The organism is Streptomyces sp. A 4/2, assembly GCF_940670765.1.
Classification (GTDB): Bacteria; Actinomycetota; Actinomycetes; order Streptomycetales; family Streptomycetaceae; genus Streptomyces.
Genome location: NZ_CALNVW010000010.1, coordinates 1 through 228,555 on the forward strand (window position 1 = coordinate 1; position 228,555 = coordinate 228,555).

Annotated in this window: 207 protein-coding genes, 4 tRNA genes, 1 rRNA gene, 4 pseudogenes and 1 CRISPR repeat array (1 of these 217 only partly in view); of the genes and pseudogenes, 140 read left to right on the plus strand and 76 right to left on the minus strand. The window is 69.5% G+C overall.

Annotation, left to right across the window (positions count from 1 at the left end; genetic code table 11):
- Positions 1-74: 74 nt before the first annotated feature.
- From rrf to NBY69_RS06615, 9 genes are all read left to right on the plus strand, one after another.
- Positions 75-191, plus strand: a 5S ribosomal RNA gene (gene rrf, locus NBY69_RS06575).
- A 68-nt stretch (positions 192-259) separates the two neighbouring features.
- Positions 260-904 carry an HAD family phosphatase gene (locus tag NBY69_RS06580; protein ID WP_250298875.1) on the plus strand — a complete coding sequence of 215 codons (645 nt, stop codon included), beginning with the start codon at positions 260-262 and terminating at the stop codon, positions 902-904.
- A gap of 41 nt (positions 905-945) precedes the next feature.
- Positions 946-2,187, plus strand: a complete 1,242-nt coding sequence (locus NBY69_RS06585) for an MFS transporter (protein WP_250298876.1) — start codon at positions 946-948, stop codon at positions 2,185-2,187.
- Positions 2,138-3,313, plus strand: coding sequence for an acetoin utilization protein AcuC (locus NBY69_RS06590; protein WP_250298877.1), 1,176 nt, complete (start codon positions 2,138-2,140; stop codon positions 3,311-3,313). Before NBY69_RS06585 ends, NBY69_RS06590 begins: the two co-directional genes overlap by 50 nt.
- Before the next feature lie 100 nt (positions 3,314-3,413).
- Entirely contained in the window at positions 3,414-4,229 is an 816-nt protein-coding gene (locus NBY69_RS06595) for a phosphatase (RefSeq protein ID WP_250298878.1), read from the plus strand.
- Positions 4,230-4,358: 129 nt separating this feature from the next.
- A complete protein-coding gene (locus NBY69_RS06600) occupies positions 4,359-4,568 on the plus strand; it encodes a helix-turn-helix domain-containing protein (RefSeq protein WP_250298879.1) in 210 nt (69 codons plus the stop codon).
- Between the two features lie 133 nt (positions 4,569-4,701).
- Positions 4,702-4,800, plus strand: a complete 99-nt coding sequence (locus tag NBY69_RS06605) for a 30S ribosomal protein bS22 (protein WP_003948845.1) — start codon at positions 4,702-4,704, stop codon at positions 4,798-4,800.
- 198 nt (positions 4,801-4,998) lie between these two features.
- A complete protein-coding gene (locus tag NBY69_RS06610; RefSeq protein WP_250298883.1) occupies positions 4,999-6,045 on the plus strand; it encodes an NAD-dependent epimerase/dehydratase family protein in 1,047 nt (348 codons plus the stop codon).
- Position 6,046: 1 nt separating this feature from the next.
- Positions 6,047-7,078, plus strand: a complete 1,032-nt coding sequence (locus NBY69_RS06615) for a lysophospholipid acyltransferase family protein (RefSeq protein ID WP_250298885.1) — start codon at positions 6,047-6,049, stop codon at positions 7,076-7,078.
- Between the two features lie 159 nt (positions 7,079-7,237).
- On the opposite strand, the gene NBY69_RS06620 is transcribed toward NBY69_RS06615, so the two are convergent.
- The 3 genes from NBY69_RS06620 to NBY69_RS06630 form a co-directional block, all read right to left on the minus strand.
- Positions 7,238-8,434, minus strand: coding sequence for a DUF5667 domain-containing protein (locus NBY69_RS06620; protein WP_250298887.1), 1,197 nt, complete (start codon positions 8,432-8,434; stop codon positions 7,238-7,240).
- Positions 8,435-8,660: 226 nt separating this feature from the next.
- Positions 8,661-9,434: an ECF subfamily RNA polymerase sigma factor, BldN family gene (locus NBY69_RS06625; protein ID WP_250298889.1), complete on the minus strand. Its 774-nt coding sequence runs from the start codon at positions 9,432-9,434 to the stop codon at positions 8,661-8,663.
- 374 nt (positions 9,435-9,808) lie between these two features.
- Entirely contained in the window at positions 9,809-10,750 is a 942-nt protein-coding gene (locus NBY69_RS06630; protein WP_250298891.1) for an HAD family phosphatase, read from the minus strand.
- A 192-nt stretch (positions 10,751-10,942) separates the two neighbouring features.
- Here NBY69_RS06630 and NBY69_RS06635 point away from each other — a divergent pair, with 192 nt between their 5' ends.
- The 7 genes from NBY69_RS06635 to NBY69_RS06665 all read left to right on the plus strand — a co-directional run bounded on the left by NBY69_RS06635 (position 10,943) and on the right by NBY69_RS06665 (position 18,317).
- Positions 10,943-11,224 (plus strand): glutaredoxin family protein, encoded by a 282-nt coding sequence (locus NBY69_RS06635; RefSeq protein ID WP_250298892.1) that lies wholly within the window; start codon positions 10,943-10,945, stop codon positions 11,222-11,224.
- Positions 11,225-11,558: 334 nt separating this feature from the next.
- Positions 11,559-12,338, plus strand: a complete 780-nt coding sequence (locus NBY69_RS06640) for a redox-sensing transcriptional repressor Rex (RefSeq protein ID WP_250298894.1) — start codon at positions 11,559-11,561, stop codon at positions 12,336-12,338.
- Complete coding sequence (locus tag NBY69_RS06645; protein ID WP_250298895.1) at positions 12,335-13,858, plus strand: glutamyl-tRNA reductase; 1,524 nt, start codon at positions 12,335-12,337, stop codon at positions 13,856-13,858. The genes NBY69_RS06640 and NBY69_RS06645 overlap by 4 nt, the downstream gene beginning before the upstream one ends.
- Complete coding sequence (gene hemC / locus NBY69_RS06650) at positions 13,855-14,811, plus strand: hydroxymethylbilane synthase (protein WP_250298902.1); 957 nt, start codon at positions 13,855-13,857, stop codon at positions 14,809-14,811. The genes NBY69_RS06645 and hemC overlap by 4 nt, the downstream gene beginning before the upstream one ends.
- Positions 14,808-16,466 carry a bifunctional uroporphyrinogen-III C-methyltransferase/uroporphyrinogen-III synthase gene (locus NBY69_RS06655; RefSeq protein ID WP_250298905.1) on the plus strand — a complete coding sequence of 553 codons (1,659 nt, stop codon included), beginning with the start codon at positions 14,808-14,810 and terminating at the stop codon, positions 16,464-16,466. The genes hemC and NBY69_RS06655 overlap by 4 nt, the downstream gene beginning before the upstream one ends.
- An 89-nt stretch (positions 16,467-16,555) precedes the next feature.
- Positions 16,556-17,545, plus strand: coding sequence for a porphobilinogen synthase (hemB, locus tag NBY69_RS06660; protein WP_250298907.1), 990 nt, complete (start codon positions 16,556-16,558; stop codon positions 17,543-17,545).
- Between the two features lie 316 nt (positions 17,546-17,861).
- Positions 17,862-18,317, plus strand: coding sequence for a calmodulin-binding protein (locus tag NBY69_RS06665; protein ID WP_250298909.1), 456 nt, complete (start codon positions 17,862-17,864; stop codon positions 18,315-18,317).
- 145 nt (positions 18,318-18,462) lie between these two features.
- Here NBY69_RS06665 and NBY69_RS06670 read toward each other — a convergent pair whose 3' ends face one another.
- Together NBY69_RS06670 and NBY69_RS06675 are read right to left on the minus strand one after the other, a co-directional pair.
- Positions 18,463-20,457, minus strand: a complete 1,995-nt coding sequence (locus NBY69_RS06670; protein WP_250298910.1) for an Ig-like domain repeat protein — start codon at positions 20,455-20,457, stop codon at positions 18,463-18,465.
- 354 nt (positions 20,458-20,811) lie between these two features.
- On the minus strand, positions 20,812-21,345 hold the full coding sequence (locus NBY69_RS06675; RefSeq protein ID WP_250298912.1) for a carboxymuconolactone decarboxylase family protein: 534 nt from the start codon (positions 21,343-21,345) through the stop codon (positions 20,812-20,814).
- 90 nt (positions 21,346-21,435) lie between these two features.
- Here NBY69_RS06675 and NBY69_RS06680 point away from each other — a divergent pair, with 90 nt between their 5' ends.
- Positions 21,436-21,942, plus strand: a complete 507-nt coding sequence (locus NBY69_RS06680; protein WP_250298914.1) for a MarR family winged helix-turn-helix transcriptional regulator — start codon at positions 21,436-21,438, stop codon at positions 21,940-21,942.
- A gap of 178 nt (positions 21,943-22,120) precedes the next feature.
- On the opposite strand, the gene NBY69_RS06685 is transcribed toward NBY69_RS06680, so the two are convergent.
- The 5 genes from NBY69_RS06685 to NBY69_RS37310 form a co-directional block, all read right to left on the minus strand.
- Entirely contained in the window at positions 22,121-22,957 is an 837-nt protein-coding gene (locus NBY69_RS06685; RefSeq protein WP_250298915.1) for a hypothetical protein, read from the minus strand.
- Between the two features lie 116 nt (positions 22,958-23,073).
- Positions 23,074-23,850, minus strand: coding sequence for a DUF4253 domain-containing protein (locus tag NBY69_RS06690; protein WP_250298917.1), 777 nt, complete (start codon positions 23,848-23,850; stop codon positions 23,074-23,076).
- Positions 23,851-23,967: 117 nt separating this feature from the next.
- Positions 23,968-24,714 carry a DUF4232 domain-containing protein gene (locus NBY69_RS06695; RefSeq protein ID WP_250298919.1) on the minus strand — a complete coding sequence of 249 codons (747 nt, stop codon included), beginning with the start codon at positions 24,712-24,714 and terminating at the stop codon, positions 23,968-23,970.
- A gap of 63 nt (positions 24,715-24,777) precedes the next feature.
- Positions 24,778-25,326, minus strand: coding sequence for a DUF4232 domain-containing protein (locus NBY69_RS06700; protein WP_250298920.1), 549 nt, complete (start codon positions 25,324-25,326; stop codon positions 24,778-24,780).
- 153 nt (positions 25,327-25,479) lie between these two features.
- Positions 25,480-25,611: a hypothetical protein gene (locus tag NBY69_RS37310; protein WP_266641494.1), complete on the minus strand. Its 132-nt coding sequence runs from the start codon at positions 25,609-25,611 to the stop codon at positions 25,480-25,482.
- 162 nt (positions 25,612-25,773) lie between these two features.
- Between NBY69_RS37310 and NBY69_RS06705 the strand changes: the two genes are divergently transcribed.
- Positions 25,774-27,231: a helix-turn-helix transcriptional regulator gene (locus tag NBY69_RS06705; RefSeq protein WP_250298922.1), complete on the plus strand. Its 1,458-nt coding sequence runs from the start codon at positions 25,774-25,776 to the stop codon at positions 27,229-27,231.
- 100 nt (positions 27,232-27,331) lie between these two features.
- Here the strand turns inward: NBY69_RS06705 and argS are convergent, their stop codons facing one another.
- On the minus strand, positions 27,332-29,110 hold the full coding sequence (gene argS, locus NBY69_RS06710; protein ID WP_250298924.1) for an arginine--tRNA ligase: 1,779 nt from the start codon (positions 29,108-29,110) through the stop codon (positions 27,332-27,334).
- A 144-nt stretch (positions 29,111-29,254) separates the two neighbouring features.
- Between argS and lysS the strand changes: the two genes are divergently transcribed.
- The gene (lysS, locus tag NBY69_RS06715; protein WP_250298926.1) at positions 29,255-31,054 is read left to right on the plus strand and encodes a lysine--tRNA ligase; all 1,800 of its coding nucleotides are present in this window, start codon (positions 29,255-29,257) and stop codon (positions 31,052-31,054) included.
- A gap of 112 nt (positions 31,055-31,166) precedes the next feature.
- Here lysS and NBY69_RS06720 read toward each other — a convergent pair whose 3' ends face one another.
- The 3 genes from NBY69_RS06720 to NBY69_RS06730 form a co-directional block, all read right to left on the minus strand.
- The gene (locus NBY69_RS06720; protein WP_250298927.1) at positions 31,167-32,675 is read right to left on the minus strand and encodes a DUF2637 domain-containing protein; all 1,509 of its coding nucleotides are present in this window, start codon (positions 32,673-32,675) and stop codon (positions 31,167-31,169) included.
- Positions 32,676-32,870: 195 nt separating this feature from the next.
- Positions 32,871-33,584, minus strand: coding sequence for a DUF3558 domain-containing protein (locus NBY69_RS06725; protein WP_250298928.1), 714 nt, complete (start codon positions 33,582-33,584; stop codon positions 32,871-32,873).
- Positions 33,585-33,659: 75 nt separating this feature from the next.
- On the minus strand, positions 33,660-34,406 hold the full coding sequence (locus NBY69_RS06730; RefSeq protein ID WP_250298931.1) for a DUF3558 domain-containing protein: 747 nt from the start codon (positions 34,404-34,406) through the stop codon (positions 33,660-33,662).
- A 170-nt stretch (positions 34,407-34,576) separates the two neighbouring features.
- Here NBY69_RS06730 and NBY69_RS06735 point away from each other — a divergent pair, with 170 nt between their 5' ends.
- Positions 34,577-35,770 carry an RtcB family protein gene (locus tag NBY69_RS06735; RefSeq protein ID WP_250298932.1) on the plus strand — a complete coding sequence of 398 codons (1,194 nt, stop codon included), beginning with the start codon at positions 34,577-34,579 and terminating at the stop codon, positions 35,768-35,770.
- A gap of 40 nt (positions 35,771-35,810) precedes the next feature.
- On the opposite strand, the gene NBY69_RS06740 is transcribed toward NBY69_RS06735, so the two are convergent.
- The 4 genes from NBY69_RS06740 to NBY69_RS06760 form a co-directional block, all read right to left on the minus strand.
- Positions 35,811-36,584, minus strand: coding sequence for an SDR family NAD(P)-dependent oxidoreductase (locus NBY69_RS06740; RefSeq protein ID WP_250298939.1), 774 nt, complete (start codon positions 36,582-36,584; stop codon positions 35,811-35,813).
- A gap of 110 nt (positions 36,585-36,694) precedes the next feature.
- Positions 36,695-37,030: a YnfA family protein gene (locus tag NBY69_RS06745; RefSeq protein WP_250298941.1), complete on the minus strand. Its 336-nt coding sequence runs from the start codon at positions 37,028-37,030 to the stop codon at positions 36,695-36,697.
- Positions 37,031-37,192: 162 nt separating this feature from the next.
- Complete coding sequence (locus tag NBY69_RS06755) at positions 37,193-37,939, minus strand: Mut7-C ubiquitin/RNAse domain-containing protein (protein ID WP_250298942.1); 747 nt, start codon at positions 37,937-37,939, stop codon at positions 37,193-37,195.
- Between the two features lie 263 nt (positions 37,940-38,202).
- On the minus strand, positions 38,203-38,943 hold the full coding sequence (locus NBY69_RS06760; protein ID WP_250298944.1) for a metallophosphoesterase: 741 nt from the start codon (positions 38,941-38,943) through the stop codon (positions 38,203-38,205).
- A gap of 185 nt (positions 38,944-39,128) precedes the next feature.
- On the opposite strand from NBY69_RS06760, the gene NBY69_RS06765 reads away from it, so the two are divergent.
- Complete coding sequence (locus NBY69_RS06765) at positions 39,129-39,386, plus strand: hypothetical protein (protein WP_250298945.1); 258 nt, start codon at positions 39,129-39,131, stop codon at positions 39,384-39,386.
- A 147-nt stretch (positions 39,387-39,533) separates the two neighbouring features.
- Here NBY69_RS06765 and NBY69_RS06770 read toward each other — a convergent pair whose 3' ends face one another.
- Together NBY69_RS06770 and NBY69_RS37600 are read right to left on the minus strand one after the other, a co-directional pair.
- The gene (locus tag NBY69_RS06770) at positions 39,534-39,971 is read right to left on the minus strand and encodes a hypothetical protein (protein ID WP_284347879.1); all 438 of its coding nucleotides are present in this window, start codon (positions 39,969-39,971) and stop codon (positions 39,534-39,536) included.
- Between the two features lie 17 nt (positions 39,972-39,988).
- A pseudogene (locus tag NBY69_RS37600) lies at positions 39,989-40,177 on the minus strand (transcriptional regulator); the annotation flags it as partial.
- A 310-nt stretch (positions 40,178-40,487) separates the two neighbouring features.
- Between NBY69_RS37600 and NBY69_RS06780 the strand changes: the two are divergent.
- Both NBY69_RS06780 and NBY69_RS06785 read left to right on the plus strand, forming a co-directional pair.
- Positions 40,488-41,105 carry a hypothetical protein gene (locus NBY69_RS06780; protein WP_250298954.1) on the plus strand — a complete coding sequence of 206 codons (618 nt, stop codon included), beginning with the start codon at positions 40,488-40,490 and terminating at the stop codon, positions 41,103-41,105.
- An 88-nt stretch (positions 41,106-41,193) separates the two neighbouring features.
- On the plus strand, positions 41,194-41,577 hold the full coding sequence (locus NBY69_RS06785; RefSeq protein ID WP_250298955.1) for a hypothetical protein: 384 nt from the start codon (positions 41,194-41,196) through the stop codon (positions 41,575-41,577).
- A gap of 262 nt (positions 41,578-41,839) precedes the next feature.
- Here NBY69_RS06785 and NBY69_RS06790 read toward each other — a convergent pair whose 3' ends face one another.
- Positions 41,840-42,109, minus strand: coding sequence for a hypothetical protein (locus NBY69_RS06790; RefSeq protein WP_250298957.1), 270 nt, complete (start codon positions 42,107-42,109; stop codon positions 41,840-41,842).
- A gap of 729 nt (positions 42,110-42,838) precedes the next feature.
- On the opposite strand from NBY69_RS06790, the gene casA reads away from it, so the two are divergent.
- From casA to cas2e, 7 genes are read left to right on the plus strand one after another with little or no spacing between them, the layout of a single operon-like run.
- On the plus strand, positions 42,839-47,494 hold the full coding sequence (casA, locus tag NBY69_RS06795) for a type I-E CRISPR-associated protein Cse1/CasA (RefSeq protein WP_284347880.1): 4,656 nt from the start codon (positions 42,839-42,841) through the stop codon (positions 47,492-47,494).
- Positions 47,491-48,231 (plus strand): type I-E CRISPR-associated protein Cse2/CasB, encoded by a 741-nt coding sequence (gene casB, locus NBY69_RS06800; protein WP_250298962.1) that lies wholly within the window; start codon positions 47,491-47,493, stop codon positions 48,229-48,231. Before casA ends, casB begins: the two co-directional genes overlap by 4 nt.
- Complete coding sequence (gene cas7e / locus NBY69_RS06805) at positions 48,228-49,451, plus strand: type I-E CRISPR-associated protein Cas7/Cse4/CasC (protein WP_250298966.1); 1,224 nt, start codon at positions 48,228-48,230, stop codon at positions 49,449-49,451. Before casB ends, cas7e begins: the two co-directional genes overlap by 4 nt.
- Positions 49,448-50,176: a type I-E CRISPR-associated protein Cas5/CasD gene (cas5e, locus tag NBY69_RS06810; RefSeq protein ID WP_250298969.1), complete on the plus strand. Its 729-nt coding sequence runs from the start codon at positions 49,448-49,450 to the stop codon at positions 50,174-50,176. The genes cas7e and cas5e overlap by 4 nt, the downstream gene beginning before the upstream one ends.
- Positions 50,177-50,178: 2 nt before the next feature.
- Entirely contained in the window at positions 50,179-50,883 is a 705-nt protein-coding gene (gene cas6e / locus NBY69_RS06815; protein WP_250298974.1) for a type I-E CRISPR-associated protein Cas6/Cse3/CasE, read from the plus strand.
- 3 nt (positions 50,884-50,886) lie between these two features.
- On the plus strand, positions 50,887-51,897 hold the full coding sequence (cas1e, locus tag NBY69_RS06820; protein ID WP_250298979.1) for a type I-E CRISPR-associated endonuclease Cas1e: 1,011 nt from the start codon (positions 50,887-50,889) through the stop codon (positions 51,895-51,897).
- Positions 51,894-52,247: a type I-E CRISPR-associated endoribonuclease Cas2e gene (gene cas2e, locus NBY69_RS06825; protein WP_250298983.1), complete on the plus strand. Its 354-nt coding sequence runs from the start codon at positions 51,894-51,896 to the stop codon at positions 52,245-52,247. Before cas1e ends, cas2e begins: the two co-directional genes overlap by 4 nt.
- 447 nt (positions 52,248-52,694) lie before the next feature.
- Positions 52,695-54,125: direct repeats of the CRISPR family, unit length 29 nt; unit sequence CCGCTCCCCGCGCCTACGGGGATGAGCCC.
- A 130-nt stretch (positions 54,126-54,255) separates the two neighbouring features.
- Here the strand turns inward: cas2e and NBY69_RS06830 are convergent.
- Positions 54,256-54,825, minus strand: coding sequence for a hypothetical protein (locus NBY69_RS06830; protein WP_250298985.1), 570 nt, complete (start codon positions 54,823-54,825; stop codon positions 54,256-54,258).
- A 116-nt stretch (positions 54,826-54,941) separates the two neighbouring features.
- On the opposite strand from NBY69_RS06830, the gene hemL reads away from it, so the two are divergent.
- The 8 genes from hemL to NBY69_RS06870 all read left to right on the plus strand — a co-directional run bounded on the left by hemL (position 54,942) and on the right by NBY69_RS06870 (position 63,222).
- Positions 54,942-56,264: a glutamate-1-semialdehyde 2,1-aminomutase gene (gene hemL, locus NBY69_RS06835; protein ID WP_250298986.1), complete on the plus strand. Its 1,323-nt coding sequence runs from the start codon at positions 54,942-54,944 to the stop codon at positions 56,262-56,264.
- Complete coding sequence (locus tag NBY69_RS06840; RefSeq protein ID WP_250298988.1) at positions 56,261-56,998, plus strand: histidine phosphatase family protein; 738 nt, start codon at positions 56,261-56,263, stop codon at positions 56,996-56,998. The genes hemL and NBY69_RS06840 overlap by 4 nt, the downstream gene beginning before the upstream one ends.
- 105 nt (positions 56,999-57,103) lie before the next feature.
- Positions 57,104-58,360: a hypothetical protein gene (locus NBY69_RS06845; RefSeq protein WP_250298989.1), complete on the plus strand. Its 1,257-nt coding sequence runs from the start codon at positions 57,104-57,106 to the stop codon at positions 58,358-58,360.
- A 67-nt stretch (positions 58,361-58,427) separates the two neighbouring features.
- Positions 58,428-59,048, plus strand: coding sequence for a TlpA disulfide reductase family protein (locus NBY69_RS06850; protein ID WP_250298991.1), 621 nt, complete (start codon positions 58,428-58,430; stop codon positions 59,046-59,048).
- Between the two features lie 4 nt (positions 59,049-59,052).
- Positions 59,053-59,826 carry a cytochrome c biogenesis CcdA family protein gene (locus NBY69_RS06855; protein WP_374211221.1) on the plus strand — a complete coding sequence of 258 codons (774 nt, stop codon included), beginning with the start codon at positions 59,053-59,055 and terminating at the stop codon, positions 59,824-59,826.
- A gap of 5 nt (positions 59,827-59,831) precedes the next feature.
- Positions 59,832-61,538, plus strand: a complete 1,707-nt coding sequence (locus tag NBY69_RS06860) for a cytochrome c biogenesis protein ResB (protein WP_250298992.1) — start codon at positions 59,832-59,834, stop codon at positions 61,536-61,538.
- A complete protein-coding gene (gene ccsB / locus NBY69_RS06865; RefSeq protein WP_250298995.1) occupies positions 61,535-62,611 on the plus strand; it encodes a c-type cytochrome biogenesis protein CcsB in 1,077 nt (358 codons plus the stop codon). The genes NBY69_RS06860 and ccsB overlap by 4 nt, the downstream gene beginning before the upstream one ends.
- 104 nt (positions 62,612-62,715) lie before the next feature.
- Entirely contained in the window at positions 62,716-63,222 is a 507-nt protein-coding gene (locus tag NBY69_RS06870) for an SRPBCC domain-containing protein (protein ID WP_250298998.1), read from the plus strand.
- On the opposite strand, the gene NBY69_RS06875 is transcribed toward NBY69_RS06870, so the two are convergent.
- The 4 genes and pseudogenes from NBY69_RS06875 to NBY69_RS06890 form a co-directional block, all read right to left on the minus strand.
- Positions 63,195-64,760 (minus strand): hypothetical protein, encoded by a 1,566-nt coding sequence (locus tag NBY69_RS06875; RefSeq protein WP_250299000.1) that lies wholly within the window; start codon positions 64,758-64,760, stop codon positions 63,195-63,197. The genes NBY69_RS06870 and NBY69_RS06875 overlap by 28 nt on opposite strands.
- Positions 64,757-66,850, minus strand: a complete 2,094-nt coding sequence (locus NBY69_RS06880) for a hypothetical protein (protein ID WP_250299001.1) — start codon at positions 66,848-66,850, stop codon at positions 64,757-64,759. Before NBY69_RS06880 ends, NBY69_RS06875 begins: the two co-directional genes overlap by 4 nt.
- Positions 66,851-67,100: 250 nt before the next feature.
- Positions 67,101-67,547: pseudogene (locus tag NBY69_RS06885) on the minus strand (nucleoside deaminase); the annotation flags it as partial.
- Positions 67,548-67,635: 88 nt separating this feature from the next.
- Positions 67,636-68,025 (minus strand): PLD nuclease N-terminal domain-containing protein, encoded by a 390-nt coding sequence (locus NBY69_RS06890; RefSeq protein WP_250299003.1) that lies wholly within the window; start codon positions 68,023-68,025, stop codon positions 67,636-67,638.
- 143 nt (positions 68,026-68,168) lie between these two features.
- Between NBY69_RS06890 and NBY69_RS06895 the strand changes: the two genes are divergently transcribed.
- Both NBY69_RS06895 and mqnP read left to right on the plus strand, forming a co-directional pair.
- Positions 68,169-69,629 (plus strand): menaquinone biosynthesis decarboxylase, encoded by a 1,461-nt coding sequence (locus tag NBY69_RS06895; protein ID WP_250299005.1) that lies wholly within the window; start codon positions 68,169-68,171, stop codon positions 69,627-69,629.
- Positions 69,626-70,549 (plus strand): menaquinone biosynthesis prenyltransferase MqnP, encoded by a 924-nt coding sequence (mqnP, locus tag NBY69_RS06900; RefSeq protein WP_266641477.1) that lies wholly within the window; start codon positions 69,626-69,628, stop codon positions 70,547-70,549. Before NBY69_RS06895 ends, mqnP begins: the two co-directional genes overlap by 4 nt.
- 149 nt (positions 70,550-70,698) lie before the next feature.
- Here mqnP and NBY69_RS06905 read toward each other — a convergent pair whose 3' ends face one another.
- Positions 70,699-71,316, minus strand: coding sequence for a rhomboid family intramembrane serine protease (locus NBY69_RS06905; RefSeq protein WP_250299007.1), 618 nt, complete (start codon positions 71,314-71,316; stop codon positions 70,699-70,701).
- 165 nt (positions 71,317-71,481) lie between these two features.
- Between NBY69_RS06905 and NBY69_RS06910 the strand changes: the two genes are divergently transcribed.
- The 7 genes from NBY69_RS06910 to NBY69_RS06940 all read left to right on the plus strand — a co-directional run bounded on the left by NBY69_RS06910 (position 71,482) and on the right by NBY69_RS06940 (position 77,784).
- Positions 71,482-72,195 (plus strand): UbiX family flavin prenyltransferase, encoded by a 714-nt coding sequence (locus NBY69_RS06910; protein ID WP_250299557.1) that lies wholly within the window; start codon positions 71,482-71,484, stop codon positions 72,193-72,195.
- 107 nt (positions 72,196-72,302) lie between these two features.
- Positions 72,303-72,758 carry an Lrp/AsnC family transcriptional regulator gene (locus NBY69_RS06915; protein WP_250299558.1) on the plus strand — a complete coding sequence of 152 codons (456 nt, stop codon included), beginning with the start codon at positions 72,303-72,305 and terminating at the stop codon, positions 72,756-72,758.
- Positions 72,759-72,873: 115 nt separating this feature from the next.
- On the plus strand, positions 72,874-74,052 hold the full coding sequence (gene mqnE / locus NBY69_RS06920; RefSeq protein WP_374211222.1) for an aminofutalosine synthase MqnE: 1,179 nt from the start codon (positions 72,874-72,876) through the stop codon (positions 74,050-74,052).
- Between the two features lie 105 nt (positions 74,053-74,157).
- Positions 74,158-74,682 carry a GNAT family N-acetyltransferase gene (locus NBY69_RS06925; RefSeq protein WP_250299011.1) on the plus strand — a complete coding sequence of 175 codons (525 nt, stop codon included), beginning with the start codon at positions 74,158-74,160 and terminating at the stop codon, positions 74,680-74,682.
- Positions 74,683-74,894: 212 nt separating this feature from the next.
- Positions 74,895-75,149 carry a DUF4229 domain-containing protein gene (locus NBY69_RS06930; RefSeq protein ID WP_250299559.1) on the plus strand — a complete coding sequence of 85 codons (255 nt, stop codon included), beginning with the start codon at positions 74,895-74,897 and terminating at the stop codon, positions 75,147-75,149.
- Positions 75,150-75,687: 538 nt separating this feature from the next.
- Positions 75,688-77,028, plus strand: coding sequence for a dicarboxylate/amino acid:cation symporter (locus NBY69_RS06935; protein WP_250299012.1), 1,341 nt, complete (start codon positions 75,688-75,690; stop codon positions 77,026-77,028).
- A 132-nt stretch (positions 77,029-77,160) separates the two neighbouring features.
- Complete coding sequence (locus tag NBY69_RS06940) at positions 77,161-77,784, plus strand: TetR/AcrR family transcriptional regulator (protein WP_250299560.1); 624 nt, start codon at positions 77,161-77,163, stop codon at positions 77,782-77,784.
- Here NBY69_RS06940 and NBY69_RS06945 read toward each other — a convergent pair.
- Positions 77,744-78,712, minus strand: a complete 969-nt coding sequence (locus tag NBY69_RS06945) for a MaoC/PaaZ C-terminal domain-containing protein (protein ID WP_250299014.1) — start codon at positions 78,710-78,712, stop codon at positions 77,744-77,746. The two genes, NBY69_RS06940 and NBY69_RS06945, sit on opposite strands and share 41 nt — an antisense overlap.
- Before the next feature lie 237 nt (positions 78,713-78,949).
- Here NBY69_RS06945 and NBY69_RS06950 point away from each other — a divergent pair, with 237 nt between their 5' ends.
- The 3 genes from NBY69_RS06950 to NBY69_RS06960 are packed head-to-tail and all read left to right on the plus strand — an operon-like array spanning position 78,950 to position 81,560.
- Positions 78,950-79,288, plus strand: a complete 339-nt coding sequence (locus NBY69_RS06950) for a hypothetical protein (RefSeq protein WP_250299016.1) — start codon at positions 78,950-78,952, stop codon at positions 79,286-79,288.
- Between the two features lie 59 nt (positions 79,289-79,347).
- The gene (locus NBY69_RS06955; RefSeq protein WP_250299018.1) at positions 79,348-80,805 is read left to right on the plus strand and encodes a C2 family cysteine protease; all 1,458 of its coding nucleotides are present in this window, start codon (positions 79,348-79,350) and stop codon (positions 80,803-80,805) included.
- Complete coding sequence (locus tag NBY69_RS06960; RefSeq protein WP_250299022.1) at positions 80,802-81,560, plus strand: hypothetical protein; 759 nt, start codon at positions 80,802-80,804, stop codon at positions 81,558-81,560. The genes NBY69_RS06955 and NBY69_RS06960 overlap by 4 nt, the downstream gene beginning before the upstream one ends.
- Before the next feature lie 88 nt (positions 81,561-81,648).
- Here the strand turns inward: NBY69_RS06960 and NBY69_RS06965 are convergent, their stop codons facing one another.
- Positions 81,649-83,019: a 3-oxoacyl-ACP reductase gene (locus NBY69_RS06965; RefSeq protein ID WP_250299024.1), complete on the minus strand. Its 1,371-nt coding sequence runs from the start codon at positions 83,017-83,019 to the stop codon at positions 81,649-81,651.
- Positions 83,020-83,090: 71 nt separating this feature from the next.
- Here NBY69_RS06965 and NBY69_RS06970 point away from each other — a divergent pair, with 71 nt between their 5' ends.
- Both NBY69_RS06970 and NBY69_RS06975 read left to right on the plus strand, forming a co-directional pair.
- Positions 83,091-84,491: an acetyl-CoA C-acyltransferase gene (locus NBY69_RS06970; RefSeq protein ID WP_250299026.1), complete on the plus strand. Its 1,401-nt coding sequence runs from the start codon at positions 83,091-83,093 to the stop codon at positions 84,489-84,491.
- 130 nt (positions 84,492-84,621) lie between these two features.
- Complete coding sequence (locus NBY69_RS06975; protein WP_250299028.1) at positions 84,622-86,523, plus strand: long-chain fatty acid--CoA ligase; 1,902 nt, start codon at positions 84,622-84,624, stop codon at positions 86,521-86,523.
- A gap of 276 nt (positions 86,524-86,799) precedes the next feature.
- Here NBY69_RS06975 and NBY69_RS06980 read toward each other — a convergent pair whose 3' ends face one another.
- Positions 86,800-87,003 carry a cold-shock protein gene (locus tag NBY69_RS06980; RefSeq protein WP_015610594.1) on the minus strand — a complete coding sequence of 68 codons (204 nt, stop codon included), beginning with the start codon at positions 87,001-87,003 and terminating at the stop codon, positions 86,800-86,802.
- Between the two features lie 365 nt (positions 87,004-87,368).
- On the opposite strand from NBY69_RS06980, the gene NBY69_RS06985 reads away from it, so the two are divergent.
- The 4 genes from NBY69_RS06985 to NBY69_RS07000 all read left to right on the plus strand — a co-directional run bounded on the left by NBY69_RS06985 (position 87,369) and on the right by NBY69_RS07000 (position 95,819).
- The gene (locus NBY69_RS06985; protein ID WP_250299561.1) at positions 87,369-88,181 is read left to right on the plus strand and encodes a menaquinone biosynthetic enzyme MqnA/MqnD family protein; all 813 of its coding nucleotides are present in this window, start codon (positions 87,369-87,371) and stop codon (positions 88,179-88,181) included.
- Positions 88,182-88,267: 86 nt separating this feature from the next.
- Positions 88,268-88,843 (plus strand): hypothetical protein, encoded by a 576-nt coding sequence (locus NBY69_RS06990; RefSeq protein ID WP_250299588.1) that lies wholly within the window; start codon positions 88,268-88,270, stop codon positions 88,841-88,843.
- Positions 88,844-88,980: 137 nt separating this feature from the next.
- Positions 88,981-91,212: a protein kinase domain-containing protein gene (locus tag NBY69_RS06995; RefSeq protein ID WP_250299030.1), complete on the plus strand. Its 2,232-nt coding sequence runs from the start codon at positions 88,981-88,983 to the stop codon at positions 91,210-91,212.
- Between the two features lie 179 nt (positions 91,213-91,391).
- A complete protein-coding gene (locus NBY69_RS07000; protein ID WP_250299035.1) occupies positions 91,392-95,819 on the plus strand; it encodes an FtsK/SpoIIIE domain-containing protein in 4,428 nt (1,475 codons plus the stop codon).
- Between the two features lie 79 nt (positions 95,820-95,898).
- Here NBY69_RS07000 and NBY69_RS07005 read toward each other — a convergent pair whose 3' ends face one another.
- A complete protein-coding gene (locus tag NBY69_RS07005; RefSeq protein ID WP_250299037.1) occupies positions 95,899-96,171 on the minus strand; it encodes a WXG100 family type VII secretion target in 273 nt (90 codons plus the stop codon).
- A 1,087-nt stretch (positions 96,172-97,258) separates the two neighbouring features.
- On the opposite strand from NBY69_RS07005, the gene NBY69_RS07010 reads away from it, so the two are divergent.
- The 5 genes and pseudogenes from NBY69_RS07010 to NBY69_RS07030 all read left to right on the plus strand — a co-directional run.
- On the plus strand, positions 97,259-99,271 hold the full coding sequence (locus NBY69_RS07010; protein WP_250299039.1) for a hypothetical protein: 2,013 nt from the start codon (positions 97,259-97,261) through the stop codon (positions 99,269-99,271).
- A gap of 31 nt (positions 99,272-99,302) precedes the next feature.
- A complete protein-coding gene (locus NBY69_RS07015) occupies positions 99,303-100,394 on the plus strand; it encodes a hypothetical protein (protein ID WP_250299040.1) in 1,092 nt (363 codons plus the stop codon).
- A gap of 49 nt (positions 100,395-100,443) precedes the next feature.
- The gene (locus tag NBY69_RS07020) at positions 100,444-100,728 is read left to right on the plus strand and encodes a hypothetical protein (protein ID WP_250299041.1); all 285 of its coding nucleotides are present in this window, start codon (positions 100,444-100,446) and stop codon (positions 100,726-100,728) included.
- A 516-nt stretch (positions 100,729-101,244) separates the two neighbouring features.
- Positions 101,245-101,688, plus strand: coding sequence for a cupin domain-containing protein (locus NBY69_RS07025; RefSeq protein ID WP_250299042.1), 444 nt, complete (start codon positions 101,245-101,247; stop codon positions 101,686-101,688).
- 164 nt (positions 101,689-101,852) lie between these two features.
- A pseudogene (locus tag NBY69_RS07030) lies at positions 101,853-102,655 on the plus strand (MOSC domain-containing protein); the annotation flags it as partial.
- 353 nt (positions 102,656-103,008) lie between these two features.
- On the opposite strand, the gene NBY69_RS07035 reads toward NBY69_RS07030, so the two are convergent.
- From NBY69_RS07035 to NBY69_RS07050, 4 genes are all read right to left on the minus strand, one after another.
- The gene (locus tag NBY69_RS07035; RefSeq protein WP_250299044.1) at positions 103,009-103,362 is read right to left on the minus strand and encodes a hypothetical protein; all 354 of its coding nucleotides are present in this window, start codon (positions 103,360-103,362) and stop codon (positions 103,009-103,011) included.
- Positions 103,363-103,724: 362 nt separating this feature from the next.
- Positions 103,725-104,300 carry a hypothetical protein gene (locus tag NBY69_RS07040; protein ID WP_250299045.1) on the minus strand — a complete coding sequence of 192 codons (576 nt, stop codon included), beginning with the start codon at positions 104,298-104,300 and terminating at the stop codon, positions 103,725-103,727.
- Between the two features lie 137 nt (positions 104,301-104,437).
- Complete coding sequence (locus NBY69_RS07045; protein ID WP_250299046.1) at positions 104,438-105,457, minus strand: hypothetical protein; 1,020 nt, start codon at positions 105,455-105,457, stop codon at positions 104,438-104,440.
- Positions 105,458-105,489: 32 nt separating this feature from the next.
- Positions 105,490-106,146: a hypothetical protein gene (locus NBY69_RS07050; RefSeq protein ID WP_250299047.1), complete on the minus strand. Its 657-nt coding sequence runs from the start codon at positions 106,144-106,146 to the stop codon at positions 105,490-105,492.
- 643 nt (positions 106,147-106,789) lie between these two features.
- Here NBY69_RS07050 and NBY69_RS07055 point away from each other — a divergent pair.
- The 10 genes from NBY69_RS07055 to NBY69_RS07100 all read left to right on the plus strand — a co-directional run bounded on the left by NBY69_RS07055 (position 106,790) and on the right by NBY69_RS07100 (position 114,341).
- A complete protein-coding gene (locus tag NBY69_RS07055; protein WP_250299048.1) occupies positions 106,790-107,524 on the plus strand; it encodes a hypothetical protein in 735 nt (244 codons plus the stop codon).
- Positions 107,525-107,574: 50 nt separating this feature from the next.
- The gene (locus NBY69_RS07060) at positions 107,575-108,402 is read left to right on the plus strand and encodes a hypothetical protein (RefSeq protein ID WP_250299049.1); all 828 of its coding nucleotides are present in this window, start codon (positions 107,575-107,577) and stop codon (positions 108,400-108,402) included.
- Complete coding sequence (locus NBY69_RS07065; RefSeq protein ID WP_250299050.1) at positions 108,399-109,709, plus strand: CpaF family protein; 1,311 nt, start codon at positions 108,399-108,401, stop codon at positions 109,707-109,709. The genes NBY69_RS07060 and NBY69_RS07065 overlap by 4 nt, the downstream gene beginning before the upstream one ends.
- Before the next feature lie 10 nt (positions 109,710-109,719).
- The gene (locus NBY69_RS07070; RefSeq protein ID WP_250299052.1) at positions 109,720-110,733 is read left to right on the plus strand and encodes a type II secretion system F family protein; all 1,014 of its coding nucleotides are present in this window, start codon (positions 109,720-109,722) and stop codon (positions 110,731-110,733) included.
- Positions 110,730-111,662, plus strand: coding sequence for a type II secretion system F family protein (locus NBY69_RS07075; RefSeq protein ID WP_374211223.1), 933 nt, complete (start codon positions 110,730-110,732; stop codon positions 111,660-111,662). The genes NBY69_RS07070 and NBY69_RS07075 overlap by 4 nt, the downstream gene beginning before the upstream one ends.
- 35 nt (positions 111,663-111,697) lie before the next feature.
- On the plus strand, positions 111,698-111,943 hold the full coding sequence (locus tag NBY69_RS07080) for a hypothetical protein (protein ID WP_250299054.1): 246 nt from the start codon (positions 111,698-111,700) through the stop codon (positions 111,941-111,943).
- A 125-nt stretch (positions 111,944-112,068) separates the two neighbouring features.
- Positions 112,069-112,440, plus strand: coding sequence for a TadE family protein (locus NBY69_RS07085; RefSeq protein WP_374211236.1), 372 nt, complete (start codon positions 112,069-112,071; stop codon positions 112,438-112,440).
- Between the two features lie 146 nt (positions 112,441-112,586).
- The gene (locus tag NBY69_RS07090; protein ID WP_250299057.1) at positions 112,587-113,051 is read left to right on the plus strand and encodes a TadE/TadG family type IV pilus assembly protein; all 465 of its coding nucleotides are present in this window, start codon (positions 112,587-112,589) and stop codon (positions 113,049-113,051) included.
- The gene (locus NBY69_RS07095) at positions 113,048-113,560 is read left to right on the plus strand and encodes a pilus assembly protein TadG-related protein (protein ID WP_250299059.1); all 513 of its coding nucleotides are present in this window, start codon (positions 113,048-113,050) and stop codon (positions 113,558-113,560) included. The genes NBY69_RS07090 and NBY69_RS07095 overlap by 4 nt, the downstream gene beginning before the upstream one ends.
- A 67-nt stretch (positions 113,561-113,627) precedes the next feature.
- Complete coding sequence (locus NBY69_RS07100) at positions 113,628-114,341, plus strand: hypothetical protein (RefSeq protein WP_250299061.1); 714 nt, start codon at positions 113,628-113,630, stop codon at positions 114,339-114,341.
- Positions 114,342-114,344: 3 nt separating this feature from the next.
- On the opposite strand, the pseudogene NBY69_RS07105 reads toward NBY69_RS07100, so the two are convergent.
- Together NBY69_RS07105 and NBY69_RS07110 are read right to left on the minus strand one after the other, a co-directional pair.
- A pseudogene (locus NBY69_RS07105) lies at positions 114,345-114,749 on the minus strand (transposase family protein); the annotation flags it as partial.
- A gap of 164 nt (positions 114,750-114,913) precedes the next feature.
- A complete protein-coding gene (locus NBY69_RS07110) occupies positions 114,914-115,231 on the minus strand; it encodes a helix-turn-helix transcriptional regulator (protein WP_250299063.1) in 318 nt (105 codons plus the stop codon).
- A 129-nt stretch (positions 115,232-115,360) separates the two neighbouring features.
- Here NBY69_RS07110 and NBY69_RS07115 point away from each other — a divergent pair, with 129 nt between their 5' ends.
- Together NBY69_RS07115 and NBY69_RS07120 are read left to right on the plus strand one after the other, a co-directional pair.
- Entirely contained in the window at positions 115,361-116,530 is a 1,170-nt protein-coding gene (locus NBY69_RS07115; RefSeq protein ID WP_250299065.1) for an MFS transporter, read from the plus strand.
- Positions 116,531-116,789: 259 nt separating this feature from the next.
- Positions 116,790-117,704 carry a hypothetical protein gene (locus NBY69_RS07120; RefSeq protein WP_250299067.1) on the plus strand — a complete coding sequence of 305 codons (915 nt, stop codon included), beginning with the start codon at positions 116,790-116,792 and terminating at the stop codon, positions 117,702-117,704.
- Positions 117,705-117,790: 86 nt separating this feature from the next.
- Here NBY69_RS07120 and NBY69_RS07125 read toward each other — a convergent pair whose 3' ends face one another.
- From NBY69_RS07125 to NBY69_RS07135, 3 genes are all read right to left on the minus strand, one after another.
- Positions 117,791-118,663: a DMT family transporter gene (locus NBY69_RS07125; protein ID WP_250299068.1), complete on the minus strand. Its 873-nt coding sequence runs from the start codon at positions 118,661-118,663 to the stop codon at positions 117,791-117,793.
- A gap of 117 nt (positions 118,664-118,780) precedes the next feature.
- Positions 118,781-119,836: a hypothetical protein gene (locus NBY69_RS07130; RefSeq protein ID WP_374211224.1), complete on the minus strand. Its 1,056-nt coding sequence runs from the start codon at positions 119,834-119,836 to the stop codon at positions 118,781-118,783.
- Positions 119,833-120,486, minus strand: a complete 654-nt coding sequence (locus tag NBY69_RS07135) for a hypothetical protein (RefSeq protein ID WP_250299071.1) — start codon at positions 120,484-120,486, stop codon at positions 119,833-119,835. Before NBY69_RS07135 ends, NBY69_RS07130 begins: the two co-directional genes overlap by 4 nt.
- A 422-nt stretch (positions 120,487-120,908) precedes the next feature.
- On the opposite strand from NBY69_RS07135, the gene NBY69_RS07140 reads away from it, so the two are divergent.
- From NBY69_RS07140 to NBY69_RS07150, 3 genes are all read left to right on the plus strand, one after another.
- The gene (locus tag NBY69_RS07140) at positions 120,909-123,833 is read left to right on the plus strand and encodes a BTAD domain-containing putative transcriptional regulator (RefSeq protein ID WP_250299072.1); all 2,925 of its coding nucleotides are present in this window, start codon (positions 120,909-120,911) and stop codon (positions 123,831-123,833) included.
- 276 nt (positions 123,834-124,109) lie between these two features.
- Complete coding sequence (mqnC, locus tag NBY69_RS07145) at positions 124,110-125,324, plus strand: cyclic dehypoxanthinyl futalosine synthase (RefSeq protein WP_250299078.1); 1,215 nt, start codon at positions 124,110-124,112, stop codon at positions 125,322-125,324.
- A 14-nt stretch (positions 125,325-125,338) separates the two neighbouring features.
- Positions 125,339-126,019, plus strand: a complete 681-nt coding sequence (locus NBY69_RS07150; RefSeq protein ID WP_250299080.1) for an imidazolonepropionase-like domain-containing protein — start codon at positions 125,339-125,341, stop codon at positions 126,017-126,019.
- 66 nt (positions 126,020-126,085) lie between these two features.
- Here the strand turns inward: NBY69_RS07150 and NBY69_RS07155 are convergent, their stop codons facing one another.
- Complete coding sequence (locus tag NBY69_RS07155; protein WP_250299082.1) at positions 126,086-126,796, minus strand: DUF3152 domain-containing protein; 711 nt, start codon at positions 126,794-126,796, stop codon at positions 126,086-126,088.
- A gap of 136 nt (positions 126,797-126,932) precedes the next feature.
- Between NBY69_RS07155 and NBY69_RS07160 the strand changes: the two genes are divergently transcribed.
- Positions 126,933-127,628, plus strand: coding sequence for a demethylmenaquinone methyltransferase (locus tag NBY69_RS07160; RefSeq protein WP_250299083.1), 696 nt, complete (start codon positions 126,933-126,935; stop codon positions 127,626-127,628).
- 76 nt (positions 127,629-127,704) lie between these two features.
- Here the strand turns inward: NBY69_RS07160 and NBY69_RS07165 are convergent, their stop codons facing one another.
- A complete protein-coding gene (locus tag NBY69_RS07165) occupies positions 127,705-128,214 on the minus strand; it encodes a GNAT family N-acetyltransferase (RefSeq protein WP_250299084.1) in 510 nt (169 codons plus the stop codon).
- 100 nt (positions 128,215-128,314) lie between these two features.
- On the opposite strand from NBY69_RS07165, the gene NBY69_RS07170 reads away from it, so the two are divergent.
- Both NBY69_RS07170 and NBY69_RS07175 read left to right on the plus strand, forming a co-directional pair.
- Positions 128,315-129,598 (plus strand): geranylgeranyl reductase family protein, encoded by a 1,284-nt coding sequence (locus NBY69_RS07170; RefSeq protein ID WP_250299085.1) that lies wholly within the window; start codon positions 128,315-128,317, stop codon positions 129,596-129,598.
- A 97-nt stretch (positions 129,599-129,695) separates the two neighbouring features.
- A complete protein-coding gene (locus NBY69_RS07175; RefSeq protein WP_250299087.1) occupies positions 129,696-130,193 on the plus strand; it encodes an N-acetyltransferase in 498 nt (165 codons plus the stop codon).
- A gap of 13 nt (positions 130,194-130,206) precedes the next feature.
- Here the strand turns inward: NBY69_RS07175 and NBY69_RS07180 are convergent, their stop codons facing one another.
- Positions 130,207-131,472 carry an MFS transporter gene (locus tag NBY69_RS07180; RefSeq protein ID WP_250299089.1) on the minus strand — a complete coding sequence of 422 codons (1,266 nt, stop codon included), beginning with the start codon at positions 131,470-131,472 and terminating at the stop codon, positions 130,207-130,209.
- A gap of 267 nt (positions 131,473-131,739) precedes the next feature.
- Here NBY69_RS07180 and NBY69_RS07185 point away from each other — a divergent pair, with 267 nt between their 5' ends.
- From NBY69_RS07185 to NBY69_RS07195, 3 genes are all read left to right on the plus strand, one after another.
- Positions 131,740-132,633 carry an aminoglycoside phosphotransferase family protein gene (locus NBY69_RS07185; protein WP_250299092.1) on the plus strand — a complete coding sequence of 298 codons (894 nt, stop codon included), beginning with the start codon at positions 131,740-131,742 and terminating at the stop codon, positions 132,631-132,633.
- Positions 132,634-132,860: 227 nt separating this feature from the next.
- Positions 132,861-133,790 carry a LysR family transcriptional regulator gene (locus NBY69_RS07190; protein WP_250299093.1) on the plus strand — a complete coding sequence of 310 codons (930 nt, stop codon included), beginning with the start codon at positions 132,861-132,863 and terminating at the stop codon, positions 133,788-133,790.
- Positions 133,791-134,232: 442 nt separating this feature from the next.
- The gene (locus NBY69_RS07195) at positions 134,233-134,613 is read left to right on the plus strand and encodes a hypothetical protein (RefSeq protein ID WP_250299095.1); all 381 of its coding nucleotides are present in this window, start codon (positions 134,233-134,235) and stop codon (positions 134,611-134,613) included.
- Between the two features lie 63 nt (positions 134,614-134,676).
- On the opposite strand, the gene NBY69_RS07200 is transcribed toward NBY69_RS07195, so the two are convergent.
- The 5 genes from NBY69_RS07200 to NBY69_RS07220 all read right to left on the minus strand — a co-directional run bounded on the left by NBY69_RS07200 (position 134,677) and on the right by NBY69_RS07220 (position 138,053).
- Positions 134,677-134,877, minus strand: coding sequence for a DUF397 domain-containing protein (locus tag NBY69_RS07200; RefSeq protein ID WP_250299096.1), 201 nt, complete (start codon positions 134,875-134,877; stop codon positions 134,677-134,679).
- 77 nt (positions 134,878-134,954) lie between these two features.
- On the minus strand, positions 134,955-136,124 hold the full coding sequence (tgmC, locus tag NBY69_RS07205) for an ATP-grasp peptide maturase system methyltransferase (protein WP_250299098.1): 1,170 nt from the start codon (positions 136,122-136,124) through the stop codon (positions 134,955-134,957).
- Positions 136,125-136,242: 118 nt separating this feature from the next.
- The gene (locus NBY69_RS07210) at positions 136,243-136,638 is read right to left on the minus strand and encodes a hypothetical protein (protein WP_250299100.1); all 396 of its coding nucleotides are present in this window, start codon (positions 136,636-136,638) and stop codon (positions 136,243-136,245) included.
- Positions 136,639-136,935: 297 nt separating this feature from the next.
- On the minus strand, positions 136,936-137,133 hold the full coding sequence (locus NBY69_RS07215; RefSeq protein WP_250299102.1) for a DUF397 domain-containing protein: 198 nt from the start codon (positions 137,131-137,133) through the stop codon (positions 136,936-136,938).
- Between the two features lie 11 nt (positions 137,134-137,144).
- Positions 137,145-138,053, minus strand: a complete 909-nt coding sequence (locus tag NBY69_RS07220) for a helix-turn-helix transcriptional regulator (RefSeq protein ID WP_308409474.1) — start codon at positions 138,051-138,053, stop codon at positions 137,145-137,147.
- A gap of 201 nt (positions 138,054-138,254) precedes the next feature.
- Between NBY69_RS07220 and NBY69_RS07225 the strand changes: the two genes are divergently transcribed.
- On the plus strand, positions 138,255-138,695 hold the full coding sequence (locus tag NBY69_RS07225; RefSeq protein ID WP_284347884.1) for an ATP-binding protein: 441 nt from the start codon (positions 138,255-138,257) through the stop codon (positions 138,693-138,695).
- A gap of 124 nt (positions 138,696-138,819) precedes the next feature.
- Positions 138,820-139,758, plus strand: coding sequence for a MerR family transcriptional regulator (locus NBY69_RS07230; protein WP_250299106.1), 939 nt, complete (start codon positions 138,820-138,822; stop codon positions 139,756-139,758).
- Between the two features lie 101 nt (positions 139,759-139,859).
- Here NBY69_RS07230 and NBY69_RS07235 read toward each other — a convergent pair whose 3' ends face one another.
- A complete protein-coding gene (locus tag NBY69_RS07235) occupies positions 139,860-140,483 on the minus strand; it encodes an RraA family protein (RefSeq protein ID WP_250299108.1) in 624 nt (207 codons plus the stop codon).
- Positions 140,484-140,620: 137 nt separating this feature from the next.
- Positions 140,621-141,067, minus strand: a complete 447-nt coding sequence (locus NBY69_RS07240) for a MarR family winged helix-turn-helix transcriptional regulator (protein WP_250299112.1) — start codon at positions 141,065-141,067, stop codon at positions 140,621-140,623.
- Between the two features lie 155 nt (positions 141,068-141,222).
- Between NBY69_RS07240 and NBY69_RS07245 the strand changes: the two genes are divergently transcribed.
- Entirely contained in the window at positions 141,223-142,149 is a 927-nt protein-coding gene (locus NBY69_RS07245) for a zinc-binding dehydrogenase (protein ID WP_250299114.1), read from the plus strand.
- Between the two features lie 223 nt (positions 142,150-142,372).
- Here NBY69_RS07245 and NBY69_RS07250 read toward each other — a convergent pair whose 3' ends face one another.
- Positions 142,373-143,215 carry a C40 family peptidase gene (locus tag NBY69_RS07250; RefSeq protein ID WP_250299116.1) on the minus strand — a complete coding sequence of 281 codons (843 nt, stop codon included), beginning with the start codon at positions 143,213-143,215 and terminating at the stop codon, positions 142,373-142,375.
- A 741-nt stretch (positions 143,216-143,956) separates the two neighbouring features.
- Between NBY69_RS07250 and NBY69_RS07255 the strand changes: the two genes are divergently transcribed.
- From NBY69_RS07255 to recQ, 15 genes are all read left to right on the plus strand, one after another.
- The gene (locus tag NBY69_RS07255) at positions 143,957-144,316 is read left to right on the plus strand and encodes an NADH-quinone oxidoreductase subunit A (RefSeq protein ID WP_250299117.1); all 360 of its coding nucleotides are present in this window, start codon (positions 143,957-143,959) and stop codon (positions 144,314-144,316) included.
- A gap of 17 nt (positions 144,317-144,333) precedes the next feature.
- Positions 144,334-144,888 carry an NADH-quinone oxidoreductase subunit B family protein gene (locus NBY69_RS07260; RefSeq protein WP_250299119.1) on the plus strand — a complete coding sequence of 185 codons (555 nt, stop codon included), beginning with the start codon at positions 144,334-144,336 and terminating at the stop codon, positions 144,886-144,888.
- Entirely contained in the window at positions 144,885-145,598 is a 714-nt protein-coding gene (locus NBY69_RS07265; protein WP_250299120.1) for an NADH-quinone oxidoreductase subunit C, read from the plus strand. Before NBY69_RS07260 ends, NBY69_RS07265 begins: the two co-directional genes overlap by 4 nt.
- Positions 145,598-146,935 (plus strand): NADH-quinone oxidoreductase subunit D, encoded by a 1,338-nt coding sequence (locus tag NBY69_RS07270; protein WP_250299122.1) that lies wholly within the window; start codon positions 145,598-145,600, stop codon positions 146,933-146,935. Before NBY69_RS07265 ends, NBY69_RS07270 begins: the two co-directional genes overlap by 1 nt.
- Before the next feature lie 44 nt (positions 146,936-146,979).
- Positions 146,980-147,753 (plus strand): NADH-quinone oxidoreductase subunit NuoE, encoded by a 774-nt coding sequence (gene nuoE, locus NBY69_RS07275; RefSeq protein ID WP_250299124.1) that lies wholly within the window; start codon positions 146,980-146,982, stop codon positions 147,751-147,753.
- Positions 147,753-149,138 (plus strand): NADH-quinone oxidoreductase subunit NuoF, encoded by a 1,386-nt coding sequence (nuoF, locus tag NBY69_RS07280; protein ID WP_250299126.1) that lies wholly within the window; start codon positions 147,753-147,755, stop codon positions 149,136-149,138. Before nuoE ends, nuoF begins: the two co-directional genes overlap by 1 nt.
- Positions 149,135-151,699 (plus strand): NADH-quinone oxidoreductase subunit G, encoded by a 2,565-nt coding sequence (locus NBY69_RS07285; RefSeq protein WP_250299129.1) that lies wholly within the window; start codon positions 149,135-149,137, stop codon positions 151,697-151,699. The genes nuoF and NBY69_RS07285 overlap by 4 nt, the downstream gene beginning before the upstream one ends.
- Positions 151,700-151,734: 35 nt before the next feature.
- Positions 151,735-153,066: an NADH-quinone oxidoreductase subunit NuoH gene (gene nuoH, locus NBY69_RS07290; protein ID WP_250299564.1), complete on the plus strand. Its 1,332-nt coding sequence runs from the start codon at positions 151,735-151,737 to the stop codon at positions 153,064-153,066.
- Positions 153,059-153,691, plus strand: coding sequence for an NADH-quinone oxidoreductase subunit NuoI (gene nuoI / locus NBY69_RS07295; RefSeq protein WP_250299131.1), 633 nt, complete (start codon positions 153,059-153,061; stop codon positions 153,689-153,691). Before nuoH ends, nuoI begins: the two co-directional genes overlap by 8 nt.
- Positions 153,688-154,530 carry an NADH-quinone oxidoreductase subunit J gene (locus NBY69_RS07300; RefSeq protein WP_250299133.1) on the plus strand — a complete coding sequence of 281 codons (843 nt, stop codon included), beginning with the start codon at positions 153,688-153,690 and terminating at the stop codon, positions 154,528-154,530. The genes nuoI and NBY69_RS07300 overlap by 4 nt, the downstream gene beginning before the upstream one ends.
- Positions 154,527-154,826 carry an NADH-quinone oxidoreductase subunit NuoK gene (nuoK, locus tag NBY69_RS07305; RefSeq protein WP_250299134.1) on the plus strand — a complete coding sequence of 100 codons (300 nt, stop codon included), beginning with the start codon at positions 154,527-154,529 and terminating at the stop codon, positions 154,824-154,826. Before NBY69_RS07300 ends, nuoK (NBY69_RS07305) begins: the two co-directional genes overlap by 4 nt.
- 14 nt (positions 154,827-154,840) lie before the next feature.
- Positions 154,841-156,736 (plus strand): NADH-quinone oxidoreductase subunit L, encoded by a 1,896-nt coding sequence (gene nuoL, locus NBY69_RS07310; RefSeq protein ID WP_250299137.1) that lies wholly within the window; start codon positions 154,841-154,843, stop codon positions 156,734-156,736.
- Between the two features lie 5 nt (positions 156,737-156,741).
- The gene (locus NBY69_RS07315) at positions 156,742-158,322 is read left to right on the plus strand and encodes an NADH-quinone oxidoreductase subunit M (RefSeq protein ID WP_250299139.1); all 1,581 of its coding nucleotides are present in this window, start codon (positions 156,742-156,744) and stop codon (positions 158,320-158,322) included.
- Positions 158,319-159,971, plus strand: coding sequence for an NADH-quinone oxidoreductase subunit NuoN (gene nuoN / locus NBY69_RS07320; RefSeq protein ID WP_250299140.1), 1,653 nt, complete (start codon positions 158,319-158,321; stop codon positions 159,969-159,971). The genes NBY69_RS07315 and nuoN overlap by 4 nt, the downstream gene beginning before the upstream one ends.
- 298 nt (positions 159,972-160,269) lie before the next feature.
- Complete coding sequence (gene recQ / locus NBY69_RS07325) at positions 160,270-162,258, plus strand: DNA helicase RecQ (protein WP_250299143.1); 1,989 nt, start codon at positions 160,270-160,272, stop codon at positions 162,256-162,258.
- A 168-nt stretch (positions 162,259-162,426) separates the two neighbouring features.
- On the opposite strand, the gene NBY69_RS07330 is transcribed toward recQ, so the two are convergent.
- Both NBY69_RS07330 and fahA read right to left on the minus strand, forming a co-directional pair.
- Positions 162,427-163,068 (minus strand): GPP34 family phosphoprotein, encoded by a 642-nt coding sequence (locus NBY69_RS07330; RefSeq protein WP_250299145.1) that lies wholly within the window; start codon positions 163,066-163,068, stop codon positions 162,427-162,429.
- Positions 163,065-164,291, minus strand: a complete 1,227-nt coding sequence (fahA, locus tag NBY69_RS07335; RefSeq protein ID WP_250299148.1) for a fumarylacetoacetase — start codon at positions 164,289-164,291, stop codon at positions 163,065-163,067. The genes NBY69_RS07330 and fahA overlap by 4 nt, the downstream gene beginning before the upstream one ends.
- 216 nt (positions 164,292-164,507) lie before the next feature.
- Between fahA and NBY69_RS07340 the strand changes: the two genes are divergently transcribed.
- The gene (locus NBY69_RS07340; RefSeq protein WP_250299151.1) at positions 164,508-164,948 is read left to right on the plus strand and encodes a GNAT family N-acetyltransferase; all 441 of its coding nucleotides are present in this window, start codon (positions 164,508-164,510) and stop codon (positions 164,946-164,948) included.
- A 108-nt stretch (positions 164,949-165,056) separates the two neighbouring features.
- Here the strand turns inward: NBY69_RS07340 and NBY69_RS07345 are convergent, their stop codons facing one another.
- Both NBY69_RS07345 and NBY69_RS07350 read right to left on the minus strand, forming a co-directional pair.
- Entirely contained in the window at positions 165,057-167,051 is a 1,995-nt protein-coding gene (locus tag NBY69_RS07345) for a CocE/NonD family hydrolase (RefSeq protein WP_250299158.1), read from the minus strand.
- A 12-nt stretch (positions 167,052-167,063) separates the two neighbouring features.
- Positions 167,064-168,578 (minus strand): peptide MFS transporter, encoded by a 1,515-nt coding sequence (locus tag NBY69_RS07350; protein ID WP_250299160.1) that lies wholly within the window; start codon positions 168,576-168,578, stop codon positions 167,064-167,066.
- Positions 168,579-168,755: 177 nt separating this feature from the next.
- On the opposite strand from NBY69_RS07350, the gene NBY69_RS07355 reads away from it, so the two are divergent.
- From NBY69_RS07355 to NBY69_RS07375, 5 genes are all read left to right on the plus strand, one after another.
- Positions 168,756-169,766 carry a polyprenyl synthetase family protein gene (locus tag NBY69_RS07355; protein WP_250299162.1) on the plus strand — a complete coding sequence of 337 codons (1,011 nt, stop codon included), beginning with the start codon at positions 168,756-168,758 and terminating at the stop codon, positions 169,764-169,766.
- A 264-nt stretch (positions 169,767-170,030) separates the two neighbouring features.
- Positions 170,031-171,299: a DUF2092 domain-containing protein gene (locus NBY69_RS07360; protein ID WP_250299163.1), complete on the plus strand. Its 1,269-nt coding sequence runs from the start codon at positions 170,031-170,033 to the stop codon at positions 171,297-171,299.
- Between the two features lie 226 nt (positions 171,300-171,525).
- Positions 171,526-172,491, plus strand: a complete 966-nt coding sequence (locus NBY69_RS07365; RefSeq protein ID WP_250299165.1) for an ABC transporter ATP-binding protein — start codon at positions 171,526-171,528, stop codon at positions 172,489-172,491.
- A complete protein-coding gene (locus NBY69_RS07370) occupies positions 172,478-173,470 on the plus strand; it encodes an ABC transporter permease (RefSeq protein WP_250299168.1) in 993 nt (330 codons plus the stop codon). The genes NBY69_RS07365 and NBY69_RS07370 overlap by 14 nt, the downstream gene beginning before the upstream one ends.
- 223 nt (positions 173,471-173,693) lie before the next feature.
- Positions 173,694-174,275, plus strand: coding sequence for a TetR/AcrR family transcriptional regulator (locus NBY69_RS07375; protein WP_250299169.1), 582 nt, complete (start codon positions 173,694-173,696; stop codon positions 174,273-174,275).
- Positions 174,276-174,293: 18 nt separating this feature from the next.
- Here NBY69_RS07375 and rarD read toward each other — a convergent pair whose 3' ends face one another.
- Together rarD and NBY69_RS07385 are read right to left on the minus strand one after the other, a co-directional pair.
- On the minus strand, positions 174,294-175,313 hold the full coding sequence (gene rarD, locus NBY69_RS07380) for an EamA family transporter RarD (RefSeq protein ID WP_250299173.1): 1,020 nt from the start codon (positions 175,311-175,313) through the stop codon (positions 174,294-174,296).
- A gap of 191 nt (positions 175,314-175,504) precedes the next feature.
- Entirely contained in the window at positions 175,505-176,359 is an 855-nt protein-coding gene (locus NBY69_RS07385; RefSeq protein ID WP_250299174.1) for an SDR family oxidoreductase, read from the minus strand.
- Between the two features lie 120 nt (positions 176,360-176,479).
- Between NBY69_RS07385 and NBY69_RS07390 the strand changes: the two genes are divergently transcribed.
- Entirely contained in the window at positions 176,480-176,854 is a 375-nt protein-coding gene (locus NBY69_RS07390) for a helix-turn-helix domain-containing protein (RefSeq protein WP_250299176.1), read from the plus strand.
- 132 nt (positions 176,855-176,986) lie between these two features.
- On the opposite strand, the gene NBY69_RS07395 is transcribed toward NBY69_RS07390, so the two are convergent.
- The 5 genes from NBY69_RS07395 to NBY69_RS07415 form a co-directional block, all read right to left on the minus strand.
- A complete protein-coding gene (locus tag NBY69_RS07395) occupies positions 176,987-178,084 on the minus strand; it encodes a 2-oxoacid:ferredoxin oxidoreductase subunit beta (protein ID WP_250299177.1) in 1,098 nt (365 codons plus the stop codon).
- A complete protein-coding gene (locus tag NBY69_RS07400; RefSeq protein WP_250299179.1) occupies positions 178,077-180,032 on the minus strand; it encodes a 2-oxoacid:acceptor oxidoreductase subunit alpha in 1,956 nt (651 codons plus the stop codon). The genes NBY69_RS07395 and NBY69_RS07400 overlap by 8 nt, the downstream gene beginning before the upstream one ends.
- Before the next feature lie 286 nt (positions 180,033-180,318).
- Complete coding sequence (locus tag NBY69_RS07405; protein ID WP_250299181.1) at positions 180,319-180,978, minus strand: response regulator transcription factor; 660 nt, start codon at positions 180,976-180,978, stop codon at positions 180,319-180,321.
- Positions 180,979-181,292: 314 nt separating this feature from the next.
- Positions 181,293-182,627 (minus strand): sensor histidine kinase, encoded by a 1,335-nt coding sequence (locus NBY69_RS07410; RefSeq protein WP_250299183.1) that lies wholly within the window; start codon positions 182,625-182,627, stop codon positions 181,293-181,295.
- A gap of 188 nt (positions 182,628-182,815) precedes the next feature.
- Complete coding sequence (locus tag NBY69_RS07415; protein ID WP_250299184.1) at positions 182,816-183,982, minus strand: sensor histidine kinase; 1,167 nt, start codon at positions 183,980-183,982, stop codon at positions 182,816-182,818.
- Between the two features lie 201 nt (positions 183,983-184,183).
- Here NBY69_RS07415 and NBY69_RS07420 point away from each other — a divergent pair, with 201 nt between their 5' ends.
- The 14 genes from NBY69_RS07420 (at position 184,184) to NBY69_RS07485 (ending at position 196,636) form a co-directional block, all read left to right on the plus strand.
- Entirely contained in the window at positions 184,184-184,606 is a 423-nt protein-coding gene (locus tag NBY69_RS07420) for an NADH-quinone oxidoreductase subunit A (protein WP_250299185.1), read from the plus strand.
- Positions 184,597-185,223: an NADH-quinone oxidoreductase subunit B gene (locus tag NBY69_RS07425; RefSeq protein WP_250299186.1), complete on the plus strand. Its 627-nt coding sequence runs from the start codon at positions 184,597-184,599 to the stop codon at positions 185,221-185,223. The genes NBY69_RS07420 and NBY69_RS07425 overlap by 10 nt, the downstream gene beginning before the upstream one ends.
- Positions 185,220-186,458, plus strand: a complete 1,239-nt coding sequence (locus NBY69_RS07430) for an NADH-quinone oxidoreductase subunit C (RefSeq protein ID WP_250299187.1) — start codon at positions 185,220-185,222, stop codon at positions 186,456-186,458. Before NBY69_RS07425 ends, NBY69_RS07430 begins: the two co-directional genes overlap by 4 nt.
- Positions 186,455-187,423, plus strand: coding sequence for a complex I subunit 1 family protein (locus tag NBY69_RS07435; protein WP_250299188.1), 969 nt, complete (start codon positions 186,455-186,457; stop codon positions 187,421-187,423). The genes NBY69_RS07430 and NBY69_RS07435 overlap by 4 nt, the downstream gene beginning before the upstream one ends.
- A gap of 80 nt (positions 187,424-187,503) precedes the next feature.
- On the plus strand, positions 187,504-188,124 hold the full coding sequence (locus tag NBY69_RS07440; RefSeq protein ID WP_250299565.1) for a 4Fe-4S binding protein: 621 nt from the start codon (positions 187,504-187,506) through the stop codon (positions 188,122-188,124).
- On the plus strand, positions 188,121-188,735 hold the full coding sequence (locus tag NBY69_RS07445; protein WP_250299189.1) for an NADH-quinone oxidoreductase subunit J: 615 nt from the start codon (positions 188,121-188,123) through the stop codon (positions 188,733-188,735). Before NBY69_RS07440 ends, NBY69_RS07445 begins: the two co-directional genes overlap by 4 nt.
- Positions 188,735-189,163, plus strand: a complete 429-nt coding sequence (nuoK, locus tag NBY69_RS07450) for an NADH-quinone oxidoreductase subunit NuoK (RefSeq protein WP_250299191.1) — start codon at positions 188,735-188,737, stop codon at positions 189,161-189,163. The genes NBY69_RS07445 and nuoK (NBY69_RS07450) overlap by 1 nt, the downstream gene beginning before the upstream one ends.
- Positions 189,160-191,160, plus strand: coding sequence for an NADH-quinone oxidoreductase subunit L (locus NBY69_RS07455; protein ID WP_250299193.1), 2,001 nt, complete (start codon positions 189,160-189,162; stop codon positions 191,158-191,160). The genes nuoK (NBY69_RS07450) and NBY69_RS07455 overlap by 4 nt, the downstream gene beginning before the upstream one ends.
- Before the next feature lie 27 nt (positions 191,161-191,187).
- Positions 191,188-192,756: a NuoM family protein gene (locus NBY69_RS07460; protein WP_250299566.1), complete on the plus strand. Its 1,569-nt coding sequence runs from the start codon at positions 191,188-191,190 to the stop codon at positions 192,754-192,756.
- Positions 192,753-194,288: an NADH-quinone oxidoreductase subunit N gene (locus NBY69_RS07465; RefSeq protein WP_250299195.1), complete on the plus strand. Its 1,536-nt coding sequence runs from the start codon at positions 192,753-192,755 to the stop codon at positions 194,286-194,288. The genes NBY69_RS07460 and NBY69_RS07465 overlap by 4 nt, the downstream gene beginning before the upstream one ends.
- Positions 194,289-194,356: 68 nt before the next feature.
- Positions 194,357-194,815, plus strand: a complete 459-nt coding sequence (locus NBY69_RS07470; protein WP_250299197.1) for an MscL family protein — start codon at positions 194,357-194,359, stop codon at positions 194,813-194,815.
- Positions 194,816-194,964: 149 nt separating this feature from the next.
- Positions 194,965-195,828, plus strand: a complete 864-nt coding sequence (gene htpX / locus NBY69_RS07475) for a zinc metalloprotease HtpX (protein WP_250299199.1) — start codon at positions 194,965-194,967, stop codon at positions 195,826-195,828.
- Positions 195,825-196,217 (plus strand): YccF domain-containing protein, encoded by a 393-nt coding sequence (locus NBY69_RS07480; RefSeq protein ID WP_250299200.1) that lies wholly within the window; start codon positions 195,825-195,827, stop codon positions 196,215-196,217. Before htpX ends, NBY69_RS07480 begins: the two co-directional genes overlap by 4 nt.
- 146 nt (positions 196,218-196,363) lie before the next feature.
- Positions 196,364-196,636, plus strand: a complete 273-nt coding sequence (locus NBY69_RS07485) for a GlsB/YeaQ/YmgE family stress response membrane protein (protein ID WP_250299202.1) — start codon at positions 196,364-196,366, stop codon at positions 196,634-196,636.
- Positions 196,637-196,727: 91 nt separating this feature from the next.
- On the opposite strand, the gene NBY69_RS07490 is transcribed toward NBY69_RS07485, so the two are convergent.
- A complete protein-coding gene (locus NBY69_RS07490; RefSeq protein ID WP_250299203.1) occupies positions 196,728-197,267 on the minus strand; it encodes a methylated-DNA--[protein]-cysteine S-methyltransferase in 540 nt (179 codons plus the stop codon).
- A gap of 163 nt (positions 197,268-197,430) precedes the next feature.
- On the minus strand, positions 197,431-197,919 hold the full coding sequence (locus NBY69_RS07495; protein WP_250299204.1) for a YajQ family cyclic di-GMP-binding protein: 489 nt from the start codon (positions 197,917-197,919) through the stop codon (positions 197,431-197,433).
- A gap of 191 nt (positions 197,920-198,110) precedes the next feature.
- On the opposite strand from NBY69_RS07495, the gene NBY69_RS07500 reads away from it, so the two are divergent.
- A tRNA-Tyr gene (locus NBY69_RS07500) sits at positions 198,111-198,192 on the plus strand.
- A 90-nt stretch (positions 198,193-198,282) separates the two neighbouring features.
- Here NBY69_RS07500 and NBY69_RS07505 read toward each other — a convergent pair.
- The 5 genes from NBY69_RS07505 to NBY69_RS07525 all read right to left on the minus strand — a co-directional run bounded on the left by NBY69_RS07505 (position 198,283) and on the right by NBY69_RS07525 (position 202,986).
- Positions 198,283-199,578, minus strand: a complete 1,296-nt coding sequence (locus NBY69_RS07505; protein WP_250299205.1) for an MFS transporter — start codon at positions 199,576-199,578, stop codon at positions 198,283-198,285.
- Entirely contained in the window at positions 199,575-200,219 is a 645-nt protein-coding gene (locus NBY69_RS07510; protein ID WP_250299206.1) for a helix-turn-helix domain-containing protein, read from the minus strand. Before NBY69_RS07510 ends, NBY69_RS07505 begins: the two co-directional genes overlap by 4 nt.
- A gap of 144 nt (positions 200,220-200,363) precedes the next feature.
- The gene (locus NBY69_RS07515; RefSeq protein WP_250299207.1) at positions 200,364-200,897 is read right to left on the minus strand and encodes a GyrI-like domain-containing protein; all 534 of its coding nucleotides are present in this window, start codon (positions 200,895-200,897) and stop codon (positions 200,364-200,366) included.
- Positions 200,897-201,553, minus strand: coding sequence for an SDR family oxidoreductase (locus tag NBY69_RS07520; protein WP_250299209.1), 657 nt, complete (start codon positions 201,551-201,553; stop codon positions 200,897-200,899). The genes NBY69_RS07515 and NBY69_RS07520 overlap by 1 nt, the downstream gene beginning before the upstream one ends.
- Positions 201,554-201,663: 110 nt before the next feature.
- Positions 201,664-202,986, minus strand: a complete 1,323-nt coding sequence (locus NBY69_RS07525) for an amidohydrolase family protein (RefSeq protein ID WP_250299211.1) — start codon at positions 202,984-202,986, stop codon at positions 201,664-201,666.
- A gap of 223 nt (positions 202,987-203,209) precedes the next feature.
- Here NBY69_RS07525 and NBY69_RS07530 point away from each other — a divergent pair.
- The 8 genes from NBY69_RS07530 to NBY69_RS07565 all read left to right on the plus strand — a co-directional run bounded on the left by NBY69_RS07530 (position 203,210) and on the right by NBY69_RS07565 (position 208,123).
- A tRNA-Thr gene (locus NBY69_RS07530) sits at positions 203,210-203,282 on the plus strand.
- A 44-nt stretch (positions 203,283-203,326) separates the two neighbouring features.
- Positions 203,327-203,399: transfer RNA gene (locus NBY69_RS07535), tRNA-Met, on the plus strand.
- Positions 203,400-203,484: 85 nt separating this feature from the next.
- The gene (gene rpmG / locus NBY69_RS07540; RefSeq protein WP_006604855.1) at positions 203,485-203,649 is read left to right on the plus strand and encodes a 50S ribosomal protein L33; all 165 of its coding nucleotides are present in this window, start codon (positions 203,485-203,487) and stop codon (positions 203,647-203,649) included.
- Positions 203,650-203,793: 144 nt separating this feature from the next.
- Entirely contained in the window at positions 203,794-204,246 is a 453-nt protein-coding gene (locus NBY69_RS07545; protein ID WP_250299212.1) for a MaoC family dehydratase N-terminal domain-containing protein, read from the plus strand.
- A 2-nt stretch (positions 204,247-204,248) separates the two neighbouring features.
- Positions 204,249-204,686 (plus strand): MaoC family dehydratase, encoded by a 438-nt coding sequence (locus NBY69_RS07550; RefSeq protein WP_250299213.1) that lies wholly within the window; start codon positions 204,249-204,251, stop codon positions 204,684-204,686.
- Positions 204,687-204,844: 158 nt separating this feature from the next.
- Entirely contained in the window at positions 204,845-205,402 is a 558-nt protein-coding gene (locus tag NBY69_RS07555; RefSeq protein ID WP_250299215.1) for a TetR/AcrR family transcriptional regulator, read from the plus strand.
- A 152-nt stretch (positions 205,403-205,554) separates the two neighbouring features.
- The gene (locus NBY69_RS07560; RefSeq protein WP_250299217.1) at positions 205,555-206,988 is read left to right on the plus strand and encodes an MFS transporter; all 1,434 of its coding nucleotides are present in this window, start codon (positions 205,555-205,557) and stop codon (positions 206,986-206,988) included.
- Between the two features lie 79 nt (positions 206,989-207,067).
- Positions 207,068-208,123 carry a UDP-N-acetylmuramate dehydrogenase gene (locus NBY69_RS07565; RefSeq protein ID WP_250299220.1) on the plus strand — a complete coding sequence of 352 codons (1,056 nt, stop codon included), beginning with the start codon at positions 207,068-207,070 and terminating at the stop codon, positions 208,121-208,123.
- 52 nt (positions 208,124-208,175) lie between these two features.
- Here the strand turns inward: NBY69_RS07565 and NBY69_RS07570 are convergent, their stop codons facing one another.
- The 3 genes from NBY69_RS07570 to NBY69_RS07580 all read right to left on the minus strand — a co-directional run bounded on the left by NBY69_RS07570 (position 208,176) and on the right by NBY69_RS07580 (position 211,251).
- Positions 208,176-208,808, minus strand: coding sequence for an NAD(P)-dependent oxidoreductase (locus NBY69_RS07570; protein WP_250299221.1), 633 nt, complete (start codon positions 208,806-208,808; stop codon positions 208,176-208,178).
- Between the two features lie 70 nt (positions 208,809-208,878).
- Positions 208,879-209,901 carry an adenosine deaminase gene (locus NBY69_RS07575; protein WP_250299222.1) on the minus strand — a complete coding sequence of 341 codons (1,023 nt, stop codon included), beginning with the start codon at positions 209,899-209,901 and terminating at the stop codon, positions 208,879-208,881.
- Positions 209,902-210,024: 123 nt separating this feature from the next.
- Positions 210,025-211,251, minus strand: a complete 1,227-nt coding sequence (locus NBY69_RS07580) for a pyridoxal phosphate-dependent aminotransferase (RefSeq protein WP_250299223.1) — start codon at positions 211,249-211,251, stop codon at positions 210,025-210,027.
- 248 nt (positions 211,252-211,499) lie between these two features.
- Here NBY69_RS07580 and NBY69_RS07585 point away from each other — a divergent pair.
- The 10 genes from NBY69_RS07585 (at position 211,500) to NBY69_RS07630 (ending at position 224,770) form a co-directional block, all read left to right on the plus strand.
- Positions 211,500-211,572: transfer RNA gene (locus NBY69_RS07585), tRNA-Trp, on the plus strand.
- Positions 211,573-211,680: 108 nt separating this feature from the next.
- Positions 211,681-211,968, plus strand: a complete 288-nt coding sequence (gene secE / locus NBY69_RS07590) for a preprotein translocase subunit SecE (RefSeq protein ID WP_250299224.1) — start codon at positions 211,681-211,683, stop codon at positions 211,966-211,968.
- A 74-nt stretch (positions 211,969-212,042) separates the two neighbouring features.
- Positions 212,043-212,903 (plus strand): transcription termination/antitermination protein NusG, encoded by an 861-nt coding sequence (gene nusG / locus NBY69_RS07595; protein WP_250299228.1) that lies wholly within the window; start codon positions 212,043-212,045, stop codon positions 212,901-212,903.
- A 178-nt stretch (positions 212,904-213,081) separates the two neighbouring features.
- Positions 213,082-213,516 carry a 50S ribosomal protein L11 gene (gene rplK / locus NBY69_RS07600; RefSeq protein WP_250299233.1) on the plus strand — a complete coding sequence of 145 codons (435 nt, stop codon included), beginning with the start codon at positions 213,082-213,084 and terminating at the stop codon, positions 213,514-213,516.
- 78 nt (positions 213,517-213,594) lie between these two features.
- Complete coding sequence (rplA, locus tag NBY69_RS07605) at positions 213,595-214,317, plus strand: 50S ribosomal protein L1 (RefSeq protein ID WP_250299235.1); 723 nt, start codon at positions 213,595-213,597, stop codon at positions 214,315-214,317.
- A 165-nt stretch (positions 214,318-214,482) separates the two neighbouring features.
- Positions 214,483-215,409 carry a hypothetical protein gene (locus NBY69_RS07610; RefSeq protein WP_250299237.1) on the plus strand — a complete coding sequence of 309 codons (927 nt, stop codon included), beginning with the start codon at positions 214,483-214,485 and terminating at the stop codon, positions 215,407-215,409.
- Between the two features lie 268 nt (positions 215,410-215,677).
- On the plus strand, positions 215,678-216,238 hold the full coding sequence (gene rplJ, locus NBY69_RS07615) for a 50S ribosomal protein L10 (protein ID WP_250299239.1): 561 nt from the start codon (positions 215,678-215,680) through the stop codon (positions 216,236-216,238).
- Positions 216,239-216,322: 84 nt separating this feature from the next.
- Positions 216,323-216,706, plus strand: a complete 384-nt coding sequence (rplL, locus tag NBY69_RS07620; RefSeq protein WP_250299241.1) for a 50S ribosomal protein L7/L12 — start codon at positions 216,323-216,325, stop codon at positions 216,704-216,706.
- 554 nt (positions 216,707-217,260) lie between these two features.
- Entirely contained in the window at positions 217,261-220,743 is a 3,483-nt protein-coding gene (rpoB, locus tag NBY69_RS07625) for a DNA-directed RNA polymerase subunit beta (RefSeq protein WP_250299243.1), read from the plus strand.
- A 127-nt stretch (positions 220,744-220,870) separates the two neighbouring features.
- Positions 220,871-224,770 (plus strand): DNA-directed RNA polymerase subunit beta', encoded by a 3,900-nt coding sequence (locus NBY69_RS07630; RefSeq protein WP_250299245.1) that lies wholly within the window; start codon positions 220,871-220,873, stop codon positions 224,768-224,770.
- A gap of 74 nt (positions 224,771-224,844) precedes the next feature.
- Here the strand turns inward: NBY69_RS07630 and NBY69_RS07635 are convergent, their stop codons facing one another.
- The 4 genes from NBY69_RS07635 to NBY69_RS07650 all read right to left on the minus strand — a co-directional run.
- Positions 224,845-226,065, minus strand: coding sequence for a M48 family metalloprotease (locus NBY69_RS07635; protein ID WP_250299250.1), 1,221 nt, complete (start codon positions 226,063-226,065; stop codon positions 224,845-224,847).
- Positions 226,066-226,336: 271 nt separating this feature from the next.
- Positions 226,337-226,870 carry a Pycsar system effector family protein gene (locus NBY69_RS07640; RefSeq protein WP_250299251.1) on the minus strand — a complete coding sequence of 178 codons (534 nt, stop codon included), beginning with the start codon at positions 226,868-226,870 and terminating at the stop codon, positions 226,337-226,339.
- A complete protein-coding gene (locus NBY69_RS07645; RefSeq protein WP_250299254.1) occupies positions 226,867-228,018 on the minus strand; it encodes a PE-PGRS family protein in 1,152 nt (383 codons plus the stop codon). Before NBY69_RS07645 ends, NBY69_RS07640 begins: the two co-directional genes overlap by 4 nt.
- A 128-nt stretch (positions 228,019-228,146) precedes the next feature.
- Positions 228,147-228,555, minus strand: partial view of a hypothetical protein gene (locus NBY69_RS07650; protein ID WP_250299256.1) — the 3' portion only. 1,742 nt of this gene lie beyond the right edge of the window; only the last 409 of its 2,151 coding nucleotides appear in the window; the start codon falls outside the window, past its right edge; it ends in the stop codon at positions 228,147-228,149.

Genomic DNA, 228,555 nt, shown 5'->3' on the forward strand with positions numbered 1-228,555 from the left:
AGTTCTGAAATAATGAACGGCCGTGTTTGCTGTCTTTAATTAGACGCAGTCGGTGTTGGTTAATTTCATAGTGTTTCGGTGGTCATAGCGTTAGGGAAACGCCCGGTTACATTCCGAACCCGGAAGCTAAGCCTTTCAGCGCCGATGGTACTGCAGGGGGGACCCTGTGGGAGAGTAGGACGCCGCCGAACAATTTTTAGCCTCAACCCCGAGCCGATTTGGCTCGGGGTTGAGGCATTTTTGCGTTTATGGTCAGGGTATGCGCTACGACCTGGTCATCTTCGACAACGACGGCGTCCTTGTGGACAGTGAGCCGATCTCCAACACCATCCTCGCCGAGTACCTGACCGAGCTGGGGTACCCCACCACGTACGACGAGTCGCTCCGCGACTACATGGGTGCCGCCATGCACCGGGTGCACGACATCATCCAGGAGCGGACCGGGCAGCAGCTGCCCGAGGACTTCGACGAGACGTTCCACGCCCGTGTCTTCGCCGCCTTCGCGCGCGAACTGAAGCCCGTCGCCGGGGCGGCCGATCTGCTCGGCGAGCTGGTCGCCGAGGGCGTGCCGTACTGCGTCGCCTCCTCCGGCACGCACGAGCGGATCAGAGTGGGGCACCGGGCGACCGGGCTCGACGAGTGGTTCGAGGAGGAGTGGGTGTTCAGCTCCGAGGACGTCGGCCGGGGCAAGCCGGCGCCGGACCTCTTCCTGTACGCCGCCCAGCAGATGGGCGTCGCACCCGAGCGGTGCGTCGTCATCGAGGACAGTCCGCTCGGTGTGGCCGCCGCGCACGCCGCGGGGATGGATGTGTACGGGTTTACGGCGATGACTCCCGCCGAGCGACTCGCCGGAGCGAACGGGTTCTTCTCGAAGTTGTCGGAGCTCCCACAACTGCTTGCGTGATCCATCTACCCACGGGTAAGCCAGGGGCCTACTGTGCCGCCATGACGACAGATGCTCGCCTGCGGCACGGCAGGGTCTCCCTGGGGCTCAGCTTCTTCGCGCAGGGCGCCGCGTTCGCGCTTCTGGTGACGCGGATCCCTGCCATCCAGGACCGGTACGGGATATCCGACGGCCTGCTTCCCGTCTTCCTCGCCGCCGTGCCGGTCCTCGCCGGCGTCGGCAGCGTCGGCACCGAGCACCTGGTGAAGCGGGTGCGGCCGTCCGTCGTGCTGCGGTGGGCGCAGCCGGTGGTGCTGCTGGCCCTCCTCGGGGCCGCGGCCGGCGACGAGTTGTGGCAGGCGGCCGTCTCGCTCGGGGTGTTCGGACTCGGTGTGGGAGCACTGGACGCCTCCATGAACATGCTGGGGGTCAGCCTCCAGCGGGCGTACGGCCGCAGCATCATGCTCGGCTTCCACGCCACGTACAGCCTCGGCGGGATCGCCGGAGCCTCGCTCGCCTGGGTCGGGGCGCACTGGCATCTGTCGCTGTTCACCTCGTACTGGCCGGTGACCGTGGTGCTGGTGCCCGCGTGCCTGGTCGCGAGCCGCTGGTACGCGGACGCGCGGGACGGCGGTCAGCCGCCGGTCGCCGAGCCGGGCCGGGGCAGTGGGGCCGCCCAGGGCGGGCCCCTCGTCTTCAAGATGCTGCTGCCGCTCTGCCTGGTGATGGCCTTCACCTATATCGGGGACTCGACCGTCTCCAACTGGGGCGCGAAGTACCTGCAGGACGTGCTGGGGAGCTCGGAGCAGCTCTCCACCCTTCCGTACAACGTCTACACCGTCACCACGCTGCTGGGCCGGGCCGTCGGTGACTTCGGGGTGCGGCGGTTCGGGGCGGTGGCCGTGGTGCGGTTCGGGTCCGTCGTCGCGGCCTGCGGGTTCGCCGTGGTGGCGGCGGCGAGCGGGCCGTGGGTGGGTCTGCTCGGGTTCACGGTGCTGGGGGTCGGTCTGTGTGTGATCGTGCCGCAGACCTTCGCGGCGGCGGGGCGGCTGTTCCCGGGGGCCTCCGACGCGGCCGTCGCCCGGCTGAACATCTTCAACTACGTGGGATTCCTGGTGGGGTCACCGCTGGTGGGGGCGATCGGGGACGCCTGGAACTACCGCGGGGCGATGCTCGTACCGATGGTGCTGGTGCTCGCGACTCTCGTGTACGCCCGCTCGTTCGGGAACGGCGACGCCCGATACGGTGTCGGGCATGAGCGGGCGCGGACTGTTGATGTGGGACGAAGCAGTAACGAGGTATGACTTCGGGCCCGGTCATCCGATGGACCCGGTGCGGCTCGCACTGACCATGGGACTGGTACGGGCGTACGGCCTCGACCGGGCGGTCGACGTCGTGGCCGCGAAACCGGCCGGGGAGTCGACGCTGCGGCTGGTGCACCGGGCGGACTACGTGGATGCCGTGCGGGCGGCCTCGGCGGACCCGGACGGGGCCGACGCCTCGTACGGGCTCGGCACCACCGACGATCCGGCGTTCGCCGGGATGCACGAGGTCTCCGCGCTGATCGCCGGTCAGTCGGTGGGCGCCGCCGAGGCGGTGTGGCGCGGGGACGCCGCGCACGCCGTCAACTTCGCGGGCGGGCTGCACCACGCGATGCCCGGCGCGGCCTCCGGATTCTGCATCTACAACGACGCGGCGCTGGCCGTCGCCCGGCTGCTCGAACTGGGCGCCGAGCGGGTCGCGTACGTGGATGTGGACGTGCACCACGGGGACGGGGTCCAGGCGGCCTTCTGGGACGATCCGCGGGTGCTGACCGTGTCGCTGCACGAGCATCCCCGGACGCTGTTCCCGGGCACCGGTTTCCCGACGGAGACCGGTGAGGGGCCGGGGGAGGGCTCGGCCGTCAACCTGGCGCTGCCCGCCGGTACCGGGGACGCCGGATGGCTGCGGGCCTTCCACGCGGTGGTGCCCGAGCTGCTGGCCGACTTCCGGCCGCAGGTGCTGGTGTCGCAGCACGGCGCCGACACGCACTTCGAGGATCCGCTGGCCCATCTGGCGGTGTCGCTGGACGCGCAGCGGGCGGTGCAGGTGGCCTGTCACGAGCTGGCACACCAGTACGCCGAGGGCGGCCGGTGGCTGGCGCTGGGCGGCGGAGGGTACGCGGTGGCCGACGTCGTACCGCGATCGTGGGCGCACCTGGTGGGGATCGCCGGGCACGCGGAGGTCGATCCGGATTCGGTGATCCCGGCGTCCTGGCGGGACGAGGTGTACGCGCGGACCCGGGGGGTGGGGCCGGCGCGGATGACGGACGGGCGGTGGCCGGTGACCTGGCGGTCGTGGGACGCGGGATACGACCCGGCGGACCGGCTGGACCAGGCGGTGCTGGCCACGCGGCGTGCGGCGTTCCCGCTGCGGGGGCTGCTGGCTTAGACCGACCGGCAGTTGGGGCGGCCACCGGGGTTACGCCAACCGTGCCGCATATCCCTGGTTCCGGCCCGGACGCGGGGCCCGGTGCGGCACCATCGGCAGGGTGTTGACCACCGGCGCCCTCCGCGCGCATCTGCTGGCGGCCAGGCTCGCCGGGCCGGTGGCCACCCCGCGCGAGGTGAGTCTGCGCAGTTACCGGCTCTTCGCCGCGCGGGATCCCCGGGTGACCCTCGGTCTCCATCCCGAACAGGGCTGGAACGAGCGGGAGTTGCTGCGGCTGATGGCCGACAGGTGCGGGGTGTCGGACGATCCGGCGTATGTGTCGGGGTCCGATGTCATCGATCCGGAGCGGACGTTGGCCGCGCTCGACGCGTTCGCCGTGCGGCTCGGGGAGGCGGTGGAGCGGCGGGCGGCGGTGCTGTTCGGGACCGGGCATCCGCACCGGCTGCTCGGCTTCTACGCCGCGCTGGCAGACGCCTTGTCGGCGGCGGGATGTGTTGTACTCACCCCCGCGCAGGGTCGCCGTGTCGACATAACGACCCGGTTCGGCGTACGCACGTACTGTCTCGACTATGTGCGGGGCGTCGCGCTGATGCGCGAACCCGGCGTGCGGGTCCCGGGGAGTGAGCCCGGCGCACACACGCATTCGCCGCTCCCGGTCCGGGTCGCACTGGAGGCCGCGGCGGGGGAGCCGGAAGGGCTGCCGGGGCTGGTCGTCGGAGATCACGGGTGGGTCTGCGGGGCAGGTCAGCTGGGGATCGAGGCGATCGGCCTGGCGGACACGGACGACCCCGCGCTGTTCGTCGGGGAGGCCGAGGGACGGGTGTCCGTCGCCGTTCCGCTCGACGACGCGGTGCGGTCCGAGTACTACCGGCCGCTCACTCGCTATGTACTCAATCAGGCGTGTCTGTCCCGGTAGGTAATCGTCTGCTGCTCCTCTTCCCCACTCGTATCACCCGCACCTAGTCTGGTGAGTGAGCGCACAACGACGAAGAGTCACCGGAAGGGGTAGCCGGGGCGCGTCGGGTGCGGAAGGTTCAGGTGGGTCATGGCTGCTGGCGAGAGGCCTCTCAACGAGGTCAAGTTCCTGACCGTGGCGGAAGTCGCCTCGGTGATGCGAGTGTCCAAGATGACCGTGTACCGACTGGTGCACAGCGGTCATCTGCCGGCGATCAGGGTGGGCAGGTCCTTCCGGGTCCCGGAGCAAGCGGTGCACGAGTACCTCCGTGAGTCCTTCGTGGGGGTCCGGACTGCCTAGGGAGAGGTGTCAGGGGGGCCGGGGTTTCCCCTCGGATTACGTCCCTCACTCGGCGGCAGGTAGGCTAGGCCGACGTAGGTCGTGTGGGCCCAGACGCCCCGCACCGAGTGAAGAGAAGTGAGCGAGGGTAGTCGTGGGCTCTGTTATCAAGAAGCGGCGCAAGCGGATGGCTAAGAAGAAGCACCGCAAGCTGCTCAAGCGCACCCGCGTTCAGCGTCGCAACAAGAAGTAAGCGGCAGCTGTACGTGGTTCTGAGGCCCTCTCACCGACATGGTGAGGGGGCCTCGGCGCGTTGTGGAGGAATGGTTGCCGGGACGTGGACGGCCGGTCCTATAGATTTCGGTGACGTCACGCGGCGCATGGACATCACAGCGCAACAGCGAGCCGCTACGGTGGCCCGTACGGGAGTCCGAATGGGAAGGCGCTGATCTTGGGCAAGGTCGTGCTCGTCACCGGAGTGGCCCGGCAGCTCGGAAGCCGCCTGGTGCGCCGCATACAGCGCGACGCCGAGGTGGACCGGGTGATCGCGGTGGACATCGTGGAGCCCGAGCACGCGCTGGGGGACGCCGTCTTCGTACGGGCGGACATCCGCCAGCCGGCCATCGCCCGCCTGCTCGCCGAGTACGACGTCGACACGGTCGTGCACATGGACGTCACGGGGACCCCGCTGGGCGCGGGCGGCCGGACGGCGGTCAAGGAGACCAACGTCATCGGCACCATGCAGCTGCTCGGCGCCTGCCAGAAGTCGCCGTCCGTGCAGCGCCTGGTGGTCAAGTCCAGTACGAATGTGTACGGGTCGGCGCCCCGCGACCCGGCCGTCTTCACCGAGACGACACCCCCGAAGTCGCTGCCCAGTGGCGGCTTCGCGAAGGACACCGTCGAGGTCGAGGGGTACGTACGGGGCTTCGCCCGTCGCAGGCCCGATGTCGCCGTCTGCGTCCTGCGCTTCGCGAACATCCTCGGGCCGAGCGCGGATTCACCGCTCGCCGAGTACCTGTCCCTGCCGGTGCTGCCGACCGTGTTCGGTTACGACCCGCGGCTCCAGTTCGTCCATGAGGACGACGTCATCGACGTACTCCGCCTGGCACTGGGCGAACCGCCGCGCGGGACGCTCAACAGCGGCACCTTCAATGTCGCGGGCGACGGTGTGCTGACGCTCTCGCAGTGTTCGCGGCGGCTCGGCCGGCCGACGGTGCCGGTGCTGCTGCCCGCGGTGAACTGGGTCGGCTCCGCGCTGCGGGCCGTCGGCGTCACCGACTTCTCGCCGGAGCAGATCCGGCTGCTCACCCACGGCAGGGTCGTCAGCACGGCGCAGATGCGCGAGACGCTCGGGTTCGCGCCGAGGTACTCGACAGCCGAGACCTTCGAGGACTTCGCGGTCAGCCGCGGGGAGGGCCTGCTGCCGCCCCGGGCGCTGGCGCAGGCGGTCGACAGGGTCTCTTCGTTCGCCAACTCCGTCAGCAAGGAGCGCATCTGACATGGCCGATGCCAAGGTCATCCCCTTCGGAGACGAGCCGAGGGCGAGGCGGGCCAGGAGCGCCAAGGCCGTCAAACGGCCCGGGACGCGGAACAGGCCCGTGGGGTCGCTCGCACCCGTACCGGAGCAGCAGACGGGGCCTGAGCCGTCCTCGGGGACACCTGGGCGGGAGCCCGGGACCGACGTGGAGACCGGCGCCTGGGACCGGCGGATCGCGGGCGGGCTGGCGTTCCTGCGGCGGCGGATCACCGGCGAGTACGAGGTCGACGAGTTCGGCTACGACAAGGAACTCACCGACCAGGTCCTGATGTCGATGGTCCGGCCGTTGTACGAGAAGTACTTCCGCGTCGAGGTGAAGGGCATCGAGAACATCCCGTCGGACGGTGGGGCGCTCGTCGTCGCCAACCATTCGGGGACGCTGCCGCTCGACGGGCTGATGCTCCAGGTCGCGGTGCACGACCACCACCCGGCGGAGCGCCATCTGCGGCTGCTCGCCGCCGACCTGGTCTTCATGCTGCCGGTGGTCAACGAGCTGGCCAGGAAGGCCGGGCACACGCTGGCGTGCGCGGAGGACGCGGAGCGGCTGTTGCAGCGCGGTGAGGTCGTCGGGGTGATGCCCGAGGGGTTCAAGGGCATCGGCAAGCCGTTCGCCGACCGGTACAAGCTCCAGCGGTTCGGGCGGGGCGGCTTCGTGTCGACCGCGCTGCGGGCGGGGGTGCCGATCGTGCCGTGCTCGATCGTCGGTGCCGAGGAGATCTACCCGATGCTCGGCAACGCGAAGACGGCGGCGCGGCTGCTGGGTTTCCCGTACTTCCCGATCACGCCGACGTTTCCGTGGCTGGGCCCGCTGGGGATGGTGCCGCTTCCGACGAAGTGGACGATCCAGTTCGGCGAGCCGATTCCGACGGACGGGTTCCCGGCCGAGGCCGCGGAGGACCCGATGCTGATGTTCAACCTGACGGACCAGGTGCGGGAGCAGATCCAGCACACCCTGTACAAGCTGCTGGTGCAGCGGCGGTCGGTCTTCTTCTGATTCCGGTTGCTGGCCCGGGCGGTTGGTCCGGGCTGTTGGTCCCGGCGGTTGGTCCGGCCGGTGATGGTGGCGCCGCGTGCGCGTTCCGGTGCTGCGTACGCGGGAGTGCCGGGCCTGCGAGGAGCGGGCCCGGCACTCTCACGTACGTGTACGTCCTGCCTACGGTGCGTTCTCGCCGTCGATGCCGAGGCCCGGAAGGAGACCGGGGAGCAGCGGCGGGAGGGTGACGTCCGGGGCGGGCCGGTCGGTCCTGCCGGCCGGGCCGGAGCTCTCCGACGCCGACGAGCTGCTGCCGGATTTCGGCGGGTCGAGCAGTCCGCCGGTGTTTCCGCCGATCAGCCCCTGGTCCGCCTCGCTGCCGGAGCTGGACGGCTTCGGCCTGCCGCTCGCCGGACCGTGCTGGTTCGGGACGGACGCGGTGGGCCCGGGGCGGTCGGTCCCGGAGCTGCCCGGCCGGGAGGTGCCCGGGTGCTGCGGGGTCCGGAGGGCGTCCGGGGTGCGCGGCAGCTGTGACCGCAGCGGGGCGACCTCCTGGTCTATGGCGTCGAACACCGAGTTGACCTGATTGCCCACGTCGTGGAGCTGGACCGGCAGCCGTCCCCGGAGATTGCTCCAGGTCTCCCGGTGCGAGCGGGAGAACGAGGAGAGTGTCTGGATCGGGCCGAGTGTGCCGTTCCTCGCGTACGCCTCGTGCAGCAGCCGGTGGCCTTCGCCGGCGTCGTGGTTCATGCCGTTCAGCGCGCGCCTGACTTCGCCCAGTTGCTCGTGGTCGAGCTGACCTGCCCGGTCGCGTTCCATGAGGCGGCGTGCCTCCTGGAGACGGGTCGAAGCCTGGTCGAGGTAGATCTCACCGCGGGCGGCATCGTCGTTCGCCATCCCGAGCTTGAGGTCTTCCATGCCGCGCTTCAGCCCGTACAGCGAATCACCGGGGAGGGCGTCGGAGCTGGCAGCGGCGACGCCGCTGAAGGCTCCTGCTGCCACCCCTACGGTGAGACCGCCCGCAGCGAGGCCCTTCGACCAGCGGGAGCGGGGGCGCAATTTCCGGAGCGGGGACGCCCGGTGGGCGCCGCGGCCGGTCCGCTGTTCGGGCACCTGAGGGCCCTCGGACACACCTCCCTCCGCGCGCATCGTCTCCATGGCGGCCACGAGCTGGGCTCGTTGCACCACTTTGACCTCGGGGTCCAGCTGCGGTTTCGGTAGCTCTCCGAGACCGGTCGCCAGAGCAAGCAACTGCCCTGATGCGGTCGGTCTCGTAGGAGCTTCGGGCTGGTCGGCCGCCGTGCCCTGGAGCGTCTGCTCCTCCAGGGCCTGGGCGAAGGCGTTCGCCCGCCGGTGTGCCGAAACTTGTCCGATCACTGGCGGCACCTCCTCTCGTCATGACGATCGACTCCCCTCGGGGTCCGGAAGGTTGCACGCCTTGAGCGCTTCCACACGATCGGGTGAGCGCCTGCGGGTGTGACGTGACCACAGGGAGCCTGCATCCCACTCAACGAGCCGCACAGCACTTGGGTTACGGACGGAAGAGGAGCCGACCGTGGTGTTGTCGCGCTGTCATCGTCCTGTCACGGATGGTGAGTTGTGATCAGCGCGCGTCATCCGGGAGGAGTCGCGCGAGAGTGCGCACGGCCCGGTACTGGAGGGTCTTGATGGCGCCCTCGTTCTTGCCCATCGCACGTGCCGTTTCGGCGACGGAGAGCCCTTGCAGGAAGCGCAGGGTCACGCACTCCTGCTGCTGCGGGTTGAGTTTCCGCACGGCTTCGAGGAGCGCGGCGTTGGAGAGGGACTCCAGGACGGAGTCCTCGGGACTGCGCTCGACCTCGTTGGCGTCGAGCATTTCGCCCGTGGTCACTTCCAGTCGGAAACGGCTCGACTTGAAGTGGTCGGCGACCAGATTCCGGGCGATCGTGACCAGCCAGGCGCCGAAGTCGCGCCCCTGCCAGGTGAAGGTGGAGATTCGGCGCAGGGCGCGCAGGAAGGTCTCGCTGGTGAGATCCTCCGCCGTCGCCTTCCCGCCGACGCGGTAGTAGATGTAGCGGTAGACGGTATCGCTGTACTGGTCGTAGAGGCGCCCGAAGGCGTCGGCCTCGCCGGCCTGAGCGCGTTCGACGAGGTCCATCATGCGTGCGCTGTCGCTGTCGGCCGCAGGCCGACGGGCGGTGGACGTGCCGGTGCCGCCACGGCTGCGTCTGCCGACCGCCGCACCGCCCTCGGCGAGGGCATAGCAGGGGCCGGCAGGCACGGGTGTGGCAAATGCGGGGACGGCGTACGCGGTGGGGACGAAGCCGCGCAGCTGGTCAAGGACCGTTGCGCGCAGCGTAGCCAGGCCCGAGGCGTCAACCCCGACGTGTGGGTACACGGGACTCCCAGAGGCAGAGCTTCCATCACGTGCAGTGCTGGACCTTTCACCCGACGTGATGGCGAGTGGGGTCCGGTATGCGTCTGAGGAGAATAACGCTTCGTACAGGCAGTGCTACACCCAGTTGCTCAAATCATCGATTACGTCGTTTCTGTGACGACTACGAGGCCAATCAAGTGGCACTTCGTGACCGCTTATTGATCGGATTGGCTCACGATCGGCTTGATTGCGGGATCAGTTGTGCCTGTGAGGAGACGGCGGGACCGGCGACGGTCGCACGGGGTGAGAAGTTCGAACACTGTGCGAGCAGGCGCGGTGGGACGGGCACGGCGGCTCGCGCCGCGTACGGGGCCGGGGGCAGGGCCGTGCGCCGGTCAGCGGCGGCGGCGGTGCAGCGCGACCGCGGCGGCGGTGCCTCCGGCGAGGGCCCCGACCCCGGCCGCGGCCGGGATGCCGACCTTGGCCGCCTTGCGGCCGGTGCGGTAGTCGCGCAGCCGCCACTCGCGCTCGCGGGCGTAACGGGCCAGCTTGGCGTCGGGGTTGATCGCGTACGGGTGGCCGACGAGGGAGAGCATCGGGATGTCGTTGTGCGAGTCGCTGTACGCGGCGCAGCGGTCCAGGTCGAGCCCTTCGGCCGCGGCGAGGGCCCGTACGGCCTCCGCCTTCGCCGGGCCGTGCAGCGGTTCGCCGACGAGACGGCCGGTGTAGACCCCGTCCATCGACTCGGCGACCGTGCCGAGCGCGCCGGTCAGTCCGAGGCGGCGGGCGATGATCGTCGCGGTCTCCACCGGGGCGGCGGTGACCAGCCACACCTTCTGGCCCGCGTCCAGGTGGGCCTGGGCGAGGGCGCGGGTGCCGGGCCAGATGCGGTCGGCCATGTACTCGTCGTAGATCTCCTCGCCGATGGACATCAGCTCGGAGACGCGGTGGCCCTTGACGATGGACAGGGCGCTGTCGCGGGCGTCCTGCATGTGTTCGGGGTCCTCGACGCCCGCCAGCCGGAACCAGGCCTGCTGCCAGGCGAACCTGGCCAGTTCGCGGCGCTGGAAGAACTTCCGCTTGTACAGGCCGCGGCCGAAGTGGAAGATCGCGGCGCCCTGCATGACGGTGTTGTCGAGGTCGAAGAAGGCGGCGGCCAGATCGTCCCCGGCGACCGGGAACTCGGGCTCCGGGTCCTTGCTGTCCTCCGGTTCCGGCTCCGCCTGTGTCAGCTCTTGCGAGGACTTGCGGGCTGCCTCGGCTGCGGCCTCGCCTGCCAGCACGCTGCGTGCTGTTGCCGAGCGCCTACGAGGGGTGAGCCATCCCAGTGCGGCCATGTTGTGAGCATAGCCAGTCCGGTTGGTGGTTCCGGGTCCTGCGGGATGCGGCGGGGTGAACTGCGGGTTGCGGAGCTGTTTTCCCGCGCCTTCCCGCAACTCCCCGCGCTCCTCCGCGCCTCCGTGTGTCTCCGTATGTCTCTGCGTGCTTCCGTGTGTCACGCGGGTGTTCTCCGGGCGGACAATGGCCTCATGAGTCCCCTGTTGCGGCGCCGTGCCGGTAAAGGAAAGCCCGCCGACCGGGTGGTCACCCTGGTCGGGAAGCCCGGCTGTCACCTCTGTGACGACGCCCGCGCGGTCGTCGCCGAGGTCTGCGGTGAGCTCGGCGCGTCCTGGGAGGAGAAGGACATCACGCAGGACGCGGAGCTCAACGACGCCTACTGGGAGCAGATTCCGGTGGTGCTCGTCGACGGGGAGCAGCACACCTTCTGGCGGGTGGACGCCGGCCGGCTGCGTCAGGCGCTGCGGGCCTGACGCAGCACCGCTGGAATTCCACCGGTGCTGCGGGGGCCGCGTCACGCGCTGCGGGCCCGATGGCAAAAGGCAGTTACCATCGTGGGCGATTTGAGCAGTCTCGGGGGCGTAGGCGTGAGGAGTGTGTGCGGTTATGCCCCCTTTGGGATCCCAACGCAGCGGATCGGCCTCTGGTTCCGTCAATACGCCGTCGATGCGCGTGACCCCGGTCACTTTGCACGGACAAAACGGACACCATCTTTGTGCACGCGTTCACAAAGACATAGCCTGCATTCGACGGGGCGGTCCTGCTGCATATGGCCGCCTGCAGCCTCGCTCATCCCGCAGGAGCACCGTGGCAACTGGCCGAACTCACCGACCGGCGACCCGTAGCCGAGGAATCCCCGAGGCCACCGTCGCCCGACTTCCGTTGTACCTCCGTGCCCTCACCGGGCTGTCGGAGCGTTCCGTGCCCACGGTTTCATCCGAGGAGCTCGCCGCTGCGGCCGGGGTCAACTCGGCGAAGCTGCGCAAGGACTTCTCCTACCTGGGTTCGTACGGGACCAGGGGCGTCGGCTACGACGTCGAATATCTCGTATATCAGATCTCGCGTGAGCTGGGTCTCACCCAGGACTGGCCGGTCGTCATCGTCGGTATCGGTAACCTCGGCGCCGCGCTCGCCAATTACGGCGGGTTCGCCTCGCGCGGATTCCGGGTCGCCGCGCTGATCGACGCCGATCCCGCCATGGCGGGCAAGCCGGTCGCCGGTATGCCCGTCCAGCACAGCGACGACCTCGAAAAGATCATCTCGGACAACGGGGTCTCCATCGGGGTCATCGCGACGCCCGCCGGAGCGGCCCAGCCGGTCTGCGACCGGCTCGTCGCCGCCGGTGTCACGTCGATCCTGAACTTCGCGCCCACCGTGCTCTCGGTGCCCGAGGGCGTCGACGTACGCAAGGTCGACCTCTCCATCGAGCTCCAGATCCTCGCCTTCCACGAGCAGCGCAAGGCCGGTGAGGGCGCCGCGCCCGCGCCCGACGCCGACGCGCCTCCCGTACGGGGCGCGGCCCACGCCGCCCACCACGCCGACCGGAAGGGACCCGACGGGGACATGCCCGCCGTGATGCCGGCATGAGTCTCCTGGTCGTCGGACTGAGCCACCGCAGCGCGCCCGTCAGCGTGCTGGAGCGCGCCTCGCTCTCCGCTGATACGCAGGCCAAGCTGTTGCAGGACACGCTGGCCGCCGAGCCCGCCGCCGAGGCCGCCGCGCTCGCCACCTGCAACCGCATCGAGCTGTACGCCGACGTGGACAAGTTCCACGCGGGCGTCGCCGAGCTGTCCACGCTGCTCGCCCAGCACAGCGGTGTCGGGCTCGAAGAACTCACTCCTTATCTCTACGTGCACTACGAGGACCGGGCCGTCCACCACCTCTTCTCGGTGGCCTGCGGGCTCGACTCGATGGTCGTCGGGGAGGGGCAGATCCTCGGGCAGATCAAGGACGCCCTCGCGCTCGGCCAGGAACTGCACACCGCGGGACGGCTGTTGAACGACCTGTTCCAGCAGGCGCTGCGCGTCGGCAAGCGGGCGCACAGCGAGACCGGCATCGACCGGGCCGGGCAGTCGCTCGTCACCTTCGGGCTGGAACAGCTCGCCGGTGACGCGGACGTGTCCGCCTGGGCGGGCGGGAAGCGCGCGCTGGTGATCGGCGCGGGCTCGATGTCCTCGCTCGCCGCCGCCACGCTGGCCCGCGCCGGGGTCGGCGAGATCGTCGTGGCCAACCGGACGCAGGCGCGTGCCGAGCGGCTCGCGGAGATCCTCGGCGGCTCCGGTGTGGCCGCGACGGCCGTCCCCATGGACGCTGTCCACGGTGAGCTGGCCCGCGCCGACCTGGTCGTCTCCTGCACCGGCGCGACCGGTCTCGTCCTGACCGGGGAGGCCGTGGCCACGGCCCTGGGCGAGGAGTACACGCCCGCCGAAGCACCCGCCGGGGCATCTGCCGAGGCGCCCGCGGAACCGTCTGCCGGAAGTCCTTCGGAAGCCGTCGCGGCCGATGTGCTGGAGCAGCACGGGACCTGGGCCGAGGCCGCCGCGCTCGCCCGTACCCGCCGTCCCGTCGTCGAAGACGGCGCGCCGCTGCGGCTCGCCCTGCTCGACCTCGCGATGCCGCGGGACATCGACGCGGCCGTGCACCGCATCAGCGGCGCCCGGCTGGTCGACATCGAGTCGCTGGCCGACGCCTCCGCGGACGCGCCGATGGCCGCCGATGTCGACGCCGTACGCACCATCGTGTCCGACGAGGTCGCCGCGTTCGGCGCCGCGCAGCGGGCCGCGCACATCACGCCGACCGTGGTCGCCCTGCGCACCATGGCCGCCGGGGTCGTCGCCGGTGAGATCGCGCGGCTCGACGGACGCCTTCCCGACCTGGACGACAAGCAGCGCGCCGAGATCACCCAGACGGTGCGCCGTGTCGTCGACAAGCTCCTGCACGCGCCCACCGTGCGGGTCAAGCAGCTCGCCAGCGAGCCCGGCGGCGCCGGGTACGCGGACGCGCTGCGGGAACTTTTCGACCTCGACCCGTTGACGGTCGCGGCCGTCAGCAGGGCCGATCTGACCGACCTGAGCAACACAGACGTCAAGAACCGAGGGCGGGCATGACCGATGCCTTGAGGCTGGGAACCAGGCGCAGCAAGCTCGCCATGGCGCAGTCAGGACAAATTGCCGAGGCTGTTCGGCAGATCACGGGACGCCCCGTGGAACTCGTCGAGATCACCACGTACGGGGACACCTCCCGTGAGCACCTGGCGCAGATCGGCGGGACCGGTGTGTTCGTCACCGCCCTGCGGGACGCGCTGGTGAGCGGTGAGGTCGACTTCGCCGTGCACTCGCTGAAGGATCTGCCGACCGCGGAGCCGGACGATCTGGTGCTGGCCGCGATCCCGGTCCGTGAGGACCCGCGGGACGTGCTGGTCGCGCGCGACGGGCTGACGTTCGAGCAGCTGCCGGACGGGGCCCGGGTGGGTACCGGTTCGCCGCGCCGGATGGCGCAGCTCAACGCGCACGCCCGTAACCGCGGCATGCGCATCGAGACCGTGCCGATCCGCGGCAACATCGACACCCGCATCGGATTCGTCCGCGACGGGGAGCTGGACGCGGTGGTTCTCGCCGCGGCGGGGCTCCACCGTGTCGGCAGGGCCGCCGAAGTGACCGAGTACCTGCCGGTCGACATCATCTTGCCCGCCCCCGGCCAGGGGGCCCTGGCGATCGAGTGCGCGGCAGCCAATGCCGACCTCCTCGCCCAGCTCGCCGAGCTCGACGACCCGTACACCCGGGCCGCCGTGACCGCCGAGCGATCCCTGCTCGCCGCCTTGGAGGCCGGTTGCAGTGCGCCTGTTGGTGCACTGGCCGACGTCCTGGTCGACGGGCAGGCTGTCACCGAGATGCGCCTGCGCGGTGTCGTCGGCTCGACCGACGGTTCCACGCTGGTGCAGTTGTCCACCACCGGTCCCGTACCCACGTCGCACGAAGGCAACGAGGCGCTCGGACGCGAACTCGCGTCCGAGATGCTGGCCAAGGGTGCGGCCGGTCTTATGGGGGAGCGAGCACGATGAGCCCCACCACCTCGAACCTGCCAGCCCTTCCCGCCCACGGGCACGTCACCTTCCTCGGTGCCGGTCCCGGGGATCCGGGGCTGCTCACACTGCGCGCTGTCGAAGCGCTCGCGAGTGCGGACGTACTGATTGCCGAGCCGCATGTGCTCGACGTCGTACGCACCCATGCGCGGGCGACCGTAAGCACGCCTCAGCTGACGGTTGTTGACGAAGCGTCAACAGCCGCCGGAATCCCGGCAATCCGCGATGCGGGCAATCTTGTCATGGAGGCCGCACGGGGTGGCAGGCGGGTCGTCCGTGCTGTCACCGGGGATCCGGGACTCGACGGCAACTCCGGTGAGGAGATGCTTGCCTGCGCTGCCGCAGGCATCCCGTTCGAGGTCGTCCCGGGTGTCTCGACGGCGGTGGGCGTCTCCGCGTACGCCGGTGTACCGCTGCGGGACGCTCAGGGCACGGACGTGCGTTTCGTCGACGCCCGTACCGCGACGGACCGCTGCTGGAGCGAGATCGGCGCGAGCGATGTGACCGCAGTGGTCTCCACGACGCTCGACACGGTCGCGGTCGCTGCCGGTGAACTGGTCGCGGCGGGCCGTAAGCCCGACACCCCGATGTCCGTCACGGTCGCCGGGACCACCACCCGTCAGCGCACCTGGTCCGCGACGCTCGGCACGGTCGCCCAGGTGCTCAAGCAGGCCAAGGTGCTGCCCTCGCCCGAGGGCCACCAGCCGGTCATAGCCGTGGTCGGCGAGCGCAGCTCGGCCGCCCAGCGCGACCAGTTGTCGTGGTTCGAGTCGAAGCCGCTCTTCGGGTGGCGGGTGCTCGTTCCGCGTACGAAGGAGCAGGCGGCCTCGCTCTCCGACCAGCTGCGGTCCTACGGCGCCGTGCCGCACGAGGTCCCCACCATCGCCGTCGAGCCGCCGCGTACCCCGCAGCAGATGGAACGCGCGGTCAAGGGCCTGGTCACCGGCCGTTACGAGTGGATCGCCTTCACCAGCGTCAACGCGGTCAAGGCCGTCCGTGAGAAGTTCGAGGAGTACGGGCTCGACGCCCGCGCCTTCGCGGGGATCAAGGTCGCCGCGGTCGGCGAACAGACCGCCGCCTCGCTGGTCGAGTTCGGTGTCAAGCCCGATCTCGTACCGAGCGGCGAGCAGTCCGCGGCGGGCCTCCTGGAGGACTGGCCGCCGTACGACCCGGTCTTCGACCCGATCGACCGTGTCTTCCTGCCGCGCGCCGACATCGCCACCGAGACGCTGGTGGCCGGGCTCATCGAGCTGGGCTGGGAGGTCGACGACGTCACCGCCTACCGGACGGTGCGCGCCTCGCCGCCGCCGGCCGACACCCGTGAGGCGATCAAGGGCGGCGGTTTCGACGCGGTCCTCTTCACCTCGTCGAGCACCGTCCGCAACCTGGTGGGCATCGCGGGCAAGCCGCACAACGTGACGGTCATCGCCTGTATCGGTCCCGCCACGGCGAAGACGGCCGAGGAACACGGGCTGCGGGTGGACGTGCTCTCGCCGGAGCCGTCGGTGCACCGGCTCGCCGAGGCGCTCGCCGAGTTCGGCGCGCAGCGCCGGGAGGCGGCCAGGGAGGCGGGTGAGACGGTCACCCGTCCCAGCGAGCGCCGTCCCGGTGGTCGCAGACGGCGTACCACCTGAGGGGCTTTCGGGCCGACGAAGCGGGCGCCGCGTGGCTGGCAGGCGAGGCGTCCGGGGGTATTCGAGGCGTTTCGAAGAGGTAACTGAGGATGACTGTGTACGGATCTTTCCCCGGCGCCCGTCCGCGGCGGCTGCGCACCACCCCCGCGATGCGGCGCATGGTCGCCGAGACGCGGGTGCACCCCTCCGACCTGATCCTTCCCGCGTTCGTACGGGAGGGCATCAGCGAGCCGGTGCCGATCACCGCGATGCCGGGCGTCGTCCAGCACACCCGTGACACCCTGCGGAAGGCGGCCGTCGACGCCGTCTCCGCGGGCGTGGCCGGGATCATGCTCTTCGGCGTCCCCGAGGACAGCAAGAAGGACGCCATAGGGACGGCGGGGACGGACCCCGAGGGCATCCTGCAGCTCGCCCTGCGCGACGTGCGCGCCGAGGTCGGCGACGACCTCGTGATCATGTCGGACCTGTGCCTGGACGAGTACACCGACCACGGCCACTGCGGGGTGCTGGACGATGCGGGCCGGGTCGACAACGACGCGACGCTGGAGCGGTACGCGGAGATGGCCCAGGTCCAGGCCGACGCGGGCGCCCATGTGGTGGGCCCCAGCGGCATGATGGACGGTCAGGTCGGTGTGATCCGCGATGCGCTGGACACGATCGACAAGGAGGACGTGTCGATCCTCGCCTACACCGTGAAGTACTCGTCCGCCTTCTTCGGCCCGTTCCGTGAGGCCGTCGGTTCCTCGCTGCAGGGGGACCGCAAGACGTACCAGCAGGACCCGGCGAACGCACGCGAGTCGATGCGCGAGCTGGAGCTGGACCTCGCCGAGGGCGCCGACATGGTGATGGTCAAGCCTGCGGGACCGTACCTGGACATCCTGGCGAAGGTCGCGGAGTCGGTGGACGTGCCGGTGGCCGCGTACCAGATCAGTGGTGAGTACTCGATGGTCGAGGCCGCCGCGGAGAAGGGCTGGATCGACCGGGACGCGGCGATCCTGGAGACCCTGACCGGGATCAAGCGCGCGGGCGCGAACATGATCCTGACGTACTGGGCGACGGAGGTCGCGGGCCGGCTCTGAGCCGCGGGCGTCCCGGATCGTTCGGGACGTGCTCCCGGATCGCTCCGGGACAGTCTCGGAAGTGCTCTGGTACCGCTCCGGAACAGCCCCGGAAGTGCTCTGGTACTGCCCCGGAACAGCCCCGGAAACGTCAACGGGCCCGCACGTCGTCCGCCTCACCGAGGGCGGGGCGTGCGGGCCCGGCATCGTCGGTACGGCGCACCGCTCTGCCGGAGTGGCGCACCGCCACCTCTCACCACACTGCGTTGTCGCTGGAATACAGTGCGTGACGAACGGCCGGGACGATCACGGCCCCTGACGGCACGGAGTTGCCCTCATGCGACGTATCACCAGCAAGCTCAGCGCCCTCGCGGCGGTCGCGCTGCTCGCCTTCACGACCACCTCGGCCGCCCGCGCCGACGACCAGGGCAACGCGACCCATGTCGAGGTGGCCCCGGCGTACTTCAAGATGCAGGACATCCGCCACGACAGCTTCGTCATCAAGCTCACGGACCCCGTCAGGATCGCGGACGCCCGGGAGATCGTCCGGAGCGGAAGCCGCAAGATCGTCATCGGCCGGATCGTGAAGAGCCGTGCGGACTACAACGCGCAGTGGTCCTACCACTACAACCCCGACTCGGTCACCTTCGCCGATGCGGCGATGGAGGTGTGCGACTCCACGATCAGCTTCACCGAGGGGCACCTCGACCAGGCGGGCGGCGGCCCCTTCCTGCCCGGTCTGTACTGGTGCCCCTGGACGGGACGCCTGACCGAAGAGGTTGCCGGACGGTAGTCACGCCGGGACCACGGGATCACGGGACCACAGGACTACGGGACCAACTGACCACGGGACCACGCACCCACAGCACTGAGCGCCACAGCCGATGTTCCCCCGCCGGCTGCGGCGCTCCGTGCTGTGTGCGGGCCTGTGGCCGTGGTCAGTTGGTGAAGTAGAAGTACTTCCAGGCGCCGTTGGTCGTCGAGTTGACCGTGTCGCCCGACGAACTGTTCACGTACGACGACCGCATGCGCATCTTGTACCCGGTCGTGTGCGTCCCGGCCAGCTGCACCGCGGACTTCCCGTCGGAGGCGAGCTTGAAGTACTGCGAGCCCCCGGAGCGCCACTTGCCCTGGGCGTAGACCTCCAGGGTGAGCTTCTGCGCGCGGTTCTTGTACGCGGTCATGGTGGTCGTGAAGAGCGGGTTCGTCTTCTTGTGGAAGTACGCGTACGACGTCGAGCCGATCCTGGCCGTCCGGTACTGGCGGGACACCGAGGTGGAGATCTTCACCTGGGCGTACGCCGTCGACTTGACGGTCTTCGACGCGTACCGGGCGTCGCCCGTGAACACGGCGCTGACCGCGGTGTCGCGGGTCATCGCGACGGTGACCGACAGGTCGCCCTTCGCGTTGACCTTGCCCGTCTTCACCAGCTTCTTCGGCTTGTCCGCGCCGAACGGGTCCGACCAGAGCTGGACCGTCCGGTTCTTGTACGTGGAGCCGAGGTGGGCGGTGAAGGAGACCTTGGTGTTGTACGCGTAGAGCTTGCCGTTGCGGTTCAGGGTCAGCGTGGGCGTGGCCCGCGAGACGGCGACCGAGGCCGAGCCCGAGGCCGCCGTGTGTGTGGCGTCGCCCGCGTACGACACCTTGTAGGTGACCTTGCCGCCCGCGGGCGGGGTGTCGGCGAAGGAGAACGCGCCGCCCGCGCCGAGCTTCTTCGTACCGAGCGACTTGCCGCCCGGTGAGTCGACATCGGTCCGGGTGACGGTCACCGGAGTCCCGGACGGGAGCGGAACGGTGGCCGTGACGGTGCCCTTGACCGTGAGGGACTTGGCGCGGGTGGCCTTGGAGGGGGCGGTGACGGTCACCTTCGGCGCCGACTTGCCCGGCTCGGCCAGTACGCGCAGGGAGAAGGCGTTAGCACTGTTCTCGGAGACCGCGAACAGCCGGCTGCTGTCCGGTGCCCAGGCCAGGCCACCCTTCACCAGGAGGTCCGAGCCGCTGCTCGTTCCGGTGTTGGGGAAGTCGTACTCCCGGACCGGCTTGCCCGCGCCGGGGCTGAAGATGTGGACGTCCGGCTCGTACGAGGAGTCGGTGCCCGCGGCGACCGTGCCGTTGGGCGCGATGGCCACGGCGTTCGGGTACGAGGTGGTGGTGTACTGGCCGACCTTGGAGAGGTCCGTGGTGGAGAAGACCGGGTGGTAGTACGGGGAGCCGCTCGCCGTGACGAGTTGGCCGCCGTCCGGGGTGAGTGCCAGGTCGGACAGGTTCTCGCTGTCGCTCGGGTTCCAACTCGCCTTGCGCAGAGTGGTCTTGCCGTCGGCCACCGAGTACACGGCCAGGGTCGCCGGACTCATGCCCGGCTCCCCGACGGCCAGTACGTCGGGCGCTCCCGGTGCCGAGGCCAGCAGCGGTGAGTAGTACCAGGACTGGCCGTCGTCCTGCGCGAGCGTGACGACCGGCTCGTCCCCGGAGAGGTCCAGCGAGCCGATGTGACCCGAGTAGTCGGCCTGGTAGCCGAACCAGAGCGTGCTGCCGGTGCGCGCCAGATGGCGGGGATTGTCCGCCCCGGGCAGTGCGTAACTCCGGGTCTCCGTGGGCTTCTCGGTGTTCACGGAGACGATGGCGTCCTGGTCCGCCACGGCCGCGTACACCTGGCCGGAGTCGGCGGACAGCTCCAGCCCGGTCACCCCGGGCAGCCCGGCGAGGGTCGTGACGACCGTGCCCGCGTAATCGGTGACGACGATCTTGCCGCTCGTCGGGTCACTGATGAAGACGTGCTGGTGGACCCCATCCACCAGCACGTCGCCGACGGACTTCACCGGCAGGAGCTTGCTGGAATCGGCTGCGGCCGACCCCGCCGCGCCCGTGATGAGCGCGACGGAGCTGAACAGGACCGCGAGCGCTGTCGCGGCCGGAAGAGTGCGCGTACGCACGATAGTGGCCCCCCACTTGAGAGCCGCCCCGTCGAGTGGGGGCGGTGATCGCAGATTAGGGCATGCGACTGACAGGGGGCACACAGTTTCGGGGCGCCCCCACTTCGTCGTGGATGCCGAGTCGAGCCAACTGTGGCGGTTCGAACCGCCCCTCGATCTCGGGCGACCGACGGCGGCGGCAGCTCTCGACCGGCCGTCCGTGCTGCGGGCCGGTCGTTCAGCTTTTGCCGCGCCTCGTGGGGCGTGGTGTCGGACCTCACCGATACGGTCGTTCCGTGAGGCCTTCGGGGGCGTGCACTGTCAGAGGGTTCGTCCCGACTGAGCCGAAGTCGGTCCCGGCTGTGTCGGTCGGTCTTATGCGAACGCCTTGAGCTGGTCGTTCAGCGGGGCGCCGGTCAGCCGGTTGGCGAAGGTGGAGAGGGTGTACGTGCTGATACCGAGGACGATCTCCAGGGCGTTCCGGGCCGTGTAGCCGTGGTCGAGGAACTGCTGGACGCGCGCGTCGGCGACGCCTCCGGCGGTGGCGAGCACCTCCAGGGTGAAGAGGCGAAGTTCCTCCAACTTCGCATCGGGCAGCGACTGCTGGGCGCGCAGGGCCGCGATGAGGGCGGGGTCGGCCTGCATCGCCGTGAGCTTCTGGGTGTGCATGGCCACGCAGAACTCGCACGCGTTGCGGGCGGCGATGGTGAGGATCAGGGTCTCGCGGTCCAGCTGGTCGAGCGTGGTCGACTCGAAGAGGGCGCTGAGCTTGAGGAAGCCTTCGAGGGCTTGGGGCGAGGTGGCCAGCAGGGCCACGGGTGACGGGAGGAAGCCGAGCCGGTCGGTGGTCGCCTGCAGGGCGCGGCGGGAGGCGGCGGGGGCGGACTCGATGGTGTGGTGCGGGAACATGGCGGGCCTTTCGGGGTCGGGCTAAACTCGACAACGTGATTGACGAAAATGCGATGGACGAAAACGTAAACCAGGTTGTCGAGTTTTGCAATGTCTGAGGCCGGGGCGGGGGCGAGCGCTGGGGCCGACGGGCGCGGGTTCGAGCTGCCGATGCTGCTGTTCGCCGGGTTCCGCTCGATGGTCGACGCCCTGCATGCGCGGCTGGCCGACGAGGGGCACCCGGACGTACGGCCCGCGTACGGCTTCGCGATGCAGGCGATCGGGCTGCGCGGCGCGACGGCCAGCGAGGTGGGGCGGCGGCTCGGCGTCTCCAAGCAGGCGGCGGGCAAGACCGTGGAACGGCTGGAGGCGCTGGGCTACGCCGAGCGCGCCGCCGACCCCGCCGACGGCCGCCGCAAGCTGGTGCTGCTCACGCCGCGCGGGGTGGAGGTGCTGGTGCGGTCGGGGCAGATCTTCGACGAGCTGTACGCGCAGTGGGCCCAGGTGCTGGGCGCGGAACGGCTCGCCGGGATGGAGGCGGACCTGCGGGCCGTGGTCCCCGGCTCCGCGTCCGGGGGCGGCTTCCGGGTGGATGTGGCCGGGTGGTTCGGCGGGTAGGAGGGCGCTTGGTGGCCCGGGAGCCATTGACCTGCGGTCCACGGAGCCGGGGCCGTCGGCGATACGGTCCGGGCGGCGAAATCCGCCCGCCCGGGGGTCGACTCGCCTCTACCCTCGCTCCTCGTGGACGCGAACGATCACCCGCTGAACGTGGTTGATGTCGAAGCGACTTGTGGCGTCAGGCGATCGGTATCTTGGCGCCGTCCGTGATCGTCCGCAGGAGGACGCTCGTGTACTGGTCGGGCGCCATCTTCCCGGTGAAGTGAGTGAACGCCGGGGGGCGCTTCGAGCGCAGGCCCCAGTTGGGGTGGAACGACAGGTGGGCGTCGCTGAACGCGGCCCGGTCGGTGCGGTAGTTCTTGAGGACGAGAAATCCCGGTAGGACGGGGTCGTGGTCCGGGGACGTGGATATCGTCGCGGGGAAGGCGCCGCCGTCGATTCCGCTGTCGAAGGCGGAGCACCTGGGCGTGGTGCCGTCGGTCCATTCGAGCTGCGCCTCGGCGGTCTTGAGCGTCCGGTCGCGGCTGGATTCGAGTTGGAGCGAGATCTCGGGAAGGATGTGCGCGCCCAGGCCGGTCAGGGTGACGGTCAGGGGAAGCACCGTGTCGCGCTTCGGGTCGATCTTGGTGCAGGCGGATCCCAGGACCGCGACTTCCGACGTGTTGATGGCCCCGACGGTGTCGGTGGTGACCGGTCCCGACAGCAGCCCGGCGCGGGCCGGCCGCAGCGCGGCCGTGCGGAGGGTGATCCCGTACTCCAGTCCGTCCTGCTCGGCGATGTGCACGCTCGCCTTGTGCGGCAGGGAGAGGACGCGTGACGCGTCGATGGACGGGGATTCCGAGGGCGAAGGGGAGGGCGAGGCCGGGGGCGACGCGGAGAAGGGGGCGGGCGTGCTGGTCGTGGCGCCGTCGGAGGCGGCGGGCGTGGGCGCCTTCCGGCACCCGGTGGCCGTACCGGCGACAACCGCGGTCAGCGCGCATGCGAGCGCCAACGAGGTGAACGAGCTCAACCGCATGACGAATCCCCCAGCCTCGGTGGTGTCCCGAGCTGCCCCGGTCCTGCCGGGCCACCCCAAGTGGCGAGCTTACAAAGGGACTTGACCGGACACCACCACGGAATTCCGCCGTGCCGTCAGTCCCACCAGAACGACCACGCGGGCTGTCCGAGCACGACCTTCTCCGCGTAGGCCTGGATCGACCTGTGGGCGCTCTGGGTGAGGTTGTCCGGGCAGAACGCGAAGTGCTCGGCGGCGACCGCCTCGGCCTCTTCCTGTGTGGTCGGCGGGGATGCCACCGAGACGAACAGTTCGTCGAAGGTGAGGCCCACGACCCGTATCCCGAACCGGTCCTCCCAGGAGCGAAGCACCGAACTGATCGCCGCCACGTCGTGCTCGTGGTTGACGGGCCCCGACCAGCCGATGGCGGCCGGTATGTCCGCGCTGCGGCGGGCCGGTACGAGGGCGGCGCGGACGCTCATCGCCCCGGCCAGCTGCGCGGCGGTTTCGGCGGCCCGCTCGTCGGGGTCGACTCCCGGCACGGAGGCGGGTGCGGGGGCGAGTCCCGGCCATTCGGCGCCGAACGGGGCGAGCAGCTGGGGCTCGGTGGGGTCGGGCTCCCAGAGGCCCGCGAGGACTTCCTCGGCGTCGTGGTCGCCGGGGTAGGTCGTGTGGTCCGGGTCCAGCTCCCAGTCCTCCGGCAGCTCGTCCCGGTGGCCGCCGCCTATCAGCAGCGGCTGGAGCCCGGAACTCATCCGGTGGGGCAGGAGCTGCCGCCAGGTGTCGGCGGTCGCGGCGCCGTCGGCGTACCAGAGCAGGGGCTCGTGCCATGAGCCGTCGGCCGTGGTGTCGACCAGTGTGCCGGGCGGGAGCGCGCGTACCAGGGACGGGAGTTGATTAGGAAGCGTGGCCATGAAGTGACAGTACGTGGGGCCACTGACAACGCAGCAGCGTTGCCCTGTCATCGGGCGAACAGCGGTCGGCCGACTGCATCGTTGGCCGACCGCTGTTCGCCCGATGACAGAGGTTGATTACTGGAGAGCGGACTCCTCGCTCGACTGCCAGTAGGTGACCATCGAGCTGTCGCTGAGGGCGAGTCCGGCGGCGCCGGGCGCCGTCACCGTGGTCTGGCCGTCTATCGGGCCCATGTCCCTGCCGTGCAGGCTGATGGTGAGGGTCTTCTCGCGGTGCGTGTGGGCGCCACTCGGGAGGGCGATGGCGGCGTACGCGGACTGGCCCGGCGCGAGGGTGACCACCGCCTGGGGCTTGCTGTCCTCGTTGGCTCCGATGGCCGCCTGCGCTCCGGGGTAGCCCACGGTCGGGAAGCCGTAGATGTCGCAGCGGCCACCGGAGGCGTTGACGGCCTTGATGAGGATGACCGGCAGGGTGCCGCCCGTCTCGACCAGTGCGATCTTGGTGTCGTCGGTGGTGCAGGTGGCGTCGCCCTTGCCCGAGGACGAGCCGGACGTACCGCCCTTGCCCGAGGACGATCCCGACGTACCGCCGGTGTTCCCGGACGTCCCCGAGGTGCCGGAGGAGCCCGAGCCCTGCGCGGAGGAACCGGACTTGCCGCCCGTGGACGCGGACGTGTCGCTCTCCTTGCCCGACGACGACGAGGACGAGGCCGACGAGTCGGACGACGAGGAGTCGGCACTCGTGCTCGTGCTCGGGGAGTCGGCGGCGTCGTTTCCGGTCGGACCGCAGGCCGCGGTGGCGAGCACGGTCGCTCCGGCGACGGCGAGGAAGGTGAGGGCGCGGCGGGTACGGCGGATACGCATGGAAGATCCCTAACTGGATTCGGTGCTCAAGGCCAACGGTCGGTACGGCAGTGCGCCGGACGGTTACCAGACGAGTGCGTCGGCCGCGGTGGCCTGCCACCAGGTGACGGCGGCGGAGTCGTCGACCCAGGTCTTCTTGGGCACCGCGGGGAAGGCCGTGGAACCGACCGAACCGGCCATGTCGCGGCCCTGGAAGTTCAGGGACATCTCCTTGGCCCAGTGGCCGCCTTCTGCCCCGTCACCCGCGGAGGTGCGGACACCGGCGTACGCCGACTGGCCGGGCTTCAGCGTGACGACGGCCTGCGGCCGGCTCTCGTCCAGGGTCCAGACGGCCGCCTGCGGGTGGTCGAAGCCGATGAGCGGGGTGCCGTAGGCGTAGCAGGGGGTCTTGCCCTTGTTGGTGGTCTTGATCAGCACGTGGTTGATGGGGCGGCTGACCGTCGAGAGCGTGGTCTTGGTGTTGGCAGGGGTGCAGGTCACGGTCTTGGCGGCCTTCGCCTTGGCCGGTGTGGCAGCGGCGGCGCTGGTCGACAGGCCGGTGAGGGCGAGTACGGCGACCAGGCCGGCGGCGGCTGCGGTGGTGATGCGGGTGCGGCGGGTGTTCATGTTCATGGTGACTGTTCTCCCCGTAGGTGATGCGTCTGTGGGTGCGGGCGGGTCTGTGCAGGTGCGTCTGTGCAGGTGCGTCTGTGCGTCTGTGCGTCTGTGCGTCTGTGCGTCTGTGCGTCCGTGCAGGTGTGCGTCTGTGCAGGTGTGTCTGTGTGGTCAGAGGTGCGTGATGAGGGCGACGACCGTGGTGACGGACGCGGCCACTACGCCGAGGGCCAGCCCGTCCACGAGGTCCAGCCCCCAGCGGTTGCTGAGTCCGTGGCATCCGTGCCGGAAGCGGTTGAACACGAACTCAGCTTGTCGGGCGGCTTGTTCCGGCCGCAATCGTTCCCGGCCCATTGGGGACGCTGGAACGCCAACGCGTACTGTGACCTGGGGGGATGGAACGCCCCTGGAACGCTTGCCTGGAACGCCAGTCCGGGACGCGGGACGCGGGACGAGGGGGGAACGGTGGCTGTGGGCTCGGAGACCGAGGAATTTGCCGCGCTGCTCCGGAAGCTGAAGGAACGCTCCGGACGCAGCTACGGAGTCCTCGCGGGGAAACTCCACATGAGTACGTCCACGGTGCACCGGTACTGCAACGGCGACGCCGTCCCGGCCGAGTACGCGCCGGTCGAGCGGTTCGCGCGGCTGTGTTCGGCGACCCCGGACGAGCTGATGGATCTGCACCGGCGGTGGCTGCTGGCCGACGCGGCGAGGCGGCGGCCCAAGGACACGGCGGTGCCGCAGGCAGCGGCTCCGGAAGCAGCGGTGCCGGAGACCGTGGTCCTCGACGCGGCCGTCCGGGAAGCGGTGCTCGCGGACGCGATGGTTCCGGAGGCGGTCGTTCCGGACGCCCTGGAGTCGGATGTCCAGGCAGCGAACGTCCTGGCATCGGGCGTCCTGCCGTCGGACGTCCTGCCGTCGGATGTTCTGGCATCGGACATTCAGGCGTCGGACGTCATCGCGTCAGGACTTCCCGCCTCCGGGCCGGACCGGGGGCGGCGCCCGGGGCGCAGGAACACCCGTCTCTGGCTGATCGGTGCCGCCGTGGTCGCTGTCGTCGCCGTGGCGGTACCCGTCGCGCTGGCGCTGCGCCCCGACGGAACGTCCGGCACCGGCTCCGACACGGTGGCACTTCCGGCGGCCCCGTCTGGTGAGTCCCCGTCCGTGAGCCCGTCGCCGCGGCCGTCCGGCTCGGTGTCCCCTTCCCCCTCCCCTTCCCGTTCCGTGTCGTCCGGCGGCACGGCTGCCCGTCCCTCCAGTACCACGGGTGACCTGGGCGCGGACGGCGACAGCATCCCCGCGGTACCGCTGAGCGTGAACGTGCGGCCGTACATCTGGGACAACCCGTGCAGCCAGTCGTATCTGATCGACCGGTCGGCCTCGAAGGTTCCGCCGCCCCCGGCCGAACAGGACGCCAAGGGCTGGGCGAACGTGCTGGGCGCGGTGTCCGCCGGGGGCGCGCGGATCGAGCTGTCCGTGCAGGGGAAATCGACGGACGCGGTGGTGCTGCAGGCCCTGCACGTACGGATGGTGGGCCGTCACGCGCCGCTCGGCTGGGCCTCGTACGCGATGGGCAACGGCTGCGGCGGCGAGATGACCCCGGCCGCGTTCGACGTGAACCTCGACGCGGGGACGCCGGTCAGCAGGGCGGTCGCCGGAGTGCAGGGCGACCAGAAGATCCCGGCCACCGACTTCCCGTACAGGGTGTCGTCGACCGACCCCCAGGTGCTGGAGATCAACGCCCACACCACGGCTCATGACGTCAGCTGGTACCTGGAACTCCAGTGGAGCAGCGGCAACCGGCACGGGACGGTCCGGATCGACGACAACGGCAAGCCGTTCCGCGCCAGCGGTGCGCCGGGTCAGCCGCAGTACATCTACCCGCCGGGCAGCGACGCCTGGCAACCGGCCGCACCGCAGTAACCACGCGGGTGGCCGGTCCCCAGGGGTCCCTGAATCCGGAGCCGGGCGCCCACAGGCATCAGATGCCTGAAGAGGCCGGATGCCTACGGGCGCCGGATGCCTACAGGCGCTCGGGCGTCCGGATGCCCAGCAGGTTCATGCCCTGGTGGAGCGTGCGGGCGGTGAGCGCGCAGAGGAAGAGGCGGTTCTCGACGTGCGCCGGGGTCTCGGCCTTGAGGACCGGGCACTCGGCGTAGAACGTCGTGTACTGCGAGGCCAGTTGGTAGAGGTACGCGGCCAGCTTGTGCGGCGCGTACTCGGACGCGACCTCGGACAGGGTCTCCGCGAACCGGTCCAGGTGCAGCCCCAGCGCCCGCTCGGCCGGAGCCAGTTCCAGCTCGGGACGGGCGGTCGGGTGCACGTCCCCGGCCTTGCGCAGGATCGACTGGATACGGGCGTACGCGTACTGGAGGTACACGCTGGTGTCGCCGTTCAGCGACACCATCTGATCCAGGTCGAACTTGTAGTCGCGGCTCGCGGACGTGGACAGGTCCGCGTACTTCACCGCGCCGATGCCGACCTGGGCGCCGCGCTCGGCGATCTCCTCCTCGGTGAGGTCGAGCGCCTTCTCGCGCACGACCGCCGACGCGCGCTCGGTCGCCTCGTCGAGGAGGTCCTCCAGCCGCACCGTCTCGCCCTCACGGGTCTTGAACGGCTTGCCGTCCTTGCCGAGGACCGTGCCGAAGGCCAGCTGGAGGGCCTTGACCTCGCTGCCGTCGGCGGTGGTCAGCCAGCCCGCCCGGCGGGCCGTCTCGAAGACCATCTTGAAGTGCAGGGCCTGCCGGACATCCACCACGTACAGCAGGGTGTCGGCCTTGAGGTCGTGGACGCGGTTGCGGATCGCGGAGAGGTCGGTGGCCGCGTAGCCGAAGCCGCCGTTCGTCTTCTTGACGATCAGCGGGACCGGGTTGCCGTCCGGGCCCTTCACGTCGTCGAAGAAGACGCACAGCGCACCCTCGGAGCGGACCGCGACGCCGGACTCCTCCAGGAGGCGGCAGGTCTCTTCGAGCATGTCGTTGTAGCCGGACTCGCCGACGATGTCCGGGTCGTCGATCTCCATGTCCAGCTTGTTGAAGACCGAGTAGAAGTAGATCTTCGACTGGTCGACGAACCGCTGCCACAGGGCGCGCGTCTCGGGGTCCCCGGACTGCAGGTCGACGACCCGGTTCCGCGCGCGGTCCTTGAACTGCTCGTCGGAGTCGAAGAGCGCCCGCGAGGCCTTGTAGATCCGGTTGAGGGCGGCCATCGCGGCCTCGCCGTCGATGTCCTCGCCCTCGCGGCCCAGCTCGTCCGGGTGCTCGATCAGGTACTGGATGAGCATCCCGTACTGGGTGCCCCAGTCCCCGATGTGGTGACGGCGGACCACGGTCTCGCCCTCGAACTCCATGATCTTGGCCATCGCGTCGCCGATCACGGCGGACCGCAGGTGCCCGACGTGCATCTCCTTGGCCACGTTCGGCTGGGCGTAGTCGATGACGGTGGTGCCCGGGTGCGCGGCGTACGGCACACCGAGGCGGGCGTCGGCGGCGCGGGCGGCCAGGGTCTCGGTGATCGCCCGGTCGGTCAGCGTGATGTTGAGGAAGCCGGGGCCCGAGACCTCGATGTCCTTGATCAGGTCATTGGCCGGGATCGCGGCGGTGACGGTGGCCGCCAGCTCGCGCGGGTTGCCCTTGAGCTTCTTCGCCAGGGCCAGGATCCCGTTGGCCTGGAAGTCGGCCCGGTCACTTCGGCGCAGCAGCGGGTCCGCGGAACCGGCATCCGGCAGCGCTGCCGTCAGGGCGTCCGCGAGGTGCTGCTGGAGCGTCGAAGCGAGGGAATTGACCGAGACTGGCTCAGGCATGGGGCCGGCTGCCGTTTCCGTAGGGGTACAAGGGATCACCGCAAGTATCCCACGGCCCGTAAAGCCGTTTTCGCTCTGCTGCGGGGACCTGGGACAATGGCTTTCGCCCCTGCATGAACATGAAGGCGTACGAGGAAGAAGGACGTGCCGATCGTGGCTCAGAGCACCGAGACCGACTGGGTCTCCCGTTTCGCGGACGATGTCATCGCCGAATCGGAGCGCCGTGCCGAGGGCGCGAAACTCTCTGGCGCTGCCGACTCCGGCACCCCGGCGATCGTCGTCGCGTCCGGACTCTCTCCTTCCGGCCCGATCCACCTGGGCAATCTGCGCGAGGTCATGACCCCGCACCTGGTCGCGGACGAGATCCGGCGGCGCGGGTACGAGGTGCGGCACCTGATCTCGTGGGACGACTACGACCGGTACCGCAAGGTGCCGAACGGCGTCCCCGGCATCGACGAGTCCTGGGCCGAGCACATCGGCAAGCCGCTCACCTCGGTGCCCGCCCCGGCCGGGTCCGCGTACCCGAACTGGGCCGAGCACTTCAAGGCCGCCATGGTCGCCGCGCTGGCCGAGCTGGGGGTGGAGTTCGACCCGATCAGCCAGACCGAGCAGTACCTGGCGGGCACCTACCGCGAGCAGATCCTGCACGCGATGAAGCACCGCGCCGACATCGACGCGATCCTCGACAGGTACCGCACGAAGAAGGACCCCGCCGCGGAGGGCACGGGCGGCGGCAAGAAGCAGGGCCAGAAGCAGAGCCAGAAGCCGGTCGACGAGGCCGAGCTGGAAGCCGCCGCCGGGTCCGGCGCGGCGGCCGAGGACGACGGCAGCGGCGCGGGGACGGCGTACTACCCGTACAAGCCGTACTGCGGCTCCTGCGAGAAGGACCTGACGACGGTCACGGCGTACGACGACGAGACCACCTCGCTCTCGTACACCTGCAACAACTGCGGGCACTCCGAGACCGTGCTGCTGAGCGAGTTCAACCGCGGCAAGCTGGTCTGGAAGGTCGACTGGCCGATGCGCTGGGCCTTCGAGGGTGTCGTCTTCGAGCCGAGCGGGGTCGACCACTCCTCGCCCGGGTCGTCGTTCGTCGTCGGCGGGCAGATCGTGCGCGAGGTCTTCGGCGGTGTGCAGCCGATCGGCCCGATGTACGCGTTCGTCGGCATCAGCGGCATGGCGAAGATGTCGTCGTCGAAGGGCGGGGTGCCGACCCCGGCCGACGCGCTGAAGATCATGGAGGCGCCGCTGCTGCGCTGGCTGTACGCGCGGCGCAGGCCCAACCAGTCGTTCAAGATCGCCTTCGACCAGGAGATCCAGCGCCTCTACGACGAGTGGGACTCGCTGGAGAAGAAGGTCGCCGACGGTACGGTGCTGCCCGCCGACGCGGCGGCGCACTCCCGGGCGACCCGCACGGCCGCCGGTGAACTGCCGCGTACAGCACGGCCGTTGTCGTACCGGACGCTCGCCTCGGTGGCCGACATCACGGCCGGGGCGCAGGAGCAGACGCTGCGCATCCTCAGCGAGCTGGACCCGGCGAACCCGATCACCTCGCTCGACGAGGTACGGCCCCGGCTGGACCGCGCCGAGAACTGGATCACCACCCAGGTCCCGGCCGAGCAGCGCACGCTGGTGCGGGACGAGCCGGACACCGGGACGCTGGCCGGACTCTCCGACCAGGACCGGGAGTCGCTGCGGCTGCTCCTGGACGGGCTGGACTCGCACTGGTCGCTGGACGGGCTGACGGCGCTGGTCTACGGCGTACCGAAGATCCAGGCGGGCTTCGACGTCGACGCCAAGCCGACGCCGGAGATGAAGGTCGCCCAGCGGACGTTCTTCGCGCTGCTGTACCAGCTGCTGGTGGGGCGTGACACCGGACCGCGGCTGCCCACGCTGCTGCTCGCGGTCGGTGCGGACCGGGTACGGAAGCTGCTCGGGGCCTGACGGATCGCGGATACGGATTACGGATTCACGGCGGAGGGCCGCCGCCCGGGAGGTGTTCCGGGCGGCGGCCCTCCGGCGTTCCCGACCGGCCGGTCCGACGGCCGGTCGCGGGTCACGCGATGTGTTCCGCGTCCAGCTCGTTGTTGTACCGGATCTGGAAGCGGTTGATGTAGGCGCGCATCGAACTGTCGCTGAGCGTGTCGCCGTTGCGGCCCGTGACGCCGTACAGGTCCTTGAGGTAGCGGCCGAACTGACGCGGGGTCGGCGACTCGTTGTTCTCGCTTATGTACTTGCGGAAGGCCGTGAAGTACGCGTCCTCGCGGGACACGTCCTCCGGCAGACCGGCGGTCTCCGGTCCCACCGCGTCGGACAGCGCCTCCGGCTGCTGCTCCGGGCGCGGTCCGGGGAGCGTGCCGCCGAGGGGGCGGGAGCGGACGGGGCGTTCCACGGGCGCCGGACCGTCGGCGGCCTCGTGGTCCTGGGCGGCCTCGTCCGGGTGGGGGCCGTCCTGCGGATCGGCGGGGTACTGCGGGTCGTGCTGCTCGGCGTACCGGTCCTGCTCGTACCGGCCCTGCTCGTACTGCTCCTGGGCGTACAGCTCCTGCGCGTACTGCTGCTCCCGCTCGTACTGCTGCTCGTAGGTCGGTTCGTACGTCGGGTCGTAGCTGCCCGCGTACGCCTCCTGCGAGATCTGCGGCGCGAACCAGGGGTTCTCGTGCGGGGCCTGCTGCTCGGCATGCTCCGTCTGGTCCTGGTCCTGCGGCTGTTGCTGCTCGTGCTGCTCGTACTGCTGGGCCTGCTCCTGCTCCTGGCCCTGTGTCTGTTCCTGGGGCGGCGCGGCCGGGCCGGTGGCAAGGGCGGCCGGAGCCGGAGCGACCGCGGCAACGGCCCCGACCGTCGCGGGCGCGGCCTCCAGCGCGGGGGCCGGGGGCAGCAGCACGGGCTCGATGCCCGCCGCCGCGAGGCCGGACGGGGCCGTCTCCGAGAGCGGGACCCCGTACTTCGCCAGCCGGAGCGGCATCAGGGACTCGATCGGGGCCTTGCGCCGCCAGCCCCGGCCGAACCGGGCCTGGAGACGGGCCTGGTAGATCAGCCGGTCCTGTTCGAGCCTGATGACCTCGTCGTACCGGCGCAGCTCCCACAGCTTCATCCGGCGCCAGAGCCGGAACGTGGGGATCGGCGACAGCAGCCAGCGGGTGAGGCGTACGCCCTCCATGTGCTTGTCGGCGGTGATGTCGGCGATCCGGCCCACCGCGTGGCGGGCCGCCTCGACGCAGACCACGAACAGGATCGGGATCACCGCGTGCATGCCGGTGCCGAGCGGGTCGGGCCAGGCCGCGGCGCCGTTGAAGGCGATCGTCGCGGCCGTCAGCAGCCAGGCCGCCTGGCGCAGCAGCGGGAACGGGATGCGGATCCAGGTCAGCAGCAGGTCCAGCGCGAGCAGCACACAGATTCCGGCGTCGATGCCGATCGGGAAGACGGTCGAGAAGCTGCCGAAGCCCTTCTTCTCGGCGAGTTCGCGCACGGCCGCGTAGGAACCCGTGAAACCGATCCCCGCGATGATCACCGCGCCCGCGACCACCACCGCGATCAGTATCCGGTGCGTGCGTGTCAACTGCATCGCGGCCACCCGCGGTCCCCTCCCGATGTCGGTATCTGGCGGGCACAGCCTGGCACATGTGTGCGGACGGCGTTGCGTGGGTACGCCCGGAGCCCGGCCTCCGAGGGAGGACCGGGCTCCGTGTGACGGGCTGTTCGCAGTGTGGTGACTGCTGATCCGCCGTTGTCCGTGACCGCTGTTCGCTGCCGCTGCGCGCTACTTGTTGGCGGTGGCGACCGACGCCACGGCCTCCTTGGCCGCGGTCTGCGCGCCCTTCGTCATGTCGTCGGCGGACGGGGACTTGGCGCCCTCGAAACCGGCGCCGTTGTGGTTCACGGTGGTGACGACGTTCTCCGAACGGGTGATGACGACGGCGTACACGAAGTCCGCGTCCGTCTTGCGCTGGCCGTAGGTGACCGTGGTGGCCTCCTGGCCGATGCCGGAGGTGGTCACGGTCTTGACGTTCTTCGCGCCGTCCGTCGCCTTGGCGTCGGCGACCGCCTTGGTGTACTGCTCCCCGGCGCGGTCGGCGCCGCTGCCGAGGACGGTGTCGGAGTCGTACCGCAGATACGAGACGGAGAGCCAGCGGTACTGCGAGCCCTTCGTGCCCTTGCTCTCCAGGCCGTTCCAGGAACAGCCGGCGCGGGCGGCCAGGTCGCTGGACTTCACCTCGGTGCCGGCCTTGTCCTTCGCCTTGGGCACCAGGTCGGAGACGGTCTTCGACGAGAGCGACTTGCAGGCGTCCGGGAGCTTCGCGTACGCCGCCTTCGCGACGGTCGGGGAGGCCGGGGCGCTGGGCGAGGGAGAAGTGGAGCTGGAGCTCTTCTTGCTGCCGGAACCGGAGTCCGAGGAGCAGCCGGCGACGACGAGCATCACCGGGACGGCTGCACAGGCGAGAAGGCGGGTGAGTCGCGTGGCTGATCGGTGCATGGTTCCTTCGCTCATGTGTCGTACGGGTCGTACGGTCCGGGGCGCCACGGTACGCGGGGGCCACCGGACGGCGGACTATTCGCTGATCTGCTCGGCGAGTTTGTGGGCCATGGACCGGGTCATCTCCTGGAGGCCCTGGATGTCGGGGAGCGCGGCCCGGTCGGTGGGCGTTTCGCTGTACTCGACGGTGACGAGGACGTTCGACGCGCGGAAGACGACCCGGACGGTGTGCTGCGGGGTGCCCGCGTCCGGCTTGGCCGGGATGTCGTCGAGGAAGGCGGCGCTGCCGAGCCCGTCGAGCGTCCTGGGCCGGAGGTCCGCGGGGGTACCGCCGTCGCCGTCGCCGCCCTGCGCGCCGTCCGGGGGCGTCGAGTTGGGCGTGGCCTGTACGGAGACCGACGCGGCGGTCTGCCGCTGCTCGAACAGTGCCTTGGCGCGGTCGTCGTCGCTGACCGCTGTGTCGTAGCTGACGACGCGTTCCATCGAGATCCGCAGCCGGTGCGCCTCGGTGGGCGAGTCGCCCTTCCAACGGCATCCGACGCGCCGGTCGGTGTCGAAGGTGGGTTCCGGTGTGCCGGCGTACGCCTTCTCCTGCTGTTCCTTCGGCAGATCGGCGATCTCCGGGAACATGGTCTTCAGCACGCCCTGGTCGGCCGTCCGGCACGGCTCACGCAGGGTGAGGTACTTGCCGGGGGCTGCGGCGGGAATGGTCTCGCCGGGCTTCGAGTCGGCGGTGGAGCCGTCGGCCCCGGAACCACTCGTGCAGCCCGTGACCAGCGCTGCGAGCAGCACCAAGCCGGGTACGTAAGCCCTTCGCTGCACTGTCCGAGGCTCCCTTCGGAACGGAAAACGGATACCGCCCGATGGCGGTGGCCGGACACAATGTCTATCGCACGCACTGGTGTACATGCCGGTCCGCTGTCGCTTTCGCGGACCTTGGTGCGGTTTTTTCACTTGCAGAGATTTCTGCATTTTCGGGGGAAAGAGGAGTTATGTCGTACGTAGAGATTCCTGGTGCGAAGGTTCCCATCCGGATGTGGGCCGACCCGGCCTCGGTCGAGGAGGGCGCGCTGCAGCAGTTGCGGAACGTCGCCACACTGCCCTGGATCAAGGGCCTCGCCGTGATGCCGGACGTGCACTACGGCAAGGGCGCGACGGTCGGCTCGGTGATCGCGATGCAGGGGGCGGTCTGCCCGGCCGCGGTCGGGGTGGACATCGGCTGCGGGATGTCGGCGGTGAAGACCTCACTGACGGCGAACGACCTCCCGGGGGATCTATCGCGGCTGCGCACCAAGATCGAGCAGGCGATTCCGGTGGGCCGCGGGATGCACGACGACCCGGTGGACCCCGGCCGGATGCACGGGTTCCCGACAGCGGGCTGGGACGACTTCTGGGCGCGGTTCGACGGGGTGGCGGAGGCGGTCAAGTTCCGTCAGGGCAGGGCCACGAAGCAGATGGGGTCGCTCGGTTCCGGCAACCACATGATCGAGGTCTGCCTGGACGACGACGGCGCCGTGTGGCTGATGCTGCACTCCGGGTCCCGGAACATCGGCAAGGAACTGGCCGAGCACCACATCGGGATCGCCCAGAAACTGCCGCACAACCAGGGCCTGGTCGACCGCGACCTGGCGGTCTTCGTCTCGGACACCCCGCAGATGGCCGACTACCGGAACGACCTGTACTGGGCCCAGGAGTACGCCAAGTACAACCGCGCCATCATGATGGGGCTCCTCAAGGACGTGATCCGCAAGGAGTTCAAGAAGGCCCGGGTCACCTTCGACCAGGAGATCAGCTGCCACCACAACTACGTGGCGGAGGAGCGGTACGAGGGGGCGGACCTGCTCGTCACCCGCAAGGGCGCGATCCGGGCGGGCTCCGGTGAGTACGGGATCATCCCCGGCTCGATGGGCACCAGTTCGTACATCGTGAAGGGCCTGGGCAACGCGAAGGCGTTCAACTCCGCTTCGCACGGCGCCGGTCGGCGGATGAGCCGGGGCGCCGCCAAGCGCCGCTTCACCACGCAGGACCTGGCGGACCAGACCCGGGGCGTGGAGTGCCGCAAGGACTCCGGCGTGCTGGACGAGATCCCGGCGGCGTACAAGCCGATCGAGCAGGTCATGGAGCAGCAGCGGGACCTGGTCGAGGTCGTGGCCAGGATCAAGCAGGTGGTGTGCGTGAAGGGCTGACGGCGCCGCGGCCGTCGGCCCGGGGTGCGCCCGGACCGGGTCACAGCTCCCGGTGGACCTTGGTGTTGGAGGCCTGGGCGCGGGGGCGGACCACCAGGAGGTCGATGTTGACATGGCTCGGGCGGGTGACGGTCCAGGTGATGGACTCCGCCACGTCGTCGGCGGTCAGCGGCTCGGCCACGCCCGCGTAGACCTTGGCGGCCTTCTCCTTGTCGCCGCCGAAGCGGGTCGTGGCGAACTCCTCGGTCCTGACCATCCCGGGGGCGATCTCGATCACCCGTACCGGCTGCCCGACGATCTCCAGCCGGAGGGTCTCGGCGAGGACGCGGGCGCCGTTCTTCGCGGCCACGTAGCCCGCGCCGCCCTCGTAGGCCCCGTGGCCCGCGGTGGAGGAGACGACGACCACGGTGCCGTCGCCGCTCGCGACCAGGGCGGGGAGCAGCGTCTGGGTGAGATTGAGGGTGCCGATGACGTTCGTCTCGTACATCTGACGCCAGTCCGCGGGGTCACCGGTGGCGACCGGGTCGGCTCCGAGCGCGCCGCCGGCGTTGTTCACCAGGACGCCGATCGTGGGGAACGCGGTGGCGAAGGCCTCGACGGCCGGGCGGTCCGTGACGTCCAGGGGGTACGCGGTGGCCTGGTGCCCCGCGGCGTTGATCTCGGCCGCCAGCGCTTCGATGCGGTCCTTGCGGCGCGCGGTGAGCACGACCCGGTATCCGGCGGCTGCCAGGTGCCGTGCGGTGGCGGCACCGATGCCGCTGCTCGCTCCGGTGACGACGGCGATGCGGTTGGTGGCTGCGGGCGCGGCGGTCATGGCGGGTGCTCCTCGGGCGTGCGGTCGGCTCACATCGGACTTCGGGGCTTCGGGGCTTCGGGATCTCCGGGGTCAGGATATGCGGCACGCGCGGGCCGTCCGGGGCGGGATCAGCGCCCGCGCGGTCCGTACACGATCACGGCCATCCCGGCCAGGCAGATCAGTGCGCCCGTGATGTCCCAGCGGTCGGGGCGGTAGCCGTCGGCGACCACGCCCCAGACGATGGAACCGGCCACGAAGACCCCTCCGTAGGCGGCGAGGACCCGGCCGAACTCGCCGTCGGGCTGGAGCGTCGCGACGAAGCCGTAGATGCCGAGGGCGATGATGCCGCCGCCGATCCAGATCCAGCCCCGGTGCTCCCGTACGCCCTGCCAGACGAGCCAGGCGCCGCCGATCTCGAAGAGCGCGGCGAGGACGAAGAGGGCGGCGGAGCGGGCGATCAGCATGGGCGACAGCGTGACACGGACGGCTGCGCGGGACGTGGCCCACCGGACGGATCGCCGAGCTGACCGGGCTCACCACGGGGTCCGCGACCCGGCTCGTCGACCGGGACATCGCCCTGCTGACCGCACACATGCGGCGGACGGTGGAGCTGGGCGCCGCGCAGATCAGCCGTCTGCGGAGTGGGGAACCGGACTGAAGTCGCGCAGCGCCTCCGCCACGATCGTCTCCAGCCGGTGGTGGTGCGCGCCCCGCCAGTACACCCGCTCGCACGCCGTGCACTGCGCGAAGACGTCGTGCGAGCGCTCCGTACCGCCTTCGATACGGCCGCGCACGCTCTCCTTCGTAGCCGGTACGAGGTCTCCGTTGCACGCGCTGCAGCGGGTCCACGGCGCGAGTACGGGGGCGAACCTGCCGAGCACGTCACGGAGCTGTTCGTCGGGCTGGTCGCTGTAGACGTACGCCCCGGCCCACAGCTCCCGGCGGCGCAGCAGCCCCCGGTCCCGCGACAGCAGGACGCGCTGGTGCCGTGCCGAACAGGTGGCGAGCGCCGGGTCGCCGATGTCCTCGCTGAAGTACTCCGTGTCCACCCCGAGCAGCCGCAACCGCCTTGCCAGGGTGCCGAGATGGACATCCAGCAGGAAGCGGAGCGGGGCGCCGGGCACCTGCTGGGGGCGCTCCACCGCGTACACCTCGACGGTCTCGCCCGCGCGCGGGATGTGTGAGACCGGTACGGTCCGGCCGTCCACGGCCAGGCGGCCCGCCTCGGTGAGCGGGACGCCCATCGACTCGACGACGTGCCCGAGCGTCGACTTGCCGTCGGTGATCACGGCGGTCCGCCCCTGGCGTCGCTCCGACGGGACGAAGAGGTGCAGTTCCGGGGCGAATTCGAGGTGGATCTCGGGTCCGTTCACGCCGTCAGGATGTCACCGGGACGGTGGCCGGGCCAGGGATTTCCGCAGTGAGCCAGGCGACGCGCCGCCCGGTGGGTCGGGCGCCCCCGGCAGGTCGGGTGTGCCGCCCGGCATGTCAGGCGGCGCCCGGCCGGTCCGCCCGTACCGGGGAAGGCCGCGCCGCGTTCTCCGTCGCCCAGGCGGCGGGCAGGTACGCGCTCACCGATTCGCCGCGCAGCCGGGGCTCGGCGATCGGGCTGTCCGCGGGCGCGGGCGCGGGTCCGTCAGGCCACGGCGCGGAAGTGCGTGGTGATCCCGCCGTCCTCGTCCAGCACATGGAAGGCGACCCCGGGCGGTGGCGTACGACTGGTCAGGGTCTCGCCCTTCTCCCAGGGCAGTCGGAGCGTCGATGTCACGCCGGGCGCGACGAGCAGCGGGCGGCCCGCGAACGCCGTCGCCGCCGGGGTGTGGGCGTGCCCGGTCAGGACGGCCGGGATGTTGCTGCGCCCCGCCAGCACGTCGGCCAGCCGCCCGGCGTTCCGCAGCCGGATCGTGTCGATGTACGGGTGGTGGAGCGGGGTGGGCGGGTGATGGAGGACCGGTACGGCCGGGGTGCCCCCGAGCCCGTCGAGCGTACGGGTCAGCCAGTCGAGGGTCTCGTCGTCGAGCAGGCCCGCGTCCTCGCCGGGAATCGTCGAGTCGAGCATCAGGAAGGCGTAACCGGCCGCGTGGTGCAGGCGGTTGACGGCTCCGGGCGCGTCCTCCTCGTCCAGCAGCACCTTGCGGTAGGCCGTGCGCTCGTCGTGGTTCCCCGGGCAGGTGAAGACCGGGGGAGTGAGCGTGGCGAGGAGCGCGGCGGCCTCGGCGTACTCGTCGGGCGCTCCGTGGTCCGCGATGTCGCCGGTGACCAGGACGGCGTCGGGCTGCGTCGTCAGAGAGCGCAGATACTCCACGACCCTGGCCGAGCGTTCCGCCGTCGGGCCGGTCCCGTCGAGATGGAGATCGCTGATCTGGGCGAGAAGCATGGAGGTCCCCTCCGTGGTGTGCGCCGAGCCCCGACAGCCCTAACGGTTGATGTCATTAAAACCATTAGCAGCAGTGGTGGGCAAGGGCGCAGTGGCCTCGGCGTCCGCTCCTGCGGCTGCGGCTACTTGGGCGCGATCCGCCGACGGGTGCGTGCCCTCGGGCGCTTCCGTGCGTTACACCGACCATGAACGTACGTCGAATTCTCACCACCGCCGCCGCCGGATCCGCCCTGCTCGCGGCCTTCGCCCCCGCCGCTCAGGCCGCCGACCTCGGCGGCACGCTCAGCAGTACGGCGCAGACCACAGCAGCCATCGGCGAACAGGCCAAGCCGGTCGCCGAGGGCGTCGTCGGGGACAACGTCGGCAAGAAGGTGCACGCCGTGAAGGGAGCGGTGCAGGCCGGGGGCGACGCCCTGAAGGCCGGGAACGAACTCCTCGGCTGACACACCCTCAGCAGAGCGCGCACGGACCTCCGTGCCGCGCACGACGAACGCCTCGGGGCGGACCTACCTGGTCCGCCCCGAGCCCGTTCCGGCGCGGCTCGGCCCGACGCGTACCGAGCGGCACGACGTTGATCGGCCCGGCCCGGACTACGTGCCGTCCGTCTGCCCGGTGAGCCTGCGCAGCGCGGACCCGGAGGCGCGGTCATCGGGCAGATAGGCCAGGAAGTGATGGCCGGGCTGGTCGACGGCGGCCAGCTTGACGTAACGCAGCCGCAGGTCACCCGCCGTCCGGTGGCGGAAGCGCCGTACCGCGGGCCGGAAGTCCGCGGTCTCCTGCCGGCCGTACCAGCGGGCCGCGTCCGGATCGTTCATCAGCGCGGCGGTGATCTCGGCGTACCGGGCGTCCTCCGGGTGCCGGGCGGCCTTGGCGCGGAACTGGCCGAGCAGGCTGCGCGCCTCCTTCTCCCACTGGGCGAGCAGTGTGCGAGCGGGGGGCCAACAGAACACCAGCCAGAGCAGGTTGCGCCGCTTCGGCGGCAGCCCCGCGCGGGATCGGTGAGCAGCGCCGCGTATCCCGTGTTCCACGCCAGCAGATCCCAGTGCGGGTCGAGGACCACGGCCGGATTCGGCGTCACCGTCTCGACCAGGGAGAGCAGGTTCGGCGAGACCCAGCCCGGTGAGTCCCCGGCAGCCGCGTCGTTCTCCATGAAGGAGAGCACGTGCGCGGTCTCCGCCTCGTCCAGGCGCAGCGCACGCGCCACGGAGCGCAGTACCTGTTCCGAGGTGCGCACCCTGCCCTGTTCCAGCCAGGCGTACCAGGAGCTGCTGATACCGGCGAGTTCGGCTGCCTAGCTCCTGCGCAGGCCTTCCGCCTGCGCGGCGAGCCCGGCGGGAGCGCGGAAAGGCACCGAGTTCCTGACGGGGAGCGCTCGACGCGTCGCTCCTGCTCATCGCGTCGTCTCCCCACTGCCGACGGCCGGTTCGACCCGCCCCGGGGTGCCCGCAGCAGGCTGTCAGCAAGGGCAATCGTTTGCGGGCCGGAGGCGGTCGGCCGCGGTGATGAGCTGGGTGGGCACCGGGCAGAGAAAGGAGCGACACCTCGTGACCACGTCCGCCCTCCCCCCGACGGCCTTGCCGGCCCCCGCGCTGCGCCTGCTGCGCGCGGCCGGATTCGTCAGCAGCTTCGACCGTTTCTGCATCGCCCCGATGCTGGTGCTGATCAGTACCAGCATCGGCGTCCCGCTCCCGACCGTGGTGCTCGCGGCCAGGGGCTACTACCTCGGATACGGCCTGATGCAACCTGTGTGGGGCCTCGCCGGTGACCCGGATCGGCCGCGTCCGCGTGATGCGCTACTCCCTCGCCTCGTTCTGTTCGGCGCTGGCCCCGAACGCCACCGCGCTGATCGTGGCCCGCGCCGTCGCCGGTGCCTTCTTCGCCGCGTCCATCGCCGCTCGCTGACCTACGTGGGCGACACCGTGCCCGCCGAGACCAGGCAGCGCCCGCTCAGCGAGCTGATGACCGCCTTCGCCCTGGGTACGACGGTTGCCGCCGGGGTGCTGGCGCACTACCTGAGCTGGCGGGTGGTGTTCGCGGTGCCGGGCCTGCTCGCCGCCGCTCTCGTACCAGCTCTGCGCCAACTGCCCGAGCCCGTCCGGGAACCCGCTGGCCCGCTGCTCGCTCCGTTCCGTGTGGTGCTGCGCTCGGGGTGGCAGTGGTAGGTCATGGCCGTGGCGATGCTCGAAGGGGCCGTGCTCCTGCTTCCTGACCTATCTGGCGCCCGCCCTGCAGGCCCGGGGAGTACCGACCGTGCAGGCAGGGGCGGTGTCCGCGCTGTACGGGGTGGGCTCCATGGCCGCGGCCCGCGTGGTCAAGCGGCTGGTCGGCCGCTGGTCCCCGGCCGTGATCATTCTGGTCGGCGGAGCGCAGATGGCCGCCGGCTATGCGATCGCCGCGGCCGGACAGTCCGTACCGGCACTGGTGCTGACCGCGCTGCTGCTGGGCGGTGGCTGGGCGTTCATGCACTCCACGGTCCAGTCGTGGGCGACAGCACTGGTCCCGTCGGCGAGGGCCACCGGCGTCGCGATGTTCGGCCTCGCCCTGTACCTCGGCAGCGCGCTGGCCGGCAGCCTCGCCGCGGGCGCGGCCGAACACCACGCGTACCGGGGCTCTTCCTGCTCGCCGCGGTGCTGACGATGCCGCTGACCGTCGCCGCCGGGGTCGGACATGCCCGCTACCGGTAGGGCAGGTCCCGCACCCGGCGCACACCCGCAGGCCAGCCGGAGTCGCACGGACGGACCCCTGGATGAGGTCACCGTGATGTCGGCCGACCAGGTCTCGCCGCATTCGCGGGAATGTCCTCTCACGGGCGATGACAGGGGCTCTTCCATTCCTGTCCCACCGCTCTCACGTCCATGAGGAGACCCCGTGGGCTGTGCATGCCATGTTGTGCTGGCTATGCGCCTCTCCCGGCCGGGCCCTTGGCCCCGGCCGGGATGCCGATAACACCCCCTACCTCGACGGCTGTTGCCGAAGCGGTATCGATACTGGCGCAGGCCCGGTGGTGGCGGCACAGCAGGACGTACGCGAGGCAGGCGATTGCGCGCAGCGCGTCGGGGACCGCGGCCGAGTCGGCGCGGAAAATCGCGACGACAGCGATGACGGTGCTCCCGATGGTGATGCAGAAGGGAACAGTGGCGAGGGAAAACACATGTTTGGGCGGCAAGGTCGCTCCACGGTTGGTTCGTGCACGGGCTGGTGCCGTGACAGGGGGCGTCCGGCGGCGGGACATTGCGAGGGCTGAAGCGGTCGAATGGATATACGGGCCCAGTTCGATCTGCTCTGTTCTTTTCGCAGATTTTCAGTCGCCCACGGAGTCGTGTGGACTTCGCCTGTGTCTGCGGCGAGATCTCCCGTCCTTGAGTGGACCGTACTCGGCTGCGGTGACTGCAGGAGCGATAGGCGCGCCGGTCTGACTGCGACGTCCAGGTTGGTTAATTTGTGGAACGTGGCCGTGAGCGGGATGGGTACCCCCGCAGATGCGGGGAGCGGCTGGCGTGTCGCGACTTCCAGGGGCTCATCCGGTGATACTCCGGCACAACGGACCCAGTTTTTCGTACCGGACTATTATTTGCACCCGCCAGCTCTCTGTGGTGCGCCTAGGTTTTTCGTCCGGGCGAATTCTCCCGCCCATGCGGGAAGCAGATGTATCGCTGGATCGTACGCGAATCACCCCCCCGGCCGACGCCGTTGCGCTGTGGGGTCGGGTTGATTGCCCGGCCCTTCGTCGCCTCTCTGCCGGGTCTTCATTTCGATGGCTTCAGGTCAGTCCCCCAGACGCGCCTTCAGGTAAGTCGCTCTGTCGGTGTGGCGACTTTTGATCACGGAAGATAGGTATTGATCAATTTTGGCGTATGGCGCATAGTGATACCCGAGTTCCTGTTCAATTACCGCCGTGTGCGATGAAGAAGACCAGCCTGCAAATCTTGGTGATCGCTTGCTCGGCGCCGCCCGCACGGTGTGGGCCAAGCACGACCGGGCCACCGAGAAGTGGCTGCCCCTGTGGAGGCACATGGCGGACGGTGCTGCTGTAGCTGAGTTGCTGTGGGATCACTGGTTGCCGCGCAATGTGAAGGAGTTGGTCGCGGAGCCGCTTCCCGAGGGGGAAGCCGACGCGCGGCGGTTGTGCGTGTGGCTGGCAGGAACGCATGACATCGGCAAGGCCACACCCGCATTCGCGTGCCAAGTGGACGGGCTCGCCAACGTGTTGAGCGCAGCCGGTCTCGGCATGCGTACGCGAAAGCAGTTCGGCGACGACCGCCGGATGGCCCCTCATGGACTGGCCGGACAGGTGCTGTTGCAGGAGTGGCTGGAGGAACGGCGTGGTTGGACACGCCGGGCTTCCGCGCAGTTCGCCGTGATTGCCGGCGGCCACCATGGCGTACCACCGGACCACACACAGATCCACAACCTCGACGCGCACCCCGAGTTGCTGCGGACGCCGGGCCCGGCGGAGGCCGTCTGGCGGCGCGTGCAGAACGAGCTGCTGGATGCATGTGCCGACACCTTCGGGGTGGCGGACCGCCTCGACCACTGGCGAGGCGTGAAGCTGCCACAGCCGGTCCAAGCGCTGCTTACCGCGACAGTCATCGTGTGCGACTGGATCGCCAGCAACCCGGATCTCTTCCCGTACTTCCCCGAGGAGAATCCCCGCAGCGACACCGAGCGGGTGGCCGCGGCGTGGCGGGGGCTGAGGTTGCCCGGACCGTGGTCGCCGGTCGAACCGGCCCAGCCTGCCGCGGAGTTGTTCGCCGCTCGCTTCGAGTTACCACCCGGTGCCACGGTGCGGCCCGTGCAGGAACAGGCTCTCGCCATGGCCCGAGGCATGGGTCAGCCCGGGATGCTGATCATCGAGGCGCCGATGGGGGAGGGGAAGACCGAGGCCGCCCTCGCGGTGGCGGAGGTGTTCGCGGCACGTTCGGGCGCGGGCGGGTGTTATCTCGCCCTGCCGACGATGGCGACCAGCAACGCCATGTTCCCGCGGCTCCTGGACTGGCTCGGCCGGCTGCCGGCCTTCGCGCCGGAGACCGCGCGGGAAGATTCGCCGGAGCAGCGTTCGGTTCTGCTTGCCCACGCGAAGGCAGCGCTGCAGGAGGATTACGCCGCGCTGATGCGTGACAGCCATCGCACCATCGCCGCTGTGGACGCGTACGGCGACGACGAACGCCCCGCGGGCGCTGCGAAGGTCACCTCCGCCGACCTCGTCGCGCACCAGTGGCTGCGTGGACGGAAGAAGGGGTTGCTCGCCTCGTTCGCCGTCGGGACCATCGACCAGTTGCTGATGACCGGTCTCAAGAGCAGGCATCTGGCGCTGCGGCATCTGGCGATGGCCGGCAAGGTCGTCGTCATCGACGAAGTCCACGCCTATGACGCCTACATGAACACCTATCTCGACCGGGTGCTGTCCTGGCTGGGGGCGTACCGCGTTCCCGTCGTGGTGCTGTCGGCGACGCTTCCGGCAGGCCGCCGGAGGGAGTTGGCGGAGGCGTACTCCGGGACGAGCGCGAGCAAGATCGCGCAGGTGACCGATTACCCGCTCCTGACGGCCGTCGCGGCCGGTGCGGAACCGGTGACGGCATCGCCCGTCGCATCCGGGCGCCGGACCGACGTGGTGGTGGAGCGCCTGGCGGATGACGAGACCGCACTGGCGGAACGGTTGGCAGCGGAACTGGTCGAAGGCGGATGCGCGTTGGTCGTCCGCAACACCGTCGACCGGGTGACGGACACGGCCGCCGTACTCAGGTCGAGGTTCGGTGCCGAGCACGTCACCGTTGCGCACGCACGCTTCATCGATGTCGACCGAGCCCGTAAGGATGCCTCGCTCCTGGCCCGGTTCGGGCCACCGGACCGCGACGGCAAGTCACCGCGCCGTCCACGCGCGGCACACATCGTGGTCGCGAGCCAAGTGGCCGAGCAATCACTGGACGTGGACTTCGACCTCCTGGTGACCGACCTGTGCCCGGTCGACCTGTTGCTCCAGCGGATGGGACGGTTGCACCGTCACCCGCGTGGTGAGCAACAGAGTGCGCGTCCTGCGCGCCTGCGGCAGGCGCGCTGCCTGGTGACCGGCGTCGACTGGCTCACGGAGCCTGCCCCCACGCCCGTCAAGGGCTCGCGCACGGTCTACGGTCCGTATCCGCTACTGCGGTCCCTCGCCGTACTCACTCCGCACTTCGGTACGCCGGGAGAGCCGGGCCTGCCGGTGCGGCTGCCAGAGGACATCAGCCCGCTCGTCCAGCGGGCGTACGGGGACGACGAAGCCTGCCCGCCGCACTGGGAGCGGACTGTCGACCCCGCGCGGACCCTCCACCGTGAAGCCCGCACCAAGCAGCAGAAGAAGGCGGAGGTCTTCCGGCTGGACGAGGTACGCAAGGCCGGCCGGCCGCTCATCGGTTGGATCGGCGCGGGCGTCGGTGACGCGGATGACAGCAGGGCCGGACGAGCGCAGGTCCGGGACAGCCGGGAGAGCCTGGAAGTCCTGGTCGTGATGCGTCGGGCCGACGGCACCCTGTGCACCCTGCCCTGGCTGGACAAGGGCCGAGGCGGCCTCGAACTACCGACCGACGCCGTACCGTCCGGGCGCGCCGCACGGGCGGCCGCCGCGAGCGGCCTGCGGCTCCCCTACCACTTCTCCTTTCCCGACAAGCTGGACCAGGCCCTCGCCGAACTGGAAGAGCTGTATGTCCCCGCCTGGCAGGAGAAGGAGAGCCACTGGCTCGCCGGGGAGCTGATTCTCGCACTCGACGAGGGCTGTCGGACCCGGCTGGCAGGGTGGAATCTGGCGTACGACCCCGACGAGGGCCTGCTGGTGACACACGAGGAACCGGGTAGGGGAACGGAAGCGGTGCCGATGTCCGAGGCGCCGGGCTTCAACCTGACCCATCGCCCCTGGGTGCCCGTTCAGCTCGTCGACAGCTCGGAGCGTGAACTGTCCCTGCTGGAGGTGTTCGACCAGGCACGGGACATCCGCCGTCTCGCCGGCGATCTGCCGACCCAGGACTTTGCCCTGATACGGCTGCTGTTGGCGATCCTCCATGACGCTCTCGGCGGGCCGGGGAAGGGGGCGGTGCCGGAGGACTGCGACGCGTGGGAGGAGCTGTGGCTGTCGGAGAGGCCGTACGCCGGTCCGGTGGCCGACTATCTGCACCTGCACCGCGACCGCTTCGACCTCCTGCACCCCGAGCGGCCGTTCTACCAGGTCTCCGGGTTACACACGGCCAAGGACGAGGTCTCCTCCCTCAACCGCATCGTGGCCGACGTGCCCAACGGAGACCCGTTCTTCAGCATGCGCATGCCTGGTGTCGGTCGGCTCGGGCCGGCCGAGGCGGCCCGATGGCTGGTGCACGCCCAGGCGTTCGATCCGTCGGGTATCAAGTCCGGTGCGGTGGGCGATCCCCGGGTGAAGGCCGGCAAGGGCTACCCACAGGGAGTGGCGTGGGCGGGCAACCTCGGTGGGGTCCTCGTGGAGGGGGACAACCTTCACGAGACGCTGCTGCTCAATCTGATGGCTGCGGACAGCACCGGCCTGCATACGGACGAGGCCGACCGGCCGGCGTGGCGGGCGGCGGAGCCGTGTGGGCCGGACCAGGCGCGGGACCTTGCTCAACGTCCTTACGGATTGCGGGATTTGTACACCTGGCAGTCCCGTCGTATCCGGCTGCACTGGGACGGCGACGGCGACGGCGTCTCCGGTGTGGTGCTGGCCTACGGCGACCGCCTCGAACCGCACAACATGATGCCGTACGAACCGATGACGAGCTGGCGCCGCAGCCCGGCGCAGGAGAAGAAGCGTGGTGAGGCGCTGGTCTACCTGCCGCAGGAGCACGATCCGTCACGCATGGCCTGGCGTGGGATGGAGGGTCTTCTCACCGGCCGGAAGACGAGGACGGAGCAAGGCCGGGACGGCGCGCTGCGCCTGCGGCCAGGAGTCGTGGAGTGGGTCGCCCGGCTGACCACCGAAGGGTTCCTCCCGCGCGGTCACCTGATCCGTACCCGCGTCATCGGCGCGCGGTACGGAACTCAGCAGTCGGTGATCGACGAGGTGGTGGACGACGGGGTCCTGATGCCCGTGGTGCTGCTCCACCGCGAGGACCGGCGGTACCGGCAGAGGGCCGTGGATGCCCTGAACGACGCGGAGCAGGCCGTGGGCATGCTCGCCGACCTCGCGACCGACCTCGCCCTCGCCTCCGGGGCGGACCCCGAGCCCCGGCGGAACGCAGCCCGTGACCTGGGGTTCGGCACCCTCGACACCCCTTACCGCCATTGGCTGCGGGACCTGGGCGCCGCCTCTGATCCGGACGGGCACCGCGACCGCTGGAAGCGGGAGGTGCGCTGCATCGTCGGGGAACTGGGGACGGGTCTGCTGGACGACGTGGGAGTGGCCGCCTGGGAAGGACGCGTCGTGGAGATCCGCGGCGGACCGCGCTGGCTGAACGACGCCGCGGCCGACCTCCGTTTCCGCACCCGGCTCGAAGGGCTCCTGGCCGCTGAGGGCGAAGTACCGCCGGATCGGCCACCGGCCCGACCCGTTCCCGAGGAGTCGCCCGTATGACTGTCAGCCGTCCCGCCGCTGCCACGTCCCGCACCCGGCAAGTGCCCCTCGGCCCGGTCGGCAGCGCTGTCCACCAGCGCATCACGTCGTTGCAGCGCGGCTACCTGGACGACCGCAGCGACGCCGTGGGCGTACTGGCCCGGCTGCGACGCGGCATCGGCCGACCGGCCGGTGAGACAGCTGACCTGTGGGGTCTCATCGGTACCGAACCCTTGTATGAGCAGTACGAGCGAGGCGGGCTGACCGAGGACGAGATGTGTCAGGCCGAGGAGGCGGCGCACGCCGCCGTCACCTTGTGGTCGCTGCACCAGCAGTCCCACCACACCTCCCGCATGCACCGCAGGCCCGGCCTTGAACTCGGCGCAGCCGTCCGGCGCCTGGTGCCCGGAGCCGAGATCGACGAGCCGACGCGCAAGCGCTTCGTCCGGGTGGGTACGGCTGCCACTCCCGTGGTGCTCGCCGGGCGGCTGCGCGAACTCGTCATCCTGCTGCGCCGCGAGGCCATCGCGCTCGACTACGGGATGCTGGCCGACCAGCTCCACATGTGGCAACTCCCCGGCGGCGCCCCGTCGGTGCGCCGTTCCTGGGGCCGTTCCTACCTCGCTGTTCCCCGCCGCGCGTCCGGCAACGGCCCGGCGGCAGCAGGGCGGAACGCGCCGGGCGGCGGAGACGGAGCCAGCAACAGCGACGGCCTGCACGACCCTGACACGACCACCCTGGAGGACGAGACCTCGTGAGCCGCACCATCATCGACGTGCACGTGTTGCAGACCGTGCCGCCGAGCAACCTCAATCGCGACGACACCGGCACCCCGAAGACCGCTGTCTACGGTGGCGTCCGCCGCGCTCGTGTTTCCAGCCAGGCGTGGAAGAGGGCGACCAGGAAAGCGTTCCGGGACCTGCTCGACCCGGAGGAACTCGGCTTCCGTACCAAGCGGGTGGTCGAGCTGGTGGCCGAGCGGATCACCAGGGTGGACGCTTCGTTGAACGGCGACGTGGCCATCGCGCTGGCCGCCGAAACCCTCCGTGCGGTGACCGGATCGAAGAAGATCGAGGTGCCGCGCAGGAAGGCGGAGAGCGCGAAGAAGAAGGGCGAGCCGGAGCCGCCACCGGAGTCTTCGTACCTCATGTTCCTCAGCGCGCGTCAGATCGACGGCCTGGCCCGCCTCGCGGTCGAGGGCGCGGACGACATCAAGGCGTACCTCCAGGTCAAGGAGCACAAGGACAGAGCCCGGGGGATCGCCGACACCCGGCACTCGGTGGATATCGCGCTCTTCGGCCGGATGGTCGCCGATTCGGCCGACTTCAACGTCGACGCCGCGGCCCAGGTCGCCCACGCCATCAGCGTCCACCAGGTCGAGATCGAGTCCGACTACTTCACCGCGGTGGACGACCAGAACGAGAAGAACGAGGAGTCCGGCGCCGGCATGATCGGCACGGTCGACTTCAACTCGGCGACGCTGTACCGCTACGCCGCTCTGGACGTGGACCGGCTGCGCGACAACCTCGGTGTCGGCAGGCGCCCTGACCAGCCGTTGGACGAGCCGGTGCGCAGGGCGGTGCGGGCCTTCCTGGAGGGTTTCGTGGCCTCCATGCCGACCGGCAAGATCAACACCTTCGGCAACCACACACTCCCGGAAGCCGTGATCGTCACCCTCCGCTCAGCGAGGCCCATCAGCTTCGTCGCCGCCTTCGAGGAGCCCGTGCTCGCCCCCCAGGGCTCCGGCGGCCATCTGCGCGGCGCGTGTGCCCAACTGCTCGCGCACGTCTCCGACATCGAGAAGGCGTACGAGGTCACCGGCAACCCGAGGTGGGTACTCAGGGCGGGCGCCGCCACTGAACCGCTGGCGGCGCTCGGCATTGCCGTCACCCTCAGCGGTCTGCTCGACGGAGTGAGTGACGCGGTCGCCGAGCGGTTGGCGGCACACGAACCCAAGGGCCAGGACGGTCCCGCATGAGCGAACGCAACAGTGTCCTGACGCTGCGCCTCGCGGGCCCGCTCCAGTCCTGGGGCGCGTCGTCACGCTTCGCACGGCGCACGACGGAACGCGCGCCCACCAAGAGCGGAGTGCTCGGACTGCTCGCCGCGTCCCAGGGCCGCGACCGCGGCGCGGACATTTCCGACCTCGCCTCGCTCAGGTTCGCCGTCCGGCTCGACCAGCCGGGCACCCGGGTGCGCGACTACCAGACCGCGCACCACGGCGTCACCGGCAAATCCATGCCGGTGTCCGAACGCTTCTACCTCTCCGACGCGGTCTTCGTCGCCGCTGTGGAAGGCGACGCAGCCTTGATCGATGGCCTGCACACGGCGGTCCGGACGCCGACGTTCCTGCCGTTCCTCGGCCGCCGCTCCTGCCCGCCGTCCCGGCCGATCGACCTGGGCGTCCATCGCGGCGGTCTCTGGCGGGCGTTGAGAGCCGAGCCCTGGCAGGCATCCGCCTGGTTCCAACGCCGCCGTGTCCGCGAGCGACGCATCGAACTCGAAGTGATCGCCGACCTCGCCGCCGGTGACGGCCCCGGCGACGCGGTACGGGACCAGCCGCTCAGCTTCGACCCGCGCCACCGCCGGTACGGCCTGCGCGGTGTCCGGTCGGCGGCCGTCAGCGTCGCCAATCCACTGAGCGCGTCCCGCCGGCCTTTCGTACCGCCGAAACACGAACCGCTGCGGCTACTGGAAGAATGACCATGTTCCTGACTCGATTCCGCCTCAACGCCGCGCGTATGGGCGCCCGTCGGCTGCTCAGCTCGCCGCAGAGCCTGCATGCCGCAGTCATGGTGTCGTTCCCCGAGAGACTCGATCACCGTGGCGACGGCCCCCGGGTGCTGTGGCGCCTGGATCAGCAGTCCCGCAGCGAAGTGCTGCTCTACGTCGTCAGCCCCGACCGGCCCGACCTCACCCACTTGGTGGAGCAGGCGGGCTGGCCGACGACCGGTGGCTGGCAGACAAAGCCGTACGCGCCCTTCCTGGCCCGCCTCGCCGCCGACGACACCTGGGCCTTCCGGCTCACCGCGAACCCCGTGCACAGCATCCGGCGGCACGACGCCGAGCCGACCAAACGCACCGCGCACACCACTCCGCGCCACCAGCTGGACTGGCTGCTCAAACGGCAGACGGACGCCGGCTTCGAGATCGTGGAAAAACCGGGGCCCCGGCCGGACGGCCTCGACGGTGCCTGGCACGAGGTCGTCGTCCACAACCGCAGAGACCTTGCCTTCCGTAAGAGAAACGAGTCTGACGACCGCGTGCACAAGGTGGCGCTGACCCGTGTCACCTACGACGGCCGCCTCCGTGTCCTGGACCCCGACGCGTTCCGCCGTACCCTCACCTCCGGCCTCGGCAAGGCCAAAGCGTACGGCTGCGGACTCATGACCCTCGCTCCCGCGGAGTAGCCGGTGACCACGATCAGCAGGCGTCCCGCCTCCGGTCCGCGACAGCTCACCCGCGTCGGTGAGCGCCTGTCCTTCGTCTACCTCGAACGTTGTGTGGTGCACCGCGACGCCAACGCCATCACTGCCGAGGACGCGGAGGGCGTTCGTCACATCCCCTCGGCGACCATCGGCACGCTGCTGCTCGGGCCGGGCACGCGGATCACCCACCAGGCCATGGCGGTTCTCGGCGATTGCGGCGCCGCGGTGGTGTGGGTCGGCGAGAACGGCGTACGTTTCTACGCTGGCGGCCGGGCGCTGAGCCGCACCTCCGCTCTCGTGGAGGCCCAGGCCCTGGCCTGGGCGAACCAGCGGACCCGTCTCGACGTCGCCAGGGCCATGTACCGGCTCCGCTTCCCCGACGAGGACCCGGCCGGATGCACCCGCCGCCAGCTCCTCGGCCGTGAGGGCGACCGGGTCAAGCGTTGTTACGCCGAGCAGGCCGCCCGCACCGGTGTGCCCTGGCGCGGCCGCCGGTTCACCCCGGGCGACTTCGGCTCCGGTGATGCCCCGAACCAGGCTGTCACCGCTGCCGCGCAGTGCATGTACGGCATCGCTCAGACCGTGGTCGCCGCGTTGGGCTGCAGTCCAGGCCTCGGCTTCGTCCACTCGGGCCACGAATTGTCCTTCGTCCTCGACGTGGCCGACTTCTACAAGACGGACATCGGCATTCCCGTGGCCTTCGAGGTAGTCGCGGAAGGTCCGGAAGACATCGGCCCCCGAACGCGGCGAGCACTGCGCGACCGCATCAACTCCGCAGGACTGCTCGACCGGTGCGTACGCGATATCCAGGGACTGCTCGCGCCTGCGGGTGCAGATCTGTCGGACGCCGGTGATCGTGTCACTCTTCTGTCCGACCGGGGCGCCGAGGTGGCCGCCGGCCGCAACTACAGTGACCACGAGGGCGGTCAGGGCGACACCTTGGTTCAGGACATCGGGGCGCAGGACGGCCTTACACGGGACGGCGTCATCTGGTGACGGTTATCGTCCTCACCCACTGCCCGGTCGGCCTGCGCGGCTTTCTCACCCGCTGGCTCCTGGAGATCTCTCCCGGCGTCTTCCTGGGTAACCCTTCCGCCCGCATTCGCGACGCCTTGTGGGACGAGGTCCGCCAGTACGCCGGTAACGGCCGCGCATTGCTCGCGTACTCCACCAACTCCGAACAGGGCTACGCCTTCCGCACCCACGACCACAAGTGGCATCCCGTCGACCACGAGGGTCTCACCCTCATCTTCCGCCCTTCCGGCCGCTCCGCGCTCCCTCCCTCGTCACCTTCTTCAGGCTGGAGCAAGGCGTCGAAGCGCCGCCGCTTCGGCAACCGGGCATAGCTTGTTCGCCAACGGGCCGCCCTTCAGGCCCACGCTTGCGCGGTGTTGTACCGCGACAGCAGCCGTGCAGCGGGCTCCACCGGGCACCTAGGCTCTGACGAGTTCGGGGTTCAGCGCTTGGCGGCAGCTTGTACGCCGATACTGTCCGTACTGTCCGTCCCACGTGATTGCCGGACGGTTGGAACGGCCGGTGTCCGTCCAGCTGAATTGGGTGAACTTCCTGGCGTACGTACGGATTCGACCTCGATCAGAAGCAGGGCAAGCCGCCGGTCCGGAGGGTCCTTCTTGAGCCTCTGGCAGGCTCATCCGAGAAGACTTGGTGCGAACGTGCAGCCCTGGCCTGGAGGCAACCCTGGCCAAACCCCCTTCCGTTTGCCGCATATGTCCTTTTCTTTGATCCTTGCTGAAACAAGCATTGCCCCTTGACAAAAGAGCAGCTCACAAAGACCGCTCCCCGCGCCTACGGGGATGAGCCCGCTTCCTCACCGGCCCGCCCCCGCCGTGACCACCGCTCCCCGCGCCTACGGGGATGAGCCCGGTCCGCGAATTCCGCGATCCGCCGCTGGATCCCGCTCCCCGCGCCTACGGGGATGAGCCCTGTCAGCCTGGCTGACATTTGACTGACGATGTCCGCTCCCCGCGCCTACGGGGATGAGCCCGCGAGCACACCTCATGCATTACGAGGCCAGTACCGCTCCCCGCGCCTACGGGGATGAGCCCATGCAACTGGGCAAGGCAGCCGGCAAAGAACTCCGCTCCCCGCGCCTACGGGGATGAGCCCGAATCTCAACGTGGGTGACAGCGCCTGCTACTCCGCTCCCCGCGCCTACGGGGATGAGCCCAGTGACGGCATCCTCCCCAGCCGCGTCCTGAACCGCTCCCCGCGCCTACGGGGATGAGCCCGCGACGGGGGCCGTAGCATCCGCCGGCCACCGCCGCTCCCCGCGCCTACGGGGATGAGCCCAGAGAAGCGGATCATCCCCGCGAAAGCGGGGTCCGCTCCCCGCGCCTACGGGGATGAGCCCGCTGCGCGTCCCTCGCCCATCGCACAGCGATGCCGCTCCCCGCGCCTACGGGGATGAGCCCACGTCGTCGGAAGGGCAGAGTCCAGCGGGGGTCCGCTCCCCGCGCCTACGGGGATGAGCCCAACACCACAGGCCAGACGCTCGTCCTCACCCGCCGCTCCCCGCGCCTACGGGGATGAGCCCTATCACGGCGTGATAGTTGAGTGCGGATTCGCCCGCTCCCCGCGCCTACGGGGATGAGCCCACCTCTGTTAGATGAAACAGAGGTGTTAGAGTCCGCTCCCCGCGCCTACGGGGATGAGCCCGATGAACCCAGCCGTGTGTCTCCAACTCGCCGCCGCTCCCCGCGCCTACGGGGATGAGCCCTCGCAGGGCCCGCCGCTCAATGGGCCCGCGACCCGCTCCCCGCGCCTACGGGGATGAGCCCACCAAGCAGCGCGCCACCACCGACGGCGGATACCGCTCCCCGCGCCTACGGGGATGAGCCCGTCACCGTCAAGACCGGGTCCGGTATCCAGTCCCGCTCCCCGCGCCTACGGGGATGAGCCTGCGGTCTTCGGGATGGTCCGGGCGCTCGCCCGCCGCTCCCCGCGCCTACGGGGATGAGCCCATCCCCAGCGTGTGGCGAAGTCCGTATCGGTCCGCTCCCCGCGCCTACGGGGATGAGCCCAACGCAGTCGAGCGGTGCAGAACCGGTGAGTGCCGCTCCCCGCGCCTGCGGGGATGAGCCCGCGGTGGCCTGCGTCCCACGCGCTCGCAGCCGCCGCTCCCCGCGCCTGCGGGGATGAGCCCCGCTCAAAGGGCGACCAGTCACCTGACCAGTGCCGCTCCCCGTGCCCGCGGGGGATGAGCCCGCGGCCGGGGGACACCGGTACCCCCCGGCGGAAACAACGTGCCCTCAATGTGCCCCGGCCGCCGGACGGCCTCCGTCCGGCACGCGAAAGGGTGAGGCCTGAAGACCCTGTTCGAACCTGCGTCCCGGGTCAGGGCCACACCAGGCAGTACGCCTGGTGCCCCGCGTCGTGCAGCCGGTGTGAGAAGTCCTGCCATTCGTGCAGCAGTCGGTACGCGTTGTACGCGTCCCGCGGCCCGCCGCGGTCCGGGACCGTCGACCAGATGAAGGCGGCGGCGCCCACCGATTCCTCGCCGACCCCCCGCAGCGGGTCCACGACCGTCATCGGGAGCTTCACCACCGCGTAGTCGGGGTGCAGCACGACCAGTTCCAGCGGAGGCACCTTGCCCAGCGGTATGCCCTGGATGCCGGTGAGGACCATCGCGGCCATCGTCTCCGGCTTTATCTTCGTGAACATGCCGCCCATGCCGAGCTCGTCACCGCCCAGCTCCTCCGGGCGCATGGTGACGGGCACCCGGGCCGCCGTGGCTCCGTCGGGCGCGCCGAAGTACTTGTAGGTCACCCCCACAAGCCCACCACTTCTGCTACCCGTTCTTCCTGCCTGTGCGCGCGCCTCTGCCTCTCGCCGGTGCTTACCCCTCCGGGCAGGCTCGGGACCCAGGTCGTCGGTCCCCTCGCCCAGTCCGCCACCGCGATGCATATCTCCACCCGACCACTCGCAGCCCCCGCCGCGCAACCCGATCATCGTGTCAGAGACCTCCCCCACGGATGTGCTGTGAAACACCTGTCCGCAATACTGTCTGCGCCTCTGACACCATGGCTTGTGTGAGCTATCCGTACGAATACGAAGCCCCAGTTTCGCAGACGCTCTTCGACCGCGCGTCCCATGTGACACCCGGCGGGGTGAACTCGCCTGTTCGCGCCTTCCGTGCCGTGGGCGGTACGCCCCGGTTCATGGTGTCCGGTACGGGCCCCTACCTGACCGACGCCGACGGACGCGAGTACGTCGACCTCGTGTGTTCGTGGGGCCCGATGATCCTCGGGCACTCCCACCCCGAGGTCGTCGCCGCCGTGCAGGCGGCGGTCGCGCGTGGCACCTCCTTCGGTACGCCGGGTGAGGGCGAGGTCGCGCTGGCCGAGGAGATCGTCGCCCGGGTCGAGCCGGTCGAGCAGGTGCGTCTGGTGTCGTCCGGCACCGAGGCGACCATGTCGGCGATCCGTCTCGCCCGCGGTTTCACCGGCCGCGCCAAGGTGGTGAAGTTCGCCGGCTGCTACCACGGGCACGTGGACGCGCTGCTGGCCGCGGCCGGGTCCGGTGTCGCGACCTTCGGGCTCCCGGACACGCCGGGCGTGACGGGTGCGCAGACCGGCGACACGATCGTCCTGCCGTACAACGACCTGGACGCGGTGCGGCAGGCGTTCGCCGCGCACCCCGGTGAGATCGCCTGCGTCATCACCGAGGCCTCGCCCGGGAACATGGGTGTGGTCCCGCCGGTCGAGGGCTTCAACGCCGGACTCAAGGAGCTCTGCTCCGGCAACGGCGCGCTGTACATCTCCGACGAGGTCATGACCGGATTCCGTACCTCGAAGGCCGGCTGGTACGGCGTCGACGGTGTCCGTCCCGACCTGATGACCTTCGGCAAGGTCATGGGCGGCGGCTTCCCGGCCGCGGCGTTCGGTGGCCGCGCCGACGTCATGGCGTACCTGGCGCCCGTCGGACCCGTCTACCAGGCGGGCACCCTCTCCGGTAACCCGGTCGCGACCGCCGCCGGGCTCGCGCAGCTGCGGCTGCTCGACGACGCCGCGTACGCGAAGGTCGACGCGGTCTCCCGGGAGATCCAGGGCCTCGTCTCCGCCGCCCTCACCAAGGAGGGGGTCGCGCACCGGATCCAGTCGGCGAGCAACATGTTCTCCGTGTTCTTCAGCGACAGCGACGTCCGTGACTACGAGGACGCCAAGGCGCAGGAAGCTTTCCGTTTCACCCCCTTCTTCCACTCGATGCTGGCGCAGGGCGTCTATCTGCCGCCGTCGGCCTTCGAGTCCTGGTTCGTTTCGACCACGCACGACGAGCGGGCGGTCGAGCGCATCGCCGCCGCACTTCCCGCCGCCGCCCGAGCCGCCGCCGAGGTGTCCGCATGAGTGACAGCAGTACCAGCAGCCCCAGAGGCATCGGTGACGCCGTGAGCGTCAACAACACGAGCGACGAGATCACCGTGGTCCATCTGATGCGCCACGGCGAGGTGCACAACCCGGACGGCGTGCTCTACGGGCGCCGCCCCGGCTACCACCTCTCCGAGCTGGGCCGGCAGATGGCCGACCGGGTCGCCGAGCACCTCGCGAGCCGTGACATCACCCATGTCGTCGCGTCCCCGCTGGAGCGCGCGCAGGAGACCGCGACCCCGGTCGCCAAGTCCCACGGCCTGGAACTGGCCAGCGATGTGCGGCTCATCGAGGCAGCGAACATCTTCGAGGGCAAGACGTTCGGCGTCGGTGACGGCGCCCTGAGCAGGCCCGCCAACTGGAAGCACCTCACCAACCCGTTCCGTCCCTCCTGGGGCGAGCCGTACGTCGACCAGGTCGTACGGATGATGGGCGCCCTGAACGCCGCGCGCGACGCGGCCCGTGGCCACGAGGCGGTGTGCGTCAGCCACCAGCTGCCCATCTGGACCGTACGGAGCTTCGTGGAGCGGCGGCGGCTCTGGCACGACCCGCGCAAGCGGCAGTGCACGCTCGCCTCGCTGACGACGTTCACGTACCAGGGGGACCGGATTATCTCTGTCGGATACACGGAACCGGCGAGGGACCTGGTGCCGTCCCACCTCCTGTCGGGCGCAAAGCCCGTCAAAGGAAAAGCAAAAGCATATGGTGCTTAGAGTGAAAAAACATATGTATTAGCGGGAACCTCCGTGTTCGTCCTGGCATCTAACCCGTTGCCCGCTTGTATGGGCCGCAAGGCAACGGATTGGATAGGTGGCGCGATGCGCAACATGAGCCGAAGGGGCCTGCTGGGACTGGGGGCCGGGGCCGCGGCGGCAGCGGGACTGGCGGGGTGCAGTTCAGGATCGGGTTCGTCCGGCGGGACCGCCAGGACCGGCCCCGGTGGTAAGGAGAAGGGCAGCACCGGGTCCGGGGCCAGCCCCCGAATGGCCCCACAGCGGCTGATCGGCGACGGCTCGACGGCCGATACCGGCCTTCAGCCGAACCAGCCCGCCAAGCCCGTCCCGCTGGAACCCGGTCAGACCCCGCCGCAGTTCGTGGTCTTCTCCTGGGACGGTGCGGGCGAGGTCGGCAACGGCCTTTTCCCCCGATTCCTGGAACTCGCCAAAGAACACCAGGCGGGGATGACGTTCTTCCTCTCCGGCCTGTATCTGCTGCCGGAGTCGAAGAAGTCCCTCTACCACCCGCCGAACAACCCCGTCGGTGCCTCCGCCATCGGATATCTCACCGACGAGCACATCAAGGCGACGATGAAGTACACCCGGCAGGCCTGGCTCGAAGGCCATGAGATCGGGACCCACTTCAACGGCCATTTCTGTGGCACCACTTCGGGTTCGGTCGGCAACTGGACCCCGGAACAGTGGCAGAGCGAGATCGACCAGGCCGTTTCCTTCGTCACCGAATGGCGGACGAACACCGGCTGGCACGACGAGGACCCGCTGCCTTTCGATTACCGCAAGGAACTCGTCGGCAGCCGTACTCCCTGTCTGCTCGGCCAGGACAATCTGCTCCCGACGGCGAAGAAACTCGGCTGGCGCTACGACGCCAGTTCGCCCGGCGGTATGCAGACCTGGCCGGTCAAGCGCGGCGGGCTGTGGGACCTTCCGCTCCAGCAGATCCCGTTCCCGGGGCACACCTTCGAGGTGCTCTCGATGGACTACAACATGCTGGCCAACCAGTCGAAGAATTCGACAAAGGGCATGACGTCGCAGTATCCGTACTGGCGCAAGCAGGCAGCTGCCTCGTATCTCGCGGGGTTCAAGCGGGCGTACGAGACGAACCGCGCGCCGATGTACATCGGCAATCACTTCGAGGAGTGGAACGGCGGCCTCTATATGGACGCCGTCGAGGAAGCGCTGAAGAAGATCGCGGGCCGGCCGGACGTACGGCTGGTCTCCTTCCGGCAGTTCTGCGACTGGCTCGATGTGCAGGACCCGAAGGTGCTCGACAAGCTCCGCACCCTGGAGGTCGGACAGCGCCCGACCGGCGGCTGGAACAGTTTCTTTAAGACTGCCTGACAACGGGCTTTCCGGGCAGTGAGGGGGGTGGCCAAGATCCGGGAATCGGCCATGCGAAACTTTTCACATGGCTCTTACGCGCCCCCATCGCCGTACCACCGCCGTCCGCCGCGCCGCCCAGTTGGGCGCAGCGGTCGTGGTCGGTGCGCTAGCCCTGTCGGCGTGCGGATCCGGGGCGAAGGTGAGCAGTTCGCAGGGTTCCCGGTACGTGACCAGCAGCAGCGGGATCGTCACCGCGTCGAAGAGCAGCCGCGAGTCCGCCCCGGAACTGTCCGGTAAAACCGTCGAAGGCAAGACACTCGATGTGTCGAGCGCCTACCACGGCAAGATCCTCGTGCTGAACGTATGGGGCTCCTGGTGCCCGCCCTGTCGTGCCGAGGCGGTACATCTGGCCAAGGTCTCCAAGGACCTCCAGGCCAAGGGCGTCCAGTTCGTGGGGATCAACACCCGCGATCCCTCCACCGGTCCGGCGAAGGCGTTCGAGAAGGATTTCGACGTTCCGTATCCGAGCCTCTACGACCCGACCGGCAAGCTTCTTCTCCGCTTTCCCGCAGGAAGTCTCAATCCGCAGTCCATTCCCTCCACGATCGTGGTCGACCGCGCGGGGAAGATCGCCGCGCGCAAGTCGGGCGGGGTCGACGAGGACATGCTGCGCAAGATGATCGACCCGCTGATCGCGGAGAAGTGATCCTGTGATCGCTCTCGCCGCGGCGGCGGCCGGCACCGCCCCGAACCCGACGATCGTCAGCGGGGCGTTGCTGCTTGCGCTGCCGCTCGCCGTGCTCGCCGGGCTCGTCTCGTTCTTCTCGCCGTGCGTCCTGCCGCTGGTCCCCGGCTACCTCAGTTACGTCACCGGGGTCAGCGGCACGGATCTGGCAGAGGCCCGGCGCGGCCGGATGGCCGCGGGCGCCTCGCTGTTCGTCGTCGGCTTCACGGCCGTCTTCGTCTCCGGCGGCGCGCTCTTCGGGTACTTCGGGCACCGGCTCCTGGAGCACGAGGCCGTCATCAGCAAGGTCCTGGGCGGACTGATGATCCTGCTCGGGATCTTCTTCATGGGCATGATGCCCTGGTTCACCCAGCGTGAGTTCCGTTTCCACAAGCGGCCGGTGACCGGGCTGGTCGGTGCCCCGCTGCTGGGCGCGCTCTTCGGTATCGGCTGGACGCCGTGCCTGGGGCCGACCCTCGCCTCCGTGCAGGGCCTCGCCTTCGAGCAGGCGACCGCAGGGCGCGGGGCGATACTGACCGTCGCGTACTGCCTCGGTCTCGGCGTGCCGTTCGTGCTCGCCGCAGTGGCCTTCCGCAAGGCCCTCGGTGCCTTCGGCTGGGTGAAGAAGCATTACGTCTGGGTGATGCGCATCGGCGGGATCATGATGATCGTGACCGGGCTGCTGCTGCTCACCGGCGCCTGGGACCGCATCATCCAGGAGATGCAGGTCTGGACGAACGGCTACGCGGTGGGGATCTGAGTTCCATGAGCAAGACGACCGAAACGACGGACCCCGCGAACGACCGCGCCGAGAGCGAAAGCGATCTCGGCGCGGCGGGATCGCAGCTGTCCACCGCTCCCCGGGAGGAGTCGGCGTCCAGCCTCCCCGCCATGGGGGTCGTGGGCTGGATCCGCTGGTTCTGGCGGCAGCTGACCTCGATGCGCGTCGCGCTGCTCCTGCTGCTCCTGCTGTCGCTCGGCGCCATCCCCGGCTCGCTGATCCCGCAGACCAGCATCGACGAGATGAAGGTCGCCGACTTCAAGAAGAAGCACGACCTGATCTCGCCCTTCTACGACAAGCTGGGGCTCTTCCACGTCTACAGCTCGGTGTGGTTCTCCGCGATCTACATCCTGCTGTTCATCTCGCTCATCGGCTGCATCGTGCCGCGCACCTGGCAGTTCGTCGGCCAGCTGCGCAGCCGCCCGCCGGGCGCGCCCAAGCGGCTGACCCGGCTGCCCGTCTACACGACCTGGCGTACGGACTCCGAGCCCGAGGTGGTTCGCGAGGCCGCGCTGGCGATGATGAAGAAGCGCCGCTTCCGCGCGCATATCGCGGGCGATGCGGTCTCCTCCGAGAAGGGCTATCTGCGCGAGACCGGGAACCTCCTCTTCCACATCGCGCTGATCGTGCTCCTGGTGTCCTTCGCGTCCGGGCAGCTGTGGAAGTCCGAGGGCGGCAAGCTGATCGTCCAGGGCGACGGCTTCTCCAACACGCTCACGCAGTACGACGACTTCAAGCCCGGCACGCTCTTCAACCCGGACGACCTGGCGCCGTTCAGCTTCACGCTGGACAAGTTCATCGGGACGTACGAGAAGAACGGGCCCAACCGCGGCACACCTCGCAGGTACGAAGCCCAGGTGACGTACTCCGAGGGCGCGACCGGCAAGGACAAGAAGGGCGTCATCAAGGTCAACGAGCCCCTTGAGGTCGACGGCTCGAAGGTCTACCTGATCTCGCACGGCTACGCCCCGGTCGTCTCCGTCAAGGACGGGCACGGCAAGGAGATCTACCGCGACGCCGTGCCGCTGCTGCCGCTCGACTCCAACGCCACGTCGACCGGTGCCATCAAGGTGATGGACGGGTACCGGAACGCCGCGGGCAAGAAGGAACAGCTCGGCTTCCAGACCATGTTCGTGCCGACGTACGCGGGCAAGGGCAAGGGCACCATGTTCTCCACCTTCCCGGGGCTCGACTTCCCGGTGATGGCGGTGTCCGGCTTCCACGGCGACCTCGGGGTCGACTCGGGGCTGCCGCAGAGCGTGTACCAGCTCAACCCGAAGAACATGAAGCAGTACAAGGACAGCAAGGGCAACAAGCTCGCGAAGCTCCTGCTGCCCGGCGAGACGATGAAGCTGCCCGGCAGCGAGGGCTCGATCCAGTTCGTCGGGGTCAAGCAGTGGGCCAGCTTCCAGATCTCGCAGCAGCCGGGCACCGACTTCGCGCTCGTCGGCGCGCTGTCGGCCATCGTGGGGCTCGCCGGATCGCTGTTCATCCAGCGCCGCCGTGTGTGGGTGCGTGCCGTACGAGGAGAGGACGGCGTGACCGTCGTCGAGATGGCGGGGCTGGGGCGGAGCGAGTCCGCGAAGCTCCCCGAGGAGCTGGCCGACCTGGCCGCGACGCTCCATTCAGTGGCGCCGTCGGCGCCTGATCCCGCTGCAACCGCAGAGACTCCCGAAGGGGCCGAGAAGTGAATCTCGCCGCCGGAACCAATGAGAACCTGGCGCACATCAGCAATGTGCTCGTCTATTCGTCGATGGCCGTCTACACCCTGGCCTTCTTCGCGCACATCGCGGAGTGGACCTTCGGCGCGCGCAGCAAGGTGGGCCGTACGGCCGCCGCGCTGACGTCGACGGTGTCCGCCGCCGCCCCTGCCGTCCAGGTCAAGAAGGCCGGAGGCACCGCCGTACTGGACCGGCCGAAGATCATCACCCGGTCCGCGGCCGGCTCGCGCGACGTGCCGGACGGCCCGGGAGCCTCCGGCGGCACCGAGAAGGGTGACCTGTACGGGCGGGTGGCGGTCTCGCTGACCGTCCTCGGGTTCCTCGTCGAGGCGGGCGGTGTGGTGGCCCGTGCGCTGTCGGTGCAGCGTGCGCCGTGGGGCAACATGTACGAGTTCTCGATCACCTTCTCCTCGGTGGCGGTCGCGGCGTACCTGGTCCTGCTGGTCCTGAAGAAGAACGTCCGCTGGCTGGGCCTGGCCCTGGTCACCACGGTCCTGCTCGACCTCGGCATCGCCACCACGGTGCTCTACACGAGCAGCGACCAGCTGGTCCCCGCGCTCCACTCGTACTGGCTGTACATCCACGTCTCGACGGCGATCATCTGCGGCGCGATGTTCTACATCGGTTTCGTCGGCACCGCGCTCTACCTCTTCCGCGACAGCTTCGAGGCGAAGCTGGCCCGCGGCCAGGAGCCCAGCGCCTTCGCCCGGTCGGTGCTCTCCCGGCTGCCCTCGGCGGCCTCGCTCGACAAGTTCTCGTACCGCATCAACGCCGCGGTCTTCCCGCTCTGGACGTTCACGATCATCGCGGGCGCGATCTGGGCGGGCGACGCCTGGGGCCGCTACTGGGGCTGGGACCCCAAGGAGACCTGGTCGTTCATCACCTGGGTCGTGTACGCCTGCTACCTGCACGCCCGCGCGACGGCCGGCTGGAAGGGCCGCAAGGCCGCCTATCTGGCGCTCTTCGCCTTCGCCTGCTGGATCTGGAACTACTACGGCGTGAACATCTTCATCAGCGGCAAGCACTCCTACGCCGGGGTCTGACCCCGCCGCCTGTTCCACCATCGAAGAGGGCCGGTTTCCCGACACGTGTCGGAGAACCGGCCCTCTTCTGTGCGGAACGGGCCCCGCCGCGCGAGGGTGGTGTCATGACCGAGGCCCTCGCACACGGCACCAGCACCAGCCACGGGAACAGCCACGTCCTGCGGTTCGCCCTGTACCTGCCGCATCCGGCGGCGCGGGTGTGGGGCGCCGTCGCCACCCCCGTGGGGCTCCCCGGCTGGCTCGCCGCGGCCGACGTCTTCGAGTCGCGGCTCGACGGCCGGGTGACGCTGCGCTGGCTCAACGAGCCGACGGTGGCCACCGGGAGCATCACCGCCTGGGACCCGGAGCGGGTCGTGGAGTACACCCTCTCCGTGCACGGCCGGGTCAGATTCCATCTGGAATCGGTGGGCCCCGACGCGACCGTGGTGCGGTTCAGCAACGAGTTCACCGGCGCCCCGGCGCAGCTGCTGGACTCGCTGGCCGGGTGGCACATCCACTTCGAGTTCCTGTACGACGCGCTCGAAGGCAGCCCCAAGGACTGGTCCTCCTGGAACCGGGAGCGCTGGCAGCTGCTGCGCGCCGCCTACGAGCGCGGCGGCACACACTCCTGATTCGGGGGGTTCTTCTTCGGCCAGGCGAGTTCCTTGAAGTGCGGGGTGCCGTCGGCCGCGAGCTCCACGATCGGTACGGCCTTGTCGTACGGGTTCCCGTAGTTGTCCAGGCAGATCCAGCCGCTCGCGCCCTCCACCCGCAGCGGCCCCTGCAGCTTCGACCACTCCCGCCCGACGTCGTCGATGTCCGGCAGGATGCTGCTGCTCGCCCTGGCCTTCCGGATGCCGGTCACCGCGGTCGTCATGCCGTCGTACGCGATGATCGCCTGCCCGTCGGCCAGCGACTTGGCACCGATCGGGCCGATCGGGCCGACCTCCTTGCCCGACGCGGTCGCCACCCACTGGAAGAACTCGGTGTAGTCGGCTGCCGTGCCGCCGGTCTTCGGCGTCGAGGGGTTCCCGGACGTCCACGCGTCGGGGTGGGCGAGCGCCGCGTACTCGACCGTCACCTTGGCCGCGCCCTTGCTCCTCGGCCGCAGCGCGCTCCGGTTGAGCTTGGTGTCGTAGCCGAGGTACGAGCCCTCGTCACCGGTGAGGATGGTGTACGGCTTCTCCTGGCAGCCCCGCTTGCCCAGTTCGTTCACGAACTGCCGCAGCTGGGTGTGGCGCCCGGCGAAGAGGATCGTGTTCACCTGGGTCGAGCAGATCACCTCGGTGTCCTGCTCGAAGGTGTTGGCGGTCGAGCCGTCCTGGGACGGGTTGGCCGGTGAGGTGTACTCGCGGTCCGCGTACGGGGCGCCCTTCATCAGTCCGTCGAAGGCGCTCTTCAGCGTCGAGGTGTAGTGGTCGCCGGGGCGGTTGTCGCGGACCATCAGGGTCTTCCTGGGGTCGACGTCGGCGAAGTTGGCCAGCGCGGCGGCCTCGTCCTGGTTGGTCGGCGAGACCCGGGCGAGCCCTGGGAAGTGGCTGGACTTCGGGCCGTTGGCGATGTCGTCGGCCGTGATGGTGGTGCCGATGACCGGAATGTGATGCTGCGTCAGATCGGTGACGGCGGCGCGGGTCTCGTCACTGCTGGTGGCCACCCCGGAGACGGCCCGCAGATGGTCGGGGGCGCCGGTCATGCCCTCCAGCTTCTTCACGGCGCCGGGCCAGAGCGCGCTCCCGACACCGGTGTTGGCCAGCACGAGCCTGATCTTCGGCACCAGACCGTTGGAGCCGTGGTTGGCGCGGTACTGCTCGACGAAGGCGCCCTGTGTCTCGTGCAGCACCTTGTTCGCCATGTCCCGGTCCGTGGAGGTGAGCGGCAGCAGCAGGGCGACCGTGGCGTACTCGCCCTTCTTCAGGGTCCGGTTCTCCCGGGCGATGGCCTGTGCCACGTCGTGCAGCGCGGGTCTCCCGAAGTCGTAGCCGTCGCCGTTGACGCCGATGCACTCCGCGCCCTTCTCGGGGCGGTCGACGCCCGTGGCGCAGTGCAGATCAGGGGTGTAGATCGCGTATGCGGCGATGCCCGCCCCGGCGAGCAGCGCCAGGACGACCGTCGAGGTCAGGATGCGCCGCAGGCCGGTGAACCAGAAGAATTCGCGGAAACGATTGCTCACAGCGCGTTGCCCCCCAGGTCGCTTGCTGAACGGTCCAGGCCCCGCCACTCCCGGACGGCCGTCGGCCAGTTCCTGGAGGCGTGCCAGAGCACCTCGTTGCCGGTGGGGTGCAGCCCCGAGAGCTGCCCCAGTTCGTCCCCCATCTTCTCGGCGAGACCCTCGTCCGGCAGCGCCAGGAGATCCGTCAACTGCCAGACGCAGTACAGCAGTCGGCGTATGCGCAGATGGAAGATCCGGTCGATGCCGTCGGGTGTCACCTGCTCCGCGTCGGTCCGGCCGAGGGCCACCGCGCGCCGGTCGTCGTGGTCCGCGAAGTACGGGGCGGACGCGATGAAGCGCAGCTCGTCGAGCCAGTCGGCGGCGGACGAGACACCGAACGTGTCGCGCAGATACGTCACCGCGTTCTCGGTGCGGCCCAGCGCCAGCTCGTGGTGGAGACGGCGCGGCGCTGTCTCCGCGCAGAGGTCGCGCATCGTCTCCTGCACCTCGCGCCAGCGCTCGGAGGTGGTGGTCGCCTCGCCGTCCGGGTGGCGCAGCCGGTGCAACAGCAGGGTGCGCAGGAACGGGTCGCCGATGAAGTGGTCCGGTGCGACGGGCCAGTACTCCCCGGTCAGCAGGTCGCGCATCGGCAGCACGCCCGCCCGGCCGCCGTCGTGGTCCAGCCGGGCGGCGGCCAGCTGCTCGGCGTCCGCCGTGCCGTGCGCGGCGGCCAGTACCGCGAGCCGGTCGAGCCTCGCGGGATCCACCAGCTGCTGGAGCAGTTCGGTCACGGTCGGGCGGCCCGGTTCGTCCTCACGCAGCAGCACCGGACGCGAGAGCAGTGAACCGGGGGTCAGATGCTCGGGGCCCTCGGCGACCGGAACCGTCGGACCCGCCAGCTGGACCGCCTGTCCCGCCGCCTTCGTCAGCAGGGCGACGCCGAGCGGCCGGCCGCCGGTCAGCCGGTGCACGGAGCGGGCGAGCAGCGGCGGAGTACGCATCGCCGGGTCCTCCCGGCCGAGCATCTGCCGTACGTGCTCGGGCCCCAGCGCCGTCAGCTCCACGACGAGCGCGCCCGACGCGACCTCGGTGCCCCGGGTCCACGGTGTGGTGTGCGTGACCTGGGGGAGGGCGCAGCGCTCGGCGGAGCGCAGCGCCGGATGGTCGTACCCGCGCAGCGCCGCGATGAAGACGACCTGGTCGGGGCGGCCCGCGGCGCGGTCGCGCAGTACCGGCTCAAGGAGTCGGCGGCCCAGCGGTGCCTGGACGTTGTCGAGCAGCACCAGCGGCCTGCCGACCCGGCGCAGCCGCCCCATGCCCTGGTACGCGGCCCGCAGATCGGCGCGCAGGGCGCCGACGAGATGGCGCTCGGCGAGCGCCCGTGCGTCACTGTCGCGTTCCCGGTGGAACTGGAGCGCCATCAGGTTCAGGCCGCGCTTCGCCTGGCCGCCCGCGCCGGGGTACTGCCCGTACCAGTTGGCGGCGGCGCGCTGCCCGCGGTCGAAGAGGTCCTCGAGCAGCGATTCGACGGTGGTCTCGACGATGACGTCCAGGCCGGGCGGCGCGCCCGTCCACAGCGCGGCGAACTTCGCCGTGATCTTGACCAGCCAGCCACGGCTCAGGCTCTTGAGCCGGGAACCCGACTCGACGAGCATGCCGAGCCGCAGCGCCTCGTCATGGACCTGCTGGCGGTTGTTCGGGTCCCAGCCGGTGGACGCGATGGCCATCAACCCGGCCGCCAGGCGCGGGAATTCGACCGCTCCGGCGCCGCGCACGGCGGGCCCGAGCTGCTCCCCGAGCACCGAGAGCGCCTCGGTGACGGGCGACCAGAAGGGCGCGCGCGGATGGCTGGACGGGATCGCCGCGAAGTCCGGGTGCTCGCAGTCGATCAGCGCGACGGGCGTACGGCCGCGGTAGTTGGTGCGGAGCTGTTTGAGTACGACGGTCTTGCCCATGCCGCGACCGCCGGTGAGCACGGCCACCGGCAGGTCGTCCCGCCCGCCCGCGAACGCCTCGGTGGGTGTCTGCTGGTAGCCCTCGGGCGGCAGGCCGATGAGGCGTGGCGCGAGGCCGTGGAGGAGCGCGTCCCGTCCGTACAGCTCTCTGTCCACAGCACCTCCCGTGCCGGTCGGCGCAGCTGTCACTGCGCCAACATCAGCTTATATACGGGAGGTTGGTAGGGGTAAAGGTTTCACGCCGCGGCTGAAAGACACCTTTGGCCGTCGGGTGGGCGTACCGGGACATCCCTCACGCATCGCCGGTCGTACGGCCGGTCGCCGTGTCGTTCGCGGGGCCGTTCGCGGGGCCGTTCGCGGGGCCGTTCGTGTCGCTGTTCGCGTCGTCGTTCGTGCCGTCCGGCTCGTCCCCGATGTCCTCGTTCCAGAGCGCCGGATGCCGGGTGACGAAGTCCCGCATCAGCTCCACGCACCCGGCGTCGTCGAGCACCACGACCTCCACCCCGTGCCGGGCCAGCCAGTCGTGGCCCCCGTGGAAGGTGACCGCCTCCCCGACCACCAGCCGGGAGATCCCGAACTGCCGGACCAGGCCGCTGCAGTACCAGCACGGGGAGAGCGTGGTGACCATGGTCGTGCCCCGGTACGACCGCTGCCGTCCGGCCGCGCGGAAGGCGTTCGTCTCCGCGTGCATCGAAGGATCGCCGTCCTGGACACGGCGGTTGTGCCCGTGGCCGAGCAGCTCGCCGTCCGCCCCGTACAGCGCGGCGCCGATCGGGATGCCGCCCTCCGCCAGCCCGGCCCGCGCCTCCGCGACCGCCGTGGCCAGCCACTCCTGTGCCTGGGTGAGTTCCATCCCCCGATCCTCCCAGGGGCCCGCCCGCCGGAGGCTCAGGCGGGCGGCCTCAAGGAAACAGGCGGGCGGCCTCAAGGAGGGCGGAGACTCAGCTCGCTTCGTCGCCGCTCTCGCGCCGCCGCAGTTCGTCCTCACGGCGGCGCAGGTCCGCCTCCCAGTCCTTGAGCAGCGACTCGTCCTTCTTGTTCTCTTCCGTCAAGGACTTCAGGAACTCGGGATTGTCGTCGGGGGCCGTCCACGTCGTCCGCTGGTTGCGGTGCCACTCGGCGGGGGTCGAACCCGCGCCGGGGCCACGCCGCTGCTTGCCCGCGACGATCCAGGCGATCGGGCCGACGAGCACTTCACCGAAGAGCAGGATGATGATGACCCAGATGACCTTCGGCAGGCCGCGGACCTCTTCCTCCGGCGTGTTCAGGCAGTCGATGAAGGCGTAGATCCACAGCGCCAGGACCAGCAGGAACGGCAGATACCTGAGCATGGTCGAACGTTCCCCCCAGGGAATGGTGACGGGACGTTCCGTACATCCCGATGACGGCCACAGGGTAACGGTCGGGCGCCCTCGGCCGCGCCGGTCGAAGGCTCCCGGCAGGCTTCGCCACGGAGGATGACAGACTGGACCGCATGGCTTATGACGATCTTCGCTCGCTGCTCAGGGCGCTGGAGCGCGATGGCGACCTCAAGCGCATCAAGGCCGAGGTCGACCCCTACCTGGAGGTCGGGGAGATCGTCGACCGCGTCAACAAGGCGGGCGGTCCCGCGCTGCTCTTCGAGAACGTCAAGGGCGCGTCCATGCCCCTGGCGATGAACGTCTTCGGTACCGACCGCCGCCTGCTCAAGGCGCTCGGCCTGAAGTCGTACGACGAGATCAGCGGCCGGATCGGCGGACTGCTCAAGCCCGAGCTGCCGCACGGTTTCGTCGGCGTACGGGAAGCCTTCGGCAAGCTCGGCTCGATGGTCCACGTACCGCCGAAGAAGGTGAAGTCCGAGGCCGCCCCCGTGCAGGAAGTGGTCCTGACCGGTGACGACGTGGACCTGGACCAGCTCCCCGCGCTCTTCACCTGGCCCGAGGACGGCGGCTCCTTCTTCAACCTGGGGCTGACCCACACCAAGCACCCCGAGACGGGCATCCGCAACCTCGGCCTCTACCGGCTCCAGCGCCACGACAAGCGCACCATCGGGATGCACTGGCAGATCCACAAGGACAGCCGCAACCACTACGCGGTGGCCGCCAGGAAGGGCGAGCGGCTGCCCGTCGCGATCGCCTTCGGTGCGCCGCCCGCGGTGACGTACGCCTCCACGGCCCCGCTGCCCGAGGACATCGACGAGTACCTCTTCGCCGGGTTCGTGCAGGGCAAGCGGATCGAGATGGTCGACTGCAAGACGGTCCCGCTCCAGGTCCCGGCGCACGCCGAGGTCGTCATCGAGGGGTGGCTGGAGCCCGGCGAGATGCTGCCCGAGGGTCCCTTCGGCGACCACACCGGCTTCTACACCCCGCAGGAACCGTTCCCCGCGCTGACCATCGACTGCGTCACGATGCGCAAGCGTCCGCTGCTGCAGTCGATCGTCGTCGGCCGCCCGCCGACCGAGGACGGGCCGCTGGGCCGCGCCACCGAGCGCTTCTTCCTGCCGCTGCTCAAGATCATCATTCCGGACATCGTGGACTACCACCTCCCCGAGTCGGGCGGCTTCCACAACTGCGCGATCGTCTCGATCGACAAGAAGTACCCGAAGCACGCGCAGAAGGTCATGCACGCGGTCTGGGGCGCCCACATGATGTCGCTGACCAAGCTGATCGTCGTGGTGGACGCCGACTGCGATGTGCACGATCTGCACGAGGTGTCCTGGCGGGCCCTCGGCAATACAGACTACGCACGCGACCTGACCGTCGTCGAAGGTCCGGTCGACCACCTCGACCACGCCTCCTACCAGCAGTTCTGGGGCGGCAAGGCGGGGATCGACGCAACCAGGAAGTGGCCCGAGGAGGGCTACACGCGGGACGGCGGCTGGCCCGAGATGGTCGAGTCGGACCCGCAGACGGCGGCGAAGGTCGACCGCCGTTGGAAGGAGTACGGGCTTTCGTGAGCGCCGATTCAGCAACCCGGGACCTCTTCGGGCCCGAGCCCGCGCCGCCGGGCCGGGTGAAAGCTTTCCTCAGGCTGGTGATGATCGAGCACTCGGTCTTCGCGCTGCCCTTCGCGTACATCGCCGCGCTGACCGCGATGTTCCAGCTCGACCGCAGCATCCACTGGGGACGGCTGGTCCTGGTCACGGTCGCGATGGTCGGGCTGCGGACGTTCGCGATGGCCTGCAACCGCATCATCGACCGCGAGATCGACGCCCGGAACCCGCGCACCGCCACCCGTGAACTGGTCACCGGCGCGGTCTCGGTGAAGTCGGCCTGGACCGGGGCGCTCGCCGCGGTCGTCGTCTTCCTCGGCGCGGCGGCGGCGCTGAACCCGCTCTGTCTGGCGCTGGCGCCGCTCGCGGTCGTGCCGATGGTGGTCTATCCGTACGGCAAGCGGTTCACCAACTTCCCGCACGCCATCCTCGGCCTCGCCCAGGCGATCGGCCCGGTCGGGGCCTGGCTGGCGATCACCGGGGAGTGGTCCTGGGACGCGGTGATCCTCGGTCTCGCGGTCGGCGTGTGGATCGGCGGCTTCGACCTGATCTTCGGCTGCCAGGACGTGCAGGCGGACCGGGCGCACGGCGTGAAGTCGGTGCCGGCCCGCTTCGGTATCCCGGCCGCGCTGTACGGCGCGCGCGGCTGCCACGTCGTGACGACGGGCCTGCTGGTCTGGTTCGCGGTGGCGACGCACGCCGGGGCGTTCTTCTGGATCGGGCTGGCGATCGTCGCGGTGGCGTTCGTCTACGAGCACACGGTGGTCAAGCCGCACGACCTGTCCCGGCTGAACCGGGCGTTCTTCAGCGTCAACGGATTCATCGGCATCGCACTGTTCGTGTGCGCGCTGCTGGACCTGCTGGTGCGCGGCCTGACCGTCTGAGGTGCCGACCGGCCGAGGCGCCCAGCCGTCCGTGGCGCCGACCGGCCGAGGCGCCCAGCCGTCCGGGGGGCCCGGCCGTCCGCGGCGGCGTACGCCGGGTGCGCGGCCTCACGTACGGACGGCGCGCCGCACGTACGCACGGCGCGGCCTCACTGGAGGAGCGGGGCGGGGGCGGGCTCCGTGGCCCGGCGGCGGAACACGAACGCCGCCGCCACCCCCGCGGCCAGCCCGAACAGATGCCCCTGCCAGCTGACCCCGGTGTTCCCCGGGGAGATGCCCAGCAGTATCGAGGAACCCCAGACCGCGCCGACCAACAGCCCGGCGCCGATGTCCAGGATCCGGCGGTCCACGAAGCCGCGGACCAGCAGATAGCCGAACAGCCCGAAGACCAGCCCGGACGCGCCTGCGGTGTTGGTGTGCGCGGGCGCGACCAGCCAGACACCGAGCCCGTCGACCACGACGATCAGCGCGGCCACCGCGGCGAATCTGCGGATACCGCTCAGCGCGGCCAGGAACCCGAAGACCAGCAGCGGCACACTGTTGGACGCGACATGGGCGAACCCGAAGTGGATGAAGGCGGAGGGCACCACATCGCGCAGCTCACCGAGCTGACGCGGTTCGACGCCGAACGTGTCCAGCGCGTGCCCCGTCGACACGTCGATCACTTCGAGCACCCAGAGCAGGGCCACCCACCCGGCCATCAGCTTGGCCGCGGCTCTGACCCGGTCGCCGGTGCCCCACGCGAGCCGATCCGGCGTCGTGGCCATCGCGGACCCCCACTCCTCGTTCCCTTGCGGGGATCCCTTGTCCCCGTGCCGGGAACGTCCGGGGCACCCTGCTGAGTTCCGGTTCGAGGCCGCACCCGGTTCGGTTCCCGGGCCGCACCCGGTTCCGGATCCGGGCCGCCGGATAGGCTCGGACCCGTGGAGCAGGTGAACGTACACAGTCAGCAGCAGCGTCGGCCCTGGGTCGTCGGAATCTCCGGGGCGTCCGGTACGCCGTACGCGGCAGCCGTGCTGCGCGGGCTGCTGGACGCGGGTGAGGACGTCGACCTGGTGGTCAGCCGCGCCTCCCGGCTGACGCTGCTCGACGAGACGGGGATCGCGTTCCGGGACGCGCACTGGCAGCAGGACCTGGGCACCTGGCTGTCCAGGGGCGCCGACGGCAAGCCGGGCACCTTCGCGGTGGACGCGGTGGGGATGGCGGACGCCGGGCGGGTACGGCACTGGGCCGCCGGGGATCTGGCCGCCGGGCCGTCCTCCGGTTCGTACCCGGTCAAGGGGATGCTCGTCGTCCCCGCGTCCACCGCCTGTGTGGCCGGGGTAGCGCTGGGGCTCTCGAAGGACCTGCTCCAGCGGGCGGCGAGCGTGACCCTCAAGGAGCGGCGCCGACTGGTCGTCGCGGTGCGGGAGACCCCGCTCAACGGTCAGACGCTGAAGCACCTGGTGGCCCTGGACGAGGCGGGCGCCGTGGTGCTGCCCGCCTCACCCGCGTTCTACGCCGGGGCGACGCACATCCAGGACCTGGTGGACTTCGTGGCCGGCCGGGTGCTGGACGCGGCCGGGGTGCCGCACCGGCTGTACCGCCGCTGGGAGGGAGAGCTCGGAGGCTCCCGCACACAGGATCCGTCACAGGGCCCCGCCTGAGGGGACCCCGGTAGCCGCGGCCGTGATTCGCAGGGTATTTTCCCTGCAAGCCTAAGATTTCAGAAGCAAGCTCGCCATATTCCTGAACAATGGAAGGCTCCAACGGTATGGACGCGGTGGACAGGCAGCTCATCCAGGCACTGCGGGAGAACGGCAGGGCCTCCTACGCCGAGCTCGGCCGGCTCGTCGGACTCTCCGGCCCCAGCGTCACCGACCGCATCAACCGTCTTGAGGCCGCCGGAGTCATCACCGGTTACCGCGCCACCGTCGACGCCAAGTCGCTCGGGCTCGGGGTGACCGCCCTGATCGGCATCTCGCTCTCGGACGCGGCCGACCACGAGGACGTCGCGCACCGCCTGAAGGACCTCGCCGAGATCGAGGACGCCTGGTTCATCGCCGGTGACGACTCGTACATGCTCAAGGTCCGGGTCGACGACGTGGACGGTCTGGAGCGGACCATCCGCAGGCTGAGCGGCACCCGGGGCGTCTCCAGGACGCGTACCACGATCGTGCTCTCCACCAAGTGGGAGAACCGGGTCGGCGAGCTCCCCGAGCAGAGCTGACCCGGACGGCCCTGCCGGCCCGGACTGCCGTGCGGGTCCCGCCGCCGGAAACCGGAAAGGCGGGGGAGTACGGTTGGCTGGTTGTTTACGTACGCATATGGGAGGCGGCCGCTACATGACTGCATCGATCACCGATGTCGGCCTCAAGCGCGAGCTGGAGGCGAAGGTCCGGGCCGGTGAGCGGCTGACCCGCGAGGACGGGATCGCGCTCTACGAGACGGACGACCTGGCCTGGCTCGGTGGCCTCGCCCACGAGGTGCGTACGCGCAAGAACGGCGACGTCGTCCACTTCAACGTGAACCGTCACCTCAACATGACGAACGTGTGCACCGCCTCGTGCGCCTACTGCTCGTTCCAGCGCAAGCCGGGCGAGAAGGACGCGTACACGATGCGCATCGAGGAGGCCGTCCGCCTCGCCAAGGCGATGGAGGGCGACAACCTCACCGAGCTGCACATCGTCAACGGCCTGCACCCGACGCTGCCGTGGCGCTACTACCCCCGCTCGCTCAGCGCGCTGAAGGAAGCCCTTCCGCAGGTCGCGCTCAAGGCGTTCACCGCCACCGAGATCCACCACTTCGAGACGATCTCCGGGATGTCGGCCTCCGACATCCTCGACGAGCTGATCGAGGCCGGTCTGGAGTCGCTGACCGGCGGCGGCGCCGAGATCTTCGACTGGGAGGTCCGGCAGCACATCGTCGACCACGCCACCCACTGGGAGGACTGGTCGCGCATCCACCGCCTCGCGCACTCGAAGGGTCTGAAGACCCCGTGCACGATGCTGTACGGGCACATCGAGGAGCCGCGCCACCGCGTGGACCACGTGCTGCGGCTGCGTGAACTCCAGGACGAGACCGGCGGGTTCCAGGTCTTCATCCCGCTGCGCTACCAGCACGACTTCGAGGACATGAAGGACGGCAAGATCCGTAACCGCCTTCAGGCCCGTACGACGATGGCGAGCGGCGTCGACGCGCTGAAGACCTTCGCGGTCTCGCGTCTCCTCTTCGACAACGTCCCGCACGTCAAGGTCTTCTGGCCGATGCACGGCGTGCAGACCTCGCAACTCGCGCTCCAGCACGGCGCCGACGACATGGACGGCTCGGTCGTCGAGTACAAGATCACGCACGACGCGGACAACTACGGCACGCCCAACAAGCTCAGCCGTGAGGACCTGCTCGAACTGATCCGTGACGCGGGCTTCCGCCCGGTCGAGCGCAACACCCACTACGAGATCGTCCGCGAGTTCGACGGTCCCGACGCGGACCGCCGGGAGTCCCCGCAGACGATGCGTTTCTGACGTCGGCACGCGCCGGCACCCGCACCGCGGACCTTCCGCTGCGGACCCCTGCACGACGGAACCCCGGCCACGGCCGGGGTTCCGCGCTTTTCTACGCTGGTCCCCATGAGCCTCACGTTTCAGCTGGACCCGCCGATCGACACCGGGCTGCGGGACGGCGTCGTCGCGCTCTGGGCGGACGTGTCGAACGCCGGCGGCGCCGTCGGGTTCGTCCCGCCGGTCAGCCCCGACGACATACGCCCCGAACTCGTCAAGCACCTGGCCGCGATGGCCGAGGGCCGCACCCGGCTGCTGGTCGGCAGGGAAGCCGACGGCACGGTCGCCGCCACCGCCTTCCTGGCGTACAACACCCACCGTCTGATGCGGCACTGGATCTGGCTGTACACGGTGATGGTCCACCCCTCCCACCAGGGAAAGGGATACGGGCGCGACCTGATGGAAGCGGCGGCCGGAGCCGCCCGTACCTTCGACGGCGTCGAGAGCATCCGGCTCACCTGCCGGGGCGGCACCGGCGTCGACCGCTTCTACGGATCCTGTGGTTACAAGGAGGTCGGCCGGGTGCCCGGCGCGATCCGCGTCGCCCCCGGGGACGACCGCGACGACATCACGATGTACCTGCCGCTGCTCTGATCCGGGCGGGTGACCGATCCGGACCGGCCGGCTGATCCGGCCGACACGGCGTGACCGCACCCGGGCCGACACGGCGTGACCGCACCCCGGCCGGGACGGCCACAACTGGGGCGTGCTTCACTTGTCGGGCAGGATCCGATGCCGTAGGTACGAAGAGAGAGGCCTCAGCCGTGTCTGTAGCCAACCCGGGCGCCACGATTCGCTACACCGCGATGCGAATCCTCATCTTCATGGGATCCCTGGTCTTCTGCGCCCTGCTCGTCCACTTCGGTGTGGTGCCGAAGGGACTCGGCGGCTCCAACGCCGTCTGGACGATCCTGCTCGCGCTGGTCATCTCCGCGCCGCTGAGCTTCGTCCTGCTGCGCCGGCAGCGCGACAAGATGTCCGAGCAGCTGATCAACAGGGTCGACCGGGCCAAGGCCCGGCTGGAGGCCAACCGTACGCAGGAGGACGGCCTCGTCCAGTAGGGCGGCCTCGTGCAGTGGGGCGGCCTCGTCCAGTGGGACGGCCTCGTCCAGTGGGACGGCCTCGTCCAGTGGGGCGGCCTCGTCCAGTGGGACGCCGGTCCGCCGGTAGGGTGCCGTTCCCTCCGTAGGACACCGGTCGCGGTACGTAGGACACCGTTCCGCGGTACGCCGCGCGCAAGCCGTTCGACAGGACCCCGGCACCGGAGCTCATCGCTCCGGTGCCGGGGTCCTGTCATTGGCGTGTCCCTCTGCTGTCGGCACCCTCTGCCGTCGGTGACCGGCTGCCCCAAAGCCCTGCTTTGAGACTCTCAAAGTTGAAGTGTTAATGTGTCCGACATGAAGACAGCCGCGCGCCCACATTTCACGAGCATCGTGCTCGTGGAGCGCCTGCATGTCGATCTCTGCCGCTGCATGTCCGCGGCCTGTCGCCGCGTCTGAACGGCCTCATGCGGCGGCGCCCCCCATGTGCTGGGCGCCGCGCCCCCGTCCCCCGTGCTCCATCCCGAGCACACAGCTGCGTCCTCACCGGAGTGTTCCCGTGTCCGCGAATTCCGCGAGCCCCGCCCCCAGTCCCACGAAGTTCCGAATACCCAAGATCCCGTTCTGGGCCCAGATCGTCGCCGGTCTGGTGATCGGTGTGCTGCTGGGCTGGCTGACCCGCAGCCAGGACATCCACTGGCTCTACGCCACGCTCGACAAGGTCGGCCACATCTTCGTCCAGCTGCTGAAGCTGGCCGTGGCCCCGCTCGTCTTCTTCGCGATCCTGGTGTCCATCACCAACCTGCGCAAGGTCAACAACGCCGCCAGGCTGGCCACCCGCACCCTGCTCTGGTTCATGATCACGTCGCTGATCGCCGTCGCCATCGGCCTCGCGATCGGTCTGATCACCAACCCGGGCGCCGGCACCGGCCTGACCCCGAAGGACGGCAAGCTGCCCGAACACGCGGGCTCCTGGCTGGACTTCCTCACCGGAATCATCCCGGAGAACGTGATCGACCCGTTCACCCAGCTCAACGTCCTGCAGATCGTCTTCATGGCAGCCGTCGCCGGTATCGCCGCGCTCTCCCTCGGTGAGAAGGCGCAGCCGATCCTCACCCTCAGCGAGGCCGTGCTCGAACTGCTCCAGAAGGCCCTGTGGTGGGTCATCCGCCTCGCCCCGCTGGGCACCATCGGCCTCATCGGCTTCGCCATCGCCGACTACGGCTGGGACCTCATCGGCAAGTACGCGACCTTCACGGCCGACGTCTACATCGGCTGCGCCCTGGTGATGTTCGGGGTGTACCCGATCCTGCTCGCCACCGTCGCCAAGGTCAGCCCGCTCCAGTTCTTCAAGGGCGCCTGGCCGGCGATCCAGTTGGCCTTCGTCTCCCGCTCCTCCGTCGGCACGATGCCGGTCACCCAGGCGTCGGCCGAGCGGCTCGGTGTGCCGAAGGAGTACGCGTCGTTCGCCGTGCCGTTCGGCGCGACGACCAAGATGGACGGCTGCGCCGCGATCTACCCCGCGCTCGCCGCGATCTTCATCGCCCAGATCTTCGACGTGCACCTCGGCGTCGGCGACTACGTCCTGATCGCCTTCGTGTCCGTCATCGGCTCGGCCGCCACCGCGGGCCTGACCGGCGCGACGGTCATGCTGACGCTGACCCTCTCCACGCTGGGCCTCCCGCTGGAGGGTGTGGGCCTGCTGATGGCGATCGACCCGATCCTGGACATGATGCGTACGGCTACGAACGTGGCCGGTCAGATCCTGGTCCCGGTCGTAGTCTCGGCCCGTGAGAAGATCCTCGACCTCGACGCGTTCCGGTCGGCGTCCGTCTCCCCGGTCGACGACCACGAGGCACGCGTCGCCCAGAAGAAGGACGCGGTTCCGGTCGCCGCCTGATTCCCGGCCGCACGGCTCCGGCCCCTCCTCCGTACGACGGGGAGGGGCCGGAGCCGTACTCTTGCCGGGGTACGACCGACCGGCTGAAGGGACTCTCAGGTGGGTGCAGTCAAGGCAGCCAAGGGCAAGCGGATGCCCCGGGCCGTACGCGAGCAGCAGATGATGGACGCTGCCGTACGGACCTTCGGACAGCGCGGGTACCGGGCCGCCTCGATGGACGAGATCGCCGAACTGGCAGGCGTGTCCAAGCCCCTGGTCTATCTGTATCTGAATTCCAAGGAAGAGCTCTTCACCGCCTGCATACGGCGCGAGGCGAAGTCGCTCGTCGACGCGGTGCAGACCGGGGTCGACCCCGACGACCCGGCCGACCGGCAACTGTGGCACGGGCTGGGCGCCTTCTTCGAGCACACCGCGGGGCATCCGGACGGCTGGAACATCCTGCACCGCCAGGCCCGCACGCACGGTGAGCCGTTCGCCGCCGAAGTCGGCGCCATGCGGGACGAGATCACGAAGTTCGTGACCGGCCTGATCGGCGCGGCGCACCGCGAGGCACACCGCGACCCGGCCCTTCCCGACCGTGATGTGGCCGGTCTGGCACAGGCGCTGGTCGGCGCCGCGGAGTCGCTGGCCGGGTGGGCGAACGAGACCCCCGGCGTCTCGGCGAAGGAAGCCGCTTCGACGCTGATGAACTTCGCGTGGGCGGGCCTGGAGAACCTCATGAACGGGGAGCGCTGGGTGCCGTCACCTCGCCCGTGAGGTGGATCCGCTCCGCCCCTTCCCGGCCCCGGCTGAGGAGACGGAAGGTGCCCGCCCCGGGGTCGGCGGTGTACGTCACCGTTCCCGGCAGCAGGACCGGCGCCCTGAACCCGATCCGTACCCGTACGGCGTCCGGGGTCCCGGCCTCCGCCAGACAGCGGGCGGCCGTCCACATGCCGTGCGCGATGGCGCGGGGGAAGCCGAAGAGCCTCGCGGTCAGCGGGGAGAGGTGGATCGGGTTGCGGTCCCCGGACGCGGCGCCGTAGCGGCGGCCCAGACCGGCGGGCAGCTCCCAGGTGGCTGTCGCGGTGGCGGTCCCGATGGAGGTTCCGGTGGCGGTCCCGGTGGTTGCGGCCGTGTCGACGGTGGCGTCGTCGTCCGTACGGTGGGGCTGAGCGTCGTCCGTACGCTGTGATCGCGCGTCGTCCGTACGGACCTCCGGGTGCGCCTCGGACGTCCGGTGCCGGGCCAGATACCTACTCCGCGACTCCCAGACCAGCTCGCCCGCGAGCCGCGCCTCCGTCACCATGACGACCTCGGTGCCGCGCCGGTGCGGCCTCAACCCGTCCGCGTACACGCTCAGTTCGGGCGCGTGGTCCGCCGGCAGGGCGCGGTGCCGGGTGATCTCGATGCCGGTGTGCACGAGACCGAGGACCGGCAGCGGGAAGGCCCGCGCGGTCATCAGCCGCATGGCCGCCGGGAAGCCGAGAACATGCGGATACGTGAGGGGGAGCGGGCCGGTCCGGTCGAAGCCGCAGATCTGGGCGTACGCGGCGAGACGCCCGGGGTGGATCCGCGCTCCGGGAAGCGTCAACCTGCCTGCGGGCAACGGCGCATCGGCCGACACGGCAGGCTTGAAGGGCGAGGTCAGCGCGCCACGCACCATGGTGGTCAGCAGGCCGGCGGGGTGCGGGGGACGGTCGCTCATGGTCCAGGCTCCCTGATCCGTACGGTATTTACTCCAGGGTAAGATTACCTGGGGGTCAGGTGCTGGTCGATGTCGCCGCCGATCGGCGCCGCACCGGCCGGGGGCTGATTGCTTGTGCGCCGCGTGATCGGGCGGTGTGGGCCCCATGAGGGTCGAGTTGAACCCCCTGCCCGCTGGAGCGCCAACTGTTAGCCTGGCCAGTCGATCTGGGCGGTCGGTTGGCAAGGGGGATGCACAGTGGGACGACCGGAGGACCCGGCAGGGGAGACGCCGGAACAGTTGAAGAAACGGGCGGAGGATCTGCGGGCCTGTGCCCGAAAGGCCCGCGCGCTCGCCAACAGACTCGGGCCCCATCTGGACGGTGCTGCGAAGAAGGCCCAGCAGTCCGATCCTCCGATATGGCAGGGGCCGTTTGCCACCGACTCGACGAGGCAGATCGTGAACCGCAGCCGCACGTTGGGTCAGATGGCATCCGCGCTCATGCACGATGCCGGCCGTTGGGACGTCGAGGCGGACCGACTCGACGATCAGATGAAGGCGGCCTTGGCCAAGCAGAAGACTGGACCGGGCCATTGACCGGATTCCGTGGCTTCGACACCGCCGAGATCGGCGCACTCGCTTCCAGCCTGCGAAAGTTGGGCGGCGACGCAAGGGGGCTGCACCGGGACCTGGCTCTCGTCCTCACCGAGGCGTCCCAGCTCATGAACGGAAAGCCGGCCACGACCGACCCGCTCCTGGAGCCTCTTGTCGGCCAGGTCTTTGTCCTGCCTTCGTTCTTCGGCGGGCCCGCCCACATGCCCGGGGTGCTCGACGGCGAGCTCGGGGACATGGCCGGTTCGATGGATCGCCGCAGCAAGCAGCTCGAAGAATGCAAGGTCCTGATCGAGCACGGCTACTCGATCGACCCGGCCCTCCTCTTCGCGGACGAGGCCGCTGCCGACGAGCAGCACATCAACGACGCCCTGGAACAGATCAAGGAACTCGACGGTAAGGACTTCGGCACCAACGGCAACCGTGACGACCTGAGGAAGGTCGAGAGGATGCTGGATGGAATGACCGCTGCCGAACTGGATGCCTTCTTCGACCGTGTTCCCGAGGCAGACCTGAAGCGTTACAACGACCTGATCGGCAACACGAGTGACAGCGGCTGGAAATGGTGGGACGAGAACGGCCTGCCCGAGGGTGAGCGCCGCGATCACCTCAGCGGGATCCTCGCGAAACTCGGCCCCGAGCACTGGGCCAAGGCGCAGGCTGCCTTTCCGGGGACGCAACCGGGATTCGACACCACGGACGCATACCTGGATGGCAAGAACTCGCAGTCCGGGGCGGATGCGAAGGGCATGCACTGGGGTATCCCGTCCGATCCCCTCTTCGCCCCGGGCTCCGACGGGCAGGACATCACGGCTGCGGACATCAACCAGGGGCGCTTCGGTGACTGCTGGTACATCGCGTCGCTCACTTCGACAGCACAGGTGAATCCCCAGTTCATCCGTGACGGGATCAAGCAGAATCCCAATGGCACCGTCAACGTTCGCATCTGGGACAAGGACGGCAACCAGCGGTGGGTCACCGTGACCCCGGACGTGCCGCTGGACAAGGACGGCAATCCGCTGTCTGCTCATGCCAAGGGAGCCATGTGGCCTGCCTATTACGAGAAGGCGTTCGCTCTGGTCTACGGGGGCGACAAGGGCGGTGCTCCGGACGACCATCTGGGCGACAAGCGCTACGACCGTACGGAGCACGGGACATACGGTGCGATCGAATGGGACTTCAACGAGAAAGCCCCTCCCTACGTCACCGGCCACAACTCCAAAGGAATTGACAACAGTGTCGACTCCGTGCAGAAAAGCTTCGAGTCCGGGCACCCGGTCATCGTCAGCACGGGCAGTGGCGACGATGTGAACAAGAAGGGCCAGCAGAACTGGGGAACGTCTTTCTCGACCCGCCACGTCTACTTTGTCAAGGGGTTCCAGAACGGCAACATCGTGCTTGGCAACCCGTGGGGCCCGCCTTACAAGGACATTGTGGCGAGCCCCGATCAGTACAAGGAGTTCTTCGGGAATCCGCAGGCTCTGGAGGTACCCACGTCATGAAGGCTGTCCGATTCGCCGCGGCCACCGGCTGTGTGCTTCTCGCGGTGGGCTGCGGCCCGTCCGGCAAGCAGGCGGCGTCCCCGTCGTCCTCCCGGACGTCCGCGACGCGCCCCGCGCCGGCCGTCGACAAGGGGCCGGTGTGTGCTGGTGACCGTGGGGCGAAGGGGATCCATGTGCTGCGTGGCGGTTCCGTCCAGCTGCCCGGTGGCGCCGGATCGGTCTTGTACCGGGAGGCGCGGTCGGACGGTTCGGCCCGTACCGCGGTCCTGACCAACGGGACGGGCCCCGGTGCGGCAGCGGCCGGGACCCGGGACTGGACCGTGAAGCCGGGCCAGGCCCTCACTGTCGGCCGGGCCTCGTTCACGGTCGCGCAGATCTGCACCTACCGCGTCGTCCTCACTCCGAAGGGTCAGAAGAACGTGACCTCGTCACCCCCACCCAGCTCCGAGGCCACTTGGCCGTCCCTGACCGACGGGCGCTTCCGTCTCAGGTGGCACATTCCGAACAATGAGTACAGCGGGCAGTACAGCGCGGTCGTGACGGAGATCAACCCCGGCCCGCGGGCGGACATCGGGATCGCGAGCCGGGACGGCGGGGACGCCTCCTACCCGGACGCCCGCGTGGGCGACACCCTCGAATTCGCCGGCCGGCTGTGGAAGGTGTCGGCCATCGAGGCCGGTGACGGGAGCCCGGCCGGGAGCAACCCGCACTCCGGGTACGTGGACCTCCAGCTGATCGGACCGGCCGGGGGCTGATCTGCCGCACCCGGCGGCCGGCCATGAGGTCCCCCCCCAGTGGCCGGGAGGGGGGGCGCCTCGCGTCCCTCGGCGACCGGGCGCCGCCTCAGGCCCCCAACAGGCTCTGCCCGCAGACCCGTACGACCTGGCCGTTGACGGCGCCCGACGCGGGGTGCGCGAACCAGGCCGTCGTCTCGGCCACATCGACCGGAAGGCCGCCCTGGCCCAGGGAGTTCAGCCGGCGGCCCGCCTCGCGGATGAAGAGCGGGAGGGTGGCCGTCATCTTCGTCTCGATGAAGCCGGGGGCCACGGCGTTGAGGGTGAGGCCCTGTTCCGCGAGCCGGGGCGCCAGTGACCGGACCAGGCCGATGATCCCGGCCTTGCTCGCCGCGTAGTTGGTCTGGCCGGTGTTCCCGCCGATCCCGGCGATCGACGCCGTCGCCACGATCCGCCCGCCCGGCCGCAGCGTGCCGGACTTCAGCAGGGCGTCCGTCGTCCGCAGCACGCTGTCCAGGTTCACGTCGAGCACGCTCGACCACCGCTCGGCGGGCATGTTGGCGAGGCGGCGGTCGCGGGTGATGCCCGCGTTGTGGACCAGGATGTCCAGGCCGTCGGGGAGTGCGGCGGCGATCCGGTCGGCCGCGTCGGGGGCGGTGATGTCCAGGGGCAGGGCCGTTCCGCCGAGCGAGTCGGCCGTACGGGTCAACTCGGCCCGTGACTCCGGGACATCGAGGCAGACGACCTTCGCCCCGTCCCGGGCCAGGGTCGCGGCCACCGAGGCGCCGATGCCGCGCGCCGAGCCGGTGACCAGCGCCGTACGCCCGGCGAGCGGCAGGTCCCCGTCGGCGGGCGTGACCGGTCCGGTGTCCGCGACCGGTCCGGCGTCCGCGACCGGTCCGGCGTCCGCGACCGGTCCGGCGTCCGCGGCGCCGCCGATCTCGATGACCTGGCCGCTGACGTACGCGGACCTCGGCGACAGCAGGAAGCGCAGGGTCGACTCGGCGGCCGTCGCGGACACGGTCCTGACCAGCTGTACGGTGCGGCCCCGTCCGATCTCCTTGCCCAGCGACCGTACGAAGCCTTCGAGTGCCTGCTGCGCCGCGGCCTGGTGGTGGTCGGAGCCGGAGAGCGGCGCGCCCAGCACCACCACCCGGCCGCCCGGCGCGACCGACCGTACGACGGGATGCAGCGTGCCGTGCACCTCCGCGAGACCGGTCACCGTGGCGACCCCCGTCGCGTCCAGCACCACACCCACGGGGCGTTCGGCCTCCGCGCCGACCTCCAGGCCGGTGCGGGCGAGCACCTCGGCCAGCCCGGGGAGCGGGGTTCCGGCGGTGGTCAGATGCAGCAACGGCCCTTCGAGGGACGGACGTTCGGCGGACCACCTGCGCAGCACGGCCGGTTGCGGAAGGCCGAGCCTGCGTGTCAGGAATCGGCCGGGTGCTGTGCTGGAGAAGTGCAGATAGCGATCGGCCATTGTCCGGACTCCTTGCGTCGTCGTAGATTTACTCCTGAGTAAGGTTACTCAAGGGTCAGGAGTTGGTCGAGATGAAGCCCCTCAAGGTCGCCGTGATCGGAGGCAGCCGCATCCCCTTCGCGCGCGCCGACGGCCCGTACGCGACCGCGTCCAACCAGGACATGCTGGCGGCCGCGCTGGACGGTCTGGTCGAGCGGTTCGGCCTGGAGGGCGAGCGGGTCGGCGAGTTCGTGGCGGGCGCGGTGCTCAAGCACAGCCGCGACTTCAACCTGGCCCGCGAGACGGTGCTCGGCTCACGGCTCGACCCGCGCACCCCGGCGTACGACATCCAACAGGCCTGCGGCACCGGCCTGCAGGCCGTCATCGCCGCTGCCAACAAGATCGCGCTCGGCGCCGTCGACTGTGCGATAGCCGGTGGGGCGGACACGGCGAGCGACGCGCCCCTCGGGGTCAACGACCAGCTCAGGAAGATCCTGCTGGAGGCGCGGCGGGCGAAGTCGGCCGGCGCGCGGCTCAAGGCGCTCGCACGGGTGCGCCCCCGGCACCTCGTCCCGGACATCCCGCGCAACTCCGAACCCCGCACCGGGCTCTCGATGGGTGAGCACGCGGCGCTCACCGCCCGAGCCTGGGGCGTCAGCCGCGAGGACCAGGACGTGCTGGCGGCGGCCAGCCACCAGCGGCTCGCCGCCGCTTACGAACGCGGCTTCCTCCAGGACCTGGTGGTGCCCTTCCGGGGCCTGGCCCGCGACCAGAATCTGCGTCCGGGCTCCACCGTCGGCGAACTCGCCAGGCTGAAGCCGGTGTTCGGCACCGGGGAGCCGGGTGCCACGATGACGGCCGGCAACTCGACCCCGCTCACGGACGGCGCGGCGACCGTGCTGCTCGCGAGCGAGGAGTGGGCGCGGGAGCGCGGGCTGGTGCCGCTGGCGTATCTGACGCTGTACGAGACCGCGGCGGTCGATTTCACCGGAGCGGGAGCCGGAGTGGGAGCCGGAGCCGGAGTGGGAGCGGAAGCGAGAGCGGGAGCGGGAGCGGGAGCGGGAGCCGGAGTGGGAGCCGAGGCCGGATCCGTAACTGGCTCTCGGCCAGGGTCCGGGTCCGCAGCCGACGCCGACCGGAACCGGACGGACGGCCTGCTGATGGCCCCCGCCCACGCCGTCCCGCGCATGCTGGAACGTTCCGGGCTGACCATCGCCGACTTCGACCTCTTCGAGGTCCACGAGGCCTTCGCCTCCCAGGTGCTGGCCACGCTGGCCGCCTGGGAGGAGCAGGGACTGGCCCCGGTCGACCGCGCGAAGCTCAACGTCGCGGGCTCCTCGCTCGCCACCGGGCATCCCTTCGCGGCGACCGGCGCCCGTATCGTCGCGACACTCGCCAAGCTGCTCTCGGAGCGGGACGCTCCGGGGCGGGGGCTGATCTCCATCTGCGCGGCGGGCGGACAGGGCGTCACCGCGGTGCTGGAAAGGCCCTGACGCCCGGCCCCTCCGGTATCTCGGCCCCTCCACCACTCCGCCCGCGCCGTCCCTTCCTCCGCACACCGTTCCTCCGCACCGTTCTCCGCCCGCCCCGGCACCCGACGTACCACGACATGAGGAGCCGCACGTGCCTGTGACCGTGTCCGTACAGCAGTGGGAACCGCACAAGCGACGCGTGGACGGGAGGGTGCGGGAAGTCTCCGTACCGCCGCTCGTCCACCCCGTCGAGCAGGGTTCGCTCGCGGACATCCCCTTCGACAACGCGCACCAGGCGCCCGAAGAGGCTGTCCTCAGCAGGAAGCAGCCGGACGGCAGTTGGGCCGATGTCTCGGCCCTGGACTTCGCCTACGAGGTGCAGGCCGTGGCGAAGGGCCTGATCGCCGAGGGGCTGCGGGCCGGGGACCGGATCGCGATCATGGCCCGGACCACCTACGAGTGGACGCTCCTCGACTTCGCGGCCTGGGCCGCCGGCCTGGTCACCGTCCCCGTCTACCCGACGTCGTCCGCCTTCCAGGCCCGCTGGATACTCCAGGACTCGGGCGCGGTCGCCTGCGCCGTGGAGGACAAGGAGCAGGCCAGGCTGATCAGTGCCGAGCGCCGCCAACTGCCGGGCCTGGTACACCTGTGGGAGTTCGACACGGGCGCGGTGGCACTGCTGAAGCGGGCGGGCCGGGACATACCCGACCAGGCCGTCGCCGACCGTCGGGCCACCCGCTCGCCGTCCTCCGTCGCCACACTGATCTACACCTCGGGTACCACGGGCCGTCCCAAGGGCTGCGTCCTCACGCACGGGAACTTCTTCGCCGAGGTGGACAACGCGATCGAACTGCTGCACCCGGTCTTCAAGTCCGTGAGCACGGACCCGGCGTCGACGCTGCTCTTCCTGCCGCTGTCGCACGTCTTCGGCCGGATGGTGGCGATCGGCTGCATGCGGGCGCGGGTCCGCCTCGGCCACGCCCCCAGCATCCGTACGGAGGACCTCCTCACCGACCTGGCGGGCTTCCGGCCGACGTTCCTGCTGGCGATCCCGTACGTCCTGGAGAAGGTCTACAACACGGGCCGGGCCACCGCCGAGCAGATGGGCCGGGCCTCGTCCTTCGACCGCGCGGCGCGGATCGCCCAGCGGTACGGGGAAGCGCTGGAGGCCGTCGAACACGGCACCGGATCCGGCCCCGGCCTCGGCCTGCGGATGGCGCACGCCGTGTACGACCCGCTGGTCTACCGGCGGATCCGGGCGGCACTCGGCGGCAGGGTGAAGTACGCGATCTGCGGCGGCTCCCCGCTCGGCCACCGGCTCGCCGCGTTCTACGCGGGCGCGGGCATCGAGATCTTCGAGGGGTACGGCCTGACGGAGACGACAGCCGCCGCGACGGTCACACCCCCGCTGAGGCCCCGTCTGGGAACGGTCGGCTGGCCGCTGCCGGGCACGGCGGTACGGATCGCGGACGACGGCGAAGTGCTGCTCAGCGGCGGCCAGGTCTTCAGCGGCTACTGGAACGCGGAGCAGCAGAGGGCGGGGAACGGGAACGGGCCGGGGGTCGCGCGGGGCCAGTGGTTCGCGACGGGCGACGTGGGCGCGCTCGACGAGGACGGCTACCTCACGATCACCGGCCGCAAGAAGGACATCATCATCACGTCGGGCGGCAAGAACGTGGCCCCGGCGCCGTTGGAGGACTGGCTGCGGGCGCATCCGCTGGTGGGCCAGTGCATGGTCGTGGGCGACAACCGGCCGTACGTGACCGCGCTGATCACCCTGGAGCCGGACGGGCTCGCCCACTGGCGCCGGATGCGGAAGAAGACCGAACTGCCGATACGGGAACTCGTCCAGGACGAGGAACTGCGGGACACGTTGCAGCGGGCGGTGGACGAGGCGAACCGGCTGGTGTCCCGGGCCGAGTCCATCCGCCGGTTCGCCGTTCTGCCGGTGGACTTCACGGAGGAGAACGGCCATCTGACGCCTTCGCTCAAGGTGAAACGGGCGGCGATAGCGAAGGATTTCGAGCGGGAGATCGAAGGGCTCTACAGCTGAGAAGGCGAAAGGCCGGATCCCGAACCAGTAGGCCCGAACAAGCAAGACTGAACAAGCAGGCCCGAACAAGCAGGCCCGAACAAGCAGGCCCGAACCAGCAAGACCGAACCAGCAGGACCGGCCCGGAAAGGCAGGCGGGCGGAAAGCAGGCCGGACAAGCCAGGTTCGGAAAGGCAGGCCGGAGAAGGCAGGCCCGGAAAGGCAGGAGCCCCGTTCCTTGTGGAACGGGGCTCCTTGGGTGGTGCTATCCCGACCGCGATCGATCGGCCCGGGCAACTAGGCCGGGATGACGTTCTCCGCCTGCGGACCCTTGGGGCCCTGCGTGACGTCGAAGGTCACTTGCTGGTTCTCCTCGAGCGAGCGGAAACCAGACGCGTTGATCGCGGAATAGTGGACGAAGACATCCGGGCCGCCGCCGTCCTGGGCGATGAAGCCGAAGCCCTTTTCAGCGTTGAACCACTTGACGGTTCCGGTAGCCATAAGCCCTCCTTGGGCCAAAGGGTTGCCCTGCTCCAGAACCTGCTAAGAAGTCTGAAAACTACAAAAGCCTGCGGGTTACATGCTCCGCAGGCTCTGTACTGCAAGGGAAACCAAACTGCAACTTGCGATCGAGCCTAGCATGCGCCCACGCGCCCGCGATAGAGGCGAAGATCACTTCACCCGGACGTTTGGAAGCGGCGCGTCAGGCTGACGGACCACCCTGCGTACTGCACCGTACAACGCGGGTCTAGCCTCACGATGTGGACAATTCATACGCCGAAAACGCCGCCGCATCCGCCACCGGGAACACCTCCCCGGACGCCGCCGGAGCCGATCACCGTCGCAGCCGGCCGCGCGTCGGGCACATCCAGTTCCTGAACTGTCTCCCGCTCTACTGGGGGCTGGCCCGCACCGGCACGCTCATCGATCTCGAGCTCACCAAGGACACCCCGGAGAAGCTCAGCGAACAGCTGGTCCGGGGCGACCTCGACATCGGCCCGATCACTCTGGTCGAGTTCCTCAAGAACGCCGACGACCTGATCGCCTTCCCCGACCTCGCGGTCGGCTGCGACGGCCCCGTGATGTCCTGCGTGATCGTGTCCAAGAAGCCGCTGGAGCAGCTCGACGGGGCGCGGGTGGCGCTCGGTTCGACCTCGCGTACGTCCGTACGGCTGGCGCAGCTCCTGCTCGCCGAGCGGTACGAGGTCACGCCCGACTACTACCGGTGCCCGCCCGACCTCGGCGTGATGATGCAGGAGGCGGACGCGGCCGTCCTGATCGGGGACGCGGCGCTCCGGGCGTCGCTGCACGACGCCCCGAAGCTCGGCCTGCAGGTCCACGACCTGGGGCAGATGTGGAAGGAGTGGACGGGGCTGCCGTTCGTCTTCGCGGTCTGGGCGGCGCGGAAGGACTACGCGGCCCGCGAGCCGGAGCTGGTCGAAGAGGTCCACCGGGCGTTCCTGGAGTCGCGCGACGTGTCGCTGGAAGAGGTAGCCAAGGTTGCCGAGCAGGCCTCGCACTGGGAGGTCTTCGACGCGGAACTGCTGGAGCGGTACTTCACCACCCTGGACTTCCGCTTCGGCGCGGCCCAGCTCGAAGGGGTCAGGGAATTCGCCGGACGGGTCGGCTCCACGACGGGCTTCCCCTCGGACGTGAAGGTCGAACTGCTCGGCAGCTGAGGCCGGTTGGGTGCGCGCGCCCACCGCTTCGACTGGTCGGGCTGCGGAAGCGCGGCGCTCCGCGCGGGGCGGCAGGGGGAGGGCGCATGCGGCCGTTGGAAGTCGGCGATCCGCGGACCATCGGCGCCTACCGGCTGCTCGGCAGGCTGGGCGCGGGCGGGATGGGCCGCATCCATCTCGGGCGCAGCGCCGGTGGCCGTACGGTCGCGGTCAAGGTCGTGCACCCGCACTTCGCGCTCGGCGAGCTGCCCGAGCCGTCGGCCGTGTCCGCCGTCCCGAAGACCTTCATCGGCAGCCGGCAAGGACAACTCGCCCAGGGCGACCGCGCGTCGGCGGTCCGGCTGACCGCGGTGTTCAGCGCGGGCGTTCCCGGCGACGACGTACTCCGTCTCCGTACGACGGTCACCGAGGGCCGGGCGGAGTGCCGGGCCGTCGGCCGCCTCGACCACGCCACCAGCACCGAACTGGCCCTCCAGGAACGGCCCGACCCCGATCCCGACCCCGACCCCGACCCCGACCCCGTGCACGCGCACGCCCCGGCCGGGCGATGCGCGGAGCGCCACGCCGTCATGACATTCACCCTGGAACCGGGTGGCACTTTGCGCCTGGTGCTGCGGGAACCGGCAGCGGGCAACCCGGAGGACGAGCTCAGCCGGCCCTGAGGCCGTCCCGTGCCGGGCGATCCGTGAGCCTGCCTCCCTCGGGTGCTGCCCCGTGGCCGCCGGTCGCCGGGACCGGTTCTCTACTGTGTCCGGGAGGACAACACGTAACAGCAGACATCAGTGGGGGAATATCTGTTATGGAACCTTTGCAGCCGGATGATCCACAAACGCTGGGAAACTACCGGCTGTTGGGGCAGCTCGGGGTCGGCGGCATGGGCCGTGTCTATCTGGCCCGCTCGCCCGGCGGCCGTACCGTCGCGGTGAAGGTCGTACGCCAGGACCTCGCCGCCGACCAGGCGTTCCGGCAGCGCTTCCGCCACGAGGTCGACATCGCCAGGGCGGTCTCGGGCCGGTACACCGCACCCGTGGTCGACGCCGACCCGGACGCGCCGTTGCCCTGGCTGGCCACGGCATACGTTCTCGGCCCGGACCTCACCGATGTCGTCGCCGCCCACGGCGCCCTCCCCGAACACACGGTGCGTGCGCTCGGGGCCGGGCTGGCTGCCGCACTGCAGGAGATACACGCCGCCGGGCTGATACACCGTGACCTCAAGCCGTCGAACGTGCTGCTCGCCGCGGACGGCCCGCGGGTCATCGACTTCGGCATCGCCCGTGCGGTGGACGGAAGTCGGCTGACCCAGACGGGAGTTGTGGTCGGCTCGCCCGGCTACATGCCCCCCGAGCAGGCGCTCGGCCGACCCGTCGACGGGTCGGGGGACGTCTTCTCCCTCGGCGCCGTCCTCGCCTTCGCCGCCACCGGCCGTAACGTCTTCGGCGACTCTGCCGCCCCGGCGGCCCTGCTCTACCAGGTGGTCCACGAGGCACCGGACCTGACCGGCACCCCCCAGATGCTGACCGGCCTGATCCGCGCCTGTCTGGCCAAGGACCCGGCGCAGCGCCCGAGCCCCGCGGAGATCCTCCAGTCGCTGGCCCTCGACGGCACCGGCGCGGTCCTGGCGGACTGGCTCCCCTCCTCGGTCTCCTCCACGATCGCGACGCACGCCTCGCGCATCCTGGACCTGGAGACCCCGGCATCCGGCAACACCCCGGTGACCGTCCCGGCCCCGGCAGCCCCGGTCTCCCAGGGATTCGGCCCGGCCCCCACAACCCTGAACACCCCTGGAGCAACTGCCGTACCCGTACCCGCGACCCCGTCCCGCCGCCGCTTCCTGGGCATCGCGGGCGGCGCGGCGGGCGTGGCGGTGGTGGGGGGCGGCGCGGCGTGGCTACTCACGCGCGACAACGAGAAGTCCACGTCGGCATCCGACGCGAAGTCGAAGAAGAAGCGCACCCAGCCCGTGCCCGAGATCTTCACCACCCCGCCGAACGGGGTGGCCCCGCAGCCGCTCTGGCACAAGACCCCCGGCAATGACAATCTCAACTACGGAATCCCTCCGCTCGTCATGGGAGACCTCGTGGTGATCAGTGGCGATCAGGTGCAGGGCTTCGACTTGAAGTCAGGTGCCCGAAGGTGGAAGACCGTAGAGCTGGAGACGACAGCCAGCGCTGGAAAGATAGTCGCCTCAGGTGGGATGTTCTTCTGCGGCAGCGGGAACTACGACGGCGCACTCGTCGGTATAGACGCGAAGACCGGCAAGGAGTCGTGGCGCACCCGCCTTGCGGGCAACCTGAACGCCAAAGCCCCCCTCGGAGCTGACGACAAGCGGATCTACGGCATCGCGGAGATCCAGGACGGCGACAGCACGAAGAACCTCACCGCGATCGTGGCCATTGACATCGGGACCCGCAAACTCGCCTGGCAGCAACCGCGGGACGAGGGAACGGAGGGCTACGGATTCGAGCTGACGGTTGTCAGCGGCTGTCTCGTCTACACGGACGGACGTAAGAACCTGACCGTACGCGACAGTGCCAAGGGCACACAGCTGTGGAGCAAGAAGGTAGGTGACGGTGCGACAGCGAACAAGGTCGCTGTGCATCAGAACACCGTTATGGTCAGTGGCAAGACGATGCGTGCCTTCGACCTCAAGTCCGGCGATCTGCTCTGGACGCTGCCACCTAATGGGCGCAGAGGGTTCGAGCCCCCGTTCATTTTCGACGGCGTGGCGTATGCCTTCGACTACGACAGCGGGGTCTGGGCAATCAACACTAAGACCGGCAAGAAGATATGGATGAGCTCCGACCTCGACCGCAAGCCCTTCTCGGACAATCTGGTGAAGGTCGGCCACACTCTGTACGCAGGCTCGTTCTTCGAGAGCGGCGGTATCTATGCCATCAACGCGAATACGGGCGCTCTGCGCTGGACGTATAACGACGGTCGCAGCCTGGACGACAGCTGGCGCGTCGCAACAGCGGGCAACCGGCTCGTGGCCGCACATGGCGACGAGTTGTACGCCCTGCCAACGGTGTAGTCGTGGGACCGAGGCCATGCGGCGTATGCCCACAGCAGGACGACGTCAGTCAGGACAAAGGGTCTCTTGGTGTATTTCCCGCTCGGGCCGGGGTTTCCGAAGGGAACTGGCCCGGATAGCCTCGCTTGGCGCAGGTTCAGGTTTGGGGCCCTCAGGGCCAACGGGGAGGTACGCATCCCATGCGGGTGACGGTCACGGTGGTTCAACAAGGGGCAGAGGAACGAGATGTGCTGCTGGCGGTGGACGACAACACCACGGCAGCCGACGTGGCAACAGCGCTGCACCCGGCATCGGCCGTTGCTGCAGGCAGGTCAGTGGTGCCGCTCTTCCCCGGCACCGCCGGCCGGCCGGGTTCTCTCAACCTGTGGGCTGACGGCAATCGTTGCGATCCGGCAATGCCTGCCGCAGAATTCCTTCGCGACGGAATGCGGGTGTCCATCGATGACACCGTCGGCCCGAATCTGCGTAAGGGAGAGCCGACCGGGCGGTACGAGCTCAGGGTGACGGGAGGCCCAGGGGCCGGCCGCGTAGCGCGTCTCTCCCTCGGTACCTCCACGGTGGGTTCGGGCCACACCTGCACCGTCTCCGTTCCCGACTCCCGTATGCCGGTAACCGCCCTGACTGTGAGCGTGAATGCGACTGGCGAGGTCCGGTTCGCTCCGCACCCGGGTGTGAGTGTCATGCTGGACGGCGCCCAGGTGGAAGGCGAACACAGCTGGACTGTCGGCGCACTCATCAAGATCGGCTCCACGCTCCTCACACTCGATGAACCGGTGCAACCGGACGCCCATCTCTCGCCGATGGGGGAGGGCGGCCTTGCCTACAACCGGCCACCCCGCCTGTCCTCGCTCCCCGCCAGATCCCGGCTGGTTGTCCCACAGCCCCCGGCCAAGGGTGAGGGCGCCAGGTTCCAATTGATCGCCTCGCTCACCCCGGCTGTCTTCGGCCTGGTCATGTATTTCGTGATGGGGCGGCAGGTCTACATGCTGCTCTTCTGTCTCATGACTCCGATCATGATGGTCGGACAGTGGGCGAGTGAATCGCGTGAGGGCAAGAAGAAGCACCGCAACTCGATGAAGGCGTACAAGAAGGAGAAGGCCGAGCACGACGAGGAGCTCGAACGGCTCAGCGCCGCTGATCAACGCGCCCGCCGTGATGCCCATCCGGACGCAGCGCAGATCCTGCTGTTCGCCACTGGCCCACGCCGACGGCTGTGGGAGCGCCGCATTACGGACCCTGACGCGCTGTTGCTGAGGGTCGGTGTCGCCGACCTTCCGGCTGACATCGAACTGGTCCAGGGCAAGGGAGCCGATCACGACGCCGACCCGCCGGTGCCTCCACAGGTCGCGGACGTACCGGTAACGCTGCCGGTCAACGAAATCGGTGTCGTGGGCCTTGCAGGCCCGCGATCTCGCGCGCTGACCACCGCTTCTTGGCTCGCAGCGCAGGCCGCCGTGCTGCACAGTCCCCGAGACCTGTCGATGGTCGTGCTGTCATCCGCACCCGACGCGGACCAGGCGTGGAACTGGGCGCACTGGCTGCCGCACGCCGCTCCTCAACTCGGACAGGATTGCGTTGCTCTCGTCGGTGCCGATCACGACACCGTGGCGCGCCGGGTCAACGAGTTGCTCACCGAACTGAACCGCCGGAAGGGCGCCAAGGCCAACGGCGGTTTCGGCAAGCCCCTGCGTCCTGATCCGTTCGTCCTGCTGATCCTGGATGGAGCGCGTCTCCTGCGCCGGATCCCGGGTGTTCCGCAGTTGCTCCAAGAAGGCCCGCTCTACGGGATGTTCGCACTCTGTCTCGACGAGGACGAGCGACTGTTGCCGGAGGAGTGCCGTGTCGCGATCTGCTGGCCGCCCGGTTCTGAAGACCACCTGTATCTGCGAGGCGGAGGTACCGAAGCCATCGGTGATGTGCTGGCCGACCAGGTGTCTCCGGCTTGGTGCCAGCTTGTCGCGCGATCTCTCGCACCCGTACGGGATGTGAGCCGCGACGATGCCGACAGCATGCTGCCCACCTCCGCCCGACTGCTCAGCCTGCTGAGCATGCCGGACCCGACCGGCGTGGACATCGCCCGAATCTGGATGGCCGACGGATCCACCACCCGGGTGCCCATCGGCCTGGGCGCTGAAGGTCCGTTCTACCTGGACATCAGAAGTGACGGTCCACATGCCCTGGTTGCCGGAACGACGGGCGCCGGAAAGTCCGAGCTACTGCAAACGATCATCACCTCCCTCGCGGTGGCCAACACCCCCGAGGCTCTGAACTTCGTCCTCATCGACTACAAGGGGGGCAGCGCTTTCCAGGACTGTGCCCGTCTCCCCCATACCGTCGGCATGGTCAGCGACCTGGACGCCCATCTGACCGAGCGTGCACTGGCTTCGCTCGCCGCGGAACTACACCGACGCGAGACGATTCTCTTCAATGCTGCCACCAAGGACATTGAGGACTACAACGACACCCGTAAGCTTCAGCCCTCGCTGGAGCCGATGCCCCGACTTGTCCTGATTATTGACGAGTTCGCCTCACTCGTCGCGGAACTGCCCGACTTCGTAGCGGGGCTTGTGGATATTGCACGTCGAGGACGTTCCCTCGGCGTGCACCTGATCCTCGCCACCCAGCGTCCGGCCGGTGTCGTCAGTGCCGACATCAGAGCGAACACCAACCTCCGCATTGCGCTTCGTGTCACTGACGCCAGCGAGTCCCAGGACGTCATCGACGCTCCGGACTCCGGCGCCATCGCCAAGTCCACGCCCGGCCGTTGCTACGTCCGCTCCGGTGCGCAGTCACTGATCGGGGTCCAGACGGCACGCATCGGTGGCCGCCGACCCGGTACCTCGACCGAGGCTCAGATCAGCGCCATCCCACTGGTCTGGACCGCAGTCGGCAGGCCGGTGCCGAGAGCTTCGGCCGACGGGGACGACGACGGCACTCTCACTACCGACCTTGCCGTCCTGGTGGATGCAATCAGCGAGGGCGCCGAGAAGCTCGGCCTCGACAAGCCCCGAAGCCCATGGTTGCCGCCGCTGCCTGATCTGGCGGTCGTCGATGAGATGCCGCGGCCCGCACCGCCCACGCACGGAGACGTCCCGCCCGCCGTTTTCGGCGTCACCGACGTTCCGTCCCAGCAGGCGCGTGCCCCGCTTGCCCTTGACCTCGTCGACGGGGAAAACCTTCTTCTCATCGGCGGGCCGCGTTCCGGGCGCTCCACGGCTCTCCGTACGATTGCGGCTTCCCTGGCCTCGACCACCTCACCGAGCGATGTGCACATCTACGGTGTCGACTGCGGCAACAACGCGCTCCTGCCGCTCTCCTCGCTGCCTCACTGCGGTGCCATCGTCACCCGTGAACAGGTCGACCGGCTCAGCCGCCTACTGGGACGTATCCACGCCGAGGTATCGCGGCGACAGCAGTTCCTCGCGCTTCAGGGGGTCTCCAGCGCCGCCGAACAACGGGCTACCTGCTCGGACAGCGGCGATCGGTTGCCATGGATGGTCCTTTTGCTGGATGGCTGGGAAGGGTACAAGGACGCCTTCGAGTCCTACGACTACGGCAAACTCGTCGAGTCCATGGTGCGTCTCTTCCGAGAAGGTGCCTCCGTGGGTCTCCGGGTAGTGATGACAGCGGACCGCAGCGGATTCTCCGGGATGGTGGCGTCCTCCTTCGGAGACCGATTGGTGATGCGGCTCGCCGACCCCAACGACTACTCCTCGGGAGGGCTGGCGGTCCGCGACGTCCCCAAGGACATGCCGAGCGGACGGGCCCTGCGGTCGGCTGAAGACGGCGTCCAGGAGAGCCAGATCGCGCTGCTCGCGCCCGAACCGTCCGGTCAGGCTCAGGTGCAGGTACTGCAACGGATCGGGCGTGAGGCCACGGCAGCACACGGCCGCCCGCCGCGTCATCTCCGCCCCATGCGCGTGGATGCGCTGCCCATGCGGGTCACCGCTCGGGAGGTACTCGCGCTCGACGAGGACTTCGCACCGCCGTCGCGGATGTGGGCCCTTCTGGGTGTGGGAGGCGACGAGCTGGCCCCCATGGGTGTGGACCTCGCCGAGTCCGGGCCAGGATTTGTTATCGCAGGACCACCGAAGTCCGGTCGTTCGACAACACTGGTCCTGGCGACCCGCTCCCTGCTGCGCAGTGGGCTGCCCGTCGTCCTGGTCACCCCGAAGCGTTCACCGCTACGCGACTTGGACGGCGAGCCGGGTGTGCTGGGTGTGCTGCAGGCAGGTGCGTCCGGGGAGGAGCTTCAGGAGCTGCTGGTGGGTGCCAACGGCGGACAGTTCGTGGTCGCCGTGGACGACGCCGAACTCTTGCATGACACCCCGCTAGGTGAGGCGCTGGAGGAGATCGTCCGTAGTGGTGTCGACGGTGAGCACGCCCTGATCGCTGCGGGCGCTGCGGACACGATGTCCTCGCAGTACCGCGGCTTCCTCGTTGAGTCGCGCCGCTCCCGCAACGGCTTGTTGCTGGCACCCACCGGTTCGGAGGGTGAGCTCTTCAGCATCCGGCTCCCGCGTACCGCCGGCGGTGGCCCGATCGGCCGAGGGCTGCTGGTCAGCGCAGGCGAGACCACCCCGATTCAGGTGGCCGCCGAAGGGTGATTTCGAAGCAGTGCTGCGCAAAGCGGCCCGGACCATCCAGAGGATGGTCCGGGCCGCTTCGCGCAAGGAGGACCGGGGGTCAGTGGTCACCCGTAGCCGCACCGATGTTGCCGTGGTGGGTCTTCGTCGCCTGCTGGGCGTCGTGAAGCAGGGTGACGAACTTGGTGAGACTCGGCTTCAGGCTCGCCCACTCGTGGCGGAAGTCATTGGCGAACTTGCCGGTCCAGTAGTCGTGGCTACCGCTGGTCGCACTGTCCAGGGCGGTAACAAGGCTGTGCAGAGTGTCGTGGTCCTTGCCGAACTTCTTCGACAGTTCGAGCAGCTTGGTGAGATCGGCACCGCTAAGGGTCATGGAAAGCCTCCCCGTATCACAGAAGTAGTCGGACGCCTCGTCCTGACTCGGACAGTAGCGTAGCTCGCCCGGTTGGGTGATTCACCCGCCAGGCTCACATCGTCACACGCTCCCCACGGCCCATCTGGTTCCACTTGACACCATTCAATGCGCTTCGTGTGGGCGCAAATTGAACGGAGCACCAAGGGCGCATCGTTGACGGCGCTTGTCGCACACCGAAAGCGGATGGTGCATACGTGCTTGCTGACTTCAAGCGTCTGATGGCGATCTCCGGGGGGATGACGTTTCTGGGGTCGACGGCTCGGGGCCGTGCGCGGCCCGAATCGGTGGTCAGGCGGCTGCTGGCTCGTTGAACGGGTCGGAATTCCTGGAGAACGAGCGTGTTGACGCCAACTCGCATGGAATACTGGGTAGTTACACCTCAGACGTCCAGTCCTGACGGCCTGTTTGGCGACTGCGCCCAGGACCTGCCGGATCAGCTGCCCGCGGATAGCTGGGGAGCAGTTGTGGCAGGACGCGACGGCGGTAACAGATCTCAGGGCCGCTGCAGCCAGAGTTCGCTGAAGCTGCCTCCACATCGTCGGGTCGTACTACGTTTCTCTTCGCCCACGGGCTGCCGATGGGTGAGTTGTCGGTTGAGGAGGGGCGGCGGAGCATCGTGGCATCGGCCGCTGGTGGTGTACGTCGTGACCTTGGGCTGGCGCTTCGACGGCGCCGCCTCTACTCGATGGATCACGCGGGGGGGGGTCTGGCAAAGAGCGGGAGCCAGGCTGCGTTGGCGTGGAAGTGTCCGGAGAGCAGGCGCGCGAGGGATGAGGCATTGCTGTCCGCGATGACCTGCTCGATCACGGAGTGGTGGCGGTGTTCCCGCTAACGTCAACCGCGCACATTCCCCGAATGCGGGATCCGCGAACGAAACCCCTCGTGTGGAGCGCACTTCAGTACCGTTCGCCCCGTACGCCACCCTTGACGCTGGCTTTGCCCATCACCGTGCCCTGGGGATCTACTGTTGACAGCTATTAGCCAACGGGCCTGCACCCGTTGGCTGATGAAGTCCATGAGGATGCTGAGATACGGGGAACGCGGTATGAGTGAGTTCGCGGGGGTCGATCCGCATCGGGTTCGGCTGTTGGCCGATCGCCTGAAGGATCTGGCGGACACGCTGGATCGTGAAGGGCCGAACATCAAGCAACGGTTCAACTCATGGCAGGGGACCGTCAACCAGGCAGTGCTCTCGCAGCAGACCACCCAGATACGGGCCGATGCCCGCGACATGGCGCGTCGCGCGGACGAGGCGCTGAACCTGCTGCACGGTCAGCGGATTACCAGCCCGAACGACCCGCACAAGAACTGGGCCACCATTCCCTGGGACGTCTCCACGATCGACACGTCCCGGGAGGCCCAGCAGGAGGCGCTCAACCTCAAGCAGGCAATGGACAACCCGAAGGATCCGTCCTCCCGTGCCACCATCACGGAGATCTCCCAGTCCCTGGCCGACCACCAGGACGACCCCGCCTATCTGCAGGCCTTCATGGCCCTTGGCGGCATGGACCAGGCGACGCGTGCGGCGCAGATCCTGCACAAGCAAGACGGGACGCACGACGGCGCCGTCCTGAACAAGGACTCCGAGGCGATCCTCGCCCGGTTCGGCCAGGGCGTGCAGGCGGCCACCTCACTCGCCGCGCAGGGCAAGATCCAGCTACCGCCAGGCGCCCTGACGAAGCTGACAAAGCCCGCAGGCAGCGACATGTGGTCGGTCGGCATGCTTTTCAAGTACGGACCCTCCGGCGACAAATGGGACCCGAAGGTGCTCTCCGACGTCGGCGGCGCGATGCTCGACTGGCGCAGCAAGACCGAGATGCGGCCCGCCTTCACAGGGCCCAGCATGTACTACCCCCTCGGCGCGTATGTCGGTGACGACGATGCCTGGTACACGTCGCTGGGCCTGCACATCGCTTACACCGACGACGGACACGACCCGTCCAACATCACGAGCATTGACGCCAACGATCCGTCCATCGCCCTGATGCAGCGCGTGAGTGAGAATCCGGACGCCTCACGGCTGATCCTCACCGGCCCGGACGGCGCGACTCACGCCAAGACTCTCGTTAGCTACAAATGGCACACCCCGGGCTCGTCCTTCGATGACGCCAAGTTCCCCGCCGCTGTCATCACTGCCGCGACGATGGACCGCGTGGGCCATCCGAAGGAATCGACGGAGGCCGCCTCGAACATCGTCAACGCAGGGGCGGCCGAATACGACCTGGAGAAGGACCGGAAGGACCTGGAGAAGGACAATTACGGGACTCCTACCAGGATCACCCACGCCCTATCCCAGGTCTTCTCAGCCTACGTGCCGGACTTCGCGTACTCGACCGACGGCAAGAACGGAGACGGGGCGTATGTGATTCAGCCGGGCCAAGACGGAACGTACATGCTCCACGCCAGCCGGGACACGATGAAGAAATTCTTCAGTGAGATCATGCAGACCCACGACGACGGTACCAACGTGGTGAATGCGATCAACGCCCAGGTCGCCATGACCTTCGCCCGCGGCTCGGACAGTCCGCAGGCCAAGGCGTTTCTGTCGAACCTCGCAGAATTGCGTGGTGAGGTGTCCGTGGCCGGACAGAAGGTAAAGTACGACCCGGCCGCCCAGACGGACGCGGACCACGCCAATGAGATCAAATGGCTCAACGTGGTCGGCGGTTTCGTCGCGAGCGTTCCCACCAACAACATTCCTGCGGACTTCGTGAAGGCTGCGATCTGGGGCGGGCTGCCCATCGCCAGTGCCGCCTTTTCCACGGACAACGCCTCCACCGTGGACAGCAACGCACAGGTCACCGTTTTCGACGACTACGCGCAGATGCGGGTCTCGATCGTGCAGGGCCTCGCGGGCTCGAACAAGATCCCGCCGCCGGCCAACCATCCCGAGTGGGCGAACGGTGACATCACCTTCCGACCAGGCACCAGCGACCAGAAGGAATTCGAAGGCTGGTGGACAGGCATCGCCCAGAGTCACCCCGAGATCGAGAATCTCTATAAGACCGATATGGGCAATGGATTCGACTTGGGTGCCGGCCGTTTCAATTCCAACTGATAACATGAATTTCCCGGAAAGGCGCTCCCCAATGAAGCAGCGTAGGTTGCTGACCGGCCTGGTCGTGGCCGTCCTCGTCGGCACGGCCGGTGCCTGTGACAGCGGGGGCGGCGGGACCGGCGACCAGTGGTCCGCGCCCGCCCCGGGCCAGGCTGCCGCGCTGCTCGACTTCTCGGAGGGCGGCCGCGATGCCGCCTTGCGGGATGTGGCGTTCTACGGTTTCGGCGGAGTCACCGCCCCGGGGGGCATGACGACCGGCCCGGACGGAAGCGTCTACGGTCTTGGAGACAAAGCGGTCCGGCTCAAGCCTGATCGGACGGTGTCGACGGTCGAGGGAGCCGCGAAGGCCGGCACCTCTACCTCCGGCTTGGTCGCCCTACCGGATGGCTCCCTGGTAGTCGGCGGCGCCGGGCAGGTGAAGAGGATCGCTCCGGACGGCACCGTGTCGGTGCTGGCCGGGGCTGCCGGTGCGGCCCGCACACCGGGTGCCCCCGTGCCCGCGTCGGTTCCCGCCGCCGGATTCCACTTCGCCGGGCCGAGCCCGTTCGGGGTCGGCCCCGACGGCACCATCCTGATCGGGGACCGGGACGTGCTGTGGGGGCTCAAGAACGGCACCCTCAAACAGCTCTATCGCACCACCGGGAAGAGCGCCGACGGCCAACTCCTCCAGATCGGACGGGACAGCGCAGTGGACGCGACCGGCACCGCCTACATCTCACCTGAGGTGCCCGACCGCTTCCCCGGACGTCTCAGCGACCTGCTGGCCGTCCGCGCCAACGGCAGCCTGAGCAAGCTCCAACTACCGGCGGCCATCGACGGGATGCCGGGGGCGCCCGCCGCCCTCAAGGTACGGTGGCTGACCGGCGACGGTGCGAACGGGATCTTCGCCCAGGTCTACGACGCGTCGGGCGACAACGGCGCGGTCCTGCATCTCCATTCCGGGAAAGCGGATGTCATCGCCCACGAGGCATCCGGCGTTGAATCCACGAAGCCCTGCCGTATCCCTCGGCCGGTGGCCGCACTACGACTTCCTTGCGCACTCCCCGAGGCCATGACCTATCGGTCGGGCAGCCTCATTCTTGGCGGCCTCGCGGACTACGTCCTGCAGATCCGCGTCACATGACGTCAATTGTTCGCATTCCGCCGCGTGAAGACGTGGGAAAGGAAACACCATGGGCGTCCCCGACGAGGACAAGCTCGGCACCCTCTGCCGCCAGGACATGAACAAGATCGAGACCTCGGTCACCGCTATCCGTACCGCAATAAATAACGTCAACGCTCTTATCGGCTGCGACACTTGGGTCGGAGCAGCGGCGGACAGGTGGGGCAATGACATCCAGGGTCGGATGGGCGCGCTGGGACGGCTCTTCGACTCCTATCCGGCGGAGGAGAATCGCCTGGTCACCGAAGCGCAGAAGAAGCAGGCCGAGATGAGCGCTCCGAAGCCCGCGAACTGACCGCACTGAGCAAGGTCGGCGGGCCCCGTATCCGTGCTCGAGGTAACACAGTGTCGGGGTCTTCCAGCTGTGTCTTCGGAACGGAACGCACCCTCGCCCGCGCACCGCAAGTTGGTCCGGATTAGCCATCTTTGCTCACTGATACGGGGTGGGAGGCGGGGAGGAGTGAATCTCCTTCCCCCCCCATACCTGCCTACTGGTTGAGGGAAGAAGCTCGGATCTCGAAGTCCGTATCTCGGCTCCCGAAGCTCGGCACCCAGGCCCGGCTCTCGAAGCTCGGCACTCACGCCCGGCTGCCGGCGCTTGGTCCTCGAACCCCGGTCCTCGAACCCCGGGCCCCGAGCTTCGGGAATGTGTGCGCGACTCCCGGTGGGACGGCTGCGGTCTTGGGTGAACCGGCCCATCCGGGTACACGCGCGGTTGCTGTTCCGGCAAAGAATGTTGTCGCCCGAGGCTCGGTGGTCACAGCCTGGTGCCAGGCCGAAGACCACCGAGGAGAATCAGGAGGGCCACACGATGACCACACGCGAAGGCGTCGGTACGGCACCGATCGGGGGCGACAGTGTGCCGCTGGGAAACCGCGTCCACCATGTTCGATCCGATGAGCTGGACGGCTACGCCGCGATCAGCGGCGGCACCGTCGGCTCGAAGAAGCTCTGGATGGGCCGGGTGGAGAACCCGCCGCTGAGCGCGACCGACGACCACCACCACGGTGAGTCGGAGGCGGGGATCTACGTGGTCAGCGGGCACCCCGTGTTCGTCTACCACGACGGCACGCAGGAGGTACGGATCGCGGCGGAACCCGGGGACTTCCTGCTCGTGCCTCCGTTCGTCCCGCACCGCGAGGAGAATCCCGACCCGGACGAGCCCGTGGTCGTCGTGATCGCACGGACCACACAGGAGCCGATCAAGGTGTCCGTGCCCGAGCTGTACCAGCTCAAGCCGGCAGAGACGCAGTAGGAAGCAAGAGGAAGGAGGCGCAAGGGCTCGGTTCGCAGCCGGGCCCTTGCGCCGGGTTAGCTCCCGTGGTGCGAGCCGGGGGACGGGATGGTTCGTGGTCGCGACTTGTCGCCGGGCTCAGGCGGCAGGTCGCGACCTCACAGCGATGGAGGGGAGGGAAGAGCATGGCTGCCAGGATCGCTGCACTGTCGTACTACCCCATCAAGGGGTGCGCCGGAGTCGTGGTGGACGATGCGATGTTGAGGTTCGCGGGAATTGCCCACGACCGGAGTTCATGGTCACCGATGCGGATGGTGTGTTCCGCAGCCGATGGCGCCTTCCGCGACTCGCGCTGATCTCTCCGGAGATCAGCGCTGACGGCCGACGCCTCACCTTGCACGGGCCCGGCATCGGTCGGCTCGCCATCGACGTGGACACCGCCGGCGCACGCCGGGACGTGGTGCTGTTCGGGACCCCGTACAAGGGCATCGACCAGGGCGACGAGGCGGCCGGATGGCTGTCGGAGTTCCTGGGTGCGCCGACCCGGCTGGTACGGGTGCCGCCGGAGCACGGCCGGGTGACCGATGGCCGGACGCCCGGCACCTCCGGCTACGCCGACAGTTGTGCCGTACACATTCTCTCCCGGTCCACTCTGGACCTGCTCAACGAACGGATGGCCGCACGGGGAGCCGCGCCGCTGCCCATGGACCGGTTTCGCCCGAACATCGTCATCGAGGGCTGGGGTGAGCCCCACGCCGAGGACCGGGTTCGACACGTCGTCCTGGGCGGGGCGGAGTTGAGCTACGCCAAGTTGGCCATCCGCTGTGTCGTCACGATGGTCGACCAGCGGACCGGCGCCAAGGCAGGCCCCGAACTGCTCCGCACGCTCGCCGACTACCGCCGGGCGGCCGGGGGAGGAGTCGCCTTCGGTACGAAGCTCGCTGTGCTCAGGCCCGGGAAGGTGTCCGTGGGCGACCAGGTGAGCGTCCCTGAGGCGGAGGGAGTCTGTGTCGCGCTGCCGGTTGGCAGGTCGTTCGCACATGCGGGTATTGGCTCGACAAGATCGCGTCCTTGTCCCTGTCGGCGGTCTTGGGCCAGTCGAAATCTGGGGAGTACTTGGAGAGGTTCGGCTCTTTGAGAGCTGTCCCGTAAAAAGCGCTTTGGGGCCACCTCGGTGTGCCTGACCTTGTGTGGCCCGCTCGTCCATCCGGCGACCGCAATCTTGCAAGTCTTCATGCGGGCGAAGGCATGCTCGATTCAGACGCTGGCCTGTTTGTGGGACTTGTTGTGCGCTTCCTTCAGGTGTTGGGCCGGCCTGCCCTGTCAGCAAGCCGCCCCGCCTCAGCGGAACTCGTGGACCACCTGGATCGCGCCGACAATGTGGGCGTTGAAATCGTCCAACTCTTCGGCTGGAACCCAGAGCTCGAGGATCGTCTGCCCACCGGCCTGCTGGATGGGATACCGCCTCAAGAACTCGGCCTCGACCTCAAAGCGAGTGACGAAGCCGGCACCATCGTGCTTCACGTTCCAGTCCCGCGCGATCCTGACCGCGTAGTCCTCGTTGAGTACTGGGTAGAAGATCGGCTGCTCGGGAAGACGGGGCGGCCAGGCGCGCCAGTTCAACTCCCGAACCAGTTCCAGCTCCTTGGGGCCAGTGGGGCGCCACAGCGTCGTCGTTGCTTGCTGGCTGGTCATTTGTATCGCTCTCTGAACCGGGGCCGCCGGTACGGCGTTCGGGACACCGGACGATACCGGCATCGGGGCCTCGGCAGCCATGCCGTTTCCGCACCCTGGCCAACTCCGTGACCAGCAGCTACGAGACAACCCCTTGAATGGGAGTTGAGGGTTGCGTCGGTCAGGTCAGGTCAGGTCAGGCCAGCGGTTGGCGGCGCCGACGAGTGGCCAGTTCCGTGAACCGCCGTGCCAGGGGGGAAGTCGTGCTGCTGATTCGCTTTGAACCCGACGGGAGTAAATGACGGCGCGCACCGGTACGCGTGCCATCCAATGTCCAACAGGATGCGTATTGGTGCACCAGGGTGGCTGTGCGTGTTGTTCGCTCACGGCTGGCAGGATGCGGCACCGCGGAGAGATGAAATCTTCAGAACTTGCCAAACGCCCGCATCGCTCTTCTTAACCTGGACGCGGTAGGAGACGTAACTCTTGGGCGTGACCTTTGTCCGGTTTACTTTTCTTGTCTTGATGGCCGTGCTGAAACTCTTGCTTTCATCTCCGCAGTAGGTGATGAATGCGAGGATTTCGCTTTTTACAGTGACTCTTCGGTTGAAATACTGGGTCGCCCCTGTGATGGTCTGGTTGCTGTCCGCGAACGACTTCACCCAGCTCTGGGATGCGGCCGTGCCCTCACCGTCCGTGTAGAAGCTCAGGGGTGGATAATCCGGCTTGCCGACGACAACGGCCGCATCCAAGGCCCGGACAAATTCGGCGTTGTCGCTGAGAATCGTGTCCTGTGTCGGGTCGCCGACCTTCTCGGGAGTGAAGGTGTCACTCACGTCCGAGGGCAGCGTGATCTTCGGTCTGGTCGCAGCATCAGTGTCCGGGGCGGACGCACTTGGTGCGGCGAGCTTCGTTGCTCCTGTGCCCACGCCTGCGTCCACAGCCGGATTCTTGGGCATGGTGTTGTCGTTCCCCGCGCATGCAGCCAGGAGGAGGGCTGCTGCGGTGGCGAGTGCAGCAGCGATAGGCAGAGTGCGGCGATTCACGCGAGGCTCCGGGTGAGGTGGCTGCGGTCCTGGAATCCGTCGTTCGCCGGTCAGCGGTTGATCGCCTGGATTTCCTGGACGGTTACGTCCTGAGTGGTGCCGAAGGTGCCGTCGGGGAGGTCGCCGCCGGCACCGCCGGTGCCGGTCCAGGAGATCTTCCAGGTGATGGTGGCCTTGAGCTGGTACGGCCCGTTGTCGCCGGAGGCGCGGAGGTAGGTGAGGCCGCAGGGCGGGGTCTTGTCGGCGTCGCCCTTGGCGTACGGGGTGCCGATGGAGCCGTCGGCGTTGAACGCGCATTCGCCTGATGCCGGGTAGGTCTCGGCATCTGCAGTGCCGGGTTCGAGTTTCAGGGAGACGGGGACGGCTTTGGTCGTGGCCTGGATGTTCAGGACAGGCACGGAGGCAGTGACAGAGACCGGTTTGAAATCTGTGCTGTCGAGCCAGGCCCAGGTGGGGAGGTTCACCTTGGTCGCGCCATGTGGCGCGAGGGTGACCTTGGTGTCCGGGACTCGAATTTCCGCGTATGCGAGCTGCGACAGGATCTCAGGGGTGATGGCCTGGGGGATGTCCGCGGGAGGCGGTGCACCCTTGTCCACCCAGAAGATGGGTTTGTCGCAAGACAGGGCACCTGGTTCTCCGATACGTGAGTCGTCAACGTAGGAGTCCCACCAGTAGCCTTTTCCTGTTTTGGCCTTGTTGAAGTCCTTGTAGTCCCCGTCTTTCGATTCTCCATCTTCGTAGTGCTTGCGCTGTTGGGCGTCCCATTCGTATCCGGTCGACTCGGCTTCCCAAATGGGTTCAAGGTAGGTCTTGAGTTGAGCCGGAGTGTACTTCGGGGCGTACCAGCAGGGGGGAGGGGACCAATTGCTCTGAGGGGCAACCGGGCCAGCCTGCGAGCCATGGCCGTTGTTGGTTCGGTCATACACGATGCCGGCGCTGGACGAGAGAGTGCCGTCGCCGTCTGCCTTGCCAGAGGTGTGCGTTTGAGCTGGTGGCGGGGAAGACTGCTGCTCAGAGGGGTCATCGGCCAGCGCTGACGGGGCACTCAGCAGCAGAAGTGTCGTGGCCATGGTGCAGGCTAGAACAAGACCCCGCTGTTGGTTCACGGCTGGCACTTCGAGTTCCCCCTCAACGTGATCATCTTTGTGGTGACCCAGACGCCGAGCTCGTTCTTCCGCAAGGCTGTGTTGTACAAGACGTAGCTCTTGCTGGTTACCGGAGTGTGGTCGATTTTCTTCGTCTTGATGTGCAGACCAAAGGCCTTGCCCTGATCCTCGCAGTAGGCGAATGCGGCCGTTCCGTCTTTATTGATCAGGACGGACGGGTTGTAGAATCGATACTTTCCCGTCGTCCGCATGTTGCTGTCGACGTAACCCTGAACGTATTTCTGTGTCCCGGACGACATTTCCCCTTCCGAGTAGAAGCGGTACGCCTTGTCCAACGGATCCTGGTTTGCTACGGCCAGGTCGGTGGCCTTGACGAATTGCTCGCCGTCGGACAGAACAGCGTCCTTGTCCTTGTCGCCGGTCTTCGGCCAGTCGAAGGTGTAGGAGAGGTCCGCGGGCAGTTCGATCTTCGGGCGTCCAGGTGTCGCCGACGCCGACGCGCGAGGCGAAGCCGCCTTCGTAGCGCCCTCGTCGGCGCCCGCGATCTTGCCCGAGTTCTTGGACTTGCCGTCGTCGCTTCCCCCGCACGCGGTCAGGAGCAGGGCCGCTGCGGTCGCGAGTGCGGCGGCAGCGGGCAGAGTGCGGCGGTTCACGGGCGACTCCCGGTGGGGCGGTGGTGGTCTTGGGTGAACCGACGCTATCCGGGGCGTACTTGGTTTCACCAGAGCGAATCCATCCCGTCAACCGGACGGTCGGGACCTTTCAGGCGAATCGCTCGCGCCTCGGGTCAGGCATCGGTACCCGTCCCGACCATTCCGTACGCGCACCCGTGCCGCCAGTTCGGTGCCCGCCCGCACCCCGTCGATCCGCGTGGGTTCATGCCCATCCGCACCCCGTCCCGCGCTCCGATTGTGGCGAGGCTGCGCGCAGTTGACAGCTCTGCGGTTTGCTTGTGCATCGTCAGATCCCCGAAGAGGTCGGGGCTGTAGGGCGGCTACGAGGTGGTGCCGCCGAAGCCTTGGCGTATGCAACGGGAGTCCACCCTCCCGTCCAGCAGGAACGGGGAAATCTCGTGAAGCTTTCAGTGTTCGGCAAGTGCCGCCGTTTGTGACCGATTTGGACCGATGTTGATGAACCGTGCGGCGTTCGCGATCCTTATCTCGCCTTGAGGCGCTTATGTGCTGCTGCTACGGTGCGATGACTTGACAGCCTCCGGTGGCCTGGGAATCGGAACCGGATAAATGGCGGCGAAGTCGACTCGCTTATGTCGCAGAGAAACATTCGGGGAGAAGCGGCGTGAAGGTCCAGGAGCGCACGGGCGCAGGTAACCACCGGGTTCCCTCACCCGGACAGTCGGCCGGTGAGCGGCTTCCCACGGTCACACGTGAGCGCAAGCCCGCGCTCGCCGCACTTGCCGTGCTGTTGATTCTTGTCGGTGCGCTGGGCGCGACGGTGCTCGTGCTGCGCGCCGGGAACCGCGTCGAGGTCGTCCGGCTGAAGGCGGGCCACACCATCCAGGCCGGCGAGAAGCTGACCGCGAACGACGTGTCCTCGGTGATGGTCGCCGACGACGCCAGCATCAACTACGTCCCGTACAAGCAGCTCGCCTCGCTGGAGAAGCTCCGGGCGAAGAACACCCTGGTCGGTGGCACCCTGCTGATCGGTGACATGTTCACCGCCACGACCGGAATGCCCGCGGGCAAGGCCTCGGTGGGTCTCTCCCTCAAGGACGGCCAGTACCCGCCGGACATCGCGGCCGGTGACACCGTCACCGCGTACCGCGTCGGCGACAAGAGTGGCGGTTCGAGCTCCAGCTCCACCACCGGCGGTTCGCAGACCGGCGGTTCCGGCAGCACCCCCCTCGTCGAGCAGGCGATCGTCAGCAAGTCCGTGGTCCCGGCGACCGGTTCGATCGGCAGCGGGAACCGTTCCATCACGCTGACCGTCGATACCGCTGATGCCCCCGCGCTCGCCCAGGCGGCGGCGAACGGCCAGGTCGCACTCGTGCGCGTCGCCGCCCACACCGGCTGACCCTCCGAGCCCGCAGAGGAACGCAGAAGACGTAGAGGAACGCAGAAGACATGGCGCTCATCGCCCTCGCCGCAGACAAGGGTTCGCCCGGAGTCACCACGGCCGCCCTTGCCCTCGCCGCTGTCTGGCCCCGGCGGGCCCTGCTCGCCGAGGCCGACCCGGCGGGCGGGGACCTCGTCTACCGCACCAACGCCGCCAACGGCGGCCCGCTCAACCCGAACACCGGTCTGCTCTCCATCGCCGCCGCGGCCCGCCGCGGGCTCGCCGCCGATCAGCTCTGGGACCACGCCCAGCCCATGGCGGGCGGGCTCGAACTGCTCGTCGGGATCGGTTCGGCCGAGCAGGCCGCCGGGCTCGCCGGGGTGTGGCCCACGCTCGGGCAGGCCTTCGCCACACTCGGCGAGTCCCCGCACGCCCCCGCCGATGTGATCGCCGACTGCGGCCGGATCGCCGGGGGTTCGCCCGCGATCGACCTGATGCCGCACGCCAACCTGGTGCTGCTGGTCTCGCGTACGGAGCCGGAGCACATCGCCCGCGTACGGGACAGGGCCGCCGCCCTCCACGCGCAACTGCACGGCGGACAGCGGGGCATGTCGCAGCTCGCGACGCCTCTCATCGGGGTGCTCCTCGTCGCCGATTCGAACACGTCCACCAAGCTCGCCCACCAGGTCAACGACATGCTCGTCGCCGCGCAGACCGGTGCCCGGGTCATCGGCACGCTCGCGTACGACACCTCGGGTGCCGGGCTGCTGTCCGGGCGCGGCCGGGGCCGGCTCGACAAGTCGTTGCTGATCCGCAGTGCCCGCAAGGTCGCCGCCGACGTCTACCAGCAGTTCGGCGCCGCCTGGTCGCAGCCGGGTGCCGGGGCAGGTCGATGAGCAGCGTCGTCGACCACTCGCTGGTCAAGCGGTTCCGGCAGGACGCCGGGGACCGTATCGCGGAACAGCGCCGTATCGACCAGGTCAGCAACACACCGCCGATGTCCGGGGAGGACGAGCGGCAGTACGCCCGCGCCGTCATCGCCCAGATACTTGAGGAGTACGCGCGCGCGGAGATCAACGCCGGGCGTACCCCCTTCGACGCGGAGACCGAGGAGCAGTACGCGGCAGCCGTGCACGCCGCGCTCTTCGGAGTCGGGCGGCTCCAGCCGCTGCTCGACGACCCGGACGTCGAGAACATCGACATCAACGGCTGTGACCAGGTCTTCGTCGGGTACGCCGACGGGCGTGAGGCCCGGGTCGACCCGGTCGCCGAGACCGATGAGGAACTCGTCGAGCTGATCCAGGTGCTCGGCGCCTACTCGGGTCTCTCCTCCCGGCCCTTCGACTCCGCGAACCCGCAGCTCGACCTGCGGCTCCCGGACGGTTCGCGTCTCTCCGCCGTCATGGAAGTGGCCCGCAGGCCCGCGCTCTCCATCCGTCGCGCCCGCATGGGCAAGGTCTTCATGGCAGACCTCGTCGGCAACGGCACCCTGACCCCGGAGCTGGCCCACTTCCTCGCCTGCGCGGTCCGGGCCCGTAAGAACATCATGATCGCCGGTGCCACCAACGCCGGGAAGACCACGCTGCTGCGGGCCCTCGCCAACGAGATCCCACCGGTGGAACGTCTGGTCACGGTCGAACGGGCACTGGAGCTCGGGCTCGACCAGTTTCCCGAACTGCACCCCAACGTGGTGGCGTTCGAGGAGCGGCTGCCGAACTCCGAGGGGCTCGGGCAGATCTCGATGGGCGAGCTGGTGCGCCGGTCGCTCCGTATGAACCCCTCCCGCGTCATCGTCGGTGAGGTGCTCGGCGACGAGATCGTCACCATGTTGAACGCGATGTCGCAGGGTAACGACGGCTCGCTCTCCACGATCCACGCGAACAGCTCCAGCGAGGTGTTCAACCGTATTTCCACCTACGCGCTCCAGGCCACCGAGCGGCTGCCCATCGAGGCCAGCCAGATGCTCATCGCCGGAGCCGTCAACTTCGTCGTCTTCGTCCAGCGCCGCAACAACTTCGAGAGCGGCGGCCGGCTGCAACGTGCCGTCACCTCGGTCCGTGAGGTGAACGGCGTGGACGGACGCGTGCTCTCCAGTGAGGTCTTCGCGGAGACGCCCGACGGGCGTGTCCTGCCGCACGCCCCGGTGGCGTGCCTCGACGACCTTGCCGTACACGGCTATCGCCCCTCCGGGGCCTGGGGGTGAAGGAGACCGTATGAATGGCATCTCCTCGTTGGGCGGGTTCTTCGATCCGCAGCTGCTGTACGCACTGGGCTGCGGCATCGCCGCGGGCGGTGGCCTCGCGCTGCTGATCCTCGCCATCCGTGGCATCGAGCCCAAGCCCGGTCATGTGAAGGCCGCACGCGGTGAGCGCACCAGGGAACTCGTCCAGTTCATCGGCCGGCGCGGCTCCATCGCCGTCGGTGTCGGACTGATCGTCCTGCTGCTGACGCGCTGGACCGTCGCCGGAATCGGCGCCGGACTGCTGGTCTTCTTCTGGGACCGCCTCTTCGGCGGCGCCGCACAGGAGAAGGTCGCGATGCGCCGGGTCGAGGCGCTCGCGGGCTGGACCGAGTCGCTGCGTGACACCATCGCCGGCGCCGTCGGCCTGGAGCAGGCCATCCCGGCGTCCGCACGCGCCGCGGCCCCCGCGCTCCGCCCGCACCTGGACGCCCTGGTCGACCGGCTCCGCGCCCGTATGCCGCTGCCCGAGGCCCTGCAGTACCTTGCCGACGAGATCGACGACGCGTCCGCCGACATCATCGTGGCCGCGCTCATCCTCAACGCCAAGCTGCGCGGCCCCGGCCTGCGCCAGGTGCTCGGCGCCCTCTCGAAGAGCGCGCGCGAGGAGATCGACATGCGCCACCGGGTGATGGCGCAGCGCTCGTCGACCCGGCGCAGTGTGCAGATCGTGGTGGTCGTCTCGGTGGCGTTCGTGCTCGGACTCGCCGTGTTCAACCGGGACTTCGTGTCACCGTACGGCTCGCCGATGGGCCAGCTGGTGCTGGCCGGTGTGTGCGGTCTGTTCGCGCTCGGCTTCTGGTGGCTGCGGAAGCTGTCGGTGATCGAGACGCCGGAGCGCTTCCTGGTCCGTGACGAGCCGGAGGTCCGGTTCGTACGACCGGACTCGGCGCCGTCCGGCGGCCAGCCGGGCCAGCACGGCCCGTACGGCCAGCACCCCGCCCCGCAGGCATCGCCGTTCAACCAGGGCCAGGGGGCGCAGCGATGATGGACATTCTCACCGCACCGGTACTGATCGGTGCCGTGCTCGGCCTCGGTATCTACGTCCTCGTACGGGCCCTGTCGCCCTCGAAGCGTTCCGCCGTCTCACAGGTGCGGCGCATCGACGCGCTGCGGGCCGCCGGTTCCGGGTACGAGCGGCCGGGCAGCCAGTCCGCCGAGGACGACGGACGGCTCGGCTCGCTGCGCGCCAAGGTGGGGGTGCGGATCGCCGACCTCTACATGCAGCAGGGCTGGGAGCAGCGCTCGCTCCGCTCCGACCTGGCGGTCCTCGACCGCAGCTGGGAACGGTTCCTGGCGACCAAGGTCCTGCTCGGTGTGTCCGGCCTGATCTTCGGGCCGATGCTCTTCGCCATCGCCTGGGCCATCGGCTTCGGCAGCGGCCCGATCATCCCGGTCTGGCTGGCGCTCGCCTGCGCCGCGCTCTTCTTCTTCCTGCCTGATCTGGAAGTACGCAGGGACGCGGCCGACAAGCGCAAGGATCTGCGGCGGGTCATCGGCGCGTATCTGGACCTCGTGTCGATGAACCTGGCCGGTGGCCGCGGGCTCCCCGAGGCGCTGATGGCCGCGGCCGAGGTCAGCGACGGCTGGGCGCTGCGCCGCATCCGTAACACCCTCGCCGACGCCCGGATCACCGGCACCAGCCAGTGGCTCGCTCTGGGCAGACTCGGCGAGGAGCTGGGTATCGAAGAGCTGAAGGACTTGTCGTCGTCGCTGGCGCTCGTCGCCGACGACGGGGCGAAAGTGCGTGAGTCGCTGGCCTCCAGGGCCGAAACGATGCGGCACCGCGAAATGGCCGAGATCGAGGGAGCGGCGGGTGAGAAGTCGCAGTCGATGCTTGTCGCGCAGCTGCTCCTCTGCGCCGGATTCCTGGTCTTCCTCATCTATCCGGCCGCGATGCGCGTCTTCCAGGTCTGAACCCGCAACCCACTTCTCTTGAGAGGATTCCATCCATGTTCGGACGCCGCTTCAGTCACCCGACTGTCGACTTCCTGATCACGTTCCTGCAGGCGCGCGTCGAGCGTGCCCGCTCCGAGGACACCGACCGCGGCGCATCCGCCGTGGAGTGGGTCATCATCTCCGCGGTCGTCGTGGCGATCGTCGGCGTGGTCGCCGCGATCATCAACTCGGCACTGAGCTCCGGTGCCAACAAGGTCGGCGACTGCATCAAGGGCGCCACCGCGAGCGGCACCTGCTGAGTACGGAATCCCGAGTCCGGGACACGGGGCGGGTGCAGGTACCGATGGTGGTGCTGGTGCGTCAGAGGATCAGAGCGTTCGTACGCCGCAGGGTGGAGGCAGCCTCCACCCGCGGTGACTCCGGCATGACCGCGATCGAGTTCGTGTTCCTGACTCCGGTGCTGTTCTTCCTGATCTTCGCGACGGTGCAGTTCGCGCTGTATTTCTTCGCCGACCACGTGGCGCAGGCCGCCGCCCAGGCGGGCACGCGCAAGGCCCGCGCCGAGGCCGACGAGAACCCCGGCGGCTGGCGCGGGGACGCGGGCGATGTCGTGCAGAGCTATATCCAGCAGCTCGGCTCGAAGCTGGTGCTCGGCCCCCGGGTGACCATGGTCCAGCCGGACCGGAACACGGTCGGGGTGGAGATCTCGGCCCGGGTCCCGAGCGTCTTCCCGGGGCTGGACCTGACGGTGCACGCGCAGTCGCGGGGGCCGGTCGAGCGGTTCGTACGGGACTGAGCGGGACTGGGCGGGCTGGGCAGGACTGGGCAGGACTGGGCAGGACTGAGCGGGACTGAGCGGGACTGATGGGAGACCAACGGGTGCGGGGGCTGCGGAGCTTGGGGGGATACGTGGGTACGCGGTGCGGCCACGCGGTGACCGGTATGCCGGCAGGTACGGCGGCCGGGGGCGGCGAGGGTTCCGGGGATGGTTCCGGGGATGCTGAGGGGCCCGGCGCGGCGTTCGCCGATCGCGGGCTGTCCACCATCGAAGTGGTCATTCTCGCCCCCGTCATGATCCTCTTCATTCTGGTCCTGGTCGGATTCGGTCAGCTCGTCGAAGGCCGGGGCGCCGTCGACAGCGCGGCCCGCGACGCGGCCCGCGCGGGCTCCATCCAGAAGGACGGGGGAGTCGCCATGGCCGAGGCCCGCAGGGCGGCCGAGGCGGACCTGAGCGACGTCTGCTCCGGCCCGGTCTCGGTGACCGCCAACGGCTTCGTGAAGGGCGGGTTCTTCACCGTGGAAGTCAGCTGCCAGATCCGCGGCCTGGCGATGCTCGGCCTGAACATCCCGACCACCCTGACCGGCCGCTCGACCTCGCCGATCGACCCCTACCGGAGGACGGTATGAGCGCGCCGAACGCCCGCTCGGTGCCGAGGCGTTGGACGCCGTGGTCCCGACTCTCCCGATGCTCCCTGTGGGTGCGGTCCCGCCGCGACCGGCTCGACGACCGGGGCTCGGGTGCCGCGGCCGTCATCATCTTCGCGTTCCTGTTCCTGGCGCTGGCGGCGTTCGTCGTGGACGGCGGGCTGTCGATCTCCCAGCGCGAACGGGCCGCGGACATCGCGGAACAGGCGGCGCGGTACGCGGCGCAGGACATCGACCGCGAGTCCCTCTACGGCGACCAGGGCGGCCCCGCACCGATCAACTACCAGAACTGCGATGCCCGGGTGCACGCCTTCGCCGTCGAGATGGGCATGTCCGGTCAGGACATAGGGGCGTCGCACTGCACGGCGGCGAACGCGCAGCGGGTCGAGGTGACGGTGCAGCTGACGTACGAGCCGGTGCTGACGGGCATGTTCTACAGTCACTCGATCACGGTGCACGGCTCGTCGGTCGCGGAATCGGTCACGGGCTGAGCGCCTGAGCACCTGGTCGTCATGCGGCACGCATCACGCATGAGACAGCGATTCATGGAGGAACGAGATGGCGTTCGGTCGGCGAAAAGATCCCGAGCCGACGGTCGAGCCGGTGGCGTGGGACAGCGCCGACTGGTTCGTGATCAGTGCCGTGGAGCGCCCCGCCACCCTCCGGCGGAAGGCCGTGACCGGCCCGCGTTGCGTACGTACCCGGGTCGTCGAGCCGGGCGTGGAGCTGTACGCCCCCGCGGTGTTCATCGCGCAGCCCGACGCGGAGACCAAGGCGTACGAGCTCTACCCGGCCCTGGACCCCCGGACCCTGCTCTGTGCGCTCGCCCCGGTGAAGGGCGGACGCGGCGGCGAGCGCTACCGAGTGACGGACGGCCAGGGGCAGGAACTCGGCACGGTCCACCGCACCGGCGCCACCAAGCGCACCGTCCAGCACGCCTGGTGGCTGGAGCAGCCCGGCCATCCCGACATCGTCGCCCGCTACCACTGGGCGAAGGGCAGCGCGAAGGACGTCAGGGAGCGGGGAGCGTCGGCGGTGGTCCGCGGGGCGGGCCAACTGGCCGAGAGCGTCGTCGACTCACTGATCCTCGGCGGCTCCGAGGGCGGCGACAGCAGCACGTACGAGAGCAAGCCGGTGACGTGGCGGGCCGGCGAGACGGAAGTCGCCCTGACCTCGGGCCACACGGACAAGGCCGTCAGGACGTACACGCCCCGGGCGAGCTGGCTGGACCGCCGGCTGGCACTCGCACTGGCGGTACTCCGCGAGGGCTGACGGATCAGTAAGGACCTGGACGTTCATCCCGTGCCTGCGGTGCTTCCCGGAGTAATACGGCCGGTCGGCGGCGATGCGGTCGATGGGCAGCAGCGTTCCATCGAGGATCAGATATGCCTTGTGCGCCGCCGCCCGGACCGCCGTGGTGATGTCAGGGGCCAGGGCCTTGAGGATCTCGACGGCCTCGGTCACGTATCGATAGGCAGTGGTGATTCCGACACCGAAACCGCCTGCCAGCTGAGCGTACGTATGGCCGCACCGCAGGTGGGCCAACACCAGCAGGGCCTGTCGGCCGGCCGGAAGCCGACGCCACCGGGTGTCGCGCTCCAGGCGTTGGGTGCGCAGCAGGCTGGACAGTAACTGAAGGGCAGAGCCGGACAGATCGATCCCCGATGGGTAGACAAGCACACGAAGCTCAGGGTGGTCAGGTTGTTCTTGGTGGATCACCCCGTCTACCAGGAGGTCCGCCTCTTCCCGAACTCACCCCCCAACAGCCCCTACTCGCACGCAGGTCGAAAGAGAGCACACTGCGTCGCCACTGCCACGCCTTGAGGTAACGGCAGCCGACTGGCTCAGCCGAGATCAGTGCAAGAAGCCAGCACTGCGTCGAGCAGACCTGGGAACCGTGCGTTGAGATCGTCGCGCCGCAGACTGACGAACCGGGTCCGGCCCTCCACCTCGGTCCAGGTCACCCCCGACTCGCGGAGCACCCGGTAGTGGTGGGACATCGTCGTCCTGTGCACGTCGATGTTCTCGCCCACAGCGGAGCAGCTGTCCCTGCCCTTGTCCGCCAGCTGCGCGACGATCTGCAGCCGCACCGGGTCTGCGAGGGCATGGAAGATCTCGGCGATCTTGATTTCTTCGGCCGCCGGTTGTGTCAGTTCGCGCATCGTCGGCCTGTCCGCGAAGTCATGGACCGACAATAACCCACGAGTGGATGCGTGGACAACCATCAACGTGTTTGCTACGTTGCCGCTCTCGACGCCATCTCGCCCTCTCGGCAGCGGAAAGAGTGCATCATGCACAAGCGGTTATTCCCTCTGGCGCTTGCGACCTTCGCCGTCGGCACAGACGGGTTCGTCATCGCCGGCCTTCTTCCCTCTATCGCCGAAGATCTCAACGTCAGCGTCCCCGCAGCGGGTCAGCTGGTCACCGCCTTCGCGCTGACCCTCGCCATCGCCGCCCCCGTCTTCGGCTGGGCCACCAGCTCCATGGACCGCCGCAAGGCGCTGATGATTGCTCTGGCGGTCTTTACGATCGGTAACGTCGCTACGGCGCTGGGCACCTCCTACGCCGCCGTCATGACCGCCCGCGTCATCACCGCAGCTGGCGCCGGCATCATCACCTCCACCGCCTCCAGTGCGCCCGCGGTGGTCAGCCCGCCCGAACGCCGCGGTAGTGCCCTGGCCTTTGTCCTGGGCGGCCTGACGCTCTCCAGCGCAATCGGCCTTCCCCTCGGCACCCTCATCGGCCGCAGTGACTGGCATGTGACCCTATGGGCGGTCGCCGGGCTGGGCGTGGTGGCGGCTTTGGGGGTCGCCTTCGCCCTGCCGAAGATCATGCTCCCGGCCACGACGTTCCGGGCCCGGCTCCAGCCGCTCAAGGAACGCTGGGTGCTCGGGACCCTGGCCGTCACGACGCTGGCTCTGACCGGCACGTACCTCCTGTACACGTACGTTGGAGCAGCCTTGGAGGGCACGATCGACGGCAGTGAGACCACGCTCACCTGGGTGCTGTTCGTGTACGGGCTCGGCGTTCTGGGCGGCAATCTCCTGGCCGGGCGCCTGTCCGATCACTACCCGGCGGAACGGCTTCTGTTCGGTGCCCTTGTCGTCTTCATCATCGTCCTGCTGGTCAGCCGGCCGGCCATCGAGACCCTCGGAACCACCTTCGTCTGGGCCGCGGTGTGGGGTGTTCTGGTGGGCATCCCGTCCGTCCTCCAGCAGCACCGCCTCGTCGCCCACGCGCCGGCCGCGACGTCCGTGCTTCTCGGACTGAACTCCTCGGCGATCTACCTCGGCGTCGCCCTGGGCGGAGCCCTCGGCGGGCTCTTCCAGGGCTGGATCTCCCCGGTGTGGCTGGGGATCCCGGCAGCCGGTGTCACCCTGCTGGCTTTCCTCCTGACGCTCGCGACCGCGCAGAGCCCCAAGCGGGGCGCCGTGGAGGAACCGAGCCTCGCCACCAACTGAACGCTCACCAGGCTGTTGCCGCCCTTCACCACACGTCAGCGTGAGGTTGGAAAAGGCTCAGTGTGTCGTTCCCGGTCAACGCAGTACAGCCGAAAGGAGCGTTGACGAGAAAGACCGACCCCCACCAGAAGCGGTCGAGCTCGATACCGTCGGCAGCATCGCGGAGTTGGTCCCCTTCGTCGGATGATCCGGCGGGGGAGGGCAGCCAGGTGTCCGGCAGCGCGGATGCCGCAGGAACAGGAAGACGGAGAGACGGGGGATGGGTGTGAGCAGTCCGGTGGAGGGGGCGACAGCGGGGATACGTACCTGGTGTCGCATCGTGCTGGCGGTCGGTATCTGTTGTTATGTGCTCGCGGTCGGCGCGGGGATGTTCCTCCTGTCGGACGACCACGGCTTCGGCCTGCTGGCCCTTCTGTGGTTCGTGGCAGGGGTGCTTCTCGCGGTGCTGATCCGCGGGTTGGGCGTCGGCGGCGTGACTGCCCTGGGCGCGGCGCTGTTCATCGTGTTCGCCTCTGTGGCGTCCGTGAGCGTTGCCGGGATCGCCCGCGACGGTCTCACCCTTCAGCATCGGGGGGAGCGGGTCCGTGTCACGGTCGTGAAGGAGCGGCTCGACCCGCCCCGGGGGCGCGGGGCGCGGCATTCCCATTACACGTTGGAGCGGCAGGACGGCACGCGGGTCCCGGGGCCCGAGATGGAGACGATGTCGGACCGCTACGACGTCGGCGACGTACTGACGGTTGTGGAGGATCCGGAGGGCAAGCTCGGTCCTCAGACACCCGGCCAGGCGGACGCCACGGGCGACGTGGCCGGGGCGGGAGCCTTCGGTCTGGTGGCGCTCGGCGCCGTCGGCTGGATGACATGGCGCGGTTCGGACACCGCGAAGCGTCGTGACCGGCAGAAGCTGTTGGCGGCGAAGCGGAAGGCGTATCCCAACGGGCTGCCTGATCACATGACGCAGAACGAGCAACAGGAGGAGAAGCTCCGCGAGGCTCTGCGTACCTTCCCCGCCGATCGTCGCGGCTACATCAAGGTGCAGCCCGGGTGGTACCCCGATGTATCGCTGGAACGGGCCGCGCGCATCGCCTGGGAGATGGGACTGCGTGCGGAGGCGGCGGGGAACCGGGGTTCGTGGCGCTTCGGGGAGACCGTGATGGAGGAAGTCCCGCACGACTGAGCCTCTGTGACCGGCGGTGGGTACGTGGCCGGACCGGTCACGGCGTACGAGTACGAGTACGAGTACGGGTGTCGGGCACCGGGCCCTCACTTCACCCGGGAGGGCGGGGCGGTCTTTCCCGAGGCGAGGGGGGAGCGGGCCAGTTCGACGCAGCCGACGGCGACCAGGGCGAGCGCACCCGCTTCGGGCAGCAGCCACCAGCCGGTCCGCAGACTCTCGCCGAAAAGCGTCACCCCGTAGAGGATGCTGATGAGGGCGTCGCCGAGGGTGAGCATCGGCTGTACGGCGACGAGGGTGCCGGCCTGGAGCGCGTTCTGGAGGAGGAACAGCGAACCCACTCCGGCCACGGCGGTGCCGTAGAGCTGCCAGGACGTCAGCAGGGCCACGACTCCGTCGCTGTCGCTGAGCCGCGCCATCGCGTCCTTCATCAGCGCGGCGGTGAGCGAGTACCCGCAGGCTGCGGCCAGCCCGAGGAGTGCGCCCCGGATGTTGCCGCGGGTACTCAGCGCCCCGCTGATGACGGCGGCCTCGAAGATCGCGGTAACCACCAGCGCCGGAATCCAGGCCCATCCGTACACCGTCTCGCGCCCGCCGCCCGGGTCGGCGGTCGCCATTCCGAGCGCCAGCCCCAGGGTGACTGCCGCGACGCCGTACCAGACGCGGCGCGGCAGCCGGACCCGCATGATGTGGCCCGCGAGCAACAGGGTCGCGGGCAGCTCGATCACGAAGATGGGCTGCACCACGGCGATCGGACCGTTGGCCAGCGCCACGGCCTGGCAGACGGCCGCGACGATCACCAGGCCGATCCCGGCCAGCCACACCTTCTTGCGGAGCAGCTGACCGATCAGGGATGCGTGCATCGCCTTGCTGGACGGTACGGTCGCGGCGGCGCGGCGCTGGAACACGGAGGCTGCGCCGTTGCTGAGGGCGGTCAGTACGGCGAACAGGACACTGATCACCGCTTCATGATGAAGGGGTGAGGGCTGAAATATGGACCTTGGATGGTTATGGGCCCGTCGCGGTGGCAGCGATGCGTACGCCAAGTGCGGTGATGCATGACGTTCGGTGCGCAGCGGTCAGCGGTTGATTGCCTGGATCTCCTGGACGTTCATGTCCTGGGTGGTCTCGAAGGTGCCGTCGGGCATGGTGCCGCCCGAGTTGCCGGAGCCCTTCCAGGAGATCTTCCAGGTGATGGAGGCCTTGAGCTGGTAGGGGGTTCCGTCGGTCGCGTGGAGGTAGCTGATGCCGCAGGGCGGGGTCTGGTCGGCGTCTCCCTTTTTGTACGGGGTGCCGATGGACTTGTCCTGGTTGAAGTCACAGGTGCCGGAGGCGGGGTAGGTCTCGGCGTCGTCGGTGCCGGGGTCGAGGTGGAGGCTTACGGGGGTGGCGGTGGTTTCGGCCCAGAGCCCGGTGTTGGGGAGTTCGGCGCGGACTACTACGTCCTGGAAGGTGCCTTTGTCGAGCCAGATCCAGGTGGGGAGGTTGACCGTGGATTTGCCTTGCGGCTTCAGCTCGATCTTGGTTTCGGGGACCTTGACCTGGTTGTAGGCGTATTCGGCGAGCATCTTCGGGGTCGGTGCGTGCGGGATCTTCGGGACCTGACCGGCGGGCTGCCAGAACATGATCTGTCCGCACTGCCAGGAGTCGGAGTCGTGTACATCAGGTGCGACACTTCGCCAGAAGTAACCACCCTTGCCGATGTTGTAATTCTCGTAACCCGATGCGGACGACCACTGATCATCCATGTTGTTCTCTGGTTTGCCGTCCTGGTAATGGTCGGTCCAGAGGCCCTTGCCGAACCACGATTCGTGAATGCCGACGTCGCCCTGGCCGTCCGTACTATCGACGAACTTCTTGAGGCCTTCTGGGGTGAAGACGGGTTCGTACCAGCAGGCAGGCGGCTTCCAGTTGGGGTCGATCGAGCCGAGGTTGCCCTTCTTGCCACCGCCGCCTCCCTTCTTGTATGTGATCTGGATCTGGGAGTGGGTCGCCGATGCGGAGGCGTTGAGGTTCCCCTTGCCATCCGAGCCACCTTTCGTCCCACCGTCGCCGATCGCGGCGGCCGAACCAGCGGCGCCAATAACTACGAGGAAGCTCGCGATGGGCACTATCACCCTGTGTGGCAGCTTCATGAGGAGCAGCCGCCCCTCTTCGAGCTGACAGAGACCGTCTGCCAAATACCTTCCGGGTTCTTCCGGAGCGTGGAGGTGTAGAAGACCTTGGGATCCGTACCAGCAGGGTTACCAGCGACCTTGCCCGACTTGCGGTTCTTCGAGTAGGCCTTGCTTTCGTCCATGCAGTAGTTGAGTACTGCCCGGGTCTTCGTATTTCCGAGCAGGCTCGCCTTGGCCTCGTAGACCGGTGCCTTGCCGATGACCGTGAGGTCCTTGTCCGTGTACGTCTTGATCCAGAGCTTGTCCTGAGAGAGGCCGGCCACAGTGTCGTAGAACGCGAGGGAATCGGGATTGGGGTCGTTGGCGATGATCGCGGCATAGCCCGCCCGTACCTGCTCCTTGCCGTCATTGAGTACGGCTTGCTCGTCGGCGTCCGCGCTGGTCCAGCCCTGGAAGTTGAGCTGGAATGACTTCGGGATGCTGATCACAGGCCGAGTGGGTCCTGGGGCCTTCGAAGTGGACGCCGAAGCCGAAGGGCTCTTCGACCCCTCGCCCGCGCCCTTGATCTTGTCCGAGGAGGAGTTGTCGCTACTTCCCCCGCAGGCGGTCAACAGCAGTGCAGCGCCAACAGCGAGTGCGGCGGCGATGGTCGGAGTGCGGCGAGCCACGTGTTCTCCCCCGGGTGTTCGGTGGCCCGATGGTCCGGTGGTTCCGTATCAGGCCGTTCCGTGAACGTACAGAGAGACCGAAACTACCAGCCGGGTGTAAAGGGCAGCAGTGTGCGATTGGGGGATTCCGTGCCATGTGCGGAAGGCGTGACCCTGCCGTGACGGGCCCGTCATGTGGGGGCGCGTTCGGTGCATGTGTGCGCCGCGGGCTCGCGGTGTGGTGGTGACGTGCGGGGTCTGCGGTGTCACCCGAACCCGCGGCGCCCAAATCGGAAATGCGGCAACAGGCCAGCCATATCGGGCGTGTTGTGGTGGTCGGGCTCTGTCTGTCCTTCGCAACCCTCCGTACCATCTCGGTAGGCTCACCTCACCCCCGAACGCACCGACTTCCGCTCCCGCTCCCTCTCCACAGGACATCCGCCATGGCGCGCACCAATCCCGGTTCGACGGGCCCGACCAATCGGACGCCGCAACCTCTGCCCCGCCGACGTACCGGTGGCGATTTCGTGAAGGCGTTCCTTGCCTTCCTCGCTCTTGCCGTGCTGCTGGTCGGTGTGCCGGGGGCGCTCGCGTACAGCGTGGGGTGGCCGTTGCCGCACAGCATGCCGTCCTTCGACATGGTGCAGCAGCAGATCACGGTCAGCACGTTCCTGAACATCCTGACCGTCGTGGTCTGGCTGGCCTGGGCGCAGTTCACCGCGTGTGTGCTCGTCGAGATCAAGGCGGCCGTCTCCGGGGTGGGGATGCCCTCGCACATTCCCGGTGCGGGGCCGAGCCAGCTGCTGGCCCGTCAGTTGATCGCCGCGCTGCTCCTGGTGAGTGCGACCGCCGCGAGTTTCGCGCCCGGGATCGCGCAGTTCGGGCAGTCGCTGGAGTCGACGCACAAGCCGACCGTGGCCGCCGCGCAGCAGTTGCCCGGTGTCGGGTCCGTTCAGCAGGCGCAGGCCGCGATGGCCTCGCAGGCCGAGGCGCAGGCCGAGCAGGCGCATGCGAAGACCGGGTCGCAGGAGGGGACGAAGTTCTACCGGATCAGTCCGCCCGAGGGGCGCCATCACGACTCGCTCTGGGAGATCGCTCAGCGGCACCTCGGGGACGGCCGCCGGTACAAGGAGATCTACCAGCTCAACAAGGACCGCATGCAGCCCGACGGCACCAAGCTGTCCGAGGCCAGTCTGATCCGGCCCGGCTGGATCATGGAGATGCCGGCGGACGCCCACGGCGGCGAGGTCGTGGAGATGCCCGACCAGGCGCCGAAGGTCTCCGAAGCGGTACAGCACCAGATCAATGAGTACGCCAAGTCCGGCGCCCACCAGGAGAAGCCCGCGCAGCACCAGGGCGGCAGCCGGGGTGAGAACCCGACGGCGCAGATCTCCGTGCCGCAGCAGCGTGTCCCCGACGCCCCCACCGGGGACTCGGGTGCGGTCGCCGAGGCGCCGTCGCAGAGTTCGGATTCCGGGTTCGGGCTGTCGGCGGCGCTCGTCGGTGCCCCGCTGCTCGCCGCCGGTGTGCTCGGCGCGCTGGGCCGTCGCCGCCGGATGGCGCTGTGGCAGTCCGCGATGACGGCGGTCGCCGGGCGGCGCGGCATGGAGCCGCCGGTGCCGACGGGTGACGAAGCCGATGCGCACGACGCGCTGCTGGTGGGCGCGGATCCGGAGGCCGTGCGGTTCCTGGATCTGGCGCTGCGCGGACTCTCCGCGTCGCTGGCGGACGAGAACCGTCAGCTCCCCGTGGTGTACGCGGCCTGGTTCACCGACGGTGATCTGCACCTTCAGCTCGCGCAGCCGTCCGGCACGCCGCCCGCGCCGTGGGAGCAGGGCCAGGACCAGACGTTCTGGCGGCTGGAGCGGTCGGCCGTCTCGGCGTACGAGGGGATCGACCCGGAGACCGCCGCGGCCCCGTACCCCGGGCTGGTCAGTCTCGGTACGCGGGACGACGCGCGGCTGCTGCTGAACCTGGAGGCCGTGCCGGGCGTCGTCGCGCTCAGCGGCCCCGACGACGCGCGCGCCGCCGTGCTGTCCTCGGTCGCCGCCGAACTGGCCACCAACGGCTGGTCGGACCGGATGACCGTCACCGTCGTCGGGTTCGGCGCCGAGCTGAGCCCGCTCGCGCCCACCCGGCTCCGGCACCTCGGCTCGGTCGAGGAACTCGTCGAGATGCTCGGCGCCGAGATCGGGCAGCGCCGTGGCGCGCTGGGCGCGGCGGGGCACGACTCGGTGCTCACCGGGCGTACGGGACCGGCCCAGCAGACCCGTTGGGCCCCGCACCTGGTGCTCGTCGCGCAGGAGCCGACGGCGGAGGAAGCGGCTGCGCTGGCCGAACTGACCACTGATTCAGGGCGGTTGGGAATCGGCTGCCTGATCGGGACCGGATCCGGCAACCAACTGCCGGGTGCCACCTGGGACTTGGAAATCACGGAGGACGGCAGGCTGCTCGCGCCGCTGCTCGGTCTCGAACTCCAGGCGCAGTTGCTGCCGCAGGCCCAGCACGAGGCCGTCGTACGGCTCTTCGCCGACGCGGACCCGGAGGGCGACGGCCCGGAGCCGGCCCGCCCGTTCCTGGTCGACATCACCGAGCAGGGGCGCCCCGCGGTGTACGCCAGGCTGGTCGGCCCGTACGAGATCATCGGCCTCGACACCCCCGACAGCGAACGCAGCGCCCTGCTGCACGAGGCGCTGGCGCTGCTGCTGCTGCACCGGGAGGGCGTGCACCCGCGCGTCCTCGCCTCGGCCATGTGGCCGCGCGGTGTCACCCCGGAGGTGTGCGACGCGCTCATCGAGCGGCTGCGGATGTGGCTGGGTACGGACGAGGACGGCTCGGCCCGGCTCCGTACCGATGACACCGGGCGGCTCACGCTCGCCCCGTCGGTCGTCTCCGACCTGGACGTGCTGCGTTCGCTGCACCACGAGGCGACGGAGGGGCGCGGTACACGGCGGGCGTCGGTGCGCGAGCGGCTGCTCACGGACGCGCTCGGACTGGTGCGGGGGCCGCTGCTCGCGGACCGTACAGAGGGGCGTTACGGCTGGCTGACGCACGAGATCATCGACACCCAGTTGCCGTTGCTGGTGGCCGATGTGGCGCTGGCACTGTCGGCCCACCACCTGGAACAGGACCAGCCGGAGAAGGCGATCGCCGCGCTGGAGGCCGCGGTGGCCGGGTCCTCGGCCGACGAGCGGCTGTGGAACGAGCTGCTGCGGGCGACGCACGCGACCGGCGACATGGACCGGCTGCGGCAGCTCGCGGCGGACCTCGCGGTACGGAGCGGGGCGCGGGGGCTCCCGCCCCGTACGGAGGCGCTGCTGGACGAGCTGCTTCCGGGGTGGCGCGAGGGGGCTGCGGCGGCGGGGTGACGCGTCCGGGGCGGTGCGGGGCGTGCCGTGCGGGGTTTTCGGGGCGCTGCCCCGGACCCCGGTCCTCAATCGCCGGACGGGCTTGAATTGCCGCTGCCGTGGCCCCGTGCAGCGCTGCCGGGCGGGCTGGATTTGGCTGCTGCCGTGGGCCCCGTGCAGCGCCGCCGCACCGCCTGGAACGTGTCGCAAACGCCGCAAAGGGGGCGAGATCTCTCGCCCCGATGCCTGGCGTAGGCTGGATCGGTCGTCAGTAGCCCCTTGGGAAGGACCCGCCCGGTGACCGAGAACGCCGACCTTTCGTCTGTAAATGTCGCAGCCGTCCTCGATCGTGCCGCCGCAGGTGGGCGCATCACCCCCGAGGAAGCGCTCGTCCTGTACCGCGACGCCCCGCTGCACGCGCTGGGCGCCGCCGCCGACGCGGTGCGTCGTCGGCGGTACGCCGGGACCGAGCACATCGCCACGTACATCATCGAGCGCAACATCAACTACACGAACGTCTGCGTGACGGCGTGCAAGTTCTGTGCCTTCTACGCCGCCCCGAAGGACAACGACAAGGGCTGGACCCGCGACCTCGACGACATCCTGCGCCGCTGCGCGGAGACCGTCGAACTCGGTGGTACGCAGATCATGTTCCAGGGCGGCCACCACCCGGACTTCGGCGTGGAGTACTACGAAGAGCACTTCTCGGCGATCAAGAAGGCCTACCCGCAGCTGGTCATCCACTCCCTCGGTGCCTCCGAGGTCGAGCACATGGCGCGGATCTCCAAGGTGTCGGTCGAGGAAGCGATCTCGCGGATCCACGCCGCCGGGCTCGACTCCTTCGCCGGTGCGGGCGCCGAGCTGCTGCCCGCCAGGCCCCGCAAGGCCATCGCGCCGCTCAAGGAGTCCGGCGAGCGCTGGCTGGAGATCATGGAGGCGGCGCACGGGCTGGGTGTGGAGTCCACGTCCACCATGCTGATGGGTACCGGCGAGACCAACGCCGAGCGCATCGAGCACCTGCGGATGATCCGTGACGTGCAGGACCGGACGGGCGGCTTCCGCGCGTTCATCCCGTACACCTATCAGCCGGAGAACAACCACCTGAAGGGCCGGACGCAGGCCACGCTCTTCGAGTACCTGCGGATGATCGCCATCGCCCGGCTGTTCCTCGACAACGTCGCGCACATCCAGGGTTCCTGGCTGACCACCGGCAAGGAGGTCGGCCAGCTGTCGCTGCACTACGGCGCGGACGACCTCGGCTCGATCATGCTGGAGGAGAACGTCGTCTCCTCGGCCGGTGCCAGGCACCGTTCGAACCGGATGGAGATCATCGACCTCATCCGCAAGTCCGGCCGGGTCCCCGCGCAGCGCGCCACGACGTACGAGCACCTCGTCGTCCACGACGACCCGGCGAACGACCCGGTCGACGACCGCGTCGTCTCGCACATCTCGTCCACGGCGATCGAGGGCGGCACCGCCCACCCGGAGCTGAAGCTCCTGAACTCCAACTAGGGCTCCGCGAAGCCTTGTTGACGATCCACGCCGCCGACGCGGTGCACGGCGCCCCGGACGCGGCCGACTCCGGCTCCGATTCCGACTCCGTGGCCGTGGACGGCGGTGTGGTCGTCGCCATCGGTCCGTACGAGGAGCTGACCGCCGCCCGTCCGCAGGCCCGGATCCGGCGGTGGTCCGGGCTGATCACCCCGGGGCTGCTGAACACGGGGGCCCCGGCGCTGCTGGAGGCCGCCTACCACCCGGACCCGCGCGAGGTGGACCAGCTCGGCGGCGACCCGCTGACCGGTGCCGCGCTCACCGCACTCGGCATGGACGACGCCCGCTGGGGCGCGAGTGCCCGGCGCGGACTGCAACGGATGCTGCGGCACGGTACGACGGCCGTCCGCGGCCCCTTCACCCGGCCCGCCGTGCGTACGGCGGTCGCGCGCTCGGGACTGCGCGTCCACGCCCCCGGCCCGGCGGGCGGATTCGCCGCCCCCGATCCGCAGGCACCACCCGTACCGGCGACCGGGCTCGACCCGCTGATGTCCGTACCGGAACCGGCCGACGCGTTCGCGACGGCCCTCACCGTCGGCGGACCCGCGGACCTGGCGGTGTTCGGCGTGACGGACCTCGCGGCGCTGCGTGCCGAGGGCGCCGGGAGCTGTACGGCGACGGTGCTCGGCGGGCGGCTGGTCTTCCGCCGTAGTTGAGGCCCGTCACCGCATCGTCCGTCACGGCATCGTCCGTCACGGCACCGTCCGTCACCGCACCGTCCGTCACGGCACCGAAGGGCCGCCCAGGTAGTGGCCCTTGGCGTCGTACGGCCAGGCGTTGGCGACGCACCCCTTCAGGCCGTCTATCTGCTGCATCATCGCGGGGGCGGGGCGGCCCTTGCCCGGACAGGTCTCGTGGCCGTGGCCCGTCCAGTGGCCGACCTCGTGGTTGATGATGAGGGCGCGGTAATCGGTGAGCGGACCGTCGAATTCGGGCGATCCCTGCTGCCAGCGCTTGAGGTTGACCATGACGTCCGTGCCGACCCGGCAGTTGACCTCGCCGTGCGTGTCGAGTCCGCTCCTGCCGCAGATGGTGTCGGTGGTCCTGGGGGTGGCGATGCGGATGACCAGTCCCGCGGTGTCGTCGGTGACCTGGCGGAAGGTGTGCTCGCCGTGGTGGGACCAGCCCCGCGGCGAGGCCAGGATGCGGGCGACCTCGGCGGCGGCCTGGTCCGGATCGATACCCGAACCGTTCTCCGTCTCGACCCGGTAGGCGTCACCCTTGGCGGTCGCCGGGACACCCGCGCGGGCGACGGTGAACTTGCCGGTGGAGTACGGGACCGAGCCATCCTTCCGGTCCCCGTCGCCGCCGCCCGACCGGTTCCCCACCGCGACGGCGCCACCGACCAGCAGCGCCGCCGCGATGACGCCGGCCACGGTCACGTTCCGACCGGGCTTCCCCCGCTGTCTCCGACTTGCCCCTTGTGCGGACATTCGCGCCTTTCTCAACTCCCCGGTGGCTGTGCCTCCCTCTGTACTGAGTGTCGGTTGATCCGATTGGTTTAGTCCACACGCATCCTGGCTCCGACCGGCGCGAAGGGTCGCCGGGCCGGGCTGCTTGAATGGCGGGGTGACCCGAGCCTCCCTGGACAAGCAGCCGCACGAAGTCGCCTCGATGTTCGACGACGTGGCGGCGAACTACGACCTCACCAATGACGTGCTGTCCCTCGGACAGGCGCGCCTGTGGCGCAAGGAGGTCGCCAAGGCGGTCGACGCGCGTCCCGCGCAGAAGGTCCTCGACCTCGCCGCGGGGACCGCCACCTCCTCGCTGCCGTTCGCGCAGACCGGTGCGTACGTCGTGCCCTGCGACTTCTCGATCGGCATGCTCCAGGTCGGCAAGCGGCGCCATCCGCACCTCCCGATCACCGCGGGCGACGCGACGAAGCTGCCCTTCCGCGACGGTGTCTTCGACGCCGTGACGATCTCGTTCGGCCTGCGCAACGTCCAGGAGACGGATGCCGCGCTGCGGGAGCTGTACCGCGTGACCAAGCCGGGCGGCCGAGTGGTGATCTGCGAGTTCTCGCAGCCGACCTGGGCCCCGTTCCGTACGGTCTACACCGAGTACCTGATGCGCGCGCTGCCCCCGGTGGCCACCGCCGTCTCGTCCAACCCCGACGCGTACGTGTATCTCGCCGAGTCGATCCGCGCCTGGCCCGACCAGCCCGCGCTGGCCGCCCGGCTCCAGCAGGCCGGCTGGGCGGATGTCGCCTGGCGGAATCTGACCGGCGGCATCGTGGCGCTGCACCGGGGGTTCAAGAAGGGCTGACACCGCCCCGGTTGCCGCCCCGCCCTCGGGCTCGGCTCCCGGGGCCCCGGCTCCCGGCTCCCCGGGCTCCCCGCCCTCACAGCTCCAGCCGGAAGCAGTACCCCTTCCGCTGGCTCATCGGCGACACGAACCTCTCGTGCAGCTCCATCCCGAGCCGCCGGGTCACCGCTATCGACCGCTCGTTCTCGGCGTCGACCATCGCGAACACCTGCTCCAGTCCCGCCGCCCGTACCCGCTCCAGCGTGGTCCGGGCGGCGGCGGTCACGTAACCCCGGCCCCAGTACGCGCGGCCGAGCCGCCAGCCGATCTCGATCTCGCCGACGGGGCCGAACTCCTCACGCGGCCACGGCTGCGCGCCGGTGAAGCCGATCACCTCGTCGTGCTCGTCGAGCATCGTCCAGAGGCAGAAGCCGCGCTCGGCGTCGTGCCTGCGCTGCCGTGCGGTCAACTCCTCGTACACGGACAACTCGGCCGAGCTACCGCCGTGGAACTCCATCACTTCGGGGTCGTCGAAGACGCGGTGCCAGGCGAGAGCGTCCTCCTCGGTGGGGACGCGGAGCCGTACGACAGGCAGGGGCTTGGTCACTTCGGTCTCACCCTTCAGTGGATCGTTCAGGAGGTCCCCATAGACTGCACGTGTCCAGTGCCGTACGGCACGCGAATTCGAGTCTTCCGGAGATCCCGCCGTGACCGAGCCCCTCTCCGAGCACACCGCAGATGTGATCGTCGTCGGAGCGGGTCCCGCCGGCTCCACGACCGCGTACTACCTGGCCAAGGCCGGGCTCGACGTACTGCTCCTGGAGAAGACCGCCTTCCCGCGCGAGAAGGTCTGCGGTGACGGACTGACCCCGCGCGCCACCAAGCAGCTGGTCTCGATGGGGATCGACATCTCCGAAGAGGCGGGCTGGCTGCGGAACAAGGGCCTGCGGATCATCGGCGGCGGTGTACGGCTCCAGCTGGACTGGCCGGACCTCGCCTCGTACCCGGACTACGGACTCGTCCGCAAGCGCGACGACTTCGACGAGCAGCTGGCCCGCCAGGCGCAGAAGGCGGGCGCCCGGCTGTACGAGCGCTGCAACGTCGGCGCACCGATCACCGACCCGCGCACCGGCCGGATCACCGGCGTCAACGCCAAGATGGGCGAGGAGAAGACCCCGGTCACCTTCCACGCCCCGCTGGTGGTCGCCGCCGACGGCAACTCCACCCGGCTGTCCATCGGCATGGGACTGCACCGGCGCGAGGACCGGCCGATGGGTATCGCGGTCCGTACGTACTTCACTTCGCCGCGTCATGACGACGACTACCTGGAGTCCTGGCTGGAGCTGTGGGACCGCCGAGGTGCCCAGGAGCGGCTGCTGCCCGGTTACGGCTGGATCTTCGGCATGGGCGACGGCACCTCCAACGTCGGCCTCGGCATTCTCGACTCCTCCTCCGCCTTCCGCGAGCTGGACTGGCGCGAGGTGCTGAAGGCGTGGTGTGCGTCGATGCCGGAGGACTGGGGTTACGTCCCCGACAACATGACGATGCCGATCCGCGGCGCCGCCCTGCCGATGGCCTTCAACCGCCAGCCGCACTACACCAAGGGCCTCCTGCTGGTGGGCGACGCGGGCGGGATGGTCAACCCGTTCAACGGTGAGGGCATCGCGTACGCCATGGAGTCGGGCCAGATCGCGGCGGACGTGATCGTCCAGGCCTCGGCCCGCGCGACCCCGGCGCAGCGCGAGATGGCGCTGCACAACTACCCGAAGATCCTCAAGGACACCTACGGCGGTTACTACACGCTGGGCCGGGCGTTCGTGAAGCTGATCGGCAACCCGAAGGTCATGAAGATCGCGGCGCAGCGCGGTCTGACGCACCCGGTGCTGATGAAGTTCACGCTGAAGATGCTGGCGAACCTGACGGACCCGACGGGCGGGGACGCGATGGACCGGATCATCAACGGGCTGACGAAGGTGGCACCCAGCTCCTGACGGGAGCGGGCCGTGTCCTGACGGTAATGGGGCCGCGTCCGGGAAGGAAACGGGCGACGCCGACGCGGTCCCGGACCCGGTCTCATAGCCTTGCGCCATGACCGAACACGCCCTCGTCCCCGCCGACTTCGTCGTCCCCACCGAACTGATCACCCCGCTGTTCCGCCTGGAACCCCTGGGGCCGCAGCACAACGCCGCCGATCACGCCGCCTGGTCCGCGGGCATCGAGCACATCCGCGCCACCCCCGGCTTCGAAGACCGGGAGTGGCCGCCGGTGGGCGGGATGACCCTGGAGGCGAACCTGCACGACCTCCAGAAGCACGCGGACGACTTCGCTCAGCGGCGCGGATTCACCTACACCGTCATCGGAACCGGCATCGACGTCGGCGATGGCGATGGCGACGGCGGCGATTACGAGGTGATCGGGTGCGTGTACATCTATCCCGCCCGTGGCGACGGCCAGGACCCCCGCCCGCACGTGAGCTCCTGGGTCCGCGCGGACCGGGCCGAACTGGACGCGCCGCTGCACGCCGCCGTATCCGACTGGCTGGCCACGGACTGGCCCCTGGGCAGCGTCAGGTACGCGCCCCGCTGATCGGCAGCGACGCTCATGCGCGGCTCGGGGCGGCCTCCGGCTCCGGCTGCGACTCGGGTTCCGGCTGTGCCGCGCCGGGGTCACGCCGGGGGAGCAGCAGCGGCGTCGCCAGGATCAGCAGACCGGCGACCGCGATCGCGGTGCGCGGACCGATGAGGGCGGCCAGCAGGCCCCACAGGGCGGTGAACGCCGCGATGCTGGACTTGCTGGTGACCGACCAGGCGGACAGCGTACGGGCCACCCGGTCGGGCGCGGTCCGGGTGAGCCGGTAGGTCGCGAGCACCGGGTTGTACACGCCCGAGCAGGTGATCAGCCCCAGCTCGACGGCCATCACGATGACGAGCCCGGAAACGCCGGGGCGGACGAAGGCCAGCCCGATCGGCCAGCACGCCCGCAGCGTGCCGGCGGTGAGCAGGACCTTGTGCTCCCCGAACCGGGTGACGAACCGGCGGGCCAGCCGCGAGCCGATCAGGCCGCCGATGCAGGGCACCGCGAAGGCGATGCAGTACTGCCAGGGGGCGAACCCGAGGTGGCTGAGCATGAGCACGGACAGCAGCGGCGAGGCCGCCATGATCAGGCCGTTGTTCAGGATCGAGTTGAAGAACAGCGGGCGCAGCGTCGCGTGCTTGAGGATGTACCGCCACCCGTCGAGCAGGTCACCGGCGCGCATCCGTGGTCCCGCGGCCCGCTCGGGGCGCGGTTCCTCGCCGCCGATCGCGCGGATCCCCGCAGCGGAGAGCAGGTAGCTGACCGCGTTGGCCAGGACGGTCATCACCGGGCCGAACATCCCGATCGCGGCCCCGCCGATCGGCGGCCCGAGCATGGTGGCGGTCCAGGTCGTGGACTCGAACCGGCCGTTCGCGACGAGCAGGTCCTCCGGTCGTACGAGCGCCTTCATGCAGGCCCCGCTCGCCGCCGTGAAGGCGATGTCGGCCGCACCGACGATCACCGACACGACCAGCAGCTGGGCGAAGCTGAGGTGCCCCAGCGCCCAGGCGGCGGGGATGCTCATCAGCACGGCGAACCGGATCAGGTCCATCGCGACCATCACCGGCCGCTTGCGGCGGAACTCCACCCAGGGGCCGAGCGGCACCGCCACCACCGCACCGACCGCCAGCCCGGCGGCGGCCAGCAACGACACCTGGGTCGTTCCGGCGTGCAGCGCGAGGATCGCGATCAGGGAGAACGAGTCGAACGCGAGCCACGTACCGAACGTACTGGTCGCGTAGGCCGCCCAGAGCCACCCGAACTGCCGGCCCAGCGACCGCCTGGACACCATGATCAGAGCACCTCCCGCTCTCTTCACCGCTCGCCGGAACCCTGACGTCGACCCCCGGCGTCGACCCCCGGCGTCGACCCCCGATGTCGACCCCCGAGATCAAAGCGACCAGCACACCCGCAGGTCAAACAACCGACCCGACCGTAGCCACAACGGCACGTTGTGCGCCTGGTCAGCCGGCTGCACCAGCGTGAGGAATCACAGCGGGACGTTCCGGAGAGGGAGAGCCGCTCCGCTCCGCCTACGGCCTCGGTACTGTGATGTCGCATGACCGACCGCGAGATCGAAATCACCGCAGACCTGGTCCGCGACCTGCTCCAGGAGCAACATCCAGACCTTGCAGGGCTGGCCATCCGCGAGGTGGCGGGCGGCTGGGGCAACCAGATGTGGCGCCTCGGGGACGAGTTGGCCGTGCGCATGCAGCGCATGGACCCCACCCCGGAGCTCCAGCTCAACGAGCGGCGGTGGCTACCCGTGCTGGCCCCGCGCCTGCCGCTCCCGGTGCCGACCCCGGTGCGGCTCGGCGAACCGTCCGAGCGCTTCCCCAAGCACTGGACCGTGATGACGTGGGTTCCCGGCGAGCCGCTGGACCACGGCTCGATCAGCCGCGGCGACCACGCGGCCGACACCCTGGCGGGCTTCCTCCAGGCGCTCCATGTGGAGGCACCCGCCGAGGCGCCGATCTCCATGGACCGCAGGACCCATCCCAGGAACTGCACGGACAGCTTCGAGAACTTCTTCCAGGCCGTTGCCCCCGACGACATCGCTGCCGACGTCCGGGCCGTCTGGGACGACGCCGTTGCGGCCGACGCGTGGGAGGGCCCGCCCGTGTGGGTGCACGGCGACCTCCATCCCGCGAACGTCGTCGTCTCGGACGGAACGCTCTCGGGCATCGTCGACTTCGGTGACATGTTCGCCGGCGATCCGGCGTGGGACCTCGCCGCCGCATGGGTGCTGCTGCCCGCGGGCACGGCCTCACGGTTCTTCGACACGTACGCGCATGCGGACGAGGCGGCGATCCGGCGCGCCCGCGGGCTGGCTGCTATGAAGAGCCTGTTCCTGATGCTCATGGGGCAGAACGGAGACCGGGGCCTTCCCGGCGGCAAGCCGCACTGGGGACCTGCAGGCCGAGCGGCACTTGACCGTGTTCTGAAGGGCTGAAGGGCTGAAGGGCTGAAGGGCGTTTGATTCTTGGTCGAGGGCCATGCGGCAGCCCGCCTTCGCGGGTTCGTCGATCACCGCCTGTGGTGGGGATGCCAAGGTCCACGGCCGCATGCTGTGCCCGTGGCCCCGGTGTGGAGAAGGCCGGAGGGGTCGCGAACGGCCCTCCGCGGCGGCTCGCGAACGGCACTCCGGAGAGGTCGCGGGCGGGACTAGAGTCGGGCGACGTGGACCTCGATGCCGTACGCACCTTCGTCGCCGTGGCGGACACGGGCCAGTTCCAGCAGGCCGCCGCCGACCTGGCGGTCACCCAGCAGGCCGTCTCCAAGCGCGTCGCCGCACTGGAGAAGGACCTCGGTGTACGGCTCTTCACCCGCACGGCGCGCGGCGCCCGGCTCACCGTCGACGGGCAGGCGTTCCTGCCCCACGCCCGCGACCTCCTCCAGGCCGAGGAACGGGCAGCCGCCTCCGTGCGGCCCGGTCGGCGCGCCCTGCGCATCGACGTGATCAGCAGGCGGCTGGGCCCGGCCGACCTGCTGCGCGACTTCCACCGCACGCACCCCGGGACCGAGCTCGACATCGTCACCCACTACGACGCGGACTCCGCCATCGCGGCCGTCCGGTCCGGCACGGTCGACGCGACGTTCCGCGCCCTCACCCTGCCCGCGCGACGCCTCCCCGACGGGATCGAGTCGGTCCGGATCCTCGACGAACCCGTCCAACTCCTGATCGGCCCGGCCCACGAGTTCGCCGGGGCCCGCACGGTGACCCCGGCCCAGCTCGCCGGGCACCGGATCTGGATGCCCGACATGACCCCCGGGACCGAATGGGCCGTGTACTACAGCGACCTCGCCGCCGCGTTCGGGCTCACCATCGACTCCGCCGGTCCCCGCTTCGGCACCTCGCTCCTCCTGGACGCGATCGCCGACTCCCCGACCCTGACGACCTTCATCGGCGAGCGGACCCGGTTCGTCTGGCCCCCCGAACACGGCCTGCGACGGGTCGCCCTGCACGACCCGACACCGCTCTACCCGCACTCCCTGATCTGGCGCAGCGACAACCCGCACCCCGCGCTGGCCGCGTTCCGCGCCTATCTTCGCTCCGTGCGGGACGACCGCCCGGGTACCGGCGTCTGGGTGCCGGAATGGGCGCGGTGACCGGACCGCCGGGTCAGGCTTGCAGTGCGGCTGCTTGTGCGGGGGCGGGCGGGGCGAGCCCCAGGACGTGGCTGGACCGTAACTGCGCGCGGATCGTACGGATCGCCTCGCGCGGCGTGGCGAGGACACGGAGGTCGACGGGTTCGGGGACGAAGCCGTTCGCGGGTGGTCCGGGTGGATGTCACGGTCGACCCGAAGCAGGTGACGGTGTACGTGACGGACGAGGAGCCGTACGCGCCGGCCAGGCACCGCACGTCGGCAGTTGCCCGATACGGAACGCGGCCGTGGGGCTCCTTCTGGTGGGCTGTCTGGCGGCTCGCTCGGCTTCGCTGCGAGCCACGACGGATTCAAGCTGCCGTTGTGACAAGGACGCTGGCCCCGTGACGGATCCGACTCCCGCCTGACAAAGGCCGCTCGTAGTCCGTGCAGGAAGATGGACGGCGTGGGTACGAACGGAAACCATGCGCTTGAAGACCTCGTCCACTGGCGTGGTGAGCTCGCTGACCTCGTCAAAGCCGCCCGCCACGTAGATGCGTCAGCCACTGCCCTCGTGGACCGCGCCGCGATCACAGTCGTACTGGAGAAGGTCGCCGACGGCCAGGTGGGACTCGACGAGCTCACGACCTGGGCCCAGACGGTGCACTTCGTCGACGGCCTGCACATCGAAGACGGCCACGAAGATCTGCTCACGCAGTTCCTCTTTGAGACGTCCACGCCCGAACTCTTCGAACCTGTGACGAGCGAGCTCTGCCATCGGTGGCAGAGCAGAGTCCAATCATCACTCGCGATATCGCCAGTAGTTGGACGATGGACGACAGGCTAAGCGGCTCCGCCGCATGCAAAACGCCCTCCATCCGGGCCGGGTGGAGGGCGTTGAGGTCGCTGATCAGATCAGGTGGTCGAACTCGCCTGCCTTCACGCCGAGTACGAACGCGCGCAGCTTGGTGACGCTGGTGGTGACGATCACGTCGGGGTCGTCGCTCTCGCGCATCTTGATCGAGCCGTCAACGGGGGCCAGCTCGATGCAGCTCTGATTGTTGTCTGCTCCTGAGAAAGAGGACTTCTGCCAGGCGATTGCTTCATTCATTTTGCATCCCTACGACTTGGGCGGGAGCTTCTTCCCAGCAGGGTATGGGGACCGCAGCCGTGATCGGTCACCGTTGCTCAGGCGACGTGGTGTTGCCAGCGGAGCGACGGGTTGTCGTCGATCCAGTACGTGTGGGACCTGTTCGTGATGCGGAGCTGGACGGCGGTGATGTCGGGACTTCCTGCGGCCTGCCATGCGGTCAACGCCTCCTCGATGTCGTCCCAGAGGGCTACGGGGCCGCCCTGGCGAACCGTCCAACTGCTGCCGTCGGCGGTGAACTCTGCGAAGGACTCGCGCTCTGTATCGAAGAGGTACAGGAGCTGGGCCCCTTCGGCCGTCGCGGCGTGCACGAACTGTGCTCCCGGTGCGGCGAGTTGGGCGATGAACGCGGGCATCCACTCCTCCATCAGGACAGGCGGCAGCTTCGCTTCCCGCGCGTTGTCGGCGTAGGCCGTACGGGCGGACAGGTCGCCGGACAGCGGCAGCGCGGCCTGGGATCGGGCCTGCATGAATGAGGAGCGGCCGATGATCCTGCCCTCGGCAGTGCCGTCTTCGCGCACGGTGACCTTTGCCAGGCCCGTGCCGTAGTGCCAGGAACCGCCGACGGTAGCCAGGATGATGCCGCCCGGCTTGGTCTGCCTGATCCAGGCGAGGGGGATACGGCGGACGGCGCAGGTGGCGATCGTCCGGTCGTACGGTGCGCGGCGTGGGTGACCGAGAAGTCCGTCTCCGATCACGGTCCAGGTCTCGAACCCGGCCGCCTCCAGCGCGGCGTCCGCGCGGGCCGATACCGAGGGGTCCACCTCGACGGTCGTCACGTTGTCCTCACCGAGCCGGTGGCACATCAGGGCGGACGAGTAGCCGGTACCCGTACCGATCTCCAGCACCTGATGCCCGTCCTCCACCTCCAGACTCTCGATCATGTCCACCACGGTCACCGGGGTGGTGGACGACGACGTGGGGGAGCCTGTGACGGGACCGCGGACCTGGTCGGCGGTCAGATGTCCGTCGAGCTGAGTGGTCAGGGACGTGTCGCTGTAGGCGATCCGCATCCACTCGGCCGGATCGGTGCCGACTGTGGTGACCGGCCGCCAGCGGCCACCGTCCTGGGGGAGGAACACCCCGGGGTTCAGGAACAGCTCGCGTGGTACGGCCTCCACCGCCGCGCGCCACTGAGGCGTGGTGAGCACATCGGCCTTCGCCAGCCGATCGGCGAGGGCGCGCCGCTCGGGAGCCGTGTCGGTCAAGGGGCATCTCCCTGCGTCAGCAGATCAGAAGTAGCCAAGAGGCGCGGCCCATTGCTGTGCTCCAACCTCGGGACCGGAGTCCGGGTACCGGGGTGGGCACGGTGAGCATGCCACCGGGTCACCCTCTGCGCCGCGGATGCGTGCACTCCGGCGGGCTCAACGTCAGGTAGGTCAACGGCCGTACGGACCACTCCAGATGACGGCCCTTGCGGAGCAGTAGTACGAGCCCGCAGGGTTCACCCCGGTGCAGTGCGGCGAGCGCGGGCAGCCAGCCGCCGTGCTCGGACCAGTACAGGGCGCGGGTCGCCTCACGTGGGGCGAGTCCGAGGACGTGGCTGGAGCGCAACTGCGAGCGGACCGTACGGATCGCTTCGCGTGGCGTGGCCAGGATGCGGAGGTCGACGGGTTCGGGGACGAAGCCGTTGGCGGGCCCGTAGCGCAGGACCTCGAACCGGTAGCCGTGTTCGAGGCGGGCCTGCGTGGGGGTGGGGTGCGGTGGTGGTGTTGTACGCATGGCCGACCGTCCGATCGCAGCGTCTGGGAGCCCCCGCCCCGGGGTGTTGTGTGACGAACAGCGGGGCGGGGGCGGCTTCTGGAACTTGTACGCCAACGAGCTTGCACGCAGGGCGAGTTACAGAATCGGGGCGCGGCTGAGCTACTGCCGTGACCGGCGTTGGCGACGTACGGTGACCGTAGCGCTACCCATCTGGGCGGCGCAAGTATGCTCCTGGCTGTACTTGTCTCCGGACATGCGTGAAGGCCCTTGCCTGCGCGGGCAGAGGGCCTTCGGGGAGGGAGATCGCTGAGGCGGCTACCGTCCGGCGCGGTCGAACTCGCCCGCCTTGACGCCGTGGATGAACGCGGCGAACTTCGCCCGGCTCGTAGCGGCAACGGCGCCCGGATCGTCACTCTCGCGCATCAGGATGTCGTCGGCGTTCGCCGCGATCTCGACGCACTGCTCCTGGCCGTTGGAGAAGGATGACTTCTGCCACTCGATTGCTGTGTCCATGCTGCGGATTCTCACATGTCCCGCGCGATGTGGTGAATGAAGCTGCGTGACTCCGAGGGCTCCAGCGAGGCTTGCTTCGCGACGTCCAGTTGCAACCCGTACTTGCGAATGTCCGCCGCCGCATCCAGGAAGAGACCGCGGATGGGGGTGTCGATGTGCACCGTGTCGAGTTGTGGCACGGCGCCGGCTGCGTACAGCACGGTCTGGGTGATGTCGATGAACCGGTCGATGGCGAACGGGATCACCTGCACGGTCACGTTCGGCCGGTCCGTTGCCTCGATGAGGTGCTGCAATTGCTCGCGGGCCGTCGTGCGTCCGCCGACGCGCATGCGCAGAGCCGCTTCGTGTACGAGGACATCGAAGGTGGGTGGCTGCTCCCTGTCGAGCAGTGATTGCCTCCGCATGCGGTGTTCGAGCCTGGCCGCCACGTCCTCCTCGGGCAGTTTGGGGAGGACTGCTTCGAACAGGGCTCGGGCGTACTCAGGTGTCTGGAGCAATCCGGGCAGTGTCACCGACTGCAGGCACTGCATGTGACGGGCGTGATGCTCCATCTCCGCGATGTTCAAGAACCCGGGCGCGAGTACTCCCCGGTATTCGTCCCACCAGAACTGGCCCCGGTGTTCCCGCGATATGGCGCACAGTGCCTCGATCAACGCATGGTCGTCGCAGGCGTAGAAACTGGCCAGGCGGCGAATCCGGTCCTCGCCGATGCCGGTACGGCCCGCCTCGATGTGACTGATCTTGGCCTGGTCGGTCGAGATGAGCCCGGCTGCTTCCCGGGCAGTCTTGCCCGCGCGTTCGCGCAGCTTCCTCAGCTCACCGCCCAGGCGTACCTGGCGCCCGGTCGGGTTGTCCCTTGGCGGCATGTCACCTTCCCCTGTTTGCGACCAGTTTGGCGTCTGACGGCGGGACTGGTCCACTCGGTCGTGTGAACCCTAGTGACAAGCTTGCTCCGGGGCTTGTATTCCCTCTACGGTCCTGACCGTGCGGCGTTTACCACCGAATGCCCGAAGTGCAGCCATGCGTAGGCCTGTTGAGTGTGCGCGGTTGGCCGATGCCACGGGTTGCAGATGGCGCTGCATGCTGCGACCGAGACCGGATCACGTAAGGGAGAACGCGAAATGACCCCGGCAACCGCCCCTCCAGTACCTCGCCCGCCCCTTCCACAACGCGGAGCGCGTTACCGGGTCGTCGCGCCGAACAGTCCGACCGCCCCGGGCATCGTGCGGGACTTCCTCGGGACACTGCTCCGGGCTACCGGGCACCCCCGGCTGGTGGATGATGCCCGTCTCTGTGCGAGCGAGGTCGTCACCAACTCGTACTGTCGTACGCGTTCGCGGATGATCCGGGTGGATGTGACCGTCAACCCGAAGCAGGTGACGGTGTACGTGACGGACGAGGAGCCGGATTCGCCGCCCCGGCCCGTACATCGGCAGTTGCCGGACGCGGAACGCGGCCGTGGGCTGGTCCTGGTGGACTGCCTGGCCGCCCGCTGGGGAGTACGGGTCAACGATGAACCCGTACCGGGCTCCAAGTCCGTCTGGTTCACGCTCGTCGAATGACCGGGCGTGGGCGGGGCGAAGGGAACTGCCCGCGCGGCGGCGAGTTCGGCTCAGTCCTCAAGGTCGGGGCCCGGCTGGGGAATGGCTTGAGTCTCCAGTGGCTGGAGACAGCAGAGTGGGGGACATGGACGTGACGACCCTCTACTCGATCGGGGAGCTTTCCCGGCGGACCGGCGTGCCCGTGAGGACCATCCGGTTCTACTCCGATTCGGGGGTGGTGACGCCGACCACCCGAAGTCCCGCCGGTTACCGGCTCTACGACCTCGACGCACTGCTTCGTCTGGAACTTCTCCGCACCCTGCGCGAGCTGGGCATGGACCTGGCCACGATTCAACGGGTACTGGACCGTGAGCTCTCGGTGGCGGAAGTCGCCGCGGCGCACGCCGACGCGATGGACGTCCAGATCCGGGTGCTGCAACTGCGTCGGAGCGTTCTGCGAGTCGTGGCCGGACGCGGGTCCGATCCCGAGGAGACCAAGCTCATGCACAGGCTCACGCAGTTGTCCGGCGAGGAACGCCGGCGCCTGATCGACGACTTCATTGAGGGCACCTTCGGCACCATGGATGCCGACCCAGCGGCTGTGGCCATGGTTCGCGCTGCCACTCCCGACCTCCCCGATGATCCGTCCAGCGAGCAGGTCGCCGCCTGGGTGGAGCTCGCCGGGCTGGTCGGCGACGAGGACTTCCGGGCCCGGATGCGCCGGACGGCCGGGCGTCAGGCCGCCGGGCGACCGCTCGACATCGAGAGCGAGGCCGGCGAGGAACTGATGGGAGTCACCCGTCAGAAGGTGGCCGAGGCCATGGAGTCGGGCATCGACCCGCTCGACAGCAGGGCCGCCCCCGTCATCGACGACCTGGTGCACCGCTTCGCCGAGGTGTTCGCGCGCACCCCTGACGTGGAATTCCGGGCCTGGATGGCCCAGCGGTTCGAAGAGGCGCACGATCCCAGGGTGGACAGGTACTGGCGGCTGGTGTGGATCGTCAACGGCTGGCAGGTGGTACCGAGCCTGACCCCCGTGTACCCCTGGCTCATCCAGGCCCTGCGAAGTGACCGCGACGCATAGTCACGCCGTGGCGTCGGCGTTGCCGGGCTGCTGGACTGCACGACTCCACCCCGGTCGGCTGTGGTCGAACTCGCCTGCCCTCAGGCCGAGTGCCGTCCAGGTCAGCCCTCGAAGCCGTTCTCGGCCAGGATCTCGTCGATGCGGGCGCGGTGCGCCGTTTCCCACGCGTCGAGTGACTCGTCGGCCTCCTTGGCCAACTTGGCCCGAGCCGAGAGGAGTACCTCTTCCCGACGGGCGTGGGGCGTGACCACGATGCCCTCCTCGTCGGCCACGACGATGTCCCCGGCGTTCACCCGCACGCCTCCGCACCGCACTTCGCCGTTGAGGGGGACGACGGCCTTTTTGGTGCCGGGGTACGGGATGACGCCCCTGGCGAAGACGGGGAAGCCCATCGCGCGCACCTCGGCGAGGTCCCTGATCACGCCGTCCGCCACCAGCGCCACGATGCCCCGGCGCTGGGCGACGGCGCAGACGTTCCCTCCGGCGAGTGCGTAGTCCACATCGCCCGCCTCGACGACGAGGACCGAGCCGGGCTCCGCGCGGTGGATGGCCGCGTGCAGCATGAGGTTGTCACCGGGAGGGCACCGCACGGTGAACGCGGGGCCCGCGATGCGTGGAGGCGACGGCCACAGCGGGCGGATACCGGTGTTCATGACGTGCTCGCGGCCCAGGACGTCCGCGAGGGTGGTCGGGGAGATGTCCTGGAAGCCGGTGAGGTCGCTCATGCTCGTCCTTCGCCTTCGTGCGGGCGCCCGCTGTCGTGGTGGAGACCGGACCGTGCCGCTGCGAGCCTATGAGCTGATGTGGGCGCGGGGAACTGCTGGGCGTCAGCCCTTGGGCCGCCGCCGGACAGCCTTGAGGCCTACTGCTGTTCCGTGGCGATCAGCCTGGCGAGCAGCGCGTTGAGCTGCTTCCGTTCCGTAGGCGTCAGCGGGGCGAGCAGTTCGTCGTTGGCCCGGTCGCCCAGTTTCTCCAGGCGGTGCAGGAGCGCCCGGCCGTCCGCCGTGAGTTCGAGTGCGTTCTTGCGGGCGTCGCGGGGGTCCCTGGTGCGGCTGATCAGCTGCTTGGCCTGTAGCTCGTTGAGCACCGTGACCATGTCCTTGGGGTCGATCCGGACGGTGCGGGACAGCTCGGCCTGGGCCAGGGGGCCGAGTTCGGCGATGCCGCACAGCACCGCGTGGTGGGGCATCCGTACGCCCTCCTCGGCGAGGTGTTCGCTGACCAGGCGGTGGCCGCGGGCCGAGGCGCGGGCCAACAGCCAGCTGGGCAGGGTCCGGAGGCGGCTGAGCGGGGCGGGGGATGCGTGCATGGCGACAGTCTAGGCAAATTCGTTGGGGTTCCCCATGGATTCGATTATCGTTGGGGATCCCAATGGATTGCAGCCGGAAGCCGGAAGCCGGAAGCCGGAAGCCGGAAGCCGGAAGCCGGAAGCCGGAAGCCGGAAGCCGGGAGAGGGAGGCGCGCATGCGCAGGATCAGGTTCCAGCCGTGGGACACCGCCGAGCCGTTCGTGATCGACGAGGTGCCCGTGCCGGTCCCGGGTCCCGGGCAACTGCTCGTACACACCGAGGTCGTGGGGGTGGGGATCGGTCTCGTCAGGATGCTGCACGGCCGTACCGCGCCGGAAGCCGGACCGGGCGGCGAGATGGTCGGGCGGGTCGCCGCGCTGGGCGTGGGTGTGGCGGGGTTCGAGGTCGGGGACCGCGTGGGCGGGGTGGTGTTCGAGGACGTCTACGCCCGGTCGGTGCTCGCCGCCCCTGCGTTGGTCACTCGTGTACCGCCGGAGGTGACCGCCCCGGACGCGCTTGCGCTGGTACGCGGCGGCCTGGTCGCGCTCGGCGCACTTCGTGCCGGACGCTTCGAGCGGGGCGAGTCGGTCCTGGTCACCGCGGCGGCCAGTGGGAGCGGGCATCTGGCCGTGCAACTGGCCAGGGCGCTGGGTGCGGGTCGGGTCGTCGCGGCGGTCGGGTCGCCGGAGAAGGCCGGCTTCGTGCGCGGGTGCGGCGCCGACGAGGTGGTGACGTACGGGCAGGAGTCCTGGGGCGACCCGGTGGGCGTGGTCCTGGACGGCGTCGGCGGCGCGTTGGTGCAGCGGGGAGTGGACGCTCTCGCGCCGCACGGCAGGCTCGTGGCGTTCAGTGCGGGCGGCGGCGCCGTGGACGCCGGAAGCCTGCTCGGCGACCTCAAGTCGGTGACCGGGTTCTCCGTCGGACGGATCAGCCGCGACCGGCCCGAACAGATCGCCCGGCTGCGGGCAGAGCTGTGGGACCTGCACGCCGCGGGCCGCCTGCACCCGGCGCACACGGCGCTGCCGCTCGACCGGATCGCGGAGGCCGTCGAGTTGGTCGAGGCGCGCGGCAACCTCGGCCGGGTCCTGCTGCGCACGGGCTGACCGCCCGGCAGGTTCCGGTCATGACGATTCATGACGATGGGCCGCCGCTCCCGAGCGGGGGGAACGGCGGCCCATCGGCCATGACTTGCCACTGAACGGTCATCTCGGACGAATCGGGGAAATGCCTCGGACAGGTCGGAGAGCCGTCGGGTGGATCGGGGCACCCGTCCGGTGACGGATCGGAGAACCGCCCAGGGGGGACCGGAGGGCAGCCCCGTGTGGATCAGAGAACGCGGACCGCGCCGGTCGGCTGGTCGTAGCTCAGGGGGCGCTCGACCACACCGGAGCTCGGGTTCTGCGCGCCGACGAACTGGCCGCCGCCGACGTAGATGGCCACGTGGTACGCGCTGCCCGCGCTGCCCCAGTAAAGGATGTCGCCGGGCTGGAGGTTGCTCAGCGAGACCTGGGTGCCCGCGGTCGACTGGCCCTGCGAGACGCGCGGCAGGTCGACGCCGATGTTCTTGTACGCGGCCTGGACCAGGCCGGAGCAGTCCCAGGAGCTGGAACCGGTGCCGCCCATGACGTACGCGTCGCCGATGTGGGACTTCACGAAGCTCACGATGGACGCGGCGGAGCCGGTGGCCTGCGAGGAGCTGGAGGAGCTGCTGCCGCCGATGTTGCTGACGCTGGACGCGGGGACGGCGTTGAGCGTCGTACGGGCGGAGGAGCGCGACGCGCGCTGCAGGGCAGCCGCCTCGGCCTTCTTCTTGGCTTCGGCCTCGGCCTTGGCCTTCGCCTCGGCCTTCTTCTTGGCCTCGGCCTTGTGGACGGCGTCCGTCTTGGCCTTCTTGGCGGCCTTGGCGGCGTCCTGGGCCGCGGTGTCCTGCTGGGCCTGCTGCTGCAGGTCGGTGGCGGCCTGCTCGGTGGCTTCGGCGACCTGTGCGGCGCTGAGGGTGGGCATCTGGATGGTGGTCTCGGTCACCGGCTCGGCAGCGTTTGCCGAACCGGCGGCGCCTGCCACTGCGATGGTGCTGAGAACGCCACCGGCAACTCCGGCGCGGAGCACGTTCTTGGCTGTGCTGAGGCGGGGCTTCCGGTGGCTGGGTATGTGAGCGGTGTGGGACATGAGCACTACCGCTATCAGTCATTCCCGGTCCCCATCAACAAACGTGTGTTGCGCCACAGTTACGAACGGATGAGTTCATTCCGGTTGCCCACGGCCTTTATTGACGCCCAAACGGGCAATACGGTCATCGATGATCATGGTTGTGATCATGGACTTTCCGTAATTCGTCCGAATTGCCCGACGCCTACCATCCGTTCACGAAGTTGGCCAAGCCCCGTTTCTTCCGCACCCGGCGCGGAGTGAGGCAGGTCACGCCGCGGTCACGAACCCGGGAGGGGTGCGGCTGCGTCCGCGAACGGCGCCGCTCGTGAATGCGCGCACGCGGCCGTCCGTGACCGTTCCGGTCGCCGAACTCACCCCCTAGGGGTGTGCGGCGGACCTCTACCACTCGGATCTGTCCATCGCCAATTTGCGTGTATGGGCCACTACTTGATAGGGGCGCACCCTCTGGACCAGCGGTAACACGGGAAGATGTCACGTCTCGTGACCACCCGGGCGCTTCGCGTATGAAGATCACCGGTCATCCGACTTCATGATCCTTCGTCAGGTGGTGGAGATCACAAAGGCGTTGTCGTACCCCGTGTCGCAGATCACAGACCGGCGGGCATAGGATGCGGGGCAGTCGGGCTTGTGACCTGCTTCACATATTCGCGATCTTCGTCCGGACGGCGGGGCGAGCGAGGCGGACGAGCCGGCCCGATGCGGTCCAACGGTCAAGGACGACTGGAAGGAGCGAGGAGCGTGAATGCCTACGCGCCCATCCTCGTACTCGGCGCCCTCGGGGCAGGGTTTGCGATCTTCTCCGTGGTCATGGCCACGCTTATCGGCCCCAAGCGCTACAACCGGGCGAAGCTCGAAGCGTACGAGTGCGGTATCGAACCGACACCCACGCCGGCCGGAGGCGGCCGTTTCCCGATCAAGTACTACCTGACGGCGATGTTGTTCATCGTCTTCGACATCGAGATCGTCTTCCTCTATCCCTGGGCGGTCACCTTCGACTCCCTGGGGCTTTTCGGGCTCGTCGAGATGCTGCTCTTCGTGCTCACCGTCTTCGTCGCCTACGCGTATGTGTGGCGGCGCGGCGGTCTGGAATGGGACTGAGGGGCTGAGGGGCACCTATGGGACTCGAAGAGAAGCTGCCGAGTGGCTTTCTGCTGACCACCGTCGAACAGGCCGCGGGCTGGGTACGGAAATCCTCCGTCTTCCCGGCCACCTTCGGCCTCGCCTGCTGCGCCATCGAGATGATGACGACGGGCGCGGGCCGGTACGACCTGGCGCGGTTCGGCATGGAGGTCTTCCGCGGATCGCCGCGACAGGCGGACCTGATGATCGTGGCCGGGCGGGTGAGCCAGAAGATGGCGCCCGTCCTGCGGCAGGTCTATGACCAGATGCCCAGCCCCAAGTGGGTTATCTCCATGGGGGTTTGTGCGTCATCGGGCGGCATGTTCAACAATTACGCAATTGTTCAGGGTGTGGACCACATCGTCCCGGTTGATATCTATTTGCCCGGCTGCCCGCCCCGTCCCGAGATGCTGATGGACGCCATCCTCAAGCTCCACCAGAAGATCCAGGGCTCCAAGCTCGGGGTCAACCAGGTGGAAGCGGCCCGCGAGGCGGAGGAGGCGGCCCTCAAGGCGCTCCCGACGATCGAGATGAAGGGGCTGCTGCGGTGAGTGACGAGCACGAGAAGAACGGCGCGGCACCGGACCGGCGCGACGCTTCCGGTGAGGTCATCGGCGTACGCAAGGGGATGTTCGGCGCCAACAACGGCGGGGACACCAGCGGATACGGCGGGCTCGTACGGACCGTGGCCCTGCCCGGCGCCACGAACCGGCCCTACGGCGGTTGGTTCGACGAGGTCGCCGACGAGCTGGAGGGTGCGCTGGAGGAGCAGGGACTCGTCCCCGGCAACGCCATCGAGAAGACGGTCGTCGACCGCGGCGAGCTCACCTTCCACATCGACCGCGAGCACCTGCCGACCGTGGCGCGGACCCTGCGCGACGATCCGGCCCTCCGCTTCGAGCTCTGCACGGGCGTGAGCGCCGTGCACTTCCCGGGGGACAAGGGCCGCGAACTGCACGCGGTCTACCACCTGCGCTCGATCACCCACGGGCGGCTGATCCGCCTGGAGGTCGGTGCGCCGGACGCGGACCCGCACATCCCGTCGCTGGTCGCGGTCTATCCGACCAACGACTGGCACGAGCGCGAGGTCTACGACTTCTTCGGCCTGATCTTCGACGGCCACCCGGCCCTCACCCGGATCATGATGCCGGACGACTGGCAGGGCTTCCCGCAGCGCAAGGACTACCCCCTGGGCGGCATCGCCATCGAGTACAAGGGCGCCCAGATTCCCGCTCCGGACCAGCGGAGGTCGTACACCTGATGTCCACTTCACCCACCTCCGCATCACAGGCCGCGGCCCGCGAGACGACCGAGGGGACTGTATATACAGTCACCGGTGGCGACTGGGACGAAGTCGTCCAGTCCGCGGCCAAGGCCGACGACGAGCGCATCGTCGTCAACATGGGACCGCAGCACCCGTCCACGCACGGTGTGCTCCGGCTGATCCTGGAGATCGACGGCGAGACCGTCACCGAGGCCCGCTGCGGCATCGGCTATCTCCACACCGGCATCGAGAAGAACCTCGAATACCGGACCTGGACGCAGGGCACCACCTTCGTCACGCGCATGGACTACCTGACGCCGTTCTTCAACGAGACGGCGTACTGCCTGGGCGTCGAGAAGCTGCTCGGCATCGAGGACCAGATTCCCGACCGGGTGTCGGTCATCCGCGTCCTGCTGATGGAGCTCAACCGGATCTCCTCGCACCTGGTCTGTCTCGCCACCGGCGGTATGGAACTGGGCGCGACGACGATAATGATCTACGGCTTCCGCGACCGTGAACTCGTCCTCGACATCTTCGAGCTGATCACCGGACTCCGGATGAACCACGCGTTCGTCAGGCCCGGAGGACTGGCCCAGGACCTGCCCCCGGGCGCCGTGGACCAGCTGCGCGAGTTCGTGAAGACGATGCGCAAGAACCTGCCGGAGTACGACAAGCTCGCCACCGGCAACCCGATCTTCAAGGCGCGCATGCAGAACGTCGGCTATCTCGACCTGGCCGGCTGCATGGCCCTCGGCGCGACCGGTCCGATCGTGCGCTCCGCGGGGCTCCCGCACGACCTGCGCAAGACCGACCCGTACTGCGGTTACGAGAACTACGACTTCGAGGTCCCGACCGCCGACACCTGCGACTCCTACGGCCGCTTCCTGGTCCGCCTCGAAGAGATGCGGCAGTCGCTGCGCATCATCGAGCAGTGCCTGGACCGCCTGGAGCCGGGCCCGGTCATGGTCGCCGACAAGAAGATCGCCTGGCCCGCGCAGCTCGCGCTCGGCCCGGACGGACTCGGCAACTCGCTGGACCACATCAAGGAGATCATGGGCACCTCCATGGAGGCCCTGATCCACCACTTCAAGCTGGTGACCGAGGGCTTCCGGGTCCCGGCCGGACAGGCGTACACCGCGGTCGAGTCACCCAAGGGCGAACTGGGCGTCCACGTCGTCTCCGACGGTGGCACCCGGCCCTACCGGGTCCACTTCCGCGACCCGTCCTTCACCAATCTGCAGGCCATGGCGGCGATGTGCGAGGGCGGCCAGGTCGCCGACGTCATCGTCGCTGTCGCGTCCATCGACCCCGTGATGGGAGGCGTCGACCGATGACGGACGCTGCTCCGGCGGCTTCGACCGCTGCAACGAGTCTGGGCATGCCCCAACTCCCCGCTCCCGACTACCCGGCCGACGTACGCGCCAGGCTCGACGCGGACGCGAAGGAGATCGTCGCCCGCTACCCGGACAGCAGGTCGGCACTGCTGCCGCTGCTGCACCTGGTGCAGGCCGAGGAGGGGTACGTCACCCGGACCGGGGTCCGGTTCTGCGCCGAGGTGCTGGACCTGACCACCGCCGAGGTCACCGCGGTCTCCACCTTCTACTCCATGTACCGGCGCAAGCCGAGCGGCGACTACCAGGTCGGCGTCTGCACCAACACCCTGTGCGCGGTGATGGGCGGCGACGCGATCTACTCCGCGCTGCGGGAACACCTGGACGTCGGCGACGGGGAGACCACCGGCGACGGCAAGGTCACCCTGGAGCACATCGAGTGCAACGCGGCCTGCGACTTCGCGCCGGTCCTGATGGTGAACTGGGAGTTCTTCGACAACCAGACCGTCGAGTCCGCGAAGCAACTGGTCGACGACCTGCGAGCAGGGCAGCAGGTGGCCCCGACCCGCGGTGCGCCCCTCTGTACCTACCAGGAGACCTCCCGGATCCTGGCGGGCTTCCCCGACCAGCGGCCCGGAGCGGTCGAGGCGACCGGCGGCGCGGGACCCGCGTCACTGGTCGGCCTGCGGCTCGCGAAGGGCGAGGGCCCCCGGCCACGCGTGGTGTCCCCACGTGGCGAGGCCCCCGAGGACCCACCACAGCAGACCTCGGCCTCCGACCCGGACAACCAGGCAGGACCCGCGGCCGAGGAGGGGGAGTGATGACCTTGGCGACCGAGATCAACGGCGGCGGAAACGGCGAGGGGAACGGCAGGACCGGCCCCGAGCAGGTGCTCACGCCGGTCCTTTCGGCCTTCTGGGACCAGGCGGAGTCCTGGACCCTGGAGACGTACAAGCGGCACGAGGGGTACGAGGGCCTGAAGAAGGCCCTCGCCATGGAGCCCGACGACCTCATCGCGTACGTCAAGGACTCCGGTCTGCGCGGCCGTGGCGGCGCGGGCTTCCCCACCGGAATGAAGTGGCAGTTCATCCCGCAGGGCGACGGAAAGCCGCACTATCTAGTTGTCAACGCCGACGAATCGGAGCCCGGGACCTGCAAGGACATCCCGCTCCTCTTCGCGAACCCGCATTCCCTCATCGAGGGGATCGTGATCGCCTGTTACGCGATCAGGTCTTCGCATGCCTTCATCTATCTCCGGGGCGAAGTCGTCCCCGTACTGCGGAGGTTGCACGAGGCCGTACGCGAGGCGTACGAGGCGGGCTTCCTCGGCAAGGACATCCTGGGCAGCGGACTCGACCTCGACGTCACCGTGCACGCGGGGGCGGGCGCGTACATCTGCGGTGAAGAGACCGCACTGCTCGATTCCCTGGAGGGCCGCCGCGGCCAGCCCAGGCTCCGTCCTCCCTTCCCTGCCGTGGCCGGGCTCTACGCATGTCCCACTGTGGTGAACAACGTCGAGTCCATCGCATCGGTTCCCGCGATCCTGAACCGGGGCAAGGACTGGTTCCGGACCATGGGCAGCGAGAAGTCCCCCGGATTCACGCTCTATTCGCTGAGCGGGCACGTCACCAGCCCCGGCCAGTACGAGGCCCCGCTCGGCATCACGCTCCGCCAGCTGCTCGACATGAGCGGCGGCATCCGGAGCGGCCACCGGCTCAAGTTCTGGACACCGGGCGGCTCTTCGACCCCGATGTTCACCGAAGAACACCTCGACGTCCCGCTGGACTACGAAGGGGTGGGCGCCGCCGGATCGATGCTCGGCACCAAGGCGCTCCAGTGCTTCGACGAGACGACCTGCGTGGTGCGGGCCGTCACCCGCTGGACCGAGTTCTACGCGCACGAGTCCTGCGGCAAGTGCACACCGTGCCGCGAAGGGACGTACTGGCTGGTCCAGTTGCTCCGCGACATCGAGGCGGGCAAGGGCCAGATGGCCGACCTCGACAAGCTGAACGACATCGCCGACAACATAAACGGTAAGTCGTTCTGCGCACTCGGCGACGGCGCCGCCTCGCCGATCTTCTCCTCGCTCAAGTACTTCCGCGAGGAGTACGAGCAGCACATCACCGGCAAGGGCTGCCCGTTCGACCCGGCCAGGTCGACGGTCTGGGCCGACGAACCCCACCGCACCTCGGAGGTGAACGCATGACAGTACTTCAGCCCGACAGTGGCTCCGCCACGGGCAAACGCGCTCCCTCCGGGGGCGGGGCGGCGGCAGTTCCGCCGGAGGACCTGGTCTCGCTGACCATCGACGGCATCGCGATCTCGGTCCCCAAGGGGACCCTGGTCATCCGCGCCGCCGAACAGGTCGGCGTCGAGATCCCGCGCTTCTGCGACCACCCGCTCCTCGACCCGGCCGGCGCCTGCCGTCAGTGCATCGTCGAGGTCGAGGGCCAGCGCAAGCCGATGGCCTCCTGCACCATCACCTGCACCGACGGCATGGTCGTCAAGTCGCAGATCACCTCGCCGGTCGCCGAGAAGGCCCAGCGCGGTGTGATGGAGCTGCTGCTCATCAACCACCCGCTGGACTGCCCGGTCTGCGACAAGGGCGGCGAGTGCCCGCTGCAGAACCAGTCCATGTCGCACGGCGACGCGGACTCCCGCTTCGACGGCAAGAAGCGGACCTTCGAGAAGCCGGTACCGATCTCCACCCAGGTGCTGCTCGACCGGGAGCGGTGCGTGCTCTGCGCCCGCTGTACGCGGTTCTCCAACCAGATCGCCGGAGACCCGATGATCGAGCTGCTGGAACGCGGCGCGCTCCAGCAGGTCGGCATCGGCGAGGGTGACCCCTTCGAGTCGTACTTCTCCGGCAACACCATCCAGATCTGCCCGGTCGGCGCGCTCACCTCGGCGGCGTACCGGTTCCGCTCCCGCCCCTTCGACCTGGTGTCGTCGCCCTCGGTGTGCGAGCACTGCGCGGGCGGCTGCGCGACCCGCACCGACCACCGGCGCGGCAAGGTCATGCGGCGGCTCGCCGCCAACGACCCCGAGGTCAACGAGGAGTGGCTCTGCGACAAGGGGCGCTTCGGGTTCCGTTACGCCCAGCGCCCCGACCGGCTGACCACCCCCCTCGTACGGAACGAGGACGGCGTCCTGGAAACGGCCAGCTGGCCGGAGGCGCTGGAGAAGGCGGCGAACGGACTCGCGGCGGCCCGCGGCCGGGCCGGGGTGCTCACCGGTGGCCGCCTCACCGTCGAAGACGCGTACGCCTACGCCAAGTTCGCGCGCGTCGCCCTCGACACCAACGACGTGGACTTCCGCGCCCGGGTGCACTCCGCCGAGGAGGCCGACTTCCTGGCCGCCCGGGTCGCGGGGCGCGGCCGGGATCTCGACGGTGCGGGCGTCACCAACACCTCGCTGGAGAAGGCCCCGGCCGTCCTCCTCGTCGGATTCGAGTCCGAGGAGGAGGCCCCCGGCGTCTTCCTGCGGCTGCGCAAGGCACACCGCAAGCACGGCCAGCGCACCTTCGCCCTGGCCACGTACGCGACCCGTGGACTGGCCAAGGCGGGCGGGGTGCTGCTGCCCGCGGCGCCCGGCACCGAGACCGAGTGGCTGGACGCCATCGCGGGCGGGGTGGGCCTGGATGCCGAAGGGCAGCAGGCCGCCGAGGCGTTGCGTGCGGACGGCGCGGTGATCGTCGTCGGCGAGCGGCTGGCCGCCGTACCCGGGGGGCTGACCGCGGTCGTCCGGACCGCGACGGCCACCGGCGCCGCCCTGGTGTGGGTGCCCCGCAGGGCGGGTGAGCGCGGCGCCGTCGAGGCGGGCGCGATCCCCGCGCTGCTGCCCGGCGGCCGTCCCGCCACCGACCCCCGGGCCCGCGAAGAGGTCGCGGCCCTCTGGGGGGTACGCGAACTGCCGCACCGGTTCGGCCGCGACACCGGCCAGATCATCGAGGCCGCGGCCACCGGCGAACTCGGCGCACTGCTCGTCGCGGGCGTCGAGACCGCCGACCTGCCCGACCCGGCCCGCGCCCGGGAAGCACTCGACAAGGTCGGCTTCCTGGTCTCCCTCGAACTGCGGCCCAGCGAGGTCACCGAGCGGGCCGACGTGGTCTTCCCGGTGGCCGCGGTCGCCGAGAAGGCGGGCACCTTCCTCAACTGGGAAGGCCGGGCAAGGCCGTTCGAGGCGTCGCTCAAGCCGGAGCAGATGACGCGCACGCTGGCCCCCGCCGACTCGCGGGTGCTGCACATGCTCGCCGACGCGCTGGCCGACGCCGCGGGCGGTGACCGGCTCAGCCACTTCGCGCTGCCGGACGTCAGGTCCGTACGCGACGAACTGGACAGGCTGGGTTCCTGGACCGGCCGGTACGCGGACGACCCGGCCGCCACGACCCGGCCGCTGCCCCGCCCCGCCGAGGGCGAAGCGGTCCTCGCCGGCCACCGGATGCTGCTCGACCAGGGGCGGCTCCAGGACGGCGACGAAGCCCTGGCGGGCACCCGGCACGCGGCGGTCGCCAGGCTCTCGGCCACCACCGCCGCCGAGACCGGCGTCAAGGACGGCGACGTCCTCGCGGTGACCGGTCCCGCCGGTGACGTCCGGCTGCCGCTCCAGGTCACCGCGATGCCGGACCGGGTGGTCTGGCTCCCGCTGAACTCGACGGGCAGCGGGGTCCTTGCGGACACCGGCGCCCGACCCGGCGAGCTGGTGCGGATCTCCGCGGCAGCCGACGGACCCGCCGGAACCACGGCCACGACGGAGGTGGAGGCGTGACGAACTACTACCTCGCGGCGACCGAGGACCTGTCCATGTTCGGACGGGACCCCTGGTGGCTGGTCGTCGTCAAGGCGGTCTTCTGCTTCGCCTTCCTGATGCTCACCGTGCTCTTCGCCATCGTGTGGGAGCGCAAGGTGGTCGCCTGGATGCAGCTGCGCATCGGGCCCAACCGGCACGGCCCCTGGGGCATGCTCCAGTCGCTGGCCGACGGCATCAAGCTGATGCTGAAGGAAGACCTGGTCGTCAAACGGGCCGACAAGTTCGTCTACATCCTCGCGCCGGTCGTCGCCGCGGTGCCCGCCTTCATGGCGATCGCGGTCATCCCGTTCGGCCCCTCGGGCAACGAGGTGTCGATCTTCGGCCACCGCACGACGATGCAGCTCACCGACCTGCCGATCGCGATGCTCTACATCCTCGCGGTCGCCTCGGTCGGCATCTACGGCATCGTCCTCGCCGGATGGTCGTCGGGTTCGACGTACCCGCTGCTCGGCGGTCTGCGCTCGTGCGCCCAGATGATCAGCTACGAGATCGCGATGGGCGCGGCGTTCGCCTCGGTCTTCCTCTACTCGGGGTCGATGTCCACCTCGGCGATCGTCGACGCACAGAAGGACCGCTGGTTCATCGTGCTGCTGCCGGTCTCCTTCATCATCTACATCGTCACGATGATCGGTGAGACCAACCGCGCCCCGTTCGACATGCCGGAGTCCGAGGGCGACCTGGTCGGCGGCTTCAACACCGAGTACTCGTCGATCAAGTTCGCGATGTTCATGCTGGCCGAGTACGTCAACATGGTCACCGTCTCGGCGGTCTCCGCGACGCTCTTCCTGGGCGGCTGGCGGGCCCCCTGGCCGATCTCCACCTTCTGGGAGGGGGCGAACCACGGCTGGTGGCCGATGCTCTGGTTCGTCATCAAGGTCCAGCTGCTGCTGTTCTTCTTCATCTGGCTGCGCGGGACACTGCCCCGCGTCCGCTACGACCAGTTGATGAAGCTGGGCTGGAAGGTCCTGATCCCGGTCTCGGTGGTCTGGCTGATGCTGGTGGCGACCGTACGGGCGCTGCGCAACGCCAACTACGACTACTCCCGGATCGTGCTCTACGGAGCCGGGGCCGTCGTGGCGATCCTGCTGCTGTCCTTCGTCTACGACATCTTCCGCGACAAGCAGGAGAAGCAGGAACAGGCGGCGGCCGACGCGGCAGGACCGGGGCCGGCCTTCGACCCGATGGCGGGCGGCTTCCCCGTACCGCCCCTGCCCGGACAGACCCTTCCCCCCGTACCCCGGCGGCCTTCGCGCACGGAGCGGGAGCTGATTGTCAGTGGTGGCGTGGACACTGTGAGTGACGGAAAGGAGGCTGACGATGCCTGACCGCTCTACTGAGGCTTCCGGGGACGAGACCCCCAAGGCTCCCTGGCAGAACCCGGTGGCCGGCTTCGGCGTGACCTTCAAGGCCATGTTCAAGAAGCGGCTGACCGAGCAGTACCCGGAGCAGGAGAAGACCACGGCGCCGCGCTTCCACGGGCGGCACCAGCTCAACCGGCATCCGGACGGACTGGAGAAGTGCATCGGGTGCGAGCTGTGCGCCTGGGCCTGTCCGGCGGACGCGATCTACGTGGAGGGCGCGGACAACACCGAGGAGGAGCGCTACTCCCCGGGCGAGCGGTACGGCCGCGTCTACCAGATCAACTACGCCCGCTGCATCCTGTGCGGACTCTGCATCGAGGCCTGCCCGACCAGGGCGCTGACGATGACCAACGAGTTCGAACTGGCCGACAGCAGCCGGGCGAACCTCATCTACACCAAGGAGCAGCTGCTCGCCGGTCTCGACGAGGGCATGGTCGAATCGCCGCACTCGATCTTCCCGGGCACCGACGAACAGGACTACTACCGGGGGCTGGTGACCGAGGCCGCCCCGGGCACCGTCCGCCAGGTCGCGGTCTCCAAGGGCGAGACACCCTCGGACGGGGCACCGAAAGAGGGGGCGGGGGCGTGAACTACCTGACCTCCACCGGTGAGGCCTTCCAGTTCTGGGTGCTGGGCACCGTCGCCGTGATCGGCGCGCTGTCCACCGTACTCATGCGGCGGGCCGTGCACAGCGCGCTGAGCCTCGCCGGAACCATGATCGTCCTGGCGGTCTTCTACCTCGCCAACGGCGCGTACTTCCTGGGCATCGTCCAGATCGTCGTCTACACCGGCGCGATCATGATGCTCTTCCTCTTCGTGGTCATGCTGGTCGGTGTCACCGCCGCCGACTCGCTGAAGGAGACCATCAAGGGGCAGCGCTGGCTGGCCGTGCTCTGCGGGCTCGGCTTCGGCATCCTGCTGATCGCCGGTATCGCCAACGCCTCGCTGAAGACCTTCACCGGCCTGGGCCAGGCCAACTCCGCGGGGAACGTCCAGGGCCTCGCCGCCCTGATCTTCACCAAGTACGTCTTCGCCTTCGAGATCACCGGCGCGCTGCTCATCACCGCAGCCGTCGGCGCGATGGTGCTCACCCACCGCGAGCGGTCCGAACGGGCCATGACCCAGCGGGAGATGTCCGAGGAGCGCGTACGCGGAAGGCAGGTTCCCCCGCTGCCCGCTCCCGGTGTCTACGCCCGGCACAACGCCGTGGACATCGCGGGACTGCTGCCGGACGGGACGCCCTCGGAGCTCACCGTCATGCAGACGCTCCGCCGCCGCGGTCAGATCCGCGACGTGTCGAGCGAGGCCATGGCCAACCTCAAGGCGCTGGAACAGCGCTCCGAGGAGCGGCTCGGCCGGGACGCCGGACACGGTCACGACGCCGAACTGCCCGGTGACCACGACCGCGAAGAGGAGGAGGCGAAGTGAACCCGGTCAACTATCTGTATCTCGCCTCGCTGTTGTTCACCATCGGCGCGGCCGGGGTGCTGATCAGGCGGAACGCGATCGTGGTGTTCATGTGCGTGGAGCTGATGCTCAACGCCTGCAACCTCGCGTTCGTCGCCTTCTCCCGTATGCACGGAAATCTCGACGGCCAGGTCATCGCCTTCTTCACGATGGTCGTTGCCGCCGCCGAGGTCGTGGTCGGGCTCGCGATCATCGTGTCGCTCTTCCGTTCCCGCCACTCGGCCTCGGTCGACGACGCCAGCCTGATGAAGCTGTAAGGGGTCGCTGAACAGTGGAGAACTTGATTGCGCTGCTGATTGCAGCGCCTTTGCTCGGAGCGGCGGTACTGCTCTGCGGCGGGCGGCGGTTCGACCGTGCCGGCCACTGGCTCGGTACGCTCTTCGCCGGTGCGTCGTTCGTGATCGCGGCCGTCCTCTTCGTGAACATGCTGGGCAGGAGCGCGGACCACCGCACCCTGCACCAGTACCTGTTCACCTGGATCCCGGTGGGCGGCTTCCGGGCCGACGCCGCCTTCCAGCTCGACCAGCTGTCGATGACGTTCGTCCTGCTGATCTCCGGTGTGGGCACGCTGATCCACATCTACTCGATCGGCTACATGGAGCACGACGAGCGGCGCCGCCGCTTCTTCGGCTACCTGAACCTCTTCCTCGCGGCGATGCTGCTGCTGGTCCTCGCCGACAACTACCTGCTGCTGTACGTCGGGTGGGAGGGCGTCGGTCTGGCGTCGTACCTGCTGATCGGCTTCTGGCAGCACAAGCCGAGCGCGGCGACGGCGGCCAAGAAGGCCTTCATCGTCAACCGCGTCGGTGACATGGGCCTGTCGATCGCGATCATGCTGATGTTCACCACCTTCGGGACCTTCGCCTTCGGCCCGGTCCTGTCCACCGCGGGGCACGCCTCGGAGGGCAAACTCACCGCCATCGGGCTGATGCTGCTGCTCGCCGCCTGCGGCAAGTCCGCACAGGTGCCGCTGCAGTCCTGGCTCGGTGACGCGATGGAGGGCCCGACCCCGGTCTCGGCCCTGATCCACGCGGCGACGATGGTGACGGCGGGCGTGTACCTGATCACCCGGTCCGGCGCGATCTTCAATCTGGCCCCCGACGCGCAGATGGCGGTCGTGGTGGTCGGCGCGGTGACGCTCCTCTTCGGTGCGATCGTCGGTTGCGCGAAGGACGACATCAAGAAGGCCCTCGCGGGTTCGACGATGTCGCAGATCGGCTACATGATCCTCGCGGCCGGGCTCGGCCCGATCGGCTACGCCTTCGCGATCATGCACCTGGTCACCCACGGCTTCTTCAAGGCCGGACTCTTCCTCGGCGCCGGATCGGTCATGCACGGCATGAACGACGAGGTGGACATGCGGAAGTACGGCGGCCTGCGGAAGTACATGCCGGTGACGTTCGTGACCTTCGGGCTCGGCTATCTCGCGATCATCGGCTTCCCCGGCCTCTCCGGGTTCTTCTCCAAGGACAAGATCATCGAGGCGGCCTTCGCCAAGGGCGGCACCGAGGGCTGGATCCTCGGCGGCGCGGCCCTGCTGGGCGCCGGGATCACCGCGTTCTACATGACCCGGGTCATGCTGATGACGTTCTTCGGCGAGAAGCGCTGGGTGCCCGACGCGGACGGCAACCAGCCGCACCCGCACGAGTCGCCCAAGTCGATGACCATCCCCATGATCATCCTGGCGTTCGGTTCGGTCTTCGCCGGAGCGTTCTTCGGGATCGGCAACCGCTTCCTGCACTGGCTGGAGCCCGTCACCGGCCATGCCGAGGGCAATTCGCCGGTCAGCGCGGGCGTGGTCACCGCCGGGACGATGGTGGTCCTGGTGATCGGCGCCGTCATCGCCTGGCTGGTCTACGGCCGCAAGCCCGTCCCGGCAGTGGCGCCCAAGGGCTCGCTGCTCACCCGCGCCGCCCGGCGCGATCTCCTCCAGGACGACTTCAACCACGTCGTTCTGGTCCGCGGCGGCGAACACCTCACCCGGTCGCTGGTCTACCTCGACCACAGCCTGGTGGACGGTGTCGTCAACGGCACCGCCGCCTCGGTCGGCGGCCTCTCGGGACGGCTGCGCAAGCTGCAGAACGGCTACGCCCGGAGTTACGCGGCCTCGATGTTCGGCGGCGCAGTGATTCTCGTCGCCGCGACCCTGCTGATGAGGGCGGTCTGATCACGATGTCCTTTCCTCTCCTGACGGCAACAGCCGCGCTCCCGGCGGTCGGTGCGGTCGTCACCGCCGCGGTCCCGGCCGCGCGGCGCACGGCGGCGAAGTGGCTGGCGCTGCTGTTCTCGCTCGGCACGCTCGTCCTGGGCGCCGTCCAGTTCGTACGGTTCGAGCCCGGCGGCGCGCGCTACCAGCTCACCGAATCGCACGCCTGGATCAAGGACTTCGGGGTGCGGTACGAACTGGGCGTGGACGGGATCGGTCTGGCGATGCTCGCCCTGACCGCCCTGCTCATCCCGTTCGTGATCCTGGCCGGCTGGCACGACGCCGACCCCCTGGAGACACACAGTTCGCGGTGGCGGCCCACCCAGGGCTTCTTCGCCCTGATCCTGGCCGTCGAAGCGATGGTGATCCTCTCCTTCGAGGCCACCGACGTCTTCCTCTTCTACATCCTCTTCGAAGCCATGCTCATCCCGATGTACTTCCTCATCGGCGGCTTCGGGGACCGGGCGCACGCCCAGGGCGACGAGGCGGCGGCGACCCAACGCTCGTACGCGGCGGTCAAGTTCCTCCTCTACAACCTGGTCGGCGGCCTGCTCATGCTGGCCGCGGTCATCGGCCTCTACGTGGTCGCGGGGAACTTCTCGCTCCAGGACATCGTCGCGGCACGGGCCAACGGCTCGCTGCACATGGCGACCAGCACCGAGCGCTGGCTCTTCCTCGGCTTCTTCTTCGCCTTCGCGGTGAAGGCGCCGCTGTGGCCGCTGCACACCTGGCTGCCCAACGCCATGGGTGAGGCGACCGCCCCGGTCGCCGTGCTGATCACCGCCGTGGTCGACAAGGTCGGCACGTTCGCGATGCTGCGCTTCTGCCTCCAGCTCTTCCCCGAGGCGAGCAAGTGGGCCACTCCGGTGATCCTGGTGCTCGCGCTGATCAGCATCATCTACGGCGCGCTGCTCGCGGTCGGCCAGCGCGACATCAAGCGGCTGATCGCCTACGCGTCGGTCTCGCACTTCGGCTTCATCATCCTGGGCATCTTCGCGATGACCACCCAGGGCCAGTCGGGCGCGACGCTCTACATGGTCAACCACGGGATCTCCACGGCCGCCCTGATGCTGGTGGCCGGGTTCCTGATCTCGCGGCGTGGCTCGCGGCTCATCGCCGACTACGGCGGGGTGCAGAAGGTGGCCCCGGTGCTCGCCGGGACCTTCCTGATCGGCGGTCTCGCGACGCTGTCGCTGCCCGGTCTGTCGCCGTTCGTCAGTGAATTCCTGGTCCTGGTGGGCACGTTCAGCGCCTACCCGGCCGCCGGGATCGTCGCGACCATCGGCATCGTGCTCGCCGCGCTCTACGTCCTCGTCCTCTACCAACGGACGATGACGGGCCCGGTCAAGGCCACCGTGCAGGGGATGGCGGACCTCAAGGTCCGTGAACTGGTCGTCGTACTGCCGCTGATCGCGCTGCTGGTCTTCCTCGGCGTCTATCCGAAGCCGCTGACGGAGATCGTCGACCCGGCCGTGAAGCACACGATGTCCGACGTTCAGAAGAAGGACCCCCGTCCTTCCCAGCCCGCAGTGGAGGCCGCGAAGTGAGCGCAACAGCTGTCCACAGCCTGTGGACAATGGGGGCGGTCGGCCCCATCGGCAAGATTCCGGCTCCCCACATCGAGTACGCGCAGCTCTCACCCGTGCTGATCATTCTCGGTGCCGCGATGCTGGGCGTCCTCGTCGAGGCCTTCGTGCCGCGCAGGGGCCGTTACTACGCCCAGGTGTTCCTCACGGTCGTGGCCATCGCCGCCTCCTTCGCGGCGGTCGTCGCGCTGGCGGCCGGTGGATACGGCTCGACCAAGGCGCACATCGCGGCCATGGGCGCGGTCGCGGTCGACGGGCCCGCGCTGTTCCTCCAGGGCACCATCCTGCTGGCCGCGCTGGTCGCGGTCTTCACCTTCGCCGAGCGCAGGCTCGACCCCGAGGTGCACGGCAACCGCGTCGACTCGTTCGCCGCCCAGGCCGCGTCCGTACCGGGCAGCGAGAGCGAACAGGAGGCGGTCAAGGCCGGGTTCACCACCACCGAGATCTTCCCGCTCGCGCTCTTCGCGGTCGGCGGCATGCTGGTCTTCCCGGCGGCCAACGACCTGCTGACGCTCTTCGTGGCGCTGGAGGTCTTCTCGCTCCCGCTCTACCTCATGTGCGCCCTCGCCCGCCGCAAGCGGCTGATGTCGCAGGAGGCCGCGGTGAAGTACTTCCTGCTCGGGGCCTTCTCGTCCGCCTTCCTGCTCTTCGGGATCGCGCTGCTCTACGGGTACGCGGGCTCCGTCTCGTACGCCCGCATCGCCGCGGTCGTCGACGGCACCGTGCAGAACGTCGACCCGGCGCTCGCCGACACCATGGGCAACGACGCGCTGCTGCTCATCGGCGGCGCGATGATCCTGATGGGGCTGCTCTTCAAGGTCGGCGCCGTGCCTTTCCACATGTGGACCCCGGACGTCTACCAGGGCGCCCCGACCCCGGTCACCGGCTTCATGGCGGCGGCCACCAAGGTCGCCGCGTTCGGCGCGCTGCTGCGGCTGCTGTACGTGGTGCTGCCGGGCATGCGCTGGGACTGGCGGCCGGTCATGTGGGCCGTCGCGATCATCACCATGCTGGGCGGTGCGATCGTCGCGATCACCCAGACCGACATCAAGCGGATGCTGGCGTACTCGTCGATCGCGCACGCCGGGTTCCTCCTGGCCGGTGTCATCGCGACCACGCCCGAGGGCATCAGCTCCGTCCTCTTCTACCTGGTGACGTACTCCTTCGTGACGATCGGCGCGTTCGCCGTGGTCACGCTGGTGCGGGACGCGGGCGGCGAGGCGACGCACCTGTCCAAGTGGGCCGGGCTCGGGCGCCGTTCACCCCTGGTGGCGGCGGTCTTCGCGGTCTTCCTGCTCGCCTTCGCGGGCATCCCGCTCACCAGCGGGTTCAGCGGGAAGTTCGCGGTGTTCAAGGCGGCGGCGGACGGCGGGGCCGGCGGCCTGGTCGTGGTCGGTGTGATCTCCTCCGCCATCGCCGCGTTCTTCTACATCCGGGTCATCGTGCTGATGTTCTTCAGCGAGCCGAAGGCCGACGGCCCGACGGTCGCCGTCCCGTCGGCACTGACGACGACGACCATCGCGGTGGGCGTCGCGGTCACGCTGGTGCTGGGCCTCGCGCCGCAGTACTTCCTGGACCTGGCGAGCCAGGCGGGAGTCTTCGTCCGGTAGGCGCCTCGCCAGGGGCCCCTGCCCTGCGCAGCGCCGACGTGTACGACAGCGCCGACGTGTACGACCGCCGAACGCCGGGCGGGCCGGAGGTATCGGCCCGCCCGGCGTTCGCCGTTTCCGTTCCCGGCCGCCCGCAGAACGGCGGACATGGTCGCTGACCTGGTATTTCCCGTGCGGCCCGGCCGCCCCGGCCCCGTCCCGGAGTACCGGTGTGTCCGGGGATGTCAGTGCGGGACCCTATCGTGGCTGGAGTGACCGGCAGTACGGACGAGGGACAAGTGCGACGGGGGACCGAGCGATGAACGGGAGCGGCGAGGCAGTGGCGGAGCGCGAACAGAGCGAGGCGCTCAGCACACTGCACCGGGTCTTCGGATACGACGCCTTCCGCGGCGAGCAGGAAGAGATCATCGAGCAGGTGGTCAACGGCGGGGACGCCGTGGTGCTGATGCCCACCGGCGGCGGAAAGTCCCTCTGCTACCAGATCCCCGCGCTGGTCAGACCCGGTACGGGTGTGGTGATCTCGCCGCTGATCGCGCTGATGCAGGACCAGGTGGACGCGCTGCGCGCCCTCGGTGTGCGCGCCGGGTTCATGAACTCCACGCAGGACTTCGACGAGCGGCGCACGGTGGAGGCCGAGCTGCTCGCCGGGGAGCTGGACCTGCTGTACCTGGCGCCCGAGCGGCTGCGCGTGGAGTCCACGCTGGGGCTGCTGAGCCGCGCGAAGATCTCCGTGTTCGCGGTCGACGAGGCGCACTGCGTGGCCTCCTGGGGACATGACTTCCGGCCGGACTACCTGGCCCTCTCGCTGCTCGGCGAGCGCTGGCCCGAGGTACCGCGGATCGCCCTGACCGCGACCGCCACCCGGGCCACGCACCAGGAGATCACCCAGCGGCTCGGGATGTCCGGCGCACGGCACTTCGTGGCGGGCTTCGACCGGCCCAACATCCAGTACCGGATCGTCCCGAAGAACGACCCCAAGAAGCAGCTGCTCGCCTTCCTGAAGGAGGAGCACGCCGGGGACGCGGGCATCGTCTACTGCCTCTCCCGCGCCTCCGTGGACCGGACCGCCGAGTACCTGTGCAAGAACGGCATCGAGGCGGTGCCGTACCACGCGGGCCTGGACGCGGGCACCCGCGCCGTCCACCAGTCGCGGTTCCTGCGCGAGGAGGGCCTGGTGGTCGTGGCGACCATCGCCTTCGGGATGGGGATCGACAAGCCGGACGTCCGGTTCGTGGCCCACCTGGACCTGCCCAAGTCGGTGGAGGGGTACTACCAGGAGACCGGCCGCGCGGGACGGGACGGGATGCCGTCCACGGCGTGGATGACGTACGGCCTCCAGGACGTGGTCCAGCAGCGGAAGATGATCCAGACCGGCGAGGGCGACGAGACGTTCCGCCGCCGGGCCGCCGCGCACCTCGACGCGATGCTGGCGCTCTGCGAGACCGCCGGATGCCGTCGGGTCCAGCTGCTCCAGTACTTCGGCCAGGAGGCCGTGACACCGGCCTGCGGCAACTGCGACACCTGCCTCAGCCCGCCCGAGACCTGGGACGGGACGGTGGCCGCGCAGAAGGTGCTGTCCACGGTGGTGCGGCTGGACCGGGAGCGCCGGCAGAAGTTCGGGGCGGGGCAGATCGTCGACATCCTGCTGGGCCGGAAGACCGCCAAGGTCATCCAGTTCGACCACGACCAGCTGTCGGTCTTCGGCATCGGCGAGGACCTGTCGGAAGGCCAGTGGCGGGGCGTGGTGCGGCAGTTGCTGGCGCAGGGGCTGCTCGCCGTCGAGGGGGAGTACGGCACGCTGGTGCTGACCGGCACCAGCGGTTCGGTGCTGGCGCGGGAGGCCGAGGTCCGGCTGCGCAAGGAGCCCGAGAAGGCCGTGGTGCCCAGGCCCGCGAAGGGTGAGAAGAAGGCCAGAGCCGCCGCGGCGGTCGCCGATCTGTCGGCGGAGGCGGTGCCGGTCTTCGAGGCGCTGCGGGCATGGCGGGCGCAGCAGGCCAAGGAGCAGGGCGTTCCGGCGTATGTGATCTTCCACGACGCGACCCTGCGGGAGATCGCCACGGTGCGGCCGTCCTCGCTCGGGGAACTCGGCGGGATCGGCGGTCTGGGCGAGAAGAAGCTGGCGACGTACGGGGAGGGCGTGCTGGGGGTGCTGGCGGGCGGTTCCCCGGACGCGCCCGAGAAGCCGGATGCCCCGAAGGAACCGGACGCACAGGACGTCCCGGAGGAGTGGGACGCATCCGAGGAGCCGCCCGCGCCCGAGGAGTCGTACGCGCCCGAGGATTTCTGAGCCGTGAGGGTCCCGAGGGTCCTGAGGTCCTGAGGGGTCCCCGAGGGGGAGGGCGCACGCACGGGCGGTTCACGCGGGGCTCCGCCCCCCTCGGGGCCGCCCCGCGTGACCTCGGGCCCGGCTCCGCGCCGGTCGGGCTCCGCCCCTCGGGGCTGCCCCGCGTGGACCTCAGGCCCCGCTCCGCCGTGACCTGTCGCGCTGGACGTTGCGCCGTACCGCGTTCGCCGGCCACTCGCTGCGGATCAGCCCCCGCATCGCCGCCCGGGACCGCCACCCCTCCTGCGCCGTCACCTGCGCCAGGCCGGTCGCCGCGACCAGCGCGGCCAGGGCGCGGCTGCGGTGGTCGGGGAAGTCCGCCGTCTCCGCCGCCGCGAAGTGCGCGCGGGCCTGCGCCGACCAGTTGTGCGGGCCCGCGGGATGGCGGTGGTAGGGAAGCAGACCGGCGAAGCGGCGGGTCTCCCTGAGCAGGACGCCCTGCTCCACCAGGCGGTCCAGGTACAGCCCCTCGATCTGGCTGCCGTTCCGGTGGATCCAGCTGCGGGCGGAGGCCGTTCCGGCGAACGTTCCCTTGCCCGGTTCCGGGAGCAGCGCCAGGACCTGGGCGAGGACCGGGTCGCCCGGCACCAGCGGGTTGACCACCAGCACCTTGCCCAGGGACTCGGAGATCTGCCCCTGGAGCTCCAGTTCCGCCAGAGCCGCGCCGGCCATCCCGTACTCCAGGTAGCGGCCCCGGCAGAACGTCTTGCCCCGCGCGGGGTCCAGCGCGAGCAGCAGCAGCTCTTCGGGAAGGGTCGGCTCGGCCCGGCTCATGGCGTGGGTACGATCCTTCCGGTCACCTCGCCGAGACCCACCCTGGTCCCGTCCGGGCCCGGCGCCCAGGCGGTCATGGTGACCTCGTCGCCGTCCTCCAGGAACGTCCGCTTGCCGTGCGGGAGTTCGAGGGGCCGGGTGCCGTTCCAGGTGATCTCCAGGAGTGAGCCGCACTGGTCCGGCGACGTGCCACTGACCGTGCCCGACCCGAACAGGTCCCCGGTACGGAGCGAGGCGCCGTTCACCGTCATGTGGGCCAGCATCTGCGCGGCCGTCCAGTACATCCCGGAGAACGGCGGCTCGGAGATCAGCTGCCCGTTGACCGCCACCGAGAGGTGCAGGTCGAAGCCGCCCGGCTCCTCGGCCGAGGCGTCGTCGAGGTAGGGCAGCAGGGGCAGTTCACGCTCCGGCGGGGCGGTCCGTGCCGTGTCCAGCGCCTCCAGCGGGGTCACCCAGGCCGACACCGAGGTGGCGAAGGACTTGCCGAGGAAGGGGCCCAGCGGGACGTACTCCCAGGCCTGGATGTCGCGTGCGGACCAGTCGTTGAGGAGCTGGAGCCCGAAGACGTGCTCACGGAAGTCGGCCAGCGGGACCGGGCCGCCCTGTCCGGACGGCACGCCGACGACGAAGCCGACCTCCGCCTCGATGTCGAGCTTGACCGAGGGGCCGAAGACCGGCGCCGGGTCCGAGGGCGCCTTGCGCTGGCCCGACGGGCGTACGACATCGGTGCCCGACACGACGACCGTGCCCGCGCGGCCGTGGTAACCGATGGGCAGGTGCTTCCAGTTGGGGGTCAGCGCCACCGAGTCCGGGCGGAAGATCCGGCCGACGTTCGTCGCGTGGTTCTCGCTCGCGTAGAAGTCGACGTAGTCGGCGACCTCGTACGGCAGGTGGAGCGTGACGGCGGACAGCGGATACAGCAGCGGCTCGATGTCCGCGCGGTGCGCCGGGACGGTGACCCAGGCGGTCAGCGCCCGCCGTACGTCGCGCCACGCGGTACGCCCCGCCGCGAGCAGCGGGTTCAGCGTGGGGTGCGCCAGCAGCTTGCTGTAAGGCGAGCCCAGCGCGAACGCCGCGGCTCCGGCATCCAGCACATGACCGCCTATGCGCACACCCACCCGGCGCCGGTCGGGTTCCGCGGGGGTGGAGAAGACACCGTACGGAAGGTTGTGCGGGCCGAAGGGATCGCCTTCGGACAGGTCGAGCGGGCTCTGCTCAGGCATGGGGTGCTGCCTCGCTTTCGGGTCTCTGGGACACGCCTACGTTACGGCGGCAACCGTCACGGCGTCAGCTGTCACCGGACGGACGGGCCGGGCGCATGTTCCAGGTGAACCTTCCGGCCGAACGTTCCGGGTGAATGTGTTCCGGCCGGATGCTCCCGGCGGGTGCTCCGGATGAACGCTCCGGGCGGGTGCGCCCGCCGTGCGAGGATCCCGCGCATGAGCGTAGAGATCGAAGCCGTGCACGAGGTGACCGACGAACTGGTGCGGGCGTTCACCCGCCTCCTTCCGCAACTGTCGTCCACGGCCCGGCCGCTGGACCGCGAGGCGCTGGCGGCACTGGCCTCCGTCGACACCCAGACGCTGCTGGTCGCGCGGGTCGACGGCGAGGTAGCCGGAACGCTGACCCTGGTGGTGTCCCCGCTGCCGTCCGGTCGGCGGGCCCATGTGGAGGACGTGGTGGTCGACACCGCCGCTCGCGGCCACGGAGTCGGCAGGGCGCTGATCGAGCACGCGCTCGGCGTGGCCGAGGCCGCCGGGGCGCGCACGGTCGACCTCACGTCGCGGCCCTCCAGGGAAGCGGCGAACCGGCTGTACGAACGGGTGGGGTTCCGGCGGCGGGAGTCGAACGTCTACCGGTACGCGTTCGAGCCGGTGTGACACGCAGGGGGCAGGTGCCGCGCGGCGGGGCGACAGGCGCTCCGTCAGGAAGCAGCGGGGCAACGGGCGCCCCGGGAAGGGGACGGCCGCGCCCCGCCGTACCTGGTCCTACCCCGCCGTCCGCGGGATCCGCCGCTCCCACGACCGCTGGAACACGACCTCGTCCCCGTCCTCGCAGATCACCTCGTTCGACGTGATGAAGACCGCCGCGTCGCAGGTGATCTCGGAGCGCGTCCTGACCCGTACGTCCCAGCCCGTCTCCGGGCGGTGCAGGCGGATCGACCAGTCCGAGCGGGTGTGCGCGGACAGCGGGTCCGACTCGTTGATCGTGTACGTCTCCAGCGCGTCCTCGCTGAACTCCAGCCCGTCCGGGTAGATCCGGGTGCCGCCGTAGCGCGGGTCGACCTCCAGCCGCCAGGTCCCCTTCGCCACGTCGCGTACGACCAGCCGCTCGGGGCGCTCCTCCTGGTCGTCCGGGTAGACCACCGCGAGCGCTTCCGACTGCTCGGGCTCCTCGAAGGTGATGTGGTCCTCGGTGTGCGCGCGGACCGGTAGTTCCATCGTCGAGGCCGCCGGGTCCAGGGTCCAGCCGTGCGCCGAGTCCGGCTGGGGCCAGATCCACGGCCAGTACGCGGAGGAGACCGACAGCCGGATGCGGTGGCCGGGCGGGAAGGTGTGCCCCACGCCGTTGAGTTCGAAGGTGACCGTCTCGGTGGTGCCCGGCTCCCAGATGTCCGCGCGGTCCCGGCCGTGCCGGGCCGAGAAGTTGAGCGCCCCCCGGGTGACCAGGGTGGAGGAGCCGTCCGGTGCCACGTCGCAGAGCCGGGCGATCACCTGGCCGGTGCGGACCTCGGAGCGCACCGAGAGGTGGACCTTCGCCCGGCCCAGGATCTCGATCGGCGCCTGGCGGACCGGGAATTCGAAGCAGACGGACTTCGCGTCCTCGTCCCGCTGGTCCGGCGGCAGGTCGGCGTCGTTGCCGAAGGGGAAGAAGCGCCCCGCGTCCAGGCCGGTCTGCTGCGGGGACCTCACCACCATCGGGTCGCCCTGGAGCGCGTACGAGACCGGGGTGACGTGCGGCGAGGGCCAGGCCGTGTCGGCGACCCAGCGGCCGGGCAGCTCCGGGTACACCGTCGCGGGCGGGTGCGACTCGCTGATCCAGGAGCGGAGCAGCGGCTCCTCCATGACACCGGTGTCCTCGCCCTTGAGGTGGTGGTCCCACCAGCGCAGCGTCTCCTGGAGGAAGCCGATGGCCGGGCCCGGCGGCAGCCCGCGGTCCGGGTACTGGTGCGACCACGGGCCGATCAGCCCCCGGACCCGCGACGGGTCCAGATGCTCGACCAGCCGCAGGACGGTGTCCCGGTACGGGTCGTGCCAGCCGCCGACCGCGAGCACCGCCGCGTCGATGGCCGTGTAGTCCTCGCAGACGCTGCCGTGCCTCCAGTAGGCGTCGCGGGTCTGATGGGCGAGCCAGGTGTGGATGAAGGGGTCCACGGCCTCCAGCCGGCGCAGCCACATGTCCCGCCACACGGAGCCGACCTGTGCCGGGTCCGGCGGCCGGCACACGAAGGCGAGCATCGTCGCCGCCCAGGCGTGCATGTCCACGGCGAGCACCGAACCGCCCATGTAGTGGACGTCGTTGTCGTAGCGGTCGTCGGCCGAGCAGACCGTCACGATCGCCTTGAGCGGTTCGGGTGCGAGGGCCGCGATCTGGAGCGAGTTGAAGCCGCCCCAGGAGATGCCGAACATGCCGACCTTGCCGGTGCACCACGGCTGCTCGGCGAGCCAGTTCACGACGGCGACCCCGTCGGCCAGCTCCTGCGCGTCGTACTCGTCGCCGGGCATGCCGGTGGAGTTGCCGTGGCCGCGCACGTCCACCCGTACGGAGGCGTAACCGTGGCCCGCGTACCAGGGGTGCCGCTGCCAGTCCCGCGGCGCGGTCCAGTCGCTGAGCCGGTAGGGGAGGTATTCGAGCAGTGCCGGGACCGGCTCCTCACTGATCGGGCGCCAGATCCTGGCGTACAGCTGGGTGCCGTCCGGGAGGGGGATCCAGACGTCCTCGCGGCGGGTCTCGTACGGGAAGTCGGTGCGGATTCGAGCCACGGCAGGCGCTCCTCAGTGGACGGGGTGCATGGTGCGTTTGAGCCAGGGTGCTGCGGCGACGACCGCGAGTCCGGCGACGACGGCGATGGCGCCGTTGACCCCGAAGTACGCGGGGTCGGAGACCTCGCCGTACAGCTTCACGATCTGGGCCTGAATGCCGTTGGCCAGGGCCAGCGACAGGAACCAGAGGGCCATCGTCTGGCTGGCGAAGGCGGCGGGGGCGAGCTTCGTGGTGGCGGACATGCCCGAGGTCTCCACCAGGATGTCGCCGAGCCCGAGCAGGGCGTACGAGCCGACGATCCACCAGACGGACATCAGCCAGTCGGTGCCGGTACGGCCGGAAGTGGCCGGAACCATGATCAGGAAGGAGAGACCGCCGAGGATGGTGCCGATCGCGATCTTGTTGGAGGCGTGCGGCTGGCGCTTGCCCATCCGTACCCAGAGGGCGGCGACCACCGGGGCCAGCGCCACCTCGAAGGCGCCGAGCGCGGAGGCGTACCAGCTGGCCGGGAAGTGGAAGCCGAAGATCTCCGTCTTGGCGTTGGTCGACGCGAGCAGGATCATCGTCGAGTACGCCTGGAAGAGGATGAAGTTGAAGACCACCGAGGAGAGGAAGAGGACGATGTAGGGGCGCAGATGGGCGCGCTCCGCGCGGGTCACCCGGGGGCTCCGGAACATCACGGCGAAGAAGATGATCGGCGCCACCACCGAGACGACGGTGAGCACGTCCACGGTGCGGTCCAGGGTCAGCCAGCCGGTCAGCCCGAGGATCACGGCCACCACGGCGACCGCCAGGCACCCGCCGACGATCAGCCTGACCGCGCGGCGCATCGCGGCGGGCGGCAGCGCCTGTTCGGCGGAGTCGGAGCGGCCCGCGATGTGGCGGCGCCCCAGGACGTACTGGATCAGGCCCAGCGTCATCCCGACGGCCGCGGCGGAGAACCCCCAGTGCCAGCCCTTGTGGTCACCGAGCCAGCCGGTGATCAGCGGACCGAGGAACGCGCCGATGTTGATGCACATGTAGTACAGCGCGAAGCCGGCGTCCCGGCGCTGGTCCTCGGTGCGGTACAGCTTGCCGACCAGGGTGGCCACGTTGGGCTTGAGCAGCCCCGTGCCGAGCGAGATGAGCCCGAGGCCCACCCAGGTCATGGCGGCCGTCGGGATCGCCATCGAGTAGTGGCCGACGGCGATCAGGATGCCGCCGTACAGGACGGCGCGGTACGAGCCGAGAATGCGGTCGGCGAGCCAGCCGCCCGCCACCGACACCAGATAGACCAGCGTGCCGTAGGCGGCGGAGACGGAGGCAGCCGCGCCCGGCGACATGCCCAGGCCGTCGTCCGCCACGGTGGCCGTGAAGTAGAGGACGAGAATGGCCTGCATTCCGAGGAACGAGAATCGCTCCCAGATCTCCAGGCCGGACAGGGTCATCAGACCCCGTGGCTGGCCGAAGAAGGAATGGTCGTCGCCCGGCTGCGTCGGGGGCTGAGCCGGTGGCGTCAGTCCCGGCTGCGGCTCTGTTCCGGACAAAGGTGCTGCTCCATTTCAAATCGAGGTGTTTTGAACATACCGGTCACGCTCGGTATGCGCTCGGGGTGGGCGGGCAGGCGCTCATGGTGATCGAAAGCGGACCGGATACGCTGCCTTGAGTGCGGACAGCGACACATCGACAATCCGTGTGATCGTCAGCAGACAGGAGATCCCCTCGTGACCGTCGTCGAGCCATTCGGGCTGAGGGTGCGGGACCAGGCACTTGACGCCGATGTCCAGGCCGGACTGGCGGCTGTCGAGGCCGGGCTGCTCGATGCCACCAAGAGCGAGGTCCCTTTCATCACGGAGGCCGCGCAACATCTGGTACGGGCTGGGGGTAAGCGCTTTCGTCCGCTTCTCGTGATGCTCGCTGCCCAGTTCGGCGACCCTTATGCACCCGGAGTCGTACCTTCTGCCGTAGTGGTCGAATTGACACATCTGGCGACGCTTTACCACGACGACGTGATGGACGAGGCAGAAGTGCGCCGCGGGGTGGACAGCGCCAACGCGCGCTGGGACAACTCCGTCGCGGTCCTCACCGGCGACTTCCTCTTCGCGCGCGCGTCGCACATCCTGGCCGACCTGGGCCCGGAGGCCGTACGCATCCAGGCCGAGGCGTTCGAGCGTCTGGTGACCGGTCAGATCCTGGAGACCGCGGGACCGCGGGACGGCCGCGACCCGGTCGACCACTACCTCGACGTCCTGTCGGGCAAGACCGGCTCGCTGATCGCCGTGTCCGGGCGCTTCGGCGCGATGATGTCCGGCGCCGACGAGAGCGTGGTGAACACCCTCACCCAGTACGGCGAACGGCTCGGCATGGCCTTCCAGCTGGCCGACGACGTACTGGACATCGCCAGCGACAGCCACGAGTCGGGCAAGACCCCGGGCACCGATCTGCGCGAGGGCATCCCCACCCTGCCGGTGCTGCGGCTGCGCGCCCAGGCCGCCGCCCACGGCCGGCCGGACGACCTGGCCCTGGTCGAACTGCTCGACGGCGACCTCACGGACGACGTCAGGCACGCCGAGGCGCTGCGGCTGATGCGGGTTCACCCGGCCCTGGAACAGGCCCGGCAGGACACCGTGCGGTACGCGGAGGAGGCACGGGCCTCGCTCGCGCCGCTGCGGGAGTGCTTCGCGAAGACGGCGCTGGAGGAACTCTGCGGCGCCGTGGTGCACCGCGTCGGCTGACGGATCCGCACCGGCACATCCGGTCGCCCTTACGGCCGCTCTGCGACCCGCGCCGGTTCAACGCCCCTACGGGGACGGGGGACCGGCGCCGTCGGTTGTCATACCCGAGGGGTACATGGACTTGCTCCCGCGGGGTGACGCGGAGCGCCGGGGGATTTGGTGGGATGGAACCACCACGCCCCACCAATTCGGGTGAGAATGGCGGCGCGGGGGTGGACGAGAGCAACCGGACGGATCGCCGCCGATCACGGAGGTAGGGCACACATGGCACCGAACGACAGCGCGCAGGACACCGCAGAGGCCACGGACCTGACCGCCGGCCGCCGGAAGGCGGCGCGTTACTTCCTCCCGGTCGCGGTGGCGGGGGTGGCTGCCGTGACGATCGGTCTGGTCCCGGCGCTCGCCAGCTCGGGAGACCCGAACCTGCCGAAGATCACGGCCCAGCAGCTCATCGAGAAGATCGCCGCGTCGAACACCCAGCAGCTGTCCGGCACCGTCCAGGTCAGCGCGGACCTGGGCATCCCGTCGCTGGGCGGAATGGCCGACTCGTTCCTGAAGGACGCGGCCGGGGGCGACGGCGGAGCGAGCGCCGACCCGCAGTCCAAGGCGATGGAACTCGCCTCGGGCACCCACACCCTGCGGGTGGCCGTCGACGGCCCCGACCGGCAGCGGGTCTCCCTCCTGGGCAGCGCCGCCGAGTACAGCCTGATCCACAACGGTGACCAGGTCTGGGCGTACGACAGCAAGTCCGGTGAGGTCTACCACTCCAAGGGCGACAAGCCGTCGGCCACGGCGAAGGACCGGCGCGCCCACCGGGACGGCAAGGACCAGCTCCCCGCCACCCCGAAGGCGTTCGCCGACGAGGTGCTGAAGGCGGCCGGTCCGACGACCTCGGTGACCGTCGACGGCACGACGCAGGTGGCCGGGCAGGACGCGTACCAACTGCTCATCAAGCCGAAGCAGTCCGGCTCGACGATCGGATCCGTACGGATCGCGGTGGACGCGAAGAACGGCACCCCGCTCAAGTTCACGCTCACCCCGTCCGACGGTGGCAAGGCCGCCATCGACGTCGGCTTCACCAAGGTCAGCTTCGCGAAGCCGTCGGCCTCGTCCTTCACCTTCACTCCGCCGAAGGGCGCGAAGGTGACGGAGGGCAGCGACCTGGGCAAGGCGCCGAAGGACAGCGGCCCGATGTCCGCCCTGCCGGGGGACTCCAAGGGCCTGCCCGGGGGCGCGAAGGGCCTGGGGACGGAAGTCCTCGGCAAGGGCTGGACGTCGGTGGTGCAGCTGGACGCCGGCAGCGCGGCCGGGATCCCCGGCCTGCCGAGCGCCGGGAGCACGGGCACGAGCGGTGCCCCCGCGGGCGCGGAGAAGTTCCTGGGCTCGCTGGGGGACAAGGTGACGGGCTCGTTCGGCTCGGGCACGGTGTTCCACACGCGGCTGGTGAACGCGCTGCTGACGGACGACGGGAAGATGTTCGTCGGAACCGTCGACAAGGCGGGACTGGTGAAGGCCGCCGACGCGGCGAAGTAGGAAGCCTGAGGGCCGGGGCGGTGTCGCAGTACGCGGCGCCGCCCCGGCCGCGTTCCCGGACCACCCGGGCAGCTGCCCAAGTCCTGGGGCCTGTCCGGCCGGTCGCCGGACCCGAATCCCGGCGCACCAACCCTGCGGGCAGATCGGCGCCGCGCGGCGGACTGCGGTTCGACGACACGCCCCGGCCTGAGAGCCTGTACGGGCACCGAACGACGGGAGGACCGCCATGCCGGCCTCAACAGCCCGACCGGACCCGGCCGGGGCTGCGGTCATCGAGACCCGCGCCCTCACCAAGCGCTTCCGCGGCGGCCAACTCGCCGTGAACCAGCTGAACCTCACGGTCCCGCACGGCAGCGTCTTCGGCTTCCTCGGGCCCAACGGCTCCGGCAAGACCACCACCATCCGGATGCTGCTCGGCCTCATCGAGCCGACCTCCGGGACCGTGCGCCTGCTGGGCCGCCCGATGCCGCGCGCCGCCCGCGCCGTACTGCCCGGGGTGGGTGCGCTCATCGAGGGGCCCGCGCTGTACGGGTTCCTCTCCGGGCGTGACAACCTCATCCGTTACGACTCCGCCGACCCGGAGGCCGACCCGCGCACCCGGCGGGCCCGTGTCGACGCCGCCCTCGACCGCGTCGGGCTGGCCCCGGCCGCGGGCAAGAAGGCCAGGGCGTACTCGCTCGGCATGAAGCAGCGCCTCGGTGTCGCCTCCGCGCTGCTCCAGCCGCGCGGACTGCTGGTGCTCGACGAGCCGACGAACGGCCTCGACCCGCAGGGCATGCGCGAGATCCGGTCCCTGGTACGGGAGTTGGCGGACGACGGTACGACCGTGTTCCTCTCCTCCCATCTCCTCGACGAGATCGAGCAGGTCTGCACCCACGCCGCCGTGATGGCCCGGGGCAGGCTGCTCGCCCAGGGCCCGGTCGGCGAGCTCGCGACCCGTGGCCGGCTCGCCGTCTCCACCCCCGACCCGGGGGAGGCCGTCCGGGTGCTCACGGAGCTGGGGGTGTCCGGCGTGACCGCCACCGGCGACCGGGTCACCGGTGAACCACCGTCCGACGGGACCGACTTGGCGGACCTGAACGCCGCACTCGTACGGGGCGGTGTCCGTGTCAGATCCTTCGGCGTCGAACGTGCCTCGCTCGAAGACGCCTTCGTCGCACTCACCGGGGAGGGATTCGATGTCGCAGGCTGAGCCCGTGGACGGGAGCGGGGCCGGAATCGCCGACGGAGGCGCGGGCAGGGCGACCGACACGCAGGGCGACCCGACCGTTGCGCCCGCTACGACAGGTGACCCGACCGTTGCGCAGGCCGGGTCGGGTGCGCGCGCCGCCGGGAGACTCCGCAGGTCGCTCGGTCTCTTCCGCTCCGAGCTGACGACCACCTTCCGCCGCTGGCGCACCCTGGCGCTGCTCGCCGTACTGGCGGCCGTCCCCGTCCTCATCGGTATCGCCGTGAAACTGGAGACGGGCAAGGGCTCGGCCGCGGGCACCGGCAGCGACGGCCCGGCCTTCCTCACGGACGTCACCAACAACGGTCTCTTCCTGGTCTTCGCGGCCCTCGCGGCGACCCTCCCGGTCTTCCTGCCGCTGGCGGTCGGCGTCGTCGCGGGCGACGCGGTCGCGGGCGAGGCGAACGCCGGTACGCTCCGCTATCTGCTGGTCGCCCCGGCGGGCCGGACCCGGCTGCTGTTCGCCAAGTACGTCTGCGCGCTGGCCTTCTGCCTGGCGGCGACCCTCGTCGTGGCGCTCTCCGCGCTGGCGGTGGGCGCCCTGCTCTTCCCGCTCGGCGACGTCACGACGATCTCCGGCACGCAGATCTCCTTCGCCGACGGCCTCGGCCGCGCGGCGCTGATCGCGCTCGTCGTCGCCGCCTCGCTGGTCGGGGTCGCCTCGCTCGGGCTGTTCGTCTCCACCCTCACCAACAGCGGGATCGCCGCGATGGCCACGACGGTCGGTCTGCTGATCACCGTGCAGATCCTGGACACCGTCCCGCAGTTGGACGCGGTGCAGCCGTATCTCTTCCCGCACTACTGGCTGTCCTTCGCGGACCTGCTGCGCGCGCCGGTCTACTGGGACGACGTGGTCAGGAACCTCGATCTGCAAGGGCTGTACGCGGCGGTGTTCGGCTCGGCGGCCTGGGCGCGGTTCACCGCGAAGGACATCGCCGCATGAGGGGCGGCGGGGCGCCGCCGGAACCGCGGGGCGCCGCCGGAACCGCGGGGGACCGCCCGGACCGCGGGCACAGGGAGGGCACGTGCCGTACCGAGAAGCCGTCCCCCGACGCGGCCCGACACGACACGTACCGTTTCCCCGGCGCTCATTGTCGGATGTGGAACTTCCCCTGTCAACACGCTCCGTAGCGTCCGGCCGCCACCCCGGTGAATAGACTCATCCGGTGAACCTCAGGCCCAACCCCGCGCGTCGCAGCGGGAAATCACAGCAGGCGATTCTCGCGGCGGCCCTCGCGCTCTGCACCGAACGCGGGTACGCCCGTGTCACGGTCGAAGGGATCGCGGCCCGAGCCGGAGTGAGCAAGAAGACGATCTACCGCTGGTGGCCGTCGAAGGGCGCACTGGTGCTGGAAGCGATCGACGCCGCGGTCATCGGGTCCAGGCCGTTCCCCGACACCGGCGATCTGGCCGCCGATCTGCACGCCCAGATGAGTGCGGTCGTGGGGCTGCTGGCCCATCCGCCGCTGGGCCCCGCGTACGCCGGGGTCCTCACCGAGATCCAGTACGACGACGACCTGGCCAGGACCGTGCAGGACGTGTTCATCGGGCCGCGCCTCGAACTGGCCACCGCCCGGCTGCGCAGCGCCCAGGAGCAGGGGGTGCTGCCGCGGGACACGGACCTCGGGCTGGCGGTGGAGATGCTGTACGGCCCGCTCTACTACCGCCACACCCTGCGTCGGCCCACGTACGACGCCGATGAACTCACCCGGCTCATCGCCCATGTCCTGAAGGCGCTCGGCGGCTGACCCTGCGTCCGGACGCGGTCAGGAAGCGGTTTCCGTGGACGAGGACGCGGTTTCCGCGGACGACGTGGGAGCGGACGCCGATGGCTCTTCCGGGGTCCGCTCCGGTGCCTGCGGCTTCGCCGCCCGCGCCTCGGCCTTCAGGCGTGCCGCCCGCGCCCGCGTCCGGTGGGCGTTACGCAGCGCGTCCCAGGTCAGTACGGTCAGCGCCAGCCACACCAGCCCGAAGCCGGCCCACCGCTCGGGCGGCATCGCCTCGTGGAAGTACAGGATGCCGAGACCGAACTGGAAGACCGGGGCCAGGTACTGGAGCAGGCCCAGCGTGGAGAGCGGGACCCGGATCGCCGCGGCGCCGAAGAGGATCAGGGGAATCGCGGTGACCAGTCCGGTGGAGGCGAGGAGCGCGCCGTGGGCGGGGGTGCCGAAGGTGGCCTCGCCGCTGGCGGCCAGGTAGAGCAGATAGCCGAGGGCGGGCAGGAACTGCACCGCCGTCTCGGCCGCCAGGGACTCCAGGCCGCCCAGGTTGACCTTCTTCTTGACCAGCCCGTAGGTGGCGAAGGAGAAGGCCAGCATGAGGGAGATCCACGGCGGTTTGCCGTATCCGACCGCCAGGACGAGGACCGCCGCGACACCGGTGCCGACGGCCGCCCACTGGGCCGGGCGCAGCCGCTCGCCGAGCAGCAGGACGCCCATGGCGATGGTGACCAGCGGGTTGATGAAGTATCCGAGGGAGGCCTCGACGACCTGGCCGTTGTTCACGGCCCAGATGTAGCCGCCCCAGTTGACGCTGATCACCACCGCGGCGACCGCGATCAGGCCCAGCTTGCGGCGGTCGCGGACCAGCTCCCCGATCCAGGCCCAGCGGCGCATCAGCAGCAGCGCGATCAGGACGAAGCCCAGGGACCACACCATGCGGTGGGCGAGGATCTCCATGGCGCCCGAGGGCTTGAGCAGCGGCCAGAACATGGGCACGAGGCCCCACAGCACGTACGCGACAACGCCGTTCAGGAAACCTGTCCGCTGCTCGCTGGTCCCCTTCACGGGCCCTCCCCTGGAAGTGTTCCGACAACGTGTCGAAGGTAAGGGGAGGAGGGCCCGTGTGTCATGCCCGTGTCGCCATACGGTCATGACAGCCGCGGCCGGGGCTGTCATGACCGCCCCGGCCGGGACTCGGACGGAGGCGTGGCTCGGACCCGGACGGGACCCGGACGGGGCTCGGACCAGGGCCGGGCTCAGGCCAGGGCGGCAGCGATCGAGACGGCGATCGGGGTGGTGGGGCGGCCGGTCAGCCGGGCCAGGTCACCGCTGGTGGCGGCCAGCAGGCCGCGCTCGATGGCCGAGTCCACGTCCACCAGGATCGCCGCGAACTCCTCGGGCAGCCCGGCGCCGACCAGGATCTCCTGGTGTGCGGCGGCCGGGACGTTGCGGTACCCGATCTCCTGGCCGGAGGCCTTCGCGACCTCGGCGGCGTACTCGGGATACGACCAGGCGACGTCGCCGCTCAGCTCGTAGACCTTGCCCAGGTGCCCGTCCGAGACGAGGACGGCAGCCGCGGCAGCCGCGTAGTCGGCGCGGGCGGCGGAGGCGACCCGGCCCTCACCGGCGTTGGAGACGACCGCGCCGTGTGCGAGGACCGGCGCCAGGTTGGCGGTGTAGTTCTCGGTGTACCAGCCGTTGCGCAGGAAGGTGTGGGGGAGCCCGGAGTCGAGAATCAGCTGCTCGGTGACCTTGTGCTCGGCGGCCAGCTGGAAGTCGGCGTCGGGGCCGCCCAGTACGCCGGTGTACGCCAGCTGCGCGACGCCCGCCGCCTTCGCCGCCTCGATGACCGCGGTGTGCTGCGGGACCCGCCTGCCGACCTCGCTGCCGGAGATCAGGAGGACACGGTCGCCGGAGCGGAAGGCGCCGGTGAGGCTCGCGGGGTCGTCGTAGTCGGCGATGCGCAGCTCCACGCCGCGCGCCGCCAGGCCGGCGGCCTTCTCCTTGTCGCGGACGACTGCGGCGACCTGCTCGGCGGGGACCCGGGCGAGCAGCTCGTCGATGACGAGACGGCCGAGGGCTCCGGTGGCTCCGGTGACGACGATGCTCATGGCGCTTGTCTCCCTTTTGGTGAGGTGTGGTGCTTTTGATGGCATTGTGCGGTGTCTGTCACTCACCCTACGGCAGGTACTAACCAGGGGATAGTGCCCACTTTGAAGTAAGGTACTGGCATGGACGTAAGCAACGAGAGGCCCGACGTCAACCGGCAGATGTGCCCCTCACGGCTGATCCTGGAGCACGTCACCAGCCGCTGGGGGGTGCTGGTGCTCGCCGCGCTCCTGGAGCGCTCGTACCGCTTCAGCGAACTGCGCCGCGAGGTCGGCGGGGTCAGCGAGAAGATGCTCGCCCAGACGCTGCGGACCCTGGAGCGGGACGGCTTCGTGCGCCGCGACGCCCAGGCCGTCATCCCGCCGCGCGTCGACTACACGCTCACCCCGCTCGGCAGGGAGGCCGCCGAACAGGTCTGGGAGCTGGCCCGCTGGACCGAGCGGCGGGTCGGTGAGGTGGCCGAGGCGCGCGAGGCGTACGACGGCGCCCGGTCCTGATCACGGGGCGTGCGAACGGTCCGGTCCTGCTCGCGGGGCGTACGACCGGTCCGGTCCTGACCGTGAGGGCATACGACGGGGCCCGGTCCTGACACAGCAGAACCGGGCCCCGGGGAACAGCAGTCGGACGCGCTATCCGGCGACCGTCCAGGTGTCGCCGCCCGCGAGCAGAGCGGCCAGGTCGCCCTTGCCCTTCTGCTCGACGGCCGCTTCCAGCTGGTCGGACATCAGGGTGTCGTAGACCGGGCGCTCGACGTCACGGAGGACGCCGATGGGGGTGTGGTGCAGCGTGTCGGCGTCGGCCAGCCGGGAGAGCGCGAAGGCCGTGGTCGGTGACGTGGCGTGCGCGTCGTGGACCAGGATCTGCGACTCGTTCTCCGGGGTGACCGCCACGACCTGGAGGTCGCCGGTCGCGTGGTCGCGTACGACACCCTTCGCGCCGTCGGCACCGAAGCGGATCGGCTGCCCGTGCTCCAGACGGATCACCGCCTCCTGGGCCTGCTCCCTGTCCTTGAGGACCTCGAAGGCGCCGTCGTTGAAGATGTTGCAGTTCTGGTAGATCTCCACCAGGGCCGTGCCCGGGTGGTCGGCGGCGGCGCGGAGCACGCTGGTGAGGTGCTTGCGGTCGGAGTCGACGGTACGGGCGACGAACGACGCCTCGGCGCCGATCGCCAGCGAGACCGGGTTGAAGGGTGCGTCGAGCGAGCCCATCGGCGTCGACTTGGTGATCTTCCCGACCTCGGAGGTGGGGGAGTACTGACCCTTGGTCAGCCCGTAGATCCGGTTGTTGAACAGCAGGATCTTGAGGTTGACGTTGCGGCGCAGGGCGTGGATGAGGTGGTTGCCGCCGATGGACAGCGCGTCGCCGTCACCCGTGACCACCCAGACACTCAAGTCCCGCCGGGACGAGGCGAGTCCGGTCGCGATGGCCGGGGCGCGGCCGTGGATGGAGTGCATCCCGTAGGTGTTCATGTAGTACGGGAATCGGGAGGAGCAGCCGATGCCGGAGACGAAGACGATGTTCTCTCTGGCCAGGCCGAGTTCGGGCATGAAGCCCTGGACGGCGGCGAGGACCGCGTAGTCGCCGCAGCCGGGGCACCAGCGGACTTCCTGGTCGGACTTGAAGTCCTTCATGGACTGCTTGGCCTCGGCCTTCGGCACCAGCTGGAGCAGGTCGTTCCCTGCGCCACCCGGCTGCCCGTGGCCCTGCGGCGAGTCGATCTCAGGCATCGTTGGCCTCCTTGAGGGCCGTGGCGAGCTGCTCAGCCTTGAACGGCATTCCGTTGACCTGGTTGTACGAGACCGCGTCGACCAGGTACTTCGCACGGATCAGGGTGGCGAGCTGGCCCAGGTTCATCTCGGGCACCACGACCTTGTCGTACCGCTTCAGCACCTCGCCGAGGTTGCCCGGGAAGGGGTTGAGGTGGCGCAGATGGGCCTGCGCGATGGCGGTGCCCTCGGTGCGCAGCCGGCGGACGGCCGCAGTGATCGGGCCGTAGGTGGAGCCCCAGCCCAGGACCAGCGTGGTCGCGTGGTCCGGGTCGTCGACCTCCAGGTCGGGGACCTCGATGTTGTCGATCTTGGCCTGCCGGGTGCGGACCATGAAGTCGTGGTTGGCCGGGTCGTAGGAGATGTTCCCGGTGCCGTCCTGCTTCTCGATCCCGCCGATCCGGTGCTCCAGACCGGGCGTGCCGGGGACCGCCCAGGGGCGGGCGAGGGTCTCCGGGTCGCGCTTGTACGGGTAGAAGACCTCGGTCCCGTCGGCCAGCTCGTGGTTGGGCCCGGTGGCGAACTGGACCCGCAGGTCCGGGAGTTCACCGGTGTCCGGGATGCGCCACGGTTCCGAGCCGTTCGCGAGGTACCCGTCGGACAGCAGGAACACCGGGGTCCGGTACGTCAGGGCCATCCGGGCCGCGTCCAGGGCGGCGTCGAAGCAGTCCGCGGGCGTCTTCGGCGCGATCACCGGGACCGGTGCCTCGCCGTTGCGCCCGTACATCGCCTGGAGCAGGTCCGCCTGTTCGGTCTTGGTCGGCAGCCCGGTGGAGGGGCCGCCGCGCTGGATGTCGATGATCAGCAGCGGCAGTTCCAGCGACACCGCGAGACCGATCGTCTCCGACTTGAGCGCCACACCCGGACCGGACGTGGTGGTGACCGCCAGCGACCCGCCGAACGCGGCGCCCAGCGCCGCGCCGATCCCCGCGATCTCGTCCTCCGCCTGGAAGGTCCGCACACCGAAGTTCTTGTGCTTGGACAGCTCGTGCAGGATGTCGGACGCCGGGGTGATGGGGTACGAGCCGAGGTAGAGCGGCAGGTCCGCCTGGCGGCCCGCGGCGATCAGCCCGTACGACAGGGCCAGGTTCCCGCTGATGTTGCGGTAGGTCCCGGTCGGGAAGGCCTTGGTGGCCGGGGCGACCTCGTAGCTGACCGCGAAGTCCTCGGTGGTCTCCCCGAAGTTCCAGCCCGCCCGGAACGCCGCGACGTTGGCCTCGGCGATCTGCGGCTTCTTCGCGAACTTCGTCCGCAGGAACCGCTCGGTGTTCTCCGTCGGCCGGTGGTACATCCACGACAGCAGCCCGAGCGCGAACATGTTCTTGCTGCGCTCGGCCTCCTTGCGCGGCAGGCCGAACTCCTTCAGCGCCTCGATCGTGAGCGTCGTCAGCGGCACCGGATGGACCTGGTAGGCCTCCAGCGACCCGTCCTCCAGCGGACTGGTCGCGTAACCGACCTTCGCCATCGGGCGCTTGGTGAACTCGTCCGTGTTCACGATGATGTCCGCGCCCCGCGGCACATCGGCGATGTTCGCCTTCAGCGCCGCCGGGTTCATCGCGACCAGCACGTTCGGTGCGTCGCCGGGGGTGAGGATGTCGTGGTCAGCGAAGTGCAGCTGGAACGACGAGACGCCCGGCAGGGTACCTGCGGGCGCGCGGATCTCGGCGGGGAAGTTCGGCAGCGTCGACAGGTCGTTCCCGAACGACGCGGTCTCCGAGGTGAAGCGGTCGCCGGTGAGCTGCATCCCGTCACCCGAGTCCCCCGCGAACCGGATGATCACCCGATTCAGTCGGCGTACCTCTTTGGCGTCGGAGCCCTCTTTGCCGACAGAAGGGGCACGTTGTTCCCCGAGAAGGGCCTCATCGGCCTCATCGGCCTGCTCGGCTGGGCTACTGACCTGGCTGGTCACTGAACTGGACCTCCCTCGTCGAGGCGGCTGCTCGGACGGGCCCGGCTGGCCGGGCGCACCGGATCCCACCCTACGTCGGTAAGGGTGGCCTTCCCTTGAGGGCTCATAGAGCGGACACCATTCCGATGCAGTGGATTGCCCCGGTTTGTCATGACTGAACCGTCCCCCGGCCCCCCGGCGCCCCCTCGGGGAGGGGGCGCCGGTACTCATCCTTTGGTTCTAGGTCCCGCCCCGTCCGGCATCGCCGCGGGGCCGCGACCTCGATATCTGACAGGGTGTCAGGTAATTAGGAGTTCAGGTAGGTCAGCACCGCGAGCACCCGACGGTGATCCCCGTCACTCGGCGAGAGGCCGAGCTTCAGGAAGATGTTGCTGACGTGCTTCTCGACCGCTCCGTCACTGACCACCAGCTGCCTGGCGACGGCGGAATTCGTACGCCCCTCGGCCATCAGCCCCAGCACCTCGCGCTCGCGCGGCGTCAGTCCCGCCAGGACGTCCTGCTTGCGGCTGCGGCCCAGCAGCTGTGCCACCACCTCGGGGTCGAGCGCGGTCCCGCCCTGCGCCACCCGGACCACGGCGTCCACGAACTCCCGGACCTCGGCGACCCGGTCCTTCAGCAGATAGCCGACGCCCCGGCTGGATCCGGCCAGCAGCTCGGTGGCGTACTGCTCCTCCACGTACTGCGAGAGGACCAGGACCCCGATGCCCGGGTACTCCTTGCGCAGCCGTACGGCCGCCCGTACGCCCTCGTCGGTGTGGGTGGGCGGCATCCGGACGTCCGCGACCACCACATCCGGCAGTGCTTCCTGCGCCGCGAGGTCCGCGATCGTCTTGATCAGCGCCTCCGCGTCCCCCACGCCTGCGACCACGTCGTGACCGAGGTCGGTCAACAACCGGGTCAGGCCCTCCCGCAGCAGCACTGAATCCTCGGCGATGACCACACGCACTCTGTCCTCCACGACGCTGAAGCCCCCCAGTTGATGATGATGTCCGCCCTGCTCGCACCAGCATCCCAGCATCGGTGCCGGTGTGGGCGGGGGCCGAGGGGGAAGTATCGGATCCCCCGCTCGCAATCGCGCCGAGCGAGGGACAAAGTATCCGATATTCCCCGGAGTTCATCACCTCGGGGCTACGTCACCTTCGGGGCTTCGTCACGTGGACGGCCGGTGCGGGACGGCCGGTGCGGGACGGCCGGTGCGGGACAGCGGGCGGTGGGCCGTGGGGCCGGGCCCGGTCGGACGGCGGTGCTTCCGGGACGCGCTCAGCCGCGCCAGGGCAGTTCGGCGGTGATGCTCGTCGGGCCGCCCACCGGGGAGTCGACGACCAGCAGCCCGTCGACCGCGTCCAGCCGCTCCGCCAGCCCCGCGAGACCGCTGCCCGCGGTGCCCGCCGCCGAGTCGTCGCCGGGCCCGCCGGCGCCGCCGCGGCCGTTGTCGGTGACCTGGAGCATGAGCCGGTTCTCCACCTGCCAGACGTCCACCGTCGCCCGGGTCGCCCGGGAGTGCTTGCTGACGTTCTGGAGGAGCTCGGAGACCGTGAAGTAGGCGATGCCCTCGATGGCGGCGGCCGGCCGGTGCGGCAGGTCCACCTCGACCTGCACCGGCACCGTGCAGCGCGAGGCGATCGAGGAGAGTGCGGCGTCCAGGCCGCGGTCGGTCAGTACGGCCGGGTGGATGCCCCGGGCCAGGTCACGCAGTTCCTGAAGGGCGACCTTCACCTCGCCGTGCGCCTCGTCGACCATCCGCGCCGCCGCCTCCGGGTCCGCCGTCAGCTTCTCCTTGGCCAGGCCCAGGTCCATGGCGAGCGCGACCAGCCGGGCCTGCGCCCCGTCGTGCAGATCCCGTTCGATCCTGCGCAGGTCGGCCGCCGCGGTGTCCACGACCACCCCGCGGTCCGATTCGAGTTCCGTCACCCGGGTGTCCAGCCGCGACGGGCCGAGCAGCCCCACCACCAGCAGCCGGTCCACGGAGGCCAGCCCGCGGATCACCCAGGGGGTGACGAGGACGAAGACCAGACCGGTCAGGCTGGTCAGGCCGATCTCGAGGGGGTTGTCCAGGTAGACGTTGTGCGCCCCGTCGCCGTACAGCTGGATGCCGCCCTGGTGGGTGTAGGCCGGGAAGATCCACTGCCACAGCGGGTACGTCAGCGTCGCCCAGCCGGTCGTCCACAGCGTCACCGACACCACGAAGGCGAAGACCGCCCACGGGAAGTGCACCAGCGAGTAGACGAGGTGACGCCAGGACGCCCCGCTCTTCAGGACGGCGCCCACCCACGACATCGCGCCGCCGGTCCTGCCCCGCACGGGAGCCGGGTCCCGCACATCGGCCCTCAGCAGCGCCCGCGCGCGGGCCCGCTCCATCGCCCCGAAGCCGCGGCAGGCGGCCAGCCCGACGGCGAGCAACGGGATGCCGAGGAAGGTGATCACCAGGCCGACCCCCGCCGAGAACATCGTGATCCCGAAGGAGAACATCACGATGCTGATCGGCAGCGACAGCAGCAGATACCCGAACTCGCGCCAGGTGCGCCCCTCGAACGGTGCCCGCAGCGCCGCAGGCACACGGTGGTCCCGGGTGCGAATGCCGTAATCCGTGGCCATGGCGTCGTCCATTCCTGCTCGGCTGGCTGGTGTCTTGGTTACACGTCCATGGTGCTGGGCCGGGGAGGCGTGGACCATGAGGCGGAGCACCGTCTTCGACCGGGGGTTTTCCCCACCCCCTGGTCCGGGGCCGGAGAGACCGCAGGAATGCGGCCGGCCGGGATACGGCGTACGGCGGCCGGGACGGCTCAGCCGCGGTCCCGCCAGGGCAGTTCCGCCGTCACCGTGGTCGGTCCGCCGACCGGCGAGTCCAGCACGAAGAGGCCGTCGACCGCGCCGAGCCGGTCGGCGAGCCCCGCCATACCCGTACCGCCGTCCATCCGCGCACCACCGCGCCCGTCGTCCTGGACCTGGATCAGCAGCCGGTCGGCCGAGCGCCACACCTCGACGGACGCGGAGCGCGCCCGGGCGTGCTTGCTGACGTTCTGGAGGAGCTCCGAGACCGTGAAGTACGCGATCCCCTCGATGGCCTCGGCGGGCCGCTCCGTCAGATCGACGCTGACCTTCACCGGCGCCGTGCAGCGCGAGGCGATCGAGGAGAGTGCGGCGTCCAGGCCGCGGTCGGTCAGTACGGCGGGGTGGATGCCCCGGGCCAGATCGCGCAGCTCCTGAAGGGCCAGCTTCACCTCGCCGTGCGCCTCTCCGACCATCACGGCCGCGGCGTCCGGATCCTCCAGAAGCTTCTCCTTGGCCAGGCCGAGCCCCATGGCGAGCGCGACCAGCCGGGCCTGCGCCCCGTCGTGCAGATCCCGTTCGATCCTGCGCAGGTCGGCCGCCGCGGTGTCCACGACCACCCCGCGGTCGGACTCCAGCTCGGCGATCCTGCGCTCCAGTTCGTCGGAGGGCGAGAGGAGGCCGCGGACCATCGCCCGGTCGACGTTGGTCAGCCCCCGTGCGATGAACGGAAGGACCGGCCACAGCACGAAGAGACTCGGCATGACCACGGCGAACGTCAGCACCCCCCACGGCAGCCGGATGAACTCGTACAGCACCGTCCGCCAGCCCACCGGGTCCTTCAGGCCCGCCCACAGCCGGTTGAAGAACCCGCCGCCCCCGGTGACCAGACGGCTCGGCTCGTCCACCCGCACACCGAGTAGCGCCCTGGCGCGGGCCCGCTCCAGTTTGCCGAGCTGACGGGCGCCGAGCAGTCCGGCGGCGAGCATCGGCAGCCCGACGACGGTGACCGCCAGGCCGCTGCCGGTGGCAACCATGAACACGACGTAAATAAATCCGACCAGGGACGTGGGCAGATTGGACAGGAGATGCGCGATCTCCTTCCAGGTGTGCCGCTCGAACGCAAAGCGCACGGGCGGCGGCCGGTCGGAGTCGAGCGGGCGGGAGTTCGTCGCGGTCATGTGTCAAGCCTGCCGGGCCTCGGGGGCGGATGCCATGGGGTAGCTGGGTGGGATGAAGTAGGGATAACCCCACCCCCTGTGCCCGATCCACTTGCTTACCAAGTCTTTAGCAGGGCCTAGACTCCCGTGCGTACGGATCGTCGAACGCGACGAATGTGACGGACGAGGCGACGAACAGGGCGCAGGGAGCGAGGGGCGGACGTGCCGGGACCCACCGTTCTCGCGGCGGACCACACGGATCTCGCGGCGGACCACACCGGATATTTCCACACCTACGCGGTCGTCGGCGTGCTCGCGGTCGTCGGTGTGCTCTTCGTCGCCGTGGCCTTCGGGGCCGGACGGCTGCTGCGGCCCGTGGTGCCGACGCCGGAGAAACTGCTGACGTACGAGTGCGGGGTCGACCCCGTCGGTGAGGGCTGGGCCCACACCCAGGTCCGCTACTACGTCTACGCCTTCCTCTACGTGATCTTCGCCGTCGACTCGATCTTCCTCTTCCCGTGGGCGACGGTCTTCGCGGCCAGCGGGTACGGGGCGGCCACGCTGGTGGAGATGTTCATCTTCCTCGGCTTCCTGGCCGTGGGACTGCTCTACGCATGGAAGAAGGGCGTCCTCGAATGGACGTGACGAACCCGGCCGAACTGCCCGTGGTGTCCAGCAGCGGCCCCGCCGCCGGGCAGGCGCCGTCCGCCGCACCGCAACGCCTGGGCGTGCTCTCCCGGCTGGCGCCCGAGCCCATGAAGGTGGTCCTCAACTGGGGCCGCCGGTACAGCCTGTGGGTCTTCAACTTCGGCCTCGCCTGCTGCGCGATCGAGTTCATCGCCGCCTCGATGGCCCGCCACGACTTCATCCGCCTCGGCGTGATCCCGTTCGCACCGGGCCCGCGCCAGGCCGACCTGATGATCGTCTCCGGCACCGTCACGGACAAGATGGCCCCGGCGGTCAAGCGGCTGTACGAGCAGATGCCCGAGCCGAAGTACGTCATCTCCTTCGGCGCGTGTTCCAACTGCGGCGGCCCTTACTGGGACTCGTACTCGGTGACCAAGGGCGTCGACCAGATCATCCCCGTCGACGTGTACGTGCCCGGCTGCCCGCCGCGTCCCGAGGCGCTGCTCCAGGGCATCCTGAAACTCCAGGAGAAGATCGCCAGGGAATCCCTGGGCGAGCGCTACTCCGCGCCCACCACCGCCCAGTTGACCAGCGGCCTCATCACCCCGCCGACGGCGCCGGGGGCCGGCCGGTGACGCACGCGTACGACCGGCTGCCCGAAGCCGTCACCGAACTCTTCGGCGCGGACGCCACCGCCGAGCACAGCTACGACCTGCTGACCGTCGACGTCCCGGCCGCCTCGTGGATCTCCGCGCTGGAGACCGCCAGGGACCGGCTCGGCTGTACCTACTTCGACTGGCTGAGCGCCGTCGACGAACCGGGCACCGGCTTCCGGGTCTGCGCCCACGTGGTGGCGCTCGAGGGCCGTACGGTCCGCCGTCTGCTCGTACGCACCACCGTCCCGCACTCCGAGCCGGTGCTGCCGTCCGCCGTCGAGGTCTACGCGGGCGCGAGCTGGCACGAGCGTGAGACGCACGAGATGTTCGGCGTCGCCTTCACTGGCCATCCGCACCTGGTGCCGCTGCTGCTGCCCGAGAACTTCGAGGGCCACCCGCTGCGCAAGGACTTCGTCCTCGCGGCCCGGGTCGCGAAGGCGTGGCCCGGAGCGAAGGAGCCGGGGGAGTCGTCTGCCGGACACGCAGCCGGTGGGGCCGCTGGTGGGGCCGCTGGTGGGGCCAAGCGCCGTCAGATGCTGCCGCCCGGTGTTCCCGACCCCAACGAATGGGGCCCGCAGAAGGGCCAGCTCCCACCGGCTCCGACCCGCCCGGCCCGTGCCGCGCGGGCGGCGGGCGACCGCCCGGTACGTCGCGCGCGCAGCGTGAGCGAGGGCTCGGCGAGCCAGTCGACGGAGACCCCGGCGGAGACGCCGACGACGGAGACCCCGACGGTGGAGACGCGGGCGGCCGGTACCCGGGCGGCCGGACCCCAGGGGGCCGAGGCTCCTGCGGACCGGTCATCCGAGGCGCCGCGAACCCCGCCCCCGGCAGCACCCGCGTCCCCGCGGCGGAGCCGCAGCGTGTCCGAGGGATCCACGTCCCAGCGGGCACCGCAGGGCGCCACCCCGGCGGGCAGCGACGACGCGCCCTGGCGCAACGCCAGGCCCACCTTCGACCCGACGGACGCCGAGGCTCCGGCAACCCCGCCTCGCACACCGGCCGATACCGATACCGAAGCCGAAGCCGAAACGGAACCCGGCACGACCCCGGAGCCGGGAGCGAAGGCCGGACCCGGCGCCACCCCGGAACCGGAACCGGAACCGGAACCGGAGACCGACCCCGGCACCGGCACTGCCACCGCCCCTGAACCTGACCCCGACCCCACGCCCGACCCCGCTGACCCCGATCCCCGCGCCGGAGGCGATACCGCGTGAACGACGTACTCGGCGTCGCCATCCGGCTGGTCATCGTCTTTGTCGTGTTCCTCGTGCTGCCGCTCGTCGTCGGGCAGACCGAGCACAAGGTCATGGCCCACATGCAGGGCCGCCTCGGACCCATGTACGCGGGCGGATTCCACGGCTGGGCGCAACTCGTCGCGGACGGCGTGAAGTTCGCGCAGAAGGAAGACATCGTCCCGGCCGACGCCGACCGGCGGATCTTCCAGCTCGCGCCCGCCGTCGCGCTCCTGCCGTATCTGCTCGTCGTGCTGGTGATTCCGATCGGGCCGGGGGAGGGCGCCGTCGGCCAGGTCGTCGACGCGGGCATCTTCTTCGTGCTCGCCGTGCTGGGCGTCGGCGTACTCGGCTCGCTCATGGCGGGCTGGGCGTCGGCCAACAAGTTCTCCCTCCTCGGCGGACTCCGTACCGCCGCGCAGCTCCTCGCGTACGAACTGCCGATGCTGCTCGCCGCGGCCTCCGTCGCGATGGCGGCCGGTACGGTCTCGCTGCCCGGCATCCTCGACGCGTTCGCGTGGTGGTGGATCCCGTGGCAGATCGTCGGCGGTCTGGTCTTCTTCACGGCGGGCCTCGCGGAACTCCAGCGCCCGCCCTTCGACATGCCGGTCGCCGACTCGGAGATCATCTTCGGCGCGTACACCGAGTACACGGGGCTGCGGTTCGCGCTGTTCCTGCTCGCCGAGTACGCGGGCATCGTCGTGCTGTCCGCCCTCACGGCCGTCCTGTTCCTCGGCGGCTGGCACGGGCCGTGGGGCAGCGACGGGCTCGGCTGGTTCTGGATGCTCCTGAAGACGGGCGTGCTCGCCTTCGGTGTCATCTGGCTCCGGGTGACCTACCCGCGGCTGCGCGAGGACCAGCTCCAGAAGCTGGCCTGGACCGTACTCATCCCGCTCACCCTCGCGCAGATCGCGCTCACCGGCATCGTGAAGGTGGCGATCAGCTAGTGGCTGCTCCACTCCCGCCCAACCGCCCGCGCATTCCCGGGTCCGGCCTGGCCAAGGGCCTGGCCGTCACGCTCCGCACGATGACGAAGAAGACGGTCACGGCGCAGTACCCGGACGTACAGCCCGAACTCCCGCCCCGCTCCCGGGGCGTCATCGGGCTGTTCGAGGAGAACTGCACCGTCTGCATGCTCTGCGCCCGTGAGTGTCCCGACTGGTGCATCTACATCGACTCCCACAAGGAGACCGTCCCGGCCGCCGCGCCGGGCGGACGCGAGCGCAGCCGTAACGTCCTCGACCGTTTCGCCATCGACTTCTCGCTCTGCATGTACTGCGGTATCTGCATCGAGGTGTGCCCCTTCGACGCGCTGTTCTGGTCCCCGGAGTTCGAGTACGCGGAGACGGACATCCTCGAACTCACCCACGAGCGCGACAAGCTCCGCGAGTGGATGTGGACGGTGCCCGAGCCGCCCGCGCTCGACCCGGCGGCCGAGGAGCCCAAGGAGATCGCGGCGGCCCGCAAGACGGCCGACAAACTCGAAGCGGCCCGGCAGGCAGAGCAAGCGGAGCAGGCAGCGCGTGCCGAGCAGGCAGCGCGTGCCGAGCAGCCCCAGCAGCCCCCCAAGTCCCAGCAGCCCCAGCAGCCCCAGCAGCCCCAGCAGCCCCAACAGCCCGAGCAGAACCGACCGGAGGGGGACGCGTGAGTCTCGCAGCAGCCGCCGGCCACTCCGGATTCCTGTCCCCGACGGGCGTCGAGATCGTGTTCCTGCTGGTCGGCATCGCCACCTTCGGCGCGGCCGTCATCACCGTCACGACCAAGCATCTGGTGCACGCCGCACTCTGGCTGATCGTCGCGCTCGGCGGCCTCGCCGTCGAATACCTCCTGTTGACGGCCGAGTTCATCGCCTGGGTCCAGGTGCTGATCTACGTCGGTTCGGTGGTCGTCCTCCTCCTCTTCGGGCTGATGCTCACCAAGGCCCCCATCGGCCGCTCCCCGGACGCCGATTCGGAGAACCGCCTGCCCGCCCTCGTGGTGGCGGTCGCCGCTGCCTGCTCCCTCGTCTGGGTGGTCGTCGACGCCTTCCGTACGACGTGGATCAACCTCCACGGTCCTGCCCAGGGCTCCACCAAGGTCTCCGGCGAAATCCTCTTCCGGCACTGGGTGCTGCCCTTCGAAGCGCTGTCCGTGCTGCTGCTGGCCGCGCTCGTCGGTGCGATCGTCCTGTCCCGCAGGAACAGCGCCGGGAACAGCGCCGACCTGTCCCGCGAGAACAGCGCCGACCTGTCCCGCAAGAACAGCAGGGAGCAGCGCTGATGCACCTCGTTTATCCAGCCGTGCTCGCCGCCCTCCTCTTCTGCACCGGGCTGTACGGGGTGCTCGCCCGCCGCAACGTGATCCTGATCCTGATGTCCGTCGAGCTGATGCTCAACGCCGTCAATCTCAACCTCGTCGCCTTCGACGTCTGGCTGCGCGACAAGCTCCACTCCGGCCAGGCGCTCACCCTCTTCACGATCGCCATCGCCGCCGCCGAGATCGGCATCGGGCTGGCGATCGTCCTCGCGGTCCACCGGAACCGGGGCACGACGGACATCGACAAGCTCCGCGACACCGCCGAGACACCGGACCCCGACGATCCGGACGGCGTCGACGACGCCGGCGACCACGCAGAACCCGAAGACCGTACGGACCCGGAAGATCCCGAAGATCCCGAAGGCCGCGAGAAGGCAGAGGCTGCCGCGTGACCACGACGACCCTCGCCGTCCTCGTTCCCCTCCTCCCCTTCCTGGGCGCAGCGGCCGGACTCCTGCTCGGCCGCACGGCCCCAGGGTTCGTACGTCCGCTGGCCGTCCTGCCACCGTTGGCCGCTGCCGCGCTCGCGATCACGGTCGCCGTGCGCCAGAGCGGCGGCCACACCGTCGACACGGCCACCCGGCTCACGCCCACCGGCTCCGTACCCATCGACCTGTCCCTGCACATCGACGGCTTCGCCGCCCTCGTCGCCATCCTGGTCGCGGTCGTCGCCACGTGTGTGCAGCTCTACTCGACGGGCTATCTGCGCGACGACCCGCGCTACCCCTCGTACGCGGCGATCGTCTCCCTCTTCACCTCCGCCATGCTGCTCGTCGTCTACTCCGGCGACCTGATGGTGCTGCTGGTCGGCTGGGAGATCATGGGCATCTGCTCGTACTTCCTCGTCGGCCACTACTGGGAGACGCCCGAAGCGCGCGCCGCCTCCCTGAAGGCCTTCCTGGTCACCAAGCTGGGCGACGTCCCCTTCCTGATCGGCCTGTTCGCGCTGGCCACCGATGCCGGTACGTTCCGCATCACCGGCATCCTGCGCACGGTCTCGGACGGTGGCCTCCACCACCCCACGCTGATCGCCCTGCTGCTCCTGGCGGGCGTCGCCGGGAAGTCCGCGCAGTTCCCGCTGCACACCTGGCTGCCCGACGCGATGGCCGGTCCCACCCCCGTGTCCGCGCTGATCCACGCGGCGACCATGGTCGCCGCGGGCATCTACTTCGTGGCCAGGCTGCTGCCCGTCTTCGCCGCGTCCGCCGCCGCGCTCACCGTCCTCGCCGTCATGTCCGCCGTCACCATGATCGGTTCGGCGCTCGCCGCCCTCGCGCAGGACGACATCAAACGCGTCCTCGCCTACTCGACCATCGGACAGCTCGGCTACATGTCCGGCGCCCTGGCCGTCGGCGACCGCGGGGCCGCCGTCTTCCACCTCCTCTCGCACGGCGCGTTCAAGGCGCTGCTCTTCCTCGGCGCCGGTGTGGTCATCCACGCCGCGGGCACCAACTCCCTGGCTGCCATGAGCCGCATGGACCACCTGGCCAAACGGATCCCCGACGCCTTCTGGACGATGACCATCGCCCTCCTCGCGCTCGCCGCCATCCCCCCCTTCGCCGGGTTCTTCTCCAAGGAATCCATCCTCGTCGCCGCCGAGAACACCGCCCTCGGCGACAGCGACATCGCCCCCGTGGGCGCCGGATGGACCGTCCTGGTCGCAGGGCTCGTCACCGCCCTGCTGACCGCCGCGTACGCCACCCGGCTCTGGCTCCTCGCCTTCCGGGGCAGGGGCGCCGAAGCCCCCGACCACGGCAGGCAGCCGCTCGTCATGAACGGCGTGCTCTGGGTGCTCGCCGTCCCGACCATCGGCTTCGGCCTCACCGTCGGCTATCTCCCCGGCTGGTTCGACGGCCACAGCCTCACCCCGTCCCTCACCACCTCCGTACTCGGTACGGGCGTCGCCCTCGTCGGCGGACTCGTCACCTACGCCACCTGGCGGCACACCACGGCGATGGCCCAACAGCCCCCGATCGGCGCCGTGTCGGCCCACCCGGACGCCGACCCGGCCACGGTCGAGGCGGAAGCCATCGCCACCCACCGGGCGGTCTACGGCGACATCGCGTCCGCCCCCGACCCCGGCGACCCCGGAAGGCTGCTCCTCGGCCCGCTGCACCGGCACGCGGCAGGCGGCTTCCATCTCGACGCCCTCTACACCACGCTGTTCGTACGCCCCGTGCTCGCCGCGGCCCAACTGGTCCGCTTCCTGGACCGCGAGGTCATCGACACCTACGTACGCGGTGCCGGGGCGGTGCCCCGCTGGCTGGGGGCCGCCGTCCGCCGCGCCCAGACCGGCAACGTGCAGACCTACCTCAGCGCCCTGCTCGCCGGCTCCGTCGTCCTGGCGGTCGCAGCCGTCGCCCTCGCCAACGCCTACGCCGGATCGTGAGCCGTGATCGATATCAGCGCATCCGTGATGCAGTTCCTTCTGGCGTTCATCGTCGTCGCCCCGCTCGTCGGCGCCGTCGCGGCGCTCCTCCCGGCGCCTCCCGGACTGAAGGGGAAGTCACCCGACCGGGCCGTGCTCCGCCACGGCGTGGTCGTCACCGGTGCCGTCCTCGTCGCCGCGATCGTCCTGGCGCTCGGCTTCGACCGTGACCACCCGTCGAAGATGCAGGCCACGACCGACATCAGCTGGATCCCGGCGCTCCACGTCCACATCCACCTCGGTACCGACGGCATTTCGCTCCCCCTGCTCGTACTGACCGCGCTGCTGACCTTCCTCTGCGCGCTCTACTCCTGCTTCAAGCTCCCCCAGGGCCCGTCCCCCAAGGCCTTCGTCGCCCTCGTCCTGCTCCTCGAATCGGGGATGCTGGCGACCTTCGCCGTCCTCGATCTGCTGCTCTTCTTCCTGGCCTTCGAGATGGTCCTCATCCCGATGTACTTCCTCATCGCCCGCTGGGGTGGGGCCCGGAAGCAGGCCGCCGCCTGGAAGTTCATCCTCTACACGCTGCTCGGCTCCGTCGTCATGCTGCTCGGCTTCCTCCTCATCGGCGTGAAGAGCGGCACATTCGACATGGTGGCACTCGCCACTGACAACGGCCGTGGCCTCACCCACACCACGCAGGTCATCGCGGTCCTGGCCATCGCCCTCGGCCTCGCCGTGAAGACCCCGATGTGGCCGCTGCACAGCTGGCTCCCCGACGCGCACACCGCGGCCCCCACCATCGGCTCGGTCCTGCTGGCCGGCGTCATGCTCAAGATGGGCACCTACGGATTCGTCCGGGTCGCCCTGCCGGTCGCACCCGAGGGCATGCACACCTTCGCGCCGTACCTCGCCGCGTTCGCCGTCGCCGGGATCGTCTACGGATCGCTGGCCTGCCTGGCCCTCGCCAGAACAGGCGCCAAGGGTGACCTCAAGCGCCTCATCGCGTACTCCTCGGTCGGCCACATGGGCTTCACGCTCCTCGGCATCGCCTCGATGACCCCCACCGGAGTCAACGGTGCGCTCTTCGCCAACATTGCCCACGGCCTGATCACCGGCCTGCTGTTCTTCCTCGTCGGAGCCCTGAAGGACCGGTACGGCACCGCCGACCTCGACACCCTCGCCGGAGCGACGGGCGCCGCCCTCTACGGCCGGGCCCCCCGCCTCGGCGGCCTCCTCGCCTTCGCCGCGGTCGCCTCGCTGGGCCTGCCCGGACTCGCCGGGTTCTGGGGCGAGATGCTCACCATGTTCGGCGCCTTCGACCCCGCCGCCGGGCTCAGCCGCCCCGCGTTCCTCACGTACATGTCCGTCGCCGCGTTCGGCACCCTGCTCACCGCCGCGTACCTGCTCCTCGTCGTACGCCGGGTCTGCATGGGCGCCAAGCCGCAGGAAACCCCGGAGGACCCGGGCATCGGGATCGTCCAGGACGTACAGGGCTACGAGTTCGCCACCTGGAGCCCGCTCGTCGCCCTCACCGTCCTCGCAGGCCTGTGGCCCGCGGTCCTCCTCGGCCTCACCGACCCGGCCGTGCAGAAGCTCCTCGCAGGAGGAAAGGCATGAGCTCCCTCGTCCAGTCCGTCGACTGGCTCGCGATCGCCCCGCCCGTCATCGTGGCCGCGACCGCCCTGATCATCCTGGTCGCCGACCTGTTCGTGCCCGAGCACCGCAAGCCGCTGCTCGGCTGGACCGCGGTCGCCGGGCTCGCCGCCGCCCTCCTCATGCTGCTGCCCCTGCGCAAGGGCGACCGCGTGACCTTCTGCGTCACCGCGGACCACGGCGCGTGCAGCTACGCCGCCGACCACTTCGCCCTCGCCGTCCAACTGCTGGTGCTCGGCGGCGCCCTGCTCACCGCGCTGCTGTCGATGAGCGAGACCGGGGGCGACCGGCTGCCGGCCGGTGAGTTCTGGTTCCTGCTGCTGGCCTCGGCCTCCGGCGCCGCGCTGCTGCCCGCCTCCCGCGACCTCGCGACCCTGGTCGTCGCGCTCGAAGTGGCCTCACTGCCCGCCTTCGCCCTCGTCGGCATGAAACGCGGTGACCGCCTCTCCTCCGAAGCGGCCCTGAAGTTCTTCCTCTCCTCGGTCACCGCCACCGCCGTGACCCTGCTCGGCGTCAGCTTCGTGTACGCGGCGACCGGCACCCTGCACCTCGGCCGGATCGCCGGAGCCCAGGTCGACCCGCAGCTCGACACCCTCGCCCAGACCGGGGTCGTCCTCACCCTGGTCGGCTTCGCCTTCAAGACGGCTGCCGCGCCCTTCCACTTCTGGGTCCCCGACACCTATGTGGGCGCCCCGCTGCCCGTCGCCGCGTACCTGTCCGTCGTGGGGAAGGCCGTCGGCTTCTCCGGGCTCATCCTGGTCGCCGTCGTCGCGTTCCCCGCGTACGCCGACGTCTGGGGCCCGGCCGTCGCCGTACTCGCCGCCCTGACGATGACCGTCGGCAACACGGCGGCCCTGCGCCAGTCGGCCACCCGCGCGCACAGCGCGGTCCGGCTGCTCGCCTGGTCCTCCGTCGGGCAGGCCGGATACCTGCTGGTGCCGATCGCCGCCTCCGCGTACACCTCGGACGACGAGATCGGCTCCACCGTCGCGTACGCCCTGATGTACGCCGTGGTGAACCTGGGCGCCTTCGGCGTCGTCGCCGTGGTCGCCCGGAGCAGGCCCGGCGGCAGGATCAGCGACTTCCGCGGCCTCTGGGCCACCCGCCCCTTCGCCGCCCTCGCGCTCAGCTTCTTCCTGATCTGCCTGGCCGGACTGCCGCCCGGCATCATCGGCCTCTTCGCCAAGGTCACGGTCTTCCAGACCGCCGTCGACGCGGGCCTCGGCTGGCTCGCCGTCGTCATGGCCGTCAACGTGGTGTTCGCCCTGTACTACTACCTGCAGTGGACAGCTGTGCTGTTCCGCACACCCGCGGGAACGCAGGGCCGGACGGCAGCCGGGACGGACCCGGCCGGGGGAGAGACCGCCGCACCCCGCCGAACAGCGGCTGTACCGGTCCCGCTCACCCTGGCCGTCGGTCTGGCCGCCGCCACCGCGGTCGCCCTGTCCGGCGCCCCCCAGCTGATCCTCCGCTTCGCCTCCGGCAGCCTCTTCTGAGTTTTGCTACGGTCTTGCGCCGGGCGCACCAGGAACGGCCCACCACCGGAAGCAACAGGGAGCAAGCAGTGCTGAGCGGGTTCAAGGACTTCATTCTCCGTGGCAACGTCATCTCACTGGCCATCGGCCTCGCCGTGGGATCCGCGTTCACCGCGGTCGTCACCGCACTCAGCACCGCCTTCATCACGCCGCTGATCGGCCTGGCCACCAGCTCCACCATGGGCGACTTCAGCAAGGCCGAGTTCACCGTCGAGGGCGCGCACTTCCGCTACGGCCTCCTCATCAACGCGGGCGTCGCCTTCCTGGTGACCGCCGCGGTCCTCTACTTCGGCGTCGTCGTCCCGCTCGCCAAGATCCAGGCCCGGTTCACCAGCGACAAGCCGGTCGACATCAAGGCCGCCCAGCGGGACTGCCCGTTCTGCTACACCGAGATCCCGGCCATCGCCTCCCGCTGCGGCCACTGCACCAGCCAGATCAAGCCCGTGCCGGAAGCGCTGGAGCTCGCGAAGATCCCCGCTCAGGGCTGACTCCACCCGTACGGCGGACACGGTGGCCGCGTGCGCAAGGGAACCAGCTCCCCTCGCCTGGCGTTGACCAGTGAGGGAAGGTCCACTGGGACGCAGTGGACCGCGTACCGAGCGTGGGTTCCCCCGCCGCACGATCTGGAGGGCGTACCGTGCACCGCCGGCACAACGGGCTGAGGACCGCCGTCCTCCTCGGGGGCCTTTCGGCCCTCATCATCGTCATCGGCAGCTTCTTCGGCCGTACGGGCCTGATCGTCGCGCTCGTCGTCGCGCTCGGCACCAACGCGTACGCCTACTGGAACAGCGACAAGCTCGCCCTGCGCGCCATGCGGGCCCGGCCCGTGAGCGAGTTCGAAGCGCCCGCGCTCTACCGCATGGTCCGCGACCTCTCCACCACGGCCCGCCAGCCCATGCCCCGGCTGTACATCTCGCCGACCCAGGCGCCCAACGCCTTCGCGACCGGCCGCAATCCGCGCAACGCCGCCGTCTGCTGCACCGAAGGCATCCTGCAGATCCTGGACGAGCGCGAACTGCGCGGCGTCATCGGCCACGAGCTCAGCCATGTCTACAACCGCGACATCCTGATCTCCTCGGTGGCGGGCGCCCTGGCCTCGGTGATCATGTTCCTGGTCAACTTCGCCTGGCTGATCCCCATCGGCCGCTCCGACGACGACGACGGCCCCGGCCTGCTCGGTATGCTGTTGATCATGATTCTGGGCCCGTTGGCCGCGTCACTCATCCAACTGGCCGTCAGCCGCTCCCGTGAGTACGAGGCGGACGCCTCGGGAGCCCAGCTCACCGGCGACCCACTGGCCCTCGCGAGCGCCCTGCGCAAGCTGGACGCCGGTACGAAGCAATTGCCGCTGCCCCCCGAGCCCCGGATCGAGACCGCGAGTCACATGATGATCGCGAATCCCTTCCGCCCCGGCCAGGGACTGTCCAAGATGTTCTCCACCCATCCACCGATGGCGGAGCGCATCTCCCGACTCGAACAGATGGCAGGTCCACGCTCGTGAAGACAATCCTCAACGTCGTCTGGCTCGTCCTCTGCGGTTTCTGGATGTTCCTCGGATACCTCCTGGCGGGCGCCCTGCTCTGCATCACGATCATCGGCATCCCGTTCGGGATCGCCGCGTTCCGCATCGGCGTGTACGCCCTCTGGCCCTTCGGCTACATGGCGGTGGACCGCCGGGATGCCGGCGCCCCCTCCTGCATCGGCAACGTCCTGTGGCTGGTCCTCGCGGGCTGGTGGCTCGCTCTGGGGCACATCGTCACCGGCATCGCCCTGTGCGTCACGATCATCGGTATCCCGCTGGGCATCGCGAACTTCAAGCTCATCCCGGTCTCGCTGATGCCGCTGGGCAAGGAGATCGTCCGCACGGACCAGCCGTTCGCCGCGCGCTGACCCCGACCGCGTGAGCCCGTACTGCGCCAACCCGCACCCGCCCCGGCCGGTGGCCTGACCAGGGACCTCTCTCGACCAGCGACGCAACCATGCCCGCTGGCCCGACGTCCCTGTTTAAGACACCGAACGTAAGGCAGGCTCTGCTCATGGGAATCATCAGTTGGATCATCCTCGGACTGCTCGCCGGAGCCGTCGCCAAGATCCTGCTCCCCGGGCGTGATCCGGGCGGGCTGATCGGCACCACCCTCATAGGCATCGCGGGAGCCTTCATCGGTGGCTGGGCCGCCTCGCACTTCTTCAACCACCCGGTGACCAAGCACTTCTACGACGGCCCCACCTGGATCTCGGCCATCGGCGGTTCGCTCGTCCTGCTGATCCTCTACCGCCTGCTCTTCGGCAATTCACGCGACCGCCGCTGACCGCCCCGCGCCGCCCGGCAGCCCTTTCGGCCGGGCCGGGCCGGGCCGGAACCCCGGTCGGGTCGGGAACCCCGGTCGGTCGGAGCGGGCGCTACCGGCCCCCCGGGCCCACCAGGGCCCCTTCGAGCCCCAGCAGCCACTGCTTGCGCTCAAGGCCGCCCGCGTATCCGCGCAGCGCGCCGTCCGCGCCGATCACGCGGTGGCAGGGCCGTACGACCAGCAGCGGATTGCGCCCGATCGCGGTCCCCACCGCGCGGACCCCGGCCCCCGAGAGCCCGATGCGGGCGGCGATCTCCCCGTACGACACGGTGGCGCCGTACTCCAGCCCGTCCAGCGCGGTCCACACACGCTGCTGGAACGCGCTCCCGCCACCCGCGAAGTCGATCTCGAACCCGGTCAGTTCGCCGGCGAAGTAGGCCCGAAGCTGCCCGGTGACCGCTTCGAAGGCGTGAGGGGCCGACCGCCACCCGGACGCGGTGGCGTCCTCGATGCGGGTGCCGCCCTTCTGTCCCGGTACCGAGAGCGAGACGAGCGCCACTCCGCCCCGCGCGTCCGCCGATTCCTCGCCCACCAGCAGCAGTTCACCGAGCGGACTGCCGAGCGTGGTGAAGATCCTGGTGCGGGGTGTCATCGGGTGCTCCCTTCCTCGTGGCGTCCCGGCGGTCGCTCCACCGGGACACCTACGAGTCTGCGACCCCCGGACCACCGGGACCGGCGGTCTTCGGACATCGCGTCCGGCCGCCGGGAACGGCCCGCGAACAGCGGTTCGGCAGGCGGTCCGGTCAGCCGCCCGGTCAGCGGTAGTTCACGAACTGCAGCGCGAAGTCGAAGTCCTTGCCCTTCACCAGCGCCTGTACGGCCTGCAGGTCGTCGCGGCTCTTGGAACTGACCCGCAGCTCCTCGCCCTGGACCTGCGCCTTGACGCCCTTGGGGCCCTCGTCGCGGATGACCTTCGCGACCTTCTTGGCGTTGTCCTGCGAGATGCCTTCCTCGATCGTGGCGAAGATCTTGTACTCCTTGCCGGACAGCTGCGGCTCACCGGCGTCCAGCGCCTTGAGCGAGATCCCGCGCTTGATCAGCTTGGTCTGGAACACGTCGAGGATCGCGTTGACGCGCTCCTCGGAGTTCGCCTGCATGAGGATCTTCTCGCCCGACCAGTCGATCGAAGCCCCGACGTTCTTGAAGTCGTAGCGCTGCGAGATCTCCTTGGCGGCCTGGTTGAGGGCGTTGTCGACCTCCTGCCGCTCGACCTTCGAGACGATGTCGAAACTGGAGTCGGCCATGTCCTGTGGCTCCTTGTATCGGGTGTGCTGAGGCGTACGGCCGGCGGCCCGGCCTGTCGCGCGCAAGCCTACGACCTTGCCCCGCCCGGCCCTGATCAATCGGGTGGCGAAGCACCCCGGGACATCGGGTATCGTTTACGTCGTTGCCACGGAGCACCGCCGCAAAGCGGTTCGCCGTAGCGGCAATCCCTGGCGGTATGCCCGAGTGGCCAAAGGGAGCAGACTGTAAATCTGCCGGCTCAGCCTACCGTGGTTCGAACCCACGTGCCGCCACAAGAATCAGCCCCTGACCAGTACGTATGGTCAGGGGCTGTTCTCGTTCCCGGCCGTGCTGTGCCGTTCCCCGGCCGGTCCGCGCCGTTCTCAGACGCGCTGCTCCTGGCCGGGTTCCGCCGCCGGGGCGGGCACCGGTTCGGCGGGCTGCCCCGGCTCGGGCTCCGGAAGCTCCCGCAACTGCCGCATCGGCGCGGGCAGGAGCCACAGCACCGCCAGCATCGCCCCGACCGCCGCGATCCACAGCGTCGGCCGCAGCCCGAGCGCGCCGCCCAGCGCTCCGCCGGTCAGGGCGCCGAGCGGCCGGAAGCCGTGGTTGAGCGTGCGGTAGGCGCCCATCACCCGGGAACGCAGCGCGTGCGGCACGACCGCCGCCTGGACCGAGCCGAGGGCGATGTCCACGATCATCACCCCGACCCCGCCGACGAACTCGGCGAGGAAGAGCATCAGCAGCACCACCTCCTTCGGGCCGCCGGCGAGCGGCACCAGCGGCATCGGGACGGTGAAGCCGAGGAACCCGGCGATCACCGCGGGCCCGACGCCGATCCGCCGCACGACCCGGCCCGCCAGCACCGAACCCGCCAGCGCGCCCACGGCGCCCGCGCCGAGCGCCAGGCCCAACAGCCCTGCTCCGAGCCCGAGTTCCACGGTCGCGTAGAGCACCAGGAGGGTGCTGCCCATGAAGGAGAAGAACTGGACCGTGCCGGCGGCGCCGAGACTCGCGCGGATGACGGGGTTGTCCCGGATCCAGCGGAGCCCCGTCATGAGCTGCTGCTTCTCCGGCGCGGCCGGGGGCGGCTCGGCGGGGGAGACGCGGGCCAGACAGAGGGCGGACGCGAGATACGACAGCGCGTCGGCGGCCAGCGCGAACGGCGCGGTGAGCACTTGCACGAGCAGGCCCCCGGCGCTCGGCCCTGCCATCTGGGAGAGCGCCCGGCTGCCGTTGACCAGCGAATTGCCCTCGATGTACGCGCGGGTCGGCAGCAGCGCGACGAAGAGCGTGGCATCGCACAGGTCGAAGAGCACGCTGAGCATCCCGACGCCGAAGGCGACCACGTACAGCAGCGGGAGCGAGAGGGCGTCCAGGGCGTACGCGACCGGGAGTACGGCGATCAGCAGCGCCCGCCCGAGGTCGCAGGCGATCATGACGCGCCGGCGGTGGCGCCACCGGTCCGCCCAGGCGCCCGCGGGCAGCGCGAGCAGCGCGGGGACGAGACCGGCGGCCTTCAGCCAGCCCAGCCCGGAGGCGTCGGCGTGCAGGACGAGGACCGCGGCGAGGGGGATGGCGATGAGGGAGATCTCGTCGCCGAGGAGGGAGACGGTGTGACCGGTCCAGTAGCGGCGGAACTGCCGTTCGCGCAGCAGCGCGGGTATGTGGGTCTTCACCGGTCCTGCGCTTCCTGCCCGGCCGGTTCGGCCTCGGCGGCCGGGGACCCGGCCTCACCTGGGCGCCCGGCTTCGGGGGGCGCGCTCTCGGGGAACGCGGCGAGTATCAGGCTGACCTCGCGCGCCCCCTCGGGCCGGAGCGAGGGATCCGACTGGCGGGGTTCGTACTGCTTCAGCAGATCGTCGATGCGTTCCCCGAGCTCGGTGAGTTCACCGGCGGTGAGGTGCAGGAGCGTGTCGCCGGACTGCTGTGCCTCCTGCCACTCCCGAGGCAGCTCGCGCCGCCTCTCGGTGGCCCGCACCATGCGCTCGAAGTACTGCTCGGCCACTGCGGTGTTGAGGGCGTCGGCCGCCTCCGCGACGGACGGGTCCTCGCTGTAGGTGGGCCAGGACGTGAAGGACGCGGTCGCCTGCCAGGGCTTCTCCCGGCCGCGTCCGCCGGGCGCCTCCTCCACCAGTCCGTACTTGGCGAGCATCCGCAGGTGGTACGAGCAACTGGCGACCGATTCACCGGTCAGCTCGGCGGCACGGGTGGCGGTGAACGGCCCGGTGCGGCGGAGCAGCCCGACGAGTGTCATGCGGGTGGGGTGGGCGTAGGCGCGAAGGGCGCGGGGGTCGGTGAGACTGACGCTGCGTGGCATGCGTCTAAAGATAGCTTTCTAAAGACTTCTTTAGAAGAGCTGGACGGGGGATTCCCGACGGTCTGTGCCGACGGCCTCCCGATGCCCCTTCCGTGGCCTCCCGGCAGCCCGTCAGTGGCCCTTCAGCGGCCCTTCATCGATCCTTCAGTGGTCCTTTCGGTGGTCCTTCAGCCGGAAGGCCAGCTCCACTTCCCACTTGGACATGTCCGGCTCCTCGCGCGGATCCGTCTTGTAGATCTCCAGGCGGCAGCCCCACTCCTCGACCACGTCGGCCTTCTCCATGTCCCACTCCGTACCGCGCGCGGCGGCCCACTCCAGAAGTCCGGCCGTCACCCCCAAGAGCTCCTGCGGGTGGCCGATGTGAGTGACCGTCAGATATGTCCCGGCAGGCAGTACGTCCGTGAAGATCTCACCCGCGTCGGGGTCCCCACCGGCGTCCGCGCCGGCCGGATCCGAAGCCATCGGCACACCGGCCTCGACCTCCATCCCGCGTTCCATGTCGATCACCAGGTACCGGAAGAACGGCGCGCCCGCGGTCTCGATCCCGCGCTCCGCGAGCCAGCCGAAGACGTCCACCAGGCGGTCGGCGATCAGCGGGAAGGTGTCCATCGTGACGGCTTCCCGGACCGCCGCGTACGGCTGCGCCGCCCGCTCCACGGTCACCGGTGTGTTCTGCATCAGTTGCCTGCCACGTCCTTGACCGCGACGGCGACCGGCACCGAGCCGCCGATCAACTCCAGTGTCAGGCCCGCCGTCGCCGGGGTTTCGACGAGCTCGGCCAGCACCGCCGCCACGTCGTCACGGGTGACCGGACCGCGCCCCGTTCTGGCTTCCAGGCGTACGTGACCGGTGCCCGCGTCGTCGGTCAGCGCGCCGGGGCGCAGGACCGTCCAGTCCAGGCCGGTCCTGGACCGCACCGCCTCGTCCGCCGCGCCCTTCGCGCGCAGATAGGCGTCGAAGATGCCGTCGCCCTGGTGCGTGGTGTCGGCGCCCATGGACGAGACGATCAGGTAGCGGCGTACCCCGGCCTGTTCGGCGGCGTCCGCGAACTTCACGGCCGCGTCCCGGTCCACGGTGTCCTTGCGTTCGGCGGTGCTGCCCGGACCCGCGCCCGCCGCGAAGACCACCGCGTCCGCGCCCTCCAACGCCTGCGCCACCTGCGCCACGGTCGCCGACTCCAGGTCCAGCACGACCGGTTCGGCGCCCGCGGCTCTCAGGTCGTCCGCCTGTCCTGCGGCGCGGATGATGCCCGCGACCTCGTCACCGCGCGCGGCGAGCAGACGCTCCAGCCGCAGCGCGATCTGACCATGTCCACCTGCGATGACAATGCGCATGGTTTCGACGGTACGCCGGAGTGGCCCGGCCCGCTCAGGATCCGCGCGGACGGGGCCCGCACCCTTCCGGAACCGCCCCGGAACCGGCGCTGACGAGGCACGACGCCCGTTCAGGGACCGACGTCCGTCCGTCCCTGGCGCGGCAGTTCGAACGCGATGGCCGCTGCCGAGTCGCAGTACTCCCGCACCGCACTGGTCCGCGCGACGACCCGCCCGCGGTGGATGACGATGCGGCTGTACGCGAGGGAGAGCACCGAGGAGAGCCGTTCCCCGCGCACCGCGAGGAGCTCGGCCGGGAAGCCCGCCTCCAGCCGCACCTCGGGCAGCCCCATCGCTCCCCGCGCCGCCGAACTGACCGCCTCGTACGCCTCCGCAGCCCGCAGCCCGCTCTGCGACGCGAGCAGGTAGGCGGCCTCCAGCGGGTCCCCGCGGCCCACCGGGTTGGTCAGGTCGCGCAGCGCCCCGCTGCCCGCGGCGACGCGCACCCCGGCCGCGCGGAGCAGCCGTACGGGGGCCACACCGCGCCGCTCCACGCCGCCGCAGCCGCCCTGCGGCTGGCAGATCACGGTCACCCCGGCGGCGGCCAGTTGGCCGGCGGCGCGGGCGGCCGTGTCGTGCGGCAGCCGGGACAGCCCGCCGCAGGGCCCGATCGCGACGCCCGGACGCAGCCCGCCGGACATGGCCGCGAGCCTGGCCAGCCGCGCGGGGTCGTCACCGTCCGTGTGCAGATCGACGGCGCAGCCCTGCTCGGCGGCGACTTCGAGGACGGCCTGGACGTATCCGGTCGGGTCGGGATCGAGGTCGGGGCAGCCGCCGACGACCGCGGCGCCCATCTTCACGGCGTCCCGCAGCATCGCGAGCCCGTCGGCGCCCGCGAGGCCGGTGAGCAGCCGGGGCACGGCCACGGCCGTGAGGTCGGCGAGCCCGTGCAGGGACCGCCGGGCCTGGAGTACGGCTTCCATGGCGCCGAGCCCCTGGACGTCGCCGATGCGGACGTGTGAACGCAGGGCGGTGGCGCCGTGCCCGAGCTGCAGCAGGGCGGCCTCGGTGGCACGGCGCTGGATGTCCGGGACGCCGTCGGCGACGGGCCCGGCGAGGTGTGCTGGATTGGTGGGAATTGTGCGGTTGGCGGGCCCCCCGGGCGGGTCCGCTCCACCGGCGGCGGGTCCGCCGCCCAGCGGGCGGGCCTCGGCGGTGAGCGCGGTGTCGCTGTGCGCGTGCGGCTCGGCCGGGGCCGGGAGCAGCAGGAATCCGCTGAGGTCGACGCGGGAGCCCCGGCCGCCGAGGCTGCCCGCGGTGCCGACGGCTTCGATGCGCCCGTCGCTGAGGCGTACGTCCACGGTGCGCCCGTCGGTCAGACGGGCGCCACGGAGCAGGAGCCCGGTGGCGTCTGCGGTGACTCCTTCGGGAGGCCGCGGCTGGCGGTCGGGCATCGCGCTCCTGGGTACGGGGCCGGGCATGACGGGTGATGTCACACAGCGTGAAGCGAGCCTAGGCGCCTGTCGGCCGGGCTTCGAGGAGGGGCGCAATAGTCGTACCGGTGGTGCTTCTTGTGGCCTGCGGGGGAGGTGTGCGGAACCGGCGCGGGGGCTGCCGGGAGGGGCTCCCATAAGGATTTGGGCGTCGGCGAAGGACCGTGTAATGTCTTCATCGCTCGCCCCAATAGCTCAGTCGGTAGAGCGTCTCCATGGTAAGGAGAAGGTCTACGGTTCGATTCCGTATTGGGGCTCTGGTGCGGTAGCCCTCACCTTCGGGTGAGGGATTCCGTATCAAAGCGGTGTAGCTCAGTCGGTAGAGCAAGCGGCTCATAATCGCTGTGTCACCGGTTCAAGTCCGGTCACCGCTACACACGGTAGCCGATTGTGGGGTCGGTCCTTCGATCGGCTACTCTTTTATGCGTTCATCCGTCCATCCGTCCAAGGAGCACTCACGTGGCTGCCACCGACGTCCGCCCGAAGATCACGCTGGCCTGCGTGGAGTGCAAGGAGCGGAACTACATCACCAAGAAGAACCGGCGTAACGACCCGGACCGTCTTGAGATGAAGAAGCACTGCCCGCGCTGCAACTCGCACACCGCGCACCGCGAAACGCGCTGACCCAGGCGTTTCACTCCACAGGCACAGGCCCGAGGCCGTCCCCTTCACCGGGGGCGGCCTCGCGTCGTTTCTGCAGTGACTCACGGTTATTCTCACTCTCGGCATTTCCGGTTTTCCCGGCAACCAAGCAGGAGGTAGTGAGCCATGGCGCTCGACCAGTCCTTCGTGGGGCGGACGTATCCGCCCTCCGCGCCGTACGAGGTCGGCCGGGAGAAGATCCGCGAGTTCGCCGATGCGGTGGGTGACGCCAATCCCGCGTACACCGATCCGGAAGCGGCGAAAGCGCTGGGTCACTCCGACGTAATAGCGCCGCCGACCTTTGTCTTCTCCATCACATTCAAAGCGGCGGGCGCCGTCATCCAGGACCCCCAGCTGGGCCTGGACTACTCGCGGGTGGTGCACGGCGACCAGAAGTTCGCCTACCGGCGCCCGGTGCGGGCGGGAGACCGGCTGACGGTCACTTCGACCATCGAGGCGATCAAGTCCCTGGCGGGGAACGACATCATCGACATCCGCGGTGAGGTCCACGACGAGTCCGGCGAACATGTCGTGACCGCGTGGACGAAGCTGGTGTCGCGAGCGGCCGAGGAGGCGTGACGGTGACGGCGAAGATTTCGTACGACAGTGTCGAGGTCGGCACCGAGCTGCCCCCTCAGTCCTTTCCGGTGACGCGCGCGACGCTGGTGCAGTACGCGGGCGCGTCCGGCGACTTCAACCCGATCCACTGGAACGAGAAGTTCGCGGTGGAGGTCGGGCTGCCCGACGTCATCGCGCACGGGATGTTCACCATGGCCGAGGCGATCCGGGTGGTCACGGACTGGCTGGGCGACCCCGGTGCGGTCGTGGAGTACGGCGTCCGCTTCACCAAGCCGGTCGTCGTCCCGAACGACGACAAGGGCGCGCTGATCGAGGTCAGCGCCAAGGTCGGGGCCGTCGTGGGGGAACCCGAGGACAGGACGGTACGGGTGGACCTCACGGCGATGAGCGACGACAAGAAGGTCCTGGGCATGTCCCGCGCGGTGGTCCGCCTCGCCTGAGTGCGCACCTGCGTAACTGCGTGCGAGTGGTGAGGGGCGTCCGCCGAGTGCGGGCGCCCCTCACGCGTCCCCCCACCCGCCGCCGCGCCCGCCCCCGTATCCGGCCCGGACCGTGGCACCTCTTGACACGGATAGTTATCAGTCACTAACTTTCTCGTATGGTCAGGATGAGCGCAGAGGAGCGACGTGAGAGCGTCATCCGCGCGGCGATGATCGAATTCGCCCGCGGCGGCTATCACGGCACCGCAACCGAGGCGATCGCCAAGCGGGTGGGTGTCTCGCAGCCGTATCTCTTCCGGCTCTTCCCGAACAAAGAAGCCATCTTCCTCGCGGCGTCCGGCCGTTGCATCGAGGACACCACGGCCGTCTTCGTGAAGGCGGCCGAGGGGTTGCAGGGCGATGAGGCCCTGCACGCCATGGGGCAGGCGTACCAGGCGCTCATCGCGGACGACCCGGACAAGCTGCTGATGCAGATGCAGATGTACGTCGCGGTGGCCTCCGCCGAGGCGTCCGGTGACCACGAGTTCGGCCGGGTGCTGCGGGCCGGCTGGATGGGGCTGTACGACGCGATCCAGCTGGCACTCGGCGTGGACACGGGCGAGACCACCCAGTTCCTGGCGTACGGCATGCTCATCAACACCCTTGTCTCGCTGGGGTTCTCCGCGGACCACCGGGTCTGGACCGGCTTCTACGACTCGGCCCAGCCCAAGAAATAAGCGCCGCGGGTGCCGGCGCCGACGTGCTGAACGCGCACCATCGGGCGGGCCATGCGCATGCCCGGACAAGTTAGTGATCAATTACTAAGACCGACCGGTCCGAGCTTCAGGGGGAGCAAGTGAACGAACGTCCGAAGCTTCAGGGGGAGCAAGTGAACGAACAAGCAGCCCGGCGCGCAGGTGCCACCTGGGCCCTGGTCATCACCAGCGCCGCCGGATTCATGGCGGCTCTCGACAACCTCGTCGTCACCACGGCCCTGCCCTCCATCCGCAAGGACCTCGGCGGCGCGCTGGAGGACCTCCAGTGGACGGTGAGCGCGTACACCCTCACCTTCGCCGTCCTGCTCATGTTCGGTGCCGCCCTCGGTGACCGGTTCGGGCGCCGGAAGCTCTTCCTCGTGGGCCTCACGATATTCACCGGCGCCTCCGCCGCGGCGGCCCTCGCCCCGGGCATCGCGCCGCTGATCGCCGCCCGCGCGGTGCAGGGCGTCGGCGCCGCGATCATGATGCCGCTCACCCTGACCCTGCTCACCGCGGCCGTGCCCGCCGCCCGCCGTGGTGCGGCCCTCGGGATCTTCAGCGCCGTCACCGGACTCGCGGTCGCCAGCGGTCCGCTCATCGGCGGCAGCCTCACCGAGCACCTGTCCTGGCAGTGGATCTTCTGGCTCAACGTGCCGATCGGCCTGGTGCTGCTGCCGTTCGCCCGGCTGCGCCTCACCGAGTCGTACGCCCCGGACGCCCGCCTCGACGTCCCTGGCACGCTCCTCGTCAGCGGCGGGCTCTTCGGGATCGTCTACGGCCTGGTCAACGGGCAGTCGGACGGCTGGGCCAGCGCTCCGATCCTGACCAGTCTCATCGCCGGTGCCGTGCTCCTGGCCGGGTTCGTCCGCCACGGGTTCACCCATCCCCGCCCCATGCTCCCCATGCGGCTCTTCCGTAACCGCGGCTTCGCCGGGATCAATCTGGCCAGCATGCTCATGTTCCTGGGGATGTTCGGTTCGATCTTCCTGCTCAGCCAGTTCTTCCAGGGGGTCGTCGGTTACTCGCCCACCGAGGCGGGGCTGCGGATGCTGCCCTGGACCGGAATGCCGCTGGTCATCGCGCCGTTCGCGGGCATCCTCTCGGACCGGATCGGCAGCCGCCCGGTGGTCGCGGTGGGCCTCGCCCTCCAGGCCGTCGGCCTGGCGCTCTTCGCGATGACCATCGGTACGGACGTCTCGTACCCGGCGATGCTTCCGGCCCTGATCCTCGGCGGAACCGGGATGGCGCTGTTCTTCGCCCCCGCGTCCAGTGTGGTCATGTCCAGCGTGCGGCCCTCCGAACAGGGTGTCGCCTCCGGTACGAACAACGCCGTGCGGGAAGTCGGCGGATCGCTGGGCATCGCGGTCCTCGGCGCGGTCTTCGCGGCTCAGGGCGGGTACGAGACGCCGACGGCCTTCACGGACGGCACCGTCCCCGCCCTGTGGATCGGCGCCGCGGTGGTCGCCGTCGCGGCGCTCGCCGCCGCCCTGCTGATCCCGGGCCGTGGCGTCCCGGGCCCGGCGGAGGAGGCCGCCGACGAGGAGCGGGCGCTCGTCTCCGCCTGACCGCCGCCCGGCGGTCCGTCGGGGAACGCGTGGAACGGCCCCGCCCGAACGGCGGGGCCGTTCTCGTACGCTTGGCCCCGTGCAGGAACTCTTCGAAGCCCCACTCGCCCCCCTGACCACCTTCCGCCTCGGCGGCCCCGCGACCCGGCTGATCACCGCCGAGACCGACGCCGAAGTGATCGAAGCCGCCCGCGAGGCCGATGCGAGCGGCACCCCGCTGCTGGTCATCGGCGGCGGGTCCAACCTGGTCATCGGAGACAAGGGGTTCGCGGGCACCGCCCTGCGGATCGCGACCCGGGGCTGCACGCTCTCCGGCACGACGCTGGAGCTCGCGGCCGGCGAGGTCTGGAGCGACGCGGTGGCCCGTACCGTCGAAGCCGGGCTCGCGGGGATCGAGTGCCTGGCCGGAATCCCTGGTTCCGCGGGTGCGACGCCGATCCAGAACGTCGGGGCGTACGGCCAGGAGGTCTCCTCGACCATCACCGAGGTCGTCGCCTACGACCGGAGCACGGGGGAGACCGTCACGATTCCCCGCGCCGAGTGCCGGTTCTCGTACCGGAACAGTCGTTTCAAGTCCGAGCCGGACCGCTTTCTGGTGCTGCGTGTCCGCTTCCAGCTCGAAGACGCGGGCGGCCTCTCGGCCCCGATCGCCTACCCGGAGACGGCGCGCGCGCTCGGCGTCGAGGCCGGTGACCGGGTGCCGGCCGCGGTCGCCCGCGAGACCGTGCTGCGGCTGCGGGCGGGCAAGGGCATGGTGCTGGACGCCGGGGACCACGACACCTGGTCGGCCGGTTCGTTCTTCACCAACCCGATCCTGGACGACGAGGCGTTCGCCGCCTTCCGCACCCGGGTGCACGACCGCCTCGGCCCGGACGCCGGACCGCCCGCGTTCCCCGCGGGAGAGGGGTACACCAAGACCTCCGCGGCCTGGCTCATCGACAAGGCGGGCTTCACCAAGGGGTACGGCACCGGCCCGGCCCGTATCTCCACCAAGCACACGCTGGCCCTGACCAACCGCGGCGCCGCCACCACCGACGACCTGCTCGCACTCGCCCGCGAGGTCGTCGCGGGCGTGCACGAGGCGTTCGGCGTGACGCTGGTCAACGAGCCGGTGACGGTGGGCGTCAGCCTCTGACGAGGCGGTCGGGGACCCGCGTACGCATCCCGGGCCCCGGCAGCAAAAGGCCCTAGTACGCGACCCCGACCCCTTGCCGCACCGTCGCCGGGTCGTCGATCATCGCCAGCATCGCGTGCGCCACGTCGGCGCGCGCGATGGACCTGCCGCCGCGCGGATTGCCACCGATGACGGTCCGGTACGTGCCGGTCAGCGGCTTGTTCGTCAGCTTCGGCGGCCGGACGGCCGTCCAGTCCGTGGCGCTCCGTGCGATCTCGTCCTCCATGACCCGCAGATCGGCGTACACGTCCTTCAGGATCGCGCCGATCAGGCCCAGCGCCGCGCGGTCGACCAGCGACTGCCCCGCGGTGACCGGCGCCAGCGGAGCCGCGCTCACCACCAGCAGCCGCCGTACGCCCTCCGCCTCCATCGCCGCCAGCACCGGGCGGGTGAGGACCGCGGCGACGCCCGCGTCCTTGCGGGCCCGTGCCCCGAGCCCGGAGAGCACCGCGTCCCGGCCCGCCACCGCGGCGCGCAGCGACTCCGCGTCCCGCAGGTCCGAGCGGAACACGTCGAGTCCCGCTCCCGTCGCGGTCAGCCGCGCCGGATCGCGCACCACGGCCGTCACCTGATGGCCGGACTCCAGCGCCTGCCGGACGATCTGCCCGCCGATACCGCCGGTCGCGCCGAACACGGTGAGTTTCATCGCGCACCCTCCTGGGGTGGGTAAGTGCCGCCGGGGCCGACCGCCTGCGCGGTCTCCTCCGCTCGCCCGCTCATGGTCGACCCGTGAGCCAGTCGTCCACGCCGGCCAGCATCTTCGTACGGACGTCCGCCGGCGCCGCCGAGCCGCGCACCGACTGCCGTGCCAGCTCGGCCAGTTCGGCGTCGCTGAACCCCTGGGCGCGTGCCAGCTCGTACTGGGCCGCCAGTCGCGACCCGAACAGCAGCGGGTCGTCCGCGCCGAGCGCCATCGGCACCCCGGCGTCGAACAACCGTCGCAGGGGTACGTCCTCGTGCTTCTCGTAGACACCGAGCGCCACGTTCGACGCCGGGCACACCTCGCAGGTCACCCCGCGGTCGGCCAGCCGCTTCAGCAGGGCGGGGTCCTCGGCGGCCCGCACCCCGTGCCCGATCCGCGAGGCGTGCAGATCGTCCAGGCAGTCGCGGACCGACGCGGGGCCGCTGAGCTCCCCGCCGTGCGGCGCGGCCAGCAGGCCGCCCTCCCGGGCGATGGCGAAGGCCCGGTCGAAGTCGCGGGCCATGCCCCGGCGTTCGTCGTTGGAGAGCCCGAACCCGACCACGCCCCGGTCCGCGTACCGCACCGCGAGGCGGGCGAGCGTCCGGGCGTCCAGGGGGTGCTTCATCCGGTTCGCGGCCACCACGACCCGTATCCCGAGCCCGGTCTCCCGCGACGCGGCGTCCACCGCGTCCAGGATGATCTCCAGCGCAGGGATCAGCCCGCCGAGCAGCGGTGCGTACGAGGTGGGGTCGACCTGGATCTCCAGCCAGCCCGCACCGTCCCGTACGTCCTCCTCGGCGGCCTCGCGCACCAGCCGCTGGATGTCCTCCGGCGCGCGCAGGCAGGACCGGGCGATGTCGTAGAGCCGCTGGAAACGGAACCAGCCGCGCTCGTCGGTGGCCCGCAGCTTCGGAGGCTCGCCGCCGGTCAGCGCCTCGGGCAGGTGCACGCCGTATCTGTCGGCCAGTTCCAGCAGGGTCGTGGGCCGCATCGACCCGGTGAAGTGCAGATGCAGATGGGCCTTCGGCAGCAGCCTGATGTCACGTACGTGCTCCATCCCAGGATCCTGCCGTACGGACCCACCACGCCGGTACCCGCATGCCACCGACGAGTGGGTGGCCGAACAGAGAAACGGGCCCCGGCGACTGCCTGGGCCCGTTCCCGCGTTGTCTCCGACGCGTCAGTCCGTGGCCTCGGCCAGCAGCTTCTGCACCCGGCCGATGCCCTCGGCCAGGTCCTCGTCGCCCAGCGCGTAGGAGAACCGCAGGTAACCGGGCGTACCGAACGCCTCGCCGGGCACCACGGCCACCTCGGCCTCGTCCAGGATCAGCGCGGCCAGCTCGACCGAGGTCTGCGGGCGCTTGCCGCGGATCTGCTTGCCGAGGAGCGCCTTCACCGAGGGGTACGCGTAGAACGCGCCCTCCGGCTCCGGGCAGAGCACGCCGTCGATCTCGTTCAGCATCCGCACGATGGCCTTGCGGCGCCGGTCGAAGGCGGTACGCATCTCGTCGACCGCGTCCAGGTTCCCGGAGACGGCGGCGAGCGCGGCGGCCTGGGAGACGTTGGAGACGTTGGAGGTGGCGTGCGACTGGAGGTTGGTCGCGGCCTTCACGATGTCCTTCGGGCCGACGATCCACCCCACGCGCCAGCCGGTCATGGCATACGTCTTGGCGACGCCGTTGACCACGATGCACTTGTCACGCAGCTCGGGCACGACGGCGGGCAGCGAGGTGAACTTCGCGTCGCCGTACACCAGGTGCTCGTAGATCTCGTCGGTCAGCACCCACAGCCCGTGCTCGACGGCCCAGCGCCCGATGGCCTCGGTGTCGGCGGCGCTGTAGACGGCGCCGGTCGGGTTCGAGGGGGAGACGAAGAGGACGACCTTGGTCTTCTCCGTACGGGCGGCTTCGAGCTGCTCGACGGAGACCCGGTAGCCGGTGGTCTCGTCGGCCACGACCTCGACGGGGACGCCGCCCGCGAGCCGGATCGACTCCGGGTAGGTGGTCCAGTACGGAGCCGGGACGATGACCTCGTCGCCCGGGTCGAGGATCGCGGCGAACGCCTCGTAGATGGCCTGCTTGCCGCCGTTGGTGACGAGCACCTGGGAGGCCTCGACCTCGTAACCGGAGTCGCGCAGCGTCTTCGCGGCGATGGCGGCCTTGAGCTCGGGGAGCCCGCCGGCCGGGGTGTAGCGGTGGTACTTGGGGTTGCGGCAGGCCTCGACAGCGGCCTCGACGATGTAGCCGGGCGTGGGGAAGTCGGGCTCACCGGCACCGAAGCCGATCACCGGTCGGCCGGCGGCCTTCAGGGCCTTCGCCTTGGCGTCGACAGCCAGGGTGGCGGACTCGGAGATAGCACCGATGCGGGCGGAGACCCTGCGCTCGGTCGGAGGAGTTGCAGCGCTCATGAGCCCCATGGTCCCAGACCGCAAACGCACTCGGCACACAGGTTTCGATGGGCGGACACCCGGGCTTTCGACAGGTGGACACCGTGACGAAACCGGACGCACACCGGGGGTCGGGGAGTGGCCCCGGGCAAGCTGTTCGACGTCAGGCCCCTGAACACGTACACTCACTGGTCGTTGGCCCTCACCAACCGTCCTGCTGAACGCACTCGGTGCACTCGGTCGGATGCGGTAGGTTGGGGGAACCACAAAGGGTCGTAGCTCAATTGGTAGAGCACTGGTCTCCAAAACCAGCGGTTGGGGGTTCAAGTCCCTCCGGCCCTGCTACACACACCTTCGCCAGGGTTGTGTGCGCATGTACGTACTTCAATGCACCGCCGTGCGGCTCCACCGGGCGCGGCACGGCCACGACCCGGAATCAGGTGAGAGATCGTGACGGACGCCGTCGGCTCCATCGACGTGCCTGATGCGCAGGATGACGAAGCGCCGGAGTCGAAGAAGGCGCGCAAGGGCGGAAAGCGCGGCAAGAAGGGCCCCTTCGGCCGTCTCGCGCTTTTCTACCGCCAGATCGTCGCGGAACTGCGCAAGGTTGTCTGGCCGACCCGGAGCCAGCTCTCGACCTACACCACCGTGGTGATCGTGTTCGTCGTCATCATGATCGGCATCGTGACCGTGATTGACTATGGCTTCAACCAAGCCGCCAAATACGTCTTTGGCTGAGCCGCGAAGGGCGCCGGGAGCGGCGCCCCTTTCGCACGTTCCACCCGATTTGTATCCAGGAAGAAGCAGCCACCGTGTCTGACCCGAACCTGAACGAGGCCGTCGAGCCGGGCGAAAGCTTCGAGTCCGCAGAGGACGAGCTCGACATCGTCGAGGCGGCAGACGCTGAGGACCCGGACCAGGCAGAAGCTGCCGACGCCGCCGCCGGTGAGCCCGCTGAAGAGGCCGCTGTGCACGCCGAGGACGAGACCGCTGTCGAGGACGAAGAGTCCGAGGACGCGGAGGACGAGGCCGAAGAGGTCGCCGACGTCCCCGCGGTCGACCCGGTCGAGGCCCTGCGCCAGGAGCTCCGCGGTCTGCCCGGCGAGTGGTACGTCATCCACACGTACGCCGGTTACGAGAAGCGTGTGAAGGCCAACCTGGAGCAGCGCGCCGTCTCGCTGAACGTCGAGGAGTTCATCTACCAGGCCGAAGTGCCCGAGGAAGAGATCGTCCAGATCAAGAACGGCGAGCGTAAGAACGTCCGCCAGAACAAGCTTCCCGGCTACGTCCTGGTCCGCATGGACCTCACCAACGAGTCCTGGGGCGTGGTGCGTAACACCCCCGGCGTCACCGGCTTCGTCGGCAACGCCTACGACCCGTACCCGCTGACCCTGGACGAGATCGTCAAGATGCTCGCCCCGGAGGCCGAGGAGAAGGCCGCCCGTGAGGCCGCCGAGGCCGAGGGCAAGCCGGTTCCGGCCCGCAAGGTCGAGGTCCAGGTGCTGGACTTCGAGGTCGGCGACTCGGTCACCGTCACCGACGGCCCGTTCGCGACGCTGCAGGCGACGATCAACGAGATCAACGCCGACTCGAAGAAGGTCAAGGGTCTCGTCGAGATCTTCGGCCGCGAGACTCCGGTCGAGCTCAGCTTCGACCAGATCCAGAAGAACTGACGGAGCTTTCCCGAGCTTCTGGACACACGCCTTCCAAACAGGTCAGACCGGCTCTCGCAGCGGGTCTGACCTGCTTGGTTTTTGGTCGCGCAGCTATACCCGTTATCGTTGCGCGGTATGCCTCCATCCGGATGACCGGACAAAGGCGAAACACTCTCACTAGGACCCGGAGAGAGCAATGCCTCCCAAGAAGAAGAAGGTCACGGGGCTTATCAAGCTCCAGATCAAGGCCGGTGCGGCCAACCCGGCTCCGCCGGTCGGCCCCGCACTGGGTCAGCACGGCGTCAACATCATGGAGTTCTGCAAGGCCTACAACGCCGCGACCGAGTCGCAGCGTGGCATGGTCGTGCCGGTGGAGATCACGGTCTACGAAGACCGTTCCTTCACCTTCATCACCAAGACTCCGCCCGCCGCGAAGCTGATCCTCAAGGCCGCAGGCGTGGAGAAGGGCTCCGGCGAGCCGCACAAGACGAAGGTCGCCAAGCTCACCGGCGCCCAGGTCCGCGAGATCGCCACGACGAAGATGCCCGACCTGAACGCCAACGACCTCGACGCCGCGTCGAAGATCATCGCTGGCACCGCCCGTTCCATGGGCATCACGGTCGAGGGCTGATCAAGCCCCCCTCCGCACCACAGTGGTAGGGCCAGCGCCGGCCCGCACCACGACTCCCACTCCCCTCTAGGAGCAGAAGTGAAGCGCAGCAAGACTCTCCGCGCTGCGGACGCCAAGATCGACGCGGACAAGCTGTACGCCCCGCTCGAAGCCGTCCGCCTCGCCAAGGACACCTCCGCGACCAAGTTCGACGGCACCGTCGAGGTCGCCATGCGTCTGGGCGTCGACCCGCGCAAGGCCGACCAGATGGTCCGCGGCACCGTGAACCTGCCGCACGGCACCGGCAAGACCGCCCGGGTCCTGGTCTTCGCGACCGGTGACCGTGCTGCGGCCGCGGAAGCCGCCGGAGCCGACATCGTCGGCGCCGACGAGCTCATCGACGAGGTTGCGAAGGGCCGTCTGGACTTCGACGCCGTCGTCGCCACCCCGGACCTCATGGGCAAGGTCGGCCGCCTCGGCCGCGTGCTCGGTCCGCGTGGGCTCATGCCGAACCCGAAGACCGGAACGGTCACCCCGGACGTGACGAAGGCTGTCACGGACATCAAGGGCGGCAAGATCGAGTTCCGCGTCGACAAGCACTCGAACCTGCACTTCATCATCGGCAAGGTTTCCTTCGACGAGACGAAGCTGGTCGAGAACTACGCCGCCGCGCTGGACGAGATCCTTCGTCTGAAGCCGTCGGCCGCCAAGGGCCGCTACATCAAGAAGGCCACGCTGGCCACCACGATGGGCCCCGGCATCCCGCTGGACTCCAACCGCACCCGCAACCTCCTCGTCGAGGAGGACCCGGCCGCCGTCTGATCCTCGGGATCGGCAGGCAGTCGCGGTCCACGCGCGCTGTGACGCCGGGCCCCGCACCTCTCCGGAGGTGCGGGGCCCGGCTTTTTCGCGCTTCGGGAGAAGTCGTGGGGGGAACCCCGACAGAATGGCCCGTGCGACCATCGGCACCTGAGGGGCGGGCACTTCATGGGCGGCAGCGCGATGCGGTACCGGGGGAGAGCAGCGCTGATCGCGGTGGCGCTGGCCGCTGCCCTGGCAGCCTGCGGCCAGGGCAGCGGTAGGGGCAGCGGCGCGCCCGCCGCCCCGCCGGGCGGTTCACCGGCCGCGGGCGGCCCGGCGGCCCCCGTAGCGGCCCTGCGCGCCGTCGATCGCCGTACCGGCCGTGCCGGGTCGGCCAGGGTCGAAGGGACGACCGTCCTCGGCGCGGAGATGTCCACCCGGGTGAAGGGCACGGTGGCCTGGGGCGACGGCGTCACCGGCGCCCTGGACATCACGTACACCGGCGGCACCATGGCGGACACCCTGAACCAGGCCGGTGCGGGAAGCACGATCAGGGCCCGCTATCTGCACGACGCCTACTACGCCGACATGGGCGACGGCTTCGCGGGGCGGACGGGCGGCAAACGCTGGATCCGGTACGGCTACGCGGACCTCTCCCGGCTGCTGGGGCCCTCCGGCGAAGCGATGCGGGACCAGATGCAGAAAACCGCTCCGGACCAGGGCGTGAAGGCGCTGCTGGCCTCGGGCGAGGTGAAACGGGCCGGGCGGGCGACGATCCGGGGCGTCGCCACCACGCACTACTCGGGCACCGTCGACGTCGCCGCGCTGACGGAGCGGGACTCGGCGCTCGGCCCCGCGGAGCTGAAGGCGTTCAAGGCCCAGCTCACCGCCGCCGGGATCACCACCGAGACGGTCGACATCTGGGTGGACGGGCACGACCTGCTGGTGAAGAAGACCGAGCGCGGACAGCTGAGGACCGGTGAGTACAGCGCGACGGTCTTCTACGCGGACTACGGTACGAAGGTGTCGGCCGCCGCACCGCCGGCCGCCGACACGGTCGACTTCACCGACCTGGTGAAGGCATCGGCCTCTACCCCGCCCCCGGCCGGGTAATCGGCTGCTCGGGGCCGGATTTGCTCCGTGCGCCCCCGTACGCGTATTCTTCCGACGAAGCCAAAGACCGCTGGTCGTTGCTGCTCTCTCGCAAGAGGGTGCGGTGGCCGAAGGATCCGCTAGGTGCGGACGACCTGCGCAGGTGATCGTGGAAGTGCTCCCGGACGTGTCCGGTCGAGCTCGCGCCCCGTGCACCTGTGCCGGGGCGTTTCGTTATTCCCAGCCCCTTCTGAGCGGTCCTCATCACCCGGAAGGAGGCCGACGCTCTATGGCAAGGCCCGACAAGGCTGCCGCGGTAGCCGAGCTCGCGGACCAGTTCCGTAGCTCGAACGCCGCTGTGCTGACCGAGTACCGGGGTCTCACCGTGGCCCAGCTCAAGCAGCTGCGCCGTTCGCTCGGTGAGAACGCCCAGTACGCCGTGGTGAAGAACACGCTGACCAAGATCGCGGCCAACGAGGCCGGGATCAACACGCTGGACGACCTGTTCGCAGGCCCGACGGCGGTTGCCTTCGTCACCGGTGACCCGGTGGAGTCGGCGAAGGGTCTTCGTGACTTCGCCAAGGAGAACCCCAACCTCATCATCAAGGGCGGTGTCCTTGATGGTAAGGCGCTGACCGCGGATGAGATCAAGAAGCTTGCGGACCTCGAGTCCCGCGAGGTTCTGCTCGCCAAGGTGGCCGGTGGGATCAAGGCGTCGATGGCCAAGGCCGCGGCGACTTTCCAGGCCCCGCTGTCGGAGTTCGTCCGCACTGCGGACGCGCTTCGCGCCAAGGTCGAGCAGGGCGGTGCCGGTACGCCGGCTCCCGCCGACGCCGAGGTGGCGGAGTAACCCTCCGCCTCACGGCTCGCAGCGGGCCCGTACGCCCGCCGTCATATACATCCGGCACCTGCCGAAAAGTGGAAGGACGCCATCATGGCGAAGCTGTCCCAGGACGATCTGCTCGCGCAGTTCGAGAACCTGACCCTCATCGAGCTCTCCGAGTTCGTCAAGGCCTTCGAGGAGAAGTTCGACGTCAAGGCTGCCGCCCCGGTCGCCGTTGCCGCCGCCGGTGGCGCTGGCGCCCCCGCCGAGGCCGCTGAGGAGCAGGACGAGTTCGACGTCATCCTCACCGCCGCCGGTGACAAGAAGATCCAGGTCATCAAGGTCGTGCGTGAGCTGACCTCGCTGGGTCTGAAGGAGGCCAAGGACCTCGTCGACGGCGCCCCGAAGCCCGTCCTCGAGAAGGTCGCCAAGGAGGCCGCCGAGAAGGCTGCCGAGTCCCTCAAGGGCGCCGGCGCCTCGGTCGAGGTCAAGTGACTCTGAGAGTCTCCTGACTCTCTCTGTACGCCCTGCGCGTACAACGTCATAGCGAAGGGCGATCACCCATCCGGGTGGTCGCCCTTCGTCATGTGCTGACGCCCCCCGGGACTGCCTTGCTCTTCCCGCCGCGACGAGTATGGTGATCTTCGTTGTGCGCCGGACCTGGTGCCTTCTCCTGTCCCCACAGCGTGGCCGACGGTGACCCCCACGGGGTGGGGGGCCTTGACGAACCGGACCGGGCGCGCAATTCTCAGGACGCGTCGTCACATCGATCCGTATCCGAGGCATGGATCGGCGGCGAAGAGGGAAGCTTTGACGCAGGTGTTGAGAAGAAGAATGAGGGTCCCAAAAAACCCGCTCTGGACATCAGTGAGCCTTGTGGCTACACTGACCCTTTGCGCTGCCTGTTAGCTGCCTCCTGCCCGTCACCAGGGGCATGCCCACGCTTGAGCATCGAAGACTGATCTTCCCTGACCTGGGATGTCTCTCTCTGTGCCCCGCTTGGGACCGGTACGCGCGTAGTGAGTCCGAGCCCTCGGAAGGACCCCCTCTTGGCCGCCTCGCGCAACGCCTCGACCTCCAATACGAACAACGGCGCCAGCACCGCCCCGCTGCGCATCTCTTTTGCAAAGATCAGGGAACCTCTCGAGGTTCCGAACCTCCTTGCGCTGCAGACCGAGAGCTTTGACTGGCTGCTCGGGAACGCCGCTTGGAAGGGTCGCGTCGAGGCCGCTCTCGAAAGCGGACAGGACGTTCCCACCAAGTCCGGTCTGGAAGAGATCTTCGAGGAGATCTCGCCGATCGAGGACTTCTCCGGGTCGATGTCGCTGACGTTCCGCGACCACCGCTTCGAGCCCCCGAAGAACTCGATCGACGAGTGCAAGGACCGCGACTTCACCTTCGCTGCGCCGCTCTTCGTCACGGCCGAGTTCACCAACAACGAGACCGGTGAGATCAAGTCTCAGACGGTCTTCATGGGCGATTTCCCGCTCATGACCAACAAGGGCACCTTCGTCATCAACGGCACCGAGCGTGTCGTGGTGTCGCAGCTGGTCCGCTCGCCCGGCGTCTACTTCGACTCCTCCATCGACAAGACGTCCGACAAGGACATCTTCTCCGCCAAGATCATCCCGTCCCGGGGTGCCTGGCTGGAGATGGAGATCGACAAGCGCGACATGGTCGGTGTCCGCATCGACCGCAAGCGCAAGCAGTCCGTCACCGTTCTCCTCAAGGCTCTCGGGTGGACCACCGAGCAGATCCTCGAAGAGTTCGGCGAGTACGAGTCGATGCGCGCCACCCTGGAGAAGGACCACACCCAGGGCCAGGACGACGCACTGCTCGACATCTACCGCAAGCTGCGTCCGGGCGAGCCGCCCACGCGTGAAGCTGCTCAGACGCTGCTCGAGAACCTCTACTTCAACCCGAAGCGCTACGACCTCGCGAAGGTCGGCCGCTACAAGGTGAACAAGAAGCTCGGCGCCGACGAGCCGCTCGACGCCGGTGTGCTCACCAGCGACGACGTCATCGCGACCATCAAGTACCTGGTCAAGCTGCACGCCGGCGAGACCGAGACGGTGGGCGAGTCCGGCCGTCAGATCGTCGTCGAGACCGACGACATCGACCACTTCGGCAACCGTCGTCTGCGTAACGTCGGCGAGCTCATCCAGAACCAGGTCCGCACGGGTCTGGCCCGGATGGAGCGCGTCGTGCGTGAGCGCATGACGACCCAGGACGTCGAGGCGATCACGCCGCAGACCCTGATCAACATCCGGCCGGTCGTCGCCTCCATCAAGGAGTTCTTCGGCACCAGCCAGCTGTCTCAGTTCATGGACCAGAACAACCCGCTGTCGGGTCTCACCCACAAGCGCCGTCTGTCGGCTCTTGGCCCGGGTGGTCTCTCCCGTGAGCGGGCCGGCTTCGAGGTCCGTGACGTGCACCCGTCCCACTACGGACGCATGTGCCCGATCGAGACCCCTGAAGGCCCGAACATCGGTCTGATCGGTTCGCTCGCCTCCTACGGCCGCGTCAACGCGTTCGGCTTCGTCGAGACGCCGTACCGCAAGGTCGTCGAGGGCGTCGTCACCGACGACGTCGACTACCTGACGGCCGACGAGGAAGACCGCTTCGTCATCGCCCAGGCCAACGCGACGCTCTCCGAGGAGATGCGGTTCACCGAGCCGCGTGTCCTGGTCCGCCGTCGTGGCGGCGAGGTCGACTACATCCCCGGCGACGACGTCGACTACATGGACGTCTCGCCGCGCCAGATGGTGTCGGTCGCCACGGCCATGATCCCGTTCCTGGAGCACGACGACGCCAACCGTGCCCTCATGGGCGCGAACATGATGCGTCAGGCGGTGCCGCTGATCCAGTCCGAGGCGCCGCTCGTCGGCACCGGCATGGAGTACCGCTGTGCGGTCGACGCCGGTGACGTCCTCAAGGCGGACAAGGGCGGTGTGGTCCAGGAGGTCTCCGCGGACTACATCACCATCGCCAACGACGACGGCACGTACTCGACGTACCGCATCGCCAAGTTCTCCCGCTCGAACCAGGGCACCTCGGTCAACCAGAAGGTTGTCGTCAACGAGGGTGACCGGGTCGTCGAGAGCCAGGTGCTCGCCGACGGTCCCGCGACCGAGAACGGCGAGATGGCGCTCGGCAAGAACCTGCTGGTCGCGTTCATGCCGTGGGAGGGTCACAACTACGAGGACGCGATCATCCTGTCGCAGCGCCTCGTGCAGGACGACGTCCTCTCCTCGATCCACATCGAGGAGCACGAGGTCGACGCCCGTGACACCAAGCTCGGCCCGGAGGAGATCACCCGGGACATCCCGAACGTCTCCGAGGAGGTCCTCGCGGACCTCGACGAGCGCGGCATCATCCGTATCGGTGCCGATGTCATCGCCGGCGACATCCTGGTCGGCAAGGTCACGCCCAAGGGCGAGACCGAGCTCACCCCGGAGGAGCGCCTGCTCCGTGCGATCTTCGGTGAGAAGGCGCGCGAAGTGCGCGACACCTCGCTGAAGGTGCCGCACGGCGAGATCGGCAAGGTCATCGGCGTCCGCGTCTTCGACCGTGAAGAGGGCGACGAGCTGCCGCCGGGCGTGAACCAGCTGGTTCGCGTGTACGTCGCGCAGAAGCGCAAGATCACCGATGGTGACAAGCTCGCCGGCCGTCACGGCAACAAGGGTGTCATCTCGAAGATCCTGCCGATCGAGGACATGCCGTTCCTGGAGGACGGCACCCCGGTCGACATCATCCTCAACCCGCTGGGTGTCCCGTCCCGAATGAACCCGGGACAGGTCCTGGAGATCCACCTCGGCTGGCTCGCCAGCCAGGGCTGGAAGGTCGAGGGCAACGAGGAGTGGATGGAGCGGCTCAAGGCCATCGGCGCCGACGACGTCGCTCCCCGTACCAACGTCGCCACCCCGGTCTTCGACGGTGCGCGCGAGGACGAGATCTCCGGTCTCTTCGAGTCCACCATTCCGAACCGCGACGGCGACCGCATGGTCCTCCCGTCCGGCAAGGCGCGGATGTTCGACGGCCGCTCCGGCGAGCCGTTCCCGGAGCCGATCTCGGTCGGCTACATGTACATCCTCAAGCTCCACCACCTGGTCGACGACAAGCTGCACGCGCGTTCGACCGGCCCGTACTCGATGATCACCCAGCAGCCGCTGGGTGGTAAGGCTCAGTTCGGTGGCCAGCGATTCGGTGAGATGGAGGTGTGGGCGCTGGAGGCATACGGCGCCGCTTACGCCCTCCAGGAGCTGCTGACCATCAAGTCCGACGACGTGACCGGCCGCGTGAAGGTGTACGAGGCCATCGTCAAGGGCGAGAACATCCCCGAGCCGGGCATTCCCGAGTCCTTCAAGGTGCTCATCAAGGAAATGCAGTCGCTCTGCCTCAACGTGGAGGTGCTGTCCTCGGACGGCATGTCCATCGAGATGCGCGACACGGACGAGGACGTCTTCCGTGCAGCGGAGGAGCTCGGTATCGACCTGTCCCGGCGCGAGCCGAGCAGCGTCGAAGAGGTCTGACGGGTTGGCCGGCCGCCTCGACCGAGGCGGCCGGCTCTCCCCGGACCCGTTCAGACCATTGCTGAAGTGCCCATTTCCCCGTTCGCGGGGGAGGGGCTCGAACCCCCGAAAGAGGGATTGACGACAAGTGCTCGACGTCAACTTCTTCGACGAGCTGCGGATTGGCCTCGCCACCGCGGACGACATCCGGACCTGGTCCCACGGCGAAGTGAAGAAGCCGGAGACCATCAACTACCGCACGCTCAAGCCCGAGAAGGACGGACTCTTCTGCGAGAAGATCTTCGGTCCGACCCGGGACTGGGAGTGCTACTGCGGCAAGTACAAGCGTGTCCGCTTCAAGGGCATCATCTGCGAGCGCTGCGGCGTCGAGGTCACTCGCGCCAAGGTGCGTCGTGAGCGGATGGGCCACATCGAACTGGCCGCGCCCGTCACCCACATCTGGTACTTCAAGGGTGTCCCGTCCCGTCTGGGCTACCTGCTGGACCTCGCGCCGAAGGACCTCGAAAAGGTCATCTACTTCGCCGCGTACATGATCACCTTCGTGGACGAGGAGCGCCGGACGCGCGACCTGCCCTCGCTGGAGGCGCACGTCTCCGTCGAGCGTCAGCAGGTCGAGAACCGTCGTGACTCCGACCTGGAGGCCCGCGCCAAGAAGCTCGAGACCGACCTGGCCGAGCTGGAGGCCGAGGGCGCCAAGGCCGATGTGCGCCGCAAGGTGCGCGAAGGCGCCGAGCGTGAGATGAAGCAGCTGCGTGACCGTGCGCAGCGCGAGATCGACCGTCTCGACGAGGTGTGGAGCCGCTTCAAGAACCTCAAGGTCCAGGACCTGGAGGGCGACGAGCTGCTCTACCGCGAGCTGCGTGACCGCTTCGGCACGTACTTCGACGGCTGCATGGGTGCCGCCGCCCTGCAGAAGCGCCTGGAGTCCTTCGACCTCAACGAGGAGGCCGAGCGCCTCCGCGAGATCATCCGCACCGGCAAGGGCCAGAAGAAGACCCGTGCGCTCAAGCGCCTCAAGGTCGTCTCCGCGTTCCTGCAGACGGCCAACAAGCCCAAGGGCATGGTGCTCGACTGCGTACCGGTCATCCCGCCGGACCTGCGTCCGATGGTGCAGCTGGACGGTGGCCGCTTCGCGACCTCCGACCTGAACGACCTGTACCGCCGTGTGATCAACCGCAACAACCGCCTCAAGCGTCTCCTTGACCTCGGTGCCCCCGAGATCATCGTGAACAACGAGAAGCGGATGCTGCAGGAGGCCGTCGACGCGCTGTTCGACAACGGCCGCCGTGGTCGTCCGGTCACCGGTCCCGGTAACCGCCCGCTGAAGTCCCTGAGCGACATGCTCAAGGGCAAGCAGGGTCGATTCCGTCAGAACCTCCTCGGCAAGCGTGTGGACTACTCCGCGCGTTCCGTGATCGTCGTCGGCCCGCAGCTCAAGCTGCACCAGTGCGGTCTGCCGAAGGCCATGGCGCTGGAGCTCTTCAAGCCGTTCGTGATGAAGCGCCTGGTCGACCTGAACCACGCGCAGAACATCAAGTCGGCGAAGCGCATGGTCGAGCGTGGCCGCACCGTCGTGTACGACGTCCTCGAAGAGGTCATCGCCGAGCACCCGGTGCTGCTGAACCGTGCACCCACCCTGCACCGCCTGGGCATCCAGGCCTTCGAGCCGCAGCTGGTCGAGGGCAAGGCCATCCAGATCCACCCGCTCGTCTGCACCGCGTTCAACGCGGACTTCGACGGTGACCAGATGGCCGTGCACCTGCCGCTCTCCGCGGAGGCGCAGGCCGAGGCCCGCATCCTGATGCTGTCCTCGAACAACATCCTGAAGCCGGCCGACGGTCGTCCCGTCACCATGCCGACCCAGGACATGGTGCTCGGACTGTTCTTCCTCACGACCGACGAGGCGGAGCGCAAGGTCATCGGCGAAGGCCGGAGCTTCGGTTCCACGGCCGAGGCGATCATGGCCTTCGACAGCCGCGAGCTCTCGCTGCAGGCGAAGGTCGACATCCGCTTCCCGGTGGGCACCATCCCGCCGCGTGGCTGGGTGCCGCCGGTCGCCGAGGCGGGCGAGCCCGAGTACCAGCCGGGTGACACCTTCCGGCTGCGTACGACCCTGGGCCGCGCGCTCTTCAACGAGCTGCTGCCCGAGGACTACCCGTTCGTCGACTACTCGGTGGGCAAGAAGCAGCTCTCCGAGATCGTCAACGACCTGGCCGAGCGCTACCCCAAGGTCATCGTGGCGGCGACGCTCGACAACCTGAAGGCTGCGGGCTTCCACTGGGCGACCCGTTCCGGCGTCACCGTCGCCGTTTCGGACATCGTCGTCCCGGAGGCCAAGAAGGCCATCGTCCAGGGCTACGAGGCCCAGGACGAGAAGGTCCAGAAGCAGTACGAGCGCGGTCTGATCACCAAGGACGAGCGCACGCAGGAGCTCATCGCGATCTGGACCAAGGCGACCAACGAGGTTGCCGAGGCGATGAACGCGAACTTCCCCAAGACGAACCCCATCTTCATGATGGTTGACTCGGGTGCACGAGGAAACATGATGCAGATGCGTCAGATCGCCGGTATGCGTGGTCTGGTGTCGAACGCGAAGAACGAGACCATCCCGCGGCCCATCAAGGCGTCGTTCCGTGAGGGTCTCTCCGTGCTGGAGTACTTCATCTCCACCCACGGTGCCCGTAAGGGTCTCGCGGACACCGCCCTGCGTACCGCCGACTCGGGTTACCTGACCCGTCGTCTGGTGGACGTCTCGCAGGACGTGATCATCCGCGAGGAGGACTGCGGCACCGAGCGCGGTCTGAAGCTCAAGATCGCGGTCAAGGGCGAGGACGGTGTGCTCCGCAAGACGGAGGACGTCGAGACCTCGGTCTACGCCCGCATGCTCGCCGAGGACGTCGTCATCGACGGCAAGGTCATCGCGCCGGCCAACGTCGACCTGGGTGACGTCCTGATCGACGCCCTGGTGGGCGCCGGTGTCGAGGAGGTCAAGACCCGCTCGGTCCTGACCTGTGAGTCCGCGGTCGGCACCTGTGCCTTCTGCTACGGACGCTCGCTGGCCACCGGCAAGCTGGTCGACATCGGTGAGGCGGTCGGCATCATCGCCGCCCAGTCCATCGGTGAGCCCGGTACCCAGCTGACGATGCGTACCTTCCACACCGGTGGTGTGGCAGGTGACGACATCACGCAGGGTCTGCCGCGTGTCGTCGAGCTCTTCGAGGCCCGTACGCCCAAGGGTGTCGCGCCGATCTCGGAGGCGGCAGGCCGCGTCCGTATCGAGGAGACCGAGAAGACCAAGAAGCTCGTCGTCACCCCGGACGACGGCAGCGAGGAGACGGCGTTCCCGATCTCCAAGCGTGCCCGTCTCCTGGTCGGCGAGGGCGACCCGGTCTCGGTGGGCCAGAAGCTCACCGTGGGTGCCACCAACCCGCACGACGTGCTGCGCATCCTCGGCCAGCGTGCGGTCCAGGTCCACCTGGTCGGCGAAGTCCAGAAGGTCTACAACTCGCAGGGCGTGTCGATCCACGACAAGCACATCGAGATCATCATCCGGCAGATGCTGCGCCGCGTGACGATCATCGAGTCCGGCGACGCGGAACTGCTGCCGGGCGAGCTCGTCGAGCGCTCGAAGTTCGAGACCGAGAACCGTCGTGTGGTCACCGAGGGCGGTCACCCCGCCTCCGGCCGTCCGCAGCTGATGGGTATCACCAAGGCGTCGCTGGCCACCGAGTCGTGGCTGTCGGCGGCGTCCTTCCAGGAGACGACCAGGGTCCTGACCGACGCGGCGATCAACGCCAAGTCGGACTCCCTGATCGGCCTCAAGGAGAACGTCATCATCGGTAAGCTCATCCCGGCCGGTACGGGCCTCGCCCGTTACCGCAACATCCGGGTGGAGCCCACCGAGGAGGCCAAGGCCGCGATGTACTCGGCCGTCGGCTACGACGACATCGACTACTCGCCGTTCGGCACCGGCTCCGGCCAGGCCGTTCCGCTGGAGGACTACGACTACGGTCCGTACAACCAGTAAGGCGCAGGTCTGACGAAGGGCGGTCACCCCGGTGGGGTGGCCGCCCTTCGGCGTACCGGCAACTGCCGTGCTTCTCAGGGGTGCTGCTGGAGGTACGGCTGGAGATGGTGCAGCCGGGTGTAGTAGTCGGGGTGGGAGGAGAGCAGCTTGCTGAGCTGGCCCTCCTTCTGGGGTGGCACGGCCGCGGGCTGGCTGTACGGCCCTGGCTGTCCGTACGCCCCGGGCTGGCCGTACGCCCCGGGCTGTCCGTACGGGCCGGGCTGTCCGTACGGCCCGTACCGCGCGTAATGGGCTGCCTGCGCGGCAGCCGCTCTCTGCTGTTCCTCTGTGTGGTGCAGCTTCTCCAGCACGGCCGCGAGCATGGGGGCGAACCCCAGAGCCGCGGCGTGCTGGTCCGCGCGGAGTTCGGCGCGGCGGCTGACGGCGGCCAGGGCGTACGGCACGGCCAGGAGCAGCAGCGGAATTCCGTACAGGCTGCTCAGGGTGGCTAGCGCGAAGCCCCCGAAGACCAGCGCGAGGAAGCCGACGATGAAGCACGAGCAGCCGCGTGAGGCCCGGAAGACGAGGCCCGCGGCGCCTCGCATCGCGCGCCAGACGAGCCGGCCGGGCAGCGCGTACCAGTATCCGAGCAGCGACGACCAGGTGTGGCCCCCGACCTGGTGGCCGAGTTCATGGGCCATGACCGCGGCCAGTTCACCGTTGGGCAGGTTGTCCAGGGCGAACCGCGTGACGCCGACGATGTGGCCGGCCGCCGCCACCGCGTTGAGACTGGCGCTGTCCTCGATCCACAGTTCGTAGGTGCGGTTCTCGACGCCCGCGCGGGCGGTGACCTCGCGCCAGACGGGCTCCAGCCGGGCCCGTTCCTGCGGGGTCGGGTAACGCAGTCGCAGGACGTGCCGGGCCAGGGCGCTCTCGGTCGGGCGATGGAAGATGAGTACCCCGCTGACCAGCCAGATCAGTACGAGAACGATGCCGATCCCGCCGAAGAGCGCGGACAGCAGCACCATGACGAGCAGGCTGCACAGCAGGTTCGGGAGGTGCAGCAGCAGATTGCCGACGGCGGCGGCGTCGGCCCCGCGCTGGCGGGCGCCGATGTGTACGCGGCGCTGGGCGGTGCTGATGTGGTGGGGATGGACGAGAGGCTCCGGAGCCGGAGGCGCGAGGGGCTCCACCGGGGGTGGGCCGTACTGCGGCGGCACGGCGGCCGGGCCCGGCGGGGGCGCACTCGGCGGGTGCTGCGGATGCGGGGACTGTGGGGACTGCGGAGCGCCGGGGTGCTGCTCGGCTGTCGCCACGTCGGTCGGGTACTGAGGAGTTGTCGGGTACTGAGGTGCCGTCGGGTACTGCGGGGCCGTCGGGTAGTGCGGTGGTGCGGGAGTGCCGGGTGTTCCCGGGTACTGCGGGGGTACAGGAGCGTCGGACGCTCGCGGGTCTCGCGGGTCTCGCGGGTCTCGCGGGTCTCGCGGGTACGGCGGGGGAGCCGGAGTGTCTCCGGTGGGAGGCGCCGAGGGGTAGTCAGGTTCGGGCGGCTGGACCATGGCGATGTTCCTTCGAAGTGGCGGGACGTCAGCCGATGAGCAGTGAAGCGGGCAGCAGCGCGGTGCCGACACAGAACGCGATCAGGCCGGTACGGATCCACTGGTGCTTCCGGGCGGCGATCCGGCTGGTCTCGGTGAGGCCCACCAGGAGTACGGCGGCCGGGTTCCGGGCGGTGTCACTGAGCGCGGTGTCCAACTGGCCCGCCCGGACGGCCTGTTGGATGTCACCGAAGTAGCAGAGAGGCTGCCCCGGGGCCCAGTCGCGGGTGCGGTAGCGCGGCAGCACGGCCAGCAGCAGGGCGAACAGCGAAAGCGCGAGCGCCGCCGCGCTCGACCACAAGAAGAAGGCGCCGGGCGCCGACAGGGCGCTCGGCGTCCAGCCGCGCCCGGCGAGCAGCCCGCTGAAGACGCCCGCGGTCATCCCCAGCGCCGCCACCAGCACGGCTGCCTTGTTGTCGGCGCGCGCTATCTCCGCCCGCAGCTCCACGAGAAGCCGCTCGGCGGGCAGCTGCTCTGCGGGCGCGGGGCCCTGCGGCGGCGGAAGCGTGTCCGGGACGGTCATACCGGGGTACCTCCCGAAGGGGGATGCGGGGGCATCGGAGGTACCGGGGGCGTTCCCTGCTCGTACGCGCCGGGAGCATCGGACACCGGCGGAGCGTCCTGGGGGCTGCCGGGTTCCGGCGCTCCGTAGGGCGAGCGTGCGCCGTCCGCGGCCGACAGCGCCTGCGCCTCACCGGGCGTGGGCGGCGGCGCCATCCCGGGCCCCACCTGCTGGTGAATGAGATCGTTCACCACGCGCAGGGCGTACTTGGCCGACTCCGCCTTCTGGTAGTCCTCCAGGGCGTCCCCGTCGATCAGTTCGAGCTGACTGCGGATGAGGGAGAGCTGGTCGTGGCGGATCCCGCTGGTGGCCGCTTGAGTGTCCTCGGGGTGCTGGGCGAGGTGGAGGGCCCAGGCGGCCACCCCGCCGTGCTGAAGATGGAACTGGTAGAACTCGATCTTCTGGGCCATCAGTTCGTGCTCGTTGCGCAGCTGGACCGCCTGCAACTCGTGTTCCTGCCGCAGCTGCTGCATCCGGTACTCGTGCTCCGGGGCGAGCATCTCGTTCTCGTACCGCAGATCCCGTTTGCGGCGCCGGTGGGCGATCGCCTCGTCGTCCAGGCGCATCCGGACCGTGCAGGTGACCTGGATGCCGATACCGGCGGCGAAGTCGACCGTCTGCAGCTCCTTCTGCACGGCGGCCTCGGCACCGGCACTGTCCTCGATCGGGTAACGGCGGCCGACCGGCCGGGCGAGCTGCTGCAGCTCCCTGGTGAGCCGGGTCGGTACATCGCGTTCGCCGGAGGTCACGAAGCGGATCGGGTCGGCGACCCGCCACGTCAGATCGGCGCTCACCCCGAAGGAGAACGCGTCGTCGTCGCTGGGCAGTTGCACCTCCAGCTGGACGCTGTGGCTGCCCATGTCCACTTCGTACACCGAGGTGTAGCGGCGGTTCGCGGCCTCCGAGCGGGTGGGCCGGTGCGGCGGCAGGAAGGCGTCGTACCCGCCCTTGGCCGTGGTGAAGACCAGCGCGTGGTCGATCGCGGTCATCGGCCTGCGGGCCGTGTAGTCGAAACGCGACATGGGCCGGTAGGTGAGCACGGGGTCGATCAGATGGCTGTGCCGGTCGGCGTTCTGCTGCCACTCCGGCTGACGGCGGAAGTCCGCCATGTGGGTCAACTCCTCAACGGATCTGGTGGGGAAGACGGAAAACGTGGGGTGACGGCGGGGATGGATCAAGGACTCCGGGGGCCAAGGACTCGGGAGGTCAAGGACTCCGGGGTCAGGAACTCTGAGGGTCAGGAACTCTGCGGGTCGAGGACCGACAGCAACCGGTCGGCGATCCGGGGGCGCTGCGGTGTGCCGTCCTCGGCGCGCAGCGTGCGCAGCAGGTGGTCCAGCCTGCCGCGGTCGGCGGCCGTGGTGACGAGCTCCGGAAGCAGCAGGGCCAGTGCCTGTCCGGCGTCGGCCCGGCGCTCACCCGCATACAGCCAGGTCCGCAGGGCGTCCAGCGCCGCCTTGGTGTGCGCGCGGTCGCCCAGGGCGGTGTGCCACAGCGTGGCCAGGTCGCGGGCCGGGCCCGCGTCGTAGACGCCGGATTCGGCGTACCAGTCGATCAGGCTGCCCTCTTCGGTGTTGTCGCAGGCGCGTACGAAGGCGGCGAGAGCGAGGTTGCGGACCGGAGCGGTGTCCTGGAGCAGCCTGACC

Excerpts from the sequence above, each read along its gene's own strand:
- NBY69_RS06580 (WP_250298875.1), top strand. The coding sequence starts at position 260 with ATGCGCTACGACCTGGTCATCTTCGACAACGACGGCGTCCTTGTGGAC.
- NBY69_RS06585 (WP_250298876.1), top strand. The coding sequence starts at position 946 with ATGACGACAGATGCTCGCCTGCGGCACGGCAGGGTCTCCCTGGGGCTC.
- NBY69_RS06590 (WP_250298877.1), top strand. The coding sequence starts at position 2,138 with ATGAGCGGGCGCGGACTGTTGATGTGGGACGAAGCAGTAACGAGGTAT.
- NBY69_RS06600 (WP_250298879.1), top strand. The coding sequence starts at position 4,359 with ATGGCTGCTGGCGAGAGGCCTCTCAACGAGGTCAAGTTCCTGACCGTG.
- NBY69_RS06615 (WP_250298885.1), top strand. The coding sequence starts at position 6,047 with ATGGCCGATGCCAAGGTCATCCCCTTCGGAGACGAGCCGAGGGCGAGG.
- NBY69_RS06630 (WP_250298891.1), bottom strand. The coding sequence starts at position 10,750 with ATGGCCGCACTGGGATGGCTCACCCCTCGTAGGCGCTCGGCAACAGCA.
- NBY69_RS06635 (WP_250298892.1), top strand. The coding sequence starts at position 10,943 with ATGAGTCCCCTGTTGCGGCGCCGTGCCGGTAAAGGAAAGCCCGCCGAC.
- NBY69_RS06645 (WP_250298895.1), top strand. The coding sequence starts at position 12,335 with ATGAGTCTCCTGGTCGTCGGACTGAGCCACCGCAGCGCGCCCGTCAGC.
- hemC (WP_250298902.1), top strand. The coding sequence starts at position 13,855 with ATGACCGATGCCTTGAGGCTGGGAACCAGGCGCAGCAAGCTCGCCATG.
- NBY69_RS06655 (WP_250298905.1), top strand. The coding sequence starts at position 14,808 with ATGAGCCCCACCACCTCGAACCTGCCAGCCCTTCCCGCCCACGGGCAC.
- hemB (WP_250298907.1), top strand. The coding sequence starts at position 16,556 with ATGACTGTGTACGGATCTTTCCCCGGCGCCCGTCCGCGGCGGCTGCGC.
- NBY69_RS06665 (WP_250298909.1), top strand. The coding sequence starts at position 17,862 with ATGCGACGTATCACCAGCAAGCTCAGCGCCCTCGCGGCGGTCGCGCTG.
- NBY69_RS06675 (WP_250298912.1), bottom strand. The coding sequence starts at position 21,345 with ATGTTCCCGCACCACACCATCGAGTCCGCCCCCGCCGCCTCCCGCCGC.
- NBY69_RS06680 (WP_250298914.1), top strand. The coding sequence starts at position 21,436 with ATGTCTGAGGCCGGGGCGGGGGCGAGCGCTGGGGCCGACGGGCGCGGG.
- NBY69_RS06685 (WP_250298915.1), bottom strand. The coding sequence starts at position 22,957 with ATGCGGTTGAGCTCGTTCACCTCGTTGGCGCTCGCATGCGCGCTGACC.
- NBY69_RS06690 (WP_250298917.1), bottom strand. The coding sequence starts at position 23,850 with ATGGCCACGCTTCCTAATCAACTCCCGTCCCTGGTACGCGCGCTCCCG.
- NBY69_RS06695 (WP_250298919.1), bottom strand. The coding sequence starts at position 24,714 with ATGCGTATCCGCCGTACCCGCCGCGCCCTCACCTTCCTCGCCGTCGCC.
- NBY69_RS06700 (WP_250298920.1), bottom strand. The coding sequence starts at position 25,326 with ATGAACATGAACACCCGCCGCACCCGCATCACCACCGCAGCCGCCGCC.
- argS (WP_250298924.1), bottom strand. The coding sequence starts at position 29,110 with ATGCCTGAGCCAGTCTCGGTCAATTCCCTCGCTTCGACGCTCCAGCAG.
- NBY69_RS06720 (WP_250298927.1), bottom strand. The coding sequence starts at position 32,675 with ATGCAGTTGACACGCACGCACCGGATACTGATCGCGGTGGTGGTCGCG.
- NBY69_RS06725 (WP_250298928.1), bottom strand. The coding sequence starts at position 33,584 with ATGCACCGATCAGCCACGCGACTCACCCGCCTTCTCGCCTGTGCAGCC.
- NBY69_RS06735 (WP_250298932.1), top strand. The coding sequence starts at position 34,577 with ATGTCGTACGTAGAGATTCCTGGTGCGAAGGTTCCCATCCGGATGTGG.
- NBY69_RS06740 (WP_250298939.1), bottom strand. The coding sequence starts at position 36,584 with ATGACCGCCGCGCCCGCAGCCACCAACCGCATCGCCGTCGTCACCGGA.
- NBY69_RS06745 (WP_250298941.1), bottom strand. The coding sequence starts at position 37,030 with ATGCTGATCGCCCGCTCCGCCGCCCTCTTCGTCCTCGCCGCGCTCTTC.
- NBY69_RS06760 (WP_250298944.1), bottom strand. The coding sequence starts at position 38,943 with ATGCTTCTCGCCCAGATCAGCGATCTCCATCTCGACGGGACCGGCCCG.
- NBY69_RS06765 (WP_250298945.1), top strand. The coding sequence starts at position 39,129 with ATGAACGTACGTCGAATTCTCACCACCGCCGCCGCCGGATCCGCCCTG.
- casB (WP_250298962.1), top strand. The coding sequence starts at position 47,491 with ATGACTGTCAGCCGTCCCGCCGCTGCCACGTCCCGCACCCGGCAAGTG.
- cas5e (WP_250298969.1), top strand. The coding sequence starts at position 49,448 with ATGAGCGAACGCAACAGTGTCCTGACGCTGCGCCTCGCGGGCCCGCTC.
- cas6e (WP_250298974.1), top strand. The coding sequence starts at position 50,179 with ATGTTCCTGACTCGATTCCGCCTCAACGCCGCGCGTATGGGCGCCCGT.
- NBY69_RS06830 (WP_250298985.1), bottom strand. The coding sequence starts at position 54,825 with ATGCATCGCGGTGGCGGACTGGGCGAGGGGACCGACGACCTGGGTCCC.
- hemL (WP_250298986.1), top strand. The coding sequence starts at position 54,942 with ATGGCTTGTGTGAGCTATCCGTACGAATACGAAGCCCCAGTTTCGCAG.
- NBY69_RS06840 (WP_250298988.1), top strand. The coding sequence starts at position 56,261 with ATGAGTGACAGCAGTACCAGCAGCCCCAGAGGCATCGGTGACGCCGTG.
- NBY69_RS06845 (WP_250298989.1), top strand. The coding sequence starts at position 57,104 with ATGCGCAACATGAGCCGAAGGGGCCTGCTGGGACTGGGGGCCGGGGCC.
- NBY69_RS06850 (WP_250298991.1), top strand. The coding sequence starts at position 58,428 with ATGGCTCTTACGCGCCCCCATCGCCGTACCACCGCCGTCCGCCGCGCC.
- NBY69_RS06860 (WP_250298992.1), top strand. The coding sequence starts at position 59,832 with ATGAGCAAGACGACCGAAACGACGGACCCCGCGAACGACCGCGCCGAG.
- NBY69_RS06870 (WP_250298998.1), top strand. The coding sequence starts at position 62,716 with ATGACCGAGGCCCTCGCACACGGCACCAGCACCAGCCACGGGAACAGC.
- NBY69_RS06890 (WP_250299003.1), bottom strand. The coding sequence starts at position 68,025 with ATGCTCAGGTATCTGCCGTTCCTGCTGGTCCTGGCGCTGTGGATCTAC.
- NBY69_RS06895 (WP_250299005.1), top strand. The coding sequence starts at position 68,169 with ATGGCTTATGACGATCTTCGCTCGCTGCTCAGGGCGCTGGAGCGCGAT.
- NBY69_RS06905 (WP_250299007.1), bottom strand. The coding sequence starts at position 71,316 with ATGGCCACGACGCCGGATCGGCTCGCGTGGGGCACCGGCGACCGGGTC.
- NBY69_RS06915 (WP_250299558.1), top strand. The coding sequence starts at position 72,303 with ATGGACGCGGTGGACAGGCAGCTCATCCAGGCACTGCGGGAGAACGGC.
- mqnE (WP_374211222.1), top strand. The coding sequence starts at position 72,874 with ATGACTGCATCGATCACCGATGTCGGCCTCAAGCGCGAGCTGGAGGCG.
- NBY69_RS06925 (WP_250299011.1), top strand. The coding sequence starts at position 74,158 with ATGAGCCTCACGTTTCAGCTGGACCCGCCGATCGACACCGGGCTGCGG.
- NBY69_RS06930 (WP_250299559.1), top strand. The coding sequence starts at position 74,895 with ATGCGAATCCTCATCTTCATGGGATCCCTGGTCTTCTGCGCCCTGCTC.
- NBY69_RS06940 (WP_250299560.1), top strand. The coding sequence starts at position 77,161 with ATGCCCCGGGCCGTACGCGAGCAGCAGATGATGGACGCTGCCGTACGG.
- NBY69_RS06945 (WP_250299014.1), bottom strand. The coding sequence starts at position 78,712 with ATGAGCGACCGTCCCCCGCACCCCGCCGGCCTGCTGACCACCATGGTG.
- NBY69_RS06960 (WP_250299022.1), top strand. The coding sequence starts at position 80,802 with ATGAAGGCTGTCCGATTCGCCGCGGCCACCGGCTGTGTGCTTCTCGCG.
- NBY69_RS06965 (WP_250299024.1), bottom strand. The coding sequence starts at position 83,019 with ATGGCCGATCGCTATCTGCACTTCTCCAGCACAGCACCCGGCCGATTC.
- NBY69_RS06970 (WP_250299026.1), top strand. The coding sequence starts at position 83,091 with ATGAAGCCCCTCAAGGTCGCCGTGATCGGAGGCAGCCGCATCCCCTTC.
- NBY69_RS06980 (WP_015610594.1), bottom strand. The coding sequence starts at position 87,003 with ATGGCTACCGGAACCGTCAAGTGGTTCAACGCTGAAAAGGGCTTCGGC.
- NBY69_RS06990 (WP_250299588.1), top strand. The coding sequence starts at position 88,268 with ATGCGGCCGTTGGAAGTCGGCGATCCGCGGACCATCGGCGCCTACCGG.
- NBY69_RS06995 (WP_250299030.1), top strand. The coding sequence starts at position 88,981 with ATGGAACCTTTGCAGCCGGATGATCCACAAACGCTGGGAAACTACCGG.
- NBY69_RS07000 (WP_250299035.1), top strand. The coding sequence starts at position 91,392 with ATGCGGGTGACGGTCACGGTGGTTCAACAAGGGGCAGAGGAACGAGAT.
- NBY69_RS07005 (WP_250299037.1), bottom strand. The coding sequence starts at position 96,171 with ATGACCCTTAGCGGTGCCGATCTCACCAAGCTGCTCGAACTGTCGAAG.
- NBY69_RS07010 (WP_250299039.1), top strand. The coding sequence starts at position 97,259 with ATGAGTGAGTTCGCGGGGGTCGATCCGCATCGGGTTCGGCTGTTGGCC.
- NBY69_RS07015 (WP_250299040.1), top strand. The coding sequence starts at position 99,303 with ATGAAGCAGCGTAGGTTGCTGACCGGCCTGGTCGTGGCCGTCCTCGTC.
- NBY69_RS07020 (WP_250299041.1), top strand. The coding sequence starts at position 100,444 with ATGGGCGTCCCCGACGAGGACAAGCTCGGCACCCTCTGCCGCCAGGAC.
- NBY69_RS07025 (WP_250299042.1), top strand. The coding sequence starts at position 101,245 with ATGACCACACGCGAAGGCGTCGGTACGGCACCGATCGGGGGCGACAGT.
- NBY69_RS07035 (WP_250299044.1), bottom strand. The coding sequence starts at position 103,362 with ATGACCAGCCAGCAAGCAACGACGACGCTGTGGCGCCCCACTGGCCCC.
- NBY69_RS07040 (WP_250299045.1), bottom strand. The coding sequence starts at position 104,300 with ATGCCCAAGAATCCGGCTGTGGACGCAGGCGTGGGCACAGGAGCAACG.
- NBY69_RS07045 (WP_250299046.1), bottom strand. The coding sequence starts at position 105,457 with ATGGCCACGACACTTCTGCTGCTGAGTGCCCCGTCAGCGCTGGCCGAT.
- NBY69_RS07060 (WP_250299049.1), top strand. The coding sequence starts at position 107,575 with ATGGCGCTCATCGCCCTCGCCGCAGACAAGGGTTCGCCCGGAGTCACC.
- NBY69_RS07065 (WP_250299050.1), top strand. The coding sequence starts at position 108,399 with ATGAGCAGCGTCGTCGACCACTCGCTGGTCAAGCGGTTCCGGCAGGAC.
- NBY69_RS07070 (WP_250299052.1), top strand. The coding sequence starts at position 109,720 with ATGAATGGCATCTCCTCGTTGGGCGGGTTCTTCGATCCGCAGCTGCTG.
- NBY69_RS07075 (WP_374211223.1), top strand. The coding sequence starts at position 110,730 with ATGATGGACATTCTCACCGCACCGGTACTGATCGGTGCCGTGCTCGGC.
- NBY69_RS07080 (WP_250299054.1), top strand. The coding sequence starts at position 111,698 with ATGTTCGGACGCCGCTTCAGTCACCCGACTGTCGACTTCCTGATCACG.
- NBY69_RS07085 (WP_374211236.1), top strand. The coding sequence starts at position 112,069 with ATGACCGCGATCGAGTTCGTGTTCCTGACTCCGGTGCTGTTCTTCCTG.
- NBY69_RS07090 (WP_250299057.1), top strand. The coding sequence starts at position 112,587 with ATGCCGGCAGGTACGGCGGCCGGGGGCGGCGAGGGTTCCGGGGATGGT.
- NBY69_RS07095 (WP_250299059.1), top strand. The coding sequence starts at position 113,048 with ATGAGCGCGCCGAACGCCCGCTCGGTGCCGAGGCGTTGGACGCCGTGG.
- NBY69_RS07100 (WP_250299061.1), top strand. The coding sequence starts at position 113,628 with ATGGCGTTCGGTCGGCGAAAAGATCCCGAGCCGACGGTCGAGCCGGTG.
- NBY69_RS07110 (WP_250299063.1), bottom strand. The coding sequence starts at position 115,231 with ATGCGCGAACTGACACAACCGGCGGCCGAAGAAATCAAGATCGCCGAG.
- NBY69_RS07115 (WP_250299065.1), top strand. The coding sequence starts at position 115,361 with ATGCACAAGCGGTTATTCCCTCTGGCGCTTGCGACCTTCGCCGTCGGC.
- NBY69_RS07120 (WP_250299067.1), top strand. The coding sequence starts at position 116,790 with ATGGGTGTGAGCAGTCCGGTGGAGGGGGCGACAGCGGGGATACGTACC.
- NBY69_RS07130 (WP_374211224.1), bottom strand. The coding sequence starts at position 119,836 with ATGAAGCTGCCACACAGGGTGATAGTGCCCATCGCGAGCTTCCTCGTA.
- NBY69_RS07140 (WP_250299072.1), top strand. The coding sequence starts at position 120,909 with ATGGCGCGCACCAATCCCGGTTCGACGGGCCCGACCAATCGGACGCCG.
- NBY69_RS07155 (WP_250299082.1), bottom strand. The coding sequence starts at position 126,796 with ATGTCCGCACAAGGGGCAAGTCGGAGACAGCGGGGGAAGCCCGGTCGG.
- NBY69_RS07175 (WP_250299087.1), top strand. The coding sequence starts at position 129,696 with ATGACCGAACACGCCCTCGTCCCCGCCGACTTCGTCGTCCCCACCGAA.
- NBY69_RS07180 (WP_250299089.1), bottom strand. The coding sequence starts at position 131,472 with ATGGTGTCCAGGCGGTCGCTGGGCCGGCAGTTCGGGTGGCTCTGGGCG.
- NBY69_RS07185 (WP_250299092.1), top strand. The coding sequence starts at position 131,740 with ATGACCGACCGCGAGATCGAAATCACCGCAGACCTGGTCCGCGACCTG.
- NBY69_RS07200 (WP_250299096.1), bottom strand. The coding sequence starts at position 134,877 with ATGAATGAAGCAATCGCCTGGCAGAAGTCCTCTTTCTCAGGAGCAGAC.
- NBY69_RS07210 (WP_250299100.1), bottom strand. The coding sequence starts at position 136,638 with ATGCGTACAACACCACCACCGCACCCCACCCCCACGCAGGCCCGCCTC.
- NBY69_RS07215 (WP_250299102.1), bottom strand. The coding sequence starts at position 137,133 with ATGGACACAGCAATCGAGTGGCAGAAGTCATCCTTCTCCAACGGCCAG.
- NBY69_RS07225 (WP_284347884.1), top strand. The coding sequence starts at position 138,255 with ATGACCCCGGCAACCGCCCCTCCAGTACCTCGCCCGCCCCTTCCACAA.
- NBY69_RS07230 (WP_250299106.1), top strand. The coding sequence starts at position 138,820 with ATGGACGTGACGACCCTCTACTCGATCGGGGAGCTTTCCCGGCGGACC.
- NBY69_RS07235 (WP_250299108.1), bottom strand. The coding sequence starts at position 140,483 with ATGAGCGACCTCACCGGCTTCCAGGACATCTCCCCGACCACCCTCGCG.
- NBY69_RS07240 (WP_250299112.1), bottom strand. The coding sequence starts at position 141,067 with ATGCACGCATCCCCCGCCCCGCTCAGCCGCCTCCGGACCCTGCCCAGC.
- NBY69_RS07245 (WP_250299114.1), top strand. The coding sequence starts at position 141,223 with ATGCGCAGGATCAGGTTCCAGCCGTGGGACACCGCCGAGCCGTTCGTG.
- NBY69_RS07250 (WP_250299116.1), bottom strand. The coding sequence starts at position 143,215 with ATGTCCCACACCGCTCACATACCCAGCCACCGGAAGCCCCGCCTCAGC.
- NBY69_RS07260 (WP_250299119.1), top strand. The coding sequence starts at position 144,334 with ATGGGACTCGAAGAGAAGCTGCCGAGTGGCTTTCTGCTGACCACCGTC.
- NBY69_RS07270 (WP_250299122.1), top strand. The coding sequence starts at position 145,598 with ATGTCCACTTCACCCACCTCCGCATCACAGGCCGCGGCCCGCGAGACG.
- nuoE (WP_250299124.1), top strand. The coding sequence starts at position 146,980 with ATGCCCCAACTCCCCGCTCCCGACTACCCGGCCGACGTACGCGCCAGG.
- nuoF (WP_250299126.1), top strand. The coding sequence starts at position 147,753 with ATGACCTTGGCGACCGAGATCAACGGCGGCGGAAACGGCGAGGGGAAC.
- NBY69_RS07285 (WP_250299129.1), top strand. The coding sequence starts at position 149,135 with ATGACAGTACTTCAGCCCGACAGTGGCTCCGCCACGGGCAAACGCGCT.
- nuoH (WP_250299564.1), top strand. The coding sequence starts at position 151,735 with ATGTTCGGACGGGACCCCTGGTGGCTGGTCGTCGTCAAGGCGGTCTTC.
- nuoI (WP_250299131.1), top strand. The coding sequence starts at position 153,059 with ATGCCTGACCGCTCTACTGAGGCTTCCGGGGACGAGACCCCCAAGGCT.
- NBY69_RS07315 (WP_250299139.1), top strand. The coding sequence starts at position 156,742 with ATGTCCTTTCCTCTCCTGACGGCAACAGCCGCGCTCCCGGCGGTCGGT.
- recQ (WP_250299143.1), top strand. The coding sequence starts at position 160,270 with ATGAACGGGAGCGGCGAGGCAGTGGCGGAGCGCGAACAGAGCGAGGCG.
- NBY69_RS07330 (WP_250299145.1), bottom strand. The coding sequence starts at position 163,068 with ATGAGCCGGGCCGAGCCGACCCTTCCCGAAGAGCTGCTGCTGCTCGCG.
- fahA (WP_250299148.1), bottom strand. The coding sequence starts at position 164,291 with ATGCCTGAGCAGAGCCCGCTCGACCTGTCCGAAGGCGATCCCTTCGGC.
- NBY69_RS07340 (WP_250299151.1), top strand. The coding sequence starts at position 164,508 with ATGAGCGTAGAGATCGAAGCCGTGCACGAGGTGACCGACGAACTGGTG.
- NBY69_RS07360 (WP_250299163.1), top strand. The coding sequence starts at position 170,031 with ATGGCACCGAACGACAGCGCGCAGGACACCGCAGAGGCCACGGACCTG.
- NBY69_RS07365 (WP_250299165.1), top strand. The coding sequence starts at position 171,526 with ATGCCGGCCTCAACAGCCCGACCGGACCCGGCCGGGGCTGCGGTCATC.
- NBY69_RS07370 (WP_250299168.1), top strand. The coding sequence starts at position 172,478 with ATGTCGCAGGCTGAGCCCGTGGACGGGAGCGGGGCCGGAATCGCCGAC.
- NBY69_RS07385 (WP_250299174.1), bottom strand. The coding sequence starts at position 176,359 with ATGAGCATCGTCGTCACCGGAGCCACCGGAGCCCTCGGCCGTCTCGTC.
- NBY69_RS07390 (WP_250299176.1), top strand. The coding sequence starts at position 176,480 with ATGGACGTAAGCAACGAGAGGCCCGACGTCAACCGGCAGATGTGCCCC.
- NBY69_RS07395 (WP_250299177.1), bottom strand. The coding sequence starts at position 178,084 with ATGCCTGAGATCGACTCGCCGCAGGGCCACGGGCAGCCGGGTGGCGCA.
- NBY69_RS07410 (WP_250299183.1), bottom strand. The coding sequence starts at position 182,627 with ATGGCCACGGATTACGGCATTCGCACCCGGGACCACCGTGTGCCTGCG.
- NBY69_RS07415 (WP_250299184.1), bottom strand. The coding sequence starts at position 183,982 with ATGACCGCGACGAACTCCCGCCCGCTCGACTCCGACCGGCCGCCGCCC.
- NBY69_RS07425 (WP_250299186.1), top strand. The coding sequence starts at position 184,597 with ATGGACGTGACGAACCCGGCCGAACTGCCCGTGGTGTCCAGCAGCGGC.
- NBY69_RS07440 (WP_250299565.1), top strand. The coding sequence starts at position 187,504 with ATGACGAAGAAGACGGTCACGGCGCAGTACCCGGACGTACAGCCCGAA.
- nuoK (WP_250299191.1), top strand. The coding sequence starts at position 188,735 with ATGCACCTCGTTTATCCAGCCGTGCTCGCCGCCCTCCTCTTCTGCACC.
- NBY69_RS07460 (WP_250299566.1), top strand. The coding sequence starts at position 191,188 with ATGCAGTTCCTTCTGGCGTTCATCGTCGTCGCCCCGCTCGTCGGCGCC.
- NBY69_RS07465 (WP_250299195.1), top strand. The coding sequence starts at position 192,753 with ATGAGCTCCCTCGTCCAGTCCGTCGACTGGCTCGCGATCGCCCCGCCC.
- NBY69_RS07485 (WP_250299202.1), top strand. The coding sequence starts at position 196,364 with ATGGGAATCATCAGTTGGATCATCCTCGGACTGCTCGCCGGAGCCGTC.
- NBY69_RS07490 (WP_250299203.1), bottom strand. The coding sequence starts at position 197,267 with ATGACACCCCGCACCAGGATCTTCACCACGCTCGGCAGTCCGCTCGGT.
- NBY69_RS07495 (WP_250299204.1), bottom strand. The coding sequence starts at position 197,919 with ATGGCCGACTCCAGTTTCGACATCGTCTCGAAGGTCGAGCGGCAGGAG.
- NBY69_RS07510 (WP_250299206.1), bottom strand. The coding sequence starts at position 200,219 with ATGCCACGCAGCGTCAGTCTCACCGACCCCCGCGCCCTTCGCGCCTAC.
- NBY69_RS07515 (WP_250299207.1), bottom strand. The coding sequence starts at position 200,897 with ATGCAGAACACACCGGTGACCGTGGAGCGGGCGGCGCAGCCGTACGCG.
- NBY69_RS07520 (WP_250299209.1), bottom strand. The coding sequence starts at position 201,553 with ATGCGCATTGTCATCGCAGGTGGACATGGTCAGATCGCGCTGCGGCTG.
- NBY69_RS07525 (WP_250299211.1), bottom strand. The coding sequence starts at position 202,986 with ATGCCCGACCGCCAGCCGCGGCCTCCCGAAGGAGTCACCGCAGACGCC.
- NBY69_RS07545 (WP_250299212.1), top strand. The coding sequence starts at position 203,794 with ATGGCGCTCGACCAGTCCTTCGTGGGGCGGACGTATCCGCCCTCCGCG.
- NBY69_RS07555 (WP_250299215.1), top strand. The coding sequence starts at position 204,845 with ATGGTCAGGATGAGCGCAGAGGAGCGACGTGAGAGCGTCATCCGCGCG.
- NBY69_RS07570 (WP_250299221.1), bottom strand. The coding sequence starts at position 208,808 with ATGAAACTCACCGTGTTCGGCGCGACCGGCGGTATCGGCGGGCAGATC.
- NBY69_RS07575 (WP_250299222.1), bottom strand. The coding sequence starts at position 209,901 with ATGGAGCACGTACGTGACATCAGGCTGCTGCCGAAGGCCCATCTGCAT.
- NBY69_RS07580 (WP_250299223.1), bottom strand. The coding sequence starts at position 211,251 with ATGAGCGCTGCAACTCCTCCGACCGAGCGCAGGGTCTCCGCCCGCATC.
- rplK (WP_250299233.1), top strand. The coding sequence starts at position 213,082 with ATGCCTCCCAAGAAGAAGAAGGTCACGGGGCTTATCAAGCTCCAGATC.
- NBY69_RS07610 (WP_250299237.1), top strand. The coding sequence starts at position 214,483 with ATGGGCGGCAGCGCGATGCGGTACCGGGGGAGAGCAGCGCTGATCGCG.
- rplJ (WP_250299239.1), top strand. The coding sequence starts at position 215,678 with ATGGCAAGGCCCGACAAGGCTGCCGCGGTAGCCGAGCTCGCGGACCAG.
- rplL (WP_250299241.1), top strand. The coding sequence starts at position 216,323 with ATGGCGAAGCTGTCCCAGGACGATCTGCTCGCGCAGTTCGAGAACCTG.
- NBY69_RS07640 (WP_250299251.1), bottom strand. The coding sequence starts at position 226,870 with ATGACCGTCCCGGACACGCTTCCGCCGCCGCAGGGCCCCGCGCCCGCA.
- NBY69_RS07645 (WP_250299254.1), bottom strand. The coding sequence starts at position 228,018 with ATGGCGGACTTCCGCCGTCAGCCGGAGTGGCAGCAGAACGCCGACCGG.